Below are 230,686 nucleotides of genomic sequence, written 5' to 3'. Positions count from 1 at the left end.
GCGCGCCTCGATTTGACCGCCGACGATCCGCGCGTTCAGAAAGTACTCGAGCTTGTGAATCAGGATCAGGAACACGAGCGACATGATCGCCGCCGGAAAACTCACCGACAGCGCGACCGCGACGATGATGGTGTTCGAGATCAGATTGCCGATCACCGGCAGCAGACCCACGATGAACGTGACGAGCACCAGCGTTTTCGACAGCGGCAGCCGGTCGTGGAAGGTCGGCAGGATCACGAGCAGGAAGATCGCCGTGAATACCGCGTTGAGTGCGGAAATCTTCACCTGCGCGAACACGATGCGGCGAAACGCGTCGGCAAAACGCGTGACGCGCGTGACGAACGCGGTGGACAGCGGCAGCCGCTGCATATGCTTCTGGGCGCCGACTGCGATGATCGCGCCGATGATCATGCCGATCAGCACGTGCGTGAACGCGCGCGCCGCGGTCGTGCCGCTTTGCTGCAGCATGTTCGCGTGCGTGTGCATCAGTTCCGCGGCCTTCGTCTTCATCTGCTCGGTGTCGACCGGCAGATAGTTCGCGACGAACTGCGGAATCCTGCCGCGCGCCTGGTCGATCAGTTGCATGGCCTGATCGAGCAGCGCCTGCACGCTGGGCACGTCGTTCTCGAAATGCGAGATGATGCCGAGCGTGAGCCCCGTCAGCGCGCCGACGATCACCGTCGACAGGAGCACCACCGCGAGCCAGCGCGCCCGCCTGCTCGACATGTGACGTTCGATGCGCGGCGCGATCATTTGCACGAGCTGAAACACCAGCAGCCCGGCGAGCAGCGCGCCGAGCAGCTTCAGTTCGATGACCGCCCACATGCCGAACAGCATCACGACGTAGCTGCCGATCTCGACCGCCGACAGCTTCGGCAAACTCATGTCGCTGGTCAGCCTGACCGGGCGCGGGCGCAGGTCCTGCACCCGATCTTCTTCGCGCGCCTGATTACGCTTGGTCATGGCTTATCCCGTCTCCAACCTCGATAGTGCAGCGTTATTTTGTACTGGCGGCGCGCTTGAGCAGCGGCGCCAGATATTTTCCGGTAAAACTGGCCTTCGACTTCGCAACTTGCTCGGGCGTGCCTTGGGCGATGATCTGCCCGCCGCCGGCGCCGCCTTCGGGGCCAAGATCGATGACCCAGTCCGCGGTTTTGATTACATCGAGATTATGTTCGATGATCACGACGGTATTACCCTGGTCACGTAACCGGTGTATGACTTCCAGCAACAGCGCGATATCGTGAAAGTGCAGGCCGGTGGTCGGTTCGTCAAGGATGTATAGCGTGCGACCGGTATCGCGTTTGCTCAGTTCCAGCGACAGTTTCACCCGCTGTGCCTCGCCGCCCGACAGTGTGGTGGCCGACTGCCCAAGGCGAATATAGCCGAGACCGACGTCCAGCAGGGTTTTCAGCTTGCGCGCGACGACCGGCACGGCCTTGAAGAACTCGTACGCGTGTTCGACCGTCATGTCGAGCACTTCGCTGATGTTGCTGCCTTTGTACTGGATGTCGAGCGTTTCGCGGTTGTAACGCTTGCCGTGGCAGACGTCGCACGGCACGTACACGTCGGGCAGGAAGTGCATTTCGACCTTCAGCACGCCGTCGCCCTGGCACGATTCGCAGCGCCCGCCCTTGACGTTGAACGAGAAGCGGCCCGGGTCGTAGCCGCGCTCCTTGGCGGCCGGCACGCCCGCGAACAGCTCGCGGATCGGCGTGAACAGGCCGGTGTAGGTTGCCGGATTCGAGCGCGGCGTGCGGCCGATCGGCGACTGGTCGACGTTGATCACCTTGTCGAAGTGCTCGAGGCCCTCGATCGACTCGTACGGCGCCGGCTCCGTGGCCGAGCCGTACAGATGATGCGCGACCGCCTGATACAGGGTGTCGTTGATCAGCGTCGACTTGCCCGAGCCGGACACGCCGGTCACGCAGGTCAGCAAACCGACCGGCAGATCGAGCGTCACGTTGTGCAGATTGTTGCCGTACGCCTCGACGATGCGCAGGTGCCGCTCGTCCGGTTCCTTGCGCTCGTCCGGGTATTCGATCGTGCGCGCGCCCGACATGTACTGGCCCGTCAGCGACGCCGCGTTCTTCTGTATCTCTTTGGGCGTGCCCTCTGCGATCACCATGCCGCCATGTTCGCCGGCGCCCGGGCCCATGTCGACCACGTAGTCGGCCATGCGGATCATGTCCTCGTCGTGCTCGACGACGATCACCGAGTTGCCGAGGTCGCGCAGATGCTTGAGCGTCGAGATCAGCCGGTCGTTGTCGCGCTGATGCAGGCCGATCGACGGTTCATCGAGCACGTACATCACGCCGGTCAGCCCCGAGCCGATCTGCGAGGCGAGGCGAATGCGCTGCGCTTCACCGCCCGACAGCGTTTCCGCGCTGCGCTCGAGCGACAGGTAATCGAGCCCGACGTTGTTCAGGAACATCAGTCGCGCGACGATTTCCTTCACGACCTTGTCGGCAATCTCGCGCTTCGAGCCTTCGAGGCGCAGCGTCTGGAAGTAGCCGAGCGCATCGCGCAACGGCCAGCCGCTGATCTCGAAGATGCCGCGCGCGTCGCTGTCGGCGCCGATGCGCACGAACCGCGCCTCGCGACGCAGCCGGGTGCCCGCGCACGCCGGGCACGGCTGGTTGTTCTGATACTTGGCGAGTTCTTCGCGTACCGCGGACGAATCGGTTTCGCGGTAGCGCCGCTCCAGATTTGGGATGATCCCTTCGAACACGTGCTCGCGCACCGACGTGCGGCCGCGCTCGTTGATGTACGAGAACGGAATCTCCTGCTTGCCCGAACCGTACAACAAGATCTTTCGGACTTTTTCCGGCAGGTCCTCGAATGCGGTGTCGATGTCGAAGTCGTAGAACGCCGCGAGGCTCTGCAGCATCTGGAAGTAGAACTGGTTGCGCCGGTCCCAACCTTTGACGGCCCCCGCCGCGAGCGACAGCGACGGATGCGCGACCACCCGCTTCGGATCGAAGAACGTGATCTGGCCGAGGCCGTCGCACTCGGGGCACGCACCCATCGGGTTGTTGAACGAGAACAGCCGCGGCTCGAGTTCCTGCAGCGAATACGAGCAGATCGGGCAGGCGAACTTCGAGCTGAACAGGTGCTCCTTGTCGCTATCCATTTCGAGCGCGATCGCGCGGCCATCGGCGAGACGCAGCGCCGTTTCGAACGATTCGGCGAGACGCTGCTTCATGTCGGGACGCACGCGCAAACGGTCGATCACGACGTCGATCGTGTGCTTGTCGTTTTTCTTCAGCTTCGGCAGCGAGTCGACTTCGTAGATTTTCGCGCTGCCTTCGTTGGCGGTGCCGCCGCCCGAGCGCACGCGAAAGCGCACGAAGCCTTGCGCCTGCATGTCCTCGAACAGATCGGTGTGCTCGCCCTTGCGATCGCTGACGACGGGCGCGAGGATCATCACGCGCGTTTCTTCAGGCAGTGCGAGCGCCGCGTCGACCATCTGGGACACGCTTTGCGCTTCGAGCGGAATTTCGTGATCGGGGCAGTAGGGCGTGCCGACGCGCGCGAACAGCAGACGCAGATAATCGTGGATTTCGGTGACGGTGCCGACCGTCGAACGCGGATTGTGTGAGGTCGCCTTCTGCTCGATCGAGATAGCCGGCGACAACCCTTCGATCAGGTCGACGTCGGGCTTTTCCATCAGTTGCAGGAACTGCCGTGCATAGGCGGACAGACTTTCGACGTAGCGCCGCTGCCCTTCCGCGTACAGCGTATCGAACGCCAGCGACGATTTGCCGGAGCCCGAAAGCCCCGTGATAACGACGAGCTTGTGACGCGGTAGGTCGAGATTGACGTTCTTCAGGTTGTGGGTGCGAGCCCCACGAATACGGATTTGTTCCACGGATTTATTCCATGAACTGCGGAAAGGGAAAGAGGCCAAACCTGCTACTATAACGACTTTTGTGCGACACGCGTCGCATCGACTGGACGGCGCAAGCCGTCCCATTGGTGGCACCTTGGGCCACCCCTTGTGTAGCAAACGAAACCGGGTGCTGTATGGCCTGGACTCGTAGCCTTAGATGCTCTGGAGTCCTCGGACTCTTGTGCGTAATTGCATTGGCCTGATTACCGTCAGGCTCCGCCAGTTAGCGGCTTCAATTCCGCTAACAAAGCGGATTGGAGTATGTAATTTTCAGGGTATGTCGAGCGCAAGCTCGGTGTGTCATTGTTCGCCTCGCGGGATGTATCTGCGAGGGAGAGAACCTGCTGTACGACCAGCAGTAGCCTAGGAGGACATGCGTCACTGGCTAACGGTGGGGTGTGAAGCTTCTCTGACAATGTAGCCCCCGGATGTTTCGGGCGGGTGACTACCGCGAGGAAGTCACTCGGAGACTCCTAGCAGCAAGGGGGTCAAGGAGCTAGGCTGGCTGATACGGTTAATGTAAGTGAACTGCTGATAAACCTCGTGATTATAGAGGTGCCAAAGCTGCTGATAGGCATCAACCAAACGGTGTGCGGTCGGTTGAACCGTTGGAAGTTCGGTTCACGTCGTCGTTAGACCGCCGGGGAAGAGGCAGAACCTAAGTCAGTCGTGTGACATGCCGGGAACGTGGTAAGCCCGTATGGTTGCCTGCGGAGCACTGCAGGCAGGCGGACCGCAAGGAACGCTGTTGACTGTGCGGGTATGGGAGGACGGAAAAAGCGAACGCCGGGCTGTAATGGTCCGGATAGGGATTGAGACATCATCCCACGCGAAAGCGGGCAGACTTCCGTCTGGTCTACCGTCGCAAGATGGCTGACAGACCTTAGGACTTTGGTAGACACGGGCGTTCGCGCCCGTGTGTAGTCGATGGATGAGATGTGGGCGCATGCGCCCACATTTGTTCAACTGTTGTTCCCCAGCGGGGTGTATCTGCCCCGCTGGGGAAGATGCGCCTTCTGCTATGGGAATGATCAACCCAAGGTAGGAGAGCAGCATGAGAGTATCCGTCCGAAAGGATGGATCTGCGCTTTCCCACGCGCCGGACAACTGGTACGCCGTAGATTGGCGTCGGGTCGAACGGAACGTGAGAGGGATGCAGATTCGAATTGCGAAGGCGACGCGGGAAGGTGACTGGCGCAGGGTGAGAGCCCTGCAACGGATGCTGACCCGCACGTTGTCCGCAAAGCTGTACGCGGTACGACGTGTTACGCAGAACCAGGGTGCGCGAACGGCTGGAGTCGATCGCGAGCTATGGGATTCGCCTGAGAGCCGATGGGAAGCCATCGGCCGGTTGAAGCGGCGCGGATACAAGCCTCTGCCATTACGGAGGGTCTTTATCCCCAAGGCCAATGGGAAGGAGCGCCCTCTGGGCATTCCGACCATGCGGGACAGGGCGATGCAGGCCCTGTATCTGCTGGCGCTGGAGCCGGTATCGGAATCGACGAGCGATCCGAACTCTTACGGGTTCAGACTTAATCGTTCGACGGCCGACGCCATGTCGCAGATCTTCGTCGCCATGTCCCAGAAGGGCTCTGCCCGGTGGGTGCTGGAAGCGGACATCAAAGGCTGCTTTGACTGGATCAATCACGACTGGCTGGCTGCCAATGTCCCAATGGACAGAGGCATTCTGCTTAAGTGGTTGAAGGCTGGCCTGATTTATAAAGGTCAGTTGCAGGCGACGGAGGCCGGTACGCCGCAGGGGGGCATCATTTCCCCGACGCTGGCCAATGTAACGCTGAATGGGTTGGAACGTGAACTAGCTGCGCACCTCGGTGCGAAGTTCGGGATCGCGAAAGCCAAGAAGCTGAAAGTGAATGTGGTGCGATACGCGGATGATTTTGTTATCACCGGCGACTCGAAAGAGATGCTGGAGAGCGAGGTCAAGCCTTGGGTGGAAGCATTCCTTGCTGTCCGGGGACTGCGACTGTCGGAGGAGAAAACGCGGATCACCCACATTGATGACGGCTTCGATTTCCTTGGGTGGAATTTCCGGAAGTACTCGGGAAAACTGCTCATCAAGCCGAGCAAGAAAAACGCGCAAGCGTTCTATCGCAAGGTGTCGGAAACGATCAGCGGCAACAAGACGGTGAGGCAGGAGGATCTGATCCGGCTGCTGAACCCGATGCTACGGGGCTGGGCGCAGTATCACAGTCCCGTCGTGGCCAAGGAGGCGTACAACCGCATGGAGTATCTGGTTTTCCGGAGACTCTGGTGGTGGTCGAGGAGGCGACACCCGCAGAAGAACGCCAGATGGGTGGGACAGAAGTACTTCCACTCCGTTGGTGAACGACAGTGGGTCTTTGCCGCTCCCGTGGTTTGGAAAGACGGTAGCAACGGACTGTTTGAGTTGTACCAGATCAACGGTACGGCCATCAAACGGCACAAGAAGGTGAAAGGGGACTACCATCCCTTTGATCCGACGTGGGAGCAGTATGGCGAGCAGTTGCGTCAGGAACGCATGTGGGAATCGGTGCGTTACCGGAAGCAATGGGCGACGCTATATATGTCGCAGAGCGGGCTGTGTGCGCACTGTGGCTGTGCCCTGACGGAGGACACCGGCTGGCATGACCATCATCTGGAGTATCGGATGCATGGCGGGTCGGACGCGTTGTCCAACCGGGTACTGCTTCACCCGCACTGCCACCAGCAGGTGCACGCTGGTAAAATCGTAGTAACTAAGCCGGTTCTGTCGTAGACAGAACTTAGTTTGTAGATTTGAGCCGTATGCGTGGAAACTCGCACGTACGGTTCTCGGGGGGCCCGATCTTCGCAAGAAGGTCGGGCTACCCGACCCAGACCGCCGTTACGGCGTGCTGACAGCGGGAAAGAGGCGTAGCTGGGGCCGTTTTCCGCGAGTACAAGATGCCGCGAGCATCGGCGGGGACGGTAGGGCACGGGCTTTGCGCGTCGCTTTGCGACGTCTCCTCGGCGCGGACCTGCCGATATGCCGGAGCTAGCCGCCCGCCTGTTCGTCCTGCTCCACTGTGCTGGCGCTCAAGGCTGTCGCCACGGGCTCGCCCGCCCGGTTCATTCAAACAACGCTTCGATGTCCAATCCGTCCGCCATCTCCACACGCATGAGCGCGCCCGAATTGCGCGCGACCGTGTCGCTTGCCGCCATCTTCGCGCTGCGCATGCTGGGTCTCTTCATGATCATGCCGGTGTTCTCGATCTACGCGAAGACCATCCCGGGTGGCGAGAACGTGCTGCTCGTCGGCATCGCGCTCGGCGCGTACGGCGTCACGCAGTCGATGCTCTACATCTTCTACGGCTGGATCTCCGACAAGATCGGCCGCAAGCCGGTGATCGCGACGGGCCTGCTGATCTTCGCGATCGGCAGCTTCGTCGCGGCGGCCGCGCACGACATGACGTGGATCATCGTCGGCCGGGTGATTCAGGGGATGGGCGCGGTGTCGTCGGCGGTGATCGCTTTCATCGCCGATCTGACCGCGGAGGAACATCGCACGAAGGCGATGGCGATGGTCGGCGGCAGCATCGGTGTGTCGTTCGCGGTCGCGATCGTCGGCGCGCCGATCGTGTTCCATTGGCTCGGCATGAGCGGACTCTTCACGCTGGTCGGCGTGTTCGCGATCCTCGCGATTGGGGTGGTGCTGTGGGTCGTGCCCGATGCGCCGAAGCCGGTGCACGTGCGCGCGCCGTTCGCCGAAGTGCTCCACAACGTCGAGCTGCTGCGCTTGAATTTCGGCGTGCTCGTGCTGCACGCGACGCAAACCGCGCTGTTCCTCGTCGTCCCGCGCATTCTCGAAGCAGGCGGGCTGCCGGTCGCGTCGCACTGGAAGGTGTATCTGCCGGTGATGGGGCTGTCGTTCGTGATGATGGTGCCGGCGATCATCGCCGCCGAGAAGCGCGGCAAGATGAAGATCGTGCTGTTGTCGGCGATCGCCCTTATCCTGATCGGCCAGTTGTTATTGGGCGTTGCTCCGCATACGATTCTAAGTGTGGCGGCGATCCTGTTCGTGTACTTCCTCGGCTTCAATATTCTCGAAGCCTCGCAGCCTTCGCTGGTGTCGAAGCTCGCGCCCGGTACCCGCAAGGGAGCCGCGGCCGGCGTGTACAACACCACGCAGTCGATCGGTCTTGCGCTGGGCGGGATGGTCGGCGGCTGGCTGCTGAAGATGAACGGCCAGAGCGCGGTTTTCTTCGCCTGCTCCGGGCTGGTATTTTGCTGGCTTATAATCGCCGCAAAGATGAAACAGCCGCCGCGCAAGGCATAACGCAGCGTACTCGGGGCACTTCCCGAATCATCCAGAACTCACCCGGCGGCGGGCAGAGGCGCTCTTCTGGTCTCGGGCCTGCCGGCCATGAGACGCGAACCGCGTAGTGCCGCGCCGCCTGCAACAGGAATCAACAGGAGAAATTCATGGCATCCGTGAACAAGGTCATTCTGGTCGGCAACCTCGGCGCCGATCCGGAAGTTCGCTATCTTCCGAGCGGCGACGCAGTGGCGAACATCCGCCTTGCGACGACGGACCGCTACAAGGACAAGGCGTCGGGCGAGATGAAGGAAGCCACCGAGTGGCACCGCGTCGCGTTCTTCGGCCGCCTCGCGGAAATCGTGGCGGAATATCTGAAGAAGGGCTCGTCGGTGTACCTCGAAGGGCGCATCCGCACGCGTAAGTGGCAAGCCCAGGACGGTACCGATCGTTACTCGACCGAAATCGTCGCGGAACAAATGCAGATGCTCGGCGGCCGTGGCGGCGCATCGATGGGTGGCGGCGACGAAGGCGGTTATAGCCGTGGCGAGCCGTCGGAGCGTAGCGGCGGCGGTGGTGGCCGCGGCATGTCGTCGGGCGGCGGCTCGCGCGGCGGCAGCGGCGGTGGCGGCGCGAGCCGTCCGAGCGCGCCGGCTGGTGGCGGCTTCGACGAGATGGACGACGATATTCCGTTCTAGACCAGAATAAGTCTATTTTTGTGGGTAAAAGCCCGCTTTCCCTTGTGGAAGCGGGCTTTTTCTTTACCCACACTTATTTTTGTGTTTAAATGGTCGATGAGCTTAACCCTTACTTGCTAAAAATGGTGGGTAGATGGCCCAGTACATCGCCAAGCGGGTGCGTTTTCGGAACGGAGAGCGCGTGTCGGTGCTCAAGGCTCCCAATGGTTTGCCGGTACACGAAGTCACCCTGTACGTCGACAAATACCGGCGCAAAGGTCGGGCGGCGAACACGATTCACGGCGTCTGCAGGGCGTTGGCTCTGCTGTACCGCGAACTAGCCAGCAAAAAGGTGGACCTGTTTGCACGTCTGAGCGCAGGCGAGTTTCTTACAATTCCCGAAATGGACCGGTTGGCGTCCGCCGCACAGTATCGAGTCGATGACCTCGATGATGAGGACGACGTCGAAGACAATCCCTCTGTCATCAATCTTGCGCGAATCCGGTTTCGCCGACACGCCCGTGAGGCCCCCACCCGTCGGGCGGTTGATGTCGAGACTCAGGCAACCCGACTTCGATACATGGCGGACTTTCTGGAGTTCGCCGTCAACTACGTGAGTTCCACGCTTACCTCAGCCGCGCGAGCCGAGTTGAAGGCTACGAGCGAGCGCGCGCTGACGGTTTTTCGAGCAAACATCCCCAAGGATTCGAAGCGCTCAAAGCTCAATGCACGGGTCGGTCTCAGCACGGAGGAAATGGACCGGCTTCTTGCCGTCGTCAAGGTTGATTCTCCGGATAACCCGTGGGTGCACGAGTTCGTCCGGCGGCGCAACTGGCTGATTATTGTGTTGCTGCTTGCGACAGGCATGCGCCGTGGCGAGCTTCTTGGTTTGCAGGTAGGGGACCTCGCGCCTAATCAGCCGAAGCTGCGCATTGTTCGTCGAGCTGATACTACCAGTGATGCTCGACTGAAACAGGCCAACACAAAGACCGGCGACCGGGAAATTGAGCTGCGCCCTGCCATCATGAAAGCGCTTTGGGCGTTTATCCGGTCGGAACGCTACGCCATCAAGGCGGCCCGGAAAATTCCCCAAATCTTTGTCTCGGACGAAGGCCAGGCGCTCTCGGAGTCGAGCGTCGATAAGCTTTTTGCTGATTTGCGCGCTGCCTGTCCGGGACTTCCGATGCGACTGACGAGCCATGTCACGCGCCATACCTGGAATGACCGGTTCTCCGAGCAGGCCGAAGCCCTCGGACTCAGCGACGCGGTGGAAGAAAAGGCGCGTAACGCACAGCAGGGCTGGGCGGATAACTCAGCGATGGCCGCCACTTACACGCGTCGGCATACCGCCCGCAAGGGGCGCGAGGTAGCGTTAAAGCTGCAGGAGCGACTCGATGAATCACTCAAACAAGACAAATAACCCAGTCTCTGGCGAACTCGCGCTTCGCTTACCAGAAACCGCATTCACAAAGCGGGGCATCGCCTTCCGGCCACGCGAGGATGTCTGGGACTGGTTTGACGGTCCGTTCCGACTTCGCTTGGACTTTCTCAGATTCAACGGAGCGACGTCGTTCCTGTGTGAGCCACTCAAGCATGCCTTGATGGTTTTTGCGAAGAGCAGCTCGTCCAGTTACGTGAGCAATCTTTTTCAGGCACTGACCCATTTCCTGTCCAAGAGAGACGAGGCTGTTCCTTTGACTGCTATTACTGTCGAGGAAGTCTCGAACTATGCGGCGAGGCTCCAGGCACATGAAAAGTGGCGGGTGGCTACCCTGAATGTCCTGCTCCAGAAGTGGGTAGCGCTTGCGTTGCCCGGGGTGGAGCCGGAGTGCACCAGATATCTGCGCGGACGTCGCAAGCCGGGGAATACCAAGGGACGAGCTGTTCTGACGCGAGACCCAGAAGACGGCCCGTTCAGCGAAGCGGAATACACATCGCTGTACAAGGCCGTTGATACGGCTTACGGCAAGGGTGAACTGCCGCTGTGGGTCGCCGTTCTGACGCGGCTCCTCTTCGCGTGTGGTGGACGCGTGTCTCAGTACGCCTCTCTGAAGGTAGTTGATTTTTCGGTTCGCGATGGCTCATTCGTCCTCAACCTTCCGCAGGCCAAAACACGAGAAGCACATGCCCGCTCGTCCTTCAAGGAGTTCGACTTGAGTCCGCAGACAGGGCGGTTGATACAGGACTACGTTATTTCGCTCAACGTGCTGGAACACGGAGGCGATGCGGCGCTTTTCCCGGAGAGCGTTGTGCTGGTCGCCGGGCCTACCGAGAGGCAGCGGGAAACCGATGACCTGTTTTTTGGTCACTGTACGGCAACCTCGCTATCGAGGGTGTTTCGGACCGCGCTGAATCGTATCGCTCCCCCGACCGAACGCCTCAACTATTCGCCGATTCCGGTTACGCCGCAGCGGTTTCGATACACCTTTGGCGCGCGACTCGCCGAAGAGGGTGCCAGTAAGGTTGTCATCGCCGACCGGCTGGGGCACGTCGACCTGCAACAGGTCGGCGTCTACGTCCAGGCTACGCCCAAAATTGTGGAAAACATCGACGCTGCCATGGGCAAGCAATTGGCTCCTATCGCGAGCGCGTTCAAAGGGCAGTTGGTCGAAGACGAGCAGCACTCAACTCAAAGAGGTGCGGCGGGCAGCAGAATCATCGATTTTCGCGTTGCGAAAGACCCTGTTGGCAGCTGTGCTGGTCGGGGATGCGGCTTCAGCAAGCCGGACGCCTGTTACACCTGTTTCAAGTTCGAGCCGTGGCTCGATGCGCCGCATGAAAAGGTGTACCACCGCCTGATGGAGCAGCGGAATGCACACGCGGGCGACGAGCGAATCGCGGCCATCAACGACGACGCTATTCGTGCAGTCCAGGAAGTCATGGCGGAATGTGCTGCAGTGCGGGCACAGCGCAGGAAGGACGAACAGGAGACCGCATGATGGATGCACGCGTTCTTCACTTCACCCCGCACGCCGAGCTGGAGCCCCAGGCTAACCTGGAGGCCTTTATCGACCTCTGCAGGCAATCAGAGGTTCTCAACGCGCGTCAACAGTTTGACCTGAATGTCTGGGAATGTGGGCATCTGAAAGGCCACAACAAGGTCCTCAGCGCTGTGTTCAGCACGCTGGAAGCCGCGCTCGTCGATGCCCCCGAGCCGTGTCTACCCCAGCCGTTTCTCGACTTTGCCAAGGCGACACTCGTTTATATGCAGGACATGAATCCTGTGGTCTCTCAAAACGTTCGCATCACCGCATTGCGGTGCCTTGAAGCGGCACTGCGCGAGTCGCATAAAGGCTCTCGCCCGACGGCGATAAACGTGGACGTTTTGGATACAGCCGTCGAGCAAGCGAAGAAGGGGGACCCGAAGACGGGAGGCCGTTCCGCGATGGGGGCGTACCAGGTCGCCGGACAGATTAAGAAAATTGCGGACTTGATGAACTCTCTCGGTTTCATTGAGCTTCGCAAGGAGTGGGTTCACGGCCTGAAGAAGGGACGCGACCTAGGCTCAAGAATATCCAAAGAGGCGCTGAAAGCACGGCAGGAAAAACTTCCTTCGGCAGCTGTGCTGCGCGCGCTAGCAGGAATTTTCCGCGAAGCAACCGAACCGGTGGATGTGACGGTGTCCAGTTACACCGCGTTGCTGTTGTGTGCGCCGGACCGCATCAACGAAGTGCTCCGACTGACGCGTAACTGTATTGTCGACGGTGACGGTGAGTTTCTTGGAAAGCTCGGGTTGCGCTGGCCCGGGTCGAAAGGGTTTCCTGACTTCACCAAATGGCTTCCTTCGGAAATGGCACCGGTGGCACGGGAAGCGATAGCAAATCTTGTGAAGGCGACAGCTGATGCGCGGAAGATTGCCAAATGGTACACCGCAAATCCGGGTGCGATATACCTGCACAAGGCTGCCTCGCATCTTCGAGGGAAGGAAGTCTTGACCACGCCGGAGTTAGCCCTGGCCCTGTGGGGAGATGAAAGCGCCTACCCGTCGGCGGGGTATTGGGCTAGCAACACCGCGAAGCTCGACAGCATCTCGTTGGGCAGCAATCGCGTCGGTTACCGATTTGAAGACGTGGAACGAGCAGTCCTGTCGATGCTGCCGAAAACATTCCCGAATGTTCCCGGCGCGCCTGAGCTGCTTTGCGAAAACGCTTTGGCCATCGCCCGGACCAACGAACTGCACGCCACGAGAGCGACCTGGTGGTGCATGTTCACCTGCGTCGACTATACCGCCGTTACGAAGCGCCTCAGCCCCGGGGACGACCGGGATTCAATTTTCAAGCGCTTCGGCTACACGGAAGACGATGGCTCACCTATCGTCCTCAGGAGCCACAGCCTGAGACACTACCTGAACATGCTGGCCCACATGGGCGGCATGAGCAGCACGGAAATCGCCATATTCTCCGGACGTAAGGATGTGAAGCAGAACCGGGCCTACGACCACATGACCTCGGACGAGGTTCAGGCACCGGTCAGCGCGGCGCTGAGAGCCGGTTTTACCGACAATCTGGTGGTCTCGGAAGCGCGTGACCTCATTGTGCGCAGCGACTTCCAGCGGAAAGGGGCTGTTGCTGCACACACGACCGCATACGGGTGGTGCGCGCATAATTTCGCCAGCGAGCCATGTCCTATGCATCGCGACTGTATTAACTGCGAGGAACAGGAGTGCGTCAAGGGTGAGACGCACAAGGAGGCGAATCTCCGTCAGCTCAAAAGTGAAACCGAATACCTGTTGAAGGCCGCACGCGAGGCTTTGAACGACGAGGAGTACGGTGCTGACATTTGGGTCAAGCATCAGACCCAGACGCTCGAGCGCGTCAATCTCCTGCTATCTATCATCGAGGACCCGGCGGTTGCGCCCGGGGCACGGATTCGACTCAAGGTCGTCAATGCTCCGCTCGTCACCGCTGATGACGCTCCTCCCAGTAATGCCCTTGAGACTCCGGAACCGGAGGAGCAGGAATGAAGAAAACGCGCGCCCCCGACCTGACCGAGGAGCGAATCAAGGAGGTGGTCGACATTCTCGACGGCTGGACGGGCAAGCTCACGTGGGATGCATTGCTCGATGCCGTAGAGAAGTCTATCGGCATCAGGTATTCGCGCTTTACGTTCTCCGAGTATCCGGAAATCGCGAATGCGTTCTCCTTCAAGAAGGACGCACTCCGTGGGACGAAGCCGGGTGGCCGAGGCGAGCCACGGGACGAACGGGTTCGGGCCGCGCTGGAACAGAAGCAAAGGTACAAGGACAAGGCTGAGCGGCTTGAGCAGGAAAACCAGTTGTTGCTTGAGCAGTTCGTCACGTGGGCGACGAATGCGGAGCGCAAGGGAGTTACGATGGCGATGCTCAATGCACCGCTGCCCAAGCCCAAGCGGGACCGCACCGGAGGGGATGAGTGATGGCAAACGGGCAGCAGCTGGCTGAGGAATACGTACTGCGGTTCGCGACCTGGGCCGCTTCGAAGACCGACGATGACTTCCGGAATCTGGTGACACGTGGCGTCCTCTCACGTACGGAAATCGCCGCAGAATGCGGCTTTGCCAAATCGGCTCTGGCGCAGAATCCTCGTATACGGAAGGCGCTGAAGGACCTGGAAGACTCGCTGCGCGAACGCCACGTACTTCCTCCGGTAGTCGAGCCTGTGGAATCCGGGACCGAGGTGCCGGGGCAGGTTCGCCGCGCCGAACCCGTACGCGCGGCGCAGGATGCAGAGCGACTGTCACGTCTAGAACAGGAAAACGCCAGTCTGCGAGCAGAAAACGCCGAGCTCAAACAGCTGCTGGCTCGCTATTCTGTGCTGCATGAGGTCCTCGCGGAGACCGGGAGGCTGCCTCGATGACTGAAGCTGTCACAGTCGCCCTTCGAGTGACTGGCTTGCGCTCGCAGAACCCTCGCGGATTCGGTGGTGCAATCTTTACGGGCGTACCTATCGACGTTGACGGTTCCGTTCCGGATGCTCGTTCATACATCGTGGTGAAAGCGAACCGGACGGTGCTCGGAGCTACGCGTGTCGAGCGTGGCCAATGGTGGCAGGTCAGCGGGCCTGTTACCGAGCGACGTGTTGTCGTCGATGGTTTCGAGCTCGTCGAGCAGCAGGTGGATGCTGAAGTTGCCCACCTCGCGATGCCCGCAGGCGAACACATCATCAAATATATAGCCGAGAATCCCGCATTTGAAGGTCTCGGCTCCGTGAAGGCCCGACGGCTCTGGGAGCGTTTCGGCGAGCGCTTGTACACGATTCTGGACGAGGCGGACCCTTCGGCATTGACCGACGTGCTCACGGAGGACGCAGCGCGGATGTTGGTCAGCGCCTGGGCAGCGCATGGCCAGTCCCAGACACTGCAATGGCTGCAGGCCAACGGCTTCGATTTACGTATTGGTCGCAAGGTGTTGAAGTACTTCGGCCGTGAGGCGCAGGCGCGTATCGAAGAGGACCCTTACCGTCTTCTGTCGTTCTTCGGCAAATGGGCGGATGTTGACCGACTGGCGATGAGCCGATTTGGCGTCCACGCTGATGACCCCCGACGCCTGCGTGGTGCTGTTGAGGAAGCGTGTTATCGCACGTTTGCCAACGGGCACACCGTCATGCTCAAGGCTGACCTCGAGAAGCAGCTCACCCCACTTCTGGGCGAGCCCCGCCACGATGCATCATGGCGTCAGCTTGCCGCTACAGCCGTGAGCGAAGGCCTGTCCAACGGCACCTTCGTAGAGAGCGCGTCCGGATTGCAGCCATTGGGCGCACTGGTCATGGAGAGGCAGGTCGCCAAAGCGATTTGCGAGCGGCTGACAGGAAGCCCGCAACCGTTGCTCAGTGCCGCTGCGGTGGACGGCATCATTGAGGCCGTTCAGGCCGAAGATGGCATCAGCCTGAACCGTGAGCAGCAAAGCGCCATTCATCTGGCCGCCGGACACGCGTTTGCCTGTATCACCGGCGGTGCGGGCGTAGGCAAGACGACCGTCCTTAAGGCTTTGTACCGCGTCTATGACGCTGCGGGCATCAAGGTACTTCAAGTCGCCCTCGCGGGACGCGCGGCGAAACGAATGCAGGAGGCAACCGACCGGGCGTCCGCGACTATCGCCAGCTTCCTCAAAGCGATGCGGGATTCAGATTTCGACGGCCCTACTGTGCTGGTTATCGACGAAGCGAGCATGGTCGACATCATTTCGATGAGTCGCATCTGCCAGGTGCTGCCTTCCCATGTGCGCTTGTTGCTAGCCGGAGACCCGCATCAGCTGATGCCCATCGGGCCAGGGTTGGTTCTCCATTCCATCGTACGCATTCCGGCTATCCCTGCAGTCGAGTTGACGACCGTGAAGCGCTACGGCGGAGAAATCTTTACGGTGGCGTCGGCGATTCGCGCTGGAATCTGGCCCGCCGCTGGCACTGACCACTCGGCTCCGGTCGCCTTCATCCCGTGCGACGACCGGTTGGTTGCCGAGCGGGTGGTTGAGTTGTATGCACTGGACCCTGCAAACACGCAAGTATTGTCCCCGTTGCGGAACGGTCCGGCAGGAACGAAAGCTCTGAACCAGATGTGTCAGCAGCGATTCACAAGCGGGCTTGCCGAGGTGGTGCGGTGGAATGACGAGTTCGAGCGGCCAGAGTATTGCGGATTCAACTTGGGCGACGTGCTTCTGTGCACGCGAAACATGTGGGACAAGGCCCTGCAAAATGGGTCGCTCGGCAAAGTCGTTCGGGTGGAAGCGCCGCCTGCCGGAGCTCCGGCTGAAACGCCCGCAATTCTCGCGTGGGTCGAATGGGACGACGGCGTCCTTCGCGCATTGACCGACGACATGCTCGAAGATGTCGAGCTGGGTCGTGCAGTCACCGTTCACAAAGCCCAAGGCTCGCAATGGCCTCGAATCATTGTGCCGGTGACGGATTCGCGGCTATTGGACCGCACGTTGCTTTACACCGCTATCACTCGAGCACAGGTGCAGGTTCTTCTGGTGGGCGACATCGATGCCGCGCGCCTGGCAGTACTTGCGCCTCCCAAGGCACATACGCGCAAGGTAGCGCTGGACCACGCCCTGGCGAAATATCTCGAAGAGGCGGAAGTCAGTGCCCTTGAGCAGGTATGAAACTGTGCGAAGACGCTGAATGGGTCAAGGGCGGGCGCAGCCCGGCGTAGCGAACCCTTGACGCACGCGGGGATTGCCACGCTATGGCCTGGTTGGAAGCTCGGCACTATCGGGCTTCCGACCATGCCATACTTGCGTGTTGGCAGGCGTGTGCCACGCCCGAATCATGGCTCTACCCACAAAACCGGGTCAGGTCGCCCCAGACGCTGAAAATGAGCCCTCAGGGCGACTTTACCAACAACTCTTCGGGCTGATGCGCCGGGAAAGCCCGTCACTCACTCACATCGAGCGCGCTATCAACATTTTTTAGTGGGGATAACCGTTTTGACCGTTCCGGCTCCATGCCGACCCGACCAGCGTCCCGCTGATCGATACAACGAGAAAGGCCCGCTTTCTGTGAGGAAAGCGGGCCTTTCTGTTTGGCGGCATTTTTTACGTCACACGCGCGCACGGAGCCTTTCCGCCGAAAATCACCGGCTCAAATGCTCCAGTGCATCCCGCAACGGCAGACTCGAAATCACGATCGGCCCGGTGAACGGCGTATCCAGATCGACGATCACATAAACCGCCGAAGCAATCGACACCGCTCCCAGCGTGATCGTCACCAGCGCCAACGCATTGCGCGGCGCGATCAACCCGAAGCTCAGAAAGATCACGCCTAGCCAGAACGTCAGCGTCTTGAAGAACGGCTGCGAAATCGAGCTGTGCGCTTCCTCGATGATCTTCCAGCGCGCGTCGATGACGCGGCGGTACTGAATCAGCGCGTCATCGAGCGCGCGTTGCTGCAACGCATCCTGCGTGCGCAGTTGTCGCAATTGCCGCCCCACCGTGGTCAGCATGTCGCCCAGACGCACGTTTTCGAGTTGCTGCGAACTGTCGGGCGAACCGAGATCGCGCGGGTAGTCGCCGCTCGGCGCGGGCTCGCGCGGCCACGTCGACGCGATCGCCGCCGCTGTGTACTGGCGCAACAGGCGTCGCGACCCGTCGGCCGCGCTGCCGAGCTCGCGCAGCGTCGTGTCGAATTCGATCAGTTCGGCCGCATAGGTGCGCAGATCGTTCGACGCGGTGTCGAAGCTCGATTTCGCCGATGCCGTCATCAAACCCAGCACCAGCGCGGCGAACGTCACCAGCATGCCGATCACGAGCTGCACCAGCTGTACGGTCTCGTGCGCCTTGTGCTCCTCCGGCAGCAGCGGCCGCACCCCGACGCCGAGGCCGGTGGCGATCAGCAGCAGCGCGAACACGAGTACGGCCGAACCGATTTCCGACATGGGCGCGCTCCGGGCAGGAAGGGGCTTCGACAGAAGGGCTGCAGCAAACGGGCTTCGAGACTCCATTGATGTAACGCAAGCGGGGCGAGCGATCAACCATAAAGTTTTCCACCGATGCGCCGTTGTCCTCAATGTGCTGTTTGCTTAATTTTCAGACAAGTTGCGGACCGGGCCGAACGGCGTGGGCGCAGCCTGCGTGGCCATGCAGCTATCGTCAACGATACGGAACCATCGGCCGGGCAGCCCAAGGAGACCAGTCCGATGTTGAAAAAGCTGTCGATTCGCACCAGCCTCACCCTGATGATCGTGTTCTTCGGCATCGTGCTGCTGCTCGGCGCGGCCGCGGGATTGTTGTCGCTGCGCTCGTCGAACGCGTCGCTGCAGCAGATGTACACGGTCGACACGCCCGCCGTCGCCGACCTCGAAGGCAGCTCCGGCCAGTTGCTGCGGCTGCGTCTGGCGCTTGCGACCTACGCGTCGCTCGTCGCGCTGAACGATCAGGACGGCGCGAGCGCGGTGCTCAAGCGCTTCGATCAGTACCGCAAAGCCTCCGACGAGCGGCTTGCCCACTATTTGAGCCATGCGGGCACGGATGCCGATGAGCAGCGTCTGATCGCCGACATGCAGCAAAAACGCGACGCGTTTCTGCGCGATGGCGTCGATCCGACGCTCGCCGCGCTGAGGTCGAGCGACACCAACGCCTTCCAGCAATTGCAGGCGCATAAGCTGCCATCGCTGTACAGCGCGTACGAGAAGGCAATGCTCGCGCTCGAGCAGTTGCAGCTCGATCATGGCGCCCAGCGCTATAAGGATGCTCAGGACCTGTTCTACGCGATCAGCACCGCGGTGGCGATCGGCATTGCGCTGTCGCTGGTCGGCGGCTTGCTCGCCCGCTTCGTGCTCGTGCGCGCGATCGTCACGCCGGTCGATGCGACGATCGCGCAGTTCCAGCGCATCGCCAATGGCGACCTGAGCGGCCGCGTCGAAGTGCTCGGCGACAACGAAATGGGTCGTCTCGCGGCTGCGCTGCGCAAGATGCAGGAGTCGCTGATCGCGACCGTCAACGCGGTTCGTCAAGGCACCGAATCGATCGATACCGGCGTCAGCGAGATCGCAGCGGGCAACGCCGATCTGTCGCAACGTACCGAGGAGCAGGCCGCGGCGCTCGAGGAAACGGCCGCGAGCATCGAAGAGCTGACCTCGACGGTCAAACAGACGGCCGACAACGCGAAGCAGGCGAGCACGCTCGCGCAGGGCGCCTCGACGCTGGCCGCGCAGGGTGGCGAGTTGACCGACAAGGTGGTCGGCACGATGCACGGCATCGTCGACGATTCGCGACAGATTGCCGATATCGTCGGTGTGATCGAGGGGATCGCGTTTCAGACCAACATCCTCGCGCTGAACGCCGCGGTCGAGGCGGCGCGCGCCGGCGAGCAGGGACGCGGCTTCGCGGTCGTCGCGAGCGAAGTGCGCTCGCTCGCCCAGCGCAGCGCGGCGGCGGCCAAGGAGATCAAGGGCTTGATCGATGCGTCTACCGCGCGCGTGGAGCAGGGCTCGCAGCTCGTCGAACGCTCGGGTACGACGATGAACGACATCGTCGGCGCGATCGCGCGCGTCAGTTCGATCATGAACGAGATCGCGGCGGCGGCGCTCGAACAGAGCACCGGCATCGATCAGGTCAATCGCGCGGTCGGTCAGATGGACGAGGTCACGCAGCAGAACGCGGCGCTCGTCGAGCAGGCGGCCGCGGCGGCGAGTTCGCTGGAAGATCAGGCACGGCGCCTGTCGGCGGCGGTGGCGGTGTTCCAGACCGGCAGCGAGTCGCGCGGTGGTGTTGCTGCGCCGGGCGCGAAGCGGGCCGGAGTTGTCCGCGAGCGCAGCCTGGATAGCGAGTTCGTCGCGGCGTGATGCGAACCGTTGCGCGGGATCACCGCGCAACTTATCCAGTCTCTCTCTATTGGATGGCTTCGTAATACCTCACCACGGCGTCGACTTCCTCAAGCGCCATCGGCGGTGCGAGGTTGCACATCTGCTAGTTGATGTTGTTGCGCCGCGCCCGAAGCGAACGCCTGCATCTGCGCGGTCAGATAAGCCGTTGATTGTCGCCGAGCCACGGCGCCGGGATCTTGAGATCGAGTTGGCCGTGACGCGCGGCGCACGGTCCGAGATTGCGTTGCGGATGGCCCTGCATCACGAGCCCGGTTGCGATAGCGAATGGCTCACGGCGTGACGAGCCACTGCGCTGCGTCACCGCGCGACTTCCCACCTTCCCACTACTGCATGGCCGCGTAATACCTCGCCACGGCGTCCATTTCCTCGGGCGTCATCTGCCGCGCGACGTTGCGCATCTGCTCGTTGATGTCGTTGGCCCGAGCGCCCGAAGCGAACGCCTGCAACTGCGCGGTCAGATAAGCCGCCGACAGTCCGCCGAGCCACGGTGCCGCGCCCTTGCGATCGAGCTGGCCATGGCACGCCGCGCACGGCGCGATATTGCGCTGCGGATCGCCCTGCATCACGAGCCTGACAGCAATCGGATCGGGGCCTTCGCCGGCCCGGGTTTTCTCGGCCGCCGGAGCGAGCGGGAGCGACGCGTAGTAGGCGGCCAGATCGTGCAGATCCTGGTCGCTGCGTCCGGCGATGATCGCCTGCATGACCGCGCTTGGCCGCTGGCCGCTCTGAAAATCGCGCAGTTCCTTGTAGATCGCGTCGGCGTACTGTCCGGCTAGCGGCGGCGCGGTGACCTGCACGGTAGCGAGCACGCCGTGGCACATCGAGCAGTGCTGATTCGCAAGCGTCGCGCCGCGACCGATCGAATCCGCCAACGGGTGATTCGCGCCCGAAGGCGGCAATACGACGACGTCGCTCGGCACCTGGCTCTTCTCATTGCCGCTGTACCAGCTCGACGGCACGCCGGCGGCGCCGCAAATCCGCGCCCACAGGCTGAGGTCGCCGAATGCGGTGCTCGCCGACGGCAGCCACACGAAGCCGATCAGAATCGCGACGATCGCGATCGCAACCGTGCCGCCGACGCTCCACACGAACCACGGATTGCGCAGGGTGAACAGGCGTTCTTCGTTCATCGCGGCGCTCCGACGACGACTGCCGGCACCGAAGTCTGCGGCAGTTTGAGCAACTGGACGATCGGGAAGCTGTAGTTGACGACCGTGAGCCCGATCATCAGCGCGACCCACAGGCCGAAGCCGTTGAGCGCGACCGGCACGCGCTCGACCGGGTGCGCCGCGACCGCGAAACGGAACGCCGGCGGTTCTTCCTCGGGGCCGAACTGCGATTTCGCGAGGATATAAACGAACTGCAGGCCGGACACCAGCAGGATCAGGCCGCCCACCGCCGACATGACGACCCACACGCCCTGTCCCTGCACGCCGGGCATCGCGTAGTCGTAATAGGCCATGCGGCGCGGCGCGCCGAGCAGGCCGACCCAATGCCACGGTATCGTGACCACCATCATGCCGATGAACCACAGCCACAATTGCGTACGCATCAGTTTCACCGACACGATCGCGCGGCCGGTCAGATGCGGCCACAGTTCGTATGCGATCACGAAGTACATGATGACGATCGCGCCGCCGAAAATCAGGTGGAAGTGGCCGGTCACCCACTGCGTGTTGTGCACGGTCGAGTTCAACTGATAGCTCATGTTGATGAGGCCGCCCGCGCCGCCGAAGCCAAGCATCACGAACGAGAACGCGACTGCCAGCATGATCGGGTTGCTCCACGGCAACGCGGTCAGCCAGCCGAGCGCGCCCTTGCCGCCGCGCAGCCGACCGGCGATTTCCACCGACGCGCAGATCGTGAACACGGTCAGCAGCGTCGGCACCGACACCATGCCGGTGAACACCGCGTGCACGAACTTGAAGCCAGCGCCGACTTGCGGATCGACGAACAGGTGATGGATGCCGATCGGCATTGCGAACACGAGGAACAGGATGAACGACACCCGCGCCATCGAGTCGCTGTAGAGCCGTCCGCCGATCGAGCGTGGCACCAGCGTGTAGAACGCGATGTAAGCCGGAAACAGCCAGAAGTAGACGATCGCGTGCAGCGTCCACGAGAACAGCACGCGGGCGAGGCCGGCGTCGATCGTATGGGCGAAGCCTAGCGCGACCGGCAGGATCTGGAACAGGATTTCGAGCGCCGCGCCGACCGCGGTCCAAGCCCACAGGTACGCGCCCGCGACGTTCGCGAACATCGCGAGCGGCACGGGTTTGCCCGGGTTCGCACGCTTCCAGATGCGCAGGTTCACATGCATCAGCGCGACCCAGATCCACGAGCCGACCACTACCAGCACGACGCCGAGGTAGTAGAACGGGCTGCCGATCATCGGCGGATAGAACGTGTAGAGCACCGAGGCGCGGCCGAGCGCGACCGGCACCATCGCCATCACCGCGCCGACCAGCAGCATGATGAGCGCGGCCCACGCCCATTTGAGGCCGACGAGGCGCTGCCCGAGCGAGAGTTCGACGATCGCGTAGCCGAAGGCCATCGCGACCAGCGTCGGCATCACGTAGGCCATCACGGTGCCGTGCGCGGTGACCGAACGGTAGTACAGCTCAGGATCGCCGATCCACGGCAACAGGGGACTGCGCACCAGCATCTGCCATGCGCCGAGGCATAGCGCGATCGCGAACGTGATGAAGGCGAGCCAGAAATGCGCGAGTACGAGTCGCTTAGCGTGGAACACAGCTCAGTCTCCGTGATTGTCGTGCCTGCTCGAAGAAGGCGGCTTTGTCGATCACCTTCACGTGCGCCCACATGGCCTGATGGCCGAAACCGCAGAATTCGTGGCACGGCATCGCGTGATCGGCGGGATGGTCGAACTGCGTGTTCAGCGTCGCGACGTAGCCGGGCACGATCATCGTGTTGATGTTGGTGTCGGTGACGAGCAGGCCGTGCACGACGTCGGCGCTGGTGGTGCGGATCGTGATCGGCGTATCGGCGGGCACCAGCAGACATTGCGGCGTGAACGAGTACTGCTGCGCGACGAAGCGCACGATCACCGAGCCGTCCGGCTGCACCGCGCTGCCTAGGTTGTCTTCGGCGAATTCGCCGGATAGCTGCAGGCGCGACGGATCGATCGTCTCGACGCGCGACGGCGGCATCATCGACCAATGCACGCCCACGAACACGATCACGGCGAGCATCAGCACGATCAGCGCGACCGCGAAGATCGCCCAGCGCCGCTCGGCGCGCAGTGCGACCGCGTGGCCGCTTCCGGGTTGATGTGAGGAGTCGGTCGACATGGTCAGTGGATGATGCCGCGCGGCAGAAACGCGAAAAAGTAGAAGGCGAACCAAATCAGCATCACGATGACCGCGGCGACGCCGGCCAGCGCGATCGCGCCGCGCGGACCGGACGCGACGACGTGCTCGACTTCGTCGTCGGTCGGCGGAGCGGCGCTGGGCGGGTCGTTCGCTTTCATGTCGATGGTTCTCCTATGCGGCGCTTCGGTGTGGCCCTTTCGGGACGGCAACTCAATGCAGCGGTGCCTTGCGCAGCTCGTTGACCTCGCGGGCCGTCACCGGCAGCCCGTGATTGCCCCACGCGGTGCGGATGAAGGTGACGACGGCGGCCGCTTCGGCGTCGTTGAGCTCCTGGCCGAACGGCGGCATGCCGAACGGCTGCGGATTTCGTTTGGTGCCCGGCGGGAAGCCGCCGTTCAGCACGATGCGGATCGGATTGACGGCCGAGTCCATTTCGATCGACTGGTTGCCCGCCAGAGGCGGGTAGTGCGGCAGCTGTCCTTCGCCGTTGTCGCCGTGGCAGATCGCGCACTTGTCCGCATAGATCTGCTTGCCGAGCGCGAACACCTTCGGGTTCGGGTTCGCGCTCGGGCCGGTCTTGCGGCCGCCCTGGTCGGGCAGCGACTTCAGATAGACGGCCATTGCGCGGATGTCTTCCTCGCTCAGATGCTGCAGGCTGTGATAAGTGACCTCGGCCATCGGGCCGTAGACGGCGCCACGATTGGAGATCCCCGCCTGCAGCAGATCGACGATGTCCTGGATGCTCCAGTCGCCGAGGCCGCCGTCCTTGTCCGAAGTGAGCGACGGCGCATACCAGTTCTGCACCGGAATCAGCCCGCCCGCGAACTGCTCGCGCGGCGACGAACCGCCCAGCATATTGATGCGCGTGTGACACATCGTGCAGTGCCCGAGCCCCTCGACCAGATACGCGCCGCGATTCCATTCGACCGATTTGGTCGGGTCGGGCTTGAATTCGCCCTCGTGGAAATACAGCGTACGCCAGCCGTACAGCAGATCGCGCTGATTGAACGGGAAGCGCAGCGTGTGCGGGTGATTCGGCTGACGCACCGGCTCGACGGTCTTCAGGAACGCGAAGATCGCGTCCGAGTCCTCGCGCGTGACTTTCGTGTACTGGGCGACCGGCATTGCCGGATAGATCGGCGCGCCGTCCGGCTTGCGGCCGGTGCGCATCATCTTGAAGAACGCTTCCTCGCTCCACGTGCCGATGCCGTACTGCGGGTCCGGCGTGATGTTCGGCGAGTACAGCGTGCCGAACGGCGTTTCCATCGCGAGGCCGCCGGCGAACAGCCGGCCGCGCGGCGCGGTGTGGCACGCAATGCAGTCGCCCGCGCGCGCAAGATATTCGCCGCGTCTGACGATCTCGGGGCGAGTGTCGGGACTGGTTCCAGCCGTGGTAGTTGCTTCCGCGACTTGGGGCGCCGCGGTCGCGGCATGCGCCGTCGTCGTGAGCGGTCCATGGACCAGCAACGCGAGCGCGAAGCTGCCGATCGCAAGGACGCTAGCCATGCCTGCCGGGCGCAGCCAACCGGACGGGCGGAGTGTCGGCTTCATTGCGGTTGGCTCCCGCAAGCGAGGGGTAGCCGCTCGGCGGATGCCGGTGCGGGCCGGGGATCGGCGGGACGCGGCTGGCGCGCGAGCCAGTTCGATACCGCGGCGATGTCGTTGTCGTTCAGCTTGAGCGCGATCGTGCGCATGCAGTCCGGCGCGAGCGCGTGGCGGGTGCCCGAGCGCCACGTGCCCATCTGTCCGGCGATATAGCTCGCGTGCAAGCCGAGCAGGCCCGGAATGCCCGGCTGCGTGCCGGTCATGCGCGCGCCGTGACAGGCGATGCACGCCGGTATGCCGCGCGCCGGGTCGCCATGCGTCACGAGCTTTTCACCGGCGGCAAGCAGCTTCGGCGACAGGGCGGCGCGCTCGGATTCGGGATAGGGCGGCTGCAGGGCCGCGAAGTACTCGCTGATCTGACGCAGGTAGTCGTCGGGCAGGAACGCTAGCAGATAGCCCATCGGCGGATAGGTGCGGCCGCCGTCGCGAAACGCGATCAGCTGATTGAACAGGTACTCGGCCGGCTTGCCGGCGATGCGCGGGAAGTAGTCGTTTTTGCGTCCCTGGCCCTGCTCGCCGTGACACGACGTGCAGGCTCGTACGCGCTGGTCCATCGATGGTGGCATCGCGACGGACGTGTCGGTGGCCGCTAACGCCGCGCCGCTCCATAGCGCATGAAGCGCGCACAGCACGGACAGGACCGCAGAGCCGATAGTTTTGCGATACACACCGGGCCTCGTCGTGGAACGTTCTTATCGCTCGATTTATATACCCGGCGCGAGTGTGCGGATTGACTCATGAATCCGGAAACGACGCATCTCGGGACTAGCTGCTTTTAATTGACTGCTATTAACCGCTATTCGGAACGGGCTTGTTCGGCAACGCGAACTACAGAAGCGCAATGATGATGCAATTGTCCGGCAAAAACTTTGATCTGCGACAATGATCCGCGCTGGATGCGCCTGGGACGGCGACTTTCGGGCTCCAATGAGCGACGCATGAGGCGCTGAAAAGCGCGTGATATCCGTTAGCAGCCTGCAACAATTTATCGGACCCGTCAATAGAGAATACAAAGGTAAACAGGCGCTTCGATAATCACGGACTGGCACGGATGCCGGCCCCAGCGCGGTGGATTTTGTTGCGCTGCGGTTTATCGATGTCAATGCATCAGGTGAATGTGATTAGCTGATGTCGATCCATAAATTTTGCTGTGAATTTTATTTGTGCCTGGCTCTGCGTCTCATTCGTGTGGTTTCACGTTTTGCGCGAATGCCGGTGGGCTTCATGCGAAGAGCCGCACGAGCGCATCACGTGCATTGCTGACCAGTTCGCTTTCGCCCATACGCCCCGGCAGCAGATGAAACTCGATGGCGGGCAGGGGCGGCAAGCCGATGTTCGCCGCGCACGCCACCACGCCGCCGCCGAGCGACGACTCGTTCAGACAGGAAATCCCGAGCCCCGCCTTCAAGGCGAGTTGCAGCCCCGCGACGCCCGACGCCGAATGCGACACCACGTACGCTACCTTGTGTTCGTCGAGCAGCTTGACGACGAAGCGCTGCAACTGACAGGTCGTCGGCAGCAGCACTAGTTGATACGGCGCGGCGGGGCGGGTGGTGGCATCGGCGCAACTGGCCCATAGCAGCTTTTCGCGCCGCACGACGATGCTCGCGCCACCGGCACCGGCACCGGCGCCGGCGCCGCGTGCGCGCGGCTGGCCTAGGACGAGCCGCGCCGACAAACCGATGTCGAACGACGCGTGATCGTCCGCGCCGCTGTCGATCACCGCGCTTGGCAGCACCGTCACGTGCAGCTTCAGCCGCGGATGCTGTTCCGAAAACGTCTTGAGGATGCGCGCGATGTCGTGCGGACGGTAGTAATCGGTGATCGCGATGCGCAGTTCGCCGTCGAGCGAGCGGCCTTGCAGGTCGTCGAAGGCCGCTTCGCTCATCGCGATGATGCGGCGCGCGTGCTCGAGCAGACGCTCGCCCGCGGGCGTCGGGCTCACGCCCTGGCGGCCGCGCACGAGGAGCGGCTGGCCGGCGCGCTCCTCGAGCTTCTTCAACTGCTCGCTTACCGACGACTGCGACAGGAACACGCGCTCGGCGCCCGCCGACACCCCGCCCGATTCGGCGACGGCGACGAAGGTCCGCAACTGTGCAAGGTCGAAACCACGCTGGCTCATGATTCGGTTTTTCCGATGGAGGCGATCTAAATTTCCGGCTTTTCCGATGGAATGCCCAGCCGTAGCATACCCCCGAATACACACGGAGGGTGGGATGGAAAACGGATCTATGACAGCGTCGCGCGGCATCGGCCAGCGCGGCGCGCGGCATCGCTGGAAGGTGCTGGGCGTGGGCTTCGCCGCGAACGCGAGCTTTTCGGCGGCATTCTCGGGAATTCCGACGACGGCGGTGTTCCTGCGCTCGGACTACCACCTCGGCAACCATGGGCTCGGCCTCGTGCTGGGCATGCTCGGGCTCGGCATTGCGGTCAGCGAGTTGCCGTGGGGACTGTTGACCGACCGCTGGGGCGATCGTCGCGTGCTGCTGCTCGGCTTGCTGTCGACCGCGGCCGCGCTCGCCGGTCTCGCGCTGTTCGTGTCGCCGGGCGACGCTCAGGTGCCCGGCATCGTCCCGCTCGCGCTCGGGCTGCTGCTGGTCGGATTGCTGGGCGGCAGCGTCAACGGATCGAGCGGCCGAGCGGTGATGGCGTGGTTTCGCGAAGGCGAGCGTGGCCTCGCGATGAGCATCCGGCAAACCGCCGTGCCGGCGGGCGGTGGACTTGGCGCATTGGTGCTGCCGGTGCTCGCCTCGCACTTCGGTTTTGCGAGCGCCTATGCGGTGCTGGCATTGGCATGCGCGATCACCGCGTGGTTCGCGTGGCGCTGGCTGCACGAGCCCGCGCAGGCGGCTGCGACGGCCGGTGCAGGGGCGGCCAGTGGGCGGGGCGTAGACGCTTCGAACGGCGCGCCTTTGCCGATGCGTTCGCCATTGCGCGACATTGCGATCTGGCGCGTCGCGCTCGGCGCGGGCGCGCTGTGCGTGCCGCAGATTGCCGTGATCACGTTCGGCACGGTGTTTCTGCACGACTTCGGGCGTGCCGGCGTGTTCGCGATCAGCGTGACGATGGCCGCGGTGCAGACCGGCGCCGCGGTCGCGCGGGTCTGGAGCGGTGCGTGGACCGACCGGCGCGGCAACCGTCGCGCGTATATGCGGGCCTGCAGTCTATTGACCGCCGTGCTGTTCGTGCTGCTCGCGCTCGCGACCGGGCTCGTCGGCATGCATCGCGCCGGGGCGGTTGCGCTGTTCGCGCTGATGATCGTGTTCGGCGGAGTTAGCGCGTCGGCGTGGCACGGCGTCGCGTTCACCGAACTCGCGTCCCTTGCCGGTACCCGCCGCGCGGGCACCGCGCTCGCGATGGGCAACACCTGCGTGTTCCTCACGCTGTTCGTGACGCCGCTCGCGATTCCCGCGCTGCTGTCCATCGGAGGATGGCCGCTGGTGTGGAGCGTGGCGAGCGCGTGCGCGTTGCTCGCGTTGCCGGTGTTTCCGCGCGCCGCGTCGACGCGTGCGATGCGCGCGACGCGTGCCTGTGATGCGGCGTGAGACATGATTTGAACAGCGCGCGCCTTGCGTTTTCGAATGGATTTGATTCGATTCGAATAACGGTGCGCATTTTGCTCGGTAGGACTATAAATTATCCCGATCATTTAACCGGATTAGGAACGCTCCGATTGTCGTGAATTTGCGAGGGTGATCAGATGGCTTTTCCGGCACGTCGCGTGATTGACGCGGCGAAGGTCGACGCCCGCCGCCCGCACAGCCACCCCCGCACGCATTCCGACCATTCCGACAACGAGCGAGACTAATCGTGACAAATCTTCGAATCATTCTGGCGGACGATCATCCGTTCGTCCTGCTTGGCCTGAAATCGACGCTGGAGGCGCACGAAGGTCTGACTGTCGTCGGTCAGGCGCAGATGCCGACTGCGTTGATCGCGTTGCTTCAACACACACCGTGCGACGTGCTCGTCGTCGATCTGTCCATGCCGGAGCCCGCCGGCGAGATTAGCGACGGACTCGGCCTGATCCAGCGCATTCGCGGCGAGTGGCCGTCATTGCGCGTCGTCGTCGTGACCGGGCAGACGAATGCCGCGATGTTGCGCGTCGTCGCCGCCGATGCCGCAATCAGCGTGGTCGGCAAAGCCGATTCGCTCGAGGAACTGCCGCAAGCCGTCTGCGACAGTGTGCGCGGCGCGCGCTACCTGGGCCGCTCGGTGGTCGAAACGCTCGAGCGTTCGCAGCCGGACAACGGTCGGTTCGTGTCGGCCCTGATGCTGTCGAAGCGGCAGACCGACATCGTGCGCAGGCTCGTGAGCGGCGAGTCCATCGTGCAGATCGCGGCGGCGCTCGGCTGCCATCGCCGCACGGTGAGTCGGCAAAAGCGTGAAGCGATGGCACGACTGGGCGTGAGCGACGACCCCGCGCTCTTTTCCTGTGTACGCGCGTGCGGCTCGCTCCTCCTCGAAGTGGAAAACTAAGCATCGGGCACGCGGTCGTTCGGTCCATTTCAGAGCGCTCTGATGTTTGTCGCAAAAGAAATGCTCGACCATTGCGTGAGCGCCGGTCACGCATAACAAGGTGTCGAGAAATGAAAGTATCGAGGAGCGCCAGAAGATGAACCTCTTGGCTGCATCAGGCACGCCTGTTCGAACGATCATTGCGGACGATCATCCGCTGGTCCTGCTGGCTATAGAAAATCTGATTGGCAACTATCCCAACCTGAAGGTGGTCGGCCGTGCGGCGGATGTCGCCGAACTGTTGATTGAAGTCGATCGCTGTCCTTGCGATCTCGTGCTGATGGATCTTTACATGCCAGGAGGGAGCAACGAAAACCGGTTCGACGTCGTCAGGCAGTTAAAGGAACGCTATCCCAACATGGCGCTCGTCATCCTGACAATGGAAACGGAAGCGGCGACGCTGCGCAAGGTGATGTCGCTTGGCGTGGACGGGCTGCTGAGCAAACGTGATCGTATCGATCTGATCCACGTGGCGCTGGTCATGGCGCTGGCGCGCGAATGTTATGTCGGTCCGGCGGTGCGCGCCATGTTGGCCGACGTAACGTTGACGCAACGTCTCGACTTCGTGCGCGCCACCCTTTCTCGCCGCGAGCTCGAGGTGTTTACGCAGTACGCGTCAGGGCTCGGCGTCACGGAAATCGCCACGCGCTTGGGACGTAGTGTGAAGACAATCAGCGCGCAGAAGTGCATGGCCATGCGCAAGCTCTCGCTGAATAGCGACGCCGAACTGTTTCGCTTCGCAGTCGAGCACGGGGTGGTTCCAGAACGACTTGATCAGGTCCGCTAACCGGGCGGCAACCTGCTGCGCATAGGCGCGGCGACTAGATCGGCATAACCGGGGAGACATATTTCGTGCGGTATGCCGATCGACACCATAAAAAAGTCACTGAACAGAATGACAAACAAGATTCACGTCGTCGTGGCGGACGATCACGACTCCATTCGCGCGGGCGTCCGAACGCTGCTGCGCGACAAGCCGAATATCGAGATTGTCGGCGAAGCTGCCGACACCCGCGGTCTCGCGAAGCTGCTCGAAGCTTGCGCATGCGACGTCGTTGTATCGGACATCGGCATGCCGGGACTCGACGGGGACACCAGCGCGGTGCCGCTATTGCGTCGGCTGCTTCGGCGCACGCCGCATCCCCACGTGGTGGTGCTGACCATGATTGGGCGCGCGCATGTGTTGGCCGGCTTGCGCAATATCGGTGTGACGGGAATCGTCGACAAGCGCGACGCCGTGGACGCATTGATCGACGCGATCGAAGCCGTTGCCGCCGGGGGCACCCATCTATCGGAACAGGTTCGTGCCGCACTCGCTGCCGCGGAGCCTGCGCCGCCCCGGCGCGGCGGTGCGATGAGCGCACGCGAGTGGGAGGTGTTTCAACTCTATGTGCGAGGCCTCGCGGTGCACGAGATCGCCACACGTCTGCGACGGAGTGACAAAACGATCAGCACGCAAAAACGCAGCGCGATGCGCAAGCTCGGACTGGAAACAGAAGCCGACCTGATCAACTACGCCACTCAGATTGGGCTGATATGAGGCGACGCGATGGTCATATTTTCTTGCTTTCGACGGCTTTGACGTAGCCCTTATCAGACTCATCTGATTGGCATGGCTCGGGGGGCACCCAATAATCCTGGCCGCCGCCGGTCGTTGCGCGCCTTGGGCCGCAACTGCCGCTGTGGTTAGTTCGTGATCCGATTAGATGGATCAGGGGAATCCGGTGCAGACCTCTTCGCGCGATCGTTCGGTGTCTGTACCTCGTACTTGACGGATGGGGCAGAGATGGTGGCACTAGGCAAGCGATTATGGAGCGAGGGTGTGGGTACGGCATGGCTCGTGTTCGTCGGCTGCGGCAGTACGGTGTTGGACACCACGGGCACATTGCAGGCTAGTAGCGCGTTGCAGATGTCGTTGGCGTTCGGGCTTGCGCTCGCTACTGGCAGCTATGCGTTCGGCAAGATCTCCGGCGCGCATTTCAATCCTGCTGTCACCATCGGCTTGACCGTCGCGCAGCGCTTTCCCGTGCGTGATCTGTTGCCCTATATCTCCGCGCAAATCGGCGGCGCAATAGTCGCCGCGGCGCTTCTCGCTTACCTCGCTAGTGGCCGGCCAGGTTTCGAACTCGCCGCGAGCGAATTCGCGGCGAACGGCTTCGGTGCTCATTCGCCCGCCGACTATCCGTTGCATTCGGCGCTCGTCGTGGAAGTCGTGCTGTCGTTCGTGTTTGTCGGGACCTGCCTGCTGGTCGTCGTTCGAAAAGAGTTGGCAACGGTTGCGCCGTTCATCACCGGCGCATGTCTGATGCTCGTCTACCTGGTGTCGATTCCGGTCACCAATGGAGCGGTCAATCCGGCCCGCTCGACAGCGCAGGCAGTGTTCGTCGGCAACTGGGCGCTGGACCAGCTGTGGCTGTTCTGGGCAGCGCCGTTGGCCGGCGCAATTGCGGCTGGCGTCCTGTTTTCGTTTCTGCACGGTCGAGTTGATTCGTCCGCGGTGTCATTGGTGGACGGACAGGGTGACGTTTCGTGAGCGGGGGGCGCTACTCATCACTTCCGATCGATACGAGTTCTCAATGCGAGGTGCCGCTGACGTTGGGGCTGCGGCGTTTGTTGCGGTGTCTTTGGCAGCGCTCGCCGCGGCACTCAATGATGCGCTGGCTGGTGTTATCTCTGCTGGCGGCTACGCATGCGGTCTGCATGGCCGCGCCTGCCGGCGCTGCGTCAGAGTCACCCGTCATCTCCACAGTGCGAGCCGATGTCTCCGCGTCGTCACCCAATGCATTTCCTTCCAGACTGACCGTGGGCATACTCGAAGGTGGCTGGCCGCCGTTCGACATCCCGCGGGGTGGCCAGCTCGCCGGCGTCAGCGGCGACCTGTTGCGCGCGCTCCTGGGGCCGAACGTCGTCATCGAGACGAAGAGCTTTCCCGACATGGCCAAACTGGTCGCCGCGGCTTGCGCCGGCGAGGTCGACCTGCTGACGAGCATAGCGCGCACGCCGGAGCGCGAGCGCTGCCTCGGCTTTACGGCTCCCTACTTCCACTCGTTCGCGTCGGCTGTCGTGCGTCGTGACGACGCCCGGTATGTGAAGCCCACTGATCTCGCCGGCGCGCGTATCGCGATCGAGCGCGGTTTTGCGCGTGAGCGTTTGTTGCGCGCCGGTTTTCCGCGCGCGAAGATCGTCTCGTTCGCGAGCACGCACGAAGCGCTGAACGCGCTATTGCATGGCGATGCCGACGTCTATTTCGGCTTCACACCGGTCGTTCAATACGAACTGGCGACCGACGCGTATCGCAATCTGCGCGTAGCGTTCGAGCAAGGCGGCAAAGCGCTCGACCTGCGCTTTGCGGTATCGCCCCGGCAGCTTGCCTTGCGCGATCAACTGAACCGCGCGCTGGTGTCGATGAATCCCGCCGAAGCCGCTGCGATACGCGCGCTCTGGCTGTCCGGCAACTTCAACGCGGCGCCCGCGACGGGTGCCCCACGCTTCGCGCTAACGCCGGAAGAGAAGAACTGGCTGCGTTCGCTGTCGCCGTTGCAGATCGGCTTCGACGACGATTGGGCTCCGTTCAGCTATGTTGACGCCGCGGGTCGCCCCGTCGGTCTGACCGCCGATTACCTCGCATACCTGAGCAGCACGCTCGGTGTCGTGTTCAACCGCGCACGCACGGCCGACTGGGCAGCCACCATCGACGCATTCCAGCGCGGCGACATCGCGATGCTGTCCTCCACATCGAGTCGCGGTGCGCTTCTCGTGGGCGCCGACCGTAGCCGCGTGTACGAGAGCGATCCGCTGGTGATCGTCGGACGCACCGGCGTGCCGCCTCCATGCTGGTTCGACGACATCGCGTCGTGCCGCGTCGTGATGTCGCCGCACGTAGCCGGTTCGGTGCCCCTCGCGTTGGAGGCGGTGCCGGTCGATCACATCGTCGTCGCGGCGAGCCTGGGCGAGGCGATGCGCATGGTCGCGAGTGGCGAGGTCGACGTGCTGGTCGGCAACGCTGCCGCGATCAACGTGCAACTCCGGCAGCGCTACGCCGGCGCGCTCAGGGTGCTCGACTCGCTCGGTGAATCCGACTCGTTGTATTTTGCTGTGCGCGAGGATTTAAGTCCGCTCGTCAAGCTGATCGATCGCGCGTTGCAGGCGATGCCGGCAGCCGAAAAGCAACGCATCCGGAGCAAGTGGGTGAGCCCCGCCGCGCCGGACAACGCGATGTGGAGCGTGACTGCGGTGCGGCTGCTGCCGGTGCTGATCGGCATCGGCGTGGTGCTGCTGGTGACGCTGCGCGCGTACGTGCTGCTGCAACGCGAAGTCCGGCTGCGCAAGCAGACCGAGCGCGAACTCGCGCTGCAATTGAACTTCCAGGAAACGATGATGAAGACGGTGCCGTATCCGCTCATCGCGAAAGGCTTGGACGGACGGTACATCGCGATCAACGAGGCATACGAGAAGGCGTGCGGGCTGCAGCGCAAGGACGTGCTCGGGCGCACAACGGCCGAGGTCGGCACATGGGGCGAGGCCAATAGCCGTGTGCTCGACGACATGACACACGAGCTCCTGCGCGGCGGCGGCATCGCCAAAGTCGAACTGCAGTTCGAGGACGGTGCTGGCGAGTCGCGGCATGGCATTTTTTGGACGAGCGTCTGCGAAGGCGGCGATGGGCAGCCGGCATACGTACTCGGCACGATGGTCGACATCACCGACATCCGGCGCGCCGAGATGCGCGCGCGCGAAACCGAACGGCGTCTGTTCGACGTCACGCGCTCGTTGCCGGCCGTCGTGTTCCAGATGCGGCGCTCGCCGGAAGGCGCGTATTCCTTCCCGTACATCGGCGGCGACGCGCGACATCTGCTCGGCGACAGCGATTCGCAGGGCGGGGCGCGAGTCGACTTTCAGCGCATATCGGAGCTGGATCGGCCAATCGTTCTTGCCGAGCTCGAGCGTTCCGCGATCTGTACCTCTGCGGTGCATATTGAGTTCCGTGTCGAAAGCGCCGGTCAACTGAAGTGGATGCGGGCCGAACTGGTGCCGCAGCGCGAAGCCGATGGCGGCGTCGTTTGGAGCGGCTATTGGGTCGACGCGAGCGTCGAGCGCGCGCGTTCTGAGGAACTCGCCCGAGCGCGCGATGTGGCCGAGGCGGCCTCGCGCGCGAAGGACAACTTCTTCGCGATGATGAGCCACGAAATCCGCACCCCGATGAACGGCGTGCTCGGTCTCGTCGAAGTGCTCGAGCGCACGCCGCTCAGTACCGATCAGAGCGAAATGCTCGGCATGATCCACGAGTCGGCGGGCGCGCTGCTGCAGATTCTCGATGATTTGCTCGACTATTCGAAGATCGAGGCGGGTCGGCTCACGCTCGAAGCCGAGCCGATCGATCTACGTGAGCTCGTCGATAACGCGGTCGGCCTGCTCGCCGGGCGCGCCCACGAAAAGGGGCTGAAAGTGCGTGTCGACATCGCGAGCGACGCCGCTGCGACGCTCCGTGGCGACAGCGTGCGTCTGCGCCAGATCCTGTTCAACCTGCTCGGCAATGCAATCAAGTTCACGCCGAAGGGCGAGGTGGGTGTCAGCGTAGCGGTCGTCGAAGACCGCGCGGGTTCGCAGACGCTGGAGCTGACCGTTCGGGACACCGGCATCGGCATCGCGCCGGATCTGCAGGCGGGGCTGTTCGAGCCGTTCGTGCAGGCCGAGTCGTCCACCACGCGGCGCTTCGGCGGCACAGGCCTCGGGCTGACGATCTGTCGCAAGCTGATCGACCTGATGAACGGCACGCTCACGCTGCACAGCGAACCCGGCCGCGGCACGAGCATGATCGTGCGGCTGACGATGCCGATCGTCGAACAGCGTTATTCGATCAATGGTCTGCACGGCAAGCTCGGCGTAGTAATCACGCGAGATCGACGCATCGGCCGGGCTCTCGCACACTTCGGCGAGGCGCTGGGGCTCGAACTGCACAGCCTCTCGGGCGATGCGGCGACGCTTGCCAAAAGCGACGTACTGAGCTGCGCGGATCTGCTGTTCGTCGGCGAGGACGTCACGTTGCCGGCACATATCGGCACAAATGCGTGCATCGTCACGCTGACCGAAAAACCGAAGCCAACGGGTTACCGCATCCTCGACGACAAGGTGCGCGTCAGCATCAATCCGATTTCGTGGCGCGGCCTCGGCGCCGCTTGTGCGGCCGCGATGACGGAGCTGCCGTCGATCGCCCGGATGGCATCGAGCGTGGTAGGCGTGCCGTTCACGACCGATGGCATCGCGCCGCCGCCCGATCGCGAACGCGCGCTCGCGAACGGGCGGCTGATTCTTGTCGCGGAAGATCATCCAGTCAATCAGGAGTTGATCCGTCATCAGCTCGCCCTGCCGGGGTTCGCGTGCGACGTCACCAACGACGGCGCCGAAGCGCTCACCGCGCTAGAGCGCACGAGCTATGGCTGCCTGATTACGGACTGCCATATGCCGAACCTGTCCGGCTATGAACTGACCCGTCGTATCCGCCAAGCGGAGGCACTGCACGGCGGCGCGCGGCGTCTGCCGATACTCGGCATCACGGCCAATACCGCGCCCGACGACCTGAGTCTGTGCCGCGAAGCCGGCATGGACGACAGTCTGATCAAGCCGACCCGGCTCGCCACGTTGCGCGACCACCTGAGCCGCTGGTTTGGCACTGAGGTCGAGTGGCACCCCGCCCCGGCGGAAACAACCGATCGCGTTTCGACCGCGTCGGCCGGCGAGCCGCAGGTCACCCAACGTGCCGGTGCCGAACCGTTCGTGCCCGTCGACCTCGCGCGCATGACGCAGTTATGGGGAAGCGAGTCGACGGTCAAGGCGTTGCTAGATTCATTCGTCTCGTCGATGCGCGACGACATCGACGCGCTGGCGACGTTACTCGAACGCGCGGACATGGGGCGGGTGCACGAGTGGCTGCACCGGGTGATGGGGGCGGCGAGCGTGCTGCAGTATCCGCCGCTCCTAAAGGCGCTCGAAGCCTATCGCCGCGTCATTGTCGCGAAGTCGCCGGAGCAGTTGCGTAACGAGGGGCATGCGCTAATTCGACAATGCGAGGCAATACTCGATGGCATCGAACAGCAGGCCGCATTGCTCGCGTAGCGAGCGGCGCGCCGTAGACTCGCGCAAATACACGGGCGGTTCAATCGGCCGCAACCAAAATCAGGACGAAAAAAAACGCGGCCGAAGCCGCGTTAAAGATTTGGAGACGTCCTTCGATGAAGGAGTCACTTCTCGCGAGTCGAAGCATACCAGGAATAACGTGATTTATTCATTACAAATCGCGCAATTAACTTTTTGATCAAATCGATTAAACGATTTCGCGCTACGTTTTTTTCTCAATGCTGCCCCGGGCACACCACCATCCCAGCCTCACCGGCTTCAAATGATTTGCACTAGTATGTGGATGCTCCGCACGGCCGACACAATGCCGCCGCGGCGCGTCAATGTCCGGAGAAGACCATGATTTCGCAGCGAAAATTGAATCTGGCAGTACTGCTGTGCGCGCTTGCATCGAGCGCTGCATTTGCGGATACGGTTGCGCTGAAGGCGAATCTCCAGCCGTCGAGCGAAGTGCCGCCGCGTGTGAGTCACGGGCATGGCATGCTGAATGCGAGCTTCGACACGTCCACTCAATCGCTGCAGTGGACTGTTACTTACGAGGGCTTGAGCGGTCCGGTCACCGCCGCGCATTTCCACGGTCCCGCGCCGGTCGGCCAGAATGCGAAGGTCCAGGTGCCGATCGAGAAGAATGGGCTCGCGAGTCCGATCAAAGGCACGGTGAAGCTTACCGAGCAGCAGGTCATGGATCTAATGGCGGGGCAGTGGTACTTCAATGTTCATACCGCGCAGAATCCGACGGGCGAAATCCGCGGACAGGTGTTGCCGGCGAACTAGGCATGGACCTCGCGTTGGCCCGGCGCGCGTGCCGCGGCGACCATCACCGTCACGCGATTGGAACCCGCCAAACCAACGGCCCCTGCCAACCCACGTACCATGACGGGACTTCAACGAAGGAGCATGTCCCGATGAGCTGGCAAAGCGCGCTCGCGTGCTGGTATTTGCGCAGGCAGTTCCGGCCCGAAACCCTCAAACCGTTTATCAACGTCGAACGGGCGCGCGCGCTGACGTCGAAGCGCGTGTGGTCGCCACGCGTGCCGCGCGGCTGGCATCTGCGCGAAACGTACGGCGCAGGCAACGCGCCGCTCGTCGGCGAATGGCTGGAGCGCGTGGACGGCGGCACGGCCGGCGGCGCGGAGCCTACGGTGCTGTATTGCCATGGCGGCGGTTACTACTTCTGCTCGCCGCGCACGCATCGGTCGCTGACGTTCGCTCTCGCGACCCGCGCCGACGCGCGGCTTTTCTCCCTCGACTATCGCCTCGCCCCCGAGCATCGCTTCCCAGCGGCGCTCGACGACGCCACCGCCGCCTATCGACAGTTGCTCGCGATGGGCATCGCACCCAGCTCGATCGTGATCGCCGGCGACTCGGCCGGCGGCGGTCTCGCGCTCGCCACGCTGGTCGCGCTGCGCGACGCGGGTGCGCCGATGCCCGCGGGCGGTCTGCTGTTCTCGCCGTGGACCGATCTGGCGACGACCGGCGCGAGCCTGCGCACCAACGACAGCGTCGATCCGATGTTCTGCGGCGCCTCGATCGAGCGCGCGGCCAAGGTCTATCTGGGCGATGCGCCGCCCACCCATCCGTACGCGTCGCCGGTCTACGCGGACCTGCACGGTCTGCCGCCGCTGTTCCTGCAGGCGGGCAGCACCGAAGTGCTGCTCGACGACACGCGCCGCGTCGCCGACAACGCGCACGCGGCAGGCGTCGATTGCGAATGCGAGGTGTGGAACAAGCTGCCGCACGTGTGGCCGCTGTTCGCGCCGTTCATGCCGGAGGCGAACCGCGCGCTCGATCGCGCGGCCGCCTTCGTGCGACGCGCGACGAGCCGCGCCGCGAACAGGGCTCACGCGTCGAGTGTGATGTCGAGCGTCCGATAGACGGCTTCGATCGTTTGCTGGCCGTATTGCCGCTCGAGCCGCCGCACGGTGAAGTGCCCGTGCGCGACCTGCTGGAAGTGATCGATAAACACGGTATTGACCATCGCGCCGAGCACCGCGCCGATCGCCGGAATCGATTTGGCCGCGATCTGCTCGCTGACCTGCACCGAAAAGCGCGCGGCGATCGCGTTGATGAGCCGCAGCAGCGCCGCCGAGCCGTGGGCCGTGAAGCCCTTGCTGGCCACCTCGGACGACGCCTTCGACACCGCCTGCGCGAGCGCGCCGCGCATGAAGAAGTAGCCGAGGTCGGCGTCGTCGTCCTCGCTCGAGGTGCCGCCCATGCCGAGCACGGTCAGGCATTGCAGTTGTGTGTCGACCGAGGTCAGGTCCTCGCCCTCGCTGCGCGCGATGTCGCAGATGGATCGAAACATCAGCGTGGTCGTGACGGGCAGTTCGACCGGCAGCGCGAGCAATCCAAACGCGCCGCCAGCCGCGCCGGTCGTCGCGACCGCGAACTTGTGCAGCAGGTTGTTCGGCTTGTCCGGCGCGAGCAGCCTGGCGTCGTCGCGCCGGCCGAGCGTGCGCAGCGCGATCGACAGACATTTGCGCAACGCGGCCTGCGTCGCATCGGACACTTTTTCGTTGGCGAACACCGGAATGCGCGACAGCAGCTTTTCGATCGGCGCGCCGACGACGCTGGCGAGCTTCATCGCGAGCGCAGGGCTTTCGAGCTGGTGTTTGGCGCGCCGCAGCGCGGCGAGGTCCTGCTCCGATAAGGATGGTGCTGCGAGCGAACTCGGCTGCATGAGCCTCCCTGGCATGTCATGGCGTGGGTACTGCAAGTGAGTCTACCGCGTTGCAAGGCGTGTTCCGTCCCGCGCGAAGCGGTGCAGCGTGGTATGATTTTCAATCTTTTGACACGTCAACTTTTGCTCCATCAAAAATGGATGTCCATACCGCCGCCCACCATTCGAGTGGGCAAGTCTTACCGTTCCGCGAATCCCTGCTGGCCATGCTCGGCATCTCGTTCGTCACGATGCTGGTCGCGCTCGACCAGACCGTGGTCGGTACCGCGTTGCCCACCATCGTGTCCGAACTGCGGGGCTTCGAGCTTTACGCATGGGTCGCGACCTCGTATCTGCTGAGTTCGGTAATCACCGTGCCGATCTTCGGCCGGCTCGGCGATTACAACGGGCGCAAGCCGTTCGTGATTGCATCGATCGTCGTGTTTACCAGCGCCTCGGTGTTGTGCGGCGCCGCCAACGACATGCTGTTTCTCGTGCTCGCCCGCGGCTTGCAGGGCATTGGCGGCGGCATGCTGGTCGGCACCGCGTTCGCGTGCATTCCCGATCTGTTCCCCGATTCCGTCGTGCGGTTGCGCTGGCAGGTGCTGATGAGCTCGGCGTTCGGCATCGCGAATGCGGTCGGGCCTTCGCTTGGCGGTTTTCTGACGCAGTACTGCGGCTGGCGTTCGGTGTTCTATGTGAATCTGCCGGTTGGGCTGCTGTCGCTGTTTTTCGTCTGGCGTTTCCTGCCGCATCTACGGCACGTCGAGCATGAAGGCAAGATGCGGCTCGATTGGCCCGGCGCGCTGTTGATCGCGATCGCGCTCGGCTCGCTGCAACTGTTCGTCGAGTTGCTGCCGAAGCACGGCATCACGCTGAGCGCGTTCGCGCTGCTCGGGCTGAGCGTCGCGTCGGCCATCGCGCTGTGGAAATGGGAAAAGCGCTGCCCGACCGCGATCCTGCCAGTCGACATGTTCCGCAACCGTAGCCTCGCCGCGCTGTTCACGCTGGCCGTGCTCGGCGGCTTCACGATGTTCTCGCTGTTGTTCTACGCACCGCTGCTGTTCCAGGGCGGCTTCGGCATGTCGCCGAAAGAAGCGGGCCTCGTGATCACGCCGCTCGTCGTGTTCATCACGATCGGCAGTATCACGAACGGGCGCGTCGTGTCGCGGATCAAGAATCCGAACCTGATGCTGTACATCGGCTTTGCGATGCTCGCGCTGTCATGCCTCGGCATCGTCGTCGCGACCCGATCGATGCAGCAATGGGTGCTGATGTCGTTCATGGTCGTCGGCGGCCTCGGGCTCGGTTTCGTGATGCCGAATCTGACGATTTTCGCGCAGCAGACCGCGGGCCGCGAACACCTCGGCATCGCGACCGCGCTGCTGCAGTCGCTGCGGATGATCGGCGGCATGATCGGCACCGCGCTGACCGGCACGCTCGTGACCCACATGTACAAGAGCGGCGTGCGCAGTGCGCTCGAAGGCGCGGGCGCTTCGCACTGGTTCGGCAATCTGGGCGATCCGCAGATCCTGATCAACCGCGATGCGCAGACCACGCTCGTCGATCAGCTGACGCACGCGGGCCACAACGGCGCGATGCTGCTCGAAAGCGCGCGCGAGTCGCTGGTCGGCGCGATTCATCTGGGTCTCGCGATGGCCGCGCTGATCGCCGTCGTGTCGGTGTGGCAAAGCCGCCGCGTGCCGCCGGTCAAGCTCCAGCGCAAGCTCGAGCCGGTGATTCACGCAGACTGATTTTTTGGACTTGGTGTTGGACAGGCAGATTATGGAAGAACAGGACCGCGTCGCCGTCATGCAGCAATTTGGTCGCACGTATCGGGCCTTCATGTCGGCATTCGAGACCCAGGTGGGTCATCCGCTGCCACGCTGGCGCATTCTGCTCGCGCTGCACGAGCAGGCCGGCGAGTCGTCGCAGAAGCGGCTCGTCGAGCGGCTGCGCGTCGATCCGGGCGCGCTGACGCGGCAGTTGAAGGCGCTCGAAAGCCTGGGCTGGATCGCGCGCAGCATGGATGCGCGCGATAACCGCGTGACCAACGTGCGCCTGACCGAGGCGGGTCGCGACGCGACCGAAGCGAGCCTGCCGCGTCGCCAGGCGTTCTTGCACGACACGATGGCCGGGTTGCCGGATGAGGCGCTCGCGGCGTTGTCGAGCGCGCTGAAAATGCTGGAGACGCGCATCGGCGAAGTGGCGGCCAATGCGAGCGCAGCGGCCGGCGCCGCTGGAGCAGCCCAGGAAACCGCCGGCGACGAGGCGGCCCAACGCGTGTGATTTTTTCTCCGCGTGCGACGACAAAAAAAGGCTGTGCGCCCTTGGGCTCACAGCCTTTTTTCTATCGTCGAAAAGCCCGCGCTTCAGCGCGGCGCAATCCACTCCAATCCAATCAGAAAAACGTCTCGATCACTTCCTTCACGCGATACTGTGGATCGACCAGCAGCACCTGCTTCCACTTGTCGAACGTCAGGCACGGATGCGAGATGTCGAACGCGATCATGTCGCCCACTTTCAGATCGGCGCCCGGGGGAATGCGCAGATACGCGTGCTGATCCATCAGACCGAAGATTTCCCAGCCCTCGCTCGCGGCGATGTCGCGCGGCGCTTGCTGGCCCGGACGATAGTGGCGCGCCGGCTCCGGCATGCCCGCGTCGAACGCGGAGTCGCGTTTGCCGAGGCCGATGATCGCGCGATCCGGCTCGGGAATCGACTGCACGTACGCCCACAATTGCAGCGCCGGCAGCAAGCCTTCGCCCATTTTCTTCGCGACCGGATTGCGCTTGAAGATGTCGGTCTGCGCCTTTCGATAGACGCCGACGTCATGCGTCAGGTAGCAGCCGGGCCGCAGCACGACCTCGACCTTGCCGGTTTGCGTCGCCTGCGCGAACTCTTCGGCGACCACGTCGTACCACGCCGATCCCGCGCCCGATAGCACCGCCGGCGAGCGCGCGAAACGCCCCTGCTCGACGAGCTCGCGCGTGACCGCAACCGCGCCTTGCAGGAACGCGCGCACCTCGGGTTCTTCCTTCAGCACGCCCTCGTACAGTTCGACGCCCGCGAGCTTCAGCACGTCCGGATAGCGCGCGATCGCGTCCAGCACCGCGTTGCGCTGCGCTTCATCGCGCACGCCGGTGCGCCCGCCCGGCACGCCGAGTTCGAGTAGCACCTGCAGCGGCTTCTTCACCGAGGTGAAGAATTCGCCGAGTTGCTCGACACCTTCGGCCGAATCGACGAGGCAGAAGAATTCGAAATCCGGATCGCTGAGCAACTCGGCGATCATCATCATGTTGTGGCGGCCGACCAGCTGATTCGCCATCAGGACGCGCGACACACCGCCGTGATACGCCGCGCGCACCTGATGAGCGGTGGCGAGCGTGATGCCCCACGCGCCGGTTTCGAGCTGACGGCGAAACAGTTGCGGCGCCATCGTGGTCTTACCGTGCGGCGCGAGCTTGACGCCGTATTCGGCGACGAACGCCTGCATCCACTTCAGGTTGTGCTCGACGCGGTCCTCGTACAGCACCGCGGCCGGCAGGCTGACGTCCTCGGCAAGCAGGTTCCACTCGAGGCGCGCAGCGTCCTTCAGCTGGACGCTCGTGCCCGGAACCATGCCCAAGCCCTTGCTATAAGGATCAATCGTCGCGCCCTGATAGTTTGTAACTTTCATGTCTCCGTGCTCCATCGTCCGGTTAAATTGAATCAAATTTGACTTTACCATGTTAACGAAAGTACGATGTCCGGAGAAATGTTATTTAGTACCACGGGTTTCGAAGGCCGCCGGAAAGGGGCGCGAAAGCCGTGCCGCGAACCCCATCGCCCGCCATGAACAGTAGCGCCGAACCGCTCGCTTTCGACATCGTCGCGCGCATCGCCGAATGCGCGCCGGAGTTGCGCTCGGCCGAACGCAAGGTCGCCGCGCTGATTCTCGACGATCTGACCGGCGCGTCGCGCGCGAGCATCGGCGCCCTCGCGCAGCAGGCCGAGGTCAGCATCGCGACCGTCACGCGTTTCGCGAAGGCGGTCGGCTGCCGCGACGTGCGCGAGCTGAAGCTGCGGCTCGCGCAGGCGGCCGCGGTCGGTCAGCGTTTTCTCGAGCGCGACGCAGCAAGTGACGCACCCGAGCCGATCGCCACGCGCGTGTTCGACGAACTGCAAACCGCGCTCGCGCACAATCACCAACTGCTGCGCCTAGCGCCGCTCGCCGAAGCGGCGGCCGCGCTGCGCAATGCGCGCATGACCTACGTGTTCGGCATGGGCGGCGGTTCGACCGCGCTCGCCGACGAAATGCGTTTCAGGCTCGTGCGCCTCGGCCGCCCGGTCGCGACCTATCAGGACGCGCTGTTGCAGCGCATGGTCGCGAGCACGGTGTCGCGCGACTGCGTGGTGATCGCGCTGTCCACCACGGGGCGCGTGCCGGAGATGGTCGAGAACTGCAAGATCGCGCGCAGCTATGGCGCGACGGTGGTCGCGGTGACCGCGCCCGCGTCGCCGCTGGCGAAGCTCGCCGACTGGCTGATCCCGATCGTCGCGTTCGAAACCGACTTCATTTACAAGCCGTCGTCATCCCGTTACGCGATGATGATGGCGCTCGATGTGCTCGTCACCGAACTTGCCGTCAGCCAGGGCGACGAGAGCCGCGAATTGCTGCGCCGCATGAAGCACGCGCTCGACGCGCACCGCGGCGGCGGCGATCGACAACCGTTAGGAGATTGATCCATGCATTCGCATCCCGAAGCCGCCGACACGCTGATCGTCGGCGCGCAACTGTATGACGGCACGGGCGCACCGCCCGTCGAGCGCGATGTGGCGATCCGCGACGGGCGCATCGCCGCGATCGGCAATCTGTCGAACTGGCTTGCCGAAGAGGTGATCGAGGCCGAGGGGCGCGCGCTCGCGCCGGGCTTCATCGACGTGCACACGCACGACGACACACACGTGATCCGCTCGCCGCAAATGCTGCCGAAGATCACCCAAGGGGTGACGACGGTGATCGTCGGCAATTGCGGCATCAGCGCGTCGCCGGTGTCGCTGAAGGGCGATCCGCCCGATCCGATGAACCTGCTCGGCGAGCGCGATGCGTTCCAGTATCCGACCTTCGCCGACTACGTGAGCGCGGTGAACGCCGCGCGGCCGGCGGTGAACGTCGGCGCGCTGATCGGCCACACGGCGTTGCGCAATAACCAGATGGACCGGCTCGATCGCGCGGCGACCGCCGAGGAAATCGAGCGCATGTGCGCGCAGCTCGAGGAAGCGCTCGCGCACGGCGCGCTGGGTCTCAGCTCGGGGCTCGCATACGGCTCGGCGTTCGCCGCGCCGACCGAGGAAGTGATGGCGCTCGCCGAGCCGCTCGCGGCCGCGGGCGCGCTGTACACGACCCACATGCGCACCGAGTTCGACGCGATTCTCGACGCGATGGACGAGGCCTACCGCGTCGGCCGTCATGCGCGCGTGCCGGTCGTGATCTCGCATCTGAAGTGCGCGGGGCCGTCGAACTGGGGGCGCAGCGTCGAGGTGCTGAAATCGCTCGAAGGCGCGCGCGGCGGGCAGCCGGTCGGTTGCGACTGCTATCCGTACAACCGCAGTTCGTCGACGCTCGATCTGAAGCAGGTGACGGGCGACATCGACATCACGATCACGTGGTCCGAGCCGCATCCCGAGATGGCGGGCAAGCTGATCAAGGACGTCGCCGCCGAATGGGGCGTGTCGCAGCAGGAAGCGGGCAAGCGCCTGCAGCCGGCGGGCGCGGTCTATCACAACATGTCCGAAGACGACGTGCGGCGCATCCTGTCGCATCCGGCGACGATGGTCGGCTCGGACGGCTTGCCGAACGATCCGCTGCCGCATCCGCGGCTGTGGGGCGCGTTTCCGCGCGTGCTCGGCCACTATGCGCGCGATGCCGCGCTGCTGCCGCTCGAGGAAGCGGTGCGCAAGATGACGAGCCTGTCCGCGCGCCGCTTCGGTCTCGCGCAGCGCGGCGAAGTGCATATCGGCTATCACGCCGACCTCGTGCTGTTCGATCCGGCGAAAGTGCACGACGTGGCGACCTTCGACAAGCCGCAGCAGCCCGCTGCCGGAATCGACGCGGTGTGGGTCAACGGCGTGCTGTCGTATCGCGACGGCGCGGTGACGGGCGAGCGGGCCGGCCGGTTCGTCACGCGCGGTGCGCCGTCGAAGGGCGATGCTCAGGGCGCGTTCTGATTTTTATCGATTGATGGTGGCACGCGCGGCGAGGGCGCCGCGTACGTGCCCGACTTTTTGAGGAGTGTGACGATGAAGCGATATGGCGTGGAAGGCGGAAAGGGAACGGGCGGTCAGGTAATGCCGTTCGCGCGCGCGGTCGAAGCGGACGGCTGGCTGTTCGTGTCGGGCCAGACGCCGATGGAAAACGGCGAAGTGATCAACGGCGGCATCGTCGAGCAATCGCACAAAGCGATCCAGAACGTGTTCGCGATCCTGAAGGAAGCGGGCTACGGCGCCGAGCACGTCGTGCGTTGCGGCGTGTGGCTCGACGATCCGCGCGACTTCGCGTCGTTCAACAAGGTGTTTCGCGAGTATTTTGGCGAGAATCCGCCGGCGCGCGCGTGCGTGGTGTCGTCGATGGTGATCGACTGCAAGGTCGAGGTGGATTGCGTCGCTTACAAGAAGCCGGCGGCCTGAGCGCTTTGACGGCTTCGATGTGATGAGGGCGCCGCAGGCTGTGATGGCCTGCGGCGCCCTCGTTGCGATTGCCGCGGTGCTTACCGTTACTGCCGCGCAAGCCGCATGTTGTCCGGCATCGGCAGGTTGTAGTTGGTGCGGAACGGGTTGATGTCGAGCCCGCCGCGGCGCGTGTAGCGCGCATAGACCGCGAGCTTCAGCGGTTTGCACATCTTCATGATGTCGACGAAGATCCGCTCGACGCATTGCTCGTGAAAGCCGGTGTGATTACGGTACGAGATGATGTAGCGCAACAGACCCGCGTGATCGATCTGCGGCCCGGCATAGTGGATCTGCACGCTGCCCCAGTCCGGCTGGCCGGTCACCGGGCAGTTCGACTTCAGCAGGTTCGAGAACAGCGTTTCCTCGACCGGCGCCTCGCCGTGCGCCGCGCTCAGGAGCGACGCATCCGGCTGATAGACGCTCGCCTCGAGTTCGAGCCGGTCGAGCGACAGGCCGCCGAATTCTTCCATTTTCAGCTTGCCGAATTCGTGCGGCGTGTACAGATGCACCGACACGGTCGCGCCGCACGACGCGGACACGTCGCGCCTGATCGTGTCGCGCACGGCCTCGGTCGATTCGAAGGCGGTCTGCGCGAACGAGCCCAGGTACAGCTTGAACGATTTCGATTCGACGATGTTCGGCGAGTCGGCCGGTACGAAGAACGTGGCGACCGCGATTTGCGGTTTGCCGCGCGCGTTGAGCCACGACAGCTCGTAGGCGTTCCAGATGTCGGTGCCGAAAAACGGCAGTCGCGCGGTAATGCCGATCGCCTCGCGCGCATGGCTGCGCGCAATCGGAAACAGCAGCGTCGGATTGTATTGTTCGGTGTAAGTCGAGGACTTGCCGAGCGGAGATTGTTCGGGTGTCATGATGCGTTCACGATGCCACTCAGCACGTGCCCGGTCGCCGTTACGACGCGGGCCGATTCGCAGTGGCCGATCTGGTCGTCGAAGAAAAAGTCGGGCTCGAACTCGCGCAAAAATGCGCTTTTGTCGAGGCCGCCGAGGAACATCGCTTCGTCGATTTCGATGTTCCACGCCATCAGGGTACGGATCGCGCGCTCATGCGCGGGGGCCGAGCGTGCTGTTACCAGTGCTGTGCGAATGCGCATCGGCGCGGCCGCGTCCGCGAGTTTTTGCAACCGGTGCAGTGCTTCGAGCAGCGGCTTGAGCGGTCCGTCCGCGAGCGGCAGATGCTTGTTGTCGATCTCGTGACCGACGAACGCGCGCAGGCCGTCCTTCTGGAAGATGCGCTCCGCTTCGTCGGAAAACAAGACCGCGTCGCCGTCGAACGCAATGCGGATTTCGTCCGGGTACTTGCTCGCCATTTTCGCCGATTCCGGCAACACGCGTGCGGCAGGGAAGCCAGCGGCGAGTGCATCGCGCACGTCCTGCTGATTCGCCGACAGAAACAGCGACGCGCTCAGCGGCTTCAGATAACCGAACGGTGCGCGGCCGCGCGTGAACACGCCGCGCTCGATCGCGAGCCCGTGTTCGCGGCACGAATGAAACGCGCGCAGGCCGCTGATCGGATCGCTGCGCGACAGGATCACCACTTCGACGCGATGACCGCCGGCGGCGTTCAGCGCGAGCAGCTTGCGGATCAAAGGAAAGGCGACGCCCGGTTTCGCGGGCACGTTCAGGCGCTCGCGCTGCAACGCTTCGTAGGCCTTCAGGTCGCCGGCCTCGTAGACGCGGTTCTCTTCCTCGAAGTCGAACAGCGCGCGCGACGAGATTGCGACCACCAGTTTGTCGACAAGCGAAAGCGCCATCGGTGAGTTCCGGTCCGAAGAGATCAGGCGAGGAAGAGGCGATAGACCGGGTTTTTCGTTTCTTCCCAGCACGGATAGCCGAGCGTTTCGATGAAGCGCTCGAACGCTGCATGGTCGCTCTCGGGTACCTGAATGCCGACCAGAATCGAGCTGTAGTCCGCACCCTGGTTGCGATAGTGGAACAGGCTGATGTTCCAGTTCGGCGCCATCGACGACAGGAATTTCATCAGCGCACCCGGACGCTCGGGAAACTCGAAGCGGAACAGACGTTCGTCGCGCGCGAGCGGCGAACGGCCGCCAACCATATAGCGGATGTGCTGCTTAGACAGTTCGTCGAAGGTCAGATCGACCGTCGCGAAGCCGTGCGCTTCGAATGCGCCGGCGATCTGCGCCGGTTCGCTGCGATTGCGGATCTGCACGCCGACGAAGATATGCGCCGAGTTCGCGTCGGCGATCCGGTAGTTGAATTCGGTGACGCTGCGCGTGCCGACCAGCTCGCAGAAGCGCTTGAAGCTGCCGCGCTCTTCGGGGATCGTCACCGCGAAAACGGCTTCACGTGCTTCGCCCACTTCCGCGCGTTCGGCGACGAAGCGCATGCGGTCGAAGTTCATGTTCGCGCCCGACGTGATCGCGATCAGCGTCTGGTTCTCGATGCCTTCCCGTTCGGCGTACTGCTTCGCGCCCGCCACCGCCAATGAACCCGCCGGTTCGAGCACGCTGCGCGTGTCCTGGAACACGTCCTTGATCGCCGCGCACAGCGCATCGGTGTTCACGAGCAGCACTTCGTCGAGATATTCGCTGCACAGACGGAAGGTTTCCTCGCCGACGAGCTTCACCGCGGTGCCGTCGGAGAACAGGCCCACTTCGTTCAGCGTCACGCGCTCGCCCGCCTTCAGCGACGCGGCCATCGCGCACGAATCATCGGTCTGCACGCCGATCACCTTGATCTCCGGACGCACCGATTTCACGTATGCCGCGACACCGGCCGCGAGACCGCCGCCGCCGATCGGCACGAAGATCGCGTGAATCGGCCCCTGGTGCTGGCTCAAAATTTCCATCGCGACGGTGCCCTGGCCGGCGATCACGTATGGATCATCGAACGGATGCACGAAGGTCAGGCCGCGATCTTCCTGCAGCTTGACCGCGTGACCATAGGCATCGCTATACGATTCGCCGAACTGCACGACCTCGACGGTCGGCCCGCCATGCGTGCGGATCGCGTCGACCTTGACCTGCGGCGTCGTCACCGGCACGACGATGATCGCCTTCACGCCCATGCGTGCGGCCGACAACGCGACGCCCTGCGCATGATTGCCCGCCGACGCGGTGATCACGCCGCGACTGAGCGCTTCGGCCGGAATGTGCGCCATCTTGTTGTACGCGCCGCGCAGCTTGAACGAGAACACCGGCTGGTTGTCCTCGCGCTTCAGATAGACCGGATTGCGCAGCCGCGCCGACAGGTTCGGCGCGCGTTCGAGTTCGGTCTCGCGCGCCACGTCGTAGACGCGCGCGGTCAGGGTCTTTTTCAGGTAGTCGTGGGAAACCATGCGGGTCGCGCGGTGCGCTATGTGAGACGGGAAAACGTCAATGATAGCGCCAACGGTGCCCGCTCTGGCCGTTCCGCGCGCGGCGGGGAGGGGTGGCACGCCCTTGGTGGGGCCGTTTCGGCACTGCAAAGCGAAGTTTGCCAAACCGTCCGGCCGGTCAATGGGGTCGCATGCGAAACGCCGCGGGATTCGCCGCCAAATCCCCCGAAGCACCGTCACCGCCCAGGTTCCCGCCGTCAACGCGTGGCGGGATGATGCGGTAGAATTCCATTTTGGAATAAGGATCGGAAGATGCACTGGCAGCCTCGGATCGCCCATTTAATGCCCGTTCCGCGCGAATCGTGCCCCGCGGCGGAGCGGCATGTCCGCCACGCGCGATCGTGTAGCTGTCTCTGAGTGCCGCGAAGCGACCGCCGTGAGTTGGCCGCCGGTCGTGTTCGCTTCCCCTGGAAGCCCTAGAAGATTTCAAGCATTGCGCCCCACGCGCATTGTCGGCCGACGCCTCGTGACGAGCGCGCCAGGCCGACCTACCGAGTCGTCCAAACATGAACGCACCTCAAGTTTTCGATCCGCACGGCGCCGCCGCTGCGGTGGCCGCCGATCCCGAAGCGCGTCTGCGCGAAATTCCCTACAACTACACGTCGTTCTCCGACCGCGAAATCGTCATCCGCCTGCTCGGCAACGATGCCTGGGACGCGCTCGCCGAACTGCGCGCCGAACGCCGCACCGGCCGCTCGGCGCGCATGCTGTATGAAGTGCTCGGCGATATCTGGGTCGTGCGCCGCAATCCGTATCTGCAGGATGACCTGCTCGACAATCCGAAGCGCCGCGCGCTGCTGATCGAGGCGCTCAATCACCGCCTCGCCGAAATCGAGAAGCGCCGCCGCGCCGATCTGCGCGAGCACGGCGACGAAGCCGGCGTCGAGCGCGCCGCGCGCGTCGAAAAGCTGGTGCAGGCCGCGCGCCGCGCGATCGACCAATTCGCCAGCGAATTCCAGCAGACCTACGACCTGCGCCGCCGCACCACGCGCGTGCTCGGCAAGGTCACGCAGAGAGACAACATCAAGTTCGACGGCCTGTCGCGCGTCTCGCACGTGACCGACGCGACCGACTGGCGCGTCGAATATCCGTTCGTCGTGCTGACGCCGGACTCCGAGGCCGAAATCGCCGGCATGATCAAGGCCTGCTTCGAACTCGGCCTGACCGTGATTCCGCGCGGCGGCGGCACCGGCTACACGGGCGGCGCGGTGCCGCTCACGCCGTTCTCGGCCGTCATCAACACCGAAAAGCTCGAACAGCTCGGCCCGGTCGAAATGACCCAGCTGCCGGGCGTCGATCGCAAGGTCGCGACGATTTTCTCGGGCGCGGGCGTCGTCACGCGGCGCGTGACCGAAGCGGCCGAGCAAGCCGGCTTCGTGTTCGCGGTCGACCCGACCTCGCTCGACGCGTCCTGCGTCGGCGGCAACGTCGCGATGAACGCGGGCGGCAAGAAGGCGGTGCTGTGGGGCACGGCGCTCGATAACCTCGCGTGGTGGCGCATGGTCGACCCGGAAGGGAACTGGCTCGAAGTCACGCGTCTCGAGCACAACATGGGCAAGATCCACGACATCGAAGTCGCGCGTTTCGAGCTCAAGTGGTTCGACGGCAACTACGCGCCGGGCGAGAAGCTGCTGCGCACCGAATCGCTCGACATCAAGGGCCGCGTATTTCGCAAGGAAGGCCTCGGCAAGGACGTCACCGACAAATTCCTCGCCGGGCTGCCGGGCGTGCAGAAGGAAGGTTGCGACGGTCTCATCACGTCGGCGCGCTGGGTGCTGCACAAGATGCCCGCGCATACACGCACCGTCTGTCTCGAGTTCTTCGGCCAGGCGCGCGAGGCGATTCCGAGCATCGTCGAAATCAAGGACTACCTGTTCGAAACGTCGCGCCAGGGCGGCGCGATTCTCGCGGGCCTCGAGCATCTGGACGAGCGCTATCTGCGCGCGGTCGGCTATGCGACCAAGAGCAAGCGCAACGCGTTTCCGAAGATGGTGCTGATCGGCGATATCGTCGGTGACGATGCGGATGCGGTCGCGCAGGCTACGTCCGAAGTCGTGCGCATGGCCAACGGCAAGAGCGGCGAAGGTTTCGTCGCGGTGAGCGCCGAAGCCCGCAAGCGCTTCTGGCTCGACCGCAGCCGCACCGCCGCGATCGCGAAGCACACCAACGCGTTCAAGATCAACGAAGACGTCGTGATTCCGCTCGACCGCATGGGCGAGTACACGGACGGCATCGAGCGCATCAACATCGAGCTGTCGCTGAAGAACAAGCTGCAACTGGTCGACGCGCTCGAAGCGTTCTTCAAGGGCGGCAAGCTGCCGCTCGGCAAGAGCGACGACGCGAACGAAATCCCGAGCGCCGAGCTGCTCGAAGACCGCGTGCAGCAGGCGCTCGATCTGCTCGCGCGTGTGCGCACGCGCTGGGAATTCGTGCGCGACAAGCTCGACTTGTCGCTGCGCGAGGCGCAGCACTATCTGGTCGGCCTCGGCTACGAATCGCTCGCCGAGAAGTTCGCCGATCGCGTCGACGCGCAACCGGACGCAGCCGTCTTCCACCTCGCGCAGGACCGCACGATCCGCGTGTCGTGGAAGCAGGAAATCCGCGCCGAATTGCGGCAGATTTTCAACGGCGGCGAGTTCAAGCCGATCCTCGACGAAGCCCAGGCGATCCACAAGCAGGTGCTGCGCGGCCGCGTGTTCGTTGCGCTGCACATGCACGCGGGCGACGGCAACGTGCACACGAACATCCCGGTCAACTCCGACAACTACGAGATGCTGCAGGACGCGCACACCGCGGTCGCGCGCATCATGAAGCTCGCGCGTTCGCTTGACGGCGTGATCTCCGGCGAGCACGGCATCGGGATTACCAAGCTCGAATTCCTGACCGACGACGAGATCGGCGAATTCCGCAAGTACAAGCAGCGTGTCGATCCGCACGGCCGCTTCAACGCGGGCAAGCTGCTCGAAGGCGCGGACCTGCGCAACGCGTACACGCCGAGCTTCGGCCTGATGGGCTACGAGTCGCTGATCATGCAGCAGTCCGATATCGGCGCGATTTCCGAGTCGATCAAGGACTGCCTGCGTTGCGGCAAGTGCAAGCCGGTCTGCGCGACGCACGTGCCGCGCGCGAACCTGCTGTACAGCCCGCGCAACAAGATTCTCGCCACCTCTTTGCTGGTCGAGGCATTCCTGTACGAAGAGCAGACGCGCCGCGGCGTGTCGATCAAGCACTGGGACGAGTTCAACGACGTCGCCGATCACTGCACTGTCTGCCACAAGTGCGTGACGCCGTGCCCGGTGAAGATCGACTTCGGCGACGTGTCGATGAACATGCGCAACCTGTTGCGCAAGATGGGCAAGAAGAAGTTCAACCCGGGCAACGCGGCGGGCATGTTCTTCCTGAACGCGACGAATCCGCAGACCATCAACCTCGCGCGCACCGCGATGATGGGCGTCGGCTACAAGGCGCAACGCCTCGGCAACGAGGTGCTGAAGAAGTTCACGAAGAAGCAGACCGCGCATCCGCCCGCCACGGTCGGCAAGCCGGCGATCACGCAGCAGGTGATCCACTTCATGAACAAGAAGATGCCGGGCAACCTGCCGAAGAAGACCGCGCGCGCGTTGCTCGATATCGAGGACAACAAGATCGTCCCGATCATCCGCAATCCGAAGACGACCACCGTCGATACCGAAGCGGTGTTCTACTTCCCGGGCTGCGGCTCCGAGCGGCTGTTCTCGCAGGTCGGTCTCGCGACCCAGGCCATGCTGTGGGAGGCGGGCGTGCAGACCGTGCTGCCGCCGGGCTACCTGTGCTGCGGCTATCCGCAGCGCGGCTCGGGCCAGTACGACAAGGCCGAGCAGATCGTCACCGACAACCGCGTGCTGTTCCACCGCGTCGCCAATACGCTGAACTACCTCGACATCAAGACGGTGGTGGTGTCGTGCGGCACGTGCTACGACCAGCTCGCCGGTTACGAATTCGAAAAGATCTTCCCGGGCTGCCGGATCATCGACATCCACGAATACCTGCTGGAAAAAGGCATCAAGCTCGATGGCGTGAACGGCGTGCGCTACATGTACCACGACCCGTGCCACTCGCCGATCAAGACGATGGACCCGGTCAAGCTCGTCAACCAGCTGATGGGTTCGGAGCAGGACGGCTACAAGATCGAGAAGAACGACCGCTGCTGCGGCGAGTCGGGCACGCTCGCGGTCACGCGTCCCGACATCTCGACCCAGGTGCGCTTCCGCAAGGAAGAGGAAATCCGCAAGGGCGCGGCGAAACTGCGCGGCATCCCGCTCGTTGCCGAAGCGGGCGCGAACGCGATCAATCCGGCCAATGCATCGGCCGGATCCGCCGGTGCGCCGAACGGTTCGGTGCTGAAGGCCGGCGACGGTCCGCAGCCGGGTAACGGCAATGCGGCTTCGACCGACGTCAAGATCCTCACGAGCTGCCCGTCGTGCCTGCAAGGGCTGTCGCGCTACAACGAAGACGCGGGTACCGAGGCCGATTACATCGTGGTCGAGATGGCACGTCACGTGCTCGGCGAAAACTGGATGGCGGACTACGTACAACGGGCGAACAATGGCGGAATCGAGCGCGTGCTGGTTTAATGGCACGACCGACGATATTTGCCGAGGACGACGATGGACTGCGTTTTTTGCCGTGAAGACGGCGGCGATGTGCTATGGCAGGACGACGCGTTGCGAGTCGTCCTCGCCGACGAACACGACTACCCGGGCTTTTGCCGGGTCATCTGGAATGCTCACGTAGCCGAGTTTTCGGATCTTTCCGCCGACGAGCGCGATCACGTGATGAAGGCCGTCTACGCGGTCGAGCGTGCGCAGCGGCGCGTGATGCAGCCGGCGAAGGTCAATCTCGCGAGCCTCGGCAACCAGGTGCCGCACGTGCACTGGCACGTGATTCCGCGTTTCTCGAACGACGCGCATTTCCCCCTGCCGATCTGGGCGCCGCGCCAGCGCACGGTGTCCGAAGCGATGCTGTCGTCGCGTCGGGCGCACGCCACGCTGCTGCGCGAAGCCGTGCGGCAGGAAATCGAACAGGCGCTGGGCTGAGCATCGCTGAATCCGCCGCCGCGCACCGCCGGGCGTCGGTCGGTGCGCAGGGCGGCCGATGCGTCGTTATCACCCGCCGTTATCTGATGAGGCCAACATGAGCGGATTGACTCCCGAGACGCCGGTGCCGACCGGCGTGGTCGTGCATTCTAAGTCGCGCGTGCTCGAACTGCAGTACGCGAACGGCGAAGCGTACCGGCTGCCGTTCGAACTGCTGCGCGTGTATTCGCCGTCGGCGGAAGTGCAGGGCCACGGGCCCGGCCAGGAAACGCTGCAGACGGGCAAGCGCGACGTGACGATCACGATGATCGAAGGCGTCGGCAATTACGCGCTGCAGCCGACTTTCTCCGATGGACACTCCACTGGTATCTACTCGTGGGACCTGCTGTACGACATGGCCGTGCGTCAGGATGAACTCTGGCGCGCGTATCTCGCCAAACTGGCAGCGGCCGGCATCGACCGCGACACGCCGATGGTGCCCGCCGCTGCTGCGCACGGGCACTGTCACTGATACGATTCGCTCCCGAACGCCGCTCGAGCGGCGCAACATTCAAGAACACGCGAAAGGACGAGCGCGATGAGCAAAACCCACTTCGGCTTTCAATCGGTCGACGAACAGGACAAGGCGCAGAAAGTGGCGGGGGTGTTCCACTCGGTGGCCGCCAACTACGACCTGATGAACGACCTGATGTCGGGCGGATTGCACCGGGCGTGGAAGGTGTTCACGATCGCCCAGGCGAACGTGCGGCCGGGCTACAAGGTGCTCGACATCGCGGGCGGCACGGGCGATCTGTCGAAAGCGTTCGCCAAACAGGCGGGTGAGACGGGCGAGGTCTGGCATACCGACATCAATGAATCGATGCTGCGCGTCGGCCGCGACCGGCTGCTCGACAAAGGCATCATTACGCCGACGCTGCTTTGCGATGCCGAAAAAATCCCGTTTCCGGATAACTATTTCGACGTCGTGACGGTCGCGTTCGGTTTGCGCAACATGACGCATAAAGACATCGCGCTCGCCGAGATGCGGCGTGTGCTGAAACCGGCCGGGCGACTGCTCGTGCTCGAGTTCTCGAAGGTATGGGACCCGCTGAAGAAGGTCTACGATCTGTATTCGTTCAAGGTGTTGCCGTGGCTCGGCGAGCGCTTCGCCAAGGACGCGGAAAGCTACCAGTACCTGGCGGAATCGATCCGCATGCATCCTGACCAGGAAACTTTGAAAACTATGATGGAACAAGCTGGTCTCGACGGCGTCAAATATTACAATTTGTCAGCTGGCGTGGTAGCGTTGCATGTGGGGACCAAATACTAGGGTCCTCTAACCCATCGATTTTTAAAGGAAAGTGCGAAATGTCCGATTCGAATTTGTTATCTGCTCGTAAGGTTAAGGGGTCGCTGGCGAGAAGAATCGGACTGATCGCGATGGTCGGTCTGCTGACGGTCGGCACGCTTGCCTCTCTCGACGCCGAAGCACGCCGTATTGGCGGAGGCCGCAGCTTCGGCCGTCAGTCGAACAGTCTGCAGCAGCAGCGCCAGACGCCGCCGCCGTCCCAGCCGGCGCAGAACAATCAGGCCACGCAGCAGAGCGCCCAACCGGCGGCTCCCGCAACCAAGCCCACGCCGCCCGCCGCGCCGAACCGCAATCGCTGGCTCGGCCCGATCGCCGGTCTCGCGGCCGGTCTCGGCATCGCCGCGTTGTTGTCGCATTTCGGGCTCGGCGAGGCGTTCGCCGGCATGTTCGCCAACGTGATCGTGATTGCGTTGATCGCGATGGTCGTGATCTGGCTGATCCGCCGCTTCACCGGTCGCAAGCGCGATGCGGCGCAACCGGCTTACGCGGGCACGGCGCCGTCGCTGAACACCAAAGGCACCGACTATATTCAGGAGCCGCGTTACACCGCGCCGCCGACCGGCTCGTACCTCGAACCGCAAGGCAACCCGTTGACCACGCCATCGCTCGGCGCGACGCCGTCAGTGCCGGCCGGCTTCGATTCCGAAGCGTTTCTGCGTAACGCGAAGGTGTACTTCGTGCGCCTGCAGGCCGCGTGGGACGTCGGCAACATCGATGACATCCGCGAATTCACGACACCGGAAATGTTCGCCGAAGTGCGCGTCGATCTCACCGCGCGCGGCACGCAGCCGAACCAGACCGACGTCGTGCAGTTGAACGCCGAGCTGCTCGGCGTCGAGGAGCGCGCGACCGAATACTTCGCGAGCGTGCGCTTCTCCGGTTTGATCCGCGAGGCGCCGGGCGCGGCGGCCGAGCCGTTCGTCGAAGTCTGGAATCTGACGAAGGCGAACCGCGCCGGCGAAGGCTGGCTGCTTGCCGGCATCCAGCAGGTCGAGCAACACTGACATGCCGAAGCGTCGAGTCGCGTTTGCCTCGCAAAAAGCCGACCACGGCACAGCGATTCCTCGCCTCGCGCATCGCTTAGGCCGTTCGGTATAGCAGGCCGCGAAGCGAACGGACGTTACAATGGGAGCCCGCGCAAGCACCTCGCTCGCGCGGGTTTTTTCTTGCCACCTTCGATGACCCTCGCCGCCAAGCCCTTCGCTGCCGCTGTCAATCATCTGCTCGCCCGCGAATCGTGGGCCCGCGAGCGCCTCGCCCCGTACGCGGGCAAGACCGCACGCCTGTCATGTCCACCGGTGGTGCTTGCACTGCTCGTGCAGCCCGACGGCTATCTCGGCACGCTCGACGAAGCCGATGCGCACCAGTTCGACGTGACGATCTCGGTGCCATCGGACGCACTGCCGGCCTTCCTGCAAGGTGGCCAGGCCGCGGTGATGAAGCACGTGAAGATCGAGGGCGACGCCGAGTTCGCGACCGTGATCGCGAAGCTCGCCGAGCATCTGCGCTGGGAGCCGGAGGAAGATCTCGCGAAGCTGATCGGCGATGGGCCCGCGTGGCGCATTACGTCGCTCGTGCGTTCGGTCGGCGAGCATGTGCAACGCACCGGCCGCAACCTGCTCGACACGGCAGCCGAATATCTGCTCGACGAGAATCCGCAGCTGGTGCGCCGCACCGCGCTCGCGGACTTCAATGTCGAGCTGGCGCGCGCGCGTGATTCGCTCGCTCGCGTCGAAAAGCGCATCGAGCGTCTCGAACAGAAGGTCGAAGCCCGCGGCGCGCAAGCGTCGGGCGGCGCCGCCACGTCGCGCGGCACGCGCTAGTCAACGGGCCCAGCCATGCGTTTTCTGCGTTTTCTCAAGATTTTTTTCACGGTCATCCGCTTCGGCCTCGACGAAATGATGTTGAGCCGCATCAACGATCGGCGCGTGCGTCTGCTGTTGCGTATCACGACGCTCGGTCGTAAGTTCGATGCGCCGCCGGGCGTGCGTCTGCGGCTCGCGCTCGAAAGCCTCGGGCCGATCTTCGTCAAGTTCGGGCAGGTGCTGTCGACCCGCCGCGATCTGCTGCCGGTCGATATCGCCAACGAACTCGCGAAGCTGCAGGATCAGGTGCCGCCGTTCGATTCGGCGGTCGCGATCGCACTCGTCGAGAAGTCGCTCGGCGCGCCGGTCGACGTGTTGTTCGACGATTTCGAGCGGGTCCCGGTCGCGAGCGCGTCGATCGCGCAGGTCCACTTCGCGACGGTGAAGGCCGGCCAGCACGCAGGCAAGGCGGTCGCGGTGAAAGTGCTGCGCCCCAACATGCTGCCGGTGATCGATTCCGACCTTGCGCTGTTGCGCGACATCGCCGTGTGGGCCGAGCGTCTGTGGGCCGATGGCAAACGCCTGAAGCCGCGCGAAGTGGTCGCCGAATTCGACAAGTACCTGCACGACGAACTCGACCTGATGCGCGAGGCCGCCAACGGTAGCCAGCTGCGGCGCAACTTCCAGGGGCTCGACCTGCTGCTCGTGCCCGAGATGTACTGGGAATTCTGCACGCCCACGGTGCTCGTGATGGAGCGCATGGTCGGCGTGCCGATCAGCCAGGTCGATACGTTGCGCGCGGCGGGCGTCGATATCCCCAAGCTCGCGCGCGAGGGCGTCGAGATTTTCTTCACGCAGGTGTTCCGCGACGGCTTTTTCCACGCCGACATGCACCCCGGCAACATCCAGGTGAGCCTCGATCCCGCGCACTTCGGCCGCTATATCGCGCTCGACTTCGGCATCATCGGCGCGCTGTCGGACTTCGATAAAAACTACCTCGCGCAAAACTTCCTCGCGTTCTTCAAGCGCGACTACCATCGCGTTGCGACGCTGCATCTGGAGTCGGGCTGGGTGCCGCCGACCACGCGTGTCGAGGAACTCGAAAGCGCGATCCGCGCGGTCTGCGAACCGTACTTCGACCGCGCGCTGAAGGACATTTCGCTCGGCCAGGTGCTGATGCGCCTGTTCTCGACGTCGCGGCGCTTTAACGTCGAGATCCAGCCGCAGCTCGTGTTGCTGCAAAAGACGATGCTGAACGTGGAAGGCCTCGGCCGTTCGCTCGATCCCGAACTGGATCTCTGGAAGACCGCGAAGCCTTACCTCGAGCGCTGGATGAACGAGCAGATCGGCTTGCGCGGCTGGTATGAACGCCTGAAGATCGAGGCGCCGCAGTGGAGCAAGACGCTGCCGCAGTTGCCGCGCCTCGTTCACAACATGCTGGCCGAACGCCATCATCCGGTGGGCGGCGCGAACGACGACGTGATTCGCCAGATACTGCTTGAGCAGAAGCGCACCAACCGTCTGCTGCAAGGCCTGCTGCTGTTCGGCGTGGCGGTCGGCGTCGGCGCGATGCTGGCACGGGCGTTCCTGGCGCTCGCTTACGGCGGTTGAGCGCGGCTGGCGGCCCATTGGCCGCACTGTGCTTCAGCGGCGGTGTCGGCCGCGGCTGGCGGTGACGACCGGGCGCAAACCTGAACGAGGCATCCGATGAGCGATCCGACCCAACCCCCCGTACCCGATTTCGCGAATCGCGATCCCAACTCGCCGGAGTTCTGGGACGAACGTTTCGAGCGCCATTACACGCCGTGGGACCAGGCGGGCGTGCCGTCCGCGTTTCGCGCGTTTGCCGAACGGCACCGCAACGCCGCCGTGCTGATTCCAGGCTGCGGCAGTGCCCACGAAGCGGTATGGCTCGCCCGTCAGGGCAACCCGGTGCGCGCGATCGATTTCTCGGCCGCCGCCGTCGCGGCGGCCCGCGAGCAACTCGGCGCGCAGCACGCATCGCTGGTCGAGCAGGCGGACTTTTTCACCTATGCGCCGCCGTTCAAGCCCGGATGGATCTATGAGCGCGCGTTCTTCTGCGCGCTGCCGCCGACGCGCCGCGCCGACTACGCGCAACGTATGGCCGAACTGCTGCCGACCGGCGGGTTGCTCGCGGGGTACTTTTTTATCGGCGCGACGCCGAAGGGGCCGCCGTTCGGCATCGCACGCGATGAGCTCGACGCGCTGTTCACGCCACATTTCGAGCTGATCGAAGACGAAGCGGTCGACGACTCGATCGCCGTATTCGCCGAACACGAGCGCTGGCTCACCTGGCGGCGTCGCAGCTAGCCCCGCGCGCCGCTCTTGAGAGCTCCGCGGGACGCCCCCATCTTGCGCGGTGGCGGGCGCATCACGCGTCCGCCACCCGAAATCCGGGGAACGGACATCGTTTGCGGCTATAATTCAAGGCTTTGCAAGCGTTTACAAGATTTCAGTAGGGATTTGGAGTAGGAAAGGATCATGCCGATCTACGCTTATCGTTGCGGGTCATGCGGCTTTGGGAAGGACGTGCTCCAGAAGATGAGCGACCCCCAGTTGACGCAGTGCCCCGAGTGCGGGAAAGACACATTTAGCAAGCAACTCACCGCCGCCGGCTTCCAGTTGAAGGGCTCCGGCTGGTACGTGACAGATTTCCGCGGCGGCAGCGGCGGCGCGAGCGCGCCGGCCACGTCGGAAGCGAAGTCCGAGCCGTCCGCAGCCGCAGCCCCGGCTGAACAGGCTGCCCCGGCCGCGCCCGAGGCCCCCGCCGCCGCGGGCGCGGCCGCAAGCCCGAGCGGTTCCGGCAGCGCCTAGTGGGACCGCCGCCCCGCGCGGGCGGCGTATCTACCGCGCATGGGCTTCGGCCCGCGCAGCTTTCTGGCGGTACACATGACGACGAAGAAATTCACGCTCAAATCGGTGTTTCTGACCGGCCTGCTGGTGCTGGTGCCTCTGGCTATCACACTGTGGGTGCTCGGTCTGATCATCGGCACGATGGACCAGACGCTGTTGCTGCTGCCTACCTCGTGGCAGCCGGAACGCGCGATCGGCTATCGCTTGCCGGGCCTCGGCGCGGTGCTCACGCTCGCGTTCATCTTCGTCGTCGGGCTGTTGACGCAAAACTTCATTGGGCAGAAGCTCGTGAAGTGGTGGGAACTGCTGGTCGCGCACATTCCGGTGGTCGGCCCGCTCTACACCAGCGTCAAGCAGGTGTCCGACACGCTGCTGTCGAGCAGCGGCAATGCATTCCGCAAGGCGCTGCTGATCGAGTACCCGCGCCGCGGTTCCTATACGATTGCGTTTCTGACCGGCATCCCGGGCGGCGACGTGGCCAACCACCTGAAGGAAGATTACGTCAGCGTGTACGTGCCGACCACGCCGAATCCGACGTCCGGCTTCTTCCTGATGGTGCCGAAAAGCGAAGTGATCGAGCTCGACATGACCGTCGACGCTGCGCTCAAGTACATCGTCTCGATGGGCGTCGTGGCGCCGTCCGCGCCACCGCCGGCGCCGGTGCGCCGCACCACCGTCGAGCCTCCGCTGTAATGCCGGCGCGCAACGCTTCATGCAGGATCGTCTGCGGCGCGCCGTTCAACCAATGCAAAACGAAAGACAAACATCATGTCGATGAGATCTGAATACTGCGGTCTGGTGACCGAAGAACTGCTGGGCCAATCCGTCTCGCTGTGCGGCTGGGTAAGCCGCCGCCGCGACCATGGCGGCGTCATCTTCATCGACCTGCGCGATCGCGAAGGGCTCGTTCAGGTCGTCTGCGATCCGGATCGCGCGGACATGTTCAAGATCGCCGAAGGCGTGCGCAACGAGTTCTGCGTGCAGGTCAAGGGCGTCGTGCGCGGTCGTCCGGAAGGCACGACCAACGCGTCGCTGAAGAGCGGCAAGATCGAAGTGCTGTGCCACGAGCTGATCGTGCTGAACGCGTCGGTCACGCCGCCGTTCCAGCTCGACGACGATAATCTGTCGGAAACCACGCGTCTCACGCATCGCGTGCTCGACCTGCGCCGTCCGCAGATGCAGCACAACCTGCGTCTGCGCTATCGCGTCGCGATCGAAGTGCGCAAGTACCTCGACGAGCAGGGCTTCATCGACATCGAAACGCCGATGCTGACGAAGAGCACGCCGGAAGGCGCGCGCGACTACCTCGTGCCGTCGCGTACGAACCCGGGCCAGTTCTTCGCACTGCCGCAGTCGCCGCAGCTGTTCAAACAGCTGCTGATGGTCGCGAACTTCGACCGTTACTACCAGATCACCAAGTGCTTCCGCGACGAAGACCTGCGCGCCGACCGTCAGCCGGAATTCACGCAGATCGACTGTGAAACCTCGTTCCTGTCGGAACAGGAAATCCGCGATCTGTTCGAGGCGATGATCCGTCACGTGTTCAGGACGACGATCGGCGTTGCGCTCGACGAGAAGTTCCCGGTCATGGAGTATGCGGAAGCGATGCGCCGCTTCGGTTCGGACAAGCCGGACCTGCGCGTGAAGCTCGAATTCACCGAGCTGACCGATGCGATGCGCGACGTCGACTTCAAGGTGTTCAGCACGCCGGCCAACACGAAGGACGGCCGCGTCGCGGCGCTGCGCGTGCCGAAGGGCGGCGAGCTGTCGCGTGGCGACATCGACAGCTATACGGAATTCGTGCGCATCTACGGCGCGAAGGGTCTCGCGTGGATCAAGGTCAACGAAGCGGCGAAGGGCCGTGACGGTCTGCAAAGCCCGATCGTCAAGAACCTGCACGATGAAGCGCTGAAGGCGATCATCGAGCGCACCGGCGCGCAAGACGGCGACATCATCTTCTTCGCGGCGGATCGCGCGAAGGTCGTCAACGACAGCCTCGGCGCCCTGCGCCTGAAGATCGGTCATTCGGAATTCGGCAAGGCCAACGGTCTCGTCGAGTCCGGCTGGAAGCCGCTGTGGGTGGTCGACTTCCCGATGTTCGAATACGACGAGGAAGACAACCGCTACGTCGCCGCGCATCACCCGTTCACGAGCCCGAAGGACGAGCACCTCGAGTACCTCGAAACGGACCCGGCGCGCTGCCTCGCGAAGGCCTACGACATGGTGCTGAACGGCTGGGAAATCGGCGGCGGCTCGGTGCGTATCTATCGTGAGGAAGTGCAGAGCAAGGTGTTCCGCGCGCTGAAGATCAACGCGGAAGAAGCGCAGGCCAAGTTCGGCTTCCTGCTCGACGCGCTGCAATACGGCGCGCCGCCGCACGGCGGTATCGCGTTCGGTCTGGACCGCATCGTCACGATGATGGCCGGCGCCGACTCGATCCGCGACGTGATCGCATTCCCGAAGACGCAACGCGCGCAGGACCTGCTCACGCAGGCGCCGAGCGAAGTCGACGAGCGTCAGCTGCGCGAGCTGCACATCCGTCTGCGTTCGCCGGAACCGAAGGCGTAAACCGTGGCCGCTTGGCGCGGCCGCAAAATAGCCACACGAGCGAAACGAAAAGGCGCTGAGGTGTACTTCACCTCAGCGCCTTTTTCATTTTTTGCGTTACAGTGAAGCCACTGCTTTCCCGACCCTTTCGACCGTCATCCGACATGTACCGCGCGTCGCGTCGCGCCCAGTTTTGAGCCATGCCGAAACCGCCGAAAATTCCGCAGTCCGTCCTCGTCATCATTCATACGCCCGCGCTCGACGTGCTGCTGCTCGAACGCGCTGACCATGCCGAGTTCTGGCAGTCGGTCACCGGTTCGAAAGACCGGCTCGACGAACCGCTCGCCGACACGGCGGTGCGTGAAGTCGCCGAGGAAACCGGCATCATGATCGGCGGCGCGCTGGTGCCGCGCAGCGCGTTGTTCGACTGGCAGTACTCGATCGACTACGAGATCTACCCGGAATATCGCTACCGCTACGAACCAGGCGTGCTCTATAACACCGAACACTGGTTCAGCTTGCAGGTGCCCGAGCGTATCGAGGTGTCGCTCGCGCCGCGCGAACACACCGCGTATATGTGGCTGCCGTATGAAGAGGCCGCATCGCGCTGCTTTTCGTCGTCGAATGCCGATGCGATCCTGCAGTTGCCGCGCCGCCTCGCCGCACGCCCGATCGACCCCCAATCCGGCCCGCTGGCCGGGGAGCGTGGCCAGTGAGCGCAGGCGGTTCGGGCCGTTTCGCGCGTCTGCGGCACACGTTGCTCGGCCGTCGTTACTGGCAGCGCTACCGCTTCACCAGCAACAACCAGGTCGAGCTTCTGCGCTCCGGTGACGACTTCTTCGACGCGCTGATCGAGCGCATCGACGCCGCCGAGCACAGTGTCGCGCTCGAAACCTACATCTTTTGCGACGACGAAGCCGGCCACGCGGTCAGCGAGGCGTTGCTGCGCGCGGCCGCGCGCGGCGTCAGGGTGCGCGTGATCACCGACGGCATCGGCACCGCGCGCCTGAAAATGTTCGATCAATGGCCGGCGGGCGGCATCGAGCATCGCATCTACAACCCGCATCTGTTCGGCCGCTTCGGCTTTTCGCGCACGCACCGCAAGCTCGCGGTGATCGACGATCGGATCGCGTATTGCGGCGGCATCAATATCGTCGACGATTACGAGAACAACGGCGAGAAGCTGCCGTACCGCCGCTGGGACTTCGCGGTCGAGCTGCGCGGGCCGGTGGTCGCCGACGTGCGCGACGCGATCGAGGTGCAGTGGCGGCGGATTCGCCTCGGCCATCGGCCGCTCGATTCGATCAGGCCAGACGTGTCGTCGCAGGACGCCAACTCGCTCGGCAGTCTGCGCCGGCGCCGGCGGCGCCGCAACGAGGAACTGTGGGCCGGCGGCGAGCCGTGCGTCGCGTTCGTCGCGCGCGATAACCTGATCAACCGCCGCGCGATCGAAAAGGCCTATCTGGCCGCGATCGGCCAGGCTCGCCATGAAATTCTGCTGGCGAATCCGTACTTCATGCCGGGGCGCAAGCTGCGTCGCGCGCTGGTGTTCGCGGCGCGGCGCGGCGTGGTCGTGAAGCTGATCATCGGGCGCAAGGAATTCAAGGCGCTCGATTACGCGGTGCCGTTCCTGTACCACGCGCTGCTGCGCGCGGGCGTGCAGATCGCCGAATACGAGAAGACGCTGCTGCACGGCAAGGTCGCGGTGGTCGATTCGAACTGGGGCACAGTCGGTTCGTCGAATCTCGATGCGCTCAGCCTGATGCTCAATAACGAAGCGAACGTCGTGCTCGTGAACGATCCGTCGATCGCGAAACTTCGCGATGCGATTCTCGATGCATTCACGGACGCGCGCCGGATCGATGAAGCGCACTACGAATCGCGACCGGCGCGTGTGCGCGCGCTGAGCTGGATCGCGTACACGAGCTACCGCGTCGCGATGAAACTGCTGACGGTCGGCGGCTACGATTGACACCAATAAAACCACGCACGCGCCCGTCGGCAACCATCGATTCAAGGCAAACGCCTCTAAAAATCTGATTGATCTGATGGTCGAAAGCCGCAAAATTAGAGGCCGGTTAGAAACCGGTTTCTAATAAAGTCCTTGTTTCGCGGACGGCAAGCACTCAATAATAGTACGGCCGTTCGATTTTCAATTCGGTCACATTGGAACGGTAGAACAGCTATGCGAAAAGGCGAACAAACCCGAGCCGCGATTCTCGACGCAGCACTCGATCTGGCAAGCCGAGACGGACTGGAAGGTCTGACGATTGGCCTGCTGGCCGAGCGCATGCAGATGAGCAAAAGCGGCGTGTTCGCGCATTTCGGGTCGCGCGAGGATCTGCAGGTCGAGGTCGTGCGCGAATATCACCGCCGTTTCGAAGACGAGGTGTTTTTCCCGAGCCTGCGCGAGCCGCGTGGTCTGCCGCGCTTGCGCGCGATGATTTCCCGCTGGTTCGAGAAGCGCATTCAGGAAGTCACGACCGGATGCATTTACATCAGCGGCGCCGTCGAATACGACGATCGCGCGGACAGCCAGGTGCGCGAGCAACTGGTGTCGAGCGTGACGACGTGGCGCGCGGCGCTCACGCGCGCGATTTCGCAAGCGATGGAAGAAGGGCATCTGCGTGCCGATACCGATCCGGAGCTGATGCTGTTCGAACTGTATAGCGTCACGCTCGGCCTGCATCATGACGCGCGCTTCCTGCATTTGCCGGATGCGGTGCGTCTCACGTGGGCCGCGCTCGAAAAACTGATTAATTCGTATCAGAGCGAAAGCCGTTAGCGGCGTCGCCGGAACTTACCGGAAACGCGCGGCGCACAAGGTCCGTACACGGACCCGGCCAACGGCCTGGCTTTTTGTCAATCTAGGGAGAGGAAGTCATGGGACAGTACGCCGCGCCGCTGCGCGACATGCAATTCGTGTTGCACGAACTGCTCAACGTCGAAGCCGAACTTCGGCACATGCCGAAGCACGCCGATCTCGACGCCGACACGATCAACGCGGTGCTCGAGGAAGCCGGCAAGTTCTGCTCCGAGGTGCTGTTCCCGCTCAACCACAGCGGCGATCAGGAAGGCTGCACGTATGCCGGCGACGGCGTCGTGACCACGCCAAAGGGCTTCAAGGAAGCCTATCAACAATACGTCGAAGCCGGCTGGCCGGCGCTTGGCTGCGACCCGGAATACGGCGGTCAGGGGCTGCCCGCGTTCGTCAACAACGCGCTCTATGAAATGCTGAACTCGGCGAATCAGGCGTGGACGATGTATCCGGGCCTGTCGCACGGCGCGTACGAATGCCTGCACGCGCATGGCACGCCGGAACTGCAGCAGCGCTATCTGCCGAAGCTCGTCGCGGGCGTCTGGACCGGCACGATGTGTCTGACCGAGCCGCATTGCGGCACCGACCTCGGCATTCTGCGCACCAAGGCCGAGCCGAACGGCGACGGCTCGTACTCGATCAGCGGCACCAAGATTTTCATCTCGAGCGGTGAACACGATCTGGCGGAGAACATCGTTCACCTCGTGCTCGCGCGTCTGCCGGATGCGCCGAAGGGCACCAAGGGCATTTCGCTGTTCATCGTGCCGAAGTTCGTGCCGAACGAAGCGGGCGAGCCCGGCGAGCGCAATGGCGTGAAGTGCGGCTCGATCGAGCACAAGATGGGCATTCACGGCAACGCGACCTGCGTGATCAATCTCGACAACGCGAAGGGCTGGATGGTCGGCGAGCCGAACAAAGGCCTGAATGCAATGTTCGTGATGATGAATGCCGCGCGTCTCGGCGTCGGCATGCAGAGCCTCGGCCTCACCGAAGTCGCGTATCAGAACTCGCTCACGTACGCGAAAGAGCGTCTGCAGATGCGTTCGCTGACGGGCCCGAAGGCACCGGAGAAGGCCGCCGATCCGATCATCGTGCATCCGGACGTGCGTCGCATGCTGCTCACGCAGAAGGCCTACGCCGAAGCCGGCCGCGCGTTCTCGTACTGGTCGGCGCTGCAGATCGACAAGGAGCTGTCGCACGCCGACGAAGCCGAGCGCAAGGAAGCCGCCGACCTCGTCGCGCTGCTCACGCCGATCCTGAAGGCGTTCCTGTCGGACAACGCGTTCGAAGGCACCAATCACGCGATGCAGATCTACGGCGGCCACGGCTTCATCGCCGAATGGGGCATGGAGCAGTACGTGCGCGACGCGCGCATCAACATGATCTACGAAGGTACCAACGGCATCCAGTCGCTCGATCTGCTCGGCCGCAAGGTGCTCGGCGACATGGGCGCGAAGCTGAAAAAGTTCGGCAAGCTCGTCGCCGAGTTCGTCGAAGCCGAAGGCATCAAGCCGGAAATGCAGGAGTTCGTGAACCCGCTCGCCGACATCGGCGAGAAGGTGCAGAAGCTGACGATGGAAATCGGCATGAAGGCGATGCAGAACCCGGACGAAGTCGGCGCCGCGGCCGTGCCGTATCTGCGCACGGTCGGCCACCTGGTGTTCTCGTACTTCTGGGCGCGCATGGCGCGTATCGCGCTGGACAAAGAGGCATCCGGCGATCCGTTCTACAAGGCGAAGCTCGCGACCGCTCGGTTCTACTTCGCGAAGCTGCTGCCCGAAACGGCAATGACGATCCGCCAGGCGCGGGCCGGTTCGAAGCCGATGATGGACGTCGAAGAAGCGTTGTTCTAACGCTCACAGAGAGAGCGAGGCGCCGGCGCGCAGCGAACCCGCGCTGCCTCGCTCCAGACCACACACCTCGCGCGAAGCATGGCTGACGCTTCGCGCCACCGCACAACTCTCCGGAGAAACGACGTGAGCAATCTGATCATTCGCAAGGTAGCCGTACTCGGCGCCGGCGTGATGGGCGCGCAGATCGCCGCGCACCTGATCAACGCCAAGGTGCCCGTGCTGCTGTTCGATCTGCCCGCCAAGGAAGGCCCGAAAAACGGCATCGCGCTGAAGGCGATCGAGAATCTGAAGAAGCTGTCGCCGGCGCCATTCGGCGTGAAGGACGACGCGCAATACATCCAGCCCGCGAACTACGACGACGACATCGAAAAGCTCGCCGAGTGCGACGTCGTGATCGAAGCGATCGCGGAGCGCATGGACTGGAAGCACGACCTGTACAAGAAGGTCGCGCCGCACATCGGTCCGAACGCGATCTTCGCGACCAATACGTCGGGGCTGTCGATCACCGCGTTGTCCGAAGGTTTCTCGGACGAACTGAAGGCGCGCTTCTGCGGCGTGCACTTCTTCAATCCGCCGCGCTACATGCATCTGGTCGAACTGATCCCGACCGCGACGACGCGTCCGGAAATTCTCGATCAGCTCGAAACCTTCCTGACCAGCGTGGTCGGCAAAGGCGTCGTGCGCGCGAAGGACACGCCGAACTTCATCGCCAATCGCGTCGGCGTTTTCTCGATCCTCGCGGTTATCGCCGAAGCCGGGAAGTTCGGTCTGCGTTTCGACGAAGTGGATGACCTGACCGGCGCGCGCCTCGGCCGCGCGAAGTCGGCGACGTTCCGCACCGCCGACGTGGTCGGTCTCGACACGATGGCGCACGTCATTAAGACGATGCAGGACACGCTGCCGGACGATCCCTTCTTGCCGGTCTACGAAACGCCTGCCGTGCTCGCTGAACTGGTGAAGAAAGGCGCGCTCGGCCAGAAGAGCGGCGCCGGCTTCTACCGCAAGGAAGGCAAGGCGATCAAGGTGCTCGATCCGAAGACCGGCAACTACGTCGACGGCGGCGGCAAGGCGGACGAAATCGTCGGCCGCATCCTGAAGCGTCCGGCTGCCGAGCGCCTGAAGCTGTTGCGCGAAACGCAGCATCCGCAGGCGCAGTTCCTGTGGTCGATCTTCCGCGACGTCTATCACTACATCGCCGTGCATCTGGAGTCGATCGCCGACAACGCGCGCGACGTCGACCTCGCGATCCGCTGGGGCTTCGGCTGGAACGAAGGTCCGTTCGAAGGCTGGCAGACGGCCGGCTGGAAGCAGGTCGCCCAGTGGGTGCAGGAAGACATCGCGGCAGGCAAGGCGCTCGCCAACGTGCCGCTGCCTTCGTGGGTGCTCGAAGGCGCGGTCGCCGACAAGGGCGGCGTGCACACGGCTGAAGGTTCGTGGTCGCCGGCCACGCAGAGCTTCGTGCCGCGCTCGTCGCTCGACGTGTACAAGAAGCAGGTGTTCCGTGCGCCGCTCGTCGGCGAAACCGGCGCCGATCCGAAGACCTTCGGCAAGACGCTGTTCGAGACCGATGCGGTGCGCGCATGGGTCGACGATCGCGCGGGCGAGGACGACGTGCTGATCGTGTCGTTCAAGAGCAAGATGAACACGATCGGACCGGCGGTGATCGAAGGTCTGACGCGGGCGATCGAACTGGCCGAGAAGGACTACAAGGGCCTCGTCGTGTGGCAGCCCACGTCGCTGAAGCTCGGCACGCCGGGCGGTCCGTTCTCGGCGGGCGCGAACCTCGAGGAAGCGATGCCCGCGTTCATGATGGGCGGTGCGAAGGGCATCGAGCCGTTCGTGAAGAGTTTCCAGCAGGGCATGCTGCGCGTGAAGTACGCGAACGTGCCGGTGGTTGCGGCGATCTCGGGTATCGCGCTCGGCGGCGGCTGCGAGCTCGCGCTGCACAGCGCGAAGCGCGTCGCGCACATCGAGAGCTATCTGGGTCTCGTCGAAGTCGGCGTGGGTCTGGTGCCGGCGGGCGGCGGCCTGAAAGAAGCGGCACTGCGCGCGGCGGAAGCGGCAAGCCAGGTTGGCGCGACCAACGATCTGCTGAAGTTCCTGCAGAAGTCGTTCGAGAACGCGGCAATGGCGAAGGTCTCGTCCTCGGCGCTCGATGCTCGCGCGATGGGCTATCTGAAGCCGTCCGACACGATCGTCTTCAACGTGTTCGAACTGCTCGACGTCGCGAAGAAGGAAGCGCGCGCGCTTGCCGCTGCGGGCTATCGTGCGCCGCTGCGCGCGACGCAGGTGCCGGTCGCGGGCCGCTCGGCGATCTCGACGATCAAGGCGTCGCTCGTCAACATGCGTGACGGCCGCTTCATCAGCGATCACGACTTCCTGATCGCGAGCCGCATCGCGGAAGCGGTGTGCGGCGGCGACGTCGAAGCGGGCAGCCTCGTCGACGAAGAATGGCTGCTGCAACTCGAGCGTCGTGCGTTCGTCGAGCTGCTCGGCACGCAGAAGACGCAGGAACGGATCATGGGCATGCTGCAGACCGGCAAGCCGGTGCGCAACTAAGCGGCGACTTGCGCCGACAGAGGAACTCGAAATGGCAAAGCAATTGCAAGACGCATATATCGTCGCCGCGAGCCGCACGCCGATCGGCAAGGCGCCGCGCGGCATGTTCAGGAACACGCGCCCGGATGAACTGCTGGTTCACGCGATCAAGTCGGCCGTCGCTCAGGTGCCCGGACTCGACACCGGCGTGATCGAAGACGCGATCGTCGGCTGCGCGATTCCGGAAGCGGAGCAGGGCCTGAACGTCGCGCGGATCGGCGCGCTGCTCGCCGGTCTGCCGAACACGGTCGGCGGCGTCACGGTGAACCGCTTCTGCGCGTCGGGTCTGACCGCGCTCGCGATGGCCGCGGACCGCATCCGCGTCGGCGAAGCGGACGCGATGATCGCGGGCGGCTGCGAATCGATGAGCATGGTGCCGATGATGGGCAACAAGCCGTCGCTGTCGCCGCATATCTTCGATCGCAACGAAGACGTCGGCATCGCATACGGCATGGGCCTGACCGCGGAGAAAGTCGCCGAGCGCTGGAAGATCAGCCGCGAAGCGCAGGACGCGTTCTCGGTCGAATCACACCGCCGCGCGATCGAGGCGCAACGGTCCGGCGAATTCAACGACGAAATCGCCGCGTACACGATCACCGACCGCGTGCCCGATCTCGCGACCGGCGAGATCAGCGTGAAAACGCGCGAGGTGAAGCTCGACGAAGGTCCGCGCGCGGACACGTCGATGGAAGGCCTGGCGAAGCTGCGCGCGGTGTTCGCGAACAAGGGCTCGGTCACGGCCGGCAACAGCTCGCAGACGTCGGACGGCGCGGGTGCGCTGATCGTCGTGTCGGAAAAGATCCTCAAGCAGTTCAACCTGACGCCGCTCGCGCGCTTCGTCAGCTTCGCGGTGCGCGGCGTGCCGCCGGAAATCATGGGCATCGGCCCGAAGGAAGCGATTCCGGCCGCGCTGAAGGCCGCCGGCCTGAAGCAGGACGACCTCGACTGGATCGAGCTTAATGAGGCGTTTGCCGCGCAGTCGCTCGCGGTGATTCAGGACCTCGGCCTCGATGCGTCGAAGATCAACCCGCTCGGCGGCGCGATCGCACTGGGCCATCCGCTCGGCGCGACGGGCGCGATTCGTGCGGCGACCGTGGTGCACGGCCTGCGCCGCCGCAACTACAAGTACGGCATGGTGACGATGTGCGTCGGTACCGGCATGGGCGCGGCGGGCATCATCGAGCGTCTGTGAGCCGCTGATCGAACGGGGGATCCTTCGGTGATCCACTAAGGACCGTGCAACGGTTCGCAGGCCGCCCGGCTTGCGAACCGTTTTTACATTCAGCAGGAGCACAAGGAGATGAGCGGGATGACGACGGATATTCTGGTCGAGCGCGCCGATGCGGTGCTGACCATCAGCTTCAACCGGCCCGGCAGGAAAAACGCGATCACGGCCGCGATGTATCAGACGATGGCCGACACGCTCGTAGAAGCGCAGGGCGACACGTCGGTGCGCGCGATCCTGATTCGCGGCAGCGCGGGCATTTTCAGCGCCGGCAACGATCTCGAAGACTTCATGAAGACGCCGCAGGTCAGCGGCAACCCGCCGGTGATCCAGTTCCTGCGCGCGATCAGCGCGGCGGAGAAGCCGCTCGTGGCGGCGGTCGCGGGGCCGGCGGTTGGCGTCGGCACGACGCTGCTGCTGCATTGCGATCTGGTCTACGCGGCCGACACCGCGAGCTTTTCGCTGCCGTTCACGCAGCTCGGGCTGTGCCCGGAGGCGGCGTCGAGCTTGCTGCTGCAACGCGTAGCCGGCTATCAGGCGGCGGCGGAAAAACTGCTGCTCGGCGAGGCGTTCGACGCGGCGGAAGCGCTCCGCATGGGCTTGGTGAATCGCGTGCTGCCGGCGGGCGAAGTCGATGCGTTCGCGGCGTCGCAGGCTGCGAAGCTGGCAGCGCTGCCGGCGTCGTCATTGCGCGTGACGAAGAGCCTGATGAAACGCGCGAGCCAACAGGAAGTGCAGACGCAGATGAGCGAGGAATTCGTGCACTTCGGCAAGATGCTGCTCGCGCCTGAGGCGCGCGAGGCGTTCAAGGCGTTCTTCGAGAAGCGCAAGCCGGATTTCCGGCAGTTCGACTGAGGGACGTACGGCGCAGTCCTGCTTCGTGGCGGGTTAGCCGCGAGTCGCCGCTGCGCCGCTTCGATCGCTCAACCCCGCGGCTGCCACGTGTCGTAATCGACGTAGCTGCCTTCGCGGCAGAAGCTCACGAGCCGCACACCCGCCTCGCGCGCAATCGCAATCGCGAGCGACGACGGCGCCGAGATCGTCGCGACCATCGGCACGTCGACGCGCGCGGCCTTGCGCACCAGTTCGTAGCTCGCGCGGCTCGACAAAAACACGAAACCGTCGCGCGTATCGGCGCGATCGAGCACGAGCTGGCCGATCAGCTTGTCGAGCGCGTTGTGGCGGCCGACGTCCTCGAACGCATAGCGGATCGCGCCTTGCGCATCACACCACGCGGCCGCGTGCAGGCCGCCCGTCAAACGCGTGAGCGCCTGGTGCTCGGGCAGCGCGCGCGCGGCGCGCGCGATCGCATCGGCCGCGAGCCGTTGCAGAAAACCGGTGTCCGCTACACGCTGCGGTTTCAGATCGAGCAGATCGATGCTTTCGATGCCGCACACGCCGCAGCCGGTGCGCCCGGCGAGCGCGCGGCGCTTTTCCTTCAAACCGGCGAACGCCTGTTGCACGACCTGCAACCGCACCTCGGCATGCGGCAGTTCGCCATGCCCGTGCAGTTCGACCTCGATGTCCTGAATATCGCTGCCGCGCTCGACGATCCCCTCGGAAATCGCGAAGCCGACCGCGAACGCTTCGAGATCGCGCGGCGTGCACATCATCACCGCGTGCGAGATGCCGTTGAACACCAGCGCGACCGGCCACTCCTGGCCGACGTGATCGGTGGCGGTTTCGATCGACGTGCCGCGATGGCGGCGCACCTCGAGTTGCACCGCGCCGGGTTGTTCGTCGCTGTCGAGGTCGTGGGGCTGCCCGTTTGCCGCCTCGGTTGCGCGTCCGTTTTCCTGTCCGTTCAAGCTGCTTCACTCCTGTAGCATGCCGCGCATTCAAGTGCCCGCCCGGCTCGCCGTATGCTTCAAGGCCGCCGCCGCGCGGGCCGCCGTCGCGCGAATAAGGTTCTAAAATACCTCAAGCGACGCCCGCACGCTGTCCGCCACCGACAAGGAGCACTGACATGGGACTCAACGAAGCACCGCTTCTGTTCGACTTCGAAGTCGCGTCTTCGGAGAATTTCACTTATATCCCGATGTCGGTGCGCTTCAATCTCGACCGTTTCGGGCTGCGCATCACGCTCGCGCAGTGGCAGCAACTGCCGCTCGAAGACCGCAAGCTGCTCGCGCGTTTCCCGGTCGAAGAGGACACGCAGATCGAACCGAACTTCGATCACGCGCTGTTCGAGATGCTGCGCACGCACGCGAACATCGAACCGGAGTGGTTCACGCCGGAGGAGTCGCCGGCCTGGCGGCAAACCGACAGTGTGCCCGACGGCGTCGCGCATCAGGCGGGGCTGGCGGGGCTCGCCGCGCCGAGCGTCGCGCGCTGGGCGGAGCTCGATCCATTCAAGCGCTACGTGCTCGCGAAGCTGTCGCGCAAGCCCGAGGCGAACCACGATTTCGTCCCGGCGATGAAGGAGTTTGGAGCGGCCGGCTAGGCGCGGCCGGCTAGGTGCGGCCGGCTAGGCGCGGCCGGCCAGGAGCGGGGCGCTCCGCAACCTCCCCCCAATCCTCAGATTTTTTTCACGCCGACCCTCAACCCGCTTCCGATCGCTGCCGATATCCAAAGGTTGGCGCGTAAAAGATTTGCATCGATGCGGCCCGACGCACCGGTAGCGAGCGCGCTCTCCCGCCCTCGGAACGATTGACGTTCGGAACCCATGAATCCTTTTTTGTCGAAGCGACTGCTGATCAATATTGCGGTCGTGGTCGTCGCGGTCGGTGCAAACGCGTTCGTCGCGTACACGCAGATTCGCGGGCAGCGAGACGCCGATGCGCGCCTCGCGCGCTCGACCAGCGTGCGCCAGAACCTCGATGCGTATCACGCCGCGCTCGGTAAAGCGCTCGCCGCGGTGCACCGCCTGAAGGAATCGGGCGATCCGGTCCCGCCGGACGCGGCCGCTTCGATGACGAGCACACTCGCGAGCCGCGAGGATGCATTGCGCGACGAGCTCGCGACCGAGCCGCCCATGTCGGCGGCGCTCGCCAGCCTGAGCGCGGCGCGGCACGCGCTGCAGCACGATCTAGATGAGACGCTGCGCAACCACGCGAGCGACTTACCCGGCGCGGCCAGCGTGACGTCGGGCGCCGCATCGACCGAAGCACCGATCTCGGCCTCCCCCGACGCATCCGTCGACTCCGCGCCGTCCAACCCGCAGCTTGCCGCCTCGCTAGAGCGTGTCGAAGCCGCGCTCGCCACGTTGCGCAGCGAGGAAAACCGCTCGTTGCAAGCCGCGCTCGCGGCATCGGCGAGCGACAGCCAGCGCGCGATGTTCGTACTGCTCGTGACGATGCTCTCCGGCAGCGTGCTGCTGATGCTTACGTTCGGCGTGCGCGAGAACAGCGCGCGTGAAAAGCTGCGCAGCGCCCGCGCGCTGGCGCGCAACGACGAGCGTTTTCGCAGCCTGTTCGACGATCACCGGGTGCCGATGTACATCTTCGATCGCGACACGCTGCGCTTTCTCGCCGTCAACACTGCCGCGATCGAGCAATACGGCTACACGGAAAGCGAGTTTCTGCGTATGACGATCCGCGCGATTCACCCGAATTCCGAAGTTGCGCGCCTCGAGAGGCACCTGGCGCGCAGCGCGGACTTGCGCCAGAGCCACACGATGGCAGGCATCTGGCGGCATCGGCGCAAGGACGGTACGATCGTCAGCGTCAACATGTCGTATCACGCGCTCAGCTTCATGAGCCGCGACGCGTCGTTCGTGCTGGCGGACGACGTGACCGATCAGATCAACGCCGAAGCCGAAGCGCTGCGCTCGAATCAGATGCTCGAAGCGGTGATCGACAACATTCCGCAGCGGATCTTCTGGAAGGATCTGAACTCGCGCTATCTGGGCTGCAACATGGCGTTCGCGCGCGACGCGGGGCTCGCGTATCCCGAGCAGGTGATCGGCAAGAGCGACACCGATTTGCCGTGGCGCGCGTTCGCCGACCTGCTGAACGAGCACGATCGAGAAGTCGCGAGCACCGGGGTGCCGAAGATGAACTTCGAGGTCGACTTCGTGATCGACGGCGTGCATCGCACGAGGGTCACGAGCAAGCTGCCGTTCACCGACGGCGACGGCCAGGTGATCGGCGTGCTCGGCTCGTACACCGACATCACCGAGCAAAAGCGCGCCGATCTCGCGCTGCGTCTGCAAAGCCGTGCGCTCGACGCGAGTGTCAACGCGATCCTGATTACCGCGCCGTCGCCGTCGGGCAATCTGATCGAATACGTGAATCCGGCGTTCATGCGCATCACCGGCTACGATCTCGATGAGGTGATCGGTCACGACTGCCGCGTGCTGCAGCGCGACGACCGTGATCAGGAAGGCGTCGCGTTGATCCGCGAGGCGCTCGCGGCGAATCGCGAGGTCAGCGCGGTGGTGCGCAACTATCGTAAGGACGGCGCGCTGTTCTGGAATCAGCTGTTCATCGCGCCTGTGCCGAACGCGGAAGGCGTGATCACCCATCATATCGGCGTGATCAACGACGTCACCGAGCTGATCCGCTATCAGGAACAACTCGAATACCAGGCCAACTACGACGGCCTCACGCGGCTGCCGAACCGCAACCTGCTGCGCGACCGGCTCGAACATGCGCTCGTCGTCGCGCAGCGGCATCACACGGGCGTGGCAGTCGTGTTCCTCGATCTCGACGGCTTCAAGAACGTCAACGACAGCCTCGGTCATAGCGTCGGCGACCGGCTGCTCGGCGTGGTCGCCGAGCGGCTCGCGCGCTGCTCGCGCACTAGCGACACGGTCGCGCGCCACGGCGGCGACGAGTTCGTGATCGTGATGACCGACACCGTCGACGAGCAATCGCTGATCACGTGGATGGAGCGCGTGCGCGCGTCGATCGCCGAGCCCGTGTGGCTCGACGGCACGGAGCTGTACGTCGGCTGCAGCATGGGTGCGAGCCTGTTCCCGCAAGACGGCGAGGACGCCGAAACGCTGATGAAGAAGGCCGACGTCGCGATGTACCGCGCGAAGGACATGGGCCGCAACACGTTCCAGTTCTACCAGCCGGAGATGAACGCGAGCGCGGGCGCGCGCCTGAATCTCGAACGGCGCCTGCGCCGCGCGCTGCGCGACAACGAGTTCCTGCTGCACTATCAGCCGCAGGTCGATATCGTCAGCGGCCAGATCGTCGGCATCGAGGCGCTGGTGCGCTGGCGCGATCCGGAGGCCGGGCTCGTGCCGCCGTCGTCGTTCATTCCGCTCGCCGAGGAAAGCGGGCTGATCGGGCCGCTGTCGGAGTGGGTGCTGCGCGAGGCATGTCGGCAGAACAAGGCGTGGCAGGATCAGGGCTTGCCGCCCGCGCGCGTGTCGGTGAATCTGTCGGCGCGGGTGTTCCAGCAGCGCGACATCGCGAAGCTCGTGATGCAGGTGCTCGCCGAGACCGGGCTCGAACCGAAGTATCTCGAACTCGAGCTGACCGAGAGCACGATCATGCGCAACGCGGAAGAAGCGGTGTTGATGCTCAACGAGCTGCACGCGCTCGGCATCGGTCTCGCGATAGACGACTTCGGCACCGGCTATTCGAGCCTCAGCTATCTGAAACGTTTCCCGGTGGACCGCCTCAAGATCGACCGCTCGTTCGTATCGGATATCGGCGTGTCGGGCGACGACGAGACGATCACGTCGGCGATCATCGCGCTCGCGCATTCGCTGAAGCTGCAGGTGATCGCCGAGGGCGTCGAAACGTCCGCACAACTCAACTTCCTGAAAGAACGCGCGTGCGACGAGATGCAGGGCTTCTATTTCGCGAAGCCGCTATCGACCGAGGGGATTTCCGAGCTGCTGCATGGCGGGTTGGTGCCGGAGCTGGAGCCGGCGTGAAGGGGGCGTGACCCGCGGCGCCCAGGGTCGCCGCGTGTCGCCGCGGGCCGTGTCAAACGCCGGTCACTCCGCTGGCGTGTCCTTGAATACCGGCAGGCTTTCCGCGAACGCGGAAAATTTCTCGAGCCGCGGATGATCGGCCTTGCTGACCGCCTCCGGCAGCAGCATGTGCGTGAACTGCCATGCGACGGCGACGGCCACGTCCGCCGCGCTGAACTGCTGCTGCGTGTCGGGCAGCGGCCCTTCGCCCAACTCGCGTTCGAGTTCGGCATAGGCGGCGAGCAGTTGCGCTCTTACGCGCTCCACCCACGGTTCATGCTGCTTCTCCTGCGGCCGCAGATTGCGCTCGTAGACGATCTGCACGCTCTTTTCGCACGCGGCGAGCGCGAGACCCGTCAGGCGCGCGGCGCGCAACGCCGCGTCGGCTTGAGTCGGGAACAGCGGAGTGGGACCGGCGAGCGTCGCCAGATACTGCAGGATCACCGTCGAATCCATCACGACCGCGCCGTTGTCGGCGACGAGCGTCGGCGCTTTGACGACCGGGTTGATCTTTGCGAACTGGTCGTAGGTGCGGAATACCGAAATCGACTCGTGTTCGAAGTCGAGCGCGAGCAGCTTCATGCAGATGGCGACGCGCCGCACGTACGGCGAGTCGAGCATTCCGATCAGTTTCATCACGTATCCATTAGAAGAGCGACTATGGGGCGCCCGGGCCTCGTGCGCTGATCGGCTGCAACGGCTAGCGGGTGGCGCGGCGCGTGACGCGGGGAACCGCTAGCTTAAGCATCCTTGCTGGCTCAGTCCAGCACGGGCAGTGCGCGCGGACGGCGGTCGCTATCGGTGGCGACGTAGGTGAGGATCGCTTCCGTGACCTTGACGACTTCCTGCGACAGGCTCATCCGCTGCGCGTAGACCTCGACCGACACCGTCACCGACGTATTGCCGGTCTTCACGATATCCGCGTAAAAGCTCAGCAGGTCGCCGACGAACACCGGCTGCTTGAACAGGAACGAATTGACCGCGATCGTCGCGACCCGTCCATTCGCACGACGGCTTGCCGGAATCGAGCCGGCGATGTCGACCTGCGCCATGATCCAGCCGCCGAAAACGTCGCCGTGAATGTTCGCGTCCGACGGCTGCGGCATCACGCGCAGCGCGCAAGGCTTGGAAGGAAGTTGAAGAAGATCGGTCATCGGGACATCCTTGGGAAACGTGTTCGAGTGTATTGACGCGCACGGACGCAACGGCTGGGCCAGCCCGACCATAGGCTGCGGAAAGCGCCGCCAGCTGGCTTCTGCGACAATACGGGGGATCACGAATTGTACGGGAAAGCGCCCAGCCAGGCGCGCGAGCCGCGCCGCTGCGAACTCCGGCAGTTCCACACTCTCTCCACGATTTATGCGCCGCGCCCCTTCGTCAGAACCTTCGCCGATTTCCACCGGACCCCGCAACGACTGGCAAACGATCCTGTCGCTGCTGCCATATCTTGCAACCTACAAATGGCGAGTCGGCATCGCGCTCGGCTGCCTGATCGGCGCGAAGGTCGCGAACCTCGGCGTGCCGATCGTGATGAAGCACATCGTCGACAGTCTCGCGTCGATCCGGCATCTGACCGCGCTCGGCCGCGCGCAGGACGCGCCCGGCATCGTGCTGCTCGGCGGTGTCGGTTTGCTGGTGGTCGCGTATGCGGTGGTGCGGCTGTCCACGTCGTTCTTCACCGAGCTGCGCGAAATGCTGTTTTCGAAAGTGACGGAAAGCGCGGTGCGCCAGCTCGCGCTGAAAGTGTTTCGTCATCTGCACGGGCTGTCGCTGCGTTTCCATCTGGAGCGGCAGACGGGCGGCATGTCGCGCGATATCGAACGCGGCACGCGCGGCATCACGCAGCTGATTTCCTATTCGCTGTACAGCATCCTGCCGACGCTCGTCGAAGTGGGGCTCGTTCTCGGCTTTTTCGTCGTCAAGTACGAGGCCTATTACGCGATCGTCACGTTCATCGCGCTCGCGGCCTACATCGCGTTCACGGTGAAGGTCACCGAGTGGCGCACTCACTTTCGCCGCACGATGAACGAGCTCGATTCGAAGGCGAATTCGCGCGCGATCGACTCGCTGCTCAACTACGAGACCGTCAAGTACTTCGGCAACGAGGAGTGGGAGGCGAGCCGCTACGACGAAAACCTGAAGCGCTATCGCGCGGCGGCGATCAAGTCGCAGCGTTCGCTGTCGGCGCTGAACTTCGGACAGCAGGCGATCATCGGCACGGGGCTCGTGTTCATCCTGTGGCGCGCGACCCAGGGCGTGATGGCCGGGCGCCTGACGCTCGGCGACCTGGTGCTGATCAACACGTTCATGCTGCAGCTGTATATCCCGCTGAATTTTCTCGGCGTGGTCTATCGTGAGCTGAAGCAAAGCCTGACCGACATGGACCGCATGTTCACGCTGCTCGGCGCGCCGCAGGAAGTGCCCGATGCGCCCAATGCGGTGGCCTTGCAGGTCAGCGGCGCGCAGGTGCGTTTCGACAACGTGAGCTTCGCGTACGAGTCTTCGCGACCGATTCTGCACGACGTGAGCTTTACCATCGCGGCCGGCACGACGACCGCGGTGGTCGGCCACAGCGGCTCGGGCAAGTCGACGCTCGCGCGGCTCCTGTTCCGCTTCTACGATCTCGACCGCGCGACGGGCGGCGCGATCCGGATCGACGGGCAGGACATTCGCGACGTCACGCAGGATTCGTTGCGCGCGTCGATCGGCATCGTGCCGCAGGACACGGTGCTATTTAACGACTCGATCTACTACAACATCGCGTACGGGCGGCCGTCGGCGACGCGCGACGAAGTGATCGCGGCGGCGCGCGCCGCGCACATCCACGAGTTCATCGAGAGTCTGCCGAAGGGCTACGACACGCCGGTCGGCGAGCGCGGGCTCAAGCTGTCCGGCGGCGAAAAGCAGCGCGTCGCGATCGCGCGGACCATCCTGAAGAATCCGCCGATCCTGCTGTTCGACGAAGCGACGTCCGCACTGGATTCACGCTCGGAGCGCGCGATCCAGCACGAACTCGACCTGATCGCGCGCGAACGCACGACGCTGATCATCGCGCACCGGTTATCGACGGTCGTGCACGCGCAGCAGATCATCGTGATGGACAAGGGGCGCATCGTCGAGCGCGGCACGCACGCCGAGCTATTGCGCGCGAACGGCCTGTTCGCGCAGATGTGGGCGTTGCAGCAGCGCGCCGCGCAGACCACGGACGCGGTGGAAAGGGCGGAAGCGGTCGGCGCGGGCGAGAGCGCGGCGAAGTAAAGCTCAGCGCGAGCGCAACAGCCGATCGAGCGCTTCCAGCTGCGCCTGCGTGCCGACGTTCTCCCACACGCCTTCGTACAGCTCGCCGCTCGCGAGCCCACGCGCGATCGTCTCGCGATAATACGGGCTCAGCGCGCGCCGTGTGCCCCGCGGCAGATCGCGGAACATGCGCGTGTCGTACAGCCCGAAACTGCCGAACGTGAGGCGCGGCTGCGTGTCGAGCGACAGCACGCCGTCGACGAGGCCGAAGTCGCCGTTCGGGTGAAACGGCGGATTCGGCACCATTACCAGATGCATGCCGGGCTCGGGCAGCGCCTGCAGCGCGCCGGCGTGCGCGTGCAGTGCGGCGTAGTCGTAATCGGTGTAGACGTCGCCGGCCACCGCGACGAACACGTGATCCGCGCCGTCGTCGGTCAGTAGCGGGAGCGCCTGCGCGATGCCGCCCGCGGTCTCCAGCGCCTCGTGCTCGGGCGAGTAGCGCAATTCGACCTGCCAGCGCGAACCGTCGCCGAGCGCGGCTTCGAGCTGCGCGCCGAGCCACGCATGATTGATCACGATGCTACGGATGCCGGCCCGCGCGAGCCGTTCGATCTGCCACACGATCAGCGGCTTGCCGCCCACTTCGAGCAAGGGCTTCGGGCACGCGTCGGTCAACGGACGCATGCGCTCGCCGCGGCCCGCGGCGAAAATCATCGCTTTATTCACGGACGTCGTCATCGGTCAGAAGGTGTAGCCGATTTCCTGGGCGCGGCCTTCGAGGTCGTCGAGCAGTTTCGCGAACCCGCGCAGCGGCGCGTAACGCTCGGCCACCTTGCGCGCATAGCCGATGAAGCGCGGCAGGTCTTTCATGTAATGCGCCTTGCCGTCGCGGTAGTTGATGCGGCAGAACAGGCCGAGCACCTTGATGTGCCGCTGCAGCCCCATCCATTCGAGCTGGCGATAGAACTCGCCAAAATCGGCATCGACCGGCAGGCCGGCTTTTTTCGCGCGCTCCCAGTAGTACACGAAGCAGTCGAGCTCGAACTCCTCGTCCCAGCTGAGGAACGCATCGCGCAGCAGCGACACGACGTCGTACGTGATCGGCCCGTACACCGCGTCCTGGAAGTCGATCACGCCGGGGTTCGGCTCGGTGATCATCAGATTGCGCGGCATGAAATCGCGCAGCATGAAGCTTTGCGGCTGCGCGCGCGCGCTCGCGATCAGCAGCGCGAACGTGCGATCGAGCTGCGCGCGCGTTGCGGCATCGACCTCGCGGCCAAGGTGCCGGCCGATGAACCACTCGGGCATCAGCTCCATTTCGCGATGCAGGAACGCTTCGTCGAACGGCGGCAGCACGTCTGCGCGCGAGCTGAGCTGCCAGCGGATCAGAGCGTCGAGCGCGTCGCGTATCAGCGTGCGGGCCGCGCGGGTATCACCCGCGGCCTGCGCGTCGATCAGCGCGCCGAGGTACGGCGCGGTGCCGAGATCGGTGACGAGCATGAAGCCCGCGTCGAAGTCGACCTCGAGCACGCGCGGCACGTGCACGCCGGCCGCGTCGAGCAATTGCGCGATCTGCGCGAATTCGCGGCATTTTTCGGGCGGCGGCGCGTCGACGGCGATCAGCGTGGCCACGCCGTTGCCTTGCGGCGCCTTACCGGCGAGCCGGAAATAGCGGCGGAAACTGGCGTCGGACGAGGCCGGAACGATCGTGTCGAGCTCCAGCGCATGGCGTGCGGCGTGGCCTTGCAGCCAAGCCTTGAGCAGGGAGAGGCGGGTGTCGGTGAAGTCTTGGGTGGAAGGCAGCGTCATGAAAAGCGGCGGCAAATTCTTGGGGACAACGTCTTGCCATATAATACCCCACGACTTTTTTGACGCGACTCACACGCCAGCTTTCGCGTGCTCCGTTTTACCGCCCGCCTCATCACTCGGCAAATTGGGATCCAGACGTGCAGCCGACTCTCACGGTCGCGGTGTGCAGGCGGTGGATCGTGACGACGGAAGCTTGCACACGGGTCGACTCGCCAAACGATACATGCCGCCCAGACAGCTTTCCGATACCACTCCTTCCTGTGCAGTAGTGCCGCGCAAAAGGCGGCTCGTCGCGGCGCTTGTCGCCGTTCCGGGCCTGATGCCCGCGCTTGCGCACGCCCAGCTGGTGGGGGAAGCTGCGCAACCGCAAGCGGTCTACCCGCCGTGGGGCATGCAGCTCGCGCCACAGCTCGAGGATCATCCGTTGCAAACGGGCCAGCGGCCGGCCACCTTCGTGCTCGGCGACCATGCGAGCGGCACGGTCGACCAGGATCTGGCCGCCAAGGGCTCGGCCGAAGTGCGCCACAACACGTCCGTGATCAAGGCCGATGGCCTGCACTACGACCAGGACACGGACATGGCCGATGCGTACGGCAATGTCCACGTGATCAATACCGGCAATACCTTCATCGGGCCCGAAGCGCATCTGCGCGTCGATTCGACCGAAGGCTTCATGACCGCGCCGAAGTATCGCTTCACGTTGACGGGCGGCTCGGGCAGCGCGCAGCGCGTCGACCTGCTCGACGCCGAGCGCTCGGTGTTCACGAAGGCCACCTACACCGCGTGCGCGTGCACGGACGATCCGGCCTGGTACATCAAGGGCAGCGAGTTCGATTTCGACACCGGCGCCGACGAAGGCGTCGCCTACAACAGCGTGCTGTTCTTCCAGGGCGTGCCGGTGTTCGCGTCGCCGTGGTTGTCGTTCCCGCTGTCGGGCGAGCGGCGCAGCGGCCTGTTGCCGCCCACGTTCTCGCTCAGCTCGTCGAACGGCTTCGAGCTGTCGGTGCCGTATTACTTCAACATCGCGCCGAATCGAGATCTGACGGTCACGCCGCGTCTGATCTCGAAGCGCGGTGTGCAGTTGCAGAGCACGTTCCGCTATCTGTCGCCAACGTATTCCGGTTCGATCACCGGTGAATTTCTGCCTGACGATCGCCTGACGAAGACCAACCGCTACGCGCTGTACATCCAGCACAACCAGAATTTCGGTAACGGCTTCGGCGGCTACATCTACTACAACAAGGTCTCGGATAACACCTATCCGCAAGACCTGTCGTCGTCGGTCAACCAGTTCATGAACGGCCTCCAGCTCCTGTATCAGCAGGAAGCCGGGGTGACCTACAACAACGGGCCGTGGTCCGTGCTCGCGCGCGAGCAGCACTGGCAGACGCTGCAGGAGTCGGTCGCGCCGTACGGCCGCGAGCCGCAGTTGAACGTGAAGTACGCGAAGTACAACGTCGGCGGCTTCGACTTCGGCGCCGAAGCCGACTACACGAACTTCCGCATCACCACCGCGGACCTGACCGAAGGCCAGCGGGTGCTGTTCAACCCGTACGTGTCGTATTCGGTGGTGGGGCCGGGCTACTTCGTCACGCCGAAGGTGCAGTGGCACTTCGCGTCGTACAACCTGAACAACATCGGCACCGATCTGAACGGGGTGCCGAACCCGCAGAAGAATTTCACCGAGTCGATCCCGACCTTTACGTTCGACACGGGGCTGACCTTCGAGCGCTCGGTGCGCCTGTTCGGCCAGGATTTCATCCAGACGCTGGAGCCGAGGCTGTACTACGTCTATACGCCGTACCGCAACCAGAACAACGCGCCGCTGTTCGATACCGCCGAGTCCGACTTCGGCCTCGCGGAAATCTTCACGCCGAACACGTTCGTCGGTAACGACCGGATCGCCGACGCGAACCGCCTGACCGCTGGTCTCACCACGCGCTTCATCAACCCGGCCACCGGCGACGAACGCGCGCGCTTCGTGATCGCGCAGCAGTACTATTTCCGCGATCAGCGTGTCACGTTGCAGCCTTCGCAGACGAGCGCGCAGGCCACGCACTCGGACCTGATCGCGGGTGCGGCGATCAAGCTGGGTGCCGGTTTCGCTTCGGAAACGGCGTTCCAATATAATGCGGACAATAACCAGCTCACGAAGACGAGCGTCGGCTTCGGGTTCAGTCCGGAGACCGGCAAGGTCCTCAACGTGGCGTACCGCTACACCCGCGCCAACACCACGCTCGACAACCAGCCGATCAATCAGGTGCTGATTTCGGGTCAATGGCCGCTGTCGCACCGGATGTACGGTGTCGGCCGGTTCAACTATGACCTCGGTGGCCACCGTATCGTCGACGGCCTGGTCGGCCTGCAATACGACGCGGATTGCTGGACGCTCGGCGCCGGCATCCAGCGCTACGCGAACGGCCTGAACTCGTCGGGACAGAATCAGTCGAGCACGCGGTTTCTGGCGCAGTTGACGTTCAAGGGCTTGTCGAGCGTCGACAACGGGCTGATGACCGCGTTCCGCAGCAGTGTGGCCGGCTACACGCCGTTGCCGCCACCGCCACCGCCGGAGTCGCGGTTCACCAACTACGAATGACGGTCGCCCGGTCATTCACGGCTTGCGAAAAGACGGGCGAAGCGCCCGACATCATTGGAGTATCTGTGGCAATCATGAAACAGCTTCGCTTGGCAATACTCGCGGCGGGTCTCGTCGCCGCGGCGTCCTTCGTTCCAGTCGCGTCGGTACAGGCGCAGGCATTGGGCGGCAATAGCGGCCAGACGGTCGACACCATCGCCGCGGTGGTCAACAACGGTGTCATCACGCAGCGCGAGCTCGACGAGCGGGTCGGTCTGATCGCGCACCGGCTGAACCAGCAGAACGCTCCGGTGCCGCCGACGGACCAGTTGCGCCAGCAGGTGCTCACGCAGATGGTGCTCGAGCGCATCCAGCTGCAAAAGGCCAAGGAAGACGGCATCAACATCGACGACGCAGCGGTGCAGCGCACGCTCGAGCGTCTCGCGCAGGCGAACAACATGCCGCTCGCAATGTACCGCGCGCGCATCGAGGCGCAAGGCGTGCCCTGGGCCACGTTCTCGAACGACGCGCGCACGGAGCTGACGCTGTCGCGTCTGCGCGAGAAGGAAGTGGACAGCAAGATCACGGTGACGGACGCCGAGGTCGCGAACTACATCGCCAGCCAGCGCGGCCCGGGCGCCGGCCAGACGAGCGACCTGCACATGCAGCACATTTTCGTGAGTGCGCCGCTGAACGCGCCGGAAACCGACATCGAGGCGGCGCAGAAGAAAGCCCAGGGGCTGCTCGCCGAAGCGAAGGGCGGCGCGGATTTCGCCAAGCTCGCGAAGGCCAATTCGCAGGCGCCGGACGCGTCGAAGAACAGCGGCGATCTCGGCTTCCTCGCACCGTCGAAGCTGCCGCCCGAGTTCGTGAAGGCGGCCTCCACACTGCGTCCGGGTGAGATCAGTCCGGATCTGATCCGCACCAACGACGGCTTCGAAATCGTGCGTCTGGTCGAGCGCCGTGCCGGCCAGGGCAGCAGCGCGGATGCGCCGAAGCTCGTGCAGACGCATGTGCGCCACATTCTGCTGCGCGTCGGCGACGGCCAGTCCGAACCGCAGGCACGCCAGAAGCTGATCGACATCCGCAATCAGATCGCCGCGGGCGGCGACTTCGCGAAGTTCGCGCACACCTACTCGCAGGACGGCTCGTCGTCGCAAGGCGGCGACCTCGGCTGGATCAGCCCGGGCGAGACGGTGCCCGAGTTCGAGCGCGCGATGAACGCGCTGCAGGACGGCCAGATCAGCGAGCCGGTGCGCAGCGAATACGGCTACCACCTGATTCAGGTGCTCGGCCGCCGCGATGCGGAGGGCTCGATTGCGCAGCAGATGGATCTCGCGCGTCAGGCCATCGGTCAGCGCAAGGCGGAACAGGCGTACGCCGACTGGCTGCGCGAGTTGCGCGATACCGCGTACGTCGAAGTGAAGCCGACCACGGCGAACGTGCAGTAACCGGAGCCCATGCCATGACGAGCGCTGCTGAGCCCACCCACCGCCCGCTGCAGATCGCGATCACAACCGGCGAGCCCGCCGGCGTCGGTCCCGAGCTGACCGCGCAGGCGCTGGCGGGGGCGACGGCGCACTGGCCTCACGCACAGTTCACCGTGCTCGGCGATGCGCAATTGCTCGTTGAGCGGGCGCGCGCGGTCGGCGTCGATTGGGCCGCGCTGCTCGCGCAGGGTCCGCGCGTGCGGCTCGAACCTCACCCGCTCGGCGCGCCTGCACAGGCAGGCAAGCTCGACGCCGCGAACGGCCGCTATGTGCTCGATCTGCTCGATGCGGCGATCGACGGCGCAGTGGCCGGCAGGTTCGACGCGATCGTCACCGCGCCGCTGCAAAAAAGCACGATCAACGACGCCGGCGTGCCGTTCACCGGCCACACCGAATATCTGGCCGAGCGCACCCATACGCCGCGCGTCGTGATGATGCTCGCGGGCACCGGCAAGCGGCCGCTGCGCGTCGCGCTCGCGACCACGCATCTGCCATTGAAGGACGTGTCGGCGGCCTTGACGATCGAAAGCCTCGTCGCGACGCTGCGCATCATCGATCACGACCTGCGTCATCACTTCGGTTTGCCCGCGCCGCGTATTCTCGTGACGGGGCTCAATCCGCACGCGGGCGAAAACGGCTACCTGGGCCGCGAGGAAATCGACGTGATCACGCCGGCGTTGCAGCAGGTGAACGGCGAGGGCATCGATGCGCGCGGTCCGTATCCGGCCGACACGCTGTTCCAGCCGCGTTATCTCGACGAAGCCGACTGCGTGCTCGCGATGTTCCACGACCAGGGCCTGCCGGTGCTGAAATTCGCGACGTTCGGCGAAGGGATCAACGTGACGCTCGGCCTGCCGATCATCCGCACCTCGGTCGACCACGGCACTGCGCTCGATCTGGCCGGCACCGGCCGCGCCGACGCGGGCAGCCTGATGGCCGCGATCGAGACGGCTGTTTCGATGGCGCAGCACCGTCGCGCGGGCTGACGCGCGGGCGACGTGAGCGCTTGCGATGCGCTTGACGCGCCGCGTGGCGTCGTATTTCCATACGTGACCTCGTTCATTCTCAAGCAGTTTTCTTTCTAGCGTTTCTTCGATGTCCACCAGCAGACAGCAAGGCCGGCACCAGGGCCATCTCGCGCGCAAGCGTTTCGGTCAGAACTTTCTGGTCGACATGGGCGTGATCGATTCGATTGTCGACGTGATCCGGCCGCAGCGCGGCGAGCGCATGGTCGAGATCGGTCCGGGCCTCGGCGCGCTGACCGAGCCGCTGATCGAGCGGCTCGCGACGCCCGAGTCGCCGCTGCACGCCGTCGAGCTCGACCGCGATCTGATCGGCCGTCTGAAGACGAAGTTCGGCGACCTGCTCGAACTGCACTCGGGCGACGCGCTCGAGTTCGACTTTGGATCGCTCGCGGCACCGGGCGAGAAGGCGTCGCTGCGCATCGTCGGTAATCTGCCGTACAACATTTCGAGCCCGCTGCTGTTTCATCTGGCGACCTTCGCGGATCGCGTGATCGATCAGCACTTCATGCTGCAGAACGAGGTGGTCGAGCGGATGGTCGCGGAACCGGGCACGAAGGCGTTCAGTCGCCTGTCGGTGATGCTGCAATACCGCTACGTGATCGACAAGCAGCTCGACGTGCCGCCCGAGTCATTCCAGCCGCCGCCGAAGGTCGATTCGGCGATCGTGCGGATGATCCCGTACGAGCGGCACGAAATGCCGGTAGTCGATGAAAACGTGCTCGGCGACGTAGTGACGGCGGCGTTCTCGCAGCGTCGCAAGATGCTGCGCAACACGCTTGCCGCGCTGCGCGATACCGTCGATTTCGATGCACTCGGCTTCGATCTGCAACGCCGCGCGGAGGACGTGCCGGTTGCCGAATACGTGAGCGTGGCGCAGGCGGTGGCGGCGCGCTCGGCCGCGGCGCCGGAATAGCCTCAACGTTTGACGACGGCGGCGCGCCGCCGTCGAGCCGCTTATCGTTTTGCCGGCGCGTTGACGAGCGCGATACCGGTCAGCACCAGCAGCGCGGCGATCAGAAAGCGCGCGCTGAACGACTCGCCGAGCAGCAGCACGCCGAAGGTCACGCCGAACATCGGCGTCAGGAACGAAAACACCGACAGCCGCGATGCGATGTAACGCGTCAACAGCCAGAACCACAACAGATAGCTGACGAATGCGACGATCACAGCCTGATACGCGAGGCTCGCGAACGCGAGCGGCGTCACGCTTTCCACGCGCACTTCGCCGAGCGTGAGCGCCAGTGCGAGCAGCACCACCGCCGACACCGTCAACTGATAGAACAGCGTCTTGCTCGCGCTCGTCTGCGCCAGCCGCGAGCCGCGCACGACCACCGTGGTCGCGGCCCATGCGATGCCGGCGAGCACGCCGAGCGCATCGCCGGCCGCGCCCGCTAGCGTCGAGCCGTGGGCTACGCTTGCTGCCGCGCCGGCGTCCGGGTGCAGGAAGCCATCGGCGAACGCGAGTGCTATCCCCGCGAACGCGACGACGATGCCGAGCCATTGGATGCGCCGCATGCGTTCGCCATCGACGAACCAGTGCAGGCCGAGTGCCGTGAAACACGGCGCCGTGTAGAGAAACACCGCCATGCGCGACGCGCTAGTCAGCGTCAGGCCGAAAAAGATACAGACGAACTCGGCCGCGAACAGCACGCCCGCGAGCAGGCCCGCACCGAGCGTGCCGTCGTCGCGAAAGAGCGGCGTGCCGCGCGAGCGTGCCCATGCCCACACGAGCAGCGCCGCGATCGTCGAGCGCAGCCCCGCCTGAAAGACCGGCGGCACCGCGGCATTGGTGGTCTTGATCGCGACCTGTTGCAGTCCCCAGATTGCGCATAGGCCGATCATCAACAGGATCGCGAAGCTATCCGGCGCGCGGCGCGCGGGTAGGGCGGTGGTCGTGCTCATGTCGTGAATAGTCGGCTTTTTTTGATAGTGCCGGCGCGAGACAGGATTGCCGGGCGAATACGCCCGGCAGCAAATCCCCGGGTACAACGTGAAGCCGGTCTTTATGGTCGTTCTGGCGCCGCGCTCGAATCTGGATAGCGGGCGCATGCGTTTCCGAAAGTGTCCAGCGTGAACGGTTGAACTCGAGTCAGTCGACTCGTCCCTTCTTCTGGATCAGTTCGATCTTGTACCCGTCCGGATCGGCGACGAAGGCGATGACCGTCGTGCCGTGTTTCATGGGTCCCGCTTCGCGCGTCACGACGCCGCCACGTTTCTTCACCTGTTCGCACGCCGCATAGGCGTCGTCGACTTCGAGGGCGATGTGACCGTACCCGGTTCCGAGGTCGTACTTGCTCGTGTCCCAGTTGTAGGTCAGTTCGATTGCCGCGCCCTCGGATTCGTCCTCGTAACCGACGAATGCAAGAGTGAACTTCCCGTCCGGGTAGTCGTTCTTTCGAAGCAGGCGCATGCCGAGAACTTCGGTGTAAAAACGGATCGAGGCGTCCAGATCACCGACTCGAAGCATGGTATGCAGGATACGCATGAGTACTCCTTTGACAGTTTGTCGATAAATGCATTGACCTGCGTGAATTGTAAATGATTGCCTGATAGGTCGAGACGGCGCGGGCCAGCCCGGACAGGATGCGCCTCATGGAATCCGCTCGGACTTATTTCAACAAAAAGGTGTGGGCAATAAGGGTTTGTGTCCGGTTGCGGGTTCGATATTAGTGTCCAACACTCAGCATCAATCCGGTTCGTCAGATATCAGTCTGATATATCGGACAAACGGTGCGTGACCCGGCGAATTTTTTCAGGCATGCCGAAAGGCGCTGAAGCCGATATGTCCGCCCCGGAACTCTCTTCTCCGCTTAGGACCCCCGCCCATGAAGCTTGCCAATCGAGGCGCCAAAACCGCCCTCCTGTTCGCTGTTGCTGGATTGCTCGCAATCACTGGCTGCACCAAGGTCGCCACGCCGGAGCAGAGCGCGGCGGCATCTCCGTCGACGCTTCAGGGCGTGTTGCAGCGAGGCACGCTGCGCGTCGGGGACTGCCTCACGTTCGCGCCGTTCGGGTTCTATAACAAGGACGGCCAGCCGGACGGCTATGACGTGGACCTCGCGAAGGAACTCGCGAAGCAGATGGGCGTGAAGCTCGAGGTCGTGAATACGACGAGCGCCAACCGGATTCCGAATCTGCAGACCAGCAAGGTGGACCTCGTGTTCTGCAATTTCACGCGTAATCTGGAGCGCGCGAAAGTGATCGAATTCACGACGCCCTACGTGGTTGCCAGCGAAGCACTGCTGGTCAAGAAAAGCAGCGGCATTCAGTCGATCAAGGACATGGGCGGTCGCACGATCGCGACGGTCAAGGGCTCGACCAATGGCGATGAAGTTCGCTCGCTGAATATCCCCGTCAAGATCCAGGAATACGACAGCTCGCAGGCCGCGATACTTGCCGTCAAGCAGGGGCAGGCCGACGCGATGATCGAGGACAACAACTTCCTCGCGTATCAGGCCAAGCTCGATCCTGAGCTTGCCGTCACGAACGAAGCGCTGGTCCCGCTCGAATACAACGCGTTCGGCGTCAAGGCCGGTGATCAGGAATGGCTCAACTATCTGAATCTGTTCCTCTTCAACGTCAATGCGTCGAAGCTCAACGCGCAGCTCTACAACAAGTGGTTCGGCACCGATCCGCGCTATCCGCTCAATCCGCAGTTTTGAAGCGCGGCAGTGAAACCCGCACGATGGGGAGCATGAGATGAGTTACGAGTGGCTGACTTTGTGGGGCTACGTGCCCGAGTTTTTGAGCGCGAGCTGGCTGACGTTGCAGGTGACCGTGCTGGCCTTCGTACTGGCGCTAGTCCTCGGGTTGTTGACCGCGCTCGCCGGCGCTTCTCCGCTCGCACTGCTTCGGTGGATCGCCCGTGGCTACGTTGAAATCATCCGCAATACGCCTGTCCTCCTGCAGATTTTCATCGTGTTCTTCGGTCTGCCGTCCGCGGGTATTTCGCTCGACGCATACTGGGCGGGCGTCATTGCGCTCGGCCTCAATGTCGGTGCTTACCTGTCGGAAGTGTTCCGCGCCGGCATACAGTCGGTGCCGCGAGGCCAGCTCGAGGCTGCCGGCATTCTCGGCCTCGAACGCGCGCAGATCTTCGTCGAGGTCGTGCTGCCGCAGGCGACGCGCGCGGTCTATCCGGCCATCGTCAACTACCTGATCCAGTTGCTGCTCGGCACGTCGCTGCTGTCCGCCATTGCATTGCCGGAGTTGACTGGCACCGCGACCGTGATCAACTCGCGAACGCTTCTCTACCTGCAGACGTTCAGCGTGACGCTCGTCGCGTATCTCGTGCTCAGTAACGTGCTGTCCTGGCTTGCGGGCCAGCTCGGCGCGCGGATCTTTCATCCTCCCCTCGCCCTGCCGGCGCGCACCGGCTTCGGGACAGGCTTTCTGCGCCGGACGAAGCGGGCCTGATTCCCGGATTGGAGTTGGATCATGTCAGTCGAATTGCTGAAAACCAGTCTATCGATCCTGTTTCAGGGTCTGGTGACGACGCTGTTGCTCTCCATCGCGTCCATCGTGGGCAGCACGCTCATTGGCCTGTTCGCCGCGGTGTTGCGATCGTTCGGACCGTGGGGCACGGACCGCATCGCCAGACTCTATACGGAGCTGTTTCGCGGCACGCCGGTGCTGATCACGCTGATGTTGATCTATTTCGGCGTGTCGTACTTCGGTTATGCGATCGATGTGTTCGCTGCCGGCGCGATTGGCTTGAGCGTCTATCAGGGTGCCTATATCGCCGAAATTTTCCGCTCGGGGATCGAGGCGGTACCCAAAGGTCAATGGGAGGTATCGCAGATCCTCGGCCTCACGCGGGCTCAGGCGTTCTCGTTCGTCGTGCTGCCCCAGACTGGAAAGATCGTGTTGCCGCCTCTCATCGGTCAGTATCTGTCGCTCATCAAGGACACCTCGATCGTCAGCATGATCGGAATGTCCGAGCTGATGCACGGTGGCCAGGCGATCGTCGACCGGATCGGCAAGCCGGTGGAAATCTATGGACTCGTCGCACTCATTTACTTCGCCGTGTGCTTCCCGCTTTCGCAATGGGTGCGCCACCATGACCGCAGGAGATTGTCGTGAGTAACCAAAGCCAAACCAGGCCGATCATTTCACTGACAGGTGTCAGCAAAGCATTCGGTTCGACCAGGGTGTTGAACGAAATCAATCTCGAGGTCCGCTCGGGTGAAGTGCTGGTGCTGATCGGCGCGTCCGGCTCGGGCAAGAGCACAGTCCTGCGAATCATGGCGGGATTGGAGACCACCGATTCCGGCGAGGTCTGGGTCAACGAGGTGCCCTTGCATGATCCGCGTCGGGCACGGGAGATTCGTGGCCACGTCGGCATGGTCTTTCAGCAGTTCAATCTGTTTCCTCACAAGACCGCGCTCGGCAATGTCACGCTTGCGCTGATCAAGGCGCGCCGCATGAGTCCGGCCGATGCGCGCAAGCGCGCGATGGAGACACTCGATCGCGTCGGGCTCGCGGACCGCGCGGAACACTATCCCAGCCAGCTCTCGGGCGGCCAGCAGCAACGCGTGGCGATTGCGCGAGCGCTCGCGGTCGAGCCCGGCATCATGTTCTTCGACGAGGCGACGTCCGCGCTCGACCCGGAACTGGTCGGCGAGGTTACCGAGGTGATGCGCGGGCTTGCGCGCGACGGCATGACGATGGTCGTCGTCACGCATGAAATGGGCTTTGCCCGCAAGACCGCTGACCGCGTCGTCTTCATGGACAAGGGCGTCATCGCCGAGCAGGGGGATCCGGAGCAGATCTTCGTCAATCCGTCGAACGAACGCACCCGGCAGTTTCTGCATCGAGTTCTCGACCATTGACGGTCGGATCAACGCGGATCAACGCATTACGGAGTGAACGCATGGCTGTTACTGAATCGTCTCGGGCGAGAGGCGTGGACCGCGTAATCGCGATGTTCCGGCAATTGCATATCGCCCAACGCCCGCTGACGATGCGCGAACTGATCGAGGCAACCGGTGCGCCGCGATCGAGTATTTACGAGCTGGTCGCGATTCTCACGGAAGTGGGCTGGCTCGAGACCGCCACGGATGGCAGCGTGTTCTTTGGGCGCGAGATGCACTACTACGGGTCCGACTACGCAACGCACAACGATTTGATCAGCCGCGCGCATCAATCCATTCTGGGACTGGTGAGAAAGTACGACGAGACCACGCAGCTGTGCATGCTGGAAGGCAACAAGTACACGGTCGTGTTGTCCGAGCACAGTGCACGGCCATTCAACATCAGTTCGGACATCGGCGTGAGAGTGCCGATACCCTGGACCGCGACGGGACGTCTGCTGCTAGGTCACCTGAGCGCCGACGAGATCCGCGCGCTGATTCCGCCGGAAGACTTCGTCCTCGACAACGGGGCGAGCATCGAATTCGACGAATTCCTGAAGGACGTGCAGGCCGCGAAAGAAAGAGGCTACTGCTGCACCGAAGGACTTTCGAACGCGTTCAGGCTTTGTATGGCAGCGCCGATTCGCGACCGTGCGGGACTGCCGATCGCAGCGCTATGTTTCATGACTGGCCGCGACACGAGCCCGGACAGGCGCGGCGTGATGCTCGACGATCTGTTGCAGTCCGCGAAAGCGCTCTCGCAGAGATAGCGCCCGGCCTCAAAGCGTCGGCAACAACTCCGGCGGATGCGACTTCAGTGTCTGACGCGCCTCGCGGAATTCGGGAAAAATCGATTCGACCGTCTGCCAGAAGCGCGGACTGTGATTCATCTCGCGCAGATGCGCCAACTCGTGCGCGACGACGTAATCGATGATCGATAGCGGAAAGTGAATGAGCCGCCAGTTCAGGCGGATCTTGCCGTCGCTCGAACAACTGCCCCAACGTGTCGCCGCCGAAGACAGCGCATACGAGCGATAGTTGACGCCGAGCTTCTGCGCGTAGATCGCGAGACGTTCGCCGAACAGCCGCTTCGCTTCGCCTTGCAGCCAGCCCTGCACGCGATCCTTGATCTGCTGCGGATCGGCTTGCAACGGCAGCGGCAATTGCAGCGCGCCGTGCTCGGCGCTGAACGCGAGCATGCCTTGCGGCGCGCCGAGCGTCACGCGCACCGGCTGACCGAGGTAAGGCACTTGGGCGCCATCTTTCCAATCGATCTTCGGCAACGCTCGCTGTTCGACGCGCGTTTGCCATTCGATCAGCTTCGTAAAAATCCAGCGCTGTTTTTCGGTGATCGCGGTTTCGATATCGGCGAGCGTGACCCAACGCGGCGCGGTGATGGTGAGGCCGGTGCTATCGATCGCAAAGCCGATCGAGCGGCGCGCGGAACGCTTGAGCGCGTAATGCAGCGTGCGTGAACCGATGGTGAGGCTGCGCAGCTTGCTGCCGTCCGGCGCGAGCGGCGCGACGGGCGGCCGGGCCGGCGCGGTGCCGGACGAGCCCGGCGTGGAAGGTGAAGGAGTCGACGACGTCGACCCCGGCTCGGCGAAGAGCGGGAGATCGAGCTGCCGGTTTTCGAGCGCCGCGGCGGGCTGCGGCGTGGGAGACTTCTGCATCGGCTTCGCTTCGCGCAAGACGCCCTCGGGCTTCGAGGGCGTGGCGCGTCAGATGGGAGCGGCGGCGGAGTCGTTAGCCGCCGCGCTGTAGGCAGTTGGATCGATGCGGCGCATTTCGGCTTCGATCCACTGTTCGACGCGCGTGTTCACTTCGTCGGGCGTGAGCCCCGTCGTTTCGATCGGCTTGCCAATCGACACCGTGACTATACCCGGATATTTCGTAAACGAGTTGCGCGGCCACACACGACCCGCATTGTGCGCGATCGGTACGACCGGAGCGCCGGTTGCGATCGCAAAGCGCGCGCCGCCGGTCTTGTACTTGCCCTGCTTGCCGGTCGGCGTGCGCGTGCCTTCCGGAAACATGATGACCCATGCGCCTTCGGCCATGCGCGCCTTGCCCTGGTTCGTGACCGATTCGAACGCGTACTTGCCTTCCTTGCGGTTGATGTGGACCATCTTCAGCATGCCGAGCGCCCAGCCGAAGAACGGCACATACAACAGCTCGCGCTTGAACACGTAGCACAGCGGGCGCGGCATGATCGCCGGAAACGCGATCGTTTCCCACGCCGACTGATGCTTCGACAGCAGCACGGCCGGGCCGTTGGGCAGGTTCTCGAAACCTTCGATGCGGTAGCGGATGCCGTTCAGGAAGCGCACCGCCCACAGCGTCAAGCGACACCAGCCGGCCGCCATCCAGTAGCGGTTTTCCGCGCGCAGGAACGGAAAGGCGATGATGCACGCGGTCGCGTACGGCACCGTGACCACAACGAAATAAATCAGCAGCAGCAGGGAGCGGATAAAGCGCATCGGCGTGGTCGGTGAGGGTTGGGAGCGCGTGGTGCGCGTTTATTCCTGCGCGTCGGCGAGAAAGTCGAGCGCGAACGCGCGCAGGTCGTCGTGCACGATCGTGCCTTCGGGCAGGCCGCCCGCGGCGAGGGTCTTGCGGCCCTTGCCGGTCAGCACGAGGTGCGTCGGATGACCGAGCGCCGCGCCCGCTTGCAGATCACGCAGCGAATCGCCGACGGTCGGCGTATGCGCCGGATCGACCTCGAAACGCTCGGCGATCATCTTCAGCATGCCGGGCTTCGGCTTGCGGCATTCGCAGTGATCTTCCGCCGTATGCGGGCAGAAGAACACCGCTTCGATGCGCGCGCCGACCGCTGCCGCCATCCGGTGCATCTTCAGATGCATCGCGTTCAACGCATCCATGTCGAACAGGCCGCGGCCAATGCCCGACTGATTCGTCGCGATCGCGACGCGATAGCCCGCCTGGTTCAGGCGTGCGATCGCTTCCAGCGAGCCGGGCAGCGCAACCCATTCGTCCGGCGACTTGATGAACGCTTCGGAGTCGACGTTGATCACGCCGTCGCGGTCGAGGATCACCACTTTCTTGATCGGCATGGCGCGGTGCTCAGGCGGCGAGTCGGGAAATATCGGCGACGCAGTTCATCTGCTGATGCAGCGCGCCAAGCAGAGCCAGACGGTTCGCGCGCAACGCCGGGTCTTCCGCGTTGACCATCACGTCGTTGAAGAACGTGTCGACCGGCTCGCGCAGCGCGGCCAGTGCCGTCAGCGCGCCGGTGTAGTCGCGCACGGCCAGTTGCGATTGCACGCGCGGCGTCACCTGTTCGAGCTGCTCGTTGAGCGCCTTCTCCGCTGCTTCGGTGAGCAAGCCGGGCTGCACGCCGCCGTTCGTCACGCCTTCCGACTTCTTCAGGATGTTCGAGATCCGCTTGTTGGCCGCCGCCAGCGACGCCGCTTCGGCGAGCGACGCGAATTCGCGCACCGCGTCGAGGCGCGCGACGATGTCGTCGAGCCGCGTCGGGTTCAGCGCGAGCACCGCGTCGATTTCGCCGGCCGCGTAGCCGCGTTCGCGCAGCAGGCCGCGCAGGCGGTCCATGCTGAACTCGTAGATCGCTTCGGTGGAATCGGCGACGTTCGGCATGCCGGCGAATTGCGCATAAGCGATGCGCAGCAGATCGACGAAGTCGACGTTCAACTGCTTCTCGATCAGGATGCGCAGCACGCCGAGCGCATGACGGCGCAGCGCGAACGGGTCTTTTTCGCCGGTGGGCTGCAGGCCGATGCCCCAGATGCCGACCAGCGTTTCGAGCTTGTCGGCGAGCGCGACGACGGTGCCGGTCTCGGTGGTGGGCAACGCGTCGCCCGAGAAGCGCGGCTGATAGTGTTCCGAGCACGCGAGCGCAACTTCTTCCGGCTCGCCGTCGTGGCGCGCGTAGTACGTGCCCATCGTGCCTTGCAGCTCGGGGAATTCGCCGACCATGTCGGTGATCAGGTCGGCCTTCGCGAGACGCGCGGCGCGCGTGGCGCGCGCGACGTCGGCGCCGGTCATTGCGGCAATCGCGCCGGCCAGTCCTTCGAGCCGCTCCACGCGTTGCAGCGCCGAGCCGAGCTTGTTGTGATACACGACGTTCGCGAGCAGCGGCACGCGATCCGCGAGCGGCTTCTTCATGTCCTGCGTGAAGAAGAACTTCGCGTCGGCGAGACGCGGACGCACCACGCGCTCATTGCCTTCGACGATTTCGACCGGCGTCGCCGTCTCGATGTTCGACACGATCAGAAAGCGCGAGCGCAGCTTGCCATTCGCATCGGTCAGCGCGAAGTACTTCTGGTTGGTCTGCATCGTCAGGATCAGGCATTCCTGCGGCACCTGCAGGAATTCGTCCTCGAAGCGGCACTCATAGACGACCGGCCATTCGACCAGCGACGTCACTTCGTCGAGCAGCGCTTCGGGCATCACGACCTTGTCCTCGCCGGCATGCGCGAGCAGTTGCGAGCGGATCGCTTCCTTGCGCCTGGCGAAGCTCGCGATCACGCGGCCGCGGTGTTCGAGCGTTTCGGCATACGACTGCGCGTGCTGGATCTGCACGAAGCCTTCGGACAGGAAACGGTGGCCGAGCGTGGTGTCGTCGGCGTCGATGCCGAGCGCGCTCACCGGCACGATCTGTTCGCCGTGCAACGCAGTTAGACGATGCACCGGGCGCACGAACTGCACGCTCGAGCCGTCCGGGCGCTGATACGTCATCACCTTCGGAATCGGCAGTTTCCCGAGCGTTTCGTCGAGCGCGGCTTGCAGGCCGTCGGCGAGCGTCGCGCCCGGCGCCGCGTAGCGCAGGAAGAACGCTTCGGCTTTACCGTCCTGCGCGCGTTCGAGGTCGTTTACCGTGAAGTCGGGGAAGCCGAGCGCGGCGAGTTTCTTCGCGAGCGGCGCGGTGGGCTGGCCGTCTTTATCGAGCGCGACGGAAACCGGCAGCACTTTTTCGCGCACGTGTTTTTCCGGCGCGACCGCGCGCACGTTGTGAATCGTCACCGCGAGACGGCGCGGCGTGGCAAAGCGTTCGAACGACGGTTCGCCTTCGATCAGGTCGCGCGCCGCGAGGCGCTGCGCAATGCCTTCGGCGAAGGCGTCGCCGAGACGCGCGAGCGCCTTCGGCGGCAGTTCTTCGGTCAGCAGCTCGACGAGCAGGGTAGCGTGTTGAGATTGAGTCATTGGTTGAAGTTCTCGTCAGTCCTGGTCGATCTTGCGTTCGACTTTCAGCGGCGGCGCCCACGCGGGCATCGCGGCGTCCTGCTCGTCGGTGGTGAGGCCGGGCACGCCATGCACCGGATTGCCGAGCATCGGGAAGCCCAGCTTTTCGCGCGAGTCGTAGTAGGCCTGCGCGACCAGACGCGACAGCGCGCGAATCCGGCCGATGTACGCCGCGCGTTCCGTGACCGAAATCGCGCCGCGCGCGTCGAGCAGGTTGAACGTGTGGCCGGCCTTCAGCACGAGTTCATAGGCGGGCAGCGCGATCTGCGCATCGATCATGCGCTTCGCTTCCGCTTCGTAGCTGTTGAAGAACGTGAACAGCAGATCGACGTTCGCGTGCTCGAAGTTGTAGGTGGACTGCTCGACCTCGTTCTGGTGATACACGTCGCCATAGGTCAGGCGGCGCAGTTCGGGGCCGTTCGGGCCTTGCTCTTCCCACTCGGTCCAGACGAGGTCGTAGACGTTCTCGACCTTCTGCAGATACATCGCGAGGCGCTCGAGCCCGTAGGTGATTTCGCCGAGCACCGGCTTGCAGTCGAGACCGCCGACCTGTTGGAAGTACGTGAACTGCGTCACTTCCATGCCGTTGAGCCACACTTCCCAGCCGAGACCCCACGCGCCGAGCGTCGGATTTTCCCAGTCGTCTTCGACGAAACGCACGTCGTTCTGCTTCAGGTCGAAGCCGAGCGCTTCGAGCGAGCCGAGGTACAGGTCGAGAATGTTTTCCGGCGCGGGCTTGAGCACCACCTGGTACTGGTAGTAGTGCTGCAGACGGTTCGGGTTCTCGCCGTAGCGGCCGTCTTTCGGGCGGCGCGACGGCTGCACGTAGGCGGCGCGCCACGGCTCGGGGCCGATTGCCCGCAGAAACGTATGGACGTGGGACGTGCCCGCGCCGACTTCCATGTCGATCGGCTGGAGCAACGCGCAGCCCTGCTTGTCCCAGTAGGACTGCAAGGTCAGGATGATTTGCTGAAACGTGAGCATGAAGTGCCTTTCGGGCATGGGGGGCCGTGCGGCGCGCGCCTAAGCGCGCGAGCGGGCCGTGGAGCGAAGTGCTAAACCCGAGATTTTAACGGAAAGGAAGGGGGGCGGCCCGTTTTGCGGGGGCGGACGGACCGCGATGCGGCTTTTGGGCGACAGGCGGCGCGGCGAGGCTCCGCGCGCACTCAGCTCGCCGCCAGCTCCGCCTTCGGCGAGAACGAATCGCTTTGCGCGATCGGCCAGTACTTCTCGAACAGCGTATAGCGAAAGTTGCCGTTCAGCAGGTCGTTCGGTTCGAGATACTTGAGCAGCTCCGACATCAGCCGCACCTCATGCGACGACACGCGCCGCACGATGTGATGCGCGCGCAGTTCCGCCGGATGCCGAAGCCCGGCGGCCTGGATGATCTCCTGCAACGCGTGAAGCGTGTTGTGGTGGAAGTTGAACACGCGATCGGCCTTGTCCGGCACTACCAGCGCGCGCTGGCGCACCGGGTCCTGAGTCGCGACGCCGGTTGGGCAACGGCCGGTATGGCAGGTCTGCGCCTGGATGCAGCCGACCGCGAACATGAAGCCGCGCGCCGCGTTGACCCAGTCGGCGCCGATTGCGAGCGTCTTGGCGATATCGAACGCGGTGATCATCTTGCCGCTCGCGCCGATGCGGATGCGCTGCCGCAAACCGATGCCGACCAGCGTGTTGTGCACGAGCAGCAGACCTTCCTGCAACGGCACGCCGACGTGATCGGTGAATTCGAGCGGCGCCGCGCCGGTGCCGCCTTCCGCGCCGTCCACGACGATGAAGTCCGGCAGGATGCCGGTTTCCAGCATCGCCTTCGCGATCCCGAAGAATTCCCACGGATGCCCGATGCACAGCTTGAAGCCGGTCGGCTTGCCGCCCGACAGCGTGCGCAGCCGTTCGACGAATTCGAGCAGCTCGCGCGGCGTCGAGAACTCGGAGTGCGTCGCGGGCGAGATGCAGTCGCGGCCCATCGGTACGCCGCGCGTCTCGGCGATTTCGGGCGTGATCTTCGCGGCCGGCAGCACGCCGCCGTGACCCGGCTTCGCGCCTTGCGACAGCTTCACCTCGATCATCTTCACCTGCGGCTCGGCGGCCTGCTTCGCGAACTTCTCGGCGTTGAAGGTGCCGTCGTCGTTACGACATCCAAAATAACCGGACGCGATTTCCCAGATGATGTCGCCACCATGTTCGCGATGATATTTGGACATCGAGCCTTCGCCGGTGTCGTGAGCGAAGTTGCCTTTCTTCGCGCCGAGGTTCAGCGCCATGATCGCGTTGGCCGACAACGAGCCGAAGCTCATCGCCGATACGTTGAAGATCGACATCGAATACGGCTGCGCGCGATCGGGACCGACGACGATGCGAAAGTCGTGACCGTCGAGCCTGGTCGGCGCGAGCGAGTGGCTGATCCATTCGTGCGCGACCGCCTTCACGTCGAGCTCGGTGCCGTACGGGCGGCTATCCACATCGTTCTTCGCGCGCTGGTAGACGATGCTGCGTTGCGCGCGCGAGAACGGCTTTTCGTCGGTGTCGTCTTCGACGAAATACTGGCGGATCTCCGGCCGGATGAATTCGAAAATGAAACGCAGGTGGCCCCACAGCGGGTAGTTGCGCAGGATCGCGTGGCGCTGTTGCGTCAGGTCGAACACGCCGAGCGCGACGAGCGCGGCCGGCACGATGATCCAGAACCACGACAGGCGATGCGTCGTGGCGAGCGCGGCACATACCGCGGCGAGCGCGATTGCGCACCACATGGCCAGATAGCGTCGAGAAAACATGGGGACTCCAGTGCGGTGAAGATCATTGCGGCGGGATCGTCCGCGCGAGGGGCGCGTGCGGTATCCGCCGCGAAGGAAAACTGGCGGCTGCGGGTCACGGCGCGGCGTGGACCGGCGAAGCCCGAAGATGAGTCCTGCGAATGGAAGCCGAGCGTCGTACGCGAAGGTGAAGCGGGTGTGACCGCGCCAGGTGGGGAAAACAGGATGAACGGCGCGCGCGTGTCGGAGTGGCGTGACCCGCCGCGCGCGCCGCTACGCATCGCTCAACGCGCGCCGAGCAGCGCCGCTTTTTGCCGCGGGGCTTGCGGCTCGTCCTGCGATGCGCGGTGCGGCTGCTTCGGCTTATGCGCCTGCTTGCGACGCTGCGCGCGAGTTTGCTTCGGCGCCTGATCCAGCGGCAGCTCGGCCGGTTGTCCGGTCATCGCGTGTTCGATGATGCCGCCGCCGAGGCACACGTCGCCGTCGTACAGCACCGCCGATTGTCCCGGCGTGACGGCCCATTGCGCGGCGTCGAAGGTCAGCTCGAACAGGCCATCGCCCGAACCGCCTGCCGCCGCGGCGTTGAACGTGCACGCCGCATCGGCCTGCCGGTAGCGCGTCTTCGCGCCGCACGCGAAGCCGTCGGCCGGCGGCTCGCCCGCGACCCAGCTCGTGTTGCCCGCCGACAGCGTATGGCACAGCAGCCACGGATGATCGTGCCCCTGCGCGACGTACAGCGTATTGGTCGGAATATCCTTGCCCGCGGCGAACCACGGCTCGCCGCTGCCGTCCTTGCTGCCGCCGAGACCGATGCCCTTGCGCTGGCCGAACGTGTAGAACGCGAGGCCGATGTGCTCGCCGACGATCTTGCCGTCGGTCGTCTTCATCGGACCTGGCTTGGTCGGCAGGTAGCGGTTCAGGAAGTCGCGGAACGGCCGCTCGCCGATAAAGCAGATGCCGGTCGAATCCTTCTTCTTCGCGTTCGGCAAGCCGATCTGCGCAGCGATCTCGCGCACTTTGGTCTTGGGAATTTCGCCGAGCGGGAACAGCGTCTTCGACAACTGCGCCTGGTTCAGCCGATGCAGGAAGTACGACTGGTCTTTCGTATGATCGAGCGCCTTCAGCAGCTCGAAGCGGCCGTCGCGCTCGTGGTTCTGGCGCACGCGCGCATAGTGGCCGGTCGCGATGGTTTGCGCGCCGAGCGACATCGCGTGATCGAGAAAGGCCTTGAACTTGATTTCGGCGTTGCACAGCACGTCCGGGTTCGGCGTGCGGCCGGCCGAATATTCGCGCAGGAACTCGGCGAACACGCGGTCTTTATATTCGGCCGCGAAGTTGACCGCCTCGACGTCGATGCCGATCAGGTCCGCGACCGACACCACGTCGATCCAGTCCTGGCGCGTCGAACAGTATTCGCTGTCGTCGTCGTCTTCCCAGTTCTTCATGAACAGGCCGACCACGTCGTAGCCCTGTTCCTTCAGCAGCCACGCGGTAACCGACGAATCGACGCCGCCCGACATGCCTACTACGACTTTACGCTTGCTCATAAGGTACTCACTGGGTGCTGCATGACTGCATGGATCTTGTGGGGGCCGCTCGTGACGGCCTTATCGCTTCGGCCCGACCGAATGGGTATGGACGAAGTCGAGCGGGAAACGCCGGCCGGCCAGGTAATCGTCGATGCACTGCATCACGAGCGGCGTGCGATGCCGCTCGGGGCACTCGCGCAATTCATCGGCGCTCATCCACAGCGTGCGGACGATGTCGGGATCGAGCGAACTCGCCGGGTCCGGCTCGCCGCCCGCGCCGCAATAGGTGAAGCGCAGGTACGTGGTGCCCGCGCGGTCCGGCCGCTCGAAGTGGGTCATGTACATGCCGACGAGCGCTTCGGGCGCGAACGGATGGGCGGTTTCCTCGAACGTTTCGCGGACCACCGCTTCCAGCAGCGATTCGCCCGCCTCGAGATGGCCGGCGGGCTGGTTCAGGCGCAGGCCGGCGGCCGTGTGTTCCTCAACCAGCAGGAAGCGCCCGTCACGCTCGACGATCGCCGCGACGGTCACGTGCGGCAGCCAGGTTTCCGGTTTCATGGGTGCGCATTTTACCGGTTATGCGCGCCGGCTGCCGGGTGCCGCACCGACCCCTGCCGGGCAATGGCCGGCGCAAGCTCCCGGCCGGTTCGCGGCGGGTTCGCAGCACGTTCGCGACCGAATCGCAACAGTTTGGCGGTCTGCCGCGCATTCGCATCGACCCCGATATTGGCGGCGTGACGGTTTCGGTTAAAGTGGGGCCTGCGTTAGCCGTTGCATGTGCAAGCCGGCGAGCCTCGTCGGCAGATCTGTCGTCAAACAGGAAGTCGAGGAGGAACAACGATGCACATCGGAGTGCCAGCCGAAACGCGCGCGCATGAAACCCGCGTTGCCGCGACGCCCGAAACGGTCAAGAAATACGTGGCGCAAGGCCACCGGGTCACGCTTCAAAGCGGCGCCGGCGCCGGCGCGAGCTTTCCCGATGACGCCTATACGGCCGTGGGCGCGGAGATCGTCGACGCCGCCACCGCGTTCGGCGCAGATCTCGTCCTCAAAGTCCAATCCCCCACCGACTCCGAACTGCCGCTGCTCAAACGCGGCGCGACGCTCGTCGGCATGCTCGACCCGTTCAACGCCGAGAATGCGGGCAAACTCGCCGCGGCGGGCGTCACCGCATTCGCGCTCGAAGCCGCGCCGCGCACCACGCGCGCGCAGAGCCTCGACGTGCTGTCATCGCAGGCGAATATCGCCGGCTACAAGGCGGTGCTGCTCGCGGCGACGCTGTATCCGCGCTTCATGCCGATGCTGATGACCGCGGCCGGCACCGTGAAGGCCGCGCGCGTGCTGATTCTCGGCGCGGGCGTGGCCGGTCTGCAGGCGATCGCCACCGCGAAGCGCCTCGGCGCGGTGCTGGAGGCGTCCGACGTGCGCCCGGCCGTCAAGGAGCAGATCGAATCGCTCGGCGCAAAATTTCTCGACGTGCCCTACGAAACCGACGAGGAGCGCGACGCTGCGCAAGGCGTCGGCGGCTATGCGCGGCCGATGCCGCCGTCGTGGCTCGCGCGCCAGTCGGCGCTCGTGCACGAGCGCGCGAAGCAGGCGGACGTGATCATCTCCACCGCGCTGATTCCGGGCCGCCCCGCGCCGACGCTGCTGTCGGTCGAAACCGTGCAGGCGATGAAACCGGGCTCGGTGCTCGTCGACCTCGCGGCCGGCCGCGGCCCCGAAGTCGACGGCCGGCGCGGCGGCAATTGTCCGCTGACCGAAACGGACCAGGTGGTGGTGCGCTATGGCGTGCAGATCGTCGGCTATACGAATCTCGCCGCGATGGTGCCCGCCGACGCATCGTCGCTATACGCGCGCAACCTGCTCGACTTCCTGAAGCTGATCGTCACGAAGGAAGGCGTGCTGAATATCGATCTCGCGGACGACATCGTCGCGGCCACGCTGCTGGCCCGCGATGGCCAGGTCACACGCAAAGCATAGGGAGACCGAAGATGGAAGTCCTCAATCACACGGTGATCAACCTGATCATCTTCGTGCTGGCGATCTACGTCGGCTATCACGTGGTCTGGAACGTCACGCCCGCGCTGCATACGCCGCTGATGGCGGTGACCAATGCAATTTCGGCGATCGTGATCGTCGGCGCGATGCTCGCGGCGGGTCTCACGGTGGGCAGTGCGGGCAAGTTCTTCGGCACGATCGCGGTGGCGCTCGCGGCCGTCAACGTGTTCGGCGGCTTTCTCGTCACGCGGCGAATGCTGGAGATGTTCAAGAAAAAAGAGCCGAAGAAGCTTCCGGCTGGCGGCAAGGAGGGTGCGTAAATGAGCCTGAACGTCGTCACGTTGCTGTATCTGGTCGCGTCGGTCTGCTTCATCCAGGCGCTCAAGGGGCTGTCGAATCCGAAGAGCGCGCGGGCTGGCAATACCTTCGGCATGGTCGGCATGGCGATCGCGATTCTGACCACCATCGCGCTGATCTCGCGGCAGGCCGAGGTACTCGGCTCCAATCTCGGTCTCGGGCTCGGCCTGCTGCTGTTCGGGCTCGTGATCGGCGGCGCGATCGGCGCGTTCGTCGCCGCGCGCGTCGAGATGACCAAGATGCCCGAGCTGGTCGCGGCGATGCACTCGCTGATCGGTCTCGCGGCCGTGTGCATTGCGTACGGGGTCGTGTCGGAGCCGGCCGCGTTCGGGCTCGTCGATCCCGAGGTGCCGATCGAGGGCTTCCTGCCGTACGGCAACCGCATCGAGCTGTTCATCGGCACCTTCGTCGGCGCGATCACTTTTAGCGGCTCGGTGATCGCGTTCGGCAAGCTGTCGGGCAAGTACAAGTTCCGGCTGTTTCAGGGCGCGCCGGTCGTCTACGGCGGCCAGCATCTGATCAACCTGATGCTGGCGCTCGCGATGCTCGGCTTCGGCGTGCTGTTCTTCCTCACGCAGTCGTGGCTGCCGTTCATCATCATGACGATCATCGCGTTTGTGCTCGGCGTGTTGATCATCATTCCGATCGGCGGCGCAGACATGCCGGTGGTCGTGTCGATGCTGAACTCGTACTCGGGCTGGGCGGCGGCGGGCATCGGCTTCTCGCTGAACAATCCGATGCTGATCATCGCCGGCTCGCTGGTCGGGTCGTCGGGTGCGATCCTGTCGTACATCATGTGCCGCGCGATGAACCGCTCGTTCTTCAACGTGATCCTCGGCGGCTTCGGCAACGAGCCGGGCGCGGCCGCGGGCGGCGCGGCGGAGCAGCGTCCGGTGAAATCGGGTTCGGCCGATGACGCGTCGTTCATGATGGGCAACGCCGAAACCGTCGTGATCGTGCCGGGCTATGGGCTGGCCGTGGCGCGCGCGCAGCATGCGTTAAAAGAGTTGACCGACAAGCTGGTCGAGAAGGGCATCGAGGTGAAGTACGCGATCCACCCGGTGGCCGGCCGCATGCCGGGGCACATGAACGTGCTGCTCGCCGAGGCCGAAGTGCCGTACGACATGGTCTACGAGATGGAGGACATCAACGGCGAGTTCGGCCAGGTCGACGTGGTGCTGGTGCTCGGCGCGAACGACGTGGTGAATCCGGCCGCGAAGAACGATCCGAAGTCGCCGATCGCGGGCATGCCGATCATCGAGGCGTACAAGGCGCGCACCGTGATCGTCAACAAGCGCTCGATGGCGGCGGGCTACGCCGGGCTCGACAACGATCTCTTCTACATGGACAAGACGATGATGGTGTTCGGCGACGCGAAGAAGGTGATCGAGGACATGGTGAAGGCGGTCGACTGATGCGGTCGCTGTGAACCGGTGTTGGGATCGCGGTGCATCACCGCGATCCCTTTTATCTTTTCGGCCTCGCGTTCAGATACCGCAGTAAATCCGCGAGCCGCCTGCCGTCCTGATCCGGATACGTCTCGAGCACCGTGAGATCGCGCATCTTCTCGAGCCCGAAGTTGCGGAAATCGCTGCGCAGCTCGCACCATGCACCGAGCGTCCAGCGCGCGCCCCAGTACGCGAGCGCAAGCGGCCAGACGCGGCGCTCGGTGTCGGCGCCGTTCGCGTCCGTGTACGCGAAGCGCACCACCTGGCGCGTATCGATCGCGCGATGCAGCGTGTCGAGCTGCGCGGAAAAATCACTCTTGATGTGAAACGACGGCGCGAAGATCGCGAGCCGTTCGAGCGCCGCGCGCTTGTCGGCGGGCATCGCCGATGCGATTTTGGCTAGCGCGCCGCGCGCGCCGCTCGCGAAGCCCGCGCCGCCCCACGATTCGAGCATGCGCGCGCCGGCGGCGAGCGCGGCGAGTTCGTCGGCGGTGAAGGTCAGCGGCGGCAGACTCGCCGAGCGCGACAGCCGATAGCCGATGCCCGCTTCGCCTTCGATCGGCACCCCCGACAACTGCAGATCGTGCACGTCGCGATAGACCGTGCGCAGCGAGATGTTCAGCCAGTCGGCCAGTTGCTTCGCGGTGGTCAAGCGGCGGCCGCGCAGCAGCTCGGCGATCTGGAACAGGCGGTCGGCGCGGCGCGTCATCGTGGGCGTCGGGTAGAGGAGGAGGGGGACGGTCCCGCGATGATAGCGCCGCATGGCGGCCTTCGGTTGGGGCGCGGTGGCTGCGGATGCGCCTAGCCGTTGGTGCGCGAATGCAGCCCGACGCGGTTGCCTTCGGTGTCGGTGAAGAACGCGATATAGCCGATGTCCTGCGGCAGCTTGATCACCGGGCCGTCGGTCTTGCCGCCTGCCCGTTCGATGCGCTCGAGCGCGGCGTCGACGGTGGGCTGCGCGTTCAGGTAGACGGTGACGCCGTCGGCGGCGGGCGTCATCGACGGACTATGGACGATCGCGCCGCCGGTCGCGGGCTCCTCGTAGCTGAACACGGCGATCGGCTGGCCGCCGATCTCCTGGCGATTCAGCGGGGCGTCGAGAGCGGCTTCGTAGAAGCGCACCGCGCGATCGAAATCGACGGACGGGATTTCGAACCAGGCAACCACTTTGGGCAATGCGGACATGACACTCTCCTTCGGTTGGCAGTAGGCCGTTCAAGCGCCGGATGGCGTGAGAAGGAGTGTGCGGGGGTGCTGCTGACAGCGTGGTGGCAGTAGGGTGGGGAACGGGTAGCCTGCTCTTCGAGCGCGCTTTCGAAGGAAGGGAAACAGCGCGACGTGGCGCAATAAAAAACCGCGGCACGAGATCCGCGGTTTTGATGTCGACTTGCCCGACCGGCGTAGCGTCAATCGGCCTGCGTATCGCCCTGCGGACGCTGCCGCACGCTGCCCGCGATCAGATCGAAGCGGAACAGCCGGCATTCGAGCGCGCCGTTGAAGAGCGGCGTCTTCGTCGATTCGCGCAGCCGCAGCTGCCCCGGCAGCTTGCGATCCGACGTCAGGATGAACGCGTGCCATCCGGCAAAGCGCTGCTTCAACGCATTGCCGAGCAACTGGAAAAACTCGCTGTCCGGCGCTTCTTCCTGAATGCGGCGGAAGCCGTCGTCGTCGCGATTGCCGCGGCCTTCGCGAAGCTCGCCGCGCGCATTGCGGCCGCGCACTTCGATCCGCTCGCCATACGGCGGATTCGCGACAAGGATGCCCGGCGCCGAGGTAGGCGGCGTCATGTCGCGCGCGTCGAGCTGCTTGAGCGCAATGGCCGGCAGCCCCGCGCGCTCAAAGTTCGCGCGTGCTTTTTCGAGCATGTCGCCGGAGATGTCGCTGCCGAAGATCTGCAGATCGGCGCCGCGCGAGCCGCGCGCCGCGTTCTTCGCTTCGAGCGCGGCGCCCCGCAGCGTTTGCCAGGTCCGCGTATCGAACTGGATGAACTTTTCGAAGCCGAAGCGTCGCTGCACGCCCGGCGCGATGTCCAGCGCGACCTGCGCCGCTTCCGCGAGAAACGTGCCGCTGCCGCACATCGGATCGTAGAGCGGCGTGCCCGCCTGCCAACCGGACAGACGCAGAATGCCCGCCGCAAGGTTCTCGCGCAGCGGCGCAGCGCCCTTGTCGAGACGCCAGCCGCGCTTGAACAGCGGATCGCCGGACGTGTCGAGGTACAGCGTGCAGTCGGTCGCGGTCAGGAACGCGAACACGCGCACGTCGGGCATCGCGGTATCGATGCTCGGCCGCGCGCCGCTTTTTTCGCGCAGACGATCGCAGATCGCGTCCTTCACGCGCAGCGTCGTGAACTCGAGACTGCGCAGCGGCGACTTGATCGCGGTGACGTCGACGCGCAGCGTCTCGTGCGCGGAGAACCACTGCTCCCAGCGCTGCTCGAGCGCGAGCGCGTAGATGTCCTGCTCGCTGCGATAGGGCCGCTGGGCGATTTTCAGCAGCACGCGGCTCGCCAGACGCGAGTGCAGATTGGCCGCCATGCCGGCGGCCCAGCCGCCGCGGAAATGCACGCCGCCCGGCACCTGCGCACCGGCCGTGAACGGGGCGCCGTTCAGATGTTTGGCGGCAATTTCGGCGAGTTCGGCCGCGAGCGGAGCTTCGAGCCCGCGCGGGCAAGGAAGGAAGAAATCGAAGGACATTGAGGTTGCCGCAAGGCGTTGGATAAGGCGCTATTGTACGCGGTCGGGGTCGGCGGGCCGGCGCGATTGGCGCGCCGGGACGTCGTTTGCGTCGTTTGTCGTTGCTTGATCGCGCCTCGTGTACCGCCGGGGCCGGCGACGCCAGCAGGCATGCGGACGCCGTTAAGCTCGCCGCGCCGCTGGGCCTATCAGGCGCCGGCTCCCGCGGCGGTTCCCGCCGAAGGGCAGGGCGGCACGGCCGGCGCCGCAGCCGGCCTGGACGAAGCCGAACTCCGGCCGGTCGTGTTCGTGGTAGCGACGGCTGCTGCCGCCATCGCGCGCACGCCCGTCGCGATCTGCGTCGACACTTCCGCGAGCGCACGCCGATGTCCGTCGACGAGCGAGTCGTAGCCGCCTCCGACCGTCTCGCTGACCACGCTGCGACACGTCATCACCGCATTGCTGCGCACGGCCCGCACGCTCCACACCGCATCGATCAACGCATGCGAGCCGGGCCACGACTCGAAGCGCTGCACGTTCATCGCGATCCGGTAGACGGCCGCGTCGTCGGGGTGCGCGGTGCCGTACGTATCGATGGTGCCGAGCTGCTGCGTCAGGTTGGTCGACAGCGCGCGGCGGATTTCATCACCGGGCAGCGACGCCCAGCGCTCCTGTTCGAGCAGTTGCACCTGAGTCGGCCCGGTCTGCACGACCAGCTGGTTTCTCGCCACCTGCGGCGGCACGTTGACCGGCGCGACTTCGATCAGCCACGCGGGCGCGGCGGCCGTGCGCGCGGCGGCGGCTGCGCTGTCCGCGCCACCCAGCGTATAGAAACGGCTCGACGGCGACGAGCACGCCGCGATCGCGAGCGCCGCGGCCAGTGCGGCGCCATACACGACGCCGCGCACGGCACCGCGCACGAGCGCGCGCCGCGGACGAGGGAGCCGGGCAAACATCATGGTTTATCTCCTGATTTACCGCGCAACAACGATTCGGGATGACGCTCGAGGTAATCCGACAGCGCATTCAGCGACTGCAACGTGCGCGTCAGTTCCTGCAACGCCTGATGAACGTCGGACTGCATCGGCGAATCCTGCTGCAAGGTTGCCTGGGCCGAATTGAAGGTCTGCTTCGCGGCGCTCAGCGTGTCGCGCGCCTGCGGCACGACTTCCTTGTCGAGACGCGAGAACAGCTGATCGGCGTTCTTCAGCGCGGTGTTCAGGTTCGCGCCGATCTGGTCGAACGGCACCTTGTCGAGCTTCTTCGCGATGTCGGCGACCTGCAGCTGCAATTCGTCGAGCGTGTTCGGAATGGTCGGCAGCTCGAGCGGATCCTTCGTGACGTCGACCTTCGCCGGCGCCGCTTTCGGGAAGATATCGAGCGCCACGTACAGCTGGCTCGTGATCAGGTTGCCGGTGCGCAACTGGCCGCGCAGACCATGCTTGACGAGCTCCTGCAGCAGGTTCTCGCCGGCGAGCGAGCCCGGCTGCGGCGCGCTCTCGCGGAAGCGCTTGCCGAGGCGATCGGGGTACACGTTCAGCGTGACCGGCATCGTGAAGCTCCGCGTCGTCGGATCGTAGTCGATACCGATATTGGTCACCTGGCCGAGCACGATGCCGCGGAAGTCGACCGGCGCGCCGATCGACAGCCCGCGCAGCGACTGGTTGAAGTTCATCACTACACGCAACGGGACGCCGTCCGGTTCCCGCATCGCGTCCGCTTCGTCCGAAGCGAGGCGGAATGTCTGGTTGTTCGGCGCCTGCGGGCCCATGTTCTGGCCGGGCGGCGACTGGAACGACAGACCGCCGACGATCACCGTCGCGAGCGACTGCGTGTTCAGCTTGAAGCCGCTCGAATCGAGCCGCAGATCGACGCCGCTCGCATGCCACCAGCGCGTGTTGGTGCCGACGTACTGGTCGAACGGCGCCGACACGAACACCTGCATCGTCACGCCGGTGCCGCTCTTGTCGAGCGAGAAGCCGACCACCTGGCCGACCTGCACGCGCCGGTAGAAGATCGGCGAGCCGATGTCGATCGAGCCGAGCGACTCGCCGTGCAGCGTGTACTGGCGGCCTTTCTGGTCGCCGGTGATGGGCGGCGGCGTTTCGAGGCCGACGAAGTTGCTCTCGCTGTCGCTCGAGCGGCCCGCGTCGGCGCCGATGTACGCGCCCGACAGCAGCGTGGTCAGGCCCGATACGCCGCTCGCGCCGACGCGCGGACGCACCACCCAGAAACGCGAGTCCTTGACCGCGAACTTGCCGCCTTCCTTGGTGAGCTGCACCTGCACGAGCACGTGCGACAGATCCGGCGACAGCGTGATGGTCTTCACTGAACCGATGGCGACGTCCTTGTACTTGACCTGGGTCTTGCCCGGCTCGAGCCCTTCCGCGCTGATGAAGCTGATCGTGATCACGGGCCCGCGCTCGGTCACCGACCTGACCACGAGCGCGATGCCGATCAGCGCGGCAATCAGCGGAATCACCCAGACGAGCGACGGCAGCCAGCGGCTGCGTGGTTCGATGTCGGGGTCGGGCAGTTGGGGCGGCAGTTTTGGTCCGTTCGAATCGTTGCGCGGCGCGTCACCTGAAGCGGGCGTCGGTCCTTGCGGGCTAGTCATGGTCGAGATCCTGAGGTGTTGGGGTACTGCTTTCCACGGGGTCCCAGATGAGGCGTGGATCGAATTGCATGGAGGCCAGCATCGTCAGGATCACAACCGAGCCGAACGCGATCGCGCCGGGCCCGGCCGTGATCACGGCCAGCGATTTGAAACGCACGAGCGCCACGGTGAGCGTGACGACGAACACGTCGAGCATCGACCAGCGGCCGATGCGCTCGACCATCCGGTACAGCGTCGTGCGCTGTTGCGGACGCCAGCGCGAGCGGCGCTGCGCGGTGATGGTCAGCAGCACGAGCACCGAGAGCTTCAGCATCGGCACCATGATGCTGGCGATGAACACGATCACCGCGAGCGGCCAGTCGCCCGAGGTCCAGAAATAGACGACGCCGCTCATGATGGTGTCGTCCTCGGAGCCGAGCAGCGATGACGTATGCATCACCGGCAGCAGATTCGCCGGAATATACAGCAGCGCCGCGGCGATCAGCAGCGCCCACGTGCGCATCAGGCTGTCGGGGTTGCGCGAGTGCAGATGCGCGCCGCAGCGGCTGCAGTGCTGCGGCGTGATCGAGCGGATGCGCGGTTCGACGCGCCCGCACGCGTGACAGGACACGAGGCCCGCGCGTTTCGCGGTGACGTATTTCATCGCGGGCTCATCCTTCGCGCGGCGCGGGCGGCAAGCCGGGCGGAGGAGCGCTGCCGGCGGCACCGTCAGCGCTGCCACCCGTCGAGCCCGCGACGTGCGCGGACGGCGCCGGCGGACCGGCGAGCGAGCCGAGCGCGAGCGCCGCGCTGTCGGCCGACGTGCGCGGCAACGGCCGATCGCCGCTCGCGTCGATCTCGTCGGCGACATCCCACAGCACCCGCGGATCGAACGTCACGACGACCGCGAACATCAGTGTCAGCGCGCCGAACGCGAACAGCGCCGCCTCGGGGATCACGCGCGCGAGACTCACCATCTTCACGATCGTGATCAGCACGCCAAGCATGAACACTTCGATCATGCCCCACGGCCGCACGAACTGGATCGCGCGCAGCACGCGATGGAAATGCGGAGGCACATAGCCGGAGCGCAGCGGCACCAGCACGTACAGCAGGGCGACGAGTTCGGTGAGCGGAAAGAGGATCGTCGAGCAGAACACCATCACGGCGACGATCTCCATGTCCTCGCCCCACAGCGCGACGAGCGCGCCGAACAGCGTGGTCTGTGAGGTGATGCCGTTGGTTTCCAGTTCGACGATCGGAAAGCCCTGCGCGATCACGAACGTGATCAGCGCGGCGAGCGTCAGTGCGCAGATCGCGTCGAGCTTGCGCGATACGCCGCGAAAGAGCGTCGCGCGGCAGCGCGGACAACGCGCGGCGACGCGCCCGACAAGCCGTGGCTTGCGGAACAGCGTATCGCATTCATGGCATGCGATCAGGTTGTCATGTTCCATGCGGCAGATGGGCTAACGGCGTAGTGGCGGCGTGCAAGGCCTGCTCTTTACGAGGGAAGGGGCGGCAGCGAGCAGCAATAGTACCAAACGCGGCCTTGCGACCGACGCGAAGCGCGCGCGGCGCGCTCCGGCGTGCTGCGCTGCAAAATTCGGGCCCGTTTCGCCGACGCGCTGCAGCCAGCTTTGCGCGCTTGGGGTAGCATGGCGCCCGTGGTACCCCCCGGCCGCCTTTTCTGGTGATGATGCCGGCCGCATCGGCCGAATCGGCCGCCGCGGGCGCGCGCGCCGTGCTGGTCCGCAGCAGTGATCGCGGAATAGCCGGCCGCGGCGCGCCGTTAACTTCTAACAGCCTGCGTTGATCTGTCATGACACTCAATCCATCGTTCGGTACCCGGGAGTCGTACACGCGGACCGCCATCGCGTTTCACTGGCTGATCGCATTGCTGATCGTCTGCGGCTTTGCACTCGGCTGGGTGATGACCGACATTCCCGGTTTCACGCCCACCAAGCTGCGCTATTTCTCGTGGCACAAATGGATCGGCGTGACCGTGTTCGCGCTCGCGATCGTGCGCATCCTGTGGCGCGCGACCCATGCCGGACCGCCGATGCCGCGCCGCATGCCGACCTGGCAGCGCGCCGCCGCGCATCTGACGCATCTGTTGCTGTACGCGCTGATGATCGTGATTCCCGTGTCCGGCTATCTGTATAGCTCGGCCGCGAACGTGCCGGTCGTCTATCTCGGGCTGATTCCGCTGCCGCGAATCATCGCGCCCGACCCGCACCTGAAAGAACTGCTGAAGACCCTGCATATCGCGTTGAATTACACGCTGCTCGTGCTGGTCGCGCTGCACGTCGCGGCGGCGCTCAAGCATCAATGGCTCGATCGCGACGGCCTGCTGTCGCGCATGATCCCCTTCCTCAAATAAGGACAACCATGAAGGTTTCGTTTTATCGCTACATGCTCGCCGCATTCGCGGCGGCGTCGCTGAGCGCCGCGGGCGCGGCGCTCGCGCAGGTCGACGTCGCGAAGAGCTCGGTAACGGCCACCTCGAAGCAGATGAACGTGCCGGTCGAAGGCAAGTTCAACAAGTTCACCGCGCAGGTCAGCTTCGATCCGGCCAAGCCGACGGCCGGCAGCGCGCAGATCGATATCGACGTCGCCAGTTACGATCTCGGCGACGAGAGCTACAACGAGCAGGTGCGCGGCAAGGAATGGTTCGACGCGAAGACTTTTCCGCGCGCGACGTTCGTGTCGAGCGCGATCGCGCCGGCCGGCGGCAATCAGTTCAAGGTGACCGGCAAGCTGACCATCAAGGGCAAGTCTGAGACGGTCGTCGTGCCGGTCACGGTGAGCCAGCAGGGCGCGACGCAGACCTTCGACGGCGCGCTGCCGATCAAGCGTTCGCAGTTCGACGTCGGCACCGGCGAATGGAAGGACACGTCGGTCGTCGCCGACGAGGTCGTGATCAGGTTTCATATCGTCGCCGCGCACAAGTAACGCGCGCGGCGTTCGCGATGTGCGCCGCGCCACGTGGGGCGCGGCCGTTTTCCCACCGCAGGTTGCACCGCGATTTTCAACGCAAAACAGGAGCACGAATTGAAAACGTCCATGTTGATCGCTGTTGGCGCGCTGGCTTCGTCGCTGTCGCTCGGCGCCTTCGCCGCCGATACCTATATGCTTGATCCGATGCATACGTTTCCGAGCTTCGAGGCCGACCACTTCGGCGGTCTGTCGATCTGGCGCGGCAAATTCACGAAGACTACGGGCACGGTCACGCTCGATCGCGCGGCGAAGACCGGCACTCTCGAGGTCAGCGTCGATCCCGCTTCGGTGCAGACCGGCAACCCCAAGCTCGACGATCATCTGAAATCTGGCGAGTTCTTCGACGTCGCGAAGTATCCGACCGTGACCTACAAGGGCACCGAGATCAAGTTCGACGGCGACAAGCCGGTCGAGGTGATCGGCAATCTGACGATTCGCGGCATCACGAAGCCGGTGAATCTGAAGGTCGATTCATTCAAGTGCATGCAGCATCCGGTGCTCAAACGCGAAGTGTGCGGCGTCGAGGCGAGCACCGAATTCAATCGCGCCGATTACGGCATGGACTTCGGCGCGAAGTACGGCTTCAGCATGCAGACGCGCTTGCATATCCAGTCGGAAGGCATCAAGCAGCAGTAAGCGCGAGCCGCTGTCGCGATTCGATTCGCGCTGCATCGCAACACGAAAACCGCTTCGGTCGTTCTCCGACGAAGCGGTTTTTTATCGCCGGTAGCGAACCACACGGCCATGCATGGCGCGCATTGACCCGCATCGGGCATTTGTCGCTCGCTTCACTTTTATTTTTTCAGTTAAATAGAGCGCACGAGTCATGCCGGGGGTGCGCGTTGCCGGGATGGCCAACGCGGACGTCACGCGTTGTTTCGAATAAATATTTCGCGCAGCACAGGAGATCTGGATGAATGCAACGACAGCAGCAAGCGTCGCGGGAAGCCGGCAGAATTCGTGGCGCGCGGTGGCGGCCGCCTCGATCGGCAACGCGCTCGAATGGTTCGACCTCGTGGTCTACGGCTTTTTCGCCGTGACCATCTCCAAACTGTTTTTTCCGGCCGGCAACGACACCGTGTCGCTGCTGCTGACGCTCGGCACCTTCGGCGTGTCGTTTTTCATGCGGCCGCTCGGCGCAATCGTGATCGGCGCGTACTCGGACCGCGCCGGGCGCAAGGCGGCGCTTACGCTTTCGATTCTGCTGATGATGAGCGGCACGCTGATCATCGCGATTCTGCCGACCTATCAGAGCATCGGTCTCGCCGCGCCGCTGATCCTCGTGCTCGCGCGGCTGATGCAAGGTTTCTCGGCCGGCGGCGAGTTCGGCAGCGCAACCGCGTTTCTCGCCGAGCACGTGCCGGGACGGCGCGGCTTCTACGCGAGTTGGCAGATGGCGAGCCAGGGCCTGACGACGCTGCTCGCGGCCGGTTTCGGCGCGTTGCTGACCGGCGGGTTGTCGCCCGAGCAGATGACGTCGTGGGGCTGGCGCGTGCCGTTCTTTTTCGGTCTGCTGATCGGACCGGTCGCGTTCTACATCCGCGCGAGGCTCGACGAGACGCCCGAATTCCTCGCCGCCGAAACGACGCAGACGCCGCTGCGCGACACGTTCGCAACGCAGAAACTGCGACTGGTGATCGCCATGGGCGTGGTGATCCTCGGAACGGTGTCCTCCTATCTGATGCTGTTCATGCCGACTTATGGCGTGCGGCAACTGGGGCTCGCGCCGTCGGTCGCGTTCGCGGCGATCGCGGTGACGGGTCTGATCCAGATGGTGTTCTCGCCGGTGGCCGGGCATTGGTCGGATCTGCATGGACGCACGCGCATCATGCTGGGCGCGGCCGTGCTGCTGTTCGTGCTCGTCTATCCGGCGTTCGCGTTCCTGATCGCGCATCCGAGCTTCGGCACGCTGATCGTGTGGCAGATCGTGTTCGGCCTTCTCGTCAGCGGCTACTTCGGCGCGACGCCGGGCCTGCTGTCGGAGATCTTCCCGGTGCAGACGCGCACGACCGGCATGTCGCTCGCGTATAACATCGCGGTGACGATTTTCGGCGGCTTCGGGCCGTTCATCATCGCGTGGTTGATCAGCGTGACCGGATCGAAGGCAGCGCCGAGCTACTACATGATGTTCGCCGCGCTGCTGAGCATCGCGGCGCTGATTGGCGCGCGACGCAAGCTGGGGTTCCGCTAGGTTCGAGTCGGTAGCGGCCGCGCACGGCGTAAACGCAAAAGGCCGGTTCGACAGAACCGGCCTTTTTTATTCGCGCAATCCTCAGCGACTACGCACGCATCAAACCTGCGCGCCCGCGTTCGGATCCTCCGGATTGTGGCTTTCTTTCTTTTCCTTGATCAGGTCTTCGCGCTTGACGCCGAACCACATCGCGAGCGCCGCGGCGACGAACACCGACGAGTAGATACCGAACAGAATACCGACCGTCAGCGCGAGCGCGAAGTAGTGCAGCGTCGGCCCGCCGAACAGGAACATCGACAGCACCATCATCTGCGTACAGCCGTGCGTGATGATGGTACGCGACATCGTGCTGGTGATTGCGTGGTTGATCACTTCCATCACGCTCATCTTGCGTTCGCGGCGGAAGGTTTCGCGAATCCGGTCGAAGATGACCACCGACTCGTTGACCGAATAGCCGAGCACCGCGAGAACCGCGGCCAGCACCGACAGCGAGAACTCCCACTGGAAGAACGCGAAGAAGCCGAGAATGATCACGACGTCGTGCAAGTTCGCGATCACGCCGGCGACCGCGTACTTCCATTCGAAGCGGAACGACAGATAGATGACGATACCGATCACCACACACGCGAGCGCGAGCAGACCGTCGGTGGCGAGTTCCTTGCCGACCTGGGGACCGACGAACTCGACGCGCTGCAACTGCACCTCGGGCGTATCGGCCTTCAGCGCGCTCATCACCTGCTCGCTCTGCTGTGCGGACGTGAGGCCCGGCTTCAGCGGCAGACGGATCAGCACGTCGCGCGCGGTGCCGAAGTTCTGCACCTGCGCGTCGGCATAGCCGAGCTTGCCGAGCGTGGCACGCACCGGGTCGAGCGGCACCGCGCCCGGATACTGAACCTCGATCACCGTACCGCCGGTGAATTCCACCGACAGATGCAGCCCGCGATGCACGAGGAAGAACACGGCAGCGAGAAAAGTGATCAGCGAGACCGCGTTGAAAATCAACGCGCGCTGCATGAACGGAATGTCTTTGCGGAAACGGAAAAATTCCATGGTCTTGTTCTCCGGGACTCAGCGGGATGAACCCGGTTTCTGCGGCGTCGAGCTATTCGACGTCGGCGTGCCCGGCGCATTGCGGCGGCGCACGGTCGGCTTCGTGCGACCCTGCGCGCCGGCTGCAGCCGGTGCCTTCGAGCTTGCCTTCGCGCTCGCCTTCGCCGTAGCGATGGCCTGCGCGGTGTCGGTCGCGGCGTCGCTGCTGCCGAGGCCGCCGGCATAAGCAGCGGAGCCGGCGGCTGCCGCTTGCGGACGCCAAACCTGGCCGATCGACAGCGACTTCAGCTTCTTCTTGCCGCCGTACCAGAAGTTGACGAGGCCGCGCGAGAAGAACACCGCCGAGAACATCGACGTCAGAATGCCGATACAGTGGACGATCGCGAAACCGCGCACCGGACCCGAGCCGAACGCGAGCAGAGCGAGGCCGGCGATCAGCGTGGTCACGTTCGAGTCGAGAATCGTCGCCCATGCGTGCGCGTAGCCGTTCTGGATGGCCAGTTGCGGCGGCGCGCCGTTGCGCAGCTCTTCGCGTACGCGCTCGTTGATCAGCACGTTCGCGTCGATCGCCATACCGAGCGCCAGCGCGATAGCGGCGATACCCGGCAGCGTGAGCGTGGCCTGCAGCATCGACAGCACCGCGACCAGCAGCAGCAGGTTCACGGACAGGCCGATCATCGAGATCACGCCGAACAGCATGTAGTACGCAATCATGAACACGGCGATCGCCGCGAAGCCCCATACGACCGAGTGGAAGCCCTTCTTGATGTTGTCGGCGCCGAGGCTCGGGCCGATCGTGCGTTCCTCGATGATTTCCATCGGCGCGGCGAGCGAACCGGCGCGCAGCAGCAGCGCGAGGTCGGCGGCCGCTTGCGGGGTCGGCTGGCCGGTGATCTGGAAGCGGTCGCCCAGTTCCGACTGGATGGTCGCGACCGTCAGCACTTCGCCCTTGCCGCGCTCGAACAGCACCATCGCCATCGGCTTGCCGATGTTGTCGCGCGACACCGCGCGCACCGCGCGGCCGCCGGCCGAGTCGAGACGGATGTTGACCGACGGACGCTGATGTTCGTCGAAGCCCGCCGATGCGTCGATGATGCGGTCGCCGGTGAAGATCACCTGCTTGCGCAGCAGCACCGGCGCCTGGTTGCCTTGCGTGAAGAGTTCGTCGCCCGGCGGCACCGGGTCGTTCGGGTTCGGATGCGTGTTGACCGGGTCGGCGAGGCGCGCTTCGAGCGTCGCCGTGCGGCCGATGATGTCCTTCGCCTTCGCGGTGTCCTGCACGCCCGGCAGCTCGACCACGATGCGGTCCGCGCCCTGTTGCTGGATCACCGGCTCGGCCACGCCGAGTTCGTTCACGCGGTTATGCAGCGTCGTGATGTTCTGCTTGAGCGCGGCGTCCTGCACCGCGCGCTGCACGGCCGGCGTGAAAGTGCCGACCAGCTGCACGCCGCCGTCCGCGCCGGTGTTCGGCTGCGAGGTCCATTGGAGTTCGCTGACGCCGCGGCCCAGCAGCTTGAGGGCCGCGTCCGCCGTGGCCTGATCGGCCAGATTCACCACCACCGACTGGTTCACGCGATTCACGCCGCCGTCGCGGACGTTGTTGTCGCGCAGCAGCGTGCGCACGTCCGAGGCGTCCGAATCGAGCTTCTTGTTCAGTGCGCCGGCCATGTCGACCTGCAGCAGGAAGTGCACGCCGCCGCGCAGGTCCAGACCGAGGTACATCGGCAGTGCGCGCAGCGCGGTCATCCAGGTGGGCGACGCGCTTTGCAGGTTCAGTGCGACGATGTATTGCGGATCGTTCGGATCGCTATTGAGCGTCTTTTGCAGCAGGTCTTTCACGCGCAGCTGCGTGTCCGTGTCCGTCAGGCGCACGCGGATGTTCGCGTTGTTCTGCGAGTTGTCGAACGTGACCGCGGTCGGCTTGATCTGATTGCCCGCGAGCGCGGCTTCGACCGACGCCAGCGTGGTGGCGTCGAGCCTGACCGTGGCCTTGCCGCTCGACACCTGCACCGCCGGCGCTTCGCCGTACAGATTGGGCAGCGTGTACACGAGGCCGATGACCAGAGCCACCAGCATCACGGCGTATTTCCAGAGGGGGTAGCGATTCATGAGTGGTCCAACGGGAAGGTTGGCTTGGATGCGATGCGTCCGGCGATTAGCGCGGGCCGTTCAGCGAAGTGCCTGAACCGCCGGCGAGGCCGCGCCGGACGCGAGGAGTGCAGGCCTTACAGCGACTTGATCGTGCCCTTCGGGAGAATTGTCGTGACCGACGCCTTCTGCACGGTAATTTCCGTGCCTTCCGAGATTTCGATGCCGACGTAGGCTTCGCCCACCTTCGTCACCTTGCCGACGATACCGCCGTTCGTCACGACTTCATCGCCCTTGGCCATCGCTGCGAGCATGTTGCGATGTTCCTTCTGACGCTTCATTTGCGGGCGAATCATGATGAAGTACAGCACGCCGAACATCAGGATCAGCGGCAGGAAGCTCATCAGGTTCGATTCGACACCACCTGCTGCAGCGCCTTGGGCGAAGGCATTGGAAATGAACGACACGTTGGTCTCTCCGTTATTGGTCAAACAAACGAACAAAAAATCAGCCGATTATTCTACCACCGGCCACACGCACGCCGGCACGGCGAATCGGCTTTGCGATCAACCGTTTAAAGGTCCGATGCGGGGCAAATCCAGCGGCCAGCGAAAGCAAATTGTAAGTTGTCCGCGTGCGGCATGGGCAGTCTTCAGCGGCATTCGCGTACCGGGCCGTCAGGACGACGGTTCGACGCCGCGCGACCGATCTTCGTGAAAGCGCTTGCGGAACGCGTCGAACAGCTTCGCCTCGATCGCATCGCGCATTTCCTGCATCAGTTCGAGGTAGTAGTGCAGGTTGTGGATCGTGTTCAGCTGCGCGCCGAGGATTTCGCCGACGCGATGCAGGTGGTGCAGATAGCCGCGCGTGAAGTTGCGGCAGGTGTAGCAGCCGCATTGCTCGTCGAGCGGGCGCAGCGAGTTCTTGTGCGTCGCGTTGCGGATCTTGATGTCGCCGAAGCGCGTGAACAGCCAGCCGTTGCGCGCGTTGCGCGTCGGCATCACGCAGTCGAACATGTCGACGCCGGCCGCGACGCCGGCCACCAGGTCTTCCGGCGTGCCGACGCCCATCAGGTAGTGCGGCTTGTTGGCCGGCAGCTTCGGGCCGATGTGGTTCAGGATCCGCATCATGTCTTCCTTCGGCTCGCCGACCGACAGACCGCCGATCGCGAGGCCGTGGAAGTTCTTCTCGGCGAGGCCGGCGAGCGACTCGTCGCGCAAGTCCTCGAACATGCCGCCCTGCACGATGCCGAAGAGGGCATTCGGATTGCCGAGGCGCTGGAATTCGTCGATCGAGCGCTGGGCCCAGCGCATCGACATGCGCATCGATTCGGCCGCGTCCTTGTGCGAGGTCGGGATGTTGTTGGTCGCGTACGGCGTGCATTCGTCGAACTGCATCACGATGTCGGAGTTCAGCACCTTCTGGATCTGCATCGACACTTCCGGCGACAGGAACAGCCGGTCGCCGTTGATCGGCGACGCGAACGTGACGCCGTCCTCGGTGATCTTGCGCAGATCGCCAAGCGAGAACACCTGGAAACCGCCCGAGTCGGTCAGGATCGGCTTCTTCCAGCCCATGAAGCCGTGCAGGCCGCCGTGCGCTTCGATCGTTTCGAGGCCGGGCCGCAGCCACAGGTGAAACGTATTGCCGAGGATGATCTGCGCGTGCATTTCGTCGAGCTCGCGCGGCTGGACCGCCTTCACGGTGCCATAGGTGCCGACCGGCATGAAGATCGGCGTCTCCACCACGCCGTGATTGAGCGTGACGCGGCCGCGGCGCGCGAGGCCGTCGGTGCCGAGCAGTTCGAATTTGAGGCCATTCTCCGGGCGCTCGTGGGCAGGATGCTGCGAGAGATGACCAAGGGTCATGGGGATTACTCCTGTGCTACCGGAAAACAGTCCGGCGCAATCAATGAAAACCGCCACGAGGGATCGCGGCGGTTGGGAAAACAGCCAATACGCTGATGCAGTGCTCGAACCGGCTTAGGCATCTCGCCGCGTCAGCAGCATCGCGTCACCGTAGCTGAAAAAGCGATAACGCTCGTCGATCGCGTGACGATACGCGGCGCGAACCGTCTCGACACCGGCGAACGCCGACACCAGCATCAGCAGCGTCGACTTCGGCAAATGGAAGTTCGTGACCAGCCGGTCGACCACGCGGAAGCGGTAGCCCGGCGTGATGAAGATGTCGGTTTCGGCGCTCGCCGCGGCGAGCGGATGGCCGGCCGCTTCGGCGTCGCGCGCGGCGGCTTCGAGCGCGCGCATCGAGGTCGTGCCGACCGCGATCACGCGGTTGCCGCGCGCTTTGGTCGCAGCAATCTTGTCCGCCAGCGCTTGCGGCAGGTGATACCACTCGCTGTGCATCTTGTGCTCGGCGATGTTCTCGACCCGCACCGGCTGGAACGTGCCCGCGCCAACGTGCAGCGTCAGCGTCGCGCGTTCGATGCCGAGGGCGTCGAGCCTCGCGAGCAGCGCGTCGTCGAAGTGCAGGCCGGCGGTCGGCGCGGCGACCGCGCCCGGGTTCTGCGCGTACACGGTCTGATAGCGGGTTTCGTCGGTCGCGTCGGGATCGTGCTCGATGTACGGCGGCAGCGGCAGACGGCCGTATTGCTCGATCAGCGTCAGGCAGTCGTCGGGGAAGTGCAGCGTGTAGAACTGGTCGACGCGCTCGCCGACGGTGACGTCGAACGCATCCGCGAGACGGATCGTCGTGCCCGCCTGCGGGCTCTTGCTCGCGCGGATCTGCGCAAGCACGCTGCGCTCGCCGGTCAGCCGCTCGACCAGCACTTCGACCTTGCCGCCGCTCGCTTTCTGGCCGAAGAAGCGCGCCTTCAGCACTTTGGTGTCATTGAAGACCAGCAGATCGCCCGGCGCGAGGCACTCCGGCAAGTCGGTAAAGCGGCGGTCGATCAGGCGCGCGGCGCCGTCGGCGGCGCCCGCGGCGTCCACGTCGAGCAGACGGCTTGCGCTGCGCTCGGGCAGCGCGACTTGCGCGATCAGCTCGGGCGGCAGATCGAAATCGAAATCGGAAAGCGTAAACATGCGAACGACTGGAAGCGGATTGGTACTGATTTGGGACTGAATTGAGCCGAAGCCGGAGCCGGGCGGCTATGATGGCGGGACGCCGAAGCGGCCCGCGTGCGCGTTGAGCCGCATCTTGCCCACGCTGGATGCGCGCAGAGCGGCACGTTTTTTTTCGACAGCAGCCGATATTGTACTTGCGAAGCAGCTCATGCCTTTGTCCGACCGCCGATCGTCCGTTGCCACCCTCGAAGCGGGCGCCGAACCGCGGCGCCGTGGTGCGCGAGCGGAGGCGGGCGACCGAGACGCAGAAGGCGGCGCGCAAGGCGGCATGATCGCCGCGGGCCAGGATGCCGGGCGCGACGGCGACCCCGCGAGCGACGACAAACCCGCCGCCAAAACCAAAGCCGCGGCGAAGGCCGCCGCCAAACCCGCAGCCAAAGCCCCCGTCAAAACCGCCGACAAGCTCGCCAAACTCGGCCTCACACGCGACATCGACCTCGTGCTGCATCTGCCGATGCGCTACGAAGACGAAACCTCGCTGACGCCGATCGGTCATCTGCTGCCCGGCGGTATCGCGCAAACCGAAGGCGTGGTGTTCGACAACGAGATCGCCTATCGCCCACGCAGGCAGCTGCTCGTGAAGCTGCGCGACGCCGACGGCGACGAACTGGTGCTCCGTTTTCTGAATTTCTACGGCTCGCAGGTCAAGCAGATGGCGGTCGGCGCGCGCCTGCGCGTGCGCGGCGACGTGCGCGGCGGCTTTTTCGGCATGGAGATGGTGCATCCGGCCGTGCGCGTCGTCGATGAAGACACGCCGCTGCCGCAGGCGCTGACACCGGTCTATCCGAGCACCGCAGGCGTGTCGCAGGCGTACCTGCGCAAGGCGATCGACAACGCGCTCGCGCGCACGTCGCTGCCGGAGCTGCTGCCCGCGCCGGTCGCACGCGCGTTTCTCGAACCGCTCGGCGTGCCGGCGCTGATGGACGCGGTGCGCACGCTCCATCATCCGGGCGTGCAGTCTGACGAAACAGCGTTGATCGACGGCACGCATCCGGCCTGGGTGCGCATCAAGTTCGAGGAGCTGCTCGCGCAGCAGATGTCGCTGAAGCGCGCGCACGACGAGCGGCGCAACCGCGCCGCGCCGGCGATGCCGCGCCGCAAGCTCGGTGACGACTCGGCGCTGGTCGCGCGTCTGTTGAAGGCGCTGCCGTTTTCGCTGACGGCCGCGCAGCAGCGCGTCGGCGGCGAGATCGCGCTCGATCTGACACAGCCGCATCCGATGCAGCGGCTGTTGCAGGGCGACGTCGGCAGCGGCAAGACGATCGTCGCGGCGCTCGCGGCCGCGCAGGCGATCGACGCCGGCTACCAGGCCGCGCTGATGGCGCCGACCGAAATCCTCGCCGAGCAGCACGCGCGCAAGTTGCGCGGCTGGCTCGAGCCGCTCGGCGTGAACGTCGCGTGGCTCGCGGGCAGTCTGAAGACGAAGGAGAAGCGCGCCGCGATCGAAGCGGCCGCGCTCGGCACCGCGCAGCTGGTGATCGGCACGCACGCGATCATTCAGGACGCGGTCGAGTTCGCGCGCCTCGGGCTCGTGATCGTCGACGAACAGCATCGTTTCGGCGTCGCGCAACGGCTCGCGCTGCGCGCGAAGGCTCAGGGCGCCGCCGACGGCGCGTCCGACTTCCAGCCGCATCAGCTGATGATGTCCGCGACGCCGATTCCGCGCACGCTCGCGATGACCTACTACGCAGACCTCGACGTCTCCACGATCGACGAACTGCCGCCGGGCCGCACGCCGATTCTCACGAAGCTCGTGTCCGACGCGCGCCGCGAAGAGGTGATCGGCCGCGTGCGCGAGGCGGCGCTGACGGGGCGCCAGGTGTATTGGGTGTGTCCCCTGATCGAGGAAAGCGAGACGTTGCAGCTGCAAACCGCGGTCGAGACCTACGAGACGCTCGTGGCCGCGCTGCCCGAGCTCAAAGTCGGGCTCGTGCACGGGCGCCTCGCGCCCGCCGAAAAGGCCACGGTGATGGACGCGTTCTCGCGCAACGAGATCCAGCTGCTGGTGGCGACCACGGTGATCGAGGTGGGCGTCGACGTGCCGAACGCGTCGCTGATGGTGATCGAGCACGCGGAGCGCTTCGGTCTCGCGCAGCTGCACCAGTTGCGCGGGCGGGTGGGGCGCGGCAGCGCCGCGTCGGTCTGCGTGCTGCTGTACACCGGACCGCTGTCGATGACCGCGCGCGCGCGCCTGCAAACGATGCGCGAAACCACCGACGGCTTCGAGATCGCCCGCCGCGACCTCGAAATCCGCGGGCCCGGCGAGTTCCTCGGCGCGCGGCAGTCGGGCGCGGCGATGCTGCGTTTCGCCGACCTGCAAAACGATCAGCACCTGATCGAGCCCGCGCGCGAAGCCGCCGCGATACTGCTGGACCAGTATCCGGACGTGGTCATCCAGCATCTGGCGCGCTGGCTCGGCGCGCGCGAGCAATTTCTGAAAGCCTGAGTGCGAGCCCTCCGCCACGAACGGAACGGCTAAAAGGTTGGCGAACCGACCCTATAGGTGTATAACTAGAACCTATCGAATCTATCGCACTGATTGATCCCCGAATGACGCTCACCGAATTGAAATACATCGTGGCGGTTGCGCGCGAGCGGCACTTCGGCCGGGCCGCCGAAGCGTGTTTCGTCAGCCAGCCCACGCTGTCCGTCGCCATCAAGAAGCTCGAAGACGAGCTGAACGTGCAGATTTTCGAGCGCGGCACCAGCGAGGTCAGCGTCACGCCGATCGGCGAACAGATCGTCACGCAGGCGCAACGCGTGCTGGAGCAGACGCTCGCGATCAAGGAAATCGCCAAGCAGGGCAAGGACCCGCTGGTCGGTCCGCTGCGCCTCGGCGTGATCTACACGATCGGACCCTACCTGCTGCCCACGCTCGTCAAGCAGATGATCCAGCGCGTGCCGCAGATGCCGCTGATGCTGCAGGAAAATTACACGCTGAAGCTGATCGAACTGCTCAAGCAGGGCGAAATCGACGTCGCGATCATGGCGTTGCCGTTTCCCGAAACCGGTTTGATGCTGCGTCCGCTGTACGACGAGCCGTTCGTCGTCGCATTGCCGTCCGGTCACGCGTGGGAAGGCCGCTCGAAGATCGACCCCGATGATCTGAAGCAGGAAACCATGCTGCTGCTCGGCAGCGGCCACTGCTTCCGCGATCATGTGCTAGGCGTGTGCCCCGAGCTGATGCGCTTTTCGCAGAATGCGGACGGTATCCAGAAGACCTTCGAGGGCTCGTCGCTCGAGACGATTCGTCATATGGTCGCGAGCGGCGTCGGCATTACCGTGCTGCCGCGCATGTCGGTGCACGAGGTCAAGCCGCATGCGGGCGGTATCGACGCGGGCCTGCTCAGCTATGTCGCGTTCGACGAGCCGGTACCCGATCGCCGCGTCGTGCTGGCATGGCGCAAGAGCTTCACGCGGATGCCCGCGATCGATGCGATCTGCGAGGCAATCGCCGCGTGCGAACTGCCGGGCGTCAAAAAACTCGATCTGCCCGCTGCCGTCAACTGACGTGCCATCCCGCGCAGCCGCGCCGCACAACGGCGCGGCCTGCCGCGAAAAAGGGCGCGAGCTCTATCGAATAGATTAAATTAATCAAATACGAATATTCGATAGTTATTGCTATAGTTTCCTCCATGGATCGCCCGATCCCCTTATTCGATAAGGCTCAGGAGGAAAACATCATGCAAGCGGTTTCTCAGCCCATCCACGCTTTTCCCGCCCAACCGATCATCACGGCCGTCGCGCCGAGTATCCGCACGGTCGCGATGTCGTTGCTGGTCGACCGGGTGCTGGCCGCCTGACGTGCCTACCCATGACGGCGTCCGTCCCGCACGGATGCCGCGCGATTTCCTCTGATCCAATAAAACCACGCAGGAGTGCCAATGTCCGAACGTAAGCTCACCAATGCCGCCGGCGCGCCCGTCGCCGATAACCAGAACTCGATGACCGCCGGCCCGCGCGGCCCGGTCGTGCTTCAAGATGTCTGGCTGCTCGAAAAGCTCGCGCACTTCGATCGCGAAGTGATTCCCGAGCGTCGCGTTCACGCGAAGGGTTCGGGCGCGTTCGGCACACTGACGGTCACGCACGACATCTCGCGCTACACGAAGGCGAAGGTATTCGCGCAGGTCGGCAAGGAAACGCAGCTTTTCATGCGCTTTTCGACGGTGGCCGGCGAGCGTGGCGCGGCCGACGCCGAGCGCGACGTGCGCGGCTTCTCGATCAAGTTCTACACCGAGGAAGGCAACTGGGACGTGGTCGGCAACAACACGCCGGTGTTCTTCATCCGCGATCCGCTGAAGTTTCCGGACTTCATTCATACGCAGAAGCGTGATCCGTACACGAACCTGCGCAGCAACGTCGCCGCGTGGGATTTCTGGTCGCGTCATCCGGAGTCGCTGCATCAGGTGACGATTCTGATGAGCGATCGAGGGATTCCGAAGAACTACCGGCAGATGCACGGCTTCGGCTCGCACACGTACTCGTTCATCAACGCGAACAATGAGCGTTTCTGGGTCAAGTTCCACTTCAAGTCGCAGCAGGGCATCGAGAACTTCACCGACGCCGAAGCCGCGCAGGTGGTCGCCAATGACCGCGAAAGCGCGCAGCGCGATCTGGTGAACAGCATCGACGCGGGCAACTTCCCGAAGTGGCGCTTCGCGATTCAGGTGATGCCCGAAGCGGATGCGGCGAACTACCGCTTCAACCCGTTCGACATCACGAAGGTGTGGTCGCAGAAGGACTATCCTTTGATCGACGTCGGCACGATCGAGTTGAACCGCAACGCGGCGAACTATTTCGCGGACGTCGAGCAGGCGGCGTTCACGCCGGCGAACGTGGTGCCGGGCATCGGCTTTTCGCCTGACCGTCTGTTGCAGGGGCGTCTGTTCTCGTACGGCGATACGCAGCGTTACCGGCTCGGCATCAATCATCACCAGATTCCGGTGAATGCGCCGCGCGTGCCGAACCCGCATTCGTTCCATCGCGACGGCGCGATGCGCACCGACGGCAATCTCGGCGGCAACGTGAATTACGAGCCGAATCGCTTCGGCGACTTCGCGCAGGACGCGAACGCATCGGAGCCACCGCTCGCGGCGGGCGCGGTCGCGCGTTACGAGCATCGCGAGGACGACGACTACTACACGCAGCCGCGCATGCTGTTCGCGCTGTTCGACGACGCGCAGCGTCAGCGTCTGTTCGGCAATATCGCGCGACATATCAACGGTGTGCCGCGGGAGATCATCGCGCGCCAGATCGAGCATTTCCGCCGCGCCGATCCGGCTTACGCGGAAGGTGTGATCGCGGCGCTCGCCGCGTTGCAGGAAGGCAGAAACCGCTAGGCGTCCAGTACGCGGCCCATGGCAACGCAGTAGCACAGTAATCGACGGCGCAGCGCGTTGCTGCGGCCGTCACGAGACGAACCGGGAGTACGATCATGATTCAGATGATGATGGCAAGCATCGGCGGTCCGACCGCCACGCCGAGCATGCAGGCGCAACGGCAGGTGTTGATGTTGCGCAAGGCGATGGGCGTTGCGATCGTCGCGAGCGGCTTTGCGGTAATCGCCGCGCAGGCGTTGCAACACGCGCTGCGCGGCTGAGCGCAGTACCGCCAGGATGGCGGCGCGGCAAGGCTCCCGAGCACGCCTTGAGCGAAGCTTGCGGCAATTCACGCTACACTGTCGAACGGTTTTATTCGTGTTTCCGCAGACCGTCATCTGCCGACCGGTTCGTATCACTCTTCGAAGGAGTCATCATGGCCAAGAAAGAAGCCGCAGCAGCCGTACAGCACGTCAACATCGGGATCAGCGACAAGGATCGCAAGAAGATCGCCGAAGGGTTGTCGCGTTTGCTCGCCGATACCTACACGCTGTACCTGAAGACCCACAACTTCCACTGGAACGTCACGGGTCCGATGTTCAACACGCTGCATCTGATGTTCGAAACGCAGTACAACGAACTCGCGCTCGCAGTCGACTCGATCGCCGAACGTATCCGCGCATTGGGCGTGCATGCGCCGGGCACCTACAAGGATTTCGCGAAGCTGTCGTCGATTCCTGAAGCGGACGGCGTGCCGGCCGCGGAAGACATGATCCGCCAGCTGGTCGAAGGCCAGGAAGCGGTGGTGCGCACCGCGCGCGCGATCTTCCCGGCGACGGAAGCCGCCAACGACGAGCCGACCGCCGACCTGCTCACGCAACGCATGCAGACGCACGAAAAGACCGCGTGGATGCTGCGCTCGCTGCTCGCGTGATTTGGCGCGGCTAAGCCGGCCGAGTCACGTTCGAATGCAGGTGCGGGCAACAGCCGCGCCGTGATAGAAACGCACAAGCCTCCCTGTACGGGAGGCTTTGTTTTTTGCGCCGCCGCCGCGTGATGCAGGAGTGCGAGCGCCAGCCACTTCGATACCCGGCCAGATGAATTCAGAGCCGCCGTGCGCTTCCCGTAAAATAGGCGCACCGTGTTCGCACTTCACCGAATTCGTCCCATGTTCGCCCGACTTCCCCTGTATCTGCGCCTCGTGCGCATGGACAAGCCGATCGGCAGCCTGCTGCTGCTGTGGCCGACGCTCAACGCGCTATGGATCGCTTCCGGCGGTCATCCGTCGTGGCAATTGCTGGTGATCTTCACGCTCGGCACGGTGCTGATGCGCTCAGCCGGCTGCGCGATCAACGACTACGCGGACCGCGATTTCGATCGCCACGTGAAGCGCACCGAAAACCGGCCGATCACGTCGGGCAAGATCAATGCGTGGGAAGCGGTCGTGCTGGCCACCGTGCTGTCGCTGATCGCGTTTCTGCTGATCCAGCCGCTCAATGCGTTGACCAAGGAGTTGTCGGTGGTCGCGCTGTTCGTCGCCGGCACGTATCCGTTCATGAAGCGCTTCTTCGCGATTCCGCAGGCGTATCTGGGCATCGCGTTCGGCTTCGGCATTCCGATGGCGTTCGCCGCGGTGCTGGATCACGTGCCGCTGCTCGCATGGGTGATGCTGGTCGCGAACATCTTCTGGGCCGTTGCATACGACACCGAATACGCGATGGTCGATCGCGACGACGACATCAAGATCGGCATCCGCACGTCGGCGCTGACCTTCGGTCGCTTCGACGTGGCCGCGGTCATGCTGTGTTATGCGGTGACGCTGGGGATTTACGTCGGCATCGGCCTGACGCTCGGGTTTGGTCTGCTGTACTGGCTTGGCTGGGCGGTCGCGGTGGGTTGCGCGATCTATCACTACACGCTGATCCGCAATCGCGAGCGGATGCCGTGCTTTGCCGCGTTCCGTCACAACAACTGGCTCGGCGGCGCGTTGTTCGCGGGGATCGCCGCGCATTACGCGGTGACTTCGTTTTAATTCGCGCCAGCGAGTTTCTGGCTTCACGCCGCTGCTGCATCTGCACGCCGTAGGCGCCTGCCCTGAATGGAAAAGGGCAGACGCGCTACGGCGTTTTTGTTTCCGCTATTTGCTGTCGACGCCGATTCGCATTACTGCTTGCCGAACTCGTCGCCCATCTCGCGCGCCCGCGCGTCCGCGGCCAGCGCGCCGCGCACGATCGCATCCTTGATGCCGCTCGCGTCGAACGAGGCGAGCGCTGCCGCGGTCGTGCCGCCTTTCGAGGTCACGCGTTCGCGCAGCACGCTCGGCGGCTCGTCGGAATTGGCCGCGAGTTGCGCGGCGCCCGTGAAGGTCGCGACCGCAAGCGCGCGGCCCTGCGCTTCGTCCATACCGAGCTGGCGCGCGGCTTCCTGCAGCGCTTCGATGAAATAGAACACGTAGGCCGGCCCGCTGCCCGAGATCGCGGTCACAGCGTCGATCTTCGCTTCATCGTCGAACCAGACGTTTTCGCCGACCGCGCCGAGCACCTGCGACGCGAGCGCGCGGCCCGCTTCGTCGACGCTGCCGCTGGCGACGAGACCCGTCACGCCCATGCCGATCAGCGCCGGCGTATTCGGCATCACGCGCACGATGCGGCTGTGGCCATTCAGCCAGCGCGACATGTCGCCGATGCGGATGCCCGCGACGATGCTGACGATCAGTTGCGACGCGCGCAGATGCGGCGCCAGCGTCTCGGCGACGCTCTTCAGGATCTGCGGCTTCACCGCGAGCACGACCGCGTCGTAGTCGGCGAGCGTGCCGTCGGCGGCCGCGCCGGTGCGGATGCCGAATTGCTGCTCGTTGCGCCTGCGCGCGTCTTCGTTCGGATCGATCGCGTACAGGTCCGCGGGCGCGGTGCCCCGCTTGATGAGGCCGCCGATCAACGCCGCGGCCATGTTGCCGCCGCCGATAAACGCAATTTTCATGATGGTCCGGATAGGTTCAGATGAGATGCGGTGAGGACTTCGCGCAGCCAGGTTCGCGCAAGGCCCATGGAAAAGCTCAGCGCGAATAGTCGCGCGCGCCGAAGATCGCGGTGCCGACGCGCACGATCGTCGCGCCTTCGAGCACGGCTGCTTCGAGATCGGCCGACATGCCCATCGACAGCGTATCGAGCTCGAGCCCGTCGTTACGCAAGCGCTCGAACAACTCGCGCAATTGGCGATGCGGCGCGCGTTGCGCGTCGAGATCGCCGGCCGGTTCCGGAATCGACATCAGTCCGCGCAGGTTCAGCTTCGGCAGTGCGGCGATCTGGTGCGCGATGGCGGCCGCCTCATCGGGCGCAACGCCGCTCTTCGACGCCTCGCCGCTGACGTTGACCTGCAGGCAGACGTTGAGCGGCGGCAGGTTGTCGGGGCGCTGCTCCGACAGACGCTGCGCGATCTTCAGCCGATCGACCGAATGCACCCAGTCGAAATGCTCGGCAACGGGGCGCGTCTTGTTCGATTGCAGCGGCCCGATGAAATGCCATTCGAGCGACGCGCGCAGATCGGCGAGCGTCTGCATCTTGTCGAGCGCTTCCTGCACGTAGTTCTCGCCGAATGCGCGCTGACCGGCCGCATGCGCGGCGCGCACGGCATCGGCGGGAAACGTCTTCGAGACCGCGAGCAGCATCACGGACTGCGCATCGCGGCCGGCCGCTTGCGCGGCCCAGGCGATGCGCTCGTGCACGTCGGCGAGATTGTGAGCGAAGTGATCGGCGAAACGGTGAGGCAGATCGGACATGGAGCGAACCGGTGTTCAGCGAAGACGATGCCCCGATTATACGGACAGCATGTGCTCGACCAATTCGATCCAGTGCGCGACCGGCGTCGACGTGCCGCTTTGCAGATGCGCGATGCAACCGACGTTCGCCGATACGATCACCTGCGGTTCCTGCGCCTGCAAACGCTCGAGCTTCTGGTCGCGCAGCGCGTACGACAGGCGCGGCTGCAGCAGCGAGTAGGTGCCGGCCGAGCCGCAGCACAGATGGCTGTCGGCGGGCAGGCGCACTTCGAGGCCGAGCGCGCCGAGCAGTTGCTCGACCTTGCCGTGGATCTGCTGGCCATGCTGCAGCGTGCAGGGCGGATGGAACGCGACCGTGTGCACCGAGCGGCGGCGCGTGATCGCGACGAGCTGCTCTTCGAACTCGGGCAGGATTTCGGAGACGTCGCGCGTCAACTCGACGATGCGGCGCGCCTTCTCCGCATACTCTGGATCGAGGCGCAGCAGGTGCGCGTATTCCTTGACCGTCGCACCGCAGCCCGACGCGTTCATCACGATCGCTTCAACGCCCTGTTCGACGTAGGGCCACCATGCGTCGATGTTCGCGCGCACGTCGTCGAGTGCTTCGTCGTTGTAGCCGAGGTGCAGGCGGATCGCGCCGCAGCAGCCGGCTTCGGGCGCGATCAGCGTTTCGATACCGAGCGCGTCGAACACGCGCGCGGTCGCGATGTTGACGTTCGGCATCATCGACGGTTGCACGCAGCCCGCGAGCATCAGCACCTTGCGTTCGTGTGTCGCGCTCGGCCATTCGAGCGGGCGTTGACGCGCGGGCACCTTGTCGCGCAGCTTCTTCGGCAGCAGGCCGCGCACGTGCTGGCCCAGCCGCATCGCGGGCGTGAAGATCGCGCTGTTCGGCAGCACGCTCGCGAGCAGCCGCCGCATCAGCCGCTGATTGAGCGGACGCGTGACCTTCTCTTCGGTAAGCTTGCGGCCGATCTCGACGAGCCGCCCGTATTGCACGCCGGACGGGCAGGTCGTTTCGCAGTTGCGGCAGGTGAGGCAGCGGTCCAGGTGAACCTGGGTGCTGCGCGTGACCGGCGCGCCTTCGACCATCTGCTTGATCAGATAGATGCGCCCGCGCGGACCGTCGAGCTCGTCGCCGAGCAGTTGATAGGTCGGGCAGGTGGCCGTGCAGAAACCGCAATGCACGCATTTGCGCAGGATGGCGTCGGCTTCGTTGCCATCGGGGGTATTGCGAATGAAGTCCGCGAGGTTGGTTTGCATCGCGTCACTCAGAAGTCGGGGTAGAGACGGCCGCGGTTGAAGATGCGGGCCGGGTCGAATGCATGTTTGAGGCCGCGATGGATTTTCATTAACGGCGCGGGCAGCGGTGTGAATACGCCGGCGCTGCGGTCGTAGCCGTGGCCGCTGCGGAAAATGGTTGCGTGGCCGCCGGCCTGCTTCGCGCTGATGCGCACGGTTTGCGCGTCGGTGTCGGTGATCCACCAGCGCTGGCCGCCGCCCCATTCCATCAGTTGCGCGCCGGGCAGTTGCAGCGGCTCGGTGATCGACGGCAACGCGAGACGCCACAGCGCGGCCTTCGGCGGAATGCTCGCAAAGAACGAGTCGGTCTGTTCGCGCAGGCCGCCCCAGAAGCGCTCGGCTTCGACCGCATCGACGACTTCGCCGCCGAGCCCGGTGCGCGCGGCCTTGACCGCGGCCTCCGCGCCGCCCAGGCGCACCGCGAGCGTGCCGTTGCGCCATGCGCTCGCGGTGATCGGCAGCGGCCGGCCGCCCCATTCGTTGAGCTTGCGTACCGCGTCGGTGCCATTCATGTCGAACTTCAGCGTGGCTTCGGCCTGCGCGCGCGGCAGCACTTTGACCGACAGCTCGAGGATCAGCCCGAGCGTGCCGAGCGAGCCCGCGAGCAGCCGCGACACGTCGTAACCGGCGACGTTCTTGACGACCTGGCCGCCGAAATGCAGCACCTGGCCCTGGCCGTTCATCACGACGGCGCCGAGCACGAAGTCGCGCGCGGCGCCGACGGCTGGCCGGCGCGGCCCCGAAATGCCCGCGGCGATGCAGCCGCCGAAGGTGGCCTGCGGTCCGAAGTGCGGCGGCTCGAACGCCAGCATCTGGTCGTGCTCGGCGAGCGCGGCTTCGATTTCCAGCAGCGGGGTTCCCGCGCGCGCGGTGATCACGAGCTCGGCCGGATCGTACGCGATGATGCCGCGATAGGCGCGCGTGTCGAGGATCTCACCTTCCAGCGTCTGGCCATACCAGTCCTTGGTGCCTCCGCCACGGATGCGCACCCCGCGTCCCTCGGCGCTGGCCGAGCGCACGCGTTCGGACCATACGGCGACGATGTCGTCCTCTTCCATGGTGTCCTGCTCGTTGTGTTTCGTTTGATTGTACCGGGCGGCGGCTCGCTGGCAAGCCGGAGCACACCCGCATGACGGGGTGCGGCATCGGTCTGAAGGGGACGGCGCAAAGCGCCGCGCACGCCGCGCCCGCACCGGCGCGGGCGCGGCGAACAGTGGCTGCGCGATGCAAACGCGAGCCGCTAGAAGCGCGGCAGCTCGGGATGCGGCAGCAGCCCGCCGCGCACGTGCATCTTGCCGTATTCGGCACAGCGCGCCCGGGTCGGAATGCCCTTGTCGGGATTCAACAGACCGGGCGCGTCGAATGCTCGCTTGACCGCGTGGAACGTGTCGCGCTCCTCGGGCGAGAACTGCACGCACATCGAATTGATCTTCTCGATGCCGACGCCATGCTCGCCCGTCACGGTGCCGCCGAGCTCGACGCAAGCTTCGAGGATGTCGCTACCGAACAACTCGGCGCGATGCCACTCGTCCTGGTCGTTGCCGTTGAACAGGATCAGCGGATGCATATTGCCGTCGCCGGCATGGAACACGTTGATGCAGCGTAGCTGGTAGGTTTTCTCCATCTCCTCGATGCGCGCGAGCAGCGGACCGATACTGCGGCGCGGCACGGTGCCGTCCATGCAGTAGTAGTCCGGCGAGATGCGGCCTGCGGCCGGAAACGCGTTCTTGCGCCCGGACCAGAAGCGCAGGCGCTCGGCTTCCGTGCGCGAAATCTGGATACGCGTCGCACCATGCTCGCGCAGCACCGCGGTCATGCGCACGATCTCGGCCGCGACTTCCTCGGGCGTGCCGTCCGATTCGCACAGCAGGATCGCCGCCGCGTCGAGATCGTAGCCCGCGTTGACGAACTCCTCGACCGCGCGCGTGGCGGGCTTGTCCATCATCTCGAGGCCGGCCGGGATGATGCCCGCCGCGATGATGCCGGCAACGGCGTCGCCGCCTTTGACCACATCGTCGAAGCTGGCCATGATGACCTGCGCCGTTTGCGGCTTCGGGATCAGCTTGACGGTGACCTCGGTGACGATCGCGAACATGCCCTCGCTGCCGATCAGCACCGCGAGCAGATCGAGCCCCGGCGCGTCAGGCGCGAGCGAGCCGAATTCGACGATCTCGCCGTCCATCGTCACCGCGCGCACGCGCAGCACGTTGTGCACGGTGAGGCCGTACTTCAGGCAATGCACGCCGCCCGAATTCTCGGACACGTTGCCGCCGATCGTGCAGGCAATCTGCGACGACGGATCCGGCGCGTAGTAGAGGCCATACGGCGCCGCGGCCTCGGAGATCGCGAGGTTGCGCACGCCCGGCTGCACGGTCGCAATGCGCGCATACGGGTCGACCTCGACGATCTTGCGAAAGCGCGCGAGCGACACCACGACGCCGTGCCGAATCGGCATTGCGCCGCCGGACAGCCCGGTGCCCGCGCCGCGCGGCACGATGGGCACATCGAGGCGATGGCAGATCTGCACGATGCGCTGCACTTGCGATTCGGTTTCCGGCAACGCGACTGCGAGCGGCAGACGCCGGTACGCGGCGAGGCCGTCGCAGTCGTACGCGACGGTATCTTCCTCGCGATAGAGCAGACAGTGGCTCGGCAACACGGCCATCAGCGCCTGCACGACTTCGCGCTGACGCTGCGCGAGGACTTCGGCGGACAGTTCAGCGGGTGCGTTCATGTGAGTTGTCTCCTCGTGGCTTGCGCCGGTCCGGCTTCCAGGTTCGAGCCGGCTGTTTCGTGCGGCCTGCTTCGCGTCACTTGCGTGTTCGGGCCGGCGGCTTGTCGCTGCCGGCCTTCGCGATGTCGATCAGGCCGCCGCCCAGGCGAAAATCTTGCCCGGGTTCATCAGATTGCGCGGGTCGAGCGCGTGCTTGATGGAGCGCATCGTGTCGACCGCGACGTCGCCGTGCTCCTCGAGCAGAAAGCCCATCTTGTGCAGGCCGACGCCATGCTCGCCGGTGCAGGTGCCGTCCATGCGCAGCGCGCGCTGCACGATGCGATGGTTCAGGCGTTCGGCTTCTTCGAGCTCTTCGGGCTTGTCCGGATCGATCAGGATCGCGACGTGGAAATTGCCGTCGCCGACATGGCCGACGATCGGGCACGGCAGCGGCGACGCCAACAGATCCTGCTCCGTTTCAACCACGCACTCCGCCAGACGCGAGATCGGCACGCAGACGTCGGTGGTCACCGCGCGCGAGCCGGGCTTCAGTTGCAGCATCGCGAAATAGGCGTTGTGACGCGCGTTCCACAGGCGGCTGCGGTCTTCGGGGCGCGTTGCCCACTCGAAGCCTTCGCCGGCATTCTGCGCGGCGATTTCCTGCACGAGTTCGGCCTGTTCCTTGACGCCGGCCTCGGTGCCGTGAAATTCAAAGAACAATGTGGGCGCTTCGCGCAGCGTCAGATTCGAATGGCGATTGATCGAGCGGATCGCCAGCGAATCGACGAACTCGACGCGCGCGATCGGCACACCGATCTGGATCGTCTCGATGACCGCGCGCACCGCATCGCCCATCGACGGGAACGTGCACACAGCGGCCGACACCGCCTCCGGCTGCGGATAGAGGCGCAGCGTGATTTCGGTGATCACGCCGAGCGTGCCTTCCGAGCCGACGAACAGTCGCGTGAGGTCGTACCCTGCCGACGATTTGCGCGCGCGCGAGCCGGTCTTGATCACGCGGCCATCGGCGAGCACGACCGTCAAGCCGAGCACGTTCTCGCGCATCGTGCCGTAGCGCACGGCGTTGGTACCCGACGCGCGGGTCGCCGACATGCCGCCGATGCTCGCGTCCGCGCCCGGGTCGATCGGGAAGAACAGGCCGGTGTCGCGCAGCGCTTCGTTCAGTTGCTTGCGCGAGATGCCGGGCTCGACGGTGACGGTCAGGTCTTCGGCGTTGATCGACAACACCCGGTTCATCTCCGACAGATCGATCGACACGCCGCCTTGCACGGCAAGCAGATGTCCTTCGAGCGACGAGCCATTGCCGTACGGAATGATCGGCACGTCGAACTCGCCGCACAGCTTGACGGCGGTTTGCACGTCTTCGGTCGTACGCGCGAAGACGACGGCGTCAGGCAGTTGCGGATCGAACGGCGATTCGTCGCGGCCGTGGTGCGCACGCACGGCTTCGGCAACGGAGACCCGATCGCCGAAAGCGGCTTTGAGCTGGTTCAGCAATTCGGCGGGAAACGGCCGGCGTAGCGGTGCCGGCGGTACGGGATGGTTCACGCATGTCTCCTATCGAGCGGAGTTGGCGCTTCAACGCTTACTCCGGTCCGATGAAAGTTTCTGTAGGTAACAGCCTGTTTGCAGCAGCTGTTTCATTTTACGCCGTTCGCTCCGCCAGGAGGCGCTGGGCCGGCTTGCGCTCATATAATGGCGGCGACTTCGCGATGCGTGCAATATGGACAAACGTGGTGGCCGCATCGTCACTGAAAGCAAGGAGACATCATGGGCAATCGCCTCAGCAAGATCGCCACTCGCACCGGCGACGACGGCACCACCGGTCTCGGCGACGGCCGCCGTGTGCGCAAGGACAGCGCCCGAATTGCCGCGATCGGTGACGTCGACGAACTCAATTCGAACCTCGGCGTGCTGTTGTGCGAGAACCTGCCCGAGAACGTACGCGCGGCGCTGGTCGCAATCCAGCACGATCTGTTCGATCTGGGTGGCGAGCTGTGTATTCCCGGTCATACGATGATCACCGAGCGGCATCTCGCTCAGCTCGACGGCTGGCTCGCCGACTACAACGCCACGCTGCCGCCGTTGAAGGAATTCATTCTGCCGGGCGGTTCGCGCGCGGCTGCGCTCGCGCATGTGTGCCGTACCGTTTGCCGTCGAGCGGAGCGTGCGATCGTCGCGCTTGGCGAACACGAGACGCTGAACGCGGCGCCGCGTCAGTACGTGAACCGGCTGTCCGATCTGCTGTTCGTGCTGGCGCGCGTGCTCAATCGCGCGGACGGCGGCACCGACGTGCTGTGGCAGCACGATCGCGGCGCGCCTTGAGCGGCGACGCGCATGCGCGTATAGATAGTCACTGAGCTTTGCACGAGCCGACGCTCAACCGACCGCGAGCGTGACCGGCTTGCCGATGCGGCTCAGCATTTCAACGAGCGTGTCGATCGTGAACTTGGTGGTTTTCTTGTTGACCACGTCTGACACGCGCGGGCGCGACACCATCAGAATTTCGGCCGCTTCGGCCTGCTTCAGATGATGCTGTTCGATCCACGTGGACAGCTCGGTCATCAATTGTTCCTTGAGCAGCCGCGTGTCGTTGATCTGCTTTTGCGACGCCGCGTGAAGGCGCTTCGCTTCCTCGGCGGAAAAACCGAGTTCGAGGAACACGTTCGCGCCGGCTCGCGTTACGTGACGAATGTTGGTGTCGATCGTCATGGCTGGGGGTCCTGTAATGAGTGATGGCGCGATAGCGCGTTTCGGCAATTTTTCTGTCGCGCGGCCCGAGCTTCTGCGTTTTCTTCTGAAAGCAATGCAGCACGTACAGCGCTTCGGCGTATTTGGTCACGACATCACGCGAAAAATGCCGTCCTCGTCCTGATACGAATTTCGCGCGTTCCCGCGCCGATAGACTCGAACGGTTTCCAGTCGTCAGGGTCGAGTCCTGACTGAATCTTGTGAAGCTGAAACCCGGCGAGACGACGCGCTTCATTGGGAAAAGCAAGCAAATCACGGTAGCTGGAGCCTAACCAGCGAATTTCTTTTTCCTGCTCCATCGCCACCTCATGTCAGCGAATTTCTTTTTCCTGCTCCATCGCCACCTCATGTATAAAATCTTATACGCCTTCTTCAACCCGGTCAAGTCGTGCAAGCGACAAGGCAACGAGCTATGACGATAGCGAGGCGTCCGGCTTCGCACCATTCGTCCGAATGGCCAATAAAAAACCCGGTTCGAAATCGAACCGGGATTTGTACGGACTACCGACAAGCCCCCGCGGTGGCGGCGGGGCAGGCGTTCAGTTGCCGCTGCCGCGCGCGACGCGGCGTTGCTTGACCGCTTCGGCAAGGCCTTCGAGCACAGCGACGCTTTCGTCCCAGCCGATGCATGCATCGGTAATGCTCTGGCCGTACGTGAGCTGGCAGCCTTCCTGCAGATCCTGGCGACCCGCGACGAGGTGCGACTCCACCATCACGCCAACGATCCGCTCGTCGCCCGCGGCGATCTGACGGCCCACGTCCGCGCACACCGGAATCTGGTTTTCGTGCTTCTTCGAGCTGTTCGCATGGCTCGCGTCGATCATCAGACGCGCGGCGAGACCGGCCTTGCCGATGTCCGCACAGGCTGCGTTGACGCTGTCGGCGTCGTAGTTCGGCGTTTTGCCGCCGCGCAGAATGACGTGGCAGTCCTCATTACCCGCGGTCGATACGATCGCCGAGTGCCCGCCCTTGGTGACCGACAGGAAGTGGTGCGGCTGCGAGGCGGCCTTGATTGCGTCGACGGCGATTTTCACGTTGCCGTCCGTGCCGTTCTTGAAGCCGACCGGGCACGACAGTCCCGAAGCCAGCTCGCGGTGCACCTGCGATTCGGTCGTGCGCGCGCCGATCGCCCCCCACGAGATCAGATCCGCGATGTACTGCGGGCTGATCATGTCGAGGTACTCGGTGCCGGCCGGCAGGCCCAGTTCGTTGATACGCAGCAGCAGCTCGCGCGCGGTGCGCAGGCCTTCGTTGATCTTGAAGCTGTTGTCCATATGCGGGTCGTTGATAAGACCCTTCCAGCCCACCGTCGTGCGCGGCTTTTCGAAGTACACGCGCATCACGACTTCGAGCTCGCCGGCAAAGCGCTTGCGCTGCTCGATCAGACGCCCCGCATATTCGATCGCGGCCTTCGGATCGTGAATCGAGCACGGGCCGATCACGACGATCAGACGGTCGTCCATGCCGTGCAGAATGCGATGCATCGCGGTGCGCGATTCGTAGATCACGTTGGACACCGTCTCGTCGCAAGCAAACTCGCGGATCAGGTGAGCGGGCGGCGTGAGTTCCTTCAATTCGCGGATGCGGACATCATCGGTGTTGTGCGGGGGCATGTGGTTCTCCTGAATCGGTTCGTAGCGTGTTCGCGTGAGTCAAATAGGTATCGAAAAGCGTGAGGCGAAAAAAAACCGCCAGGCTAGCTGGCGGTTTTTCGGGAATTCTCGGTGTCCTGCGTGCACTAACACCCCTCTCGATCCGCCAGCGGTCTGAGATACCAAAAAAAGTAAAAATAAAACGTGGCGGACATGGCGAAGTGAATGCGTCGCTGGTCAAAAAAGGGTGAGTGACTTTATAACCCGGTACAGGCTCGGCTGACAAGCCGGGACGTCGAAAAATGCGGAAACACCGCACGCTTCGCGCTTTGTGTGCGCGAAGCGTGCATCCGCGCAGCAATCAGGCCGTGCCGCCGACCGTCATCTTCTCGATGCGCAGCGTCGGCTGACCAACGCCCACTGGCACGCTCTGGCCTTCCTTGCCGCAAACGCCGACGCCCGAATCGAGCTTCATGTCGTTGCCGATCATCGTGATGTACTTCAGCGATTCCGGGCCGCTGCCGATCAGCGTCGCCCCCTTGACCGGATACGTGATCTTGCCGTTCTCGATCATGTACGCCTCGGAGGCCGAGAACACGAACTTGCCGTTCGTGATGTCGACCTGACCGCCGCCGAAGTTCACCGCATACAGGCCGTTTTTCACGGACGCGAGGATTTCCTGCGGGTCCTTGTCGCCGTTAAGCATGTACGTGTTGGTCATGCGCGGCATCGGCAGCGCCGCGTACGATTCGCGCCGCGCGTTGCCGGTGACCGGCATCTTCATCAGACGCGCGTTCAGCGTGTCCTGGATGTAGCCCTTCAGGATGCCGTCCTCGATCAGCGTCGTGCACTGGGTCGGATTGCCTTCGTCGTCGATATTGAGCGAGCCGCGGCGGTTCGGCAGCGTGCCGTCGTCGACCACGGTGACGCCCTTCGCGGCGACCTGCTCGCCGATGCGTCCCGCGAATGCCGACGAGCCTTTGCGGTTGAAGTCGCCCTCGAGCCCGTGACCGATCGCTTCGTGCAGCAGCACGCCGGGCCAGCCCGGGCCGAGCACGACGGTCATTGCGCCGGCCGGCGCCGGACGCGCATCCAGATTGACGAGGGCCGCGTGCACCGCATCGTCGACATAGCGCGACAGCACTTCATCGGTGAAATAGCCGTAGTCGAAACGCCCGCCGCCGCCGCCGCTGCCGATTTCGCGGCGGCCGTTCTGCTCGGCGATTACGGTGACCGACACGCGCACGAGCGGCCGGATGTCGGCCGCGAAGCCGCCGTCGCTGCGCGCGACCAGCACCACGTCGTACTCGCCGGCCAAGCCCGCCATCACCTGCTGGATGCGCGGATCGCGGCCGCGCGCCATTTGCTCGATGCGCTCGAGCAGCTTGACCTTCGCGGTGGCGTCGAGCGAATGCAGCGGGTCGGACGGCAGGTACAGATCGCGTCCGGCGATGCCGGTCAGCGACGACGCCACCTTGATCTTCTGCTTGCCGCCGCCCGCCTTGGCGATTGCGCGCGTGGCGATGGCCGCCTGGCGGATCGCTTCGGGTGACAGGTCGTCCGAATAGGCGAACGCGGTACGGTCGCCCGACACGGCGCGCACGCCGACGCCCTGGTCGATGCTGAAGCTGCCCGATTTCACGATGCCTTCTTCGAGGCTCCACGCTTCGCTGCGGGTGGTCTGGAAGTACAGGTCCGTGTAGTCGACGCGGTGCGTGAAGATTTCGGCGAGCGTGCGCGTGAGCAGCGACTCGTCGAGACCATAGGGCGTGAGGAGGATGTCCTTGGCGGCGGCGAGATTACGGATACCGGGTTCGATGATGTTCATGCGAAGTATGTTCTGCTCGATACGAAGGGGTCGGGGAGCGCCTGCGTCGGTATATGCGTGGCAGGCGCGGCAGTTTCAATGTCGGTTTCAGGTCAGCACGCGATGACGCCATGCCGGCAGGCTCTGCCGCACTTCGTCGATGCGCGCGCGTTCGAGGTTGCCCGCGACCACGCCGGCGCCCTCGTCGCGCACCGCGACGATCTCGCCCCACGGGTCGATCAGCATGCTGTGGCCCCAGGTGCGGCGGCCGTTTTCATGTTTGCCGCCTTGCGCCGCGGCGAGCACGTAGCACTGGTTTTCGATCGCGCGGGTGCGCAGCAGCAGCTCCCAATGCGCGCGGCCGGTCGTGTAGGTGAACGCGGACGGCACCACGATCAGCGCGCAGTCTCCCATGCGCCGGTACAGCTCGGGAAAGCGCAGATCGTAGCAGACCGACAGGCCGACCCGGCCGAAGGGCGCCTCGAAGCTTTGCACCGAGCTGCCGGGGCGGATGGTGCGAGCTTCGTCGAACGATTCATCGCCTTTTTCGAAGTTGAACAGATGGATCTTGTCGTAGCGCGCGGCCTCATTGCCGAGCGGGTCGAACACCAGCGTCGTGTTCAGCACGCGCGACGCCTCCGGCGCGTTCAGCGGCAGGGTGCCGCCGATCACCCAAAGCTGGTGGCGGCGCGCGGCGTCGGCGAGAAAGCGCTGGATCGGGCCATCCCGATGCGGCTCGCGCACGGCGAGCTTGTCGGTGTCCTTGAAGCCCATGAAACAGAAATACTCGGGGAGCAGCACGAGCTGCGCGCCGTCGGCGGCGGCTTCGGCGATCAGGCGCTCTGCGTCGGCGAGATTGCGATCGCGATCCGGCGTGCTGACCATCTGCAGCGCGGCGACCCGGAAGGGGCTGGCGACAGGGCCGCTGGACGTTGCGGCGGATGCGGACGATGTGACGTGTGTTTCGCTCATGAGCGTGTCGAAAGACTCCCGGCGGGCGGCGGTATGAGGCGCGGGCACCGCATGGTTCTGGGCTGGCTCGGCCCCGTTGGCGCATCGAGTCGGCGGAGCGGCACGAGCGGCCGCGTGGAACGAGACAGCGGCGCCAGGGAAAACCGAAGCTCATTGCGCTTCCACGGTCGAAGCCGGAGCGTCAATCTTACCCCGTTCGCCCGTCACCCGCTGAACCTGCGGTTTCGACCACGAACCGGTGATCGCGTAGTCGCGCGCGAACACGTGCTGTATCCCCTGCGAGAACGCGACATCGGCGATCAGCGCGCCGAGGCCAATCAGCGGATTGATGATTGTCGCGGCGATCACCGCGGAGCCGGCGCTGACGGTCGGTATCACGTGCAGGTGCAGGTCCTGGGTTCTCTGCGCGATGTCGACCGAGCCCACCATCTCGGCGCGGGCCGGCGCGGTCACCATCCTGAAGTTTTCGGTGCGGGCAATGCCGTCATGAATCTGCGCGGTACCCGTCACGCTCGAGAACGGCAGGCCCTCGCCGATCACGTCGCGGAAATTGAGCGTGGCGATGCGCGCGAGGCTTTGCAGGCTCAGCACGCCGAGCAGCGTCGCGACGCCTGGGTCGACCTTCAGGATCTGGCCGTGGCGCAGATCGAGCGCGAGGTTGCCGTTCAGCGTCGAATAGTCGATCGTGGTCGGGCCGCCCTGCCACACGGCCTTGCCCTGGATCGATCCGACGCCGCCCTTGAGCGTCCTCGGCAGACCGAAGCGCTCGAGCATCGCGCCAGCGTCCTTGATGTCGAGCTTGAAATCGAACACGGTGCGGCGCGGCGTGGCTTCGTCGGCCGAGATGGGCAATTCGGTCGAGGTGCGCCAGTTCGCGGTCGCGGTGAGCGTCGCGGTGGGGTTCGTCACGTCGAGCTTGTCGAGCTGCCACACCGGCACGCCGTTCTCGTCGTAGTTGTGCGCGTCGACCTCGAGCCGGCCGACGTTGCGGTCGTGCACGATCAGCTCGTTGACGACCAGATCGATCGACGGCATGTTCAGCGCGGGCGCCGACATCGCCGGGCCGAGCAGGTCCTTGTCCGCGACCGATGGAATCACGACGCGCGCGAAGCGCGCCTGCAGTTCGCCCGGCGATTCGCGAGTCACGCCCGGCAGCCACGACACGTGGCCGGACACCTGGTTCGACGCGATGTTCGCCTGCCACGTGCGATCCATGTGCGACGCGCCGACGATCACGTTGTCCCAGTGACGCTTGAGCAGCGTCAGCGTGTCGATGTGCAGCGCGAAGCGGTTCGGCAGGAATTGCGTGAGCATCGGATTCGGCGCGGCGGCGGGGGTGGCCGCGCTGCTGGCGTTGGTGGCGCTATTGCCGCCGTTCGCACCGCCGTTCGCGCCATTCGCGCCAGCCGCGCCCGCGCGCAACTGCGCGGCGAGCGCGCGCCAGGCGTCCGCATTGAACTCCTTGATGTCCACCGCGGCCACCACGCCCTCGGATGGCAGCTCGACCGGCCGGTTCACGCCGATCGCGCCGCGCACGACGGTCGGTGGCGTTCGCGGCTGCGCGTTCGGCCGATAACGCAGCAGATACGCAGCGGCGACCGGCCCCAACGTCAGGTCGGCGCGTTCGAGGCCGGCTTCGCCCGGCACCGTCGACGGATTGACCGAGAAGTGCAGCGGCATCGGCGTGCCGGCCTGCTTCTTGAACGGCGCTGGAAAATCGAGCGCGAGGCCGCTCAGGTCCGAGTTGGCGCTGACCTGCGGCAGGCGGCCCCTCGCGCCGGCGACGCGCAACGCATAAGGCGCGCTGCCGCTCATATGCGTGAGCACCTGCGCGGCCGCGCCAGGCGGATGCAGCTCGCGCGCGGCATCGACGGCGATGTGGCCGTCGAGCGCGAGCGCGTATGTGCCGTCTTGCCGCAAGCCGCCGTTCGCATGCACGTCGCCGCCGAGGAACTGTCCGGAGAGCCGCTCGACCTCGGCGGTGCGTTCGGTGAAGCGCACCCGGCCGTTCAGCCGCGACAGCGGCGGCGCATTGCTCACGCTCAGGCGATTGTTCAGGAAGCCGAGCGCGCCTTCGACGCCCACATGCGGCTTCGGCGTGCGCGGGATCGTCAGCTTCAGCGCGAGCGACGCGGGCCCTTCGGCGCGAATCTTTTCGGTCTGATGCCGCGCCATGATGCCGAGCGAGCTGCGGTTCACGTAGTCGAGCATGTCGGCGAGCGGGCCGCGGCCATTGCCCTGGATGGTGAGGTTCGAGCCTTTGGTGCCGAGGTCGTCGATGCGGCCGTTCACGCCGGTCAGCGCGACGCGCTTGTAACGGCCGCGGTCGATGTCGAAGCGCAGCACGTTCTGCTTGAGCTCGAACACGCCGTCGATGCCGTCGAGCGGCGGCCAAACGTTCGGCGTGCCGTTGCGCATGTTGCGCGGCGGGAACGGCGTCGGATCGAACTTGCCGCCGGTGAACGGAGCGACGATGTGGAAGAGGCCGGCGTCGGGGTCGCGCGCGTAGGGGAACTTGGTCAGGTCGCCGTGCACTTCGATCGTGCCACCGCGCGACACGCCAGCCTGCAAGCCGTGGCCCAGGTAAATGCGCAGCTTTTCGCTGACTGCGGTCGGCAGATAGCGGGCGATGCGGGTCACCTGAGCCCGCTGGAAGTCGGCTTTCAGGTCGAGCGAGCCGCGGCCGTGGCCGGGATTGCTGTAGCTCGCGGTCGCGCTCGCCTCGACGTCCGGGTTCGATACGCTGAAATCGTTGAGCTTGACCGCGAACGCGGGACGCGTGTCGCCCGGAGCCTTCTTGCCCATCGTCCACTCGGCGCGGCCGCGCAGACGCGCGAGCGTGAGACGCGGATCGTCGAACACGCCCGGCAGCGTGATCGCCAAGCTGGACGTATCGAGGTTCGCGCGGCCGCCTTTTTCGTCGGCGTCGACGGTGCCCCACAGGTTCTCGATGCCGGGAATGCCGGCGCGCGGGTGGCCGCGCGGGGTCAGGCCAGGCCCTGGCTCCTGGGCGGCGAAGCTGATGCCCTGCAGATCGCCCTTGAAGCGATAACGCTCGATCGGCTCCGCACCCGTCGGCCGATGGTCGCTGCCCACTTCTCCGGATTCCGGTTTGCCGCGCTCGACCTCGATCACGTAGTTCGCGACCAGCCCGCGCGGATCGATGCGCACGAGTTCGTTCAGAAAGTGCCGCGGCAGCGGCAGCGCGCGGCTGAATTCGGCGAGGATGCCGAGATCGACGCGATCGCCGCTGATGCTCAAAAGCTGCCCGTGCTGCTGGGACGCTGTCCGGTAGCGGCTGTCGAGGGTCCGGAAGCGCAGGATGCGCGTGAGCGGCGTGCCGTCTTCGAGCGGCGGCTGGCCGAGCTCGGCGCGCAGATCCGACAACTGCAGCCGGTATTCGCCGTCGTCTGACTCGACGCGCCACAGGAAGTGGGCGATCGGCACCAGCAGCTTTGGCTGGGTCGGACGCACGCGCATCGCGACGTCGTTGCCGCTCAACTGGCCGGTCGCCTGGTTCATGCGGCCTTCGCTGAAGTCGATCCAGATCGCATTGTCGATGCGGCCGGCGAACGTCTCGATCGGGAATTCAATGTAGCGCGCGAGCGTCGGCAGATCGACCGGGCCCGTCGACATATACACCTGGCCGGTCCAGTTGATCGGCTTGCCTATCGCAGAGAGCGGCGCGTGGCGGAAGTGCGTGCGGAAGTCGAGCGGTCCTTTCAGCACGCGGCCGTCGGGCGGCGCCTGCAGCGCCATGCGGTGGTCGTGGCCGTCATTGAGGATCGCGATGCGGATATCGCGCAGCGCCAGTTCGGGTTCGTGGCGCGTCGCGTCGCGCCAGCGCAGCACGCCGCCGCGCACGACGATCGCCTGCTGACGCAACAACCAGGTGGACAGCGCGTCGTTGCCGCTGTGGCGCGTCGGCACCGGCACGCCTGCGACCGACAGCACGCCGTCGTCGCTGCGCGACACCAGCACGTCCGGCTGATCGACGATCAGGCTCGACAGCGCCGGATGAAATTCCCACAGCGAGCGCCAGGACACCGTCGCGGTGGCATGCGGTATCGTTAGCGCGGGTTGGCCGTCGTGATCGCGGATGACGAGGTTGGTGACGTCGAGCCCAGGCTGGAAGCCGCTCCAGTGCGGTGCGAGCCGGCCGATCGTGAATTGGGTGCGCAGCTTGTCGGAGACCGCGGCTTCGATGCGCGGCCGGAACGTGTCGATACGCGGCAGCACCACATAGCGCAAGCCCAGAAACACTCCGCCCGCGATGAAATAGAGGACGAGTGCGAGCGTGGCGAGCACCCGCAAAGTCCGACGCAGCACGATGTGGTCGCTTCCGCTCACATGCCGGACCTGCGATGGGGCTTGCGGGTCGGCGGATTCGTTTCGCTCGGACATGCTGCGGCGGCTGGGCGTATGGTAGTTTTGCGTGTTAACGACGAAATGTAACACACGGGAAAGCGTCGGGCGGAGTTCCTGCAACCCCTGTCCGAAAGCCCGTGACGGGGATTTGCGAGGCCGTCCGGCACGGGGTTCGGCATGCTTGCCGCCGCGTGCCGATCGCACAATAGAACGATATGACAGCGACCCCGAAACGACACCCCGACATCGTCAGAACACCGCCGGACAAATTCGATCAAGCAACGAGCGAGCCAGATTTTTGATGACTGACGCAACCCTCCTGAGTTCCAGCTATTCGCACTATGCCGCGCGCGCCGCCGCGGCCCGCCCGCAACTGGCCGCGCATGTCAGCGCGCTGGCCGACGAACCGTTGACGCGCGAGCGCATCGACGCGCGTCTCGACGCGCTGTGCGCCGAGGCGGCGGGCCCCGCCGGTGCGCCGCTCAACGAAGATGCGCTGAAGCGCGCGCTGCGCCAGTTGCGTACCGAAGTGTTCTGCGCGGTGATGGAGCGCGACCTGGCCGGCGAGGCCGATATCGCCGAAGTCACCGGCGCGATGACCGATCTCGCGGAAACGACGATCCAGCGTGCGCTGACGGTGCTGAGCGCCGAGCTCGAAGCGCTGTATGGCGAGCCGCGCGACCAGCAGGGCGAACGGCTCACGCTGGGTGTGGTCGGCATGGGCAAGCTCGGCGGGCGTGAGCTGAACGTGTCGTCTGATATCGATCTGATCTTCGTCTACGAGGACGACGGTGAGACTACCGGCGGCCAGCGCTCGCCGCTCGCGACCCAGGAGTTCTTCACCCGGCTCGGCAAGCGGCTGATCGGCGCGCTCGCCGAAGTCACCGCCGACGGCTACGTATTTCGCGTCGATATGCGTCTGCGGCCGAACGGCGATTCGGGGCCGCTCGTGTGCAGCCTCGGCATGCTCGAAGAGTATTTCTACGTGCAGGGCCGCGAGTGGGAGCGCTACGCGTGGATCAAGGGCCGACTCGTATCCGAGGGCGCGAGCGCCTCGGCACGGCGGCTGCAGAAGCAGCTCGACGCGATCGTCACGCCGTTCGTCTATCGACGCTATCTGGATTTCGGCGTGATCAGCGCGATCCGCGCGCTGCATCTGCAGATCCGCCAGGAGGCGCAGCGCCGCGCGTCGATGCGCCCCGACAAGGCCGACGACATCAAGCTCGGCCGTGGCGGCATCCGCGAAATCGAATTCAGCGCGCAGGTGTTCCAGCTGATCCGCGGCGGGCAGGACGCCGGCTTTCGCGTGCGGCCGACGCTCGCCGTGCTGCGCCACGCGGCTACGCATGGGTTGATGGACCCGTCGGTGTGCGTGAAGCTGTCGCAGGCGTATCGTTTTTTGCGCGAGCTCGAGCATCGTTTGCAATACCGCAACGACGCGCAGACTCACGCGATGCCCGTCGATCCCGAAGACCGCGCGGCGCTCGCGCGCGCGATGGGCTGCGACGACTACCAGGAGTTGATGACGAAGCTCGACGCGCATCGCGAGTTCGTCGAACAGCAATTCGATCAGATTTTCGCCGACAAGGTGGGCGGTCGCGACGGCTGCGGCGCGCCGGAAGACGGTGCCGCCGCGTGGGTGTGGAGCAGTGCGCTCGCCGACGATAGCGCGGACGAGGCGCTGCGCGCCCGCCTGATCGAACTGGGAGTGGCCGAACCCGGCGAGTTGCTGGCACGGCTGCAGGCGGTGTGGCGCTCGTCGCGCTACACCGGGCTGAACGAGCGCAGCCGGCAGCGTTTCGACATCGTCGCGCAGCGCGCGCTCGAAGCCGCGCGCACGCTGGAGCCGGCCGAGCGGCGCGGCGACACGGTCGCGCGCCTGTTCGATCTGCTCGAAGCGGTGAGCCGGCGCGGCGCTTATCTGGCGCTCTTGACCGAGTATCCGCAGGCGCTGCACCAGGTGCTGTCGGTGCTGGGCGGCTCACGCTGGGCGGCCGGCTATCTGATCCGCCATCCGCAGCTGCTCGACGAACTGCTCGACGGCGAGGCGATCAACAGCCCGTTCGACTGGCCCGAATTCAAGCGTACGTTGCGTTTGCGGCTCGCCGCCGCCGATGGCGTCGAGCAGCAGATGGATCTGCTGCGGCACGCGCATCAGGCCGAGGTGTTCCGCATTCTGCTGATCGATCTTGCCGGCAAGCTGTCCGTCGAGCACGTCAGCGACCGGCTGTCCGAGCTCGCCGACGCGGTGCTGGACGTGACGATCGACGCCGTGTGGAATCAGTTGGCCAAACGCCACCGCGACACGCCGCGCTTCGCGGTGATCGCCTACGGCAAGCTCGGCGGCAAGGAGCTCGGCTACGCGTCGGACCTCGACCTGATCTTCCTGTATGACGATCCCGACGATGCCGCGGCCGACGTCTACGCCACCTTCACGCGGCGCCTGATCACGTGGCTGACCACCGCGACCGGCGCCGGCACCTTGTTCGACATCGATCTGCGGCTGCGGCCCAACGGCGAATCGGGCCTGCTCGTCACCGATCTCGACGCGTTCCGCCGCTACCAGCTGCGCGAGGGCGACGCGGCGAACACCGCGTGGGTGTGGGAGCATCAGGCGCTGACGCGGGCACGCTACTGCGCGGGCGATCCGGAGATCGGCGCGAAATTCGAGGCGATCCGCGAACAGGTGCTGACGACGCCGCGCGAAGCGGCGCCGCTCGCGAAGGAGATCGCCGAGATGCGCGCGCGTGTCGAAGCGGGTCACCCGAATCAGACGCCGACTCTGTTCGACCTGAAGCACGACCGCGGCGGCATGGTCGATATCGAGTTCACCGTGCAGTACTGGGTACTGCTGCATGCGGCGCGCGATCCCGAGCTGATCCGCAATACCGGCAACATCGCGCTGCTGCGTGAAGTGTCGCGTTTCGGGCTGATGAGCGAAGCGGAAGCGGAGACGGTCGGCGCCGCCTATCGGCGCTATCGCAAGCTGCAGCACACGCTGCGGCTCGATGGTATGGAGAAGGCGCGGGTCGATCCGGCGCTGGTCGCAGCCGAGCGCGAGGCGGTGCTGGCGTTGTGGAAAAGGGTGTTTGGGTAATGGCGCTTACGCATTTCGCGTAGCGCTGGCGCATCATGCGCGGCCGGGATCGGTGTGACGTCCCGGCCAATCCGACTCACGCCGTGTGCGGTGAGCTGCGCACGGCGCAATCTCAGGCGGCCAGCATTTCCTTCGCGTGCTTGCGCGTGGTCGCGGTGATTTCGAGGCCGCCGAGCATGCGCGCGACTTCCTCGATGCGGCTCGCCTTGTCGAGCGAGGTCACGCTGCTGAGCGTGCCGCCGCTGCCGTTGCTCATCTTTGCGACCTGGAAGTGATGATCGCCGCGCGCGGCGACCTGCGGCAGATGGGTCACGCACAACACCTGACGCGCCTCGCCGAGCTGATGCAATAGCCGCCCGACCACTTCGGCCACGCCGCCGCCGATGCCGGTATCCACTTCGTCGAAGATCAGCGTCGGTGTCGGGCTGGCCGCGCTCGCGATCACTGCGAGCGCGAGACTGATACGCGCGAGTTCGCCGCCCGACGCGACCTTCGCGAGCGGCCGCAGCGGCACGCCGGCGTGACCGGCAACGCGGAACTCGATCTGCTCGAGCCCATGCGCGCCGCCTTCGGGCAACGGCACCAGCGCGACTTCGAAGCTGCCGCCTTTCATCGACAATTCCTGCATGCCGGTCGTGACCGCCTCGCCGAGCGCCTTGCCTGCTTTCGCGCGTGCCTTCGACAGCTTCTTCGCCTCGCCGATGAACACTTCCTTCGCTTGCGCCTCGGCGGCGCGCAGGCCGTCGAGGTTCGCGGCGGCGTCGAGCGCGGCCAATTGCTTGCGGCGCGCTTCGTGTTCTTCCGGCAGCGTCTCGGGCTGCAGGCGGAATTTGCGCGCGGCCGAGTGCAGCGCGTCGAGGCGATTTTCAACCTGCGCGAGCCGCTCGGGATCGAGCTCGAGCTTCTGCGCGTAGTGGCTCAGCGAATACGCGGCTTCCTGCAACTGGATTTCGGCGGGTTCGAGCGCGGCGAGCACGTCGTTCAGCGCCGGGTCGATTTCCGCGAGGTCGCGCACCTTCGACACGATCGAGCCGAGATGCGTGATCATCGCGTCGTCCGATTCGGACAGCGCGCCGAGCGCACCCTGCACGCCGTCGATCAGATTCGCGGAATGCGACAGCCGCCGATGCTCGGTGTTGACCTCTTCCCATTCGCCCGGCTGCGGCGCGAGCTTATCGAGTTCGGTGAGTTGCCACGCGAGTCGCTCGCGTTCGAGTTGCAGCTCGCGATCGCGCGTTTGCGCGTGCTCGACCGCCTGCGCCTTGTCGCGCCACGTGCGCCACGCGCGTGTCACGGCGGCGGCCAGGTCGGACAGGCCCGCGTGCGTGTCGAACAGCTCGCGTTGCGCGTCCGGGCGCATCAGCAACTGGTGCGCGTGCTGGCCGTGAATATCGACGAGCATTTCGCCGACCTCGCGCAGCTGCGCGAGCGTGGCCGCCGTGCCGTTGATGAACGCGCGCGAGCGGCCGTTCGCGTCGACCACCCGCCGTAGCATCACGGTGCCGCCGTGTTGGCCGTCGTCGGCCGCGCCGAGCGCCTGCGCATCGAGCCATTGATCGACCTGTGCGTGCGTTTCGAACTCCGCGGTGATGTCGGCGCGGCTCTCGCCGGTGCGCACGACGCTCGCATCGGCGCGCGCACCTAGCGCGAGCGCGAGCGCGTCGATCAGAATCGATTTGCCGGCGCCGGTTTCGCCCGAGAAAACGGTAAAGCCGCTGTCGAATTCGAGGTCGAGCGCGGCGACGATGACGAAGTCGCGTATCGAGAGGTGGCGAAGCATGGAGGTCGTCGGGTGAGCGTGGGATTCGGGTGGCGGCCGCTGCGGCGTTTGCGCTTCAAGGCGCCGCTTGCGGCCTCTGGTCTTCTTCGTGCGACGGGTACTCGTGCCAGTGCAGCTTCTTGCGCAGCGTCGCGTAATAGCTGTAGCCGACCGGATGCAGCATCGGCACCGTATGACGCGAACGGCGCACCTCGATCGTGTCGCCGAGCTCCAGCGACGTGAACGACTGCATGTCGAAATTCACGTTCACTTCGCGCCCGGAAACGATCTGGATGCTGACCTTCGAGTCGTCTGGCAGCACGATCGGCCGGTTCGACAGCGCGTGCGGCGCGATCGGCACGAGCACGAAGCCCTGCAATTGGGGGTGCAGGATCGGCCCCTGCGACGACAGCGCGTACGCGGTCGAGCCGGTCGGCGTTGCAACGATCAGGCCGTCCGAGCGCTGGTTGTACATGAAGCGGCCGTCGACCGACACGCGCAGCTCCGCCATGCCCGAAAAACCGCTACGGTTGACCACCACGTCGTTGAACGCGAGCGCGTGGTAGATCGGCGTGCCGTCGCGCACGATGCGCGCTTCGAGCAGCACGCGCTCCTCGCGCTCGAAATTGCCGGACAGCATTTGCGGCACGGTCTCGAGCATGTCGGAGATCGGGATGTCGGTGATGAAGCCGAGCCGCCCGTGGTTGATCCCGATCAAGGGTGTGCGATATGGCGCGAGCTGGCGGCCGATGCCGAGCATCGTGCCGTCGCCGCCGAGCACCACGGCAACGTCGGCGCGCGCGCCGATCTCAGCGGGACGCAGCGCCGGGTAGTCGGTTACGCCGATTTCGGCGGCGGTGTCGGCTTCGAACACGACTTCGAGGCCGAGCCTGGCGAGGCACGCGGCGAGCGCGGTCAGCGGCTCGCCGATGCCTGGCGTATTGCTGCGCCCGACGAGCGCGACGGTCTTGAACTGGCTGGTCACTTGCATGCCGGCATTACACCATAGGTAGGGCCTGAAAAGAACCGCAGGCCAACCCGGTAGCGGGTCGGCGCACGCGGGGCGTCTGCGCATGTCGCGATTATCGTTAGAATGGTGAAGACCCGATGACATGCGCGCTCGCCGACGGCGGCGCATTTGCCGGGAGCGGGCGCCGCGGGCGCTCGCGGCTGCGATGCCATTGAGCTAAAATTTTTCGTCATGCTAGATCCTCGCGCACAAACCCTCCTCAAAACGCTGATCGAGCGCTACATCGCCGAAGGTCAGCCGGTCGGCTCGCGCACGCTGTCACGTTACTCGGGCCTCGAGCTGAGCCCGGCCACGATCCGCAACGTGATGTCGGACCTCGAGGATCTGGGGCTCGTGATCAGTCCGCATACGTCGGCGGGGCGCATTCCGACGCCACGCGGCTACCGTCTGTTCGTGGACACGATGCTGACGGTCGAGTCCGCCGCCGACGAAGAAGCGGTGATGCGCGCGGTCAAAACCACGCTGCAGGTGGGCGAGCCGCAGAAGATCGTCGCCGCGGCGGCGAGCGTGCTGTCCAACCTGTCGCAGTTCGCCGGCGTGGTGCTCACACCGCGCCGCAGCCACGTATTCAAGCAGATCGAATTCATGCGCCTGTCCGACAAGCGCATCCTGCTGATCATCGTGACGCCCGAAGGCGACGTGCAAAACCGCATTCTCGCCACCCAGCGCGACTTTTCGCCTTCGCAGCTGGTGGAAGCCTCCAATTACATCAACGCGCACTTCGCGGGCCTCTCGTTCGACGAAGTGCGCCGCCGCCTGCGCGAGGAAATCGACGAGCTGCGTGGCGACATGACTTCGCTGATGCACGCGGCCGTCACCGCGAGCACCGACGAATCCGATACCGGCGAGACCGTGCTCATCTCGGGCGAGCGCAATCTGCTCGAAGTCGCGGATCTTTCGTCGGACATGGCGCGCCTGCGCAAGCTGTTCGATGTGTTCGACCAGAAGACCAGCCTCCTTCAGTTGCTCGATGTGTCGAGTCATGCGGCGGGCGTGCAAATATTCATTGGCGGCGAATCGACGCTGGTGCCGATCGAGGAAATGAGCGTCGTCACCGCGCCGTACGAGGTGAACGGCAAGATCGTCGGCACGCTCGGTGTGATCGGACCGACCCGCATGGCCTACAACCGCGTGATTCCGATCGTGGACATCACCGCGCGGCTGTTGTCCATGACGCTCAGCCAGCAGTAGTCCTCGCGCTTTGCGGCGCTGCCGTCATCGCAGCCCGTGCCGGCCATGATGCGCGAACGGGCGGCGTCTGCCAATCGTCCGAATGGCCAGGGTCCGGCGGCGCCCGGCCGAACCCGCGCCGCTATAATGAATCTCCATTGAATCGACTCGCCGCGTGACGCGGCGATTTCTGCTGCCTATGCGCTTCGACCTCGAGCGGCCATCACAGAACGCCACATCGCATCGCGTCGCCGTGTTGCTGATCAACCTCGGCACGCCCGATGCGCCGACGCCGCGCGCGGTGCGCCGCTATCTCGCGCAGTTCCTGTCCGATCCTCGCGTGGTCGAAATTCCCGCGCTGCTGTGGCAGCTGATTCTGCGTCTGCTGATCCTGCCGTTTCGCGGCCGCAGCTCCGCCAGGAAGTACGCGGCGGTGTGGATGCCCGAGGGCTCGCCGCTGCGCGTGCACACCGAAAAGCAGGTCGAGGGCTTGCGCCATCTGCTGCAAGTCAACGACTACACGGTGCTGGTCGACTACGCGATGCGCTACGGCACGCCCGGCATTCCCGCAATGCTGAACCAGCTGAAGCTCGCTGGCGCCGAGCGCGTGCTGCTGATGCCGATGTATCCGCAGTATTCGGCGTCGACCACCGCGACCGCGTTCGACGAAGCCTTTTCCGCGCTCAAGCGGATGCGTAACCAGCCGGAAGTCCGCACGGTTCGCCAGTACGCCGATCACCCGGCGTATATCGCGGCGCTTGCCGCGCAGGTGCGTCACCACTGGCATCTGCACGGCCGCCCCGATTTCGCGGCGGGCGACAAGCTCGTGCTGAGTTTCCACGGCGTACCCAAGCGCACGCTCGACCTCGGCGACCCGTATCACGAGCAATGCCAGCAGACCGGCGCACTGCTGATGCAGGCGCTCGAGTTGACGCCGGTCGAATGCCGCATCACGTTCCAGTCGCGCTTTGGCAAGGCCGAATGGCTGCAGCCCTATACGGCGCCGACGTTGAAGGAACTCGGCGCGGCAGGCGTGCGGCGTGCTGATGTGTTTTGTCCGGGTTTCACCGCCGACTGCCTCGAAACGATCGAGGAAATCGGCATGGAAGTGCGCGACGAATTTCTACAGGCGGGTGGCAAGGAGTTTCACCGGATCGCCTGTCTGAACGCGTCTCAGCCGTGGGTTGCCGCGCTCGGCGAAATTGTCGCGCAACACCTGCAGGGCTGGCCGGTGCAAGCGGTGCCGGTGCCGCACACGACAGGAGCTTGAATACGCAGATGAACTACCGTATTTCAACCGAACCGGGCGCGAAACTGCGCATCGACAAATGGCTGTGGGCCGCGCGCTTCTTCAAGACGCGTTCGTTGGCCGCGGATGCGGTCGACAAGGGGCGGGTGCGCATCGGCGGCGCGGCCGTGAAGCCGGCCAAGGACGTGCGTGTCGGCGATCTGGTCGAAATCGAGATCGAGCGCTACGTGTGGCAGGTCGAGGTGCTGGGCGTATGCGACGTACGCGGCCCGGCGAGCGTGGCGCAGACGCTTTACGCGGAAACCTCGCAGAGCAAGGAGAAGCGGCAGGTCGAGCAGGAACGGCGCAAGGTGTATCACGAGCCGGCCGCCGCGCTGCACGGGCGACCGACCAAGCGCGACCGGCGCACTATCGACAGATTTTCGGGTGGGAACTAAAAAACTGCTCGACCGTCGCATGTGCGCCACCGTACTCGGTGGTGTGGTCGTTAACCGCGCCGGACATGCAGATTGTCGTGGTGCCCGCGATCAGTACCAGTGCGACCACCCCGATTGCAACGGTCAGTTTCACGGTACTCCCCTCGATGGGCTGAAACGGGCTATCGGAACGACTGTCAGGTGTCGGTAAGGCTTACGTCAAATTAGGGTTAACGTGCGTTGCCGCTCCATGACTGGAGAATAGGTCAGTTGCGGGCTGCACTCAATCCCTATCTGATTGCGCCACGTGAATGCTTGTTACGGCGCATTTCGCCTGCACGACGGTGGTGCGAAAAAACCTCCGAGCCGCTTGAAACGGCTATTTCAGACCCCATCTGGGGTCCGGTCTGGCGGATCGGCGCGAAGACACGTGCCGCGATTTTGCAAAGCACGAATCGTACGGTGTCGGAACGGCTTTTTCCGCCTTTGCTTTTACTTTTAACGACTTTCAGCGACATGGAAAACACGCAAGAGAACCCGACGAGCCAGAATCCCACGCCCGCCGACGAAGCCGCGCGCCAGGCCGCCGAGACGGCTGAGGCCGCTACTCAACAGCAGAACACCGGCGCCACCACTGAATCCGCCCAGGCAGCCGCCGAGCAGGCGCTGGCCGACGCTCAGGCGAAGATCGCCGAGTTGCAGGAAGACTTCCTGCGCGCGAAGGCCGAAACCGAAAACGTGCGCCGTCGCGCTCAGGAAGACGTCGCCAAGGCGCACAAGTTTGCGATCGAGAACTTCGCCGAGCATCTGCTGCCGGTGGTCGACAGTCTTGAGGCGGCCGTCGCCCATTCGTCCGACGACCTGCAGAAGGTCCGCGAAGGCGTCGAACTCACGCTGCGCCAGTTGAGCGGCGCGCTGGAGAAGGGCCGCGTCGTGGCCATCAATCCGGTCGGCGAGAAGTTCGACCCGCATCGCCATCAGGCCATTTCGATGGTGCCGGCCGACCAGGAGCCGAACACCGTCGTCGCGGTGCTGCAAAAGGGCTTCGTGATCGCGGATCGGGTGCTGCGTCCCGCGCTCGTGACCGTCGCGGCGCCGAAGTAAGCACGTCGACGGGCATCTCGGCGTCAGCGCCGGCGGCGTCTGCCTCGTCGCTTCGCATCGGCGCGCGCCGCGAAACATCCAGTCGATTCAGGCACTTCCGGCCGACCGCGCCGGGGCGCCGTGCAAGCTGACGGAGCGGGCTCGCAGCAAGGATTCACGAGCCCGCCCCGTGATTGAAAAAAATTAAAGACCGCATCGCAATAGAGGTCTTGAAAACGATGTGGCCGCACTTATTTTGAGTGCAGGTAGGAATTGAGAGCGGATCGTCCCGCCGCCAGATGGGCCAACCGGGCGCTTTCCGCAGCGATCAAAGTCAGGAGATTTGTAAAAATGGGCAAAATCATCGGCATCGACCTCGGCACGACCAACTCGTGCGTGGCGATCATGGAAGGCAACTCGGTCAAGGTCATCGAGAACTCGGAAGGCGCGCGCACCACGCCGTCGATCATCGCTTACATGGAAGACAGCGAGATCCTGGTCGGCGCGCCGGCCAAGCGTCAGTCGGTCACGAACCCGAAGAACACGCTGTTCGCGGTCAAGCGTCTGATCGGCCGCCGCTTCGAAGAGAAGGAAGTGCAGAAGGACATCGGCCTGATGCCCTACAAGATCATCAAGGCCGACAACGGCGACGCATGGATCGAAGTGCGCGACCAGAAGCTCGCGCCGCCGCAAATTTCCGCCGAAGTGCTGCGCAAGATGAAGAAGACCGCTGAGGACTACCTCGGCGAGACCGTCACGGAAGCCGTGATCACGGTGCCGGCGTACTTCAACGACAGCCAGCGTCAGGCGACCAAAGATGCAGGCCGCATCGCCGGTCTGGAAGTGAAGCGGATCATCAACGAACCGACCGCAGCCGCATTGGCATTCGGCCTGGACAAGGCTGAAAAGGGCGACCGCAAGATCGCGGTGTTCGACCTCGGCGGCGGCACGTTCGACATCTCGATCATCGAAATCGCGGACGTCGACGGTGAAATGCAGTTCGAAGTGCTGTCCACGAACGGCGACACGTTCCTCGGCGGTGAAGACTTCGATCAGCGCATCATCGACTACATCATCGGCGAGTTCAAGAAGGAACAGGGCGTCGATCTGTCGAAAGACGTGCTCGCGCTGCAGCGCCTGAAGGAATCGGCTGAAAAGGCGAAGATCGAGCTGTCGTCGAGCCAGCAGACTGAAATCAACCTGCCGTACATCACGGCCGACGCGTCGGGTCCGAAGCACCTGAACCTGAAGATCACGCGTGCGAAGCTGGAAGCGCTGGTTGAAGAACTGATCGAACGCACGATCGAGCCGTGCCGCGTGGCCATCAAGGACGCAGGCGTGAAGGTCGGCGAAATCGACGACGTGATCCTGGTCGGCGGTATGACCCGTATGCCGAAGGTGCAGGAAAAGGTGAAGGAGTTCTTCGGCAAGGACCCGCGCCGTGACGTGAACCCGGACGAAGCCGTGGCCGTTGGTGCCGCGATCCAGGGCCAGGTTCTGTCGGGCGACCGCAAGGACGTGTTGCTGCTCGACGTGACCCCGTTGTCGCTCGGCATCGAAACGCTCGGCGGCGTGATGACGAAGATGATCAACAAGAACACCACGATCCCGACCAAGCACGCACAGGTCTACTCGACGGCTGACGACAACCAGAGCGCCGTGACGATCAAGGTGTTCCAGGGCGAACGCGAAATGGCAGCGGGCAACAAGCTGCTCGGCGAGTTCAACCTCGAAGGCATTCCGCCGGCACCGCGCGGCGTGCCGCAGATCGAAGTGAGCTTCGACATCGACGCGAACGGCATTCTGCACGTCGGCGCGAAAGATAAGGCGACCGGCAAGGAAAACCGCATCACGATCAAGGCGAACTCGGGTCTGTCCGAAGCCGAAATCGAGAAGATGGTGAAGGATGCGGAAGCGAACGCGGAAGAAGATCACAAGCTGCGTGAGCTGGCCGACGCCCGCAACCAGGGTGACGCACTCGTCCACAGCACGAAGAAGGCGCTGACCGAGTACGGCGACAAGCTCGAAGCGGGTGAGAAGGAGAAGATCGAGGCCGCGTTGAAGGAACTCGAAGACACGCTGAAGAGCAGCTCGAGCGACAAGGCCGCGATCGAAGCGAAGATCGAAGCGGTGGCCACGGCCTCGCAGAAGATGGGCGAGAAGATGTACGCCGACATGCAGGCTGCGCAAGGTGCCGAAGCGGCAGCGGGCGCGGCGGGCGGTGCGGGTGCCGGTGCATCGGCGGGCGCGAGCCAGCAGGCCGACGACGTGGTCGACGCTGAGTTCAAGGAAGTGAAGAAGGACTAAAGCCAGGTCGGCATCCGACCGTAAAGCCGTGCACAGCAATGTGCACGGCCCGGCTGCACGAGATCGGCGCCCTTGGGGCGCCTTGAGTGCAAGAGCGGTTTTTCGCGCCTGGCGAGCCTTTTGGGCTCTCCGGGCACGTTCGTTTTATGGAGGGCGTTGTTTTGAACCGTGTCGAGACGCGGCGCAGACAGCGGCCGGACGAGTCGCAAGACTCCACAGCATTCACAAGGAGCTACCGCGTCGCTTTGCGCGGCGGCGTTGAACCGATATGGCGAAACGGGATTACTACGAGGTTCTGGGCGTCGCAAAGAACGCGAGCGACGACGAAATCAAGAAGGCTTATCGCAAGCTTGCGATGAAGCACCACCCCGACCGCAATCCGGGCAACAAGGATGCGGAAGAGCATTTCAAGGAGGTGAAGGAAGCCTATGAAATGCTGTCGGATTCGCAAAAGCGCGCCGCGTACGATCAGTACGGTCACGCGGGCGTCGATCCGAACATGGGTGGGGCCGGTGCGCAAGGTTTCGGCGGCTTTGCCGACGCATTCGGCGACATCTTCGGCGACATCTTCGGCCAGGCGGCCGGCGCCGGCGCACGCGGAGGCGGCCGCGCGGGCCCGCAGGTCTATCGCGGCGCCGATCTGCGCTACAGCATGGAAATCACGCTCGAGCAGGCCGCGCACGGCTACGACACGCAGATCCGCGTGCCGAGCTGGGTTTCGTGCGAAGTCTGTCATGGCTCGGGCGCGAAGCCGGGCACCAAGCCGGAAACCTGCCCGACCTGTAGCGGTTCGGGTTCGGTGCGCATGTCGCAGGGCTTCTTCAGCATCCAGCAGACTTGCCCGAAGTGCCACGGCAGCGGCACCTACATCCCCGATCCGTGCAACCACTGCCACGGCGCGGGCAAGGTGAAGGAAACCAAGACGCTCGAAGTGAAGATTCCGGCCGGTATCGACGACGGCATGCGCATCCGCTCGGCCGGCAACGGCGAGCCGGGCATCAACGGCGGACCGTCGGGCGATCTGTACGTCGAGATTCACATCAAGCAGCACTCGGTGTTCGAGCGTGACGGCGACGATCTGCATTGCCAGATGCCGATCCCGTTCACCACTGCGGCGCTTGGCGGCGATATCGAAGTGCCGACGCTCGCCGGCCGCGCGACCTTCACGGTGCCGGAAGGCACGCAGTCGGGCAAGACGTTCCGTTTGCGCGGCAAGGGCATCAAGGGCCTGCGTTCGAGCATCGCCGGCGATCTGTACGTGCATGTGCAGGTCGAAACGCCGGTCAAGCTCACCGAGGCGCAGCGCGATCTGCTCAAGCAGTTCGAAAAGGCGCTCGTGGAAGGCGGGGCGCGGCATAGTCCGCAGAGCAAGAGCTGGTTCGATCGGGTGAAGAGCTTTTTCGATTGATCTGATTTGGCGGTCAGTATGACGGTGGACAGTCGCGGCGCGGTGTTCGCGCTGCTTGACGATTGCGGTGCAACGGCGGCGCGTCCGTCGAGCCGCTTGTACACGGGTTTCGTGCGCGAGCGGCTCTGCACGGAGGCGGCGCAGCTCGAAGCGGTGTGCGACAGCGTCGCGGCCGATACCCGCAACGGCCTGCACGCCGTCGTGCTGGCCGACTATGAATTTGGCCGTGCGCTCGTCGGCATCGACAAGCTTCGGTCCACTGAAACGCAGCGTGGCAATGCCACGCTGCGTTTTTTATTGTTCGAACGCTGTGCGAAGCTTTCGCGCGACGAGGTCGACACGTGGCTGATGACGCGGGACAACGGTGCGCCGGAGCCGTCGGTCGCGGGCACGGCGAACGTGCGCGAAAGCGTCGATCGCGCCGAGTTCGATGCGTCGATCGACGCGATTCACGCTGCGCTGCGCGCGGGCGATTCCTATCAGGTCAACTACACGTACCGCCTCGGTTTCGACGTGTTCGGCTCGCCGCTCGCGTTCTATCGGCGTTTACGCGCGCGCCAGCCGGTGTCGTTCGGCGCGCTGATCGCATTGCCCGACGATGCGTGGGTGCTGTCGTGTTCGCCCGAACTGTTCGTCGAGAAGCACGGCCCGACGTTGCGCGCGCGGCCGATGAAGGGCACGGCGCCGCGCTCGCAAGATCCCGCCATCGACCGGGGCAACGCCGAGTTCCTCGCCACCGATCTGAAGAACCGCGCCGAGAACGTGATGATCGTCGATCTGTTGCGCAACGATCTGTCGCGGGTCGCGCGGATCGGCTCGGTCAACGTGCCGGCGCTTTTTACGGTCGAACCGTATGCGTCGGTGTGGCAGATGACGTCGACCGTGGAGGCGACGTTGCTCGACGGCACCTCGTTCGCGACGATCCTGCGCGCGCTCTTTCCCTGCGGTTCGATTACCGGTGCGCCGAAGCATCGCACGATGCAGCTGATCGACGAACTGGAAAGCACGCCGCGCGGACTTTATACCGGCGCGATCGGCTGGCTCGATGCGCCGGGCGATGATCACGATTGCGGCGACTTCTGCATGTCGGTCGCGATCCGCACGCTGACATTGACTGGGTCGGCGGCGCAAGCGGGCGGCACCGACGGTCTGCGCGGCAGCATGGGCATCGGCGCGGGCATCGTGCTCGACAGCGTGGCCGCCGACGAGCATGAGGAGTGTCGATTGAAAGCACGTTTTCTGACCGGCGCCGAGCCCGGCTTCGAACTGTTTGAAACGATGTACGCGACGCGGGAAGACGGCGTGCGGCATCTGGAGCGGCATGTGCGGCGCTTGTCGTCGAGCGCCGCGACACTTGGCTTCGGGTTCGACGAAGCGCGCATTCGCGAGGAGATTTCCGCGCGATGCGCCGCGCTGCCGGCGCAGACGCCGCATCGTATGCGGCTTGCGTTGAGCAAGACCGGCGCGACGCAGATCACCGCCGCGATACTTACGCCGTTGGCGGACGCAATCGTTGGGGTTCTGCTGGGCCCAGAAGCGCAGTTCGCGCCGACCCAGGCCGCCGATCCGCTGCTGCGCCACAAGACCACCCGCCGCGCCGACTACGACCGCGGCTGGCGCGAAGCCGAGGCGAAGGGCGCCTTCGATATGCTGTTCTTCAACGAACGGGGCGAACTGACCGAGGGCGGCAGGTCGAACGTGTTCGTGAAGCTCGCGGGACGATGGTGGACCCCGCCGCTCGCGTCGGGCGTGCTGCCTGGCGTGATGCGAAGCGTATTGCTCGACGGGGCGTCGGACTTGCAGGCGGGTGAAAAAGTGCTGACGCAGGAGGATGTGCTGAACGCCGAAGCACTGCTGGTGTGCAACGCGTTGCGCGGCGCGATCCCCGCACGGGTTGTTGCTTAGAGCGCTGAGACAAACGGGAATGCCGCGCGCCCGCGCGGCAAACATACATCAGAACGTGTGCTCGGCGCCCGGGAACGAGCCGTCCTTCACTGCCCGCACATAGGCCTCGACGGCCGCCTGAATGTTCGGCTGTCCCTGCATGAAATCTTTGACGAAGCGCGGACGCTTGCCGGGGAAAATCCCGAGCATGTCGTGCAGCACGAGCACCTGACCCGAGCAGTCGAGGCCCGCGCCGATCCCGATCGTCGGAATGCGCAATTGCCTCGTGACCTCGCCCGCGAGTTGAGCGGGGATTGCTTCCATCAACAATGTTTGCGCGCCGGCGGCCTGCATCGCGAGCGAATCGCGCAGCAGCTGGCTCGCACCCGCTTCAGTCTTGCCCTGCACCTTGAAGCCGCCGAACGCATGCACCGACTGCGGCGTCAGACCTACGTGCGCGCACACCGGAACCGAGCGCTCGACCAGGAACCGCACCGTATCCGCGAGCCATTCGCCGCCTTCGAGCTTGACCATCTGCGCGCCCGCGCGCATCAGTTCGACCGAACTCCTGAACGCGTCTTCGCGCGTGCCGTACGTGCCGAACGGCAGGTCCGCCATGATCAGCGCCGACGGCCGCGCGCGCGACACGCTCGCCGTGTGATACGCGATGTCCGCCAGCGTCACGGGCAGCGTAGTCGCCTGACCTTGCAGCACGTTGCCGAGCGAGTCGCCGATCAGAAGTACGTCGACGCCGGCGCGATCGAGCAGCGCGGCGAAGCTTGCGTCGTAGCAGGTGAGCATCGCGATCTTTTCGCCGGCGTCGCGCATTGCCTGCAGTTTCGGCACGGTGATCGCGCTCCGGCTCGCTTCCTGCAAATAAGTCATGGTCAATCCAGTGAGAAAAATGAACTAGCCGCGCCGCTTACAGCGACGTGGCTTTGACAAAGAATTCCTTGCGGCCGCGCATCGTCTCGATGCGTTCGGCGAGCAGCGCAAGGTCCGCGTCGGAGTCGAGCGGATTCAGGTGTTCGGCGTTGACCGTCAGCACGGGAGTGCGGTCGTAGTGGTAGAAGAATTCGTTGTATGCGTCGCAGAGTGCGCGCAGATCCGCATCGGAAATCTGCAGCTCCATCGGCACCGCGCGCTTCTGGATGCGCGCGAACAGCACCTCGGGACTCGCCTGCAGATAAACGACGAAGTCCGGCTCCGGCGCCTTGACGTCGAGCCGCGCGGCAAGCGCGCGGTACAGTTGCCACTCGTCTTCCTGCAAGGTCAGACGCGCGAAGATGTCGTTTCGCTGCGTGATGAAGTCGGCGATCAGCGGCGTGCCACTCGCCTGCGCGGCGCTCACTTCCTGCGCCTGCTGCGCGCGTTGCAGCGCGAAGTGCAACTGCACCGGCAGCGCATAGCGCGCGGTGTCGCGGTAGAAGCGTTCAAGAAACGGATTGTCCTGCGAGCGCTCGAACAGTTCGTGCATCGACCAGCGTTGCGCGAGGCGCCGCGCGAGTGAGGTCTTGCCGACGCCGATCGGCCCCTCGATCGCGATATAGCCGAACGGCGGGCGCAGCTGCGGCGCGGTGACCGTGAGCGGCGGCGAACTCATTCGCAGCGGCCTTTCTCGGCGGAATTACCGGCGAGTGCATTGAGCATCGGACACTGGCAGGGCCCCTTCACCTTCTCGATGCGCTGATCGCTGACGCTATCGAGCAGCGCGGCGGCCCTGCCATGTTGCGGAATCACGATCGCCGCGTCGATCTCGACCAGCGGCACCAGCGCAAACGCGCGCTCGACGAGGCGTGGATGCGGCACGATCAGATCGGCTTCGTCGATCGATTGATCGCCATACAGCAGGATGTCGAGATCGAGCGTGCGCGGCGCATTGCGGAACGGCCGCTCACGGCCAAAATGATGCTCGATCTTGTGACACAGCGCGAGCAGATGCCGCACGGGGAGCGTCGTTTCCAGCTTCACGACGCAATTGAAATAGTCGTCGCCGCCCGCGTCGATCGGGGCGGTGCGATATAGGCTCGATTTGGCGAGCACGGTGATGGTGTGCTGTTGTGCGAGGCACACCACCGCGTCTTTCAGGGTCTGGCGCGCGTCCCCGAGATTCGCGCCGAGGCCAAGATAAGCAACCGTCATGGCATAACTTCCTGCAACTATCGTTTCGACGGCTCTTCCGCGAACGCCGCGTCAGTCTTCGTGCGAGCCTTCGCGGCCCGCGTCGTTGTCCGTGCGTTCGGCGGACGAGCCGCCCTCCACCCCGTCACCTGATTTGCGGTTTCTGGCGCCACCGCGCCGCCGTCGTTTTCTGGGGCTCCGGTCTTTCCCGCCTTGCGTGAGCAATGCCTCGCGCGCGGCAGCGTCTCCTTCGATGAACTCCGTCCACCACGCACCGACCGACTCGTCGAGTTCGCCCGATGCGCAGCGCAACAGGAGGAAATCATACCCCGCTCTAAATCTTTGGTGTTCCAGCAGCTTCAGCGCGCTGCGGCCCGAGCGCTTTTCGAGGCGCAACTGCAGACCCCAGATCTCGCGCATGTCGGCCGAGAAGCGCTTGTGGATCGCGAGCTTTTCGGTCTGCATGTCGAGCACTTCGTCCATCGCGCGATGCAGCGCCGGCACCGGATACTCGCCTTCCGCCTCGAACTTCTGCCAGCGCTGCTGCACGTCGTGCCACAACAGCGTCGCGAACAGGAAGCCCGGCGACACCGGCTTGCCGGCCAGCACGCGTGTATCTGTATTAGAGAGTGCCAGAGAAATGAATTTCTCGCCGGTCGGCTGCTCGAGCACCACGTCGAGCAGCGGCAGCAGCCCGTGATGCAGGCCTTCTTGGCGCAGCCGCTTCAGGCACGCGAGTGCGTGACCCGACAGCATCAGCTTCAGCATTTCGTCGAACAGACGCGCGGCGGGCACGTTGTTGATCAGATCGGCCATCTTCTCGATCGGCGCGCGCGTGGCGTCGTCGATCTCGAAGTCGAGCTTGGCGGCGAAGCGCACGACGCGCAGCATGCGCACCGGGTCCTCACGATAACGCGTGGCCGGGTCGCCGATCATGCGCAGCAGGCGCGTGCGCATGTCGGCCATGCCGTTGTGGTAGTCCAGCACGGTCTGCGTTGCCGGATCGTAGTACATCGCGTTGATCGTGAAGTCGCGGCGCGTGGCGTCCTCGTGCTGTTCACCCCACACGTTGTCGCGCAGCACGCGGCCGCTCGCGTCGACCGCGTGAGTGCGGCGGTCGAGCTCGTCGCGCTTCAGACGCTTCGGCGGCGGCGCGTCGGCCGCGGGCGGATCGACCAGCGCGCGGAACGTCGAGGTCTCGATGATTTCCTGGCCGAACTGCACGTGCACGATCTGGAAGCGCCGGCCGATGATGCGTGCTCTGCGGAACAGCTTCTGCACCTGTTCGGGCGTCGCGTCGGTCGCGACGTCGAAGTCTTTCGGCTTCACGCCGAGCAGCAGGTCGCGCACCGCGCCGCCGACGATGAACGCGCGGAAGCCCGCCTGTTGCAGGCCCTCGGTCACGCGGATCGCATTGCGCGAGATCAGCGTGGGGTCGATGCCGTGCACGTCGTGCGGAATGATGACGGGGACGTCCGGTTCGCGCGGCGCCTGTGCGGCGGCAGCGGCGGTCGATTTGCGACGCGGCCGCGCGGCCGTGCCGGATACGGTCGCGCCGGAAGCGGACTTGCCGCGCGCCGGCGGCTTGTCGTTGGCGTTGTCGTCGACGCTGGCGGCGGAGAGCGTGTCGTCAGCGCTCGCCGTGTCCTGGCCGAATAGCTTGCGGATGAGTTTCTTGATCACGAGGGTTGGAAGAGTTCGAGGATGCGCCAGCCTTTGGCCTGCGCATGGGCGCGCAACGTGTCGTCCGGATTGGTCGCGATGGGATCGGTGACTTTTTCGAGCAGCGGGATGTCGTTGTGCGAATCGCTATAGAAATAGCTGTGCTCGAAGTCGCTCCACGTCTTTCCGAGCGACGCGAGCCACATTTCGGTGCGCACGATCTTGCCTTCCTTGTAGCTCGGCGTGCCGGTCGGGCGGCCGGTATAAGCGCCGTGCAGATCGCCGCCGACGGTCTCCGCCTCGCACGCGATCAGCGTGTCGACGCCGAATGCCTGGGCGATCGGCCGCGTGATGAATTCGTTGGTCGCCGTGACGACGCAGCACAGGTCGCCCGCTTCGCGATGCTGTTTGACGAGCTCGATCGCCACCGGCTGGATGGCGGGCGTAATGACCTCGTGCATGTACTGCGCGTGAAAGTCCGCGAGCTGCGCGCGCGTGTACTTCGCGAGCGGCGTCAGCATGGCGATCAGATAAGCGTGAATGTCGAGCTTGCCGGCCTTGTAGTCGGCGTAGAAGCGGTCGTTTTCACGGGCGAAATTTTCGGCGTCGACCATACCTTTTTTCACCATGAAGCGGCCCCATTCGTGGTCGCTGTCCGTGGGAATGAGCGTGTGGTCGAGATCGAAGAGTGCAAGATTAGCCATGGGGGCCTATTTTACTTGAAGCCGGAAGAGCGGCGTGTGAACCCGGCGTGGTGGCGGGATCGGGCGAGGCGAGCATCGTGCGCAACAGCGGCAGCGTGACCGCGCGTTTCTGTTCGAGCGAGAAGCGGTCGAGCGCGTCGAGCAGCGCCATCAGGCTCGGCATGTCGCGGCGAAAATGCGTGAGCAGGTAGGCCGGCACGTCGTCGGCGAGCATGATGCCGCGCTCGCGCGCCGCGCGTTTCAGCACCGCGGCCTTCGCGTCGTCGGGCAGCGGCGCGAGATGAAACACCAGACCCCAGCCGAGGCGGGTGCGCAAATCCTCGCGCACCGTCATGGCGATCGGCGCCGCGTTGCCTGCGGCGACGAGCGCGCTGGTCGGATGCGCGCGCACCTCGTTGAACAGGTTGAACACGGCGATCTGCTGCGCGGCCGACAGCGCGTCGCAGTCGTCGATCGCATAGAGCGCGACGCGCGGATCGAAGCCGAAGGCGGCGAGGCTGCTTTGCGGACCGGCGAAACGCGCATGTCCCGGCGGCGCTTCGTGCACGAGCGCCTGCAGCAGATGCGTGCGGCCGCTGCCGGCTTCGCCCCAGATGTAGAAGGTGCGATCGGCGACCGGTCCGGAGGCGAGCGCGTCGTCGAGCTCACGCAGGCGCGTGACCAGCTCGGCGTTCGCGCCGGCGAAGAAATTGTCGAATGTCGATGGCGGCGGGGTGCCGAGATCGAGCGTCAGTTGACGAAGCACAGTAGGGTTAATGCCGAAAATGAGGCTCGCGCCGCGAGTGGCCCGGACCTCGGGGCCTGGAACGTTGCCAGGCGCTTAGTTGTCGTGAAGCGTGCTCGCTGGGTCGTGAGGCCGAGCGTCGCGATGGGCGGCGGACGGAATTGCGCGGGTCGGCGGCGCCGGAATCGGAGTGTCGTGTAGCAAAGTCGTTTCCAGGATTTCGTCGGAACGCGCGAATTCCAGCCAGGCGGCCAGCATCGGGTAAAATCGCATTTTACCGACCTTCGAGCTTTTCCCCATGAATCAACCGAAATCCGCTCCTGACGCCCAAGGTTTGTCGTATCGCGACGCCGGCGTGGACATCGATGCGGGCGACGCCCTCGTCGATGCCATCAAGCCCTTTGCCAAGAAGACCCTGCGCGACGGCGTGCTGGGCGGCATCGGCGGATTCGGCGCGCTGTTCGAAGTGCCGAAGAAGTACAAGGAGCCGGTGCTCGTGTCCGGCACCGACGGCGTCGGCACCAAGCTGCGTCTCGCGTTCCAGCTGAACAAGCACGACACGGTCGGCCAGGATCTCGTCGCGATGAGCGTCAACGACATCCTCGTGCAGGGCGCCGAGCCGCTGTTCTTCCTCGACTATTTCGCCTGCGGCAAGCTCGATGTCGGCACGGCGGCGACCGTCGTGAAGGGCATTGCGCAAGGCTGCGAGCTGTCGGGCTGCGCGCTGATCGGCGGCGAAACCGCGGAAATGCCGGGCATGTATCCGGACGGCGAATACGATCTGGCCGGTTTCGCGGTCGGCGCGGTGGAAAAGAGCAAGATCATCGACGGCAGCAAGATCGCTCCCGGCGACGTGGTGCTCGGGCTCGCGTCGAGCGGCATCCATTCGAACGGCTTTTCGCTGGTGCGCAAGATCATCGAGCGCGCCAATCCCGATCTGAACGCGGACTTCGACGGCCGCCCGCTCGCCGACGCGCTGATGGCGCCGACGCGCATCTACGTGAAGCCGTTGCTCGCGCTGATGCAGCAGCTCGAGGTGAAGGGTATGGCGCACATCACCGGCGGCGGCCTGGTCGAGAACATTCCGCGCGTGCTGCGCGAGGGTCTGACGGCCGAGCTCGATCATCGCGCGTGGCCGCTGCCGCCGCTGTTCTCGTGGCTGCAGAAGCACGGCGGCGTCGCCGATGCGGAAATGCACCGCGTGTTCAACTGCGGTATCGGTATGGCGGTGATCGTGTCGGCCGCGGATGCCCAGGCGGCAATCGGTCAGCTGTCCGCGGCGGGCGAGCAGGTCTGGAAGATCGGCACGGTCCGTGAGAGCGCGGCGGGTGAAGCGCAGACGGTCGTGGTCTAACGATTGACGAGGGTTCGCGTGGCGTGCAGCAACGGCGCGCCACGAGGGCTTCGAATCCTGTGCTTTACATTTCCCGCTTCAAATCCCCGCTTCAAATCCCCGCTTCAGATCCCTCCGATTCCCTCACTTCGATCGTCGTCTCGAACCAGCGTCTCGATCAGCTCCACCACCCGCGCCGTCGCGTGCGGATCGCAGCAATCCACCACCTGTCTCTCCGGCATGCTGCGCAGCCACGTGAGCTGCCGCTTGCAGAGTTGCCGCGTCGCGAAGATGCCCTTGTCGCGCATGGTCCGATAATCGACCGCGCCATCGAGGTATTCCCACACCTGCCGATAGCCGACGCAGCGCATCGACGACATCTCTGGCAGCAGGTCGCCGCGCGCGCGCAGCTTCACCACTTCATCGATGAACCCATGTGCGAGCATCGCATCGAAGCGCTGCTCGATGCGCGAGTGCAGCACGCCACGCTCGGACGGCTCCAGCGCGACCGGCACGAAGCGCCATGCCGACGCGGCGTCGTCGGTGCGCGCGGGCGCGGCGAGCAGCGCCGACATCGGCTGGCCGGTCAGCATGAACACTTCCAGCGCGCGCTGGATGCGCTGCGAATCGTTCGGCGCGAGACGCGCGGCCGTGACCGGATCGAGCGCGGCGAGTCGTGCGTGAAGCGCCGGCCAGCCGTCGCGGGCGGCATCGGCGTCGAGCGTCGCGCGTAGTTCGGCATCGGCGCCGGGCAGATCGTTGAGTCCCTGCGTGAGCGCCTTGTAGTACAGCATCGTCCCGCCGACCAGCAGCGGCAGCCGCCCGCGCGCATGAATTTCATCGACGAGCCGCAGCGTATCGGCGCGAAACTGTGCGGCCGAGTACGAGTCGGCCGGATCGACGATATCGATCAGATGATGCGGCGCGACCGCGCGTTCTTCCGCGGTCGGCTTCGCGGTGCCGATGTCCATCTCGCGATAGACGAGCGCAGAGTCGACGCTGATGATTTCGACTGGCCGCCGCGCGGCGAGCGCGAGCGCGGCGGCGGTCTTGCCGGACGCGGTCGGGCCGAGCAGGCACGGGATCAGGGTAGGGCGTGACGTCATGGGCAAGCGGGCGCGCAGCGCGGGCGGTGTGATCGAACGCGGCGCGTTACTGGCCGCGCATGAACAGCCGATCGAGATCGGCCAGCGTCAGCTGATACCAGGTCGGACGCCCGTGGTTGCACTGGTCGGCGCGCTCGGTCGCTTCCATCTGGCGCAACAGCGCATTCATTTCGTCGAGCGTCAGACGCCGGTTCGCGCGCACCGCGTGATGGCACGCGAGCGTGCCGAGCAGTTCGTGCTGACGCTCGGTCAGCACCCGCGAGCCGCCGAACGCGTGCAGGTCGGACAGCACCGCGCGCGCGAGCGCTTGCAGATCCGCGTCCTTCAGCAACGCGGGGACTGCGCGGATCGCGAGCGTGGTCGGCGACAGCACCGCGAGGTCGAAGCCGAGCGCATCGAGCGTATCGCGCTCTTCCTCGACCGTGCCGATTTCGACCGGATCGGCCTGCATCGTCTGCGGAATCAACAGCGGCTGCACGGCGATCGCGCGGTCGGCAAGCGCGTTCTTGAACTGCTCGTACAGGATGCGCTCGTGCGCGGCATGCATGTCGACGATCACGAGCCCGTGGCGGTTCTGCGCGAGCACGTAGATGCCGTGGATCTGGCCGAGCGCGAAGCCGAGCGGCTGATCGTCGGTGGCATCGAATGCGGGGGAAGCCGAGCGCGACGCGAACGGTGGTGCGTCGTACGGCGACGTCGTTTCGCTCGCCGAGTCACGTGCTTCGAGCAGCGACGCGCCCTCGACCCGGCCCGCGAGCGGATCCTTGCGGCCGAACAGCGCGTCGTAACCGGCGAGCGGTTGCGCGACCGGCAGTGTGCCCTGCGTCATGCGCGCCTGGCGCATCCACGTGTTGCCGGGCCGCGAGGCGCCGAAGCTGCTGAACCCGTTGCCGCCGCCAAAGCTGCCACGGCTTCCGGCGTCGAAGCCCGCGCCGCTCGAAACACCGGCGCCCGCGCCAATGCCGTCGCCTGCGCCGCTGCTGCCACCCAGCGGCGTCGAGCCAAACGAAGCCGGTCCACCGGCCGACGGCTCCAGGTGCGCCGCATGCCCGCCAGCCGTCGTTTCCGGCGACGCGCCCGCGTGCCGCGCGAGCGCGCGCTGCACCGCATGGAACACGAACTGGTGGATCGAGCGCGAATCGCGGAAACGCACCTCGATTTTCGACGGATGCACGTTCACGTCGACGCCCTCTGGCGGCAAATCGAGGAACAGCACGTACGACGGATAACGCTCACCGTGCAGCACGTCTTCATACGCGGCGCGTACCGCGTGCGTAAGCAGCTTATCCCGCACGAAGCGGCCGTTGACGAAGAAATACTGTTGATCGGCGCGGCCGCGGCTTGCGGTCGGCAGACCGGCGCAGCCGTAGATTGCGAGCGGGCCGGCGGATTCGTCGAGCGGTAAATGGGCGGTCGCGAACGTGTCGCCGAGAATCTTCGCGACGCGCGCGGGCGGCTCGCTCGCGTTCCAGTGTTCGACGGCCTTGCCGTTGTGCAGCACGGAGATCGCGACGTCCGGCCGCGCGAGAGCGGCGCGGCGGATCTGTTCGAGACAGTGGCCGAGTTCGGTCTGTTCGCTCTTCAGGAATTTGCGGCGCGCGGGCGTGTTGAAGTACAGCTCGCGGACTTCGATCGTCGTGCCTTGCGTGCCGGCAGCGGGGCTCAGCACGCCGGTCTCCGCATCGATGCGTACCGCGTGCGGCACGTCGGCCGTGCGGCTCGTGATGCTCATCTGCGCGACCGACGCAATCGACGCCAGCGCTTCACCGCGAAACCCGAGCGTCGCGACCGCTTCGAGCTCGGCAAGCGAGCGGATCTTGCTGGTCGCATGGCGCGTCAGTGCGAGTACGAGTTCGTTCTCGGGGATGCCGCAGCCGTCGTCGGTGATCGAGATGCGTTTGACGCCGCCTTCGTCCAGCAGGATGCGCAGCGTCTGCGCGCCCGCGTCGAGCGCATTCTCGAGCAACTCCTTGACCACCGACGCCGGCCGCTCGACCACTTCGCCGGCGGCGATCTGGCTGATCAGCTGATCGGGGAGCGGCTGGATCGCGCGCAGCGGACGCGGCGCGGGCGCCGCGCGGGAGCCGTCGGAGGGTGCGGCCGCGGCCGCGGTGCCCGCAGGCGTTTCGGAGAATTCGGACATGGCGAAATTATAGCGACTCGGCGCACGCCGCCCGTGCCGGCGCCCGACCCGCAGTTTTTTAATCGAACCGAGGCACTTTCTGTATCATGTCGCGGTCAATTCGCAGCGGTCGGCCCGCCGCTTGCTGCCCCTGTTATTGGGTCGCGCGACGGCCGTTTCTCCTCTACGCAAACACTGGTTTATAAGGACATTCCTTGGATACGTTGCTCCATTTCGCCAACCTTGTCCTACACATCGACAAGTTCCTCGGGGACTTCATCCAGGTGTATGGCACTTGGGTCTACGCGGTGCTATTCGCAATCGTGTTCGCAGAAACCGGACTCGTGGTTCTGCCATTTCTGCCAGGCGACTCGCTACTGTTCATCGGCGGCGCGTTCTGCGCGGCCGGGCAGATGCATCTCGGGCTGCTGATCCTGCTGCTGCTGGTGGCGGCAATCGGCGGCAATACGACCAACTATCTGATCGGCCGTGCGATCGGACCGCGCGTGTTCAATTCGCATATTCCGGTGCTCGAGCGTTTTCTCGATCGTGCCGCGCTGCAAAAGACTCACGATTTCTATGAGAAACACGGCGGCAAGACGATCGTGCTCGCGCGTTTCATCCCGGTCGTGCGGACCTTTGCGCCGTTCGTCGCGGGTGCGTCGTCGATGACGTGGAGCCGCTTCCAGATGTTCAATGTCGTCGGCGCGCTGTCGTGGGTGCTGCTGCTCGTGCTGCTCGGCTATTTCTTCGGCAACATTCCGTTCATCCGTCAGTATCTGAACGTGATCGTGCTGGTCGGTATCGGCGCGGCAATCGTGCCGGTCGTGCTCGCCGCGTTGTGGAAGATGCTGCGCAAGAATGGCGCGAACGCGAGTACGCGTTGACGAGCTGTTGCCAGGTTTATTTCAGGCCTTGAAAACCGGAAGGCGTCGCGAATCTCGCGACGCCTTTTTTCATGCCGCGGTGCCGGCGACGCGTGCCGGCTTCGCGCGCATGTTAGATCACATCAATCGCGCGTGATCGCGCGCGGCGCGAGCGGCGTTTCCGGCGTCGGATAGCCGGCTTCCTTGAAGGTCTGCACGATCGCGCGATTGGTGTCGAAGTAGACCTGCCAGTAGTTCTGGTTGGACGAATAAGGACGCACGCACAGCAGCGGTCCTTCTGGCGTGAAGCTCAAGACTTCGATGTCCGGCGCGGGGTTTTCGGACACGTTCGGAATCTTCGCGACGGCGGCTTTCAGACGCGCGATCGCGTCGGTCGGATCGACGCCGTTTGCGATCTTCGCGGTCAGCTCGACGCGCCGGAACGGCAGCACGCTGTAGTTCGAGATGGTGTCGGAAAAGATCTTGTTGTTGCCGACGATGGTCATTACGTTGTCCGGCGTGACGATCGTCGTGCCGAACAGGCCCAACTCGGTGACGGTGCCGGTGACCCCCGCGGCCGTGACGAAATCGCCGACCTTGAACGGTCGCAGCACCTGCATGAACACGCCGGCCGCGAAGTGCGCGAGCAGGCCGCCCCATGCAGTACCGATCGCGAGGCCGAGACCGGCGAGCAATGCGGCGAACGACGTCGTCTGCACACCGAAGATTTGCAGGATTGCGAGGACGAGCAGCAGGTTCAGCAACGCGCCGAGAATCGACGCGAGGTAGTGAGCGAGCGTCGGATCGACCTTGCCATTGCGCGCGAGCACCTTGCGCAACAGGTTGGAGATCAGCCCGATGACCCAGCGGCCGACGATCCACAGCACGATGGCGCCGATCACCTTGGTGCCGATGTCGATGCCCCGGGTCATGATGAATGCACGTGCGGTTTCGATATCCAAGATGTTCCTCGTTATAAGTTGTCGTCAACGGATTGAACGACGGTGGTGCCATGACCCACAACGCGCGGTCTTCGGGAGTTATAGCCGACGGCGCCCGCCTGCGCAAGGACCGTTCCTGCGCTGCTCGCGGGCGGCAATTGAGAGACGAAAAATGGCGGGAGTATGTGAGAAGCCGGTCGAGCGCGCCGCGCCTACATGCGCAGCCGCGATTCGGAATACGGTGACGTGTGGATGACAACTGGGTTGTCCTGGTCGCTTTTCACGGCTCGCCTGCGCGTCGACATGCGATGCCACGAGAAAGCGATCACGATTGCGAGCGCATATGCGCCAGCACGCTGAAGAAATAAAGTCGGCCGGACGAATTGTCCGTAGCGGCTCTGCGCGTCGGCGAACACGACAAAGGTCAACAAGCCGTCGAGCACGCACGCGACCAGCGCGAGCACGATGAAAATCACCGGGCCACTCAAGGTAGCACCCAACCCAAACCGGTTATACAGTCGACAGGCCATCGACACGATGGCGAGCAAGGCGAGGTTCGATAGCAGATCGAACAGAAAGTTGGTCATTATCGGTTCAATGAAAAAGCAATGCGCCGTGGGTTTGCCGGAACGTATGCTCACGCAAGGTTCAGACATGCTCCGCTGATTCGGCGGCGATCATTGCATATCTTTTCATCTCGATAAATAACCAGAAGAAGCGATAACCGTGTCACTCTTTCTTTCGAGCGCTTTTATGTGCAATTGGAATGTGAAGAGTCGCAGGCCTCCGGTCACGCGAGAACCGCTGTCGGCCCAAGGGAAGAAATCGCCGTTGACACCGCCCTGTCGTAGCCGTATGTCATCTTCGTAGCGATTGCCGCCGACTTCGAAGTTGTGCAACAGATTGCACTGTGGTGAAAACACCAAATCGACATTGTTTAAATTTTGACAAGTCGCTCCGAGCGTCTATCCGTGCGAGGATCAAATGTCGATGTTCCTGACATGAAGATCCAGTTACGGGGGCTCCATGAGTAGCATTCCGCTTATCTGGGCAGCGGTGCCGCATAACAGCGACGGTGTTGTCTTTCAGATCCAACTTGGCCGCGGGCTTCAGCGTTTTCACGTGTCGCGGCGCGTGCTCGAGGATGTGTTCGAGCTCGAACGGAAAGCGTCCGACGCACGCCAACTCGAATTCTTCTACGTGCACGAGCAGCGCATTCTCGCGCGCGCCAGCGCAAAGCGCGCGACGGCCAGCTCGACCACCGTTTCATTACAGGCCGCCGATTTCGGCGTGTCGAACGACAGCGAGCGCTGGGCGAGGCCGAGCGGCATCGCGCACGGCCTCGTCTAGGCGAGAATTGGCGGCGGTGACTGCTTTCGTCCGCGCCGAACTCGATGTCACCGGATAGACCCGATGCTGCCAGACCCGATGCAGCCGCGCGTCGCGCGCCATCGTTTTCGACGTTTGCGGGTGCGGGCAACGGAAAAAGAAAAGGGCCGACATGCATTCGCATGTCGGCCCTCGAATCTTTTGGTAGGCCGTACGGGATTCGAACCTGTGACCAACGGATTAAAAGTCCGCTGCTCTACCAGCTGAGCTAACGACCCAAAAGAGAAGCGAAATTATATCGGCGAACCGATGGCCTGTCAACAGTACAAGGCCGTCAGGCCAATGAAAAGCCCGGGCATCACTACCCGGGCTTCCCAGCGAGAGGCGCGCGTGGCTATCACTTCGGACACTGCGCGTCACTGCCGACAACTACATCAAAACGTGATCAATCCGCCACCGCGAACTACTTGATCTGCGACAGCTTGCTCTGCGCCGACTGCGCGACGTCCGAGCCGGCGTATTGCGCGACGATCTGCTCGAGCGTCTTTTTCGCCGCGGCCTTCTGGCCTTGTTCGAGCTGATTGTTCGCGATCGCGAGCAGCGCTTCCGGCGCACGCGGATGCTGCGGGTACTTGGCCACGATACCTTGCCAGACCGCCGTCGAACCCTTGTAGTCGCGCAGTGCATACAGCGCGTTGCCGAGCCAGTATTGCGCGGTCGGCTGATAGGGGCTGCTCGGATATTTGGAGATGAAGCTGCGGAACGATGCCGCCGCGCTCTTGAAGTCCCCGCTGCGGAACTGCTGTGAAGCCGCGTTGAACGCATCGGTTTCACCCGGCTGCACCTCGCCCTGGACGCCATCCACCGTCTGCTGCTGCGGCTCGAATTTCTTCAGGCGCGTGTCGAGATCGGTGTAGTAGTCCTTCTGCTGCTTTTGCAGCGTCGTGAGCTGGTTCGCCATGTCCTCGTTCTGTCCGCGCAGCGTCGCGACCTGCTGGTTCAGCTGGTCGAGACGGTTGGACTGATCGAGGATCGTGCGCTGCGCCGCCGACAGCTGGCTCGACAGACTATCGGTCTTCGAGCGCAGATCGAGAATGGCCTGGCGGGCCTGATCGTCGTCGAACATGCCCGCGTGGGCGGGCACGGCCACGAGGGCCGAGCCTGCTACGCAGGCCGCTGCGGCAACCCGCAGCCAGGAGAAACGATGCGTCATTCGGCTTATCACCCGTTGACTTACTGTTGATACACGAGGTCGGCGCGGCGGTTCTGTGCCCACGACGCTTCGTCATGACCCGTTGCCAGCGGCTTTTCCTTGCCGAGGCTCACGGCTTCCATTTGCGAATCCGACACGCCCATCAGCGACAGCGAACGACGCACGGCTTCAGCACGCTTCTGGCCGAGTGCCAGGTTGTATTCGCTGGTGCCGCGCTCGTCGGTGTTGCCCTGGATCAGCACGTGACGCTGCGGGTGACCCTTCAGATATTGCGCGTGTTGTTGCAGCAGCGCTTGATAGTCGTCCTTCACCGAGTAGCTGTCGAAGTCGAAATAGATGCTGCGCTTTGCGAGCGGGCTGTTCGGATCGTTCAGCGGGTCGACGTTGACCGTCGCGACGTCGTTCGGATTCGGTTGACCCGAGCCTGCGCCCTTGCCGGCGTTTTCGTCGAGCTTGACGCCAGAGTGACATGCGGCCAATGCACCGACCATCACGACGGCGAATGCGAAACGAAGTTTGGACATCATTTGATTACTCTCCTTGTGTTATTGCATCAACGTTATTGCATAAACGGGCCCCAGGATGGCTCGCGTACGCTGCCCCCCTGAACGGACAGGACCTGCCGAGTGCGACCATCGGTCGATACTGCGGCCAACACGCCACGGCCGTTCACCTGAGTGGCGTAAAGAATGTACTGACCGTTCGCCGCGAAGCTCGGCGATTCGTCATGTGAAGTGTCCGTCAGGCCCGTAGCGGTTCCGCCTTGCAGGTCCTGGATGTACAGCTTGAATGCACCGCCGACGCGCGAGATGTAGGCAAGCTCCTTGCCGTCAGGACTCACACGCGGGCTGGTGTTGTAGCTGCCCGTAAACGTGACGCGTTGCGCGTTGCCCGCGCTTTCGCCTTGCGCCGGCATCTTGTAGATCTGCGGAGCGCCGCCGCGGTCGCTCGTGAAATAGATCCACTGACCGTCAGGAGAGTAGGTCGGCTCGGTGTCGATCGAGCTGCCCTGCGTGAGACGACGCAGACCGCTGCCGTCCGCGTTGACCGCGAAAATCTGCGTATTGCCGGTACGCGACAGCGCGACGGCGAGCGTGCGGCCATCCGGCGACCACGCCGGCGCGCTGTTGTTGCCCTTCTGGTCCGATACGACGATGCGCCGGCCCGTAGGCAGGTCGTGGATATAGACGATCGGCTTCTTCTTCTCGAACGACACGTACGCGACCTTGGTGCCGTCCGGCGACCAGGCCGGCGAGATGATCGGCTCGGGGCTCGACAGCGCGATATGCGCGTCCTGGCCGTCCGAATCCGAGATCTGCAGCTGGTAGCGGTTGCCCGACTTGATCACATACGACAGGCGCGTCGCGAACACGCCGCGATTGCCCATCAGCTTGGCGTAAATGTAGTCCGCGACCTTGTGCGCGCTCATGCGCAGACCGCTTTCCGGGCTCACTAGCACGAGGCCGCCGAGGCTTTCGCCCTTGACCGTGTCGTACAGCTTGAAGCGCACTTCGTATTGGCCGTTCGGCAGGCGGTTCACGCTGCCCGCGACGAACGCATTGGCGCCCTTCGCCTTCCATGCGCCGAGGTCGACGGAATCGGTCTCGGACACTGGCGCCGAGCCTGCGTCGATATTCGTGAATTTGCCGCTGCGTTGCAGATCCTGACGCACGATCGTGCTGACCTGCTGCGGGGAGTTCGCTTCATTGGCGAAATTCGCCGTTGCGATCGGAAACTGGGTGGATCCGACGCCCGTCACGAGGACGTTGAGTTGTGCGTTGGCGGCGCCGCCGACGGCGATCAGGCACGTTGCCACGAGTGTTCGCAGGCCTAGCTTGGTCATCAAACTCATGCTGTATGGGTTCCTCAAAACGGTTTTACTTAATACTCGAAGACAGCAGACAGACCGGTAAACGGTTATTTCGTTCCCGCGCAACGCCGCGCCGGATCGGGCGTTGCGTGGGCCGTCAGCCGCTTGTCAGTCAGCACCTCAACCTGCCGGACGCAGCGTGATAGTGAAGCTTTCCGGCGTCTTTCCATTGATGTCCTGCGGCATCGGATCGGAACGCTGCACGGCCCGCAATGCTGCGGCATCCCAGGCGGGATTACCGCTGCTGCGATAGACGGACGCATTCAACACTGTGCCGCTAGGCGAGCAACGGACGGCGATCACGGTTTCGAGACCCTCGGGTGACTCTGACCAGACGATGTTCGGACGAACGCGCCGCTGCACCCGGTCATTGAACGCCGGCGTCGCTGCAGTGCCGCCCGAGCCATTACCAGTTCCGGTCTTCCCAAGCCCGTTGCTCGTGGAGTTGCCGCCGCCCACGCCGCCGACCATGCCCTGCATCTGCGCGAGGCGTGCATTGCGCTCGGCGTCGAGCTTCTTCTTCGCCTGTGCGGCCGCATCGGCTTGCGCCTTCGCCTTCGCCGCTTTCTCGGCATCAGCCTTCTTCTGTGCTTCCGCCTGAGCCTGCTTTTGCTCCTGCTGCTCTTTCAGTTGCTGCTGCTTCTGTTGCTCGGCGAGCTGCTGTTGCTTGAGCCTCTCGGCCTGCTGCTGTTGCTGCTGTTCCTGTTGCTGCTTGAGCTTCGCGGCTCTCTGCGTCGCCTGATCGGCCGCCAGCTGCTGCTGACGCTTCGCTTCCGCTTCCTGCTGCTGTTTCAGTTTCTGCTGTCGCTGCTCTTCGGCCAGTTGCGCCGCGCGAGCCGCTTCCTGCTGGTGGCGCTTCTTTTCCTGCAGCGCGATGTCGGCCTGCTCGTCGCGCACGGGCGGGGCAGGGGCGACCGGCGCGGGCGGCGGCGTGACGACGGGATGCGGGATCGCGGAATCCGGTACCTCGGTCCACAGTTCCGCCTGCTCGCCCTCGGGCGTGCTGTTTTGCCACTGGATGCCGTGATAAAGAAAGAATCCGAGCAGCGCATGCATCACCAGCGCGAACAGAAAAGCTCGCCCGGTGCCGCGTTCACGCGGTGGCTGAAGCGGATATTCGGTGTTCTTGCGGATCATTGCGATTTGACCAGCAATCCAACGCGCTTGACGCCCTGAGCCTTCAACTCGGACATCACATTCATCACGACTTCGTACTTCACGGTTTTGTCGGCGGCGATCACGACGGGCTGATCCGGGTGCGATTGTGCCCGATCGGCGATGAAACCTTTGAGGCCAGCTTTCGTCACGTCTTCCTGCTGCTGCGTGCCGGAGTCGTCCTTGTACTTGACGCTCATGTTGCCGTCCGCGCGGATGTTGACGATCACGGGCGGCGTCTGCTGCTGCGGCGCGGCGCCGCCGACGGTCGGCAGATTGACGATCGACGGTGCGACGAGCGGCGCCGTGACCATGAAGATCACGAGCAGCACGAGCATCACGTCGATGTACGGCACGACGTTGATGTCGGCCATCGCGCGACGCGAGCGCGAGCCGCGCATGCTGGAGGAGCGGGAGCCTGCCATCGGGGCCTCCTTAGTGTGCCTGGCGCTGCAGGATGTTCGAGAACTCTTCGATGAAGGTTTCGAAACGGATCGCCAGACGGTCGATGTCGTGCGCGTAGCGGTTGTAGGCGACCACGGCCGGAATCGCGGCGAACAGGCCGATCGCGGTGGCGGTCAGCGCCTCGGCGATGCCCGGCGCGACGTTCGCGAGCGTGGCCTGCTGCACGTTTGCGAGGCCGCGGAACGCGTTCATGATCCCCCACACCGTGCCGAACAGACCGATATACGGGCTGACCGAACCGACCGATGCGAGAAACGCGAGGTTCGCCTCGAGCACGTCCATTTCACGCTGGAATGCCGCGCGCATCGCGCGCCGGGCGCCGTCGAGAATCGCGCCGGGATCGTTCAGGCGTTTCTCTTTGCCTTTCAGGAATTCACGCATGCCGGACTCGAAAATCCGCTCGAGCGCGCCGATCGTGTGGCGGTTGTTCGCGGCGCTCTGATACAGCGCCTGCAGGTCGCCGCCCGACCAGAAATCGCGCTCGAAGCGTTCAGTTTGCGCGCGCGCCCGGCGAATCGCAAACCACTTGCGGAAGATGAAAGTCCATGAGAGTAGCGACAGCAACAGCAGCAGAGCCATGACGGCCTGGGCCAGCAGGCTCGCGTTGAGTACGAGTGAAACGATCGACAGATCTTGTGTAGTGTTCATAAAGGTTCGTTTTAACGTCCCGGGAAGGGGGCGTCCGGCTGCAAAGCCGCTTCAAGCTTGCCGTGGGCAAAACGGAAGCTTCGGCGATATCGAAGCCGAACCATGCTTTGTGCTACCTGACCGGTATGAGTTCACTGGCCCCGTAACAACGAGGCTCAGGTATCGTCCGTTGACATGCCGCCGTGGTTCAGTCCGCTCTCTCGCCGACGCCCGGTCCATGCCGCAGCGCGGCGAGAACCGAAGGCGGGATCGCAACTGGCCGTAGGGTCGCGCGGTCCACACAGCCAACCCGGACCGACCCGCTAGCAAGCAACGTGCCTTCACGCCAGGCTTCCTGCGCGAAATCTACCGAAGCTCGGCCAAGACGCTCGATCCGGCTGATAATTTTCACGAGATCGTCGAGGCGGGCCGGAGCCCGGTAATCGACCGCGGTACTGCGCACGATGAAAATCGCGTCGTTTTCTTCCGCAAGGCGATGCTGGTCGACGCCACACGCGCGCAGCCATTCGGTGCGAGCCCGTTCGAAAAACTTCAGGTAATTGGCGTAAAACACGATGCCGCCGGCGTCGGTATCTTCGTAGTACACGCGGATGGACCACGTATAGCCGATTTCCGTGCCTGGCTGGCTGGTCGACATATTCATGCGGCGCATTCTACCGGAACGCAAACTCGGGGGTCTGTTTCGAAGTGTGTGTTGCGCTCGGTGGGTGCCTGCGGCGATGGTTGCCGGCTCTGCCGGCCGCGCCGGGACTGGAAGCGCGATATCGGCGCGCCGGGCGAAAAAAGTCAGCACGGGTGATAGGCGGCGGCGCGACCAATGGTAGCGGCCGCCGCCTCAGCCCGCCTTCAAACTCAGCCGCGATGTACGGACAGACCCGCGAACGACTGTGCGACCGGCATCAGCTCGATCGTGTTGATGTTGACGTGGGCCGGGCGCGTGGCGATCCAGTAGATGGAATCGGCGATGTCTTCGGCCGTCAGCGGCTGCACGTTTTCGTAGACCTTGGCGGCCTTGTCGTCGTCGCCGCGATAGCGCACGTTCGAGAATTCGGTGCCGCCGCACAGGCCCGGCTCGATATCCGTCACGCGCAGCGCGCTGCCGGCGAGGTCGGCGCGCAGGTTCAGGCTGAACTGGCGCACGAACGCCTTGGTCGCACCATACACGTTGCCGCCCGCGTACGGCCAGCGGCCCGCCACTGAACCCAGATTGAAGATATGTCCGCGATTGCGCTCGATCATGCCGGGCAGCAGCGCATGCGTGACCTGCACGAGGCCCGTGCAATTGGTCTCGATCATGGTGTTCCATTCGTCGAGGCTCGCCTTGTGTGCCGGCTCGGTGCCGAGCGCGAGGCCGGCGTTGTTGACGAGCACGTCGATCGCGGCGAAGTCGGCGGGCAACGAGGCGGGCACGGCTTCGACGGCGGCGCGGTCGCGCACGTCGAGTTCGTACGGCAGCAGCGCGTCGCCGAGTTCGTCGGCGAGTGCCTGGAGGCGGTCCTTGCGGCGAGCAGTGGCGACGACACGATGGCCGCCCTTGACGAACGAGCGGGCGATGGCGGCGCCGAAGCCGGCCGACGCTCCTGTGACAAACACGATCATTGCAGTTCCCTGGTCGGTAAGAGACAAAGGCCCCAAGCCTACTTCCAATGCCGCGCTGCGGCAAGGATGGACGAGCCGGATCGGCGGCTGCCGCGGCGGCGCGCAACGGGTGCGCGGCGCGGTCGGCGTGCTTTCGTCAGATGGTTGCCCAGCGGGGCCGCCAGAAAGTCCGCAGGCCCCGCCAGCAGCCGCCGGAGCACCCGCAAGTCGGTTGCCTATTCGGGCCTCTTCCAATACACTAACGCGCTCGACCCTGCGTGACTGGCGATAGAACCGAGTCGTCTGACTCAGCCGATTCAACCAATCGGGTTCAAGGTGGAACAACCCACCGTGAAGCGCAGGGTGCCGTTTTGCCGTTCGCCTGGGCAGCCGTGAACCGCGCGCATTAATCTGCGCTGACGGTGGCTGGCCTGCCTCGCGTGTGCGGCGACTCTCCACTCGCCACGTCAGGGCAAGCCTCGCCGCCCACAGCGCTGCGTACCCCGCTGTGTACCCTCTACGCAGGATTCGGCGCACGATCCGGTCAACCTGAAAACACTCAACGGAACCCGTATGTTTGACAGAGCCCAAAGCACCATCGCCAACGTCGATCCTGAACTCTGGAAGGTCATCGAGCAGGAAAACCGCCGTCAGGAAGAGCACATCGAACTGATCGCGTCGGAAAACTACACGAGCCCGGCCGTGATGGCCGCGCAAGGCTCGCAACTCACGAATAAGTACGCCGAAGGCTATCCCGGCAAGCGCTACTACGGCGGCTGCGAGTATGTCGACGTCGCTGAGCAGCTGGCGATCGACCGCGTGAAGCAGCTGTTTGGCGCGGAAGCCGCGAACGTGCAGCCGAACTCGGGCTCGCAGGCCAACCAGGGCGTGTTCTTCGCAATGCTCAAGCCGGGCGACACGATCATGGGCATGAGCCTCGCGCACGGCGGCCACCTCACGCACGGCTCGCCGGTCAATATGTCGGGCAAGTGGTTCAACGTGGTCAGCTACGGTCTGAACGAAGCCGAAGACATCGACTACGACGCTGCTGAAAAGCTCGCGCAGGAACACAAGCCGAAGATGATCGTGGCGGGCGCATCCGCGTTTGCGCTGCGCATCGATTTCGAACGCATGTCGAAAATCGCGAAGTCGGTGGGAGCCTACTTCATGGTCGACATGGCGCACTACGCCGGTCTCGTCGCAGCGGGCGTTTATCCGAACCCGGTGCCGCACGCCGACTTCGTCACCACCACCACGCACAAGAGCCTGCGCGGCCCGCGCGGCGGCGTGATCCTGATGAAGGCCGAGTATGAGAAGCCGATCAATTCGGCGATTTTCCCGGGCATCCAGGGCGGTCCGCTGATGCACGTGATCGCCGCTAAGGCCGTCGCGTTCAAGGAAGCGCTGTCGCCGGAATTCAAGGCGTATCAGCAGCAGGTCGTCGAGAACGCGCGGGTGCTCGCTGAAACGCTGGTCAAGCGCGGGCTGCGCATCGTGTCGGGCCGCACGGAGAGCCACGTGATGCTGGTCGACCTGCGTGCGAAGAAGATCACCGGCAAGGCTGCGGAGGCGGCACTCGGCGCGGCGCACATCACGGTCAACAAGAACGCGATCCCGAACGATCCGGAAAAGCCGTTCGTGACCTCGGGCATCCGCCTGGGTTCGCCGGCCATGACCACGCGCGGCTTCGGCGTGAAGGAAGCCGAGCAGGTCGGCAACCTGATCGCCGACGTGCTGGACAACCCGGAAGACGCCGCGACGATCGAGCGCGTGCGCGCGCAAGTCGCCGAGCTGACCCAGCGCTTCCCGGTTTACGGCTAAGCCGTCATGCATTGCCCCTTCTGCCGCCACGCCGATACGCAGGTCGTCGACTCGCGCGTATCCGAAGACGGCGCGACGATTCGCCGGCGCCGCCGCTGCCCGGCCTGCGACAAACGTTTCACGACGTATGAGCGGGTCGAGCTGGCGTTGCCGTCGGTCGTCAAGAAGGACGGCACGCGCACGGAATTCGATCGCCGCAAGATCGTCGCGAGCATGCAACTGGCGCTGCGCAAGCGCCCGGTTGCGGTGGACGCGATCGAAGCGGCGGTCGCCCGCATCGAGTATCAGCTGCTCGGCAGCGGCGAGCGCGAGGTGCGCAGCGAGCGCCTCGGCGAACTCGTGATGAACGAGTTGCGCGCGCTCGACACGATCGCCTATGTCCGTTTCGCTTCCGTGTACAGGCGCTTCGAAGACGTTTCCGAATTCGAGGACGTGATCGAGGAATTTCGCCGCGCCTCTTCCCCGCCCAAGCCTTCCCGCAAGCGCTGAGCGCACGCGTGCCGCAGCTGAGCCGCGGTCATTCGCATCCATTGCCTCGCGCATTTCGCGCTTTTCTTCACGCATCGCTTCTCCCGCCTCCGTGATCGATCGTCACGTGCATTGTTGCGTGCGCTAACGTCTGAATGCCACCTGGCCATTCGGACGATGGTCGGCGCACTCGCAAATCGCTAGATTGGCTGCATCTGTTCGAAACGCTCAGGGATGCAGATGAAAATCAATGGAACTCGCCGGCCGTCCCGCGCCGGTTTCACGCTCGTCGAGACGCTGGCGGTGATAGCGCTCGTGATGCTGATGGCGGTGATGGCGATGCCGTCGTTCGCCGCATGGCAGATGCGAGATCAGGTCGACGCGCGCTCGAAGGCGCTGCTGTCCACCTTCGCCTACGCGCGCAGCGAGGCGCTGCGGCGCGGCGCGCGTATCACGGTGTGTCGCGTCGATGCGGCGCGCGTCTGTCTCGCGTCGGGCCAACCTTGCGCCGATGGCGTCGCCGACTGGGCCTGCGGATGGGCCGTATTCGCCGAACGCGGCGGCAAGCCGTCGTTGTTGCGCGCGCAGCCGGCGCTTGCGGCGGTGAGCATCGCCGGCGTGCAGACGGATATGACGTTCACGCCGCCCGCCGGCCAACTGATCGGCGCGTTTCGAAGTTTCGATATCGCGCCGCGGAGCCCATCGAAGTCGATGCAGGGCAACCCGTGGCGGCGCTGCATCAGTGTCGCGGCAGGAGGTCGCGCGCGGATCTCGGAAGGCGCGTGTGGAGCGACGTCATGAGACGGCCCGCATTCCACACCCGGTTGCGTGCGCATGCGTCGGCATGTGGCGGCAGTTCGTTGATCGAGGTGATGCTGGCGGTCGCGTTGGTCGCGGTGAGCGCGCTGGGGTTGATCGCGGCTCAGGTGTGGACCGCACGTGAAGCGCGCGCGATGTCGCTGCGCGAGAGCGCCACGTGGATAGCCGAGTCGATCGCCGAAGCGACGCGCACGCCTTCCGTGGGCAATGCCGCACTCAATCAATGGAGCGCTTGGGCGAGTGTTCTGCTGCCGCACGGCGACGCATCGGTCGGCGAGAGCGGCGCAGTCGCTGCGGCGCGCGTGACGTGGGCTTCCGTGCGGGACCGGCCCACTGCGGGCGATGGGATCGGCCCGTCGGCGGAGCCTTGCGGCGGCGTCGATGCACCGGCCGGATCGTCGTGTGTCGCGTTGGCGTTCGCGCAATGAAGCGGCTGCATTGCCCACGCGGTCACACGCTGGTCGAATTCCTGATCGCGATGGCGCTCGGGCTGATCGTGACCGCGGGGGCCGTGTCCCTTTACACGACGCAGCGCAACGCGTTCGTGCAGGCGAGCAACGCGGCCCGGATTCGCGAAGCCGGCTTGACCGCGCTGATGCTGATCGGCCAGCAATTGCAGATGGCCGGCTTCGTTCCTGCCGATGTCGTTGGTTATAACGCGGCGCCTGCGCTGTTCGGCTGCTCGGGCGGTCGCCCGACCGGCGCCGACGACAACCTCACTTGCACCGCGTTGAGTACCGGCTCCGATGGCGTCGCGATCCGCTACGTCGCAGACGTCGTATCGACGTGGCCATCGTCGAGCGGGCAGGTCACCGACTGTGTCGGCCAGGCCGTCAAGAGCAGCGACGCAGTTCTTGGCGATCACGGCGCGCCGGTGGTCAATCGGTACTTCGCCAACCTCAGCGGCTCGACCGGCGAGCCGGAGCTTTACTGCGTCGGCAGCGGCAATGCGGGGTCCGCGCAGCCGCTGGTCGAAGGCGTCGAGCGCGTGCGGTTGCGCTACTGGCTGAGCGGTGCGGCCAATGCTGTGAACGCGTCGGCCGTCGCGGCGGATCAATGGACGAACATCGTCGCGGTAGATGTCTGCGTGCTGGTGCGCGGCGCGCCGCAAGGACGGCGCTCGAAGTACATCGATTGCGATGGCGTGAGTACGCTCGGCACCGACTTGCGGCCTCGGCAGGCGTTTTCGCGCAGGGTGGCGCTGCGCAATCGCGCGGAGGTATCGTCGTGATGGACCGTGACGCAGCAACGCAACGCTGCCGCGCGTACGACATATGCGGCGGGGCAGGTGGAAAAGCGAAACACTTAGGCAGGCGAAGTTGTCGGGACGGTGCCCGACGCGCACATCAACGCGGGGTCGTGCTTGCTATCGTGCTGTTGATCTCGGCCATGATGCTCGCCACGTCCGCGATCTGGTTCGAAACATCGCTCGCGGCCGCACGCGCGGCGACCAATACGCGCGACTTTCTGCAGGCTTTCCACGCGGCGGATTCGGCGCTGAGCTTGTGCGAGCGCAACGTGCGATCGGCACCTGGCGACGCGCCCAATGCGCCGCTCACATCCGGCGAGCCGGTTCAATGGAGGCTTGAAACCGCGTTCGACGCAGGCGCCATCACGCCTGTGTCGCAATGGCCGGGATCATCGCGTGCGCCGCAATGCCTGATCGAGCCTTGGCGTCTCGCGAGTCGACCCAACGCCAGCGCTTATCTGCTGACCGCGCGCGGCTTCGGGCAGAGCAGCGAGTCACAGGTCTGGTTGCAGATGGAACTGGTGACCGAGGATGGCGCGATCGAGCGTCATTGGCGGCGCGTTGCCGCGAGACCATTCTGAAGAACGCACCGACTGGACACGTATGAAAAGCCCGAACACATCCGCATTCACGCTGCTCGAACTCGTGATCGCGCTCGCGATTGCCGCCACGCTCGCCGCCTTTGCGATCCCTTCGTATCGCAGCCACATCGCGCGCACCCATCATATCGACGCGGCGTCGGCGTTATATCGGGCCGCGCAATTCGTCGAGGCCGCGGCGAGCGATGGCGCGCCGGCCTTGCCACCGGGCATCGATCAGGCGCCGCAGTTCGGCGCGCCGGTGTATCGCGTGCGCGTGCTGCCCGCGGACGACACGAACGGCGGCTATTCGATCGAAGCGGTGCCAGCGGAAGCGGGCCCGATGCGCGATGACCCGTGTGGCACGTTCACGCTAGATGCGACAGGTCAGCGAGGCAATAGAAACGACACGAGCGGCGCGACGCCCACGAGCAGCGAATGCTGGAATACGGGTTAGCAGGTGATTGAAAGCCGACGCGCGCGGCCGTGCGAGCGGACATCCGATATAGCGCAGATCGCAGCCCCTCGTAGCGGCCACGACCTCAATAGCCGCTTCTCGTCGAATCGACCTGCTCAGCCGCCGCCTGCGCGGTAGCGGAAACCGCCGCCGCCGCCCGCGCCGCCGCCGACTCGTTCTTCATCTGTTGCCAGATCCGGAACGCTTCCCACGCGCCGAGCGCAAGGCTGCCCCACTTGAGCGCGGGTCTTGCGCTCCTGACGACAGTCGCGCGCAGCGGTTTGGCGAGCAACAGCGAAACGACCGAACTGATGAACGGGTACTGCTTGAGCAATGCGCCGATCGTGCCCGCGTTGAGCACGCTTGCCTTGGCCCCTTTGCCGACGCGCACGCCGCCGAAGCCGGGGATCACGAACTTGAGCCAGCTGAAATGTGTGACGGCCTGGCGCAGTTCGAAGACGGCCTGCGCGAGCTCGACGCGCTCCACGTCCGCGCGCACGAGCAGCAATTCCTTGCGTAGCGCCCGCAGATGCGGGGCGCTCAGATCCTTCGACGGATGGCGCTTGTTACGAAAGGCTGTATCGGGACGGGATGGGCTCATGGCGTGTCGGCGGGAGTGGAGATGAGGCGATGGATCGGATGCAGACAAACTTGCCCATCAGTCGCGGCTGCGAAACGCTTCGCGATCTTTTTCGAACTCGGCGATGGTCGCTTCGAACACCAGCGGCGCGTTGCGCAGACCGCTGCGCGCCTTCAGCGCACAGGCGAGCCCGGCAATCGCGTAGACCGCGGTGATGCCGGCAAGCGCCTGCCATCGGTAGGTGTCCCAGAAGGCAATGGCGACGAGTGCGGTCAACGCGATCAAGGCCATCGTGGCGAGCATCATTGCGGCAAGACCGAGAAACAGCACGCCGAGCAGGCGGTCTTTTTCCTCGGCGAGTTCGATGCCCACCAGTTCGAGCCGCGTCTGCAGAATCGCAAACACGGAACTGAGAATACGGCGCAACGGGCTGTGTTCTGCGCGCTGCGAGTGTGTTTCGGTCGTCATGGCTGTGGGCGTTGCGCGTGAGGGCCTGGCCAGCGCGCACGCGCGCCAGCAGAAGGGGACCGGCGTGGCTCGCGCCGGTCCGCCTGTATCGCCGGTGCGCCGGACATGCCTGCTCCGGCGGACTCACCGACCTTTACTTGCGATTGATCAGCAGACCGACCACCATGCCGATGCCGGCGGCGATGCCGATGGACGCCCACGGATGTTCGTGCACGTAGTCGTCGGTAGCGCGGGCAGCCTTCTTGCCTTTTTCGACGACCACGACCTGAACGTCGGCTGCTTTTTCTTTCGCCTGCTTCAGGCGCGTCAGCGCGGTCTCACGCAGTTCGGACGCGCGTTCGCCGGTAGCGCTCGCGGCCTGTTTCAGCAGGTCTTCAGCGTCCGCGAGGACGGTTTTGATATCCGACATCAATCTCTCCTTGTTGACTTCCGACATTGACAGCTCCCTTTGTCTCACGCTACGCGTAAATCGTAACCAAAGAAACGGTCGCTGGCGAGCCTAGTGCCGGTTGCATGGCGCCGACGCACGATCCGTTCCCGGCAGCGCGTGGCAACACCCGTTTGAGGGCACTTTGCTCCAGACCGGTATCGGATTGAGTTGATCTGTCCCGCAAAGTTTCCATCAAACGGGAGAAAATTACAAAAACGCATAAAGTACTGACGCGATGTTGGTTCGCCATGTACCACCACGGCCTTATGCTTTATCGTCTGGCCGTCGCGGGCACACGCCCGCGACCTTATCTGGATACGTTCCGAATACCTACAGGAGATGCACTATGAGTCTACGTCTTGGCGACATTGCGCCGGATTTCGAACAGGAGTCGAGCATTGGCCGCATCAGTTTTCACGACTGGCTCGGCAATAGCTGGGGCGTGCTGTTCTCGCATCCCGCCGACTTCACGCCGGTCTGCACGACCGAGCTGGGCCTGACCGCGAAGCTTGCAAGCGAGTTCGAAAAGCGCAACGTGAAGACGATCGCGTTGTCGGTCGACAGCGCGGAGTCGCACAAGGAGTGGATCAAGGACATCAACGAGACGCAGGCCGCCAGCGTCGGTTTTCCGATTCTCGCGGACGGCGATCGCAAGGTTTCCCAGCTTTACGACATGATTCATCCGAACGCGAACGAAACGTTCACCGTGCGTTCGCTGTTCATCATCGATCCAAACAAGAAGGTGCGTCTGATCATCACCTATCCGGCGAGCACCGGCCGCAACTTCGACGAAGTGCTGCGCGTGATCGATTCGCTGCAGCTGACCGACAGTCACTCGGTCGCGACGCCGGGCAACTGGAAGCAGGGCGATGACGTGGTGATCGTGCCGTCGCTGAAGGACGAGGAAGTGATCAGGCAGAAATTCCCGAAAGGCTACAAGGCGCTGCGCCCGTACCTGCGCATGACGCCGCAGCCGAACCAGTAAGCTGCGCGGCATCAAACAGAAAAGCCGGTTCGAATGAACCGGCTTTTTTTGCACTTAGCGGAACGCCAGCGGCATCAGAAGAACGCCTGAATACCGGTCTGCGCACGGCCGAGGATCAGCGCATGAACATCGTGGGTGCCTTCGTAGGTGTTGACGACCTCGAGGTTCACCAGATGGCGGGCAACTCCGAACTCGTCCGAAATGCCGTTGCCGCCGAGCATGTCCCGCGCGAGGCGGGCGATGTCGAGCGCTTTGCCGCACGAATTGCGCTTCATGATCGACGTGATTTCGGTGGCGGCCGTGCCTTCGTCCTTCATGCGGCCGAGGCGCAGTACGCCTTGCAGCCCGAGCGTGATTTCAGTTTGCATGTCGGCGAGCTTCTTCTGGATCAGCTGGTTCGCGGCGAGCGGCCGGCCGAACTGCTTGCGATCGAGCACGTACTGACGCGCGATGTGCCAGCATGCTTCCGCCGCGCCGAGCGCGCCCCAGGCGATGCCGTAGCGCGCCGAGTTCAGGCAAGTGAACGGACCGCGCAGGCCGCTGACGCCAGGCATGATGTTCTCTTCCGGCACGAACACATCGTCGAGCACGATTTCACCGGTGATCGACGCGCGCAGCCCGATCTTGCCGTGGATCGCCGGCGCGGACAGACCCTTCCAGCCCTTCTCGAGAATGAAGCCGCGGATGTTGTCCTTGCCGTTTTCCTCGAGCTTCGCCCACACGACGAACACGTCGGCGATCGGCGAATTGGTGATCCACATCTTCGAGCCCGACAGCGAATAGCCGCCATCGACCTTCTTCGCGCGCGTGACCATGCTGCCCGGATCGGAGCCGTGGTTCGGCTCAGTCAGACCGAAGCAGCCGATCCACTCGCCGCGCGCGAGCTTCGGCAGATATTTTTCCTTCTGCGCGTCCGAGCCGAATTCGTAGATCGGCACCATTACCAGTGACGACTGCACCGACATCATCGAGCGATAGCCGGAGTCGACACGTTCGACTTCACGCGCGATCAGCCCGTACGCGACATAGTTAAGACCGGGGCCGCCGTACTGTTCGGGAATCGTCGGGCCGAGCAGGCTGAGTTCGCCCATTTCGCGAAAAATCCCGACATCGGTCTTTTCATGGCGGAACGCTTCTAGCACGCGCGGCAGCAGCTTGTCCTGCGAGTAAGCCGCGGCGGCATCGCGCACCATGCGTTCGTCTTCGGTCAACTGCTGATCCAGCAGCAACGGGTCTTCCCAGTGAAACTGCGCGGCTACGGCCATGACGTATCTCCTGATTTCACGCTCAGAACAAGCTTGACTTGAGTTCCGCCTTGCGAAACAATGTTTTGCAAACGACGCCCGAGTGTAGCACCCTATGACGCTGCCATCCACTTTCTCCGCTCCGCTCGACGAACGCAAATTCGTCGTCGCCCTTGCCCGCGGGCTGGACCTGTTGCGCGCGTTCCAGCCGGGCGACACGATGCTCGGCAATCGCGATTTCGTCGAACGCACGGGTTTGCCGAAGGCAACCGTGAACCGGCTCGCCTACACGCTGACCGTGCTCGGCTATCTGCGGCTCGACGAAAGACACGGCAAATATGCGCTCGATGCGGGCGTGCTGTCGCTCGGCTTCGCGCTGCTATCGGGCAGCGACATACTCGAACTCGCGCGCCCGCACCTTCGCAGCCTCGCGCGCGAGGTCGGCGCGGCGGTTTCGCTCGGCTGCCGGGATGGGCTCGACATGGTGTATCTGGAGACGATCCGCAGCGAAACCGCGTTGACGCTCGGCCTCGCATCCGGCTCGAAACTGTCGATGCTGACGAGCTCGATGGGCCGCGCATATCTCGCCGTGCAGCCGCTCGACGCGCGTACTGCGTTACTCGCGGAACTGAAAAAAGCGGCAGGCAGGGCGGGCGCGATGCTGGTCGCCGAAGCCGAACAGGAGATCGCCGCGTTCGCGACCGAACGCTGCTGCTACTCGTTTCGTGCGTGGCATGACGACGTGAACGCGGTCGCGGTGCCGTTTCGCGAGCCGCGCGAAAACCGCTGGCTCGTGCTCAGCTGTAGCGGGCCGGCGTCGTCGATGGGGGAGGAGGTGTTTCGCGAGAACGTCGCGCCGCGTCTGAAGGCGCTCGCGGCGCGGCTGGGGGAGCCGGGCTGAGCGAAGGCCGGGGCGCCCGGGCCAACCGGGCCCACGCCGTGTCACGCCGCCCGGTCGTGATAATGCGCGTTGAACAATGGACCTTGCACGAACCGCACGTCGTACTGCTGTAGCGCGGAGAACTGCGTCTCGTCCATCACGCGATTGAAAATCAGCGGCACCCGCAGCCGGCCCGCGTAGCCGACGAGCGGCTTCACGGTCGCGTCGCGCAATGCGGCCGTCGCATCCATCTTGATGAAATCGAGCCGCGCGGTTTCCGATACCGACAGGATCTGCCCCGCGTTCGACAGATTGCCCGCCACCTTGAAGCCGTAGTGCTGATAGCTGCGCGTCAGATAACCCAGAAACGTCTTGTGCGCGACCGCCGCCGCCGGCAGTTCGATGACGATGCGCGTCGGATTCAGATTGAACGACGTCAGCACGCTCGAAAAATGCCGGCCGTGATCGTACTTCACACTCTTCAGCAGCCTCTCGTGCACGCGTAGAAACAGCAGCCCATGCCGCTGCGGGCCAAAGAAGTTGATTGCGTGCAGCGCGCGCGACATGCGATCAAGCGCGACCAGCTGCTGATCGTCGGCGATGTTGTCGAACGGATCGAACACGTCGAACGGCGGTGCGCCGAGCCGGTGCGTGACCGCCTGAAAGCCGAGCTCATCGCCGAAACGGTCGACTCCTTCCGCGCCGCATGATAGCGACTGCGCGAGCCCATGCACGCTGATGTCGAAGATCGGCTCGTAGGCGCTCGTGAGCTCGATGCCGTCGAAATGCGCGAGCGCGATGCCTGCGTGCGCGCCTTGTCCCATGGCCAGATGCTCGCCGAGAAACGGGTGATGAGCGGCGCGGGCGATCAGATCGGGGATGGTCGGCGAAATCATGAAGGCGAGTGAAAGGCGACGATGAACGCGCACCGGGCGCGTGGCTGCGCGACGCGATGGCCGCATCCATTGATGGTAGCAGTACGCGCCCTGCGCGGATTAACAAAATGCTCATAACGTTATTGGCCTGACGCTTATGGGCCGGGGCTCAGCGTGCAATCACGAGGTTGGCATGCCCGCTTCCAAGGGTATACGTTAGTTTCACTATTCGTAATTAGTTTTACTATGCGTAAAACGTGATTTCACCAGTTCGCGCGTCCGAAGCCGAGCCGGCCTGAGCGTGACTGCAAAGATCACGTAATCGGGAAAGAATCGAGCAACTCGCGGAGAACCTTGTATGGATACCTCAACACGTACGCCGGCCGACCAACGCCTGCGACCTGAAATCGAGCCCGGCTATCAGTCGGGTTTCGCGAACGAATTCGCAACCGAGGCGTTGCCTGGCGCGCTGCCGACCGGCCGCAACTCGCCGCAGCGCGCGGCCTATGGTTTGTATGCCGAGCAGATTTCGGGTACCGCGTTTACGGCGCCACGCGGTCACAACCGTCGCTCGTGGCTGTACCGGATTCGTCCCGCGGCGATGCACAAGCCGTTCACGATGATGCCGTCGGAGCGGCTCGTCGCGAACTTCGCCGAGGTGCCGCCGACGCCGCCGAACCAGCTGCGCTGGGACCCGCTGCCAATGCCGTCCGAACCGACCGATTTCATCGACGGCTGGGTGACCATGGCAGGCAACGGCTCGGCCGAAGCGATGAACGGTTGCGCGATCCATCTGTACGCAGCGAACCGTTCGATGCAGGACCGCTTCTTCTACAACGCCGACGGCGAACTGCTGATCGTGCCGCAACAGGGCCGCCTGTATATCGCGACCGAAATGGGCCGCATCGATATCGAGCCGTTCGAGATCGCGGTGATTCCGCGCGGCGTGCGCTTCGCGGTGAGCCTGCCGGACGGCAGCGCGCGCGGCTATATCTGCGAGAACTTCGGTGCGTTGCTGCGTCTGCCGGAACTGGGGCCTATCGGCTCCAACGGTCTCGCGAATCCGCGCGATTTCCTGACGCCGCACGCCGCGTACGAAGACCGCGAGGGCGCGTTCGAACTCGTCGCGAAGATGAACGGCAATCTGTGGCGCGCGGACATCGGCCATTCGCCGCTCGACGTCGTGGCATGGCACGGCAACTACGCGCCGTACAAGTACGACCTGCGCCGCTTCAACACGATCGGCTCGATCAGCTTCGACCATCCGGACCCGTCGATCTTCCTCGTGCTGCAATCGCAAAGCGACACGCCGGGCGTCGATACGATCGACTTCGTGATCTTCCCGCCGCGCTGGCTCGCGGCTGAAGATACATTCCGCCCGCCATGGTTCCATCGCAACGTCGCGAGCGAGTTCATGGGTCTCGTGCATGGCGTCTACGACGCGAAGGCCGAGGGCTTCGTGCCCGGCGGCGCGAGCCTGCACAACTGCATGACGGGCCACGGTCCGGACGCGGACACGTTCGAGAAAGCGTCGCATGTCGATACCTCGATGCCGAAGAAGGTCGACGACACCATGGCCTTCATGTTCGAGACGCGCACGCTGATCAAGCCGACGCGCTTCGCGCTCGAAACCGCGCAACTGCAGGCGCATTACTACGAGTGCTGGCAAGGCCTCAAGAAACACTTCAATCCGGAGCAACGATGAACGCGGTGAACGATCTCCAGGCGACGCTCGATGCGTCGCGCAAGAGCTGGATCGAGTCGGCCAACGAGCCGGCGAGCGACTTCCCGATCCAGAACCTGCCGTTCGGCATTTTCAGCGATCGTGGCAACGACGCGCGGCGCGTCGGCGTCGCGATCGGCGATCAGATCGTCGATCTCGGCGCGTTGCAGGCAGCGGGTCTGCTGAACGTGCCGGCGCAGAACGTGTTCGCGCGCGATGCGCTGAACGATTTCATCGCGCTTGGCCGCGACGCATGGCGCAGCGTTCGAATCCAGCTGAGCCAACTGCTCGCGCGCGACACCGCGACGCTACGCGACGATGCCGTGTTGCGCGCGAAGGTGCTGGTGAATCAGGCCGATGCGCGTCTGCATCTGCCGGTGCAGATTCCGGGCTACACGGATTTCTATTCGTCGAAGGAGCACGCGACCAATGTCGGCTCGATGTTCCGCGATCCGAAGAATGCGCTGCTGCCGAACTGGTCGGAGATGCCGATCGGCTACAACGGACGGGCGTCGTCGGTGGTCGTGAGCGGCACGCCGGTGCGTCGCCCCAATGGTCAACTCAAGTTGCCCGATCAGGAGCGCCCGGTGTTCGGCGCGTGCCGCAAGCTCGATATCGAACTGGAGACGGGTTTCATTATCGGCGGCGGCAATGCGCTGGGCGAGCCGATCGCATGCGAGGACGCGGAGGCGCACATCTTCGGCATGGTGCTGCTGAATGACTGGAGCGCGCGCGACATCCAGCAATGGGAATACGTGCCGCTCGGTCCGTTCAACGCGAAGACCTTCGCGACGACGATCTCGCCGTGGGTCGTCACGCTCGATGCGCTCGAACCATTCCGCGTCGCGCAGCCGGTGCAGGAGCCGGAGCCGCTCGCGTATCTGCGGCATCGAGGAAAGCATGCGTTCGACATTCATCTCGAAGTGAGCTTGCGCGCGCCACACGCGCGGCAAGCGAGCACGATCGCGCGGACCAACTTCAAATACATGTACTGGACGATGGCGCAGCAGCTCGCGCATCACACGGTGTCGGGTTGCAATACGCGGGTGGGCGACCTGATGGGCTCGGGGACGATCAGCGGGCCGACCGAGGATTCGTACGGCAGCCTGCTCGAACTGACGTGGAACGGCAAGAAGCCGCTGGAGCTGCACGAGGGCGGTACGCGCACGTTCATCGAGGACGGCGATGTGCTGACGCTGGTGGGCTGGTGCCAGGGCGACGGGTATCGCGTCGGGTTCGGCGCGTGTGCCGGAGAGATTCTGCCGGCGCGAGAGTGAGCGCGCGGCAGTCACGATGAACGAGGGCCGGCAGCGAATGCCGGCCCTCGTCGTTTGTGCGAGACCTTGGCCGTGCCGTGTCGCAATGACTCGGCGCGTCGTCCGCTTCATCTACCGAGCAACCCGAACACCGCCACGCCATTCGTCGTGCCGACATACACCTTGCCGTTCGCGATCATCGGTGTAATGAACTTGTTGCCGGTGCCGAACTGATCGCGCGTGCCCATCTGGTTGCTGTTGTACAGCTCGTTGAGCGTGACCGGGTCGAACGCATGGAGTGCCGCGACGTTGCCGTTTTCGGCGGCCCATACGATGCCATTCGACGTGCCATTCGCCGAGACGCTCGGCGTCGTGCCGGGATAGGCGAACGTCATCGCGCTTTGCGCGGTGGGTGTGATGGACAGCTTCGCATTGGTCACGGTGAATGCCTTCAGATGATCGCCGACCGAGCCGAAATACACGCGCCCGTTGAAATAGGCGGGCATGCCGAACTCGCCGCCCGCCAGCTGCGCGGTAATCTCCTGATAGATGTTGTCGGTCGTCGGGTTGAACTTGCCCATCGAATCGCGATTCAGCACGTAGATGGTGCTGTCCTTGCCCGCGCCGAGCGTCAGATGCTGCACGACGCCGTTCGCGTCGGTCAGGTCCGGCAGCACCAGTGCGCCGCCGGAGCCGAGGTCGATGTCGTCGTTGGCCTCCTGCACGACGTTCGTCATCGCGAAGTAGTCCGTGACCGACAGGCCGCCCGACGTGCCGAGCTTCAGGAACGAATTGCCGAAATCGTTGTTGGCCGGAAAGCCGCTCGGGCTCATCGTCGTTTCGAAAGTGCCGTTGGCATCGAGCAGATAGATCGACGAGCCGTCCGACGCCGGCCCCGCGCCGCTCATCCAGATCGCGCCGCCGATGCCGTTAGGCGTCACGTTGAGTACCGTGGTCTGCTGCAACGTGTCGGCGGCGTAGCCCATGATCCATCCCGTATAGCCGCCGTCGTCGCAGTGCGAGGTCCATGTCGTGTAGACCGTGTTGCCGAGCAATAGCAGCCCCGCGCGCTCCGCGTACAACGACGGGGTGAACGGCAGGACGCCGTTCGTATTGCCCGCGCCGGTGCCCGGGTAAGAGGCGACGGCGACTTCGGTGGGACCGTTCAGCAGTTCGGCGCCGGTCGCGAGGTCGAGCGCGTGAACGCGATGATGGTAGCCGCCGGCCGGGTCCTTCGACATCGCGACGACATAGATCGTGCCGTGCGTGCCGCGCGAACGGTCGATCACCGGTGTCGAGGTGATGCCGATCGTGTTCACGATCTGGCTGCAGCCGCGGTCGTCGCTCGGGGTTTCGCCGCTGCCGAGTGTGCGCACCTGCCACAGGGTCGCGCCGGTGTCGGCATCGAATGCGTACACGGTGTCGTTCTCGGTCGCGACGTACAGCACGTTGTGCGTGCCACCCGCGATCGCCAGCGAAGCGACGAATAGCGGCTGCGCGTCGACCTTGCCGTCGACGCTAAAGAAGCCGACCTTGCCGAATGTCGCGGCCGTCACGTTGGCGGGCGTCAGCGTGGTTTCGCCGAGGTTCTGGCCGGTGCGCGCGATGTCGTTGTGATAGGTGAGCACGTCCTGCACGGCTGCCGTCGACGTGCCACCCATCGACGTGGCCGAGCCGCTGCCCGCGGTGCCGGTGCTACCGGTGCCGCCGCTCGTGGTGCCACCAGTGGTGGTGCCGCCGCCGCTTGCCGCGGCTGGGGTCGATGCGCCCGATGAGGCGCTGCCGCCGGCGCTCGTGCCCGTCGGGGCACTGCTGTTTCCGCCTCCGCCGCCACCACAGTTTGCGGCGACGATCGCGGCTACCGCGATCGCCGTGCCCAACAGGCTGGCACGGAGCAACAAGCGCATCGCGACCATGGCGGACTCCCCGTTGCTTGCGGTGGCACCACAAAATATGGGCCGTGTCGAGTGCCCGCGCAACGTGGGTTGAAGATTATCACCCGGCGTATAGATCGTAAAAGCCAGCAACTAGCGTCTAATCGTCAACTCGCCGTCCGCAGCGTGATCCGCCGACGCTCCCACCACACCGCCACCAGAAACGCGAGCGCCGCGCACAACAGCACGCCGACCACCGCATCGTGGCCGACCGATTTCATTTGCATCAACGCAGTCGCGCAGGCCACCACCAGCACCGCGCCGACGATCACCTGACGGCCGCTCGTCGTCATCGACGCCGATCGCGAGCGTTGGCGCAATACCGTACCGGTGAGAGACGTTACCCCACGACAGATAAAGGGTGCCGTCGCGAGGCTCGTAAAAGACCTCCGGCGCGCCCATGTCTTCTGCATGTCCGTGCGCGTCGAATTCTCACTCGATGTGCGGAGTTTCGTCGCTTGGGTCCGCCAGTTCGGACGTGCGGACGGCCCATCGCTCAGGATTCGTGTAAAAGTCCAATCCGGTTAACCGGTGATGCCGGTCGACAAGCATCGATAAGGTGCCCGCCGTGAGGACATAGCGGGGCGCCAATGCCGAAGCGTGCATCCAGCAAGTCGCTGAGATTGTTTTGCTGTGCCTGCGGCGAAGCCCAAGGCGGATATGTGACCTCACAGGTCAGCGTAGAGCTTTGTTCATCCCACCGCACGACGGCGGAAACGCCGGTGGCAGGGGTAGTCGTGTAGACGGTGGGATGCTTCATCCAAGAGGTTTATAGGCAAAGTGCAGAACGGTGTGATCGCTCTCGCGAACCACGACTTCGGTCGGCAAGCTCACCCCGCCACCACCACCCGCCGCTCGATCGACACCGACCACAACGTCAGCAGCAGCGCACCCAGCGCGGTCGCGACGCCGACCCACGGCAGCGTCGTCAGCGGCGCGCCCGCGCCGATCGCCATGCCGCCGAGCCATGCGCCGGTTGCGTTGCCGAGGTTGAAAGCGCCCTGATTGAGCGTCGACGCAAGATTCGGCGCGTGGCTTGCGCGATCGACGATCAGCATCTGCAGCGGCGGCACGATTGCGAATGCGAGCACACCCCACACGAACACGGTCAGCATCGCCGGAATGCGCGCGTGCATGGTGCCCGCGAACACGCACAGAATCACGACGATCGCCATCAGGAACGCGACTAGCGACGGCATCAGCCGCCAGTCCGCGAGCTTGCCGCCGAGCGTGCTGCCGACCGTCAGCCCGAGGCCGAACAACAGCAGCACCAGCGTGACCGCGTGCGGCGTGAAGCCGGTCACGTCTTCGAGAATCGGCGTGATGTAGGTGAAGGTCGAGAACAGGCTCGCCGACGCGAGCACGCTGATGCCGAGCACCATCAGCACCTGCGGGTTCTTCAGCACGCTGAATTCGCGCACGAGGCTCGCCTTTTGCATCTCGATCTTCGCGGGCAGGCACACCGCGAGCGCGGCCGCCGCCAGCACGCCGATGCCGGTCACGGCCCAAAAGGTGGCGCGCCAGCCGACCGCCTGGCCGAGCGCGGTGCCGAGCGGCACGCCCAACACGTTGGCGAGCGTGAGGCCGGTGAACATCAGCGCGATTGCCTGCGCGCGGCGATTGGGCGCGACGAGGCCTGCCGCGACCACCGAGCCGATGCCGAAAAACGCGCCGTGGCAGAACGCGGTGACAATGCGCGCGGCCATCAGCACCGCGTAACCCGGCGCGATCGCGCACAGCAGATTGCCGACGATGAACACGCCGATCAGGCTCATCAGCGCCTTCTTGCGCGGCATGTTGGCGACCGCGATCGCGACGATCGGCGCGCCGATCGTCACACCGAGCGCATAAGCGGACACCAGCATGCCAGCCGCCGGAATCGACACGGACAGATCGCGCGCGACGTCGGGCAACAGCCCCATGATGACGAACTCTGTGGTACCGATTCCAAACGCGGCAACGGCAAGGGCAAGCAGAGGCAAAGGCATGGCGATGATGGGGTGTGACGCGTGAAGCGGCGCGAAAAACGGGCGCCGGGCGGGCGTTCCGAAGGCGGAAACGCTGTCGCCGGATAGGGGAAAACAGTAGGGGATTCTACCTAAGTCAATTCTGCCTTGCAGGCCGTCAGGAAAGCTGTTGTTTTTGTGGAAAGCGGCGCTCAGCGTCGCGCGAGGTTGCGTTGCAGCGCCGCGCAGCCCGCATCCACCAGCATTTCGACCACGTTGGCGCGCTCGTCGGGCTTGAAGTCGCTGATCCAGATCACGCGGCAACGCGTGGGCGTGTCGGCGACGACCTGCAACGTCGAGTGATGATGCTCGAAGCGTCCGCCGCCCACCGAGTAGGCGAGCCGCAGGTGCGCATCGTCGACGGCGATCACCCGTTCCTCGACCACGGTGCCGTCGGCGAACGTGACCCAGCGCAGTTCTCCTTCCATGCGCGCCTCGGTCAGCACGCCCGCGAACGCGCGGGCGACGTCGGCGGGGTCGCGCAGCGCCGCCCATGCATCGGCCGCGGCGGTTTCCACGGCAATTTCCCGGTAGATCGTAGCCATCGCAGTTCCTCTTATACGTGTCAGGTAAGCATGTCTCAACGATTCGGCGGCGCCGGCTGATCTGCGTCGAACCTGTCGCCATGACGGCCCGCGCCCGATGCAAAGCGCGCCGCGCCCGCCGCGCCCTCGGCGAAGACCGCCGCGTAGCCGCCCGCGCCTTCGCGCCGCAACGCCTCGGCGAGATCGTCAAGCGTGCTGTTCTCGAGCACGGAACGGCGATCGGCGAGCAGCGCCGCCTGCGGAAACGCGGCGAGCTCCGCGGCCAGTTGCTCGGCGGCCGCGCGCGCTTCGCCCTTCGGCACTACGCGATTGGCGAGCCCGAACCCTAGGGCCTCGTGCGCATCGACCGCGCGGCCGGTCAGGATCAGATCGAGCGCGCGCGACAAACCGATCAGCCGCGGCAGCCGGATCGTGCCACCGTCGATCAGCGGAATGCCGACGCGCCGGCAGAACACACCGAGCACCGCGTCTTCCTCGACGACGCGCAGATCGCACATCGCGGCAAGCTCGAGTCCACCCGCGACCGCGTAGCCGGCGATCGCGGCGATCACCGGCTTGCTCAAGCGTGTGCGGGTCGGTCCCATCGGACCCGGGCCGCTGCCGTCGGCGTGCAGTTCGTTGCGACGCGTGTCGTCGGCGAGCGCGCTCAGGTCTGCGCCCGCGCAAAACGTGCCGCCCGCTCCGAACAGCACGGCCGCGCGCCATGCGGGCTCGGTCTCGAAACGGCTGAACGCGGCGCTCAACGCGTCGGCCACCTGCCGGTCGACCGCGTTGCGCCGCGCGGGCCTGTCCAGCACGATCGTCGCGACGCCGTTGACGTCATGCGACTCGATTCGCACATGATGATTGAAATGTTCGGTGGCTATCATCGTTAGGTATACTTGAACGGGTATCTGAAACGCCGAGTTCGCGTGATGATCAGGAAGTGTTGCCAACCGCTCATGCAGCGCGATTAATCCGGTAGGCCGTCATGTTTTCGTCACATCCGGCTCGTAGCGTTAGCGCTCTATTAATGCGCTGGTGTCCCGCCGCCAGCTTGCCGAGTGTGCCTTTGTCCCTGCCTTTGCCCAATTCATCGCCGGCCTCCGCACCGACCAGCGCCGAAACGGTCTGGATCGTGCCGTTGCGCGAGCATTCATGGTACGACCACGTGCGTCTGAAGCGCGTATTCGTTACCGACGGCACCCGTCACCAGGTGGTGCTCGTCGATCTGCGCAAGCTGCTCGTGTGCGCGAATCGCGACAACACCGATTACGTGCTGAAGCCGGTCGCCGAATGGCACGCGGGCAAGATCCGCGGCATTCGCGAGTTTCTCGATCCCGACAGCGCGCGCATTCCGCAGATGCCCTACGTGACGATCTCCACGCGTCGCGCGCCGGGATTGCTCGGCTGGATCGGCATAGAGCGCGAGGGGGTGGTGGCGTTTCGCAACGGCCAGCATCGCGCGCGCTACCTGGCCGACGCGGGCGCGCGCTGGTGTCCGGTCGAAGTGCACGAGCGCGAGGCAGCATTGCTGCGTGAGCTGTGCGGCGCGGCCGATGATGCCCGCACCGAGATTCGCGCGACCCCACTGAGCGACAGCGACGTCTGAGTTTCGCGGTCCGCGGCAACTCGCATAGACCTCGGTTATCACCGCTACCCCGCCTGCACGACGTTGCGCGGCGTGCCCGCCTGCCACGCCGCGATGTTCGCGAGCGTGGTTTGCGCGATCTCGGTCATCGCCTCGCGCGTGAAGAACGCCTGGTGCGCGGTGACGATCACGTTCGGGAACATCAACAGACGCGCGAGCACGTCGTCCTGCAGCGGCAGATTCGAATGATCCTCGAAGAAGATGCCGCCTTCTTCCTCGTACACATCGAGCCCGAGATGGCCTAGCTGGCCGTCCTTCAACGCGCCGATCAGCGCGTTCGCCTCGACGAGCCCGCCGCGCCCGGTGTTGATCAGCATCGCGCCGCGCTTCATCTTCGCGAGCGCGGCGCGGTTGATCAGATGATAGGTGTCGGGCAGCAGCGGGCAATGCAGACTGACGATGTCCGATTCGGCGAGCAAGGTATCGAGCGGCACGTAGCGCGCGCCGAGCGCGATCAGTTCGTCGGCGTGCGGCCCCGGGTCGTAGGCGAGCACCTGCATGCCGAAGCCCGCCATGATGCGCCCGAATACCCGGCCGATGATGCCGGTGCCGATTACGCCGACCGTCTTGCCGTGCAGGTCGAAGCCGAGCAGCCCATGCAGCGAGAAGTCGCCTTCGCGCGTCCGCGCGACCGCGCGCGGCAGGCGCCGGTTCAACGCGAGAATCAGCCCGACCGCATGTTCGGCGACCGCATACGGCGAATAGGCCGGCACGCGCGCGACCGGCAGGCCGAGCCGCTCGGCCGCCGCGAGGTCGACGTGATTGAAGCCCGCCGAGCGCAGCGCGATCATGCGCGTGCCGCCCGCATGAAGCCGTTCGAGCGTGGCGGCGTCGACCTTGTCGTTGACGAACGGGCAGACCACGTCGTAGCCATGCGCGAGGATCGCGGTCTCGCTGTCGAGAGGGGATTCATGGAAATGCAGTTCATAGCCATGCGCGGCATTGGCTTCGGTGAATGTATCGACGTCGTATTGACGGCTGCTGAACAGGATCGTGCGCATATGAGGCTCCGAAGAAGCGTGCTTTAGACGTGATTTGCGAAGTCGGTTTTTCGTAAATGAATAACAGTGACAGAGGTGCCGAACTGCAATATCGAATGCACAAACATGCGGCAAGAAACGGGTCAAACAGCAGATTATCTTTCTCACGATGTTAGGCGACTTCGCGAGGAAAGAGTAACTGTCGGGCATTCGGACGCGCGCTTAGCGCGCCGGCTACCCTGGCCAAAAAACTTGCGCAATCGCGCGGTTCGGTGAATGATCGGACGAACGGCCTCGAGCGGCGTATCTGCGGCGAGGCCGTTCGCTCCTTTGCGCTTCACATTCACACACCGATCATGCCGACTTCCACTCCTACTACCGTTGCTGCGTCCGTCCCCTGTCCGGTTGTCGAATCGCTCGACGCCATCCTTCCCGAAGAACCGCTGCTGATGATGGGCGCCGGCCCCGTGCCGATTCCCGCCGCGGTCGCGAAGGCCAATGCGATCGTGATCAACCATCTGGGCGGCACGATGGCGAAGGTGGTGAACCAGGTGAAGACGATGGCGCGCTACGTGTTCCAGACGCAGTCGAAGTGGGTGCTCGGCGTAGCGGGACCGGGATCGGGCGCGATGGAGATGGCGATCTGCAATCTCGCGTGGGAAGGCACGCGCATGCTGTGCATCAAGAACGGCTTCTTCAGCGACCGCATGGGCGAAATGGGCCGGCGCGTCGGCGCGAGGGTGACCACGCTCGAAGTCGCGGACCGCACGGTCGCGAGTCTCGATCAGGTCGCCGAAGCGCTGCGCCGCGAGCGTCCCGAGGTCGTCACGGTCGTGCAGGGCGAGACCTCGAACACCGTGTGGAACCATCATCTGAAAGACATCGTCGCGCTCGCGAAGGAAGCCGGCGCGCTCGTGATCGTCGACGCCGTCTGCACGCTGAGCACGATGCCGCTCGAAATGGACAACTGGGGCATCGACGCGGTGATTACCGGCGGGCAGAAGGGCTTGTCGTCGATTCCGGGTGTGTCGCTGATCGCGTTCTCAGACGCGGCGTGGGCGCGCGTCAAAGGCCGCACGGTGCCCAACACGCACTGGTGCCTCGATGCGTCGCTGGCGGAAAACTTCTGGCACAACGCTGGTTATCACTACACGGCGCCGGTGTCGGGCGTACTCGCTTTGCACGAGGCGCTGCGGCTCGTCTGCGCGGAAACACTGGAGAAGCGTTTCGCGCGCCATCTGAAATGCTCGCTCGCGTTGCAGCAGGGCGTCACCGCGATGGGCCTGCAACTGTATGCGCCGGAGAATTGCCGGCTCAACTCGGTGATCGGCATCGAGGTGCCGGACGGCCTGAGTCCCGCCGACGTCTGCGCGCATATCTCGCGACAGCATCAGGTGGAAATCGCCGGCTCGTTCGGTTTGCCGATCGTGCGGATCGGCCAGATGGGCGAGCAGTGCCGCGAGCACAACCTGTTTCGCACCGTGCACGCGCTCGGCCGCACGATGGTCGATCTCGGCGTCAAGGTCGATTTGCCGGCGGGTGTCGCGGCGCTCGAGCGCGGATTGAGCGAAGGTAAATAAGGCATTTGACGACGCGCTACGAATAGCATTCGTAGCGCATATTTTTTGTGCGATCCAGCACTTTATAGTCCCATTAGAAAGTTTTTTTCCGCCATTATCGCGTCGCAATAAATTAATGCTTCGCAAGGTTTTTACATAACAATTGCGGCATCGCTGAAACCCTTACGGAATAAGGCTCTGCGCCTTTCTAAAGGGTTTTTTTCTCTTCTTACTTTCTATTGTCCTCTGTGCGGCGGCGCACGTATCCAGATCAGGCGGAAACGTAAAGTAGGTCACGGCGAGAGCAGCGCAATGCGCTCGCTGCGGTAAATCGCAAGACCATGATTCGACACACGGCGCGTGCCAGGACGCGCCTGCCGCGCTCATGCATGCTTTCCGCCGAAACATAGCTTTAACGCCCAAGCGCCCCCGCGAGGCGATAAAAAGGATTTCTATCCAATTCGATAGTTCGATCGCGTGGAGTCTCGAAGCATGTCTTCGAGGGCCCATGCACGTACGAAGCAAGGAAATCGACACTATGGCGAGCGCATACGACTCAGGTCAATCGGCAGCGGTTATTGTTGGAGCAGAGTTGAACGGACTGGGGGTAGCGCGATCGCTCGCGCAGGCCCGCGTTCCGGTTGTCGCAGTTGATACGAGGAGCCGCGCGGCGACGTGGTGCCGACACGTTCACGCGCATCAGGTAAAAAGTTTCGTTGGAAAAATATTCGTCGACGAAATGATCGAACTCGGCAAGCGGTTCGATCGTCTGCCGGTTCTGATTCTGACGGACGAAGACGCGGTGCATGCGGTATCGGAAAATCGGCTGGCTTTGTCGCACTGGTATCGATTCCGTTTGCCCGCCGACGACACCGTCAAGATGTTGTCGAGCAAGGCGCGCTTTCACGAATTCGCACAGAGCCATGGCTTTCGGGTGCCGCGCTCGGTCGTGCTCGAAAAGCTTGCCGACATCGAACGGCTGGCCGAACTGCGCTACCCGTGCGTGCTGAAACCAGATGACAAGCGCAACGTGCTGCGCGGCGAGAAAGAACGCGCGGTGCGCGTCGACACGCTGCAGCATGCACGCGATCGCGCGATCGCGATGCTGGCGACGCCAGGCGGCATCATCGCGCAGGAGTGGATCGAGGGGCCCGACAGCAACATCCACTTCACGCTGTTCTATCGCGGCGCCGACGGCAAGATGGTCAGCATGTTCACCGGCCGCAAGGTGTTGAGCTCGCCCCCGGGCGTCGGCAACACCGCCATCTGCGTGGCCGCGCCCGAAGCGCGCGGGACGCTCGAACCGCTGACGCGGCGCTTCGCCGAGGCGGCCGGTTTCGACGGCATGGGCAGCATCGAGTACAAATGGGACGACAACTACAACGAGTTCGTGATGGTCGAGCCGACGGTCGGCCGCACGGACTGGCAGGAGGAGATCGCGACGCTGTGCGGCGTCAACATTCCGCTTGCCGCGTACCGCCATGAACTCGGCCTGCCGTTACCTGTCGAGCGCCTGAGCCGGGTACCGGTCGCGTGGCGCGCGACGTTTTCCGACCGGCCGCCGCCCGAACTGCTGAGCGAGCGCACCAAAATTTTCGATGGCTATTTTCGCTGGAATGATCCGTTGCCAGCGTTGCAGCACTATGTCGTGATGAATCCGCTGCGACGCATGAAGCGCAGCTGGAAAAAAGCGATCAGGGCGCCCGAGTCGCGTCAGGCCAAAGCCTAACGCTAACGACAAAAAAGCCGTTCCCCCTGGAGACCAGCAATGTCTTTGACCGATACCATCATCATTGGCGCGGGGCCGTACGGGTCATCTCTTGCCGCGCATCTGAAGGCCGCCGGCGTGGATCACCAGATCCTCGGCGAACCGATGGGAGCGTGGCGAAACTACATGCCGCCCGGCATGCTGCTGCGCTCCGAAGCTTTTGCGTCGAGCATGCACGCGCCGCGCAGCGGCTTTACCGTCGAAGACTACTGCCGCCTCAAAGGGCTGCCTTACCGGCCGCTCGGCATGGCGCTGCCGCTCGAGACCTTCGTCGAGTACGGGCTGTGGTTCCAGTCGAATCTGGTCGGCGAAATCCAGCCAGTCGATGTACTCGCATTGCGCCGCGTCGGCGATCAGTTCCAGCTATCGCTGAGCGACGGCCGCTCGCTCGCCGCGCGCCGGGTCGTGATCGCGCTCGGCCTGAAGGGCTTCGCGCAAACTCCGCCGGCGCTGCAGGACTTGCCGCCGCAGTATGCGTCGCATTCGGAGCTGTACGGGAACCTCGAATGGGCGCGCGGCAAGGACATTGCGATCGTCGGCGGCGGGCAGTCGGCGCTCGGGCTGTCCGCGTTGCTCAACGAGCTCGGCGCACGCGCGCACGTGCTGATGCGCGAGAGCAGCGTGGTGTGGCATGAGCGGCCGCACGGCGGGCGCAACATCCTGTCGCGCATCAAGAGACCCGACGCGGGGCTCGGGCGCGGCTGGCGCTCCCTGTTCCTGTCCGAGTTTCCCGGCGTGTTCCACATGCTCGACCCGCGACGCCGCAAGCTGATCATGGAGCACACTTATGGCGCGTCCGGCGCATGGTGGCTGCACGATCGCGTGGTCGGCAAGGTACAGATCTCGCATCGCACCGTGGTGCGCTCCGCCGCGATCGAAAACGACCGCGTCGTCCTGAACGTGCTGACCGACGGCAAGGAAGCGCGCGTGAGCGCCGATCACGTGATCGCCGCGACCGGTTTCAAAACCGACATGCGGCAGCACGCGTTCCTGTCGAAAGATCTGGCCGACGCGATTTCGAATCAGGGCGGCATGCCCGACCTGAACTCGCACTACGAAACGCGCGTGCGCGGCCTCTATGTGATCGGTCCGGCGTCCGCCCACAGCTTCGGGCCCGTGATGCGCTTCGTCTATGGAACCAAGCACGCGTCGCCGACCGTGGCGCGGCACCTGATCGGCTCGTTGAAAGCGGGCTCGCGGCAACGCGCGTGGCCCGTCGTCCATGCACCCATGCCGGAGCGCTCAGGTGAATAAGACCCAAACAACGGGCGCGTCTTTCCGCTCGCGCCTCTCCGATAGCTACCGCGGACCCCGCATGAAGCGCTACAAGGCGCTCGTGAAAGAGATGCTCGCGGGCTTCGTGTTGTGGTCGGGTCTTGCGTGGTGCACGCGCAAGCTACTGTGGCGCGATCGCGTGGCCGTGCTGCTTTATCACGATCCTGATCCGGACACGCTCGACCGTCATCTGACTTATCTGAGCAAGCTGTGCGAGTTCGTGCCGTTGACCGACGTCAGCGCGCCCGGCCGCGGCCGCCCGCGCGTGGCGATCACGCTCGACGACGGCCACGCGGGCAACGCGAAGCTGTTGCCGGTGTTCATCAAGCACAAGGTGCGCCCGACGATCTTCCTGTGCAGCCGCATCGTCGGACGGCCGCGCAGTCACTGGTGGCTGCATCCGGGTTCGCTGCGCGTCGGCCATGAACGTCTGAAGCGCATGACGAACGAAGAGCGCCTCGCCGCGCTGGCGGCTGAAGGCTACCAGCAGGACGGCGACGACCGGCCGACCGGCCTGTCGATCGAACAGATGCAGGCGATGCGCGAGCACATCGACTTCCAGGCGCATACGCGCTTCCATCCGATCCTCACGCATTGCAGCGACGCTGAAAGCCAGGCCGAAATCAGCGACAGCCGCCATGAAATCGCGGCGCTGCTGCAACAGCCGTGCGAGCACTTCGCGTATCCGAACGGCAATTACGGCGAGCGCGAAGTGGAGTTCGTGCGCGCGGCGGGCTTCAAAACCGCGCGTACCTGCGACATCGGCTGGAACGATCAGCACACCGATCCGTACCGGCTGCGCACGATCATCATCGACGATGCGGCGTCGACGCTGCGCTTCGCGGCGCAATTGAGCGGCATTGCACTGTTCCTGCGCTATCTGCGCGAGGGCGGCGGCTGGCGCGGCAAGTTTCCGCAGTTTTGAACAGAGGGAGCGCCCGGACCACGCGAATGGTCCGGGCAAAGCCGTCCGGGTTCTTCGCGAGACGGCTCGAGAGGCAGACAACAGGAGGGGAACATGCAGCGCTGCAGGGTACTGGTGATCAACGATTACGCGCACATGGGCGGCGCGGAAGTGGTCTATCAACAATCGGCCGAGCTGTTGGGCACGCTGCGCGGCGTCGAGGTCGAGCGTTTCGACGATAGCCAGTTCTCCGGCCGCTCGACGATGCTGACGCGCTCCTGGAACACGACCGCCGCGCGCGCGCTCGAAAAGGCGCTGCACCGTTTCCGGCCGCATCGGCTGATGGTGCACAACTACCACAACGTGCTATCGCCTTCGATTCTCAGCGTGATCGCGCGCAACCAGCGTCAGTTCGGCTACCGCGCGTATCACACCTGCCACGACTATCACCTCGTCTACTACAACCCGTCGCTGCAGTACTTCGACAAGGACAAGCGGCCGATCATTCTGCCGCTCGACGTGTTGCGCACACGCGCGGTCTTCACGTTGCGGCCGACGCCGAAGGGCCTCGTGCACGATCTGATGACCAAGGCGTGGTGGCACGCGGTCCGCGCGGCTTATCAGCCCGCGCGCGTGTTCGACAAGATCCTGTGCCCGAGCCTGTTCATGCAGCAGGCGCTGCATCGCGTGGGCATCGAGAACACGGTGATCGTGCACAATCCGTCGGCGGTGCCGAGTGCGATGCCGATCGTCACGGTGCGCGACAAGGAGCGCTTCAACATCGCGTTCGTCGGACGGATCTCGCCGGAGAAAGGCCTGCTGCAATTTCTGACGCTTTGTGAGGCGGCGGGCTTCGAACGCATCAATAGCATCGGCGTGTATGGCGACGGGCCGGATCGCGCGGCGATCGAACAGCGCTACGCGTCGCTGATCGCCGAGCGCAAGCTGATCCTGTTCGGCACGATGCCGCAGCAGCAGCTGTTTCCCGCGATGCGCGAGTTCGCCGATGCGGTGGTCGTGCCGTCGGTGGGCGCGGAGAACGCGCCCCTCGTCGTCGTCGAGGCGGCGATGCTCGGCCTGCCGGTGCTGATTCGCGATGGCGGCAGCATGGCGGTGACAGCGGAATCGGTCGGCAACAAGATCAAGTTCAAGTTCGATCCGGGCAGTCTGAAACAGGCGCTCGGCGAATTGGCCGTTCATCTGGCCGATGAGCACAGAAAGTACGACGTCGGCGAATATCTGCCCGAGCATTACGCGCGGCGTCTGGCAGAAATCATGCACATCGGCGAAAGCTCGGCGCCCATCGCACCGTCGCGCCGGCGCGCGCGCTATGCAGATAATCCGCGTCCGGCGCCCTGAAAATAGTCGGTGCTGATTGTGGCAAACGGCGTGTATATCCGCACGGTTATCGTCGCTTTAAACATGCGTTTTTTATTGCGTGATTTGTCTGAAGCAATCCTGTAGCAATCAGCTTTTGTGTGCGCTGCCGAACGTTGTAAGGACGGGCTCTCTGAATATTATGATCGCCAAGGAAAGGCTTTTTTTCGAGCATTGAAGCGCGCGGCTCGACAGGGTAAGCGAGGGCGCGTAGCTGGCGATGATCGGCTCGATGGCCGACCAAACCGCAGACTCATCAGAACAAGAGCATGTGCAGGTCGTGAGCGTTTGCGTGGAAAAACGGCGGACGAGACGCGGCTAATCGGGGAAATATTCGCTACCGGGCCCGGCAGTCAGCTCAACCCAAACAGAATGTGGCCGCATGCGGCCACATCAGCGATACGGGGGATCCAAACGGTGGTGCGCTAAAGCTCAGCGCACGCCGTACGGATCAGAGGACTCGGGAGAGGCGTAGGTCTGGTCTGAATTCCACAAATCGCTGCCGTAGGGGTCCGCTGAGTTCTTGCCGCGGACAGGCTGCGCAACGCTTGTACGTTTCTGCTTCGGAAGGCTGTTTTTAGTTTGGGTGTACACGTTGGGCGCGACATAGCGGTTCTTTTTTGCGTACGCGAAATCCGACGGGGAGCCGTAAAGCGTCGTGGAACTGGCCGCATGAGGCGTCATCGCGTCGAGTTGCGAGTGCTTGGCGACATAACGCGGCGCATAAGCGGAAGAGGAGGCGGACACGATGCTCTGGGCGTGTCCCACCTGGGCAGTCAGTAATACCGGTAATACGGCGGCAAGAAGTTTTTTCATTTCGGTCTCCGTAAAAAAGCGAGTGGTGCGATGTTAGGGAAAAGAGCCGAGCTCGCATAGGTGCTGTTACACACAAGGTAGCCGATGTGGCGTAAATCAGCTACCCCGTCCGATCGAGGCGGTCGGCTCGACGGACACGGGCGTGACTGGATGCGGCGACGTGCCGGTCCGGGCGCCGCGAAGTAGTGGGAAACCGTCGGGACTTTGGGAGAACTCGCATGAACCAAAGCAGTGCACCATTCGATAGCCGGAACAACAACAGCGAACATCCGCCGGCAGGCTTCGCGAACTATCTGGATGCGCTGTATGACAACCGCAAGCTGATTGCCATCACGACGGCCATCGCGGTCGCGCTCGGCATCGGTTATTCGGTGTTCTCCCAACCCGTCTATCGCGCGGACATCCTGGTGCAGGTCGAGGAGAACGCGGGAACCTCGTCCAAGAGCGTGATCGGCGACGTGTCCGCGATGTTCGACGTAAAGACCGCGACGTCCGGCGAGGCCCAGGTGATCGGCTCGCGCATGGTGGTGGGCCGCGCGGTCGACAAGCTCAATCTCGACATCGAAGCGGCGCCGCGCTACTTCCCGCTGTTCGGCCGCTGGCTCGCCCGCCATTCCGATCATCTGTCGACGCCGGGACCGCACGGCTACGTGTACGGCAACGAGCGCATCACGGTGTCGAAATTCGACGTGCCGGAAGAGCTGTTCGACCGTCCGTTCGTGCTGAGGATGGGCGAGGGTTCGAGCTACGAGCTGCAATACGGCAAGCTGAAGCTCGACGGCACGGTCGGCCAGGCGCTTACCGCGACGACCAACTACGGGCCGCTCACGCTCGTCGTCGACCGGATCGACGCGAAGCCCGGCGCGACCTTCGAATTGCGGCGCCAGTCCGCGCTGACGACGACCGAAAAGCTGCGCAAGGAATTGACGATCTCCGAAAAAGGCAAGGAGTCCGACATCCTCGGCGTGTCGCTCGAGGGCAGCGATCCGAATAAGATCAGCGCGATTCTCGGGACCATCGCGGGCGAATACGTGAGCCAGAACCTGAAGCGCAAATCCGAGGAAGCGGAGCGTTCGATCCGTTTCCTCGAAATGCAGCTTCCGGAAATGCGCCAGCAGCTTTCGGATTCGGAAACGCGCTTCAACGACTTCCGCGCGAAGCATGGCACCGTCGATCTCGGCGAGGAAGCGACCAACCTGCTTCAACTGTCGGTTCAGGCGCAGACGCGGCTCGCGGAACTCCAGCAGAAGCGCAATGAACTGCTGTCGCGCTTCACCGACCAGCATCCGGCGGTGCAGTCGGTCAACGCGCAGTTGCGTGCGGCGCAACAGGAAGCGAAAGATCTCGCGAGCCGGACGCAGTCGCTGCCGCCGCTCGAACAGAACGTGCTGCGCCTGCAGCGCGACGTGCAGGTCGGCACCGAACTCGACACGTCGCTGCGCAATACGCTCGAACAGCTGAAGCTGATCAAGGCGGGCAAGGCCGGCAATGTGCGCATCGTCGACGGCGCCGTCGCGCCCGATACGCCGGTGCGGCCCAAGCCGCTCCTGATCATCATCGGCGCGATGATGCTCGGCGTGTTCGTCGGCGCGGTGATCGCGCTGGTGCGTCAGCGTCTGTTCGATGCGATCGACGATCCGTACGAAGTCGAGCTGCGCACCGGTCTGCCGGTCTACGCGAGCGTGCCGTTCAGCCGTCAGGAAGAGCGCTTCGCGCACAGCCGTCGCCGTCCGGAATCGAAGGCGCTCGTGCTCGCGGGCGAAGCGGTGATCGATCCGGCGATCGAAAGTCTGCGTGGCTTTCGCACCGCGCTCGAATTCACGATGACCAAGGCGCGCAACCATATCGTGCTGATCACGGGCCCGACGCCGGGCATCGGCAAGTCGTTCGTGTCGCTGAATCTCGCCGCAGTCATCGGTGCGACCGGCAAGCGCGTGCTGCTGGTCGACGGTGACCTGCGCCGCGGCTTCCTGCATCGGCATCTCGGCGGCGATCGCGGTCCCGGCCTGTCCGATTTGATCCAGGGCGCGTACCGCCCCGAAGAGCTGATTCGCGCGACCCGTTTCCAGGGTGTCGATTTCATCGCGAGCGGCCGCCAGGTGGCGAGCCCGAGCGACGTGCTGTCGAACGCGCGGCTCGAGTCGGTGCTGCGCCAGGTCGCGACCGGCTACGACGTCGTGCTGCTCGACGGCCCGCCGGTGCTGCTCGCCGCGGATGCGGTGCGGCTCGCGTGCGTGGCAGGCACGACGTTCTTCGTCGCGCGTCAGGGTGTGACGGGCATCGGCGAGCTGCGTGAGTCGGTCCGCCAGATGCAGAAGGTCGGCCTGCCGGTGCGCGGCGTGATCATGAACGGACTGAAGATGCGGCCGGGACGCTACAGCTACGGCTACGGACGCTATCGCTACGCGGCCTACATCTACAAACCGTACGACCGATGAACCCGGGCGCGTGGTTCGCGACGCTCCCGCGGTGCGGGGCGTAGCGCCCGAATGGACCGATCAGAAAAACCAACATAGCAATGCGAAGGGATCTTACGGCCGCGCTTGCCGAGCGCACACCGTACAGGCAAGGGACTACTCGGATGAAACAGCTATTTGTCACGCCTTTTCTGCCTCAGAAAAACGCGCCGCAAGCTGGCCACCGGTTGGCCTACGACTACCTGATCAAACTGAGCGCGGAATCGGAGCTGGACGTGCTGATCGTGTCGCGCGTGCCGGTCGACGAAAAGGACATCGAGTTCCGCGCGAACGTACGCAACGTCTATATCCAGTACGTGAGCCGGTTCGACCTGATTCCGTCGTTCCTCGCGAATCCGATGACGTTTTCACCGCGCCTGTACTCGCGCTATAAACCCGCGATCGGCAAGTTCCTTTGCGAGCTCGTCGACAGGCACCGTTACGACACGGTGCGGCTCGAGTTCTCACAATGCTTCACGTATGCACAGAACCTGCGCGAGCGTTTCCACGACGGCGTGAAGATCGTGATGTGCGCGCATGACGTGCAGATCCAGGTCATGCTGCGCATCAAGTCCATCGAAGGATGGCTGTTTACCCGGCAGACCTTCATGCTCGAACAGCGTCTGCTGAAGCTGGCCGACAAGGTGCTCGTGCTGTCGAGCAAGGACGCGCAGCTGATCAACGGCCTGTATCCCGGGGTCGGCACGGTGCAGGTCGTGCCGATCTCGCTGCCGGCGTTTCTGAAGGAAGTGCGGCGCTCCAAAGACACGATCGAGAAAGGCAACATCCTGTTCTGGGGGGCGATGCAGCGCCGCGAAAACGAAGAAGCGCTGCTCAATTTCATCGACGCGATCTTTTTGCCGCTGCGCCAGCGCGGTCTGCAACTCAAGCTGTTCGTGGTCGGCTCCGATCCGAGCGAGCGCGTGAAGCGGCTGAATAGCGACGATATCTGCGTGACCGGTTTCGTCGAAAATCCGGGCAAGTACTTCGAGTCCGCCGATATCGGCGTGGTGCCGCTGCTGTCCGGCGCAGGCGTCAAGCTGAAGACGCTCGAAATGCTCGCGGCGAAACTGCCGGTCGTGTCGACGCCGCTCGGCGCGGAAGGCGTCGAGCACGACGGCACCTTGCTCAACGTGTGCGAGATCGATGAGTTCCAGCACGTGATCGAGCGCATCTACCGCGGGGAACCGGTCAACGTCAACGCCTCCGTGGCGTATCAGGCGTGACGCCATGATCGCGACCATCGCCTATCTGCTGGCCGTCGTGCTGTGCGCATCGCGCGGCGTGCTCGAGTATCTGATCGGCAAGGACGCCGCCTATCTGATCCAGGTCGGCGGCATCGTCGGACTGCTCGTGTGGTACATCTCGCCGACGGCGATCGCCGCTTACTTCCGCGACGAAGGACGCCTGTCGTTCGGCTTGCTCGTGGGCATGCTGTTCTCGATCGGGCTGTCGATCGTCGCGACGCTCGCAGTCACCGATCAGCTCGGGCAGTCCTATCTGTTCGTCTTCATCTTCACGCTGTTCATCTATTTCTACGCGATCTCGAACTATCAAAGACGCTTCGTGCGGCCCCGCGTCGCCTATGTCGGGCTCGTGCTGATCGCGCTGATCGAGGCGGGCGTCGCGCTCGCGCAGCAGCAGAACGTCTTCCCTATCGATCTGCCCGGCGCGACTTACGGCTTCGACAACCTGCGCGCGCCGTCGCTGACCGGCAGCTATCTGCATTACCCGCTGTTCGTCGCGATTGCCGCGTCGCTGTGCGGCGTCGATTATCTGGTGCGCAAGAACGTGCTGTCGGGCCTCGCATGCGCGGTGCTCAGCTTCGCGATTTTCTCCGCGCTGTCGCGCAGCGGCATGCTGATCATTCTCGGCACGTTCGGGCTCGCGTTCGTGCAGGGACCGATCCAGTTCATCACCAGAAACGCGAAGCTGATCGTCGCCACGGTGCTTGCGACGATGGCGATCATGATCTTCGGCGTCGCGCTGAGCAGTCAGAACGATAGTGTCGTCAACGTCGGCACCGAACGGATGATCGGCGCGACCGACCTGCAATCGGACGGCAACGACGGCCGCGCCGAAGCATGGGAAAAGGCCAAGTCGCTCGTATTGCCGGTCAACGCGATCGCCGGCACCTACTTCGGGCTCGTCACGAACTCGGCGCCCGAGCCGGTGAAACAGGAGTTCGGCATCGTCGAATCGAGCGTGCTGCAGCAGATCCTGAATATCGGCCTGATGGGCGCGATCTTCTATTACGGCGTGCTGATATCGGTGACGAAACTCGTGAGCAGCGCAAGCCGCATTGCGCTGTGTGTCTGGGCCGCTTTATTTCAAACGCTCTTCTATCAATCGATCGAAGTGATTCCGTTTGTCTTCATCCTGATGACATTGCCAGTGTTCGATTACGTGGACGGACCGCGTCGAAACAACGCGTAGCGAACCGCAAGGCAGTGCATGCCAGATCGTCCGCATCGCGCGGACGAGCAGTGGGTAGTCGATAGTGCGCGCGACGAGCGCGAAGCATGGTGAACGAACTGGAAAGCCGTGTTTGGGGGTAATTCCACGAACACCTGATGCAAAGCAGGAGGTGGGGATGAACCTGAAGGGAATGTTTAGCGTGGTGATCGTCAATTACAACACGCCGAAACTGGTCGGAAATTGCGTGCGCTCCGTGCTGGAACTTTCGATTGCGGATAAGGAGGACATCGTCGTAGTGGACAACGCTTCACCGGACAATTCCTTTTCCTATCTGCGGGAGACGCTTCCGACAGGAGTGAGACTCGTCAAAACTTCGATCAATCGCGGCTTCGGAGCCGGCGTCAATTTCGGCATGGTCGGTTGTCTGCGCGAACTCGTGCTGGTGCTGAACCCGGACACCTATTTCGTCGATACATCGCTCGAAAAGGCGGTGCAGTTGTTCAACACGGAGAAGGACGTCGGCCTCGTCGGTCTCGATCTGGTCTATCCGGATGGCGAGCGGCAGTTTTCCGCGCGGCGCTTCTATTCGGTGCTCGACATACTCGGCCGGCGTTCGCCGCTCGGGCGGCTCGGCGTGTTCAAGCGCCGCATCGACATCCACATGATGCGCGAAGCATGGGCCGCGGGCACGCCGTTCGAAGCCGAGTGGGTGCTGGGCACGGGCTTCATCGTGCGGCGCGCGTTGTTCGGCGAACTCGGCGGCATGGACGAGCACTTCTTCCTCTATATGGAGGACGTCGATTTTTGCGCGCGCATCTGGCAGGCGGGCTACCGCGTGCTGTGCGTGCCGGGCGCGCGGCTCACGCACGAGCATCAGCGTGCGTCGGCAGCGGGCTTCCTCAGCAAGGCGGGACGCCGGCATATGAACAGCTTGTGGCGCTTCAGCCGCAAGTATCGTGTGCCGCTGTTCAGACCGCCAGGCGTGCAGGGCCTGATTCGCGGCGCGAAGGCGCGTGCGCTGCCGGTCCCGATGAGCGCCGTGAGCGCGCGTCCGGCGGCCGCCGAGCAGGCGCAAAGCATCACGGTCGAGTGACGCCTCGCGCCGTATCGACGTGAAAAAAGAAGGAGTAACGCAATGGGGGAGGAGTAGATGAAAACCCGGCGACAGGCGCTCAAGACGTTCCTGCTCGGCGGCCTGGCCGGGGCCAGTGCAAGTGCAGCCGATCTGGGCATCGCGCGCGCGACGGGGCACGCGCCGCGCGCGCCCGGCGCGTTCGCGACTCCGGGTAACGGCGCGGACGACGGCGCAGGCGGCATCCTGCGCGTCGCCGCGTCCGTGCCCGAGCGTGCCGCATCGGAACCGGTGGCGCCGAGCTATCTGAAGACGCTGAGCGACATCGTCGCGGGACTCGAGGTCAGCGTCGCGCGCTTCGTCGATCCGCGCAGGCTGGCGGCGATCCAGCGCGGCGCGTCCGGCTACGATGTCGGCGCCGAACTCCGCGAGGCGTTCGCGAGCGGCGCGCGCGGGCTCTATCTGCCGCGCGGCATCTGGCGTTACACCGGCGACCTGACCACCGCCAACGGTTCGAGACTGCGCGGCGACGGCGGCGGCGAATACGTAGTGATCACCGACATCGCGATGGGCGCGACCGTGCTGGAGAGACAGGACGCGGGCGGCCCGACATCGGCGGCGCTGAAGCTCGGCGACTCGGCGTTCGTCGAGCATGTGCAGGTGCGGCCCGCGCATTACGACAAGGTCATCTACTACCTCGCCAACTATCCGGCGCACACCGGCAACACGGCGATCGGCATCCACTTCGGCACGTCGGCCGGAGCGAGTCGTTGCACGGCGATCGGTTTTTCGCGCGCGGGCTACGAGCTCGGCGTCACGTCGACGCTCGAGCGCTGCTATGCGTACATGTGCGAGCGCGGCTTCTACGCGACCGAGCATACCGATGGCTCGCTGATCAACTGCATCGGCATGTTCTGCCATACGGCCGGCGCGGATATCGTCGACAACTTCTGGCAGGTGATCGGCGGACGCTGGGAATGGAACGCGCGGCATGGCGTGATTCTCGGCGCGGAGTCGCTGATCGTCGGCGCGGTGTTCGATCGCAATGGCTTTGCCGGCGTCTATATGAAGAGCGGCAACTGGGGCAAGGTGGTGAACGGCAACTACTTCTCGCGCAACGGTTGCGGCGGCGACGGCAAGATCGGGCGCTGGAAGTTCTCGACGCGCGGCCATCCGTCGTACCTCGATGTGCCGCCCGGTCAGAGCTGCCACATCCAGATCGACTACCAGCAGGGCGCGACGATCGTCGGCAATCGCTACCGTCCCGGCCAGGACGACGAGAACGCCGGCTGCGACGGCCCGCAGTTCGTGTACGGCAGTTCCACCGCGCCGGGCAGCACGCCGCTCGACGGCATCACGATTCAGGGCAATTTCGGCGATCGCGCCGGCGATTCGATCGTCGGTTACGCGAAGGCGTATCCGGGCGGCGGCGCGATCGCGGGCGGCAAGGACGCGAGCCTCGTGCATGCGCTGAATCTCGGCGTCGGCTACGAACGCGGCGGCGTCGCGGCGGCACTGCATTGCGGAAACCAGACGGTGTCGCAGGAGACGACGCGCATCTCGATCAACGTGCTGCGCTCGACCTCGGGCCGCGTGGTGTTGCGTGCGGCCACACGCGGCCATGCTCTACTCGCCGAAATCCTGTTCGCAACCGACGCAAGCGATGCCAATTACAAGACCGTGGTCAGCAATCTGATCGGCAATGCGGTGAAGAGCGCGGTGTTGAACGCAAATAGTGAAGACGATCGCTACAACAAGATCGATATCGCACTAAGTGAACCTGCTTTCGTGTCGTATTCTGTTTTTTCGACTTGAGTTTTAACTGCAAACAGGACGATTGTGTCGACGAGAAACGTCATCATCGCGCTGTATTCGGTGTATGCGCTGAACTACGTGCTGCCGCTCGTTACGTTGCCGTATCTGTCGCACGTACTTGGGCCGGCCGGGTTGGGCGTGATCGGTTACGCGCAATCGATTTCGCAGATTCTTCTCGTCATCGTCGACTTCGGCTTCGGCCTGTCGAGCGCGCGCAAGGTGGCGGTGCACATCGACAACCCGGAAGTCGTGAACCGCATCTACTGGTCGACCACGATCGGCCGCGCGATTCTCGCGTTGCTGTGCTCGCTGGTGCTGGTCGTCTGGGCGTTCGCCGCTCACATGTCGCCGCAGGAGCGCGCTGCGACGCTGCTCGGCTCGCTCGTGATCTGGGGCGGCGTGCTGACGCCCGGCTGCTTCTACGAAGGCACGCAGCGCCTGCCGGTGCTCGCGGGCACGCTGCTCGCCACGCGCGTAGGTCTGCTGATTCCGCTCTTCCTGTTCGTGAAGACTCGCGACGACGTGATGCTCGCGGCCGCGCTGCAATATGCGCCGACCTTCGTGTGCGGGTTGATCCTCATGGGCGTGCTGATCTGGAAGCGCGAGATTCTGCTGACCGTGCGGGTCCGCTGGGCCGACGTGATGGCCGAGGCGAAAGAGGCGTATCACATCTTCCTCGGCTCGGCGCTGACGTCCGTGTACATGTACGCAAACGTGATCATGCTGCGCATGATCAGCGGCCCGGGCGCGGTCGGCTATTACGTGGCGGCCGAGCGGCTCACCAACGCGCTGCGCGCGTGCACGGCGCCGGCCATCCAGGCGTTCTTTCCGAAGATCTGCGTCGCGTACGAGCGCAACGACTTCGGCTATATCCACAAGGTCAACCGCGGCTTCATGCTCGCGTTCGCGGCGTCGGCGGTGCTGATCCTGGTCGGCTTCACGGTGCTCGGGGAATGGTTCGTCGGACGTTTTCTCGGCGAGGCGTTCGGCGAGACGTTCCGCATTTTGCGCGTCCTCGTGTTCGTGCCGGCAATCGTCGGCATGACGACGACCCAGGTGATGCTGACGGTGATCGCGTCGGGCAATCAGTCGTTGCTGAAGCGGATCTATATCTACGGCGCGCTGTTCCATCTGGTGCAGGCACCGATCAGCATCTACTTCTGGGGCGGTGTCGGCACCGCGTGCTCGGTGGCCGCGACCGAACTGTTCATGCTGATCGGCGTGTACAACGTGGCGAGCCGGATCAATCACGGCCAGATCGCGGTGCGCTCGCAGACGGCGATCAAGCAGGAAATGGCGGCGGAGCGGGATTAGCCGCCGAGGCGAACGGTGCTTACTGCGCGGTGGACAGATTGGTCACTTTCGCGTTGCGCAGATACAGCACCGTCGACAGCACGACCGCCGCGGCAGCCGCGAGCGCGGCAAACAGGAACACCGAGCCGTAACCGAACTCGCCGGCGATATACCCCGCCAGCGGCCCGGTGATGCCGAGCGACAGATCGAGGAACACCGAGTACGCGGACAGTGCCGCGCCGCGGCTCGCCGGCGGCACCAGCCCGACCGCCTCGACGCCGAGCGCTGGAAACACCAGCGCGAAGCCGAAGCCGGTCAGCGCGGCGCCCGCGAGCGCGATATGCGGCTCGGGCGCGAGCCACAGCATCAACAGACCCGCGCATTCGAACGAGAACGATGCGATCGCGACGCGAAAGCCGCCGTAGGTCTTGATCGTGTTCGCGAACAGCAGGCGCGCGCCGATGAACAGCGTGCCGAACAGCGTCAGCGACAGCGCCGCGTTCGGCCAGTGCTTCGCCGCATAGAACAGCGTGATGAAGGTCGCGATCGAGCCGAAGCCGGCCGAGCCGAGCGCGAGACCCATGCCGTGCGGCAGCACGCGCGTGAACACGCTGCGATACGACATCCGCTCGCCGTGCACGACCGGCACGGGCGCGATCAGACGCGCGAGGTAATAGCCGAGCCCCGCGAGCGCGATCACCAGAATGCCGAGCGCGGTGAAGCCGATCGAGCGCGAGATCATCACGCCGAGCGGCGCGCCGATCGCGAGCGCCGTAGGTCGCGATGCCGTTCCACGAAATGACCCGGGCGTTGTTCGACGTGCCGACCCGGCCGATCCCCCACAGGATTGCGCCGGTGCCGCACAGACTCTCGCCGAAACCGAGCACGAGGCGGCTGCACACCAGCAGCGCGAGGCTCAGCACCGGCCACTGACCGGCCAGCGCGGCGAGCAACAGCAGCACGCCGCTCGCGCCGCAGCCGAGCAGACCGATCGATACCGTGCGCTTCGGCCCGAGCGTGTCGGCCGAACGGCCCGCGAGCGGCCGCGACGCGAGTGTCGCGAGGTACTGCACGCTGATCGCCGCGCCGGCCAGCACCGCGCTGTAGCCGAGGTCGCCGTGCACGTAGCCGGGCAACACCGCGAGCGGAATTCCGATCGCGAGGTAGCAAAGGAAGGTGAAAAAGACGACTGGAATGATCTGCAGGGTCGTCGCAAATTCGCTGCGGGCGGGCGCGGAGTCGGTGGACATCGGGAAAACGAGACTTGAAATCGGCGAAGAGCCGTGATTCTCCCATGGAACCGATTCCCTTGCAGGGCTTGCTTAAAAAATGGGACGAATAAATGGCGGGTCGCGACTTGGTAAAGGTCCGGTTTCGCGCGGCTTGCCGGGATAAGACATGTCATTTCACCTGCAAAACATCTAAAAAAACGGCAAAAACGTCGGATCAACATAAGCGTTGCCACGCGCAAATCCATCTCCATATCGCGCGACGAATATGTCCCCCATGCGATTCAGGCTATGGGTTGCGTTTATTGACGGTGATAGCTTTCAAACCATCGACGCGGCGGGTCCGCGCGAACACAGAACAGACGAGAGCATCGAGACATGACTGAGCCGATTCGCTTCTATCACCGCAACGCGATCCGCGAAATCCAGGACGCGCCCATCACCCGCACGGTGCTGCAGTATCTGCGCGAGGACGCGCATTGCACCGGCACCAAGGAAGGCTGCGCCGAGGGTGACTGCGGCGCCTGCACCGTCGTGATCGGCGAGCGCAACGCGGCGGGCGGCGTCGACTTCAAGGCGGTCAACGCCTGCATCCAGTTCGTGCCGACGCTCGACGGCCGCGCGCTCTTCACGGTCGAAGACCTGCGCCAGCCGGACGGCTCGCTGCATCCGGTGCAGCAAGCGATGGTCGATTGTCACGGCTCGCAGTGCGGCTTCTGCACGCCGGGCTTCATCATGTCGATGTGGGCGCTCTACGAGAAGCACGGCCACGAGCATGGCTGCGCGAACCGCACGGTGCCGTCGCGCGAGGCGATCGGCAATGCGCTGACCGGCAACCTTTGCCGCTGCACCGGTTACCGGCCGATCGTCGATGCGGCCGAGCGCATGTTCGACGCGCCCGCGCCGACAGCGCCGCTCGACGTGAAGGCGCTCGCCGGCACGCTCGCGACGCTCGAGCGCCGCGACACGTTCGAGTACGAGCACATGGGCCAGCGGTTCGCCGCGCCGCGCACGGTCGCGGCGCTCGCGCAGATCAAGGAGCAGGAACCGGCCACGCGCATCCTCGCGGGCAGCACCGATATCGGCCTGTGGGTCACCAAGCAGATGCGCGAACTCGGCAACCTCGTCTACGTCGGGCAGATCGCCGAGCTGCAAAAGCTCGAAACCAATGACGACTGGATCGAGATCGGCGCCGGCGTCAGCGTCGAAAGAGCGTACGCCGAGATCGCGAAGCAGTATCCGGAGCTTACCGAAATGTGGCAGCGCTTCGCGTCGCTGCCGATCCGCAACGCCGGCACGCTCGGCGGCAACATCGCGAACGGCTCGCCGATCGGCGATTCGATGCCCGGGCTGATCGCGCTCGGCGCGCGCGTGATCGTGCGCGGCGGCGACATCGAGCGCGACATGCCGCTCGAAGACCTGTACCTCGCATATCAGAAGAAGGACATGGCTGAGCACGAGTTGGTCGTCGGCCTGAAGGTGCCCGCGCGCGGCGGCGCGCGCAAGAACCTGCGCTTTCGCACCTACAAGCTGTCGAAGCGTTTCGACTCGGATATCTCGGCCGTGTGCGCGGCGTTCTCGTTCGTCGCCGACGGCGACGTGATCCGCGAGCCGCGTATCGCGTTCGGCGGCATGGCCGCGACGCCGAAGCGCGCGCTCAATGCCGAAGCCGTGCTGCGCGATGCTGATTGGCACGAGGCGACCGCACAGGCCGCGATGCTCGCGCTCGGCAACGACTACGCGCCGCTCACCGACATGCGCGCGACCAGCGACTACCGCCTCGAAGCGGCGAAGAACACGCTGTACCGCTTCTGGCTCGAAACGCGCGCGCGGGAGCCGCTGCCGAAGAGCGCACTCGATGTGCGCGCGGTCGCGCCGGCCGGCGCGAGCATTTGAGCGCCGCGCGTCCACGGATACGGAGAACCCAACAATGAACCAGCAAGCCGAACCGTTCCTGAAAGAGCTTCAGGATCTCGACGACTTCACCCAGGTGCACGTGTCGCGTCCGCACGAGTCCGCGCATCTGCACGTGAGCGGCCGCGCGACCTACACCGACGATATCCCCGAACTCGCGGGCACGCTGCACGCGGCGCTGGGGCTGTCGTCGAAGGCGCACGCGAAGATCGTGTCGATCGCACTCGACCAGGTGCGCGCGTCGCCCGGCGTGGTCGCGGTCTTCACCGCCGACGACATCCCCGGCGTCAACGACGTTGCCCCGATCGTTCATGGCGACGATCCGATCCTCGCCGACGGCGTCGTGCAATACGTCGGCCAGCCGATGTTCATCGTGGTCGCGAGCTCGCACGAAGCGGCGCGGCTCGGCGCGCGGCGCGCCGAGGTGGTCTACGAGGAACTGCCGGCGGTACTGACCGCGCAGCAGGCGCGCGCCGCGAACCAGTACGTGCTGCCGCCGATGAAGCTCGCGCGCGGCGACGCCGGCACGAAGATCGCGCGCGCCGCGCATCGCGAGGCCGGTGCGATGCTGCTCGGCGGCCAGGAGCAGTTCTATCTGGAAGGGCAGATCTCGTACGCGGTGCCGAAAGATGACGACGGCATGCACGTCTACTGCTCGACCCAGCATCCGACCGAAATGCAGCACCTCGTCGCGCACACGTTGGGCGTTGCATCACATAACGTGTTGATCGAATGCCGGCGCATGGGCGGCGGGTTCGGCGGCAAGGAATCGCAGTCAGCGCTATTTGCCTGCTGCGCCGCGCTCGCCGCATGGAAGCTGCTGTGCCCAGTGAAGCTGCGCCCCGATCGCGACGACGACATGATGGTGACCGGCAAGCGCCACGATTTCCACTACACGTACGAAGTCGGCTACGCCGACGACGGCGTAATCGAAGGCGTCGCCGTCGACATGACCTCGCGCTGCGGCTTTTCCGCGGACCTGTCGGGCCCGGTGATGACGCGCGCGCTGTGCCACTTCGACAACGCGTACTGGCTGTCGGATGTATCGATCGACGGCTTCTGCGGCAAGACCAACACGCAGTCGAACACCGCGTTTCGCGGCTTCGGCGGCCCGCAGGGCGCATTCGCGATCGAGTACATCCTCGACAACGTCGCGCGCTCGTGCGGCATGGATTCGCTCGACGTGCGCCGCCGCAATCTGTACGGCAAGACCGAACGCAATCAGACGCCGTACGGCCAGGTGGTCGAAGACAACGTGATTCACGAACTGATCGACGAACTCGAAGCGACCAGCGACTATCGCGCGCGCCGCAAGGAGATCGACGCATTCAACGCGAACAACGAGATCCTGAAGAAAGGCCTCGCGCTGACGCCGGTCAAGTTCGGCATCGCGTTCAACGTCACGCACTTCAACCAGGCCGGCGCGCTCGTGCATATCTACACCGACGGCTCGGTGCTCGTGAATCACGGCGGCACCGAAATGGGCCAGGGGCTGAACACCAAGGTCGCGCAGGTCGTCGCGCATGAACTCGGGGTCGGCTTCAAGCGCATTCGCGTGAGTGCGACCGATACGAGCAAGGTCGCCAATACGTCGGCGACGGCCGCGTCGACCGGCTCCGACCTGAACGGCAAGGCCGCGCAGGACGCCGCGCGCCAGCTGCGCGAGCGGCTCGCCGCTTTCGCGGCCGAACGCTACGGCGCGGGCAGCGTGAACGCGCGCGACGTGCGCTTCGCGCATGATCGCGTGGTGGTCGGCGAGGTCGCCGTGCCGTTCGAGGAAGTGATCGCGAAGGCGTATCTCGCGCGCATCCAGCTGTGGTCCGACGGTTTCTACGCGACACCGAAGCTCTACTGGGATCAGTCGAAGCTGCAAGGCCGGCCGTTCTATTACTACTCGTATGGCGCGGCGGTATCGGAAGTCGTGATCGACACGCTGACCGGCGAAATGCGCGTGCTGCGCGCCGATGCGCTGCACGACGTCGGCGCATCGCTGAATCCGGCGCTCGACGTCGGCCAGGTGGAAGGCGCGTTCATCCAGGGCATGGGCTGGCTCACCACGGAAGAACTGTGGTGGAACGCGGGCGGCAAGCTGATGACGCACGCGCCGTCGACGTACAAGATTCCGACCGTCAACGACGTGCCGCCGGTCTTCAACGTGAAGCTGTTCAAGAACCGCAACGTGGAGGACAGCATCCATCGTTCGAAGGCGACCGGCGAGCCGCCTCTGCTGCTGCCGTTCTCGGTGTTCTTCGCGGTGCGCGACGCAGTGTCGGCGGTGGGCGGCCACCGGGTCAATCCGCCGCTCAATGCGCCCGCGACCAGCGAGGAAATCCTGAAGGCGGTCGGCGCGGTGCGCGCCGCGACCACGGCCGCGCGGCAGGCTTGATGCGAATGGCGGACGAGCGGGAGCGCGATATGGAAGTACGCCTGAACAATTCTCTGAACGGCACCGGCGCCAGTGACGACCGCGCGCCGGTGCGGATCGGCCGGCGTAGCGTCGCATCCGAAATGGCACCGCGGCCCGCGCCGATGCATATCGTGCTGTTCGGCGCGGGACATGTCGGCCATGCGCTCGTGCAATTGCTCGGCAGCCTGCCGTGCGTGGTCCAGTGGGTCGACGAGCGCGACGAGCTGTTCCCCGACGAAACGCCGCCCAACGTGCAGGTCGAAGCGACCGACACGCCCGATGCGATCGTCGACGCGGCGCCGCCCGGCGCGTGGTTTCTGGTGATGACGCACAACCATGCGCTCGATTTTTCGCTGGCCGCGCGCATCATGCGACGGCGCGATTTTAGCTATTTCGGCATGATCGGCTCGAAGACGAAGCGCGTGAAATTCGAGCGGCGTCTGCTCGAACGAGGCGTGGAGCTGGAGCGGCTCGCGGACATGACGTGCCCGATCGGCGTCGAGGGCATCGTCGACAAGGCGCCCGCCGCGATCGCGATTGCGGTGTGCGCCCAACTGCTGCGATTGAGGGCACAACGGGCCGCGAGCCAGATCCGCGCAACGGAGCAGATCATGGCTTAGGCCACACGGCGCAACGGGCTTGCGCGAGTGTTCGAGGGGGACGGGGCTCATGCGCCGTCCCCCTTCTTCATTTGCCGCTGGACACTCGTTGTTGGCCCCGCTGCGGCGTCTTCACGCGCGGCGCTTTGCGCGCGACCAGCTCACTCGACACCTCGGACATCAACGTCCTCAGCCAGCCGACATCGCTCGGCCGATCCGGCTGCGGATGCCACAACTGATAGCAGCGGATGCGCGGAAACGCGATCGGCACATCGACGACCGCAAGCGGCAGCATGCTCGCGTAATGCATCGCGAAGCGCCGCGTGGTCGTGAAGATCAGATCGGATTGCAGCAGCGTCTGCGCGACGAGCCCGAAGTAGGGCAGCGTCGCGACGATGCGCCGGCTCGCCTTCGCGCGCGCGAAGCCGATATCGATCGCCCCGCCGCGCGTGCCGCTGTACGGGGTCGGCGCCAGATGCGGCGCGGCCAGATAGGCGTCGCGCGTGAGCGGCTCGCGGGTCAGCGGATGGTCCGCGCGCATCATGCACACGACGGTATCGGCGAACAGGTCGCTGCGCTCGAAGCGCGGATCGGGCTTCGGCCAGTTGCCGATCACGAGATCGAGTTCGCCGGCGTCGAGCGCGGCCGAATGATCGAGCAGCGGCCCCAGCGACTCGATTTCGAGCCGCGCATGCGGCGCCGCCTCGCGAAATCGCGCGATCACGGTCGGCATGAAGAAGTCGTTCAGATAGTCGGGCGCGGCGACGCGAAACGTGCGGCGCGAGCGGCCCGGGTCGAAATCGCCGTGCGGCGTCGCGACGAAATCGACATCGCGCAGCACGCGCTGCGCGGCCGCGAGCAGCGACTCGCCGTATTCGGTCGGCACCATGCCCGACTTGCCGCGCACCAGAATCGGATCGCCGAGCGTATCGCGCAGCTTGCGCAGCGCGGTGCTGATCGCGGGCTGGGTCTGGTTCAGCCGCATCGCGGTCTGCGTGACGCTGCGCTCGACGAGCAGCGTGCGCAGCACGCGCACGAGCCAGATATCGAGTGAGGCGGCGGTGTCGTCCATGGTCGAAGCGTGGTGACGCGGGCGCCGCCGATCGGCTCGCCGCGCGGCGCGCGCGTGGGGTGCGAAAGCTTATAACCTTAGGCCCGTTTGCGCGTCGGCGGCATAGCGGGCGCGGTATGGCCGGCATCAGCGCGGCGCGTGCCGGCGGCGCTTCGCGCGGGCCGAAGCGGCAGCCGCAGCGCGGCCCGCCGCCGCCGCCGCCGTGTTATGGCGCCGGTGCCGGCTTGTCCGCGAGGCCCCACGGCAGCGAACTGATCCGCTTCACTTCGCGCGATTCGAGCCAGTTCGGCGTGCGCGCGCAGTACAGCACCATCGGCAGCGCGTCCTCGCCCCAGAACAGCTGATCGTTCAGACGAAACGTCGGCACGCCATAGACGCCGAGGTCGATCGCATCGGCGGTATTGCGCTGCAGTTGCGCCTTCACCGCTTCGTCCTGGATCAGCTCGGGGCCGTCCGGCTTGCCGACGCGCTCGCACAGCTCGGCGAACGCTTCGTCGCTCGACGGGTCGCGCCCGTCGCGCCAGATGAAGCGGAAAATCTCGCGCACGAATTGCACGTCGCCGTTCGCGGCGGTTGCGAGCAGCAGCGGTTTCATCGAATCGAACGGATGGGCGGGCGGCATCTTGTACGGGATGCCGAGCTGCTCCGCGCGAAACAGCGCATGCCGGTACATGAAGGTGCGCTTGGCGGGCACGCTGTACGCGGAGCGCTGGCCCCAGTGGCGATACAGATCGTTCAGCACGACCGGCGTGAATGCGAAGTCCATGCCGGGCCATTTGTCGTGTTGCTCGAGCAACAGGTACGTGAACGGCGAGACGAAATCGTAAAACCACAGCGGCTGTTGGGCGTCGATGCCAACGGTCATAAAGGTCTCCCGGATTGCCTGTGTCGGACGGAGCGGAGGGTGGGTCCGTTATCTCATCAAAATTGTAGCGATCTTACGCGGTGCGCTCCCGGCTTGCACCGGTCGATATCCCCTGGTGGCGGGCGGCGGGTGCGGGTTCAGGCGGTGTCGCCGGCGCGCTCAGCCTTTGACTTGATCGGCCGCCTGCTCGTCGGCTTCGTCCAGCCCGGCCGGCGTGTCGCGGCTTGCCATGAGCCGCCGCCGCACGAAGCCGATGTGCTCGCGCAGCACGTAGAACTGGTCCGCGTATGCGAGCGGCATCTTCATGCCGTTGACCGAGTCTTCGATCGCGTCGAGCCGCTCGATCAGCGACGCGCGTTCGGCCGGCGAGTGTTCGCTGAGCGCGCTGCGCTCGATCGCGATCAGCGCGCCGTACCAGCGATAGATGCGCGACTTGACGCGCCATGCGTACAAGCCCGGCACGACGCGCAGCGCCGGCACCAGCAGCACGATCAGCGGCACGACGATCACCAGCAGGCGGTCCGCGAGGCTCGCGATCCAGAACGGCAGCGTCCGGTACAGGAAGCTCTTGCCCGACTTGTAGTAGCGCGCGGCGTCGTCGGACAGCGGGAAGTCGTGCGCGAGCGGCGCGGGGAATTCGCCGGCGCGCTGCATCGTCGTCGCGCCGCCGTGCACCTCGCGCGCGGCTTCGATCAGCAGATCCGACAGCGCCGGATGCAGCGAATCGCGCGCGATCAGCTCGGCGGTCGGCGCGACGATGCTGATCGAGTTCGCCGGCAGGTTCTTGCCGAGGTCGAAGGCGCCCATCGGCACCTTCAGCTGCGTCAGGTACGGAAAGCGGCGCGTGTACGCGTCGGCCTGCGAGAAATCGTAGAAGCGCACATTCCCCGTGCGGTAGAGCTTGCCCATCACGGCCGGTTGCGCCGAGTCGCCGGCGAGGAAGGTTGCGTCGATCGTGCCGTCGATCAGCGCGTCGGCGGCTGCGTCGCCCGTCAGCGGCAGCAGCCGGGTCGGGCCGCCCGGCACGATGCCGTTGGCCTTCAGCAGCGCGAGCGCGAGCTCGCGCGTGCCGCTGCCCTCGGGGCCGATCGCGAGGCGTTCGCCCTTGAAGCCGGACAGCCAGTCGACCGGCGCGCCGCGATAGAAGATCGCGAGCGGCACGTAAGCGACGCTGCCGAGCGACATCAGGCTTTTGTCCTTGTCGACCGCGGCGGGCGCGATGCCGCTCTGCACGAAGCCGACATCGACGTTGGCCTTCGGGTCCAACAGCCGCTTCAGATTTTCCTGCGAACCCTGCGAGGCCAGCACGTTCAGCGTGATGCGGTTGCGCGCGAGGATCGCCTTGTACTTCTGCGCGGCGATCCAGAACGTGCTGCCGACCGGGCCGGCGCTAATCGTCAGCGTATTCGGCGGAGCGGGCTGGATCAGCCGCACGGCGGCCCAGATGCCGACGATCACGAGCAGCACGAGCGGGCCGAACGAGACCGCCAGGTCGCGCCACGAGATCGCGACAAAACGGGCGACGAGATGGGTAGGGCGGCTGCGGCCGGTGTCAGGCTTCATCGGATCTTCTGAAAACGGCGGTCGGTCGGGCGCGAATGCGCGCA

The 230,686-nt window shown here is 64.5% G+C and carries 194 protein-coding genes, 1 tRNA gene, 2 pseudogenes and 1 riboswitch (1 of these 198 running past the window's edge); of the genes and pseudogenes, 104 read left to right on the top strand and 93 right to left on the bottom strand.

The window, feature by feature from the left end; all coding sequences use genetic code 11:
* Together QFZ94_RS28380 and uvrA are read right to left on the bottom strand one after the other, a co-directional pair.
* On the bottom strand, positions 1–963 hold the 5' portion of the coding sequence (locus QFZ94_RS28380) for an AI-2E family transporter (RefSeq protein WP_368584438.1). 123 nt of this gene lie to the left of the window's left edge; only the first 963 of its 1,086 coding nucleotides appear in the window; it begins with the start codon at positions 961–963; its stop codon lies off the left edge, out of view.
* Positions 964–997: 34 nt separating this feature from the next.
* Entirely contained in the window at positions 998–3,871 is a 2,874-nt protein-coding gene (uvrA, locus tag QFZ94_RS28375) for an excinuclease ABC subunit UvrA (protein ID WP_429460990.1), read from the bottom strand.
* A gap of 1,075 nt (positions 3,872–4,946) precedes the next feature.
* Here uvrA and ltrA point away from each other — a divergent pair.
* The 9 genes from ltrA to QFZ94_RS28330 all read left to right on the top strand — a co-directional run bounded on the left by ltrA (position 4,947) and on the right by QFZ94_RS28330 (position 16,919).
* Positions 4,947–6,647, top strand: coding sequence for a group II intron reverse transcriptase/maturase (ltrA, locus tag QFZ94_RS28370; protein WP_429460988.1), 1,701 nt, complete (start codon positions 4,947–4,949; stop codon positions 6,645–6,647).
* Between the two features lie 351 nt (positions 6,648–6,998).
* The gene (locus QFZ94_RS28365; protein WP_368584440.1) at positions 6,999–8,186 is read left to right on the top strand and encodes an MFS transporter; all 1,188 of its coding nucleotides are present in this window, start codon (positions 6,999–7,001) and stop codon (positions 8,184–8,186) included.
* Positions 8,187–8,332: 146 nt separating this feature from the next.
* Positions 8,333–8,863: a single-stranded DNA-binding protein gene (locus QFZ94_RS28360; RefSeq protein WP_152851823.1), complete on the top strand. Its 531-nt coding sequence runs from the start codon at positions 8,333–8,335 to the stop codon at positions 8,861–8,863.
* Between the two features lie 133 nt (positions 8,864–8,996).
* A complete protein-coding gene (locus QFZ94_RS28355; protein WP_429460986.1) occupies positions 8,997–10,262 on the top strand; it encodes a tyrosine-type recombinase/integrase in 1,266 nt (421 codons plus the stop codon).
* Positions 10,237–11,781, top strand: coding sequence for a site-specific integrase (locus QFZ94_RS28350; RefSeq protein WP_429460984.1), 1,545 nt, complete (start codon positions 10,237–10,239; stop codon positions 11,779–11,781). Before QFZ94_RS28355 ends, QFZ94_RS28350 begins: the two co-directional genes overlap by 26 nt.
* Complete coding sequence (locus QFZ94_RS28345) at positions 11,778–13,805, top strand: integrase (protein WP_429460982.1); 2,028 nt, start codon at positions 11,778–11,780, stop codon at positions 13,803–13,805. The genes QFZ94_RS28350 and QFZ94_RS28345 overlap by 4 nt, the downstream gene beginning before the upstream one ends.
* On the top strand, positions 13,802–14,236 hold the full coding sequence (locus QFZ94_RS28340) for a hypothetical protein (protein ID WP_429460980.1): 435 nt from the start codon (positions 13,802–13,804) through the stop codon (positions 14,234–14,236). Before QFZ94_RS28345 ends, QFZ94_RS28340 begins: the two co-directional genes overlap by 4 nt.
* Positions 14,236–14,676 carry a VPA1267 family protein gene (locus QFZ94_RS28335; protein ID WP_429460978.1) on the top strand — a complete coding sequence of 147 codons (441 nt, stop codon included), beginning with the start codon at positions 14,236–14,238 and terminating at the stop codon, positions 14,674–14,676. Before QFZ94_RS28340 ends, QFZ94_RS28335 begins: the two co-directional genes overlap by 1 nt.
* Positions 14,673–16,919 carry an ATP-dependent DNA helicase gene (locus QFZ94_RS28330; protein WP_429460976.1) on the top strand — a complete coding sequence of 749 codons (2,247 nt, stop codon included), beginning with the start codon at positions 14,673–14,675 and terminating at the stop codon, positions 16,917–16,919. The genes QFZ94_RS28335 and QFZ94_RS28330 overlap by 4 nt, the downstream gene beginning before the upstream one ends.
* A gap of 470 nt (positions 16,920–17,389) precedes the next feature.
* Here the strand turns inward: QFZ94_RS28330 and QFZ94_RS28325 are convergent, their stop codons facing one another.
* A complete protein-coding gene (locus tag QFZ94_RS28325; protein ID WP_368584442.1) occupies positions 17,390–18,190 on the bottom strand; it encodes a hypothetical protein in 801 nt (266 codons plus the stop codon).
* 261 nt (positions 18,191–18,451) lie between these two features.
* Here QFZ94_RS28325 and QFZ94_RS28320 point away from each other — a divergent pair, with 261 nt between their 5' ends.
* On the top strand, positions 18,452–20,098 hold the full coding sequence (locus QFZ94_RS28320) for a methyl-accepting chemotaxis protein (protein WP_410848173.1): 1,647 nt from the start codon (positions 18,452–18,454) through the stop codon (positions 20,096–20,098).
* A 175-nt stretch (positions 20,099–20,273) separates the two neighbouring features.
* On the opposite strand, the gene QFZ94_RS28315 is transcribed toward QFZ94_RS28320, so the two are convergent.
* From QFZ94_RS28315 to QFZ94_RS28280, 8 genes are all read right to left on the bottom strand, one after another.
* Positions 20,274–20,441, bottom strand: a complete 168-nt coding sequence (locus QFZ94_RS28315) for a hypothetical protein (protein WP_429460974.1) — start codon at positions 20,439–20,441, stop codon at positions 20,274–20,276.
* Positions 20,442–20,463: 22 nt separating this feature from the next.
* A complete protein-coding gene (locus QFZ94_RS28310) occupies positions 20,464–21,270 on the bottom strand; it encodes a c-type cytochrome (protein WP_429460972.1) in 807 nt (268 codons plus the stop codon).
* Entirely contained in the window at positions 21,267–22,892 is a 1,626-nt protein-coding gene (locus tag QFZ94_RS28305) for a b(o/a)3-type cytochrome-c oxidase subunit 1 (protein ID WP_429460970.1), read from the bottom strand. Before QFZ94_RS28305 ends, QFZ94_RS28310 begins: the two co-directional genes overlap by 4 nt.
* A complete protein-coding gene (locus QFZ94_RS28300) occupies positions 22,879–23,451 on the bottom strand; it encodes a cytochrome C oxidase subunit II (protein WP_429460968.1) in 573 nt (190 codons plus the stop codon). Before QFZ94_RS28300 ends, QFZ94_RS28305 begins: the two co-directional genes overlap by 14 nt.
* A 2-nt stretch (positions 23,452–23,453) precedes the next feature.
* The gene (locus QFZ94_RS28295; RefSeq protein WP_368584449.1) at positions 23,454–23,630 is read right to left on the bottom strand and encodes a hypothetical protein; all 177 of its coding nucleotides are present in this window, start codon (positions 23,628–23,630) and stop codon (positions 23,454–23,456) included.
* A 52-nt stretch (positions 23,631–23,682) separates the two neighbouring features.
* Entirely contained in the window at positions 23,683–25,023 is a 1,341-nt protein-coding gene (locus tag QFZ94_RS28290; RefSeq protein ID WP_429460966.1) for a c-type cytochrome, read from the bottom strand.
* Entirely contained in the window at positions 25,020–25,745 is a 726-nt protein-coding gene (locus tag QFZ94_RS28285; RefSeq protein WP_368584451.1) for a c-type cytochrome, read from the bottom strand. Before QFZ94_RS28285 ends, QFZ94_RS28290 begins: the two co-directional genes overlap by 4 nt.
* A 554-nt stretch (positions 25,746–26,299) precedes the next feature.
* A complete protein-coding gene (locus QFZ94_RS28280) occupies positions 26,300–27,199 on the bottom strand; it encodes a LysR family transcriptional regulator (RefSeq protein WP_429460963.1) in 900 nt (299 codons plus the stop codon).
* A 94-nt stretch (positions 27,200–27,293) separates the two neighbouring features.
* On the opposite strand from QFZ94_RS28280, the gene QFZ94_RS28275 reads away from it, so the two are divergent.
* From QFZ94_RS28275 to QFZ94_RS28240, 8 genes are all read left to right on the top strand, one after another.
* The gene (locus QFZ94_RS28275) at positions 27,294–28,622 is read left to right on the top strand and encodes an MFS transporter (RefSeq protein WP_429460961.1); all 1,329 of its coding nucleotides are present in this window, start codon (positions 27,294–27,296) and stop codon (positions 28,620–28,622) included.
* A 265-nt stretch (positions 28,623–28,887) separates the two neighbouring features.
* Positions 28,888–29,556: a response regulator gene (locus tag QFZ94_RS28270; RefSeq protein ID WP_410848167.1), complete on the top strand. Its 669-nt coding sequence runs from the start codon at positions 28,888–28,890 to the stop codon at positions 29,554–29,556.
* Positions 29,557–29,692: 136 nt separating this feature from the next.
* A complete protein-coding gene (locus QFZ94_RS28265; protein ID WP_429460959.1) occupies positions 29,693–30,382 on the top strand; it encodes a response regulator in 690 nt (229 codons plus the stop codon).
* Between the two features lie 108 nt (positions 30,383–30,490).
* Complete coding sequence (locus QFZ94_RS28260; protein ID WP_429460957.1) at positions 30,491–31,135, top strand: response regulator; 645 nt, start codon at positions 30,491–30,493, stop codon at positions 31,133–31,135.
* 246 nt (positions 31,136–31,381) lie between these two features.
* The gene (gene aqpZ / locus QFZ94_RS28255; protein WP_429460955.1) at positions 31,382–32,128 is read left to right on the top strand and encodes an aquaporin Z; all 747 of its coding nucleotides are present in this window, start codon (positions 31,382–31,384) and stop codon (positions 32,126–32,128) included.
* Positions 32,129–32,244: 116 nt separating this feature from the next.
* A complete protein-coding gene (locus QFZ94_RS28250) occupies positions 32,245–36,708 on the top strand; it encodes an ATP-binding protein (RefSeq protein ID WP_429460953.1) in 4,464 nt (1,487 codons plus the stop codon).
* 360 nt (positions 36,709–37,068) lie between these two features.
* Positions 37,069–37,503, top strand: a complete 435-nt coding sequence (locus QFZ94_RS28245; RefSeq protein ID WP_368584463.1) for a CHRD domain-containing protein — start codon at positions 37,069–37,071, stop codon at positions 37,501–37,503.
* 131 nt (positions 37,504–37,634) lie between these two features.
* Positions 37,635–38,603, top strand: coding sequence for an alpha/beta hydrolase (locus QFZ94_RS28240; protein ID WP_429460951.1), 969 nt, complete (start codon positions 37,635–37,637; stop codon positions 38,601–38,603).
* On the opposite strand, the gene QFZ94_RS28235 is transcribed toward QFZ94_RS28240, so the two are convergent.
* Positions 38,570–39,409 carry an EcsC family protein gene (locus QFZ94_RS28235; protein WP_368584467.1) on the bottom strand — a complete coding sequence of 280 codons (840 nt, stop codon included), beginning with the start codon at positions 39,407–39,409 and terminating at the stop codon, positions 38,570–38,572. The genes QFZ94_RS28240 and QFZ94_RS28235 overlap by 34 nt on opposite strands.
* Before the next feature lie 137 nt (positions 39,410–39,546).
* On the opposite strand from QFZ94_RS28235, the gene QFZ94_RS28230 reads away from it, so the two are divergent.
* The gene (locus QFZ94_RS28230; protein WP_429460949.1) at positions 39,547–41,142 is read left to right on the top strand and encodes an MFS transporter; all 1,596 of its coding nucleotides are present in this window, start codon (positions 39,547–39,549) and stop codon (positions 41,140–41,142) included.
* 31 nt (positions 41,143–41,173) lie between these two features.
* Positions 41,174–41,677 (top strand): MarR family winged helix-turn-helix transcriptional regulator, encoded by a 504-nt coding sequence (locus QFZ94_RS28225; protein ID WP_176125033.1) that lies wholly within the window; start codon positions 41,174–41,176, stop codon positions 41,675–41,677.
* Positions 41,678–41,789: 112 nt separating this feature from the next.
* Here QFZ94_RS28225 and QFZ94_RS28220 read toward each other — a convergent pair whose 3' ends face one another.
* Complete coding sequence (locus QFZ94_RS28220) at positions 41,790–43,067, bottom strand: amino acid deaminase (protein ID WP_429460947.1); 1,278 nt, start codon at positions 43,065–43,067, stop codon at positions 41,790–41,792.
* A 155-nt stretch (positions 43,068–43,222) separates the two neighbouring features.
* Between QFZ94_RS28220 and QFZ94_RS28215 the strand changes: the two genes are divergently transcribed.
* From QFZ94_RS28215 to QFZ94_RS28205, 3 genes are all read left to right on the top strand, one after another.
* Positions 43,223–44,113, top strand: a complete 891-nt coding sequence (locus QFZ94_RS28215) for a MurR/RpiR family transcriptional regulator (protein WP_429460945.1) — start codon at positions 43,223–43,225, stop codon at positions 44,111–44,113.
* A 3-nt stretch (positions 44,114–44,116) separates the two neighbouring features.
* Positions 44,117–45,598 carry an N-acyl-D-amino-acid deacylase family protein gene (locus QFZ94_RS28210; RefSeq protein WP_368584471.1) on the top strand — a complete coding sequence of 494 codons (1,482 nt, stop codon included), beginning with the start codon at positions 44,117–44,119 and terminating at the stop codon, positions 45,596–45,598.
* Positions 45,599–45,670: 72 nt separating this feature from the next.
* Positions 45,671–46,057 carry a RidA family protein gene (locus QFZ94_RS28205; protein ID WP_008923846.1) on the top strand — a complete coding sequence of 129 codons (387 nt, stop codon included), beginning with the start codon at positions 45,671–45,673 and terminating at the stop codon, positions 46,055–46,057.
* Between the two features lie 86 nt (positions 46,058–46,143).
* On the opposite strand, the gene queF is transcribed toward QFZ94_RS28205, so the two are convergent.
* From queF to ilvA, 3 genes are read right to left on the bottom strand one after another with little or no spacing between them, the layout of a single operon-like run.
* Positions 46,144–46,968 (bottom strand): NADPH-dependent 7-cyano-7-deazaguanine reductase QueF, encoded by an 825-nt coding sequence (gene queF / locus QFZ94_RS28200; RefSeq protein WP_429460942.1) that lies wholly within the window; start codon positions 46,966–46,968, stop codon positions 46,144–46,146.
* Positions 46,965–47,870 (bottom strand): 5'-nucleotidase, encoded by a 906-nt coding sequence (locus QFZ94_RS28195; protein ID WP_368584473.1) that lies wholly within the window; start codon positions 47,868–47,870, stop codon positions 46,965–46,967. Before QFZ94_RS28195 ends, queF begins: the two co-directional genes overlap by 4 nt.
* Before the next feature lie 23 nt (positions 47,871–47,893).
* Positions 47,894–49,459, bottom strand: a complete 1,566-nt coding sequence (ilvA, locus tag QFZ94_RS28190; RefSeq protein ID WP_429461941.1) for a threonine ammonia-lyase, biosynthetic — start codon at positions 49,457–49,459, stop codon at positions 47,894–47,896.
* Positions 49,460–49,962: 503 nt separating this feature from the next.
* On the opposite strand from ilvA, the gene QFZ94_RS28185 reads away from it, so the two are divergent.
* The 18 genes from QFZ94_RS28185 (at position 49,963) to QFZ94_RS28100 (ending at position 72,454) form a co-directional block, all read left to right on the top strand.
* Positions 49,963–54,069: a DUF3683 domain-containing protein gene (locus QFZ94_RS28185; RefSeq protein WP_429460940.1), complete on the top strand. Its 4,107-nt coding sequence runs from the start codon at positions 49,963–49,965 to the stop codon at positions 54,067–54,069.
* Positions 54,070–54,102: 33 nt separating this feature from the next.
* Positions 54,103–54,531, top strand: a complete 429-nt coding sequence (locus QFZ94_RS28180; protein WP_013088371.1) for an HIT family protein — start codon at positions 54,103–54,105, stop codon at positions 54,529–54,531.
* Between the two features lie 97 nt (positions 54,532–54,628).
* Complete coding sequence (locus QFZ94_RS28175; protein ID WP_013088372.1) at positions 54,629–55,042, top strand: gamma-butyrobetaine hydroxylase-like domain-containing protein; 414 nt, start codon at positions 54,629–54,631, stop codon at positions 55,040–55,042.
* 66 nt (positions 55,043–55,108) lie between these two features.
* The gene (ubiE, locus tag QFZ94_RS28170) at positions 55,109–55,840 is read left to right on the top strand and encodes a bifunctional demethylmenaquinone methyltransferase/2-methoxy-6-polyprenyl-1,4-benzoquinol methylase UbiE (protein ID WP_176122425.1); all 732 of its coding nucleotides are present in this window, start codon (positions 55,109–55,111) and stop codon (positions 55,838–55,840) included.
* A gap of 38 nt (positions 55,841–55,878) precedes the next feature.
* Positions 55,879–56,883 (top strand): TIM44-like domain-containing protein, encoded by a 1,005-nt coding sequence (locus QFZ94_RS28165; RefSeq protein WP_429460938.1) that lies wholly within the window; start codon positions 55,879–55,881, stop codon positions 56,881–56,883.
* A gap of 174 nt (positions 56,884–57,057) precedes the next feature.
* Positions 57,058–57,702 (top strand): ubiquinone biosynthesis accessory factor UbiJ, encoded by a 645-nt coding sequence (locus QFZ94_RS28160; RefSeq protein WP_176122427.1) that lies wholly within the window; start codon positions 57,058–57,060, stop codon positions 57,700–57,702.
* Positions 57,703–57,717: 15 nt separating this feature from the next.
* Entirely contained in the window at positions 57,718–59,295 is a 1,578-nt protein-coding gene (gene ubiB, locus QFZ94_RS28155) for a ubiquinone biosynthesis regulatory protein kinase UbiB (protein WP_176109573.1), read from the top strand.
* Between the two features lie 96 nt (positions 59,296–59,391).
* The gene (locus QFZ94_RS28150; protein WP_429460936.1) at positions 59,392–60,015 is read left to right on the top strand and encodes a methyltransferase domain-containing protein; all 624 of its coding nucleotides are present in this window, start codon (positions 59,392–59,394) and stop codon (positions 60,013–60,015) included.
* A 171-nt stretch (positions 60,016–60,186) separates the two neighbouring features.
* Positions 60,187–60,519, top strand: coding sequence for an FmdB family zinc ribbon protein (locus QFZ94_RS28145; RefSeq protein WP_429460934.1), 333 nt, complete (start codon positions 60,187–60,189; stop codon positions 60,517–60,519).
* Between the two features lie 75 nt (positions 60,520–60,594).
* Positions 60,595–61,251 carry a DUF502 domain-containing protein gene (locus QFZ94_RS28140; protein ID WP_026228003.1) on the top strand — a complete coding sequence of 219 codons (657 nt, stop codon included), beginning with the start codon at positions 60,595–60,597 and terminating at the stop codon, positions 61,249–61,251.
* A gap of 75 nt (positions 61,252–61,326) precedes the next feature.
* The gene (gene aspS / locus QFZ94_RS28135) at positions 61,327–63,126 is read left to right on the top strand and encodes an aspartate--tRNA ligase (protein ID WP_429460932.1); all 1,800 of its coding nucleotides are present in this window, start codon (positions 61,327–61,329) and stop codon (positions 63,124–63,126) included.
* Between the two features lie 179 nt (positions 63,127–63,305).
* Positions 63,306–63,821: a dihydroneopterin triphosphate diphosphatase gene (nudB, locus tag QFZ94_RS28130; RefSeq protein WP_368584482.1), complete on the top strand. Its 516-nt coding sequence runs from the start codon at positions 63,306–63,308 to the stop codon at positions 63,819–63,821.
* Entirely contained in the window at positions 63,818–65,077 is a 1,260-nt protein-coding gene (clsB, locus tag QFZ94_RS28125) for a cardiolipin synthase ClsB (protein ID WP_410842332.1), read from the top strand. Before nudB ends, clsB begins: the two co-directional genes overlap by 4 nt.
* A gap of 213 nt (positions 65,078–65,290) precedes the next feature.
* Complete coding sequence (locus QFZ94_RS28120; protein ID WP_410848154.1) at positions 65,291–65,890, top strand: TetR/AcrR family transcriptional regulator; 600 nt, start codon at positions 65,291–65,293, stop codon at positions 65,888–65,890.
* Between the two features lie 98 nt (positions 65,891–65,988).
* Positions 65,989–67,776 carry an acyl-CoA dehydrogenase C-terminal domain-containing protein gene (locus QFZ94_RS28115; RefSeq protein ID WP_152854723.1) on the top strand — a complete coding sequence of 596 codons (1,788 nt, stop codon included), beginning with the start codon at positions 65,989–65,991 and terminating at the stop codon, positions 67,774–67,776.
* Between the two features lie 123 nt (positions 67,777–67,899).
* Positions 67,900–70,335: a 3-hydroxyacyl-CoA dehydrogenase/enoyl-CoA hydratase family protein gene (locus QFZ94_RS28110; protein ID WP_429460928.1), complete on the top strand. Its 2,436-nt coding sequence runs from the start codon at positions 67,900–67,902 to the stop codon at positions 70,333–70,335.
* Between the two features lie 31 nt (positions 70,336–70,366).
* Positions 70,367–71,566, top strand: a complete 1,200-nt coding sequence (locus QFZ94_RS28105) for an acetyl-CoA C-acyltransferase (RefSeq protein ID WP_368584486.1) — start codon at positions 70,367–70,369, stop codon at positions 71,564–71,566.
* 117 nt (positions 71,567–71,683) lie between these two features.
* Positions 71,684–72,454, top strand: coding sequence for an enoyl-CoA hydratase (locus QFZ94_RS28100; RefSeq protein WP_429460926.1), 771 nt, complete (start codon positions 71,684–71,686; stop codon positions 72,452–72,454).
* A gap of 68 nt (positions 72,455–72,522) precedes the next feature.
* On the opposite strand, the gene fdhD is transcribed toward QFZ94_RS28100, so the two are convergent.
* Positions 72,523–73,407: a formate dehydrogenase accessory sulfurtransferase FdhD gene (gene fdhD, locus QFZ94_RS28095; protein WP_429460924.1), complete on the bottom strand. Its 885-nt coding sequence runs from the start codon at positions 73,405–73,407 to the stop codon at positions 72,523–72,525.
* Positions 73,408–73,565: 158 nt separating this feature from the next.
* Here fdhD and QFZ94_RS28090 point away from each other — a divergent pair, with 158 nt between their 5' ends.
* Positions 73,566–74,042 carry a nitrate reductase associated protein gene (locus tag QFZ94_RS28090; RefSeq protein WP_013088389.1) on the top strand — a complete coding sequence of 159 codons (477 nt, stop codon included), beginning with the start codon at positions 73,566–73,568 and terminating at the stop codon, positions 74,040–74,042.
* A gap of 222 nt (positions 74,043–74,264) precedes the next feature.
* Entirely contained in the window at positions 74,265–77,432 is a 3,168-nt protein-coding gene (locus tag QFZ94_RS28085) for a sensor domain-containing protein (RefSeq protein WP_429460922.1), read from the top strand.
* 63 nt (positions 77,433–77,495) lie between these two features.
* Here QFZ94_RS28085 and QFZ94_RS28080 read toward each other — a convergent pair whose 3' ends face one another.
* Both QFZ94_RS28080 and QFZ94_RS28075 read right to left on the bottom strand, forming a co-directional pair.
* Positions 77,496–78,107, bottom strand: a complete 612-nt coding sequence (locus tag QFZ94_RS28080; protein WP_368584490.1) for a glutathione S-transferase family protein — start codon at positions 78,105–78,107, stop codon at positions 77,496–77,498.
* 122 nt (positions 78,108–78,229) lie between these two features.
* Positions 78,230–78,625 carry an acyl-CoA thioesterase gene (locus tag QFZ94_RS28075; protein ID WP_013088392.1) on the bottom strand — a complete coding sequence of 132 codons (396 nt, stop codon included), beginning with the start codon at positions 78,623–78,625 and terminating at the stop codon, positions 78,230–78,232.
* A 205-nt stretch (positions 78,626–78,830) separates the two neighbouring features.
* Here QFZ94_RS28075 and QFZ94_RS28070 point away from each other — a divergent pair, with 205 nt between their 5' ends.
* Positions 78,831–80,729 (top strand): ABCB family ABC transporter ATP-binding protein/permease, encoded by a 1,899-nt coding sequence (locus QFZ94_RS28070; protein ID WP_429460919.1) that lies wholly within the window; start codon positions 78,831–78,833, stop codon positions 80,727–80,729.
* A gap of 3 nt (positions 80,730–80,732) precedes the next feature.
* On the opposite strand, the gene murU is transcribed toward QFZ94_RS28070, so the two are convergent.
* Complete coding sequence (gene murU, locus QFZ94_RS28065) at positions 80,733–81,446, bottom strand: N-acetylmuramate alpha-1-phosphate uridylyltransferase MurU (protein WP_429460917.1); 714 nt, start codon at positions 81,444–81,446, stop codon at positions 80,733–80,735.
* Positions 81,447–81,449: 3 nt separating this feature from the next.
* Positions 81,450–82,517: an aminoglycoside phosphotransferase family protein gene (locus tag QFZ94_RS28060; protein ID WP_429460915.1), complete on the bottom strand. Its 1,068-nt coding sequence runs from the start codon at positions 82,515–82,517 to the stop codon at positions 81,450–81,452.
* 223 nt (positions 82,518–82,740) lie between these two features.
* On the opposite strand from QFZ94_RS28060, the gene QFZ94_RS28055 reads away from it, so the two are divergent.
* The 4 genes from QFZ94_RS28055 (at position 82,741) to rsmA (ending at position 88,520) form a co-directional block, all read left to right on the top strand.
* Entirely contained in the window at positions 82,741–85,113 is a 2,373-nt protein-coding gene (locus tag QFZ94_RS28055; protein ID WP_429460913.1) for an LPS-assembly protein LptD, read from the top strand.
* 65 nt (positions 85,114–85,178) lie between these two features.
* Positions 85,179–86,543: a peptidylprolyl isomerase gene (locus tag QFZ94_RS28050; protein ID WP_368584495.1), complete on the top strand. Its 1,365-nt coding sequence runs from the start codon at positions 85,179–85,181 to the stop codon at positions 86,541–86,543.
* Between the two features lie 14 nt (positions 86,544–86,557).
* Entirely contained in the window at positions 86,558–87,568 is a 1,011-nt protein-coding gene (gene pdxA / locus QFZ94_RS28045; protein WP_429460910.1) for a 4-hydroxythreonine-4-phosphate dehydrogenase PdxA, read from the top strand.
* A gap of 109 nt (positions 87,569–87,677) precedes the next feature.
* Complete coding sequence (rsmA, locus tag QFZ94_RS28040) at positions 87,678–88,520, top strand: 16S rRNA (adenine(1518)-N(6)/adenine(1519)-N(6))-dimethyltransferase RsmA (RefSeq protein WP_429460908.1); 843 nt, start codon at positions 87,678–87,680, stop codon at positions 88,518–88,520.
* Positions 88,521–88,561: 41 nt separating this feature from the next.
* Here the strand turns inward: rsmA and QFZ94_RS28035 are convergent, their stop codons facing one another.
* A complete protein-coding gene (locus QFZ94_RS28035) occupies positions 88,562–89,509 on the bottom strand; it encodes a DMT family transporter (RefSeq protein ID WP_410848141.1) in 948 nt (315 codons plus the stop codon).
* Between the two features lie 187 nt (positions 89,510–89,696).
* Positions 89,697–90,092: a lactoylglutathione lyase gene (gene gloA, locus QFZ94_RS28030; protein WP_176122451.1), complete on the bottom strand. Its 396-nt coding sequence runs from the start codon at positions 90,090–90,092 to the stop codon at positions 89,697–89,699.
* A 340-nt stretch (positions 90,093–90,432) separates the two neighbouring features.
* On the opposite strand from gloA, the gene QFZ94_RS28025 reads away from it, so the two are divergent.
* The 5 genes from QFZ94_RS28025 to QFZ94_RS28005 are packed head-to-tail and all read left to right on the top strand — an operon-like array spanning position 90,433 to position 94,229.
* Entirely contained in the window at positions 90,433–91,269 is an 837-nt protein-coding gene (locus tag QFZ94_RS28025; RefSeq protein WP_429460906.1) for a transporter substrate-binding domain-containing protein, read from the top strand.
* 37 nt (positions 91,270–91,306) lie between these two features.
* Positions 91,307–92,023, top strand: coding sequence for an amino acid ABC transporter permease (locus tag QFZ94_RS28020; RefSeq protein ID WP_368584501.1), 717 nt, complete (start codon positions 91,307–91,309; stop codon positions 92,021–92,023).
* A 21-nt stretch (positions 92,024–92,044) separates the two neighbouring features.
* Positions 92,045–92,689: an amino acid ABC transporter permease gene (locus QFZ94_RS28015; protein ID WP_429460904.1), complete on the top strand. Its 645-nt coding sequence runs from the start codon at positions 92,045–92,047 to the stop codon at positions 92,687–92,689.
* On the top strand, positions 92,686–93,438 hold the full coding sequence (locus QFZ94_RS28010; protein ID WP_309235086.1) for an amino acid ABC transporter ATP-binding protein: 753 nt from the start codon (positions 92,686–92,688) through the stop codon (positions 93,436–93,438). Before QFZ94_RS28015 ends, QFZ94_RS28010 begins: the two co-directional genes overlap by 4 nt.
* Positions 93,439–93,479: 41 nt before the next feature.
* Positions 93,480–94,229 (top strand): IclR family transcriptional regulator, encoded by a 750-nt coding sequence (locus QFZ94_RS28005; RefSeq protein WP_410848138.1) that lies wholly within the window; start codon positions 93,480–93,482, stop codon positions 94,227–94,229.
* A gap of 9 nt (positions 94,230–94,238) precedes the next feature.
* Here QFZ94_RS28005 and QFZ94_RS28000 read toward each other — a convergent pair whose 3' ends face one another.
* The 8 genes from QFZ94_RS28000 to QFZ94_RS27965 form a co-directional block, all read right to left on the bottom strand.
* Positions 94,239–95,132: a M48 family metallopeptidase gene (locus QFZ94_RS28000; RefSeq protein WP_429460901.1), complete on the bottom strand. Its 894-nt coding sequence runs from the start codon at positions 95,130–95,132 to the stop codon at positions 94,239–94,241.
* 48 nt (positions 95,133–95,180) lie between these two features.
* Complete coding sequence (locus tag QFZ94_RS27995) at positions 95,181–95,939, bottom strand: lysophospholipid acyltransferase family protein (protein ID WP_368584505.1); 759 nt, start codon at positions 95,937–95,939, stop codon at positions 95,181–95,183.
* 39 nt (positions 95,940–95,978) lie between these two features.
* Positions 95,979–96,533, bottom strand: a complete 555-nt coding sequence (gmhB, locus tag QFZ94_RS27990) for a D-glycero-beta-D-manno-heptose 1,7-bisphosphate 7-phosphatase (RefSeq protein WP_368584506.1) — start codon at positions 96,531–96,533, stop codon at positions 95,979–95,981.
* A 10-nt stretch (positions 96,534–96,543) separates the two neighbouring features.
* Positions 96,544–98,643 carry a glycine--tRNA ligase subunit beta gene (gene glyS, locus QFZ94_RS27985; protein WP_429460898.1) on the bottom strand — a complete coding sequence of 700 codons (2,100 nt, stop codon included), beginning with the start codon at positions 98,641–98,643 and terminating at the stop codon, positions 96,544–96,546.
* Between the two features lie 15 nt (positions 98,644–98,658).
* The gene (gene glyQ / locus QFZ94_RS27980) at positions 98,659–99,666 is read right to left on the bottom strand and encodes a glycine--tRNA ligase subunit alpha (RefSeq protein WP_013088411.1); all 1,008 of its coding nucleotides are present in this window, start codon (positions 99,664–99,666) and stop codon (positions 98,659–98,661) included.
* Between the two features lie 182 nt (positions 99,667–99,848).
* On the bottom strand, positions 99,849–101,459 hold the full coding sequence (locus QFZ94_RS27975; protein WP_368584508.1) for an FMN-binding glutamate synthase family protein: 1,611 nt from the start codon (positions 101,457–101,459) through the stop codon (positions 99,849–99,851).
* Positions 101,460–101,722: 263 nt separating this feature from the next.
* A complete protein-coding gene (mnmA, locus tag QFZ94_RS27970; protein ID WP_429460896.1) occupies positions 101,723–102,985 on the bottom strand; it encodes a tRNA 2-thiouridine(34) synthase MnmA in 1,263 nt (420 codons plus the stop codon).
* A 60-nt stretch (positions 102,986–103,045) separates the two neighbouring features.
* Positions 103,046–103,525, bottom strand: coding sequence for an NUDIX hydrolase (locus QFZ94_RS27965; RefSeq protein WP_368584510.1), 480 nt, complete (start codon positions 103,523–103,525; stop codon positions 103,046–103,048).
* Between the two features lie 282 nt (positions 103,526–103,807).
* Between QFZ94_RS27965 and QFZ94_RS27960 the strand changes: the two genes are divergently transcribed.
* Genes QFZ94_RS27960 through QFZ94_RS27950 form a run of 3 tightly spaced genes read left to right on the top strand, consistent with a single transcriptional unit; the run spans position 103,808 to position 106,740 of the window.
* Entirely contained in the window at positions 103,808–104,950 is a 1,143-nt protein-coding gene (locus QFZ94_RS27960; RefSeq protein WP_429460893.1) for a Re/Si-specific NAD(P)(+) transhydrogenase subunit alpha, read from the top strand.
* A gap of 11 nt (positions 104,951–104,961) precedes the next feature.
* Positions 104,962–105,288: an NAD(P) transhydrogenase subunit alpha gene (locus tag QFZ94_RS27955; protein ID WP_176379007.1), complete on the top strand. Its 327-nt coding sequence runs from the start codon at positions 104,962–104,964 to the stop codon at positions 105,286–105,288.
* On the top strand, positions 105,289–106,740 hold the full coding sequence (locus QFZ94_RS27950; RefSeq protein ID WP_429460891.1) for an NAD(P)(+) transhydrogenase (Re/Si-specific) subunit beta: 1,452 nt from the start codon (positions 105,289–105,291) through the stop codon (positions 106,738–106,740). It begins immediately after the preceding gene.
* A 52-nt stretch (positions 106,741–106,792) separates the two neighbouring features.
* Here QFZ94_RS27950 and QFZ94_RS27945 read toward each other — a convergent pair whose 3' ends face one another.
* The 7 genes from QFZ94_RS27945 to QFZ94_RS27915 form a co-directional block, all read right to left on the bottom strand.
* Entirely contained in the window at positions 106,793–107,536 is a 744-nt protein-coding gene (locus QFZ94_RS27945) for a helix-turn-helix transcriptional regulator (protein ID WP_429460889.1), read from the bottom strand.
* A 38-nt stretch (positions 107,537–107,574) separates the two neighbouring features.
* A complete protein-coding gene (locus QFZ94_RS27940; RefSeq protein ID WP_368587607.1) occupies positions 107,575–107,958 on the bottom strand; it encodes a VOC family protein in 384 nt (127 codons plus the stop codon).
* A gap of 221 nt (positions 107,959–108,179) precedes the next feature.
* Positions 108,180–109,466 carry a THUMP domain-containing class I SAM-dependent RNA methyltransferase gene (locus tag QFZ94_RS27935; RefSeq protein WP_429460886.1) on the bottom strand — a complete coding sequence of 429 codons (1,287 nt, stop codon included), beginning with the start codon at positions 109,464–109,466 and terminating at the stop codon, positions 108,180–108,182.
* A 188-nt stretch (positions 109,467–109,654) separates the two neighbouring features.
* Positions 109,655–110,404 (bottom strand): PqiC family protein, encoded by a 750-nt coding sequence (locus tag QFZ94_RS27930; RefSeq protein WP_368587609.1) that lies wholly within the window; start codon positions 110,402–110,404, stop codon positions 109,655–109,657.
* Entirely contained in the window at positions 110,401–112,062 is a 1,662-nt protein-coding gene (locus tag QFZ94_RS27925) for an intermembrane transport protein PqiB (RefSeq protein WP_429460884.1), read from the bottom strand. The genes QFZ94_RS27930 and QFZ94_RS27925 overlap by 4 nt, the downstream gene beginning before the upstream one ends.
* Positions 112,055–112,705: a paraquat-inducible protein A gene (locus QFZ94_RS27920; RefSeq protein WP_368594701.1), complete on the bottom strand. Its 651-nt coding sequence runs from the start codon at positions 112,703–112,705 to the stop codon at positions 112,055–112,057. The genes QFZ94_RS27925 and QFZ94_RS27920 overlap by 8 nt, the downstream gene beginning before the upstream one ends.
* Before the next feature lie 7 nt (positions 112,706–112,712).
* Positions 112,713–113,495, bottom strand: a complete 783-nt coding sequence (locus QFZ94_RS27915) for a paraquat-inducible protein A (RefSeq protein ID WP_368587612.1) — start codon at positions 113,493–113,495, stop codon at positions 112,713–112,715.
* Between the two features lie 365 nt (positions 113,496–113,860).
* Here QFZ94_RS27915 and QFZ94_RS27910 point away from each other — a divergent pair, with 365 nt between their 5' ends.
* The 4 genes from QFZ94_RS27910 (at position 113,861) to QFZ94_RS27895 (ending at position 117,229) form a co-directional block, all read left to right on the top strand.
* On the top strand, positions 113,861–114,421 hold the full coding sequence (locus QFZ94_RS27910) for a cytochrome b (protein WP_368587613.1): 561 nt from the start codon (positions 113,861–113,863) through the stop codon (positions 114,419–114,421).
* Positions 114,422–114,429: 8 nt separating this feature from the next.
* Positions 114,430–114,993 (top strand): YceI family protein, encoded by a 564-nt coding sequence (locus QFZ94_RS27905; RefSeq protein WP_429460881.1) that lies wholly within the window; start codon positions 114,430–114,432, stop codon positions 114,991–114,993.
* 111 nt (positions 114,994–115,104) lie between these two features.
* Entirely contained in the window at positions 115,105–115,674 is a 570-nt protein-coding gene (locus tag QFZ94_RS27900; protein ID WP_368587615.1) for a YceI family protein, read from the top strand.
* Between the two features lie 277 nt (positions 115,675–115,951).
* Positions 115,952–117,229 (top strand): MFS transporter, encoded by a 1,278-nt coding sequence (locus QFZ94_RS27895; protein WP_429460879.1) that lies wholly within the window; start codon positions 115,952–115,954, stop codon positions 117,227–117,229.
* A gap of 99 nt (positions 117,230–117,328) precedes the next feature.
* On the opposite strand, the gene secF is transcribed toward QFZ94_RS27895, so the two are convergent.
* The 5 genes from secF to queA all read right to left on the bottom strand — a co-directional run bounded on the left by secF (position 117,329) and on the right by queA (position 123,408).
* The gene (gene secF, locus QFZ94_RS27890) at positions 117,329–118,279 is read right to left on the bottom strand and encodes a protein translocase subunit SecF (RefSeq protein ID WP_368587617.1); all 951 of its coding nucleotides are present in this window, start codon (positions 118,277–118,279) and stop codon (positions 117,329–117,331) included.
* Between the two features lie 18 nt (positions 118,280–118,297).
* Positions 118,298–120,388 carry a protein translocase subunit SecD gene (gene secD / locus QFZ94_RS27885; protein WP_429460876.1) on the bottom strand — a complete coding sequence of 697 codons (2,091 nt, stop codon included), beginning with the start codon at positions 120,386–120,388 and terminating at the stop codon, positions 118,298–118,300.
* A 116-nt stretch (positions 120,389–120,504) separates the two neighbouring features.
* Entirely contained in the window at positions 120,505–120,834 is a 330-nt protein-coding gene (gene yajC, locus QFZ94_RS27880; RefSeq protein ID WP_176109522.1) for a preprotein translocase subunit YajC, read from the bottom strand.
* 210 nt (positions 120,835–121,044) lie between these two features.
* A complete protein-coding gene (gene tgt, locus QFZ94_RS27875) occupies positions 121,045–122,235 on the bottom strand; it encodes a tRNA guanosine(34) transglycosylase Tgt (protein WP_368587619.1) in 1,191 nt (396 codons plus the stop codon).
* 114 nt (positions 122,236–122,349) lie between these two features.
* The gene (gene queA, locus QFZ94_RS27870; protein ID WP_429460874.1) at positions 122,350–123,408 is read right to left on the bottom strand and encodes a tRNA preQ1(34) S-adenosylmethionine ribosyltransferase-isomerase QueA; all 1,059 of its coding nucleotides are present in this window, start codon (positions 123,406–123,408) and stop codon (positions 122,350–122,352) included.
* A gap of 190 nt (positions 123,409–123,598) precedes the next feature.
* On the opposite strand from queA, the gene recG reads away from it, so the two are divergent.
* The 6 genes from recG (at position 123,599) to ubiA (ending at position 130,800) form a co-directional block, all read left to right on the top strand.
* Positions 123,599–125,896, top strand: coding sequence for an ATP-dependent DNA helicase RecG (recG, locus tag QFZ94_RS27865; RefSeq protein ID WP_429460872.1), 2,298 nt, complete (start codon positions 123,599–123,601; stop codon positions 125,894–125,896).
* A gap of 104 nt (positions 125,897–126,000) precedes the next feature.
* Positions 126,001–126,960: a LysR substrate-binding domain-containing protein gene (locus QFZ94_RS27860; RefSeq protein ID WP_013088477.1), complete on the top strand. Its 960-nt coding sequence runs from the start codon at positions 126,001–126,003 to the stop codon at positions 126,958–126,960.
* Between the two features lie 374 nt (positions 126,961–127,334).
* Positions 127,335–128,789, top strand: a complete 1,455-nt coding sequence (locus tag QFZ94_RS27855; protein ID WP_429460870.1) for a catalase — start codon at positions 127,335–127,337, stop codon at positions 128,787–128,789.
* Between the two features lie 95 nt (positions 128,790–128,884).
* Positions 128,885–129,049 (top strand): hypothetical protein, encoded by a 165-nt coding sequence (locus QFZ94_RS27850; protein WP_410848122.1) that lies wholly within the window; start codon positions 128,885–128,887, stop codon positions 129,047–129,049.
* Between the two features lie 155 nt (positions 129,050–129,204).
* Positions 129,205–129,702 (top strand): Dps family protein, encoded by a 498-nt coding sequence (locus QFZ94_RS27845; protein WP_018431894.1) that lies wholly within the window; start codon positions 129,205–129,207, stop codon positions 129,700–129,702.
* A gap of 234 nt (positions 129,703–129,936) precedes the next feature.
* The gene (ubiA, locus tag QFZ94_RS27840) at positions 129,937–130,800 is read left to right on the top strand and encodes a 4-hydroxybenzoate octaprenyltransferase (protein WP_176109515.1); all 864 of its coding nucleotides are present in this window, start codon (positions 129,937–129,939) and stop codon (positions 130,798–130,800) included.
* Between the two features lie 131 nt (positions 130,801–130,931).
* Here ubiA and proC read toward each other — a convergent pair whose 3' ends face one another.
* The 6 genes from proC to QFZ94_RS27810 form a co-directional block, all read right to left on the bottom strand.
* Complete coding sequence (proC, locus tag QFZ94_RS27835; protein ID WP_429460867.1) at positions 130,932–131,747, bottom strand: pyrroline-5-carboxylate reductase; 816 nt, start codon at positions 131,745–131,747, stop codon at positions 130,932–130,934.
* A gap of 76 nt (positions 131,748–131,823) precedes the next feature.
* Positions 131,824–132,546, bottom strand: coding sequence for a YggS family pyridoxal phosphate-dependent enzyme (locus tag QFZ94_RS27830; RefSeq protein WP_429460865.1), 723 nt, complete (start codon positions 132,544–132,546; stop codon positions 131,824–131,826).
* 36 nt (positions 132,547–132,582) lie between these two features.
* Positions 132,583–133,809 (bottom strand): glycolate oxidase subunit GlcF, encoded by a 1,227-nt coding sequence (glcF, locus tag QFZ94_RS27825; RefSeq protein ID WP_368585442.1) that lies wholly within the window; start codon positions 133,807–133,809, stop codon positions 132,583–132,585.
* A gap of 8 nt (positions 133,810–133,817) precedes the next feature.
* The gene (glcE, locus tag QFZ94_RS27820; RefSeq protein ID WP_410848118.1) at positions 133,818–134,906 is read right to left on the bottom strand and encodes a glycolate oxidase subunit GlcE; all 1,089 of its coding nucleotides are present in this window, start codon (positions 134,904–134,906) and stop codon (positions 133,818–133,820) included.
* Positions 134,907–135,088: 182 nt separating this feature from the next.
* Entirely contained in the window at positions 135,089–136,582 is a 1,494-nt protein-coding gene (locus QFZ94_RS27815) for an FAD-linked oxidase C-terminal domain-containing protein (RefSeq protein ID WP_368594687.1), read from the bottom strand.
* 129 nt (positions 136,583–136,711) lie between these two features.
* Positions 136,712–138,130 (bottom strand): FAD-linked oxidase C-terminal domain-containing protein, encoded by a 1,419-nt coding sequence (locus tag QFZ94_RS27810; protein WP_410848116.1) that lies wholly within the window; start codon positions 138,128–138,130, stop codon positions 136,712–136,714.
* 222 nt (positions 138,131–138,352) lie between these two features.
* Between QFZ94_RS27810 and QFZ94_RS27805 the strand changes: the two genes are divergently transcribed.
* On the top strand, positions 138,353–138,907 hold the full coding sequence (locus tag QFZ94_RS27805; protein WP_368585438.1) for a cob(I)yrinic acid a,c-diamide adenosyltransferase: 555 nt from the start codon (positions 138,353–138,355) through the stop codon (positions 138,905–138,907).
* A 54-nt stretch (positions 138,908–138,961) separates the two neighbouring features.
* On the opposite strand, the gene QFZ94_RS27800 is transcribed toward QFZ94_RS27805, so the two are convergent.
* The 6 genes and pseudogenes from QFZ94_RS27800 to QFZ94_RS27775 form a co-directional block, all read right to left on the bottom strand.
* Positions 138,962–139,294, bottom strand: a complete 333-nt coding sequence (locus tag QFZ94_RS27800) for a helix-turn-helix domain-containing protein (protein ID WP_008923434.1) — start codon at positions 139,292–139,294, stop codon at positions 138,962–138,964.
* Between the two features lie 7 nt (positions 139,295–139,301).
* A pseudogene (locus tag QFZ94_RS27795) lies at positions 139,302–139,632 on the bottom strand (type II toxin-antitoxin system RelE/ParE family toxin); the annotation flags it as partial.
* Between the two features lie 240 nt (positions 139,633–139,872).
* On the bottom strand, positions 139,873–140,946 hold the full coding sequence (gene aroG / locus QFZ94_RS27790; RefSeq protein WP_368585436.1) for a 3-deoxy-7-phosphoheptulonate synthase AroG: 1,074 nt from the start codon (positions 140,944–140,946) through the stop codon (positions 139,873–139,875).
* A 340-nt stretch (positions 140,947–141,286) separates the two neighbouring features.
* Positions 141,287–142,753 (bottom strand): metalloprotease TldD, encoded by a 1,467-nt coding sequence (gene tldD / locus QFZ94_RS27785; protein WP_429460861.1) that lies wholly within the window; start codon positions 142,751–142,753, stop codon positions 141,287–141,289.
* Between the two features lie 87 nt (positions 142,754–142,840).
* On the bottom strand, positions 142,841–143,704 hold the full coding sequence (locus QFZ94_RS27780) for a carbon-nitrogen hydrolase family protein (RefSeq protein WP_429460859.1): 864 nt from the start codon (positions 143,702–143,704) through the stop codon (positions 142,841–142,843).
* A gap of 150 nt (positions 143,705–143,854) precedes the next feature.
* Positions 143,855–148,108 (bottom strand): YhdP family protein, encoded by a 4,254-nt coding sequence (locus QFZ94_RS27775; protein ID WP_429460857.1) that lies wholly within the window; start codon positions 148,106–148,108, stop codon positions 143,855–143,857.
* A gap of 262 nt (positions 148,109–148,370) precedes the next feature.
* Here QFZ94_RS27775 and glnE point away from each other — a divergent pair, with 262 nt between their 5' ends.
* Positions 148,371–151,169: a bifunctional [glutamate--ammonia ligase]-adenylyl-L-tyrosine phosphorylase/[glutamate--ammonia-ligase] adenylyltransferase gene (glnE, locus tag QFZ94_RS27770; protein ID WP_429460855.1), complete on the top strand. Its 2,799-nt coding sequence runs from the start codon at positions 148,371–148,373 to the stop codon at positions 151,167–151,169.
* A 112-nt stretch (positions 151,170–151,281) separates the two neighbouring features.
* Here the strand turns inward: glnE and recN are convergent, their stop codons facing one another.
* Both recN and QFZ94_RS27760 read right to left on the bottom strand, forming a co-directional pair.
* Entirely contained in the window at positions 151,282–152,949 is a 1,668-nt protein-coding gene (gene recN, locus QFZ94_RS27765; RefSeq protein ID WP_429460853.1) for a DNA repair protein RecN, read from the bottom strand.
* A gap of 55 nt (positions 152,950–153,004) precedes the next feature.
* Positions 153,005–153,919, bottom strand: coding sequence for an NAD kinase (locus QFZ94_RS27760; RefSeq protein WP_368585431.1), 915 nt, complete (start codon positions 153,917–153,919; stop codon positions 153,005–153,007).
* 210 nt (positions 153,920–154,129) lie between these two features.
* Between QFZ94_RS27760 and hrcA the strand changes: the two genes are divergently transcribed.
* The 3 genes from hrcA (at position 154,130) to QFZ94_RS27745 (ending at position 156,814) form a co-directional block, all read left to right on the top strand.
* Positions 154,130–155,149 carry a heat-inducible transcriptional repressor HrcA gene (hrcA, locus tag QFZ94_RS27755; RefSeq protein ID WP_026227992.1) on the top strand — a complete coding sequence of 340 codons (1,020 nt, stop codon included), beginning with the start codon at positions 154,130–154,132 and terminating at the stop codon, positions 155,147–155,149.
* A 178-nt stretch (positions 155,150–155,327) separates the two neighbouring features.
* Positions 155,328–156,398, top strand: coding sequence for a ferrochelatase (hemH, locus tag QFZ94_RS27750; RefSeq protein ID WP_410848264.1), 1,071 nt, complete (start codon positions 155,328–155,330; stop codon positions 156,396–156,398).
* 8 nt (positions 156,399–156,406) lie between these two features.
* On the top strand, positions 156,407–156,814 hold the full coding sequence (locus tag QFZ94_RS27745) for an RNA-binding S4 domain-containing protein (RefSeq protein WP_368585449.1): 408 nt from the start codon (positions 156,407–156,409) through the stop codon (positions 156,812–156,814).
* Here the strand turns inward: QFZ94_RS27745 and QFZ94_RS27740 are convergent.
* Positions 156,786–156,947, bottom strand: coding sequence for a hypothetical protein (locus tag QFZ94_RS27740; protein ID WP_176109498.1), 162 nt, complete (start codon positions 156,945–156,947; stop codon positions 156,786–156,788). The two genes, QFZ94_RS27745 and QFZ94_RS27740, sit on opposite strands and share 29 nt — an antisense overlap.
* A gap of 362 nt (positions 156,948–157,309) precedes the next feature.
* Here QFZ94_RS27740 and grpE point away from each other — a divergent pair, with 362 nt between their 5' ends.
* The 4 genes from grpE to pabB all read left to right on the top strand — a co-directional run bounded on the left by grpE (position 157,310) and on the right by pabB (position 163,496).
* The gene (grpE, locus tag QFZ94_RS27735; RefSeq protein ID WP_368585430.1) at positions 157,310–157,897 is read left to right on the top strand and encodes a nucleotide exchange factor GrpE; all 588 of its coding nucleotides are present in this window, start codon (positions 157,310–157,312) and stop codon (positions 157,895–157,897) included.
* A gap of 330 nt (positions 157,898–158,227) precedes the next feature.
* Complete coding sequence (gene dnaK / locus QFZ94_RS27730; RefSeq protein WP_176109496.1) at positions 158,228–160,183, top strand: molecular chaperone DnaK; 1,956 nt, start codon at positions 158,228–158,230, stop codon at positions 160,181–160,183.
* Between the two features lie 268 nt (positions 160,184–160,451).
* Positions 160,452–161,591 carry a molecular chaperone DnaJ gene (gene dnaJ / locus QFZ94_RS27725; RefSeq protein WP_018431876.1) on the top strand — a complete coding sequence of 380 codons (1,140 nt, stop codon included), beginning with the start codon at positions 160,452–160,454 and terminating at the stop codon, positions 161,589–161,591.
* Between the two features lie 18 nt (positions 161,592–161,609).
* Positions 161,610–163,496 (top strand): aminodeoxychorismate synthase component I, encoded by a 1,887-nt coding sequence (gene pabB / locus QFZ94_RS27720; protein ID WP_429460850.1) that lies wholly within the window; start codon positions 161,610–161,612, stop codon positions 163,494–163,496.
* Between the two features lie 48 nt (positions 163,497–163,544).
* Here pabB and panB read toward each other — a convergent pair whose 3' ends face one another.
* The 6 genes from panB to hda are packed head-to-tail and all read right to left on the bottom strand — an operon-like array spanning position 163,545 to position 168,707.
* Positions 163,545–164,360 carry a 3-methyl-2-oxobutanoate hydroxymethyltransferase gene (gene panB / locus QFZ94_RS27715; RefSeq protein ID WP_368585428.1) on the bottom strand — a complete coding sequence of 272 codons (816 nt, stop codon included), beginning with the start codon at positions 164,358–164,360 and terminating at the stop codon, positions 163,545–163,547.
* 37 nt (positions 164,361–164,397) lie between these two features.
* Entirely contained in the window at positions 164,398–165,078 is a 681-nt protein-coding gene (locus QFZ94_RS27710) for a deoxynucleoside kinase (protein ID WP_429460848.1), read from the bottom strand.
* Positions 165,075–165,617: a 2-amino-4-hydroxy-6-hydroxymethyldihydropteridine diphosphokinase gene (folK, locus tag QFZ94_RS27705; protein ID WP_410848106.1), complete on the bottom strand. Its 543-nt coding sequence runs from the start codon at positions 165,615–165,617 to the stop codon at positions 165,075–165,077. The genes QFZ94_RS27710 and folK overlap by 4 nt, the downstream gene beginning before the upstream one ends.
* 51 nt (positions 165,618–165,668) lie before the next feature.
* Positions 165,669–167,279 carry a polynucleotide adenylyltransferase PcnB gene (gene pcnB, locus QFZ94_RS27700; RefSeq protein ID WP_368585425.1) on the bottom strand — a complete coding sequence of 537 codons (1,611 nt, stop codon included), beginning with the start codon at positions 167,277–167,279 and terminating at the stop codon, positions 165,669–165,671.
* Positions 167,276–167,962 carry an HAD family hydrolase gene (locus QFZ94_RS27695; RefSeq protein ID WP_429460845.1) on the bottom strand — a complete coding sequence of 229 codons (687 nt, stop codon included), beginning with the start codon at positions 167,960–167,962 and terminating at the stop codon, positions 167,276–167,278. Before QFZ94_RS27695 ends, pcnB begins: the two co-directional genes overlap by 4 nt.
* Positions 167,955–168,707, bottom strand: a complete 753-nt coding sequence (gene hda / locus QFZ94_RS27690) for a DnaA regulatory inactivator Hda (RefSeq protein ID WP_368585424.1) — start codon at positions 168,705–168,707, stop codon at positions 167,955–167,957. Before hda ends, QFZ94_RS27695 begins: the two co-directional genes overlap by 8 nt.
* A 277-nt stretch (positions 168,708–168,984) precedes the next feature.
* On the opposite strand from hda, the gene purM reads away from it, so the two are divergent.
* Positions 168,985–170,040: a phosphoribosylformylglycinamidine cyclo-ligase gene (gene purM / locus QFZ94_RS27685; protein ID WP_410848104.1), complete on the top strand. Its 1,056-nt coding sequence runs from the start codon at positions 168,985–168,987 to the stop codon at positions 170,038–170,040.
* Between the two features lie 104 nt (positions 170,041–170,144).
* Here the strand turns inward: purM and miaA are convergent, their stop codons facing one another.
* Positions 170,145–171,125: a tRNA (adenosine(37)-N6)-dimethylallyltransferase MiaA gene (miaA, locus tag QFZ94_RS27680; protein WP_429460842.1), complete on the bottom strand. Its 981-nt coding sequence runs from the start codon at positions 171,123–171,125 to the stop codon at positions 170,145–170,147.
* Between the two features lie 46 nt (positions 171,126–171,171).
* Complete coding sequence (gene mutL / locus QFZ94_RS27675; RefSeq protein WP_429460838.1) at positions 171,172–173,268, bottom strand: DNA mismatch repair endonuclease MutL; 2,097 nt, start codon at positions 173,266–173,268, stop codon at positions 171,172–171,174.
* A gap of 194 nt (positions 173,269–173,462) precedes the next feature.
* Between mutL and QFZ94_RS27670 the strand changes: the two genes are divergently transcribed.
* Positions 173,463–174,134 (top strand): VTT domain-containing protein, encoded by a 672-nt coding sequence (locus QFZ94_RS27670; RefSeq protein WP_176109485.1) that lies wholly within the window; start codon positions 173,463–173,465, stop codon positions 174,132–174,134.
* A gap of 122 nt (positions 174,135–174,256) precedes the next feature.
* Here QFZ94_RS27670 and QFZ94_RS27665 read toward each other — a convergent pair whose 3' ends face one another.
* Positions 174,257–175,075 (bottom strand): mechanosensitive ion channel family protein, encoded by an 819-nt coding sequence (locus QFZ94_RS27665; protein ID WP_018431865.1) that lies wholly within the window; start codon positions 175,073–175,075, stop codon positions 174,257–174,259.
* Positions 175,076–175,266: 191 nt separating this feature from the next.
* Complete coding sequence (locus QFZ94_RS27660) at positions 175,267–175,641, bottom strand: hypothetical protein (RefSeq protein WP_429460835.1); 375 nt, start codon at positions 175,639–175,641, stop codon at positions 175,267–175,269.
* 439 nt (positions 175,642–176,080) lie between these two features.
* On the opposite strand from QFZ94_RS27660, the gene QFZ94_RS27655 reads away from it, so the two are divergent.
* Entirely contained in the window at positions 176,081–176,404 is a 324-nt protein-coding gene (locus QFZ94_RS27655) for a hypothetical protein (RefSeq protein ID WP_429460833.1), read from the top strand.
* 181 nt (positions 176,405–176,585) lie between these two features.
* On the opposite strand, the gene QFZ94_RS27650 is transcribed toward QFZ94_RS27655, so the two are convergent.
* The 9 genes from QFZ94_RS27650 to ydfG form a co-directional block, all read right to left on the bottom strand.
* A tRNA-Lys gene (locus QFZ94_RS27650) sits at positions 176,586–176,661 on the bottom strand.
* 185 nt (positions 176,662–176,846) lie between these two features.
* Positions 176,847–177,596 carry a tol-pal system protein YbgF gene (gene ybgF, locus QFZ94_RS27645; protein WP_368585418.1) on the bottom strand — a complete coding sequence of 250 codons (750 nt, stop codon included), beginning with the start codon at positions 177,594–177,596 and terminating at the stop codon, positions 176,847–176,849.
* Between the two features lie 20 nt (positions 177,597–177,616).
* Positions 177,617–178,123 (bottom strand): peptidoglycan-associated lipoprotein Pal, encoded by a 507-nt coding sequence (pal, locus tag QFZ94_RS27640; protein WP_368585417.1) that lies wholly within the window; start codon positions 178,121–178,123, stop codon positions 177,617–177,619.
* 32 nt (positions 178,124–178,155) lie between these two features.
* Positions 178,156–179,448, bottom strand: coding sequence for a Tol-Pal system beta propeller repeat protein TolB (tolB, locus tag QFZ94_RS27635; protein WP_410848098.1), 1,293 nt, complete (start codon positions 179,446–179,448; stop codon positions 178,156–178,158).
* Positions 179,449–179,586: 138 nt separating this feature from the next.
* Positions 179,587–180,603, bottom strand: coding sequence for a cell envelope integrity protein TolA (tolA, locus tag QFZ94_RS27630; protein WP_429460830.1), 1,017 nt, complete (start codon positions 180,601–180,603; stop codon positions 179,587–179,589).
* The gene (tolR, locus tag QFZ94_RS27625; RefSeq protein ID WP_429460828.1) at positions 180,600–181,046 is read right to left on the bottom strand and encodes a protein TolR; all 447 of its coding nucleotides are present in this window, start codon (positions 181,044–181,046) and stop codon (positions 180,600–180,602) included. The genes tolA and tolR overlap by 4 nt, the downstream gene beginning before the upstream one ends.
* A gap of 10 nt (positions 181,047–181,056) precedes the next feature.
* Positions 181,057–181,734 carry a protein TolQ gene (gene tolQ, locus QFZ94_RS27620; RefSeq protein ID WP_006047860.1) on the bottom strand — a complete coding sequence of 226 codons (678 nt, stop codon included), beginning with the start codon at positions 181,732–181,734 and terminating at the stop codon, positions 181,057–181,059.
* Positions 181,735–181,921: 187 nt separating this feature from the next.
* Positions 181,922–182,386 carry a tol-pal system-associated acyl-CoA thioesterase gene (ybgC, locus tag QFZ94_RS27615; RefSeq protein ID WP_410848097.1) on the bottom strand — a complete coding sequence of 155 codons (465 nt, stop codon included), beginning with the start codon at positions 182,384–182,386 and terminating at the stop codon, positions 181,922–181,924.
* Between the two features lie 200 nt (positions 182,387–182,586).
* Positions 182,587–183,333 (bottom strand): bifunctional NADP-dependent 3-hydroxy acid dehydrogenase/3-hydroxypropionate dehydrogenase YdfG, encoded by a 747-nt coding sequence (gene ydfG / locus QFZ94_RS27610; RefSeq protein WP_429460826.1) that lies wholly within the window; start codon positions 183,331–183,333, stop codon positions 182,587–182,589.
* 247 nt (positions 183,334–183,580) lie between these two features.
* Positions 183,581–183,707: riboswitch (ZMP/ZTP riboswitch) on the top strand.
* Between the two features lie 178 nt (positions 183,708–183,885).
* Between ydfG and glyA the strand changes: the two genes are divergently transcribed.
* From glyA to QFZ94_RS27575, 7 genes are all read left to right on the top strand, one after another.
* Entirely contained in the window at positions 183,886–185,133 is a 1,248-nt protein-coding gene (gene glyA, locus QFZ94_RS27605; RefSeq protein WP_368585413.1) for a serine hydroxymethyltransferase, read from the top strand.
* Positions 185,134–185,139: 6 nt separating this feature from the next.
* Positions 185,140–185,622 (top strand): transcriptional regulator NrdR, encoded by a 483-nt coding sequence (gene nrdR, locus QFZ94_RS27600; protein WP_008919734.1) that lies wholly within the window; start codon positions 185,140–185,142, stop codon positions 185,620–185,622.
* A 213-nt stretch (positions 185,623–185,835) separates the two neighbouring features.
* Complete coding sequence (locus tag QFZ94_RS27595; RefSeq protein ID WP_429460823.1) at positions 185,836–186,402, top strand: GspH/FimT family pseudopilin; 567 nt, start codon at positions 185,836–185,838, stop codon at positions 186,400–186,402.
* Positions 186,399–186,848 carry a type IV pilus modification PilV family protein gene (locus QFZ94_RS27590; protein WP_368585410.1) on the top strand — a complete coding sequence of 150 codons (450 nt, stop codon included), beginning with the start codon at positions 186,399–186,401 and terminating at the stop codon, positions 186,846–186,848. Before QFZ94_RS27595 ends, QFZ94_RS27590 begins: the two co-directional genes overlap by 4 nt.
* On the top strand, positions 186,845–187,651 hold the full coding sequence (locus QFZ94_RS27585; protein ID WP_429460821.1) for a PilW family protein: 807 nt from the start codon (positions 186,845–186,847) through the stop codon (positions 187,649–187,651). Before QFZ94_RS27590 ends, QFZ94_RS27585 begins: the two co-directional genes overlap by 4 nt.
* A gap of 128 nt (positions 187,652–187,779) precedes the next feature.
* On the top strand, positions 187,780–188,250 hold the full coding sequence (locus QFZ94_RS27580) for a pilus assembly PilX family protein (protein WP_410842336.1): 471 nt from the start codon (positions 187,780–187,782) through the stop codon (positions 188,248–188,250).
* 22 nt (positions 188,251–188,272) lie between these two features.
* Positions 188,273–188,704: a type IV pilin protein gene (locus tag QFZ94_RS27575; protein WP_429460819.1), complete on the top strand. Its 432-nt coding sequence runs from the start codon at positions 188,273–188,275 to the stop codon at positions 188,702–188,704.
* An 85-nt stretch (positions 188,705–188,789) separates the two neighbouring features.
* Here the strand turns inward: QFZ94_RS27575 and QFZ94_RS27570 are convergent, their stop codons facing one another.
* From QFZ94_RS27570 to QFZ94_RS27560, 3 genes are all read right to left on the bottom strand, one after another.
* A complete protein-coding gene (locus QFZ94_RS27570) occupies positions 188,790–189,305 on the bottom strand; it encodes a DUF3318 domain-containing protein (RefSeq protein WP_429460817.1) in 516 nt (171 codons plus the stop codon).
* A gap of 57 nt (positions 189,306–189,362) precedes the next feature.
* Complete coding sequence (locus QFZ94_RS27565; RefSeq protein WP_368585405.1) at positions 189,363–189,752, bottom strand: phage holin family protein; 390 nt, start codon at positions 189,750–189,752, stop codon at positions 189,363–189,365.
* Positions 189,753–189,885: 133 nt separating this feature from the next.
* The gene (locus QFZ94_RS27560; protein WP_026227987.1) at positions 189,886–190,188 is read right to left on the bottom strand and encodes a DUF883 family protein; all 303 of its coding nucleotides are present in this window, start codon (positions 190,186–190,188) and stop codon (positions 189,886–189,888) included.
* A gap of 340 nt (positions 190,189–190,528) precedes the next feature.
* On the opposite strand from QFZ94_RS27560, the gene QFZ94_RS27555 reads away from it, so the two are divergent.
* The gene (locus QFZ94_RS27555; RefSeq protein ID WP_368585404.1) at positions 190,529–191,167 is read left to right on the top strand and encodes a peroxiredoxin; all 639 of its coding nucleotides are present in this window, start codon (positions 190,529–190,531) and stop codon (positions 191,165–191,167) included.
* A 74-nt stretch (positions 191,168–191,241) separates the two neighbouring features.
* On the opposite strand, the gene QFZ94_RS27550 is transcribed toward QFZ94_RS27555, so the two are convergent.
* Positions 191,242–192,432, bottom strand: coding sequence for an acyl-CoA dehydrogenase (locus QFZ94_RS27550; RefSeq protein ID WP_429460814.1), 1,191 nt, complete (start codon positions 192,430–192,432; stop codon positions 191,242–191,244).
* Positions 192,433–192,526: 94 nt separating this feature from the next.
* On the opposite strand from QFZ94_RS27550, the gene QFZ94_RS27545 reads away from it, so the two are divergent.
* On the top strand, positions 192,527–193,312 hold the full coding sequence (locus QFZ94_RS27545; protein WP_368585402.1) for an IclR family transcriptional regulator: 786 nt from the start codon (positions 192,527–192,529) through the stop codon (positions 193,310–193,312).
* Positions 193,313–193,353: 41 nt separating this feature from the next.
* On the opposite strand, the gene QFZ94_RS27540 is transcribed toward QFZ94_RS27545, so the two are convergent.
* Entirely contained in the window at positions 193,354–194,187 is an 834-nt protein-coding gene (locus QFZ94_RS27540) for a diguanylate phosphodiesterase (protein ID WP_368585401.1), read from the bottom strand.
* A 337-nt stretch (positions 194,188–194,524) separates the two neighbouring features.
* Between QFZ94_RS27540 and hmgA the strand changes: the two genes are divergently transcribed.
* Complete coding sequence (gene hmgA, locus QFZ94_RS27535) at positions 194,525–195,871, top strand: homogentisate 1,2-dioxygenase (RefSeq protein WP_429460812.1); 1,347 nt, start codon at positions 194,525–194,527, stop codon at positions 195,869–195,871.
* A complete protein-coding gene (gene fahA / locus QFZ94_RS27530) occupies positions 195,868–197,166 on the top strand; it encodes a fumarylacetoacetase (protein WP_429460810.1) in 1,299 nt (432 codons plus the stop codon). The genes hmgA and fahA overlap by 4 nt, the downstream gene beginning before the upstream one ends.
* 107 nt (positions 197,167–197,273) lie before the next feature.
* Here fahA and QFZ94_RS27525 read toward each other — a convergent pair whose 3' ends face one another.
* From QFZ94_RS27525 to QFZ94_RS27505, 5 genes are all read right to left on the bottom strand, one after another.
* On the bottom strand, positions 197,274–199,061 hold the full coding sequence (locus tag QFZ94_RS27525; RefSeq protein WP_429460808.1) for a PQQ-binding-like beta-propeller repeat protein: 1,788 nt from the start codon (positions 199,059–199,061) through the stop codon (positions 197,274–197,276).
* Between the two features lie 125 nt (positions 199,062–199,186).
* The gene (locus QFZ94_RS27520; protein ID WP_410848082.1) at positions 199,187–199,372 is read right to left on the bottom strand and encodes a hypothetical protein; all 186 of its coding nucleotides are present in this window, start codon (positions 199,370–199,372) and stop codon (positions 199,187–199,189) included.
* 537 nt (positions 199,373–199,909) lie between these two features.
* Positions 199,910–201,067, bottom strand: a complete 1,158-nt coding sequence (locus QFZ94_RS27515; RefSeq protein WP_368585396.1) for an MFS transporter — start codon at positions 201,065–201,067, stop codon at positions 199,910–199,912.
* 170 nt (positions 201,068–201,237) lie between these two features.
* Complete coding sequence (locus QFZ94_RS27510) at positions 201,238–201,630, bottom strand: SRPBCC family protein (protein ID WP_429460805.1); 393 nt, start codon at positions 201,628–201,630, stop codon at positions 201,238–201,240.
* A gap of 35 nt (positions 201,631–201,665) precedes the next feature.
* Positions 201,666–202,499, bottom strand: a complete 834-nt coding sequence (locus QFZ94_RS27505) for a crotonase/enoyl-CoA hydratase family protein (RefSeq protein WP_429460803.1) — start codon at positions 202,497–202,499, stop codon at positions 201,666–201,668.
* A gap of 143 nt (positions 202,500–202,642) precedes the next feature.
* Between QFZ94_RS27505 and QFZ94_RS27500 the strand changes: the two genes are divergently transcribed.
* Positions 202,643–203,221, top strand: coding sequence for a plasmid fertility inhibition factor family protein (locus QFZ94_RS27500; protein ID WP_429460801.1), 579 nt, complete (start codon positions 202,643–202,645; stop codon positions 203,219–203,221).
* 44 nt (positions 203,222–203,265) lie between these two features.
* Here QFZ94_RS27500 and QFZ94_RS27495 read toward each other — a convergent pair whose 3' ends face one another.
* Positions 203,266–204,261 carry a 2-hydroxyacid dehydrogenase gene (locus QFZ94_RS27495; protein ID WP_368585392.1) on the bottom strand — a complete coding sequence of 332 codons (996 nt, stop codon included), beginning with the start codon at positions 204,259–204,261 and terminating at the stop codon, positions 203,266–203,268.
* A 335-nt stretch (positions 204,262–204,596) separates the two neighbouring features.
* Between QFZ94_RS27495 and QFZ94_RS27490 the strand changes: the two genes are divergently transcribed.
* The 5 genes from QFZ94_RS27490 (at position 204,597) to QFZ94_RS27470 (ending at position 211,105) form a co-directional block, all read left to right on the top strand.
* Positions 204,597–205,820, top strand: a complete 1,224-nt coding sequence (locus QFZ94_RS27490) for a pyridoxal-phosphate-dependent aminotransferase family protein (RefSeq protein WP_368585391.1) — start codon at positions 204,597–204,599, stop codon at positions 205,818–205,820.
* A gap of 718 nt (positions 205,821–206,538) precedes the next feature.
* A complete protein-coding gene (locus QFZ94_RS27485; RefSeq protein ID WP_368585390.1) occupies positions 206,539–207,528 on the top strand; it encodes a carboxylate--amine ligase in 990 nt (329 codons plus the stop codon).
* A 39-nt stretch (positions 207,529–207,567) separates the two neighbouring features.
* On the top strand, positions 207,568–208,821 hold the full coding sequence (locus QFZ94_RS27480) for an FAD-dependent oxidoreductase (protein ID WP_410851297.1): 1,254 nt from the start codon (positions 207,568–207,570) through the stop codon (positions 208,819–208,821).
* Between the two features lie 61 nt (positions 208,822–208,882).
* Complete coding sequence (locus tag QFZ94_RS27475; RefSeq protein ID WP_429460797.1) at positions 208,883–209,767, top strand: polysaccharide deacetylase family protein; 885 nt, start codon at positions 208,883–208,885, stop codon at positions 209,765–209,767.
* A gap of 93 nt (positions 209,768–209,860) precedes the next feature.
* Positions 209,861–211,105: a glycosyltransferase gene (locus QFZ94_RS27470; protein WP_410851299.1), complete on the top strand. Its 1,245-nt coding sequence runs from the start codon at positions 209,861–209,863 to the stop codon at positions 211,103–211,105.
* 450 nt (positions 211,106–211,555) lie between these two features.
* Here the strand turns inward: QFZ94_RS27470 and QFZ94_RS27465 are convergent, their stop codons facing one another.
* Positions 211,556–211,939, bottom strand: coding sequence for a hypothetical protein (locus tag QFZ94_RS27465; RefSeq protein ID WP_429460794.1), 384 nt, complete (start codon positions 211,937–211,939; stop codon positions 211,556–211,558).
* A 218-nt stretch (positions 211,940–212,157) separates the two neighbouring features.
* Here QFZ94_RS27465 and QFZ94_RS27460 point away from each other — a divergent pair, with 218 nt between their 5' ends.
* The 6 genes from QFZ94_RS27460 (at position 212,158) to QFZ94_RS27435 (ending at position 221,014) form a co-directional block, all read left to right on the top strand.
* The gene (locus QFZ94_RS27460; protein WP_368585385.1) at positions 212,158–214,377 is read left to right on the top strand and encodes a GNVR domain-containing protein; all 2,220 of its coding nucleotides are present in this window, start codon (positions 212,158–212,160) and stop codon (positions 214,375–214,377) included.
* A 143-nt stretch (positions 214,378–214,520) separates the two neighbouring features.
* Complete coding sequence (locus QFZ94_RS27455; RefSeq protein WP_429460791.1) at positions 214,521–215,621, top strand: glycosyltransferase; 1,101 nt, start codon at positions 214,521–214,523, stop codon at positions 215,619–215,621.
* Positions 215,622–215,625: 4 nt separating this feature from the next.
* Positions 215,626–216,831 carry a hypothetical protein gene (locus QFZ94_RS27450; RefSeq protein ID WP_429460789.1) on the top strand — a complete coding sequence of 402 codons (1,206 nt, stop codon included), beginning with the start codon at positions 215,626–215,628 and terminating at the stop codon, positions 216,829–216,831.
* 157 nt (positions 216,832–216,988) lie between these two features.
* The gene (locus QFZ94_RS27445) at positions 216,989–217,906 is read left to right on the top strand and encodes a glycosyltransferase family 2 protein (protein ID WP_429460787.1); all 918 of its coding nucleotides are present in this window, start codon (positions 216,989–216,991) and stop codon (positions 217,904–217,906) included.
* Between the two features lie 57 nt (positions 217,907–217,963).
* Positions 217,964–219,700, top strand: coding sequence for a hypothetical protein (locus QFZ94_RS27440; protein WP_429460785.1), 1,737 nt, complete (start codon positions 217,964–217,966; stop codon positions 219,698–219,700).
* A gap of 24 nt (positions 219,701–219,724) precedes the next feature.
* Complete coding sequence (locus QFZ94_RS27435; RefSeq protein ID WP_410851305.1) at positions 219,725–221,014, top strand: oligosaccharide flippase family protein; 1,290 nt, start codon at positions 219,725–219,727, stop codon at positions 221,012–221,014.
* A 19-nt stretch (positions 221,015–221,033) separates the two neighbouring features.
* Here QFZ94_RS27435 and QFZ94_RS27430 read toward each other — a convergent pair.
* Positions 221,034–222,243, bottom strand: a pseudogene (locus tag QFZ94_RS27430) (MFS transporter).
* Positions 222,244–222,600: 357 nt separating this feature from the next.
* Here QFZ94_RS27430 and xdhA point away from each other — a divergent pair.
* From xdhA to xdhC, 3 genes are read left to right on the top strand one after another with little or no spacing between them, the layout of a single operon-like run.
* Positions 222,601–224,118 (top strand): xanthine dehydrogenase small subunit, encoded by a 1,518-nt coding sequence (gene xdhA, locus QFZ94_RS27425; RefSeq protein ID WP_429460783.1) that lies wholly within the window; start codon positions 222,601–222,603, stop codon positions 224,116–224,118.
* A 34-nt stretch (positions 224,119–224,152) separates the two neighbouring features.
* Positions 224,153–226,522, top strand: a complete 2,370-nt coding sequence (gene xdhB, locus QFZ94_RS27420; protein WP_429460781.1) for a xanthine dehydrogenase molybdopterin binding subunit — start codon at positions 224,153–224,155, stop codon at positions 226,520–226,522.
* Between the two features lie 29 nt (positions 226,523–226,551).
* Positions 226,552–227,163, top strand: coding sequence for a xanthine dehydrogenase accessory protein XdhC (gene xdhC / locus QFZ94_RS27415; protein WP_368585376.1), 612 nt, complete (start codon positions 226,552–226,554; stop codon positions 227,161–227,163).
* A gap of 67 nt (positions 227,164–227,230) precedes the next feature.
* Here the strand turns inward: xdhC and QFZ94_RS27410 are convergent, their stop codons facing one another.
* From QFZ94_RS27410 to QFZ94_RS27400, 3 genes are all read right to left on the bottom strand, one after another.
* A complete protein-coding gene (locus QFZ94_RS27410) occupies positions 227,231–228,214 on the bottom strand; it encodes a LysR substrate-binding domain-containing protein (RefSeq protein WP_429460778.1) in 984 nt (327 codons plus the stop codon).
* A 205-nt stretch (positions 228,215–228,419) separates the two neighbouring features.
* Positions 228,420–229,079 (bottom strand): 2-hydroxychromene-2-carboxylate isomerase, encoded by a 660-nt coding sequence (locus QFZ94_RS27405; RefSeq protein ID WP_176379091.1) that lies wholly within the window; start codon positions 229,077–229,079, stop codon positions 228,420–228,422.
* A 159-nt stretch (positions 229,080–229,238) separates the two neighbouring features.
* Positions 229,239–230,642, bottom strand: a complete 1,404-nt coding sequence (locus QFZ94_RS27400; protein WP_429460776.1) for a TAXI family TRAP transporter solute-binding subunit — start codon at positions 230,640–230,642, stop codon at positions 229,239–229,241.
* Positions 230,643–230,686: the final 44 nt, after the last annotated feature.

It is taken from the genome of Paraburkholderia sp. JPY465, from assembly GCF_050436725.1.
In the GTDB taxonomy this organism is placed as follows: domain Bacteria; phylum Pseudomonadota; class Gammaproteobacteria; order Burkholderiales; family Burkholderiaceae; genus Paraburkholderia; species Paraburkholderia youngii.
This window is presented reverse-complemented; position numbering and strand designations above follow the sequence as displayed.

Coding starts and splice junctions, on each gene's coding strand:
- glcE (WP_410848118.1), bottom strand. CDS start 134,906: ATGGAAGAGGACGACATCGTCGCCGTATGGTCCGAACGCGTGCGCTCG.
- QFZ94_RS27515 (WP_368585396.1), bottom strand. CDS start 201,067: ATGCCTTTGCCTCTGCTTGCCCTTGCCGTTGCCGCGTTTGGAATCGGT.
- tgt (WP_368587619.1), bottom strand. CDS start 122,235: ATGACCCTTGGTCATCTCTCGCAGCATCCTGCCCACGAGCGCCCGGAG.
- QFZ94_RS27775 (WP_429460857.1), bottom strand. CDS start 148,108: ATGTCCGAGCGAAACGAATCCGCCGACCCGCAAGCCCCATCGCAGGTC.
- QFZ94_RS27800 (WP_008923434.1), bottom strand. CDS start 139,294: ATGACGATCGACACCAACATTCGTCACGTAACGCGAGCCGGCGCGAAC.
- QFZ94_RS28085 (WP_429460922.1), top strand. CDS start 74,265: ATGAATCCTTTTTTGTCGAAGCGACTGCTGATCAATATTGCGGTCGTG.
- QFZ94_RS28070 (WP_429460919.1), top strand. CDS start 78,831: ATGCGCCGCGCCCCTTCGTCAGAACCTTCGCCGATTTCCACCGGACCC.
- hrcA (WP_026227992.1), top strand. CDS start 154,130: ATGCTAGATCCTCGCGCACAAACCCTCCTCAAAACGCTGATCGAGCGC.
- QFZ94_RS28265 (WP_429460959.1), top strand. CDS start 29,693: ATGAACCTCTTGGCTGCATCAGGCACGCCTGTTCGAACGATCATTGCG.
- QFZ94_RS28145 (WP_429460934.1), top strand. CDS start 60,187: ATGCCGATCTACGCTTATCGTTGCGGGTCATGCGGCTTTGGGAAGGAC.
- recN (WP_429460853.1), bottom strand. CDS start 152,949: ATGCTTCGCCACCTCTCGATACGCGACTTCGTCATCGTCGCCGCGCTC.
- QFZ94_RS27490 (WP_368585391.1), top strand. CDS start 204,597: ATGCCGACTTCCACTCCTACTACCGTTGCTGCGTCCGTCCCCTGTCCG.
- glyQ (WP_013088411.1), bottom strand. CDS start 99,666: ATGCTCACGTTTCAGCAAATCATCCTGACCTTGCAGTCCTACTGGGAC.
- QFZ94_RS28195 (WP_368584473.1), bottom strand. CDS start 47,870: ATGGCGCTTTCGCTTGTCGACAAACTGGTGGTCGCAATCTCGTCGCGC.
- QFZ94_RS27965 (WP_368584510.1), bottom strand. CDS start 103,525: ATGAAACCGGAAACCTGGCTGCCGCACGTGACCGTCGCGGCGATCGTC.
- QFZ94_RS27945 (WP_429460889.1), bottom strand. CDS start 107,536: ATGCGGCGCTATCATCGCGGGACCGTCCCCCTCCTCCTCTACCCGACG.
- murU (WP_429460917.1), bottom strand. CDS start 81,446: ATGACGACGTCCGTGAATAAAGCGATGATTTTCGCCGCGGGCCGCGGC.
- QFZ94_RS28165 (WP_429460938.1), top strand. CDS start 55,879: ATGTCCGATTCGAATTTGTTATCTGCTCGTAAGGTTAAGGGGTCGCTG.
- QFZ94_RS27455 (WP_429460791.1), top strand. CDS start 214,521: ATGAAACAGCTATTTGTCACGCCTTTTCTGCCTCAGAAAAACGCGCCG.
- QFZ94_RS27935 (WP_429460886.1), bottom strand. CDS start 109,466: ATGTCCTTCGATTTCTTCCTTCCTTGCCCGCGCGGGCTCGAAGCTCCG.
- tolR (WP_429460828.1), bottom strand. CDS start 181,046: ATGGCAGGCTCCCGCTCCTCCAGCATGCGCGGCTCGCGCTCGCGTCGC.
- QFZ94_RS27895 (WP_429460879.1), top strand. CDS start 115,952: ATGAATGCAACGACAGCAGCAAGCGTCGCGGGAAGCCGGCAGAATTCG.
- tolB (WP_410848098.1), bottom strand. CDS start 179,448: ATGAGTTTGATGACCAAGCTAGGCCTGCGAACACTCGTGGCAACGTGC.
- ybgF (WP_368585418.1), bottom strand. CDS start 177,596: ATGACGCATCGTTTCTCCTGGCTGCGGGTTGCCGCAGCGGCCTGCGTA.
- nrdR (WP_008919734.1), top strand. CDS start 185,140: ATGCATTGCCCCTTCTGCCGCCACGCCGATACGCAGGTCGTCGACTCG.
- QFZ94_RS28140 (WP_026228003.1), top strand. CDS start 60,595: ATGACGACGAAGAAATTCACGCTCAAATCGGTGTTTCTGACCGGCCTG.
- proC (WP_429460867.1), bottom strand. CDS start 131,747: ATGAAAATTGCGTTTATCGGCGGCGGCAACATGGCCGCGGCGTTGATC.
- QFZ94_RS27995 (WP_368584505.1), bottom strand. CDS start 95,939: ATGCGCTTTATCCGCTCCCTGCTGCTGCTGATTTATTTCGTTGTGGTC.
- QFZ94_RS28300 (WP_429460968.1), bottom strand. CDS start 23,451: ATGTCGACCGACTCCTCACATCAACCCGGAAGCGGCCACGCGGTCGCA.
- QFZ94_RS27910 (WP_368587613.1), top strand. CDS start 113,861: ATGACACTCAATCCATCGTTCGGTACCCGGGAGTCGTACACGCGGACC.
- QFZ94_RS28055 (WP_429460913.1), top strand. CDS start 82,741: ATGCCGCCCAGACAGCTTTCCGATACCACTCCTTCCTGTGCAGTAGTG.
- QFZ94_RS27900 (WP_368587615.1), top strand. CDS start 115,105: ATGTTGATCGCTGTTGGCGCGCTGGCTTCGTCGCTGTCGCTCGGCGCC.
- QFZ94_RS28250 (WP_429460953.1), top strand. CDS start 32,245: ATGATGCGCTGGCTGGTGTTATCTCTGCTGGCGGCTACGCATGCGGTC.
- QFZ94_RS28230 (WP_429460949.1), top strand. CDS start 39,547: ATGGATGTCCATACCGCCGCCCACCATTCGAGTGGGCAAGTCTTACCG.
- QFZ94_RS27845 (WP_018431894.1), top strand. CDS start 129,205: ATGGCCAAGAAAGAAGCCGCAGCAGCCGTACAGCACGTCAACATCGGG.
- aspS (WP_429460932.1), top strand. CDS start 61,327: ATGTCGATGAGATCTGAATACTGCGGTCTGGTGACCGAAGAACTGCTG.
- QFZ94_RS27905 (WP_429460881.1), top strand. CDS start 114,430: ATGAAGGTTTCGTTTTATCGCTACATGCTCGCCGCATTCGCGGCGGCG.
- purM (WP_410848104.1), top strand. CDS start 168,985: ATGAATCAACCGAAATCCGCTCCTGACGCCCAAGGTTTGTCGTATCGC.
- folK (WP_410848106.1), bottom strand. CDS start 165,617: ATGACGGTTGCTTATCTTGGCCTCGGCGCGAATCTCGGGGACGCGCGC.
- recG (WP_429460872.1), top strand. CDS start 123,599: ATGCCTTTGTCCGACCGCCGATCGTCCGTTGCCACCCTCGAAGCGGGC.
- QFZ94_RS27500 (WP_429460801.1), top strand. CDS start 202,643: ATGCGCTGGTGTCCCGCCGCCAGCTTGCCGAGTGTGCCTTTGTCCCTG.
- QFZ94_RS27505 (WP_429460803.1), bottom strand. CDS start 202,499: ATGATAGCCACCGAACATTTCAATCATCATGTGCGAATCGAGTCGCAT.
- QFZ94_RS28335 (WP_429460978.1), top strand. CDS start 14,236: ATGGCAAACGGGCAGCAGCTGGCTGAGGAATACGTACTGCGGTTCGCG.
- QFZ94_RS27925 (WP_429460884.1), bottom strand. CDS start 112,062: ATGACTAGCCCGCAAGGACCGACGCCCGCTTCAGGTGACGCGCCGCGC.
- QFZ94_RS27480 (WP_410851297.1), top strand. CDS start 207,568: ATGTCTTTGACCGATACCATCATCATTGGCGCGGGGCCGTACGGGTCA.
- QFZ94_RS28185 (WP_429460940.1), top strand. CDS start 49,963: ATGAACGCACCTCAAGTTTTCGATCCGCACGGCGCCGCCGCTGCGGTG.
- pabB (WP_429460850.1), top strand. CDS start 161,610: ATGACGGTGGACAGTCGCGGCGCGGTGTTCGCGCTGCTTGACGATTGC.
- QFZ94_RS27550 (WP_429460814.1), bottom strand. CDS start 192,432: ATGGCCGTAGCCGCGCAGTTTCACTGGGAAGACCCGTTGCTGCTGGAT.
- miaA (WP_429460842.1), bottom strand. CDS start 171,125: ATGACGTCACGCCCTACCCTGATCCCGTGCCTGCTCGGCCCGACCGCG.
- QFZ94_RS28150 (WP_429460936.1), top strand. CDS start 59,392: ATGAGCGATCCGACCCAACCCCCCGTACCCGATTTCGCGAATCGCGAT.
- QFZ94_RS27710 (WP_429460848.1), bottom strand. CDS start 165,078: ATGAGTTCGCCGCCGCTCACGGTCACCGCGCCGCAGCTGCGCCCGCCG.
- QFZ94_RS28025 (WP_429460906.1), top strand. CDS start 90,433: ATGAAGCTTGCCAATCGAGGCGCCAAAACCGCCCTCCTGTTCGCTGTT.
- QFZ94_RS28260 (WP_429460957.1), top strand. CDS start 30,491: ATGACAAACAAGATTCACGTCGTCGTGGCGGACGATCACGACTCCATT.
- QFZ94_RS28235 (WP_368584467.1), bottom strand. CDS start 39,409: ATGCAGCCGAGTTCGCTCGCAGCACCATCCTTATCGGAGCAGGACCTC.
- QFZ94_RS27555 (WP_368585404.1), top strand. CDS start 190,529: ATGAGTCTACGTCTTGGCGACATTGCGCCGGATTTCGAACAGGAGTCG.
- QFZ94_RS27850 (WP_410848122.1), top strand. CDS start 128,885: ATGATTCAGATGATGATGGCAAGCATCGGCGGTCCGACCGCCACGCCG.
- QFZ94_RS28180 (WP_013088371.1), top strand. CDS start 54,103: ATGGACTGCGTTTTTTGCCGTGAAGACGGCGGCGATGTGCTATGGCAG.
- QFZ94_RS27960 (WP_429460893.1), top strand. CDS start 103,808: ATGCACATCGGAGTGCCAGCCGAAACGCGCGCGCATGAAACCCGCGTT.
- QFZ94_RS27520 (WP_410848082.1), bottom strand. CDS start 199,372: ATGACGACGAGCGGCCGTCAGGTGATCGTCGGCGCGGTGCTGGTGGTG.
- QFZ94_RS27745 (WP_368585449.1), top strand. CDS start 156,407: ATGAACTACCGTATTTCAACCGAACCGGGCGCGAAACTGCGCATCGAC.
- QFZ94_RS28275 (WP_429460961.1), top strand. CDS start 27,294: ATGGAAAACGGATCTATGACAGCGTCGCGCGGCATCGGCCAGCGCGGC.
- QFZ94_RS28245 (WP_368584463.1), top strand. CDS start 37,069: ATGATTTCGCAGCGAAAATTGAATCTGGCAGTACTGCTGTGCGCGCTT.
- QFZ94_RS27695 (WP_429460845.1), bottom strand. CDS start 167,962: ATGGCTAATCTTGCACTCTTCGATCTCGACCACACGCTCATTCCCACG.
- QFZ94_RS28205 (WP_008923846.1), top strand. CDS start 45,671: ATGAAGCGATATGGCGTGGAAGGCGGAAAGGGAACGGGCGGTCAGGTA.
- QFZ94_RS28175 (WP_013088372.1), top strand. CDS start 54,629: ATGAGCGGATTGACTCCCGAGACGCCGGTGCCGACCGGCGTGGTCGTG.
- QFZ94_RS28240 (WP_429460951.1), top strand. CDS start 37,635: ATGAGCTGGCAAAGCGCGCTCGCGTGCTGGTATTTGCGCAGGCAGTTC.
- QFZ94_RS27545 (WP_368585402.1), top strand. CDS start 192,527: ATGACGCTGCCATCCACTTTCTCCGCTCCGCTCGACGAACGCAAATTC.
- QFZ94_RS27590 (WP_368585410.1), top strand. CDS start 186,399: ATGAGACGGCCCGCATTCCACACCCGGTTGCGTGCGCATGCGTCGGCA.
- QFZ94_RS27780 (WP_429460859.1), bottom strand. CDS start 143,704: ATGAGCGAAACACACGTCACATCGTCCGCATCCGCCGCAACGTCCAGC.
- dnaK (WP_176109496.1), top strand. CDS start 158,228: ATGGGCAAAATCATCGGCATCGACCTCGGCACGACCAACTCGTGCGTG.
- QFZ94_RS27950 (WP_429460891.1), top strand. CDS start 105,289: ATGAGCCTGAACGTCGTCACGTTGCTGTATCTGGTCGCGTCGGTCTGC.
- QFZ94_RS27525 (WP_429460808.1), bottom strand. CDS start 199,061: ATGGTCGCGATGCGCTTGTTGCTCCGTGCCAGCCTGTTGGGCACGGCG.
- ydfG (WP_429460826.1), bottom strand. CDS start 183,333: ATGATCGTGTTTGTCACAGGAGCGTCGGCCGGCTTCGGCGCCGCCATC.
- QFZ94_RS27805 (WP_368585438.1), top strand. CDS start 138,353: ATGGGCAATCGCCTCAGCAAGATCGCCACTCGCACCGGCGACGACGGC.
- QFZ94_RS27860 (WP_013088477.1), top strand. CDS start 126,001: ATGACGCTCACCGAATTGAAATACATCGTGGCGGTTGCGCGCGAGCGG.
- QFZ94_RS27915 (WP_368587612.1), bottom strand. CDS start 113,495: ATGGAACATGACAACCTGATCGCATGCCATGAATGCGATACGCTGTTC.
- QFZ94_RS27485 (WP_368585390.1), top strand. CDS start 206,539: ATGATCGAACTCGGCAAGCGGTTCGATCGTCTGCCGGTTCTGATTCTG.
- QFZ94_RS28225 (WP_176125033.1), top strand. CDS start 41,174: ATGGAAGAACAGGACCGCGTCGCCGTCATGCAGCAATTTGGTCGCACG.
- secF (WP_368587617.1), bottom strand. CDS start 118,279: ATGGAATTTTTCCGTTTCCGCAAAGACATTCCGTTCATGCAGCGCGCG.
- QFZ94_RS28355 (WP_429460986.1), top strand. CDS start 8,997: ATGGCCCAGTACATCGCCAAGCGGGTGCGTTTTCGGAACGGAGAGCGC.
- QFZ94_RS28310 (WP_429460972.1), bottom strand. CDS start 21,270: ATGAACGAAGAACGCCTGTTCACCCTGCGCAATCCGTGGTTCGTGTGG.
- QFZ94_RS27585 (WP_429460821.1), top strand. CDS start 186,845: ATGAAGCGGCTGCATTGCCCACGCGGTCACACGCTGGTCGAATTCCTG.
- QFZ94_RS28330 (WP_429460976.1), top strand. CDS start 14,673: ATGACTGAAGCTGTCACAGTCGCCCTTCGAGTGACTGGCTTGCGCTCG.
- ubiB (WP_176109573.1), top strand. CDS start 57,718: ATGCGTTTTCTGCGTTTTCTCAAGATTTTTTTCACGGTCATCCGCTTC.
- QFZ94_RS27975 (WP_368584508.1), bottom strand. CDS start 101,459: ATGTTTTCTCGACGCTATCTGGCCATGTGGTGCGCAATCGCGCTCGCC.
- glyA (WP_368585413.1), top strand. CDS start 183,886: ATGTTTGACAGAGCCCAAAGCACCATCGCCAACGTCGATCCTGAACTC.
- QFZ94_RS27940 (WP_368587607.1), bottom strand. CDS start 107,958: ATGTCCGCATTGCCCAAAGTGGTTGCCTGGTTCGAAATCCCGTCCGTC.
- QFZ94_RS27440 (WP_429460785.1), top strand. CDS start 217,964: ATGAAAACCCGGCGACAGGCGCTCAAGACGTTCCTGCTCGGCGGCCTG.
- ubiA (WP_176109515.1), top strand. CDS start 129,937: ATGTTCGCCCGACTTCCCCTGTATCTGCGCCTCGTGCGCATGGACAAG.
- QFZ94_RS28365 (WP_368584440.1), top strand. CDS start 6,999: ATGTCCAATCCGTCCGCCATCTCCACACGCATGAGCGCGCCCGAATTG.
- gloA (WP_176122451.1), bottom strand. CDS start 90,092: ATGCGTATCCTGCATACCATGCTTCGAGTCGGTGATCTGGACGCCTCG.
- QFZ94_RS28290 (WP_429460966.1), bottom strand. CDS start 25,023: ATGAAGCCGACACTCCGCCCGTCCGGTTGGCTGCGCCCGGCAGGCATG.
- QFZ94_RS28215 (WP_429460945.1), top strand. CDS start 43,223: ATGAACAGTAGCGCCGAACCGCTCGCTTTCGACATCGTCGCGCGCATC.
- QFZ94_RS27560 (WP_026227987.1), bottom strand. CDS start 190,188: ATGTCGGAAGTCAACAAGGAGAGATTGATGTCGGATATCAAAACCGTC.
- QFZ94_RS28120 (WP_410848154.1), top strand. CDS start 65,291: ATGCGAAAAGGCGAACAAACCCGAGCCGCGATTCTCGACGCAGCACTC.
- QFZ94_RS28035 (WP_410848141.1), bottom strand. CDS start 89,509: ATGAGCACGACCACCGCCCTACCCGCGCGCCGCGCGCCGGATAGCTTC.
- QFZ94_RS27460 (WP_368585385.1), top strand. CDS start 212,158: ATGAACCAAAGCAGTGCACCATTCGATAGCCGGAACAACAACAGCGAA.
- QFZ94_RS28075 (WP_013088392.1), bottom strand. CDS start 78,625: ATGACCGATCTTCTTCAACTTCCTTCCAAGCCTTGCGCGCTGCGCGTG.
- rsmA (WP_429460908.1), top strand. CDS start 87,678: ATGTCCACCAGCAGACAGCAAGGCCGGCACCAGGGCCATCTCGCGCGC.
- hmgA (WP_429460812.1), top strand. CDS start 194,525: ATGGATACCTCAACACGTACGCCGGCCGACCAACGCCTGCGACCTGAA.
- QFZ94_RS27855 (WP_429460870.1), top strand. CDS start 127,335: ATGTCCGAACGTAAGCTCACCAATGCCGCCGGCGCGCCCGTCGCCGAT.
- QFZ94_RS28020 (WP_368584501.1), top strand. CDS start 91,307: ATGAGTTACGAGTGGCTGACTTTGTGGGGCTACGTGCCCGAGTTTTTG.
- nudB (WP_368584482.1), top strand. CDS start 63,306: ATGCCGAAACCGCCGAAAATTCCGCAGTCCGTCCTCGTCATCATTCAT.
- QFZ94_RS28350 (WP_429460984.1), top strand. CDS start 10,237: ATGAATCACTCAAACAAGACAAATAACCCAGTCTCTGGCGAACTCGCG.
- QFZ94_RS27400 (WP_429460776.1), bottom strand. CDS start 230,642: ATGAAGCCTGACACCGGCCGCAGCCGCCCTACCCATCTCGTCGCCCGT.
- QFZ94_RS27510 (WP_429460805.1), bottom strand. CDS start 201,630: ATGGCTACGATCTACCGGGAAATTGCCGTGGAAACCGCCGCGGCCGAT.
- QFZ94_RS27655 (WP_429460833.1), top strand. CDS start 176,081: ATGAGTAGCATTCCGCTTATCTGGGCAGCGGTGCCGCATAACAGCGAC.
- QFZ94_RS27570 (WP_429460817.1), bottom strand. CDS start 189,305: ATGAGCCCATCCCGTCCCGATACAGCCTTTCGTAACAAGCGCCATCCG.
- QFZ94_RS28210 (WP_368584471.1), top strand. CDS start 44,117: ATGCATTCGCATCCCGAAGCCGCCGACACGCTGATCGTCGGCGCGCAA.
- QFZ94_RS27920 (WP_368594701.1), bottom strand. CDS start 112,705: ATGAAATACGTCACCGCGAAACGCGCGGGCCTCGTGTCCTGTCACGCG.
- tolQ (WP_006047860.1), bottom strand. CDS start 181,734: ATGAACACTACACAAGATCTGTCGATCGTTTCACTCGTACTCAACGCG.
- panB (WP_368585428.1), bottom strand. CDS start 164,360: ATGACTTATTTGCAGGAAGCGAGCCGGAGCGCGATCACCGTGCCGAAA.
- QFZ94_RS27410 (WP_429460778.1), bottom strand. CDS start 228,214: ATGGACGACACCGCCGCCTCACTCGATATCTGGCTCGTGCGCGTGCTG.
- xdhC (WP_368585376.1), top strand. CDS start 226,552: ATGGAAGTACGCCTGAACAATTCTCTGAACGGCACCGGCGCCAGTGAC.
- QFZ94_RS28295 (WP_368584449.1), bottom strand. CDS start 23,630: ATGAAAGCGAACGACCCGCCCAGCGCCGCTCCGCCGACCGACGACGAA.
- tolA (WP_429460830.1), bottom strand. CDS start 180,603: ATGATCCGCAAGAACACCGAATATCCGCTTCAGCCACCGCGTGAACGC.
- QFZ94_RS27595 (WP_429460823.1), top strand. CDS start 185,836: ATGCAGATGAAAATCAATGGAACTCGCCGGCCGTCCCGCGCCGGTTTC.
- QFZ94_RS28160 (WP_176122427.1), top strand. CDS start 57,058: ATGACCCTCGCCGCCAAGCCCTTCGCTGCCGCTGTCAATCATCTGCTC.
- QFZ94_RS28340 (WP_429460980.1), top strand. CDS start 13,802: ATGAAGAAAACGCGCGCCCCCGACCTGACCGAGGAGCGAATCAAGGAG.
- gmhB (WP_368584506.1), bottom strand. CDS start 96,533: ATGCCGATCAAGAAAGTGGTGATCCTCGACCGCGACGGCGTGATCAAC.
- QFZ94_RS27540 (WP_368585401.1), bottom strand. CDS start 194,187: ATGATTTCGCCGACCATCCCCGATCTGATCGCCCGCGCCGCTCATCAC.
- QFZ94_RS27930 (WP_368587609.1), bottom strand. CDS start 110,404: ATGATGTTTGCCCGGCTCCCTCGTCCGCGGCGCGCGCTCGTGCGCGGT.
- fahA (WP_429460810.1), top strand. CDS start 195,868: ATGAACGCGGTGAACGATCTCCAGGCGACGCTCGATGCGTCGCGCAAG.
- QFZ94_RS28105 (WP_368584486.1), top strand. CDS start 70,367: ATGGCAAAGCAATTGCAAGACGCATATATCGTCGCCGCGAGCCGCACG.
- glyS (WP_429460898.1), bottom strand. CDS start 98,643: ATGACTCAATCTCAACACGCTACCCTGCTCGTCGAGCTGCTGACCGAA.
- ubiE (WP_176122425.1), top strand. CDS start 55,109: ATGAGCAAAACCCACTTCGGCTTTCAATCGGTCGACGAACAGGACAAG.
- secD (WP_429460876.1), bottom strand. CDS start 120,388: ATGAATCGCTACCCCCTCTGGAAATACGCCGTGATGCTGGTGGCTCTG.
- QFZ94_RS28100 (WP_429460926.1), top strand. CDS start 71,684: ATGACGACGGATATTCTGGTCGAGCGCGCCGATGCGGTGCTGACCATC.
- pal (WP_368585417.1), bottom strand. CDS start 178,123: ATGATGTCCAAACTTCGTTTCGCATTCGCCGTCGTGATGGTCGGTGCA.
- grpE (WP_368585430.1), top strand. CDS start 157,310: ATGGAAAACACGCAAGAGAACCCGACGAGCCAGAATCCCACGCCCGCC.
- QFZ94_RS27495 (WP_368585392.1), bottom strand. CDS start 204,261: ATGCGCACGATCCTGTTCAGCAGCCGTCAATACGACGTCGATACATTC.
- xdhA (WP_429460783.1), top strand. CDS start 222,601: ATGACTGAGCCGATTCGCTTCTATCACCGCAACGCGATCCGCGAAATC.
- QFZ94_RS28060 (WP_429460915.1), bottom strand. CDS start 82,517: ATGACGCTGCCTTCCACCCAAGACTTCACCGACACCCGCCTCTCCCTG.
- mnmA (WP_429460896.1), bottom strand. CDS start 102,985: ATGAGCAAGCGTAAAGTCGTAGTAGGCATGTCGGGCGGCGTCGATTCG.
- hemH (WP_410848264.1), top strand. CDS start 155,328: ATGCGCTTCGACCTCGAGCGGCCATCACAGAACGCCACATCGCATCGC.
- QFZ94_RS28005 (WP_410848138.1), top strand. CDS start 93,480: ATGGCTGTTACTGAATCGTCTCGGGCGAGAGGCGTGGACCGCGTAATC.
- QFZ94_RS27575 (WP_429460819.1), top strand. CDS start 188,273: ATGAAAAGCCCGAACACATCCGCATTCACGCTGCTCGAACTCGTGATC.
- dnaJ (WP_018431876.1), top strand. CDS start 160,452: ATGGCGAAACGGGATTACTACGAGGTTCTGGGCGTCGCAAAGAACGCG.
- QFZ94_RS27475 (WP_429460797.1), top strand. CDS start 208,883: ATGAAGCGCTACAAGGCGCTCGTGAAAGAGATGCTCGCGGGCTTCGTG.
- QFZ94_RS27660 (WP_429460835.1), bottom strand. CDS start 175,641: ATGACCAACTTTCTGTTCGATCTGCTATCGAACCTCGCCTTGCTCGCC.
- QFZ94_RS28280 (WP_429460963.1), bottom strand. CDS start 27,199: ATGAGCCAGCGTGGTTTCGACCTTGCACAGTTGCGGACCTTCGTCGCC.
- QFZ94_RS27450 (WP_429460789.1), top strand. CDS start 215,626: ATGATCGCGACCATCGCCTATCTGCTGGCCGTCGTGCTGTGCGCATCG.
- QFZ94_RS28345 (WP_429460982.1), top strand. CDS start 11,778: ATGATGGATGCACGCGTTCTTCACTTCACCCCGCACGCCGAGCTGGAG.
- QFZ94_RS28015 (WP_429460904.1), top strand. CDS start 92,045: ATGTCAGTCGAATTGCTGAAAACCAGTCTATCGATCCTGTTTCAGGGT.
- ybgC (WP_410848097.1), bottom strand. CDS start 182,386: ATGCGCCGCATGAATATGTCGACCAGCCAGCCAGGCACGGAAATCGGC.
- tldD (WP_429460861.1), bottom strand. CDS start 142,753: ATGAACATCATCGAACCCGGTATCCGTAATCTCGCCGCCGCCAAGGAC.
- QFZ94_RS27955 (WP_176379007.1), top strand. CDS start 104,962: ATGGAAGTCCTCAATCACACGGTGATCAACCTGATCATCTTCGTGCTG.
- QFZ94_RS28115 (WP_152854723.1), top strand. CDS start 65,989: ATGGGACAGTACGCCGCGCCGCTGCGCGACATGCAATTCGTGTTGCAC.
- QFZ94_RS27445 (WP_429460787.1), top strand. CDS start 216,989: ATGAACCTGAAGGGAATGTTTAGCGTGGTGATCGTCAATTACAACACG.
- glcF (WP_368585442.1), bottom strand. CDS start 133,809: ATGCAAACCAACCTCGCGGACTTCATTCGCAATACCCCCGATGGCAAC.
- ltrA (WP_429460988.1), top strand. CDS start 4,947: ATGAGAGTATCCGTCCGAAAGGATGGATCTGCGCTTTCCCACGCGCCG.
- aroG (WP_368585436.1), bottom strand. CDS start 140,946: ATGCCCCCGCACAACACCGATGATGTCCGCATCCGCGAATTGAAGGAA.
- QFZ94_RS28360 (WP_152851823.1), top strand. CDS start 8,333: ATGGCATCCGTGAACAAGGTCATTCTGGTCGGCAACCTCGGCGCCGAT.
- QFZ94_RS28080 (WP_368584490.1), bottom strand. CDS start 78,107: ATGAAACTGATCGGAATGCTCGACTCGCCGTACGTGCGGCGCGTCGCC.
- mutL (WP_429460838.1), bottom strand. CDS start 173,268: ATGTCCGAATTCTCCGAAACGCCTGCGGGCACCGCGGCCGCGGCCGCA.
- QFZ94_RS27565 (WP_368585405.1), bottom strand. CDS start 189,752: ATGACGACCGAAACACACTCGCAGCGCGCAGAACACAGCCCGTTGCGC.
- QFZ94_RS28090 (WP_013088389.1), top strand. CDS start 73,566: ATGGGACTCAACGAAGCACCGCTTCTGTTCGACTTCGAAGTCGCGTCT.
- aqpZ (WP_429460955.1), top strand. CDS start 31,382: ATGGTGGCACTAGGCAAGCGATTATGGAGCGAGGGTGTGGGTACGGCA.
- queA (WP_429460874.1), bottom strand. CDS start 123,408: ATGTTTACGCTTTCCGATTTCGATTTCGATCTGCCGCCCGAGCTGATC.
- QFZ94_RS27760 (WP_368585431.1), bottom strand. CDS start 153,919: ATGCAAGTGACCAGCCAGTTCAAGACCGTCGCGCTCGTCGGGCGCAGC.
- QFZ94_RS27470 (WP_410851299.1), top strand. CDS start 209,861: ATGCAGCGCTGCAGGGTACTGGTGATCAACGATTACGCGCACATGGGC.
- pdxA (WP_429460910.1), top strand. CDS start 86,558: ATGACGAGCGCTGCTGAGCCCACCCACCGCCCGCTGCAGATCGCGATC.
- QFZ94_RS28220 (WP_429460947.1), bottom strand. CDS start 43,067: ATGAAAGTTACAAACTATCAGGGCGCGACGATTGATCCTTATAGCAAG.
- QFZ94_RS27465 (WP_429460794.1), bottom strand. CDS start 211,939: ATGAAAAAACTTCTTGCCGCCGTATTACCGGTATTACTGACTGCCCAG.
- QFZ94_RS28325 (WP_368584442.1), bottom strand. CDS start 18,190: ATGTCGGAAATCGGTTCGGCCGTACTCGTGTTCGCGCTGCTGCTGATC.
- QFZ94_RS27830 (WP_429460865.1), bottom strand. CDS start 132,546: ATGTCCGATCTGCCTCACCGTTTCGCCGATCACTTCGCTCACAATCTC.
- QFZ94_RS27405 (WP_176379091.1), bottom strand. CDS start 229,079: ATGACCGTTGGCATCGACGCCCAACAGCCGCTGTGGTTTTACGATTTC.
- queF (WP_429460942.1), bottom strand. CDS start 46,968: ATGACACCCGAACAATCTCCGCTCGGCAAGTCCTCGACTTACACCGAA.
- QFZ94_RS28320 (WP_410848173.1), top strand. CDS start 18,452: ATGTTGAAAAAGCTGTCGATTCGCACCAGCCTCACCCTGATGATCGTG.
- xdhB (WP_429460781.1), top strand. CDS start 224,153: ATGAACCAGCAAGCCGAACCGTTCCTGAAAGAGCTTCAGGATCTCGAC.
- QFZ94_RS28000 (WP_429460901.1), bottom strand. CDS start 95,132: ATGCAGAAGTCTCCCACGCCGCAGCCCGCCGCGGCGCTCGAAAACCGG.
- QFZ94_RS27815 (WP_368594687.1), bottom strand. CDS start 136,582: ATGAACGCACCCGCTGAACTGTCCGCCGAAGTCCTCGCGCAGCGTCAG.